The sequence below is a fragment of the Lysinibacillus sp. BSL11 genome (genome assembly GCF_052928325.1).
The window spans coordinates 1-230,686 of the sequence record NZ_JAVGCX010000005.1; the positions used below are offsets into that span (position 1 = coordinate 1).

A 230,686-nucleotide genomic window follows, 5' to 3' on the forward strand; every position below is an offset into this window, starting at 1 on the left:
GTTGTCTTGCCAAAGGCATCGCTGGGTAGCTATGTGTGGACGGGATAAGTGCTGAAAGCATCTAAGCATGAAGCCCCCCTCAAGATGAGATTTCCCATTACGCAAGTAAGTAAGATCCCTCAAAGACGATGAGGTAGATAGGTTCGAGGTGGAAGTGTGGTGACACATGGAGCTGACGAATACTAATCGATCGAGGACTTAACCAAAAAAGTTTGAAACATTCAATGTATCGTTTATCTAGTTTTGAAAGAATAAATCTTTCTAAAAAGAGAGCTTCTAGACACTGCAATACACCGTGTATAGGAAGGTCTACCATAGTCTAGTGATGATGGCAAAGAGGTCACACCCGTTCCCATACCGAACACGGAAGTTAAGCTCTTTAGCGCCGATGGTAGTTGGGGGCTTCCCCCTGTGAGAGTAGGACGTCGCTAGGCGCAAAAAGTCGCTGCTGATACACTCAGTAGTGGCTTTTTTTATTTGAGCCGACTATTTTTTATTCATAAATACATAAAAGAAGGTATCCTCAATGGATGCCTTCTTTTTTTGATACTTAACTTAGTGTGTATGAACTGTAGTAGCTCGAAGTTCGATACGGCGAATTTTCCCTGATGTCGTTTTTGGTAACTCATCAATAAAGACGATACTACGAGGGTATTTATAAGGGGCTGTTAACGCTTTAACATGCTCCTGTAGCTCCTTTGTTAACTCCTCTTCATTGCATTCTTTGAAACCTTCTCTTAAGATAACAAATGCCTTTACAATATGCCCCCTAATTTCATCTGGCGCAGCTACAACTGCACATTCTTGTACAGCTTCATGTTTGTTTAATGCATCTTCAACTTCAAATGGTCCGATCGTATAACCAGATGAAATAATAATGTCATCCCCACGACCTTCAAACCAGAAGTAACCGTCTTCATCACATTTTGCTTGATCACCTGTAATATACCAATCCCCACGAAATGCAGCTTGTGTGCGCTCTGGTTCTTTATAATATTCTTTAAATAAAGCTGGTGAAGATTTGTGAACAGCAATATCACCAACTTCGCCAACTGGTGCTTCATTCCCTTCATTGTCGATAATACGTACAATATTACCTGGAGTTGGAACACCCATAGAACCAGGACGTAATTCTGTGTTTTCGAGTGTACCAATTAATAATGTGTTTTCTGTTTGTCCATAGCCGTCACGTACTTTTAGTCCAAAATGATTCATAAATGTTTCGATAACTGGACGATTTAAAGGTTCACCTGCAGAAACGGCACTTCGTAGAGATGACAGATTGTAGTCTTGTAAATTATCGATTTTCGCCATAATCCGGTATTCTGTCGGTGTACAACATAGAACATTAACTTTTTCATCCTGCATTAATTGAAGATAGGTTTTTGCATCGAATCCACCATGATAGACAAAAGCAGTAGCGCCGAGCATGATTGTTGATAAAAAAGGACTCCATATCCACTTTTGCCAACCAGGAGCAGCTGTTGCCCACACGAGGTCCCCTTCACGTACACAAAGCCATTTTGAAGCTGCAGTTCTAATATGTGCATATCCCCAGCCATGTGAATGAACAACGCCTTTAGGTTTACCAGTTGTACCAGATGTATAAGAAAGGAATGCCATGTCATCACGTGTAGTAGCTACAGTTGTAAATGTAGCTGGCTGCTTGCTTGCTAATTCATCTAAAGAAGTCCAATCTCCTTTCGCAGCACCGATCACTAGTTTATTTTTCAATGCGTATACAGAAGAAGTTATTTGATCAACTTCACTAGTAAAAGCCTCATAAGCAATAACTGCACTAGCAGAAGAATGTTCCATCCGATATTCTAAATCGCTTGCACGTAGCATCTCTGAACATGAAATAGGTACGATACCAGCCTTTAAGCAACCTAGAAAAACGAAATAGGCTTCAGGAAGTCGAGGAATAATAACTAATACACGATCACCTTTTTGAAGCCCCTTCTCCGTAAAAGCGTTTGCGTACTGATTCATTTTTTGGTTAAGCTCGACATAAGAAACTGTACGTCTCTCTTGTTGAGTATTTAACCAACGTATTGCTTGTCGATCACTATCTTGCGAAAATTTTTCTAATTCCTCTGTGATGTTATAAAATTCAGGTGCAATTAAATCATTTGATACCATATTGAACATCCTCCCCCAGACAATTTGATAGAAAATTCATAAAACTATTTTTATTTTAACAATTACAATAATATACAGCAAGAATATTTAGTACGTTAAATAGAAATATTAGAATTAATAGAGAACTATTATGCTTTCAGACGAATATAGGAGCAGTCTTCGACAAAAAATATAAAAATTTTCACAAAATGTGTTGCATTATTTATAATGCTTGCTATAATAATAAATGTACTTAAGAGGTTGTCTAAAACCAAAGTGAATAGCATTGTTCCGAAGTAGCTCAGTTGGTAGTAGCACCTGACTGTTAATCAGGTTGTCGCAGGTTCGAGTCCTGCCTTCGGAGCCATTTTTTTGTCCTTTTTCATAGGCTATAATACATAAAATAATTTGTGAAAAAGCATTGCAATTATTAATTGAAAATGTTATTATAATTCTTGTCTTGTTTAAGACGTAATATTGGCCCCTTGGTCAAGTGGTTAAGACACCGCCCTTTCACGGCGGTAACACGGGTTCGAATCCCGTAGGGGTCACCATTTAAAACATAGGCTTTATAAAGAAAATAAACTGTGATATAACACCTGTTTATATGGAGGATTAGCTCAGCTGGGAGAGCATCTGCCTTACAAGCAGAGGGTCGGCGGTTCGAGCCCGTCATCCTCCACCATTCTTTTTGTGTTATTTCGGAGGGGTAGCGAAGTGGCTAAACGCGGCGGACTGTAAATCCGCTCCTTAGGGTTCGGCGGTTCGAATCCGTCCCCCTCCACCAGTTTTATAAATGATTGGGGTATAGCCAAGCGGTAAGGCAACGGATTTTGATTCCGTCATGCCTAGGTTCGAATCCTAGTACCCCAGCCATTTTTTCTTTTATGAGCCATTAGCTCAGTTGGTAGAGCATCTGACTTTTAATCAGAGGGTCGAAGGTTCGAGTCCTTCATGGCTCACTTTTTTAGAATGAAAATTATTTAAAAGTGTTATATTAACTACAGATAACTAATCTCTTGCTGAAAACAGTAGGAGATTTTTTTATGTTATTTAAATATGAATAAATATGCAAGTTTTTGTTGAGTTGAGCCAAGTGGTATGTAGGCTTTACAATAATCTTATAACTTTTAGGGGGTATAAAAACATGAATAAACTTAATATTTCTATTATTGGAGTACCAACAGATTACGGACAAACACGCCGTGGTGTAGATATGGGACCAAGTGCTATTCGATATGCAGGTATTGTTGAACGTTTAGAGGCTATCGGACACGATGTTCAGGATCAAGGGGATATTCGTGTCAGTCAAAAGCTTGCTGACGGAGCTGTGGATGAAAAATTATTAAATTTAGAGGAAGTTGTAGATGTTAGTACTGCATTAGCAAATAGTGTGCATGAAGTAGTGGAACAAAAGAAATTCCCACTCGTATTTGGTGGAGACCATAGCATTGCTATTGGAACATTAGCTGGATTAGGTGAGCATTACAAAAATCTCGGCGTTATCTGGTATGACGCTCATGCAGATTTAAATACACCTGAAACAACACCTTCAGGCAATATACATGGGATGCCGTTAGCCGTTAGTATTGGGCTAGGACATGAACGTTTAGTGCAAATTCGCAACTATGCTCCAAAAATTAAGCCTGAAAACGTGATTATTATTGGAGCTCGTTCAGTAGACCCGGGAGAGCGTGAATTGATTCGTCAACAAGGAATTAAGGTATATACAATGCATGAAATTGACCGACTTGGCATGACACGTGTAATGGAAGATGCACTTGCTTATTTAAAGGAACGAAATGTTGATGGCTTACATTTATCACTTGATTTAGACGGATTAGATCCACTTTATACGCCAGGTGTGGGTACACCAGTTCCAGGCGGAATTACGTACCGAGAAAGCCATTTAGCAATGGAAATGTTACAAGAATCAGGCATGGTAACTTCAGCAGAGTTTGTAGAGGTAAATCCTATATTAGATGAAAAGAATACAACAGCAAATGTGGCTGTTGCATTAATGGGATCTTTATTTGGCGAAACACTAGTTTAAAGAAAATTTGACAAAAAATTGCCTGTTGCCACATTGCATAAAAATCTTTTGCTATAATTGAATTAAAACGAAACTTTTCTTATCGGTGCTTCGTATAGTATAAGACAGTTGTAAAGGTGGAGAAGTCAACACAATGGATGCGTTAGTAAATAAGAGAATAAAACAAGTGCTTAAAGGCGATCAAAACGCATTTGCCGATATTGTGAGTCTCTATCAGCACAAACTGTACCAAGTATGCTATCGAATGTTAGGCAACAAACAAGAGTCTGAAGACATTGCTCAAGAGGCTTTTGTGCGAGCTTATATGAACTTGCATACATTTGATCAGAAAAGAAAGTTTTCAACGTGGCTTTATCGCATAGCGACAAACCTCTGCATTGACCGTATTCGAAAAAAGAAACCGGATTATTATTTAGATGCAGAAGTAGCTGGTACAGAAGGGCTTGATATGTATTCGCAAATCGCAGCAGACGACCAGCTACCAGAGGAGCAGTTAGAACAAATGGAGCTGCAAGATCGCATTCAATATGAAATTGGACGATTGCCGGATAAATACCGTTCGGTTATAGTATTGAAATATATAGAAGAGTTATCGTTACAAGAGATTAGCGAGATTTTAGATATGCCGCTTGGAACGGTGAAAACGAGGATTCACCGCGGACGTGAGGCATTACGTAAGCAATTAAACAATCTGTAGGAGGGGGAGCGTCATGAATACTTGTCCAGAGCATATTATAGACTATATGCATGATTATTTAGACGGTGACATTAGTCGTGAGCATGAGCAAGAGTTGAAACAACACTTGCATACATGTAATGATTGTAAACAGTTGATGCAAGAATTGAGTGAAACAATCGCCTTTGTGAAGAGTGCTTCCCATATTACAGCGCCTCCGGGTTTTGAAGCAGCAGTTATGGCTCGTTTACCAAAACCAAAAAGTCGAGTAGGTATACAAAAATGGATTCGCCGGCATCCTTTCTTTGTGGCAGCAGCAGTATTTTGCCTATTCATGAGTGCTACATTATTGGGTAGCTTCATGGATGACCAGCATTTCTCAGTAACCAAACAACCTAATTTAGTTGTGGATGGTCAAACAGTGATTGTCCCTGAAGGAGAAGTGGTAAAAGGCGATATTGTTGTAAAAAATGGCGATTTGATTGTTGAAGGTGAAGTTGATGGCAACGTCACAGTAATCAACGGGCAATATATGGCATCTTCAGCGGTAGTTTCAGGGAGAATCGAAGAAATTGACGAAGTATTTGAATGGTTATGGTATACAATTAAAAATTCTGTTAAGACAGCCATGACATTTGAGGAAAAAGAAGAAACTAAATAACACTCTATACGTCCTAAAAAATAGTGCACGTGAGAGGCTGAAAGGTCTACTCTTCTGAGTAGACTTTTTATTTGAAAAAAGTTACATTTGATAAGAATGTGATATACTTGAATGTGTATGGATTCGTAATGAAAAGTGGGGGATGCCACGTGCAAATTATCGAACATTTCACGGATTTAACGCCTGTGAATATTGTTATTAACTTCATTGATGTACTGCTCGTTTGGTACGTTGTTTATAAAGTCTTAACCCTCATTAAAGGTACGAAGGCTGTCCAATTACTTAAGGGAATATTCGTCATTATTATTGCACGAATTGCAACAGACCTTTTAGGGTTACAAACACTTGGCTGGATGCTACAACAAGTTATTGAGTTTGGTTTCCTAGCGATTATTATTATTTTCCAACCTGAAATCAGACGCGGTTTAGAACAAATTGGACGAGGAAAGCTATTCCAACGCTCATCTAGTCAAGAGGAAGAAGAACAAACAAGACTTATTGAGGCAATGAAGAAGTCTGTAAGTTATATGGCTAAACGTCGAATAGGTGCGTTAATTTCTATTGAAAAAGAAACAGGCCTTAATGAATATATTGAAACGGGTATAGGGCTAAATGCTGAAATTTCATCAGAATTACTGATTAATATCTTTATACCAAATACCCCGCTACATGATGGGGCTGTTATTATGCAAAAAGATAAAGTGACGGCAGCGGCTTGTTATTTACCTTTATCTGAAAGCCCATTTATTTCAAAAGAGTTAGGGACACGCCACCGCGCTGCTCTTGGCTTAAGCGAAGTTACAGATGCTATTACAATTGTTGTTTCAGAAGAAACAGGCGCAATTAGCATAACTTTAAATGGTAATCTCCATCGAAATCTTTCTCTAGAGGAGTTCGAAACATTATTACGAAAAATGTGGTTCGGATCAGTTCAAGAATCAAATGCATCCTCTAAGTTGACTTGGAGGGGGAAAAAGAATGGATAAAATGATGGATAGCCCTTGGGTACTTAGAATCATCGCGCTATTTTTAGCATTTTTGCTTTTTTTCTCAGTGCGTACCGAGTTGTCACCTTTAAATAAGGCTACCTCAAATGAACAAACGGATGTTATTCGTGATGTTCCAGTGGATGTTTATTACGATAATGAGAATCTTATTGTGACAGGTTTACCAGAAACTGTGGATGTAACGATAGAAGGTCCGATGGCATTGGTTTTAAAAGCAAAGGGAGCTAAGGATTTTTCAATATTCGCGGATTTGAGCAATTTATTGCTGGGAGAGCATGATGTAAAACTGCAATACGAAAATATTTCAGATAAGTTAAAGGTGACATTAGACCCTGCAACTGTTCATGTGAATATTGAGGAAAAGGTCACACAGGAGTTCCGAGTGGACCCTGAAATGAACAAACGTTTAATCGAAGAAGGTTTTATCTTAAAAGAAATGACGGCCAACCCGCCAACTGTTTATGTAACAGGTGCAAAAAGTGCTATTGAAAGCATTAGTTATGTAAAAGCAACTGTTACAGGTGAGCAAGGCTTGAAGCAATCATTCACACAGGAAGCAGCTGTAAAAGTATTAGATAGAGATTTAAATAAGTTAGATGTGACTATTGAACCTGAAATTGTGAAAGTTCAAGTAGATATAGCGGAGTATAGTCGAGAGATCCCAGTTGTCCTTAAGGAAACAGGGCAAGCTGCCGAAGACATTACCATTAACTCATTAACATTTACACCAAAAATGATCAAAGTGTATGGTAGAAAATCAATTATTGACAGTTTAACATCCATTCCAATAACAGTTGACCTGTCAAAAATTACTGAGTCCAAAACTTATGAATTTGATGTAAAATTACCAGATGGTGTGACAAAAATATCTGACAAGAAAATAAAAGTGAAGGCAGATATTACAAAGGTTGAACAAGAAGAACAGCAGAAAACACCAGCTTCTACAGAGGAATCACCACCTCCAACTGAAGAACCTGATGTGACAGATGAGAGTACTACAACTGATAAAAATACGTCAACTGAGGAATCGGAAGATATTGATTCTTAAACAATATGTGACTATAATTTTATTTTGATTCTAAATCAAAAATCCAATCAGGTTTGTAATTCAGGTTCCATCAAACAAACTGGCAGAGTGGAATATTAATAATTACCAATGAATGAACAAAAGCAGACTTTTCCAAAAGTAAGCGGACAAGTGTCTAATGTTTGATAGAAACTCACTAGGCACTGTCTTGCATTGAAGGAGAGAATAAGTAGAATGGGTAAATATTTTGGAACAGATGGCGTCCGTGGCGTCGCGAATAGTGAATTAACACCAGAATTTGCATTTAAACTTGGTCGTATAGGTGGCTATGTTTTAACAAAAGATGCAACTGACCGTCCAAAGGTTTTAATTGGTCGTGACACACGTATTTCAGGTGAGATGCTTGAAGGTGCACTTGTGGCTGGTCTTTTATCAATTGGGGTAGAGGTAATGCGTCTTGGTATTATTTCAACACCAGGTGTGGCATACCTTACTCGAATTATGAGCGCAGATGCAGGCGTCATGATTTCAGCTTCACATAACCCAGTTGCAGATAACGGTATTAAATTCTTCGGTCCTGATGGCTTTAAGCTAACAGATGCACAGGAAGCGGAAATTGAAGAGTTAATTGATGCGCAAGAGGATACATTACCACGTCCTATAGGAGCAGATTTAGGATCTGTAAGTGACTATTTCGAAGGTGGTCAAAAATATATTCAATACTTAAAGCAAACAGTGGATGAAGAATTTGATGGTATCCATGTAGCGCTTGATTGTGCACATGGTGCAACTTCATCTTTAGCTACACATTTATTTGCCGATTTAGAAGCTGACATTTCTACAATGGGTGCTTCTCCAACTGGCTTAAATATCAATGATGGTGTAGGCTCAACACATCCAGAAGGACTAGCTAAATTTGTTACTGAAAAAGGTGCAGATGTTGGTTTAGCTTTTGATGGTGATGGAGACCGTTTAATTGCTGTAGATGAAAACGGAAAAATTGTTGACGGTGACCAAATTATGTTTATCATTGGTAAGCATTTAAATGCGGTAGGGCGTTTGAAGAAGCAAACAATTGTTTCAACAGTAATGAGCAATATGGGCTTCTATAAAGCTGTGGCTGACAATGGTATGCAAAGTGTACAAACAGCTGTAGGTGATCGTTATGTTGTGGAAGAAATGCGTGCGAATGAATACAATTTAGGTGGCGAGCAATCAGGGCATATCGTCTTTCTAGATTTTAATACAACAGGTGATGGCTTACTGACAGGAATTCAGCTTGTCAACATTATGAAGGCGACGGGTAAAAAGCTTTCAGAACTAGCAGCTGAAATGAAAATCTATCCTCAGCGTCTTGTCAATGTGCGTGTAACAGATAAGCATGCTGTGACCGATAATGCAAAAGTAGCTACAGTAATTGCAGAGGTAGAAGCTGAAATGGCTGGAAATGGTCGTGTTTTAGTACGTCCTTCAGGTACAGAGCCATTAGTACGTGTCATGGTGGAAGCAGCAACAGAAACGGATTGCGAGCGTTTTGTCGAGCGTATTGCAGATGTTGTACGTGTAGAAATGGGCCTAACAGAATAAGAAATATAGTGTAAACCCGATTTCCGTAAACAGGAAATCGGGTTTACTTATTTGAAAGGAATGTTTTAAATAAGCGAGATGGGGAACAGTAATTAGGAGTCACAATAACAAGGAGTGTTTAATTGATATGGCTAAAATTGCTACAGTTATAACAGATATGTTTGAGGACATTGAGTTTACAAGCCCTAAAGAAGCTTTGGAAGCAGCTGGGCATCAGCTAGTAACAATTGATACCGAAGCGGGCAAGGAAGTTAAGGGTAAGCATGGAGAGTCAGTGAAAATTGATAAAGGCATTGATGATGTAAAAGCTACAGATTACGATGCATTATTTATTCCTGGTGGTTTTTCTCCTGATATATTACGTGCAGATGATCGTATAGTAGCATTTGCAAAGTCCTTTATGGATGAAATGAAGCCTACCTTTGCCATTTGTCATGGACCACAACTTCTCATTACTGCAAAGACATTAAATGGTCGTGACGCCACAGGCTATAAATCCATTCAAGTGGATTTAGAAAATGCAGGGGCAATCTTCCATGATGAAGAAGTATTTGTCTGTCAAAAACAGCTTGTAACAAGTAGAACGCCAGATGATCTTCCTGCATTTAATAGAGAAATTGTTAAATTATTAGACAGTAAATAAAGGATAGGCACAAGCATTTTAGATGCTTGTGCCTATTTTGTATTACAATGCTTATCAAAGTGCTTATGTATCGCTTTGTCTACATATTTGTCACGAAAATGCTTTAAGACTAGGTGTTTTTTATAACGAAAATTTGACGGATAGCATATGATTGAGTATGATGGAGAAGTTGAAGATGAGGTCCGACCTTATTCTTTAACGAGCGCCTAAGGAGGGAAGAAAGCGCAAAATCGGAAAACAATTATAGCGCCTGAGCTGAAGAAATCGGACGAAAAGATCTTCAGCAGACGAGGTGGAGGTTTATCGAAAATTCGGCGGATGCCTCCCAATCGACATACCCGATTGTCATTTTCCATTTTGAAAGCATTTGAGTGATTGAATGTACAGAAAATGGAGAAGGTATTGTAAAAGCAATAGATAAATAGATGAAGCTTCACATATCGAAGATCTCTATTCAGTTGGCTGAGTAGCGTGAGTAGCTTGTGTGTATTGGAGTGCTTTATTTTTATAAAAATAAAGCATCGCTTGTACATTCAAAAAAATTCGATAGGATGAGGCCTAGTTTGTCATTGCATTAAATTGACATTATCGGAGGACGAGAATTATGTGTGGAATTGTAGGATATATCGGTGAATCAGATGCAAAGGAAATTTTATTAAAAGGCTTAGAAAAGCTAGAGTACCGTGGTTATGATTCAGCAGGTATTGCAGTACGTAACGAGGAAGGCGTAACGGTTTTCAAAGAAAAAGGGCGTATTGCAGATTTACGAGAAGCGGTAGATGAAGATGTTGCTGCGAAAATTGGTATTGGTCATACTCGATGGGCAACACATGGTGTGCCAAATCGTTTAAATGCTCACCCACATCAAAGTGCATCAGGACGCTTTACACTTGTGCATAATGGGGTTATCGAAAACTATCACTTATTGCAAAAAACATATTTAAAAGGCATTCCAATGAAATCTGATACAGATACAGAGGTTATTGTGCAATTAGTAGAGTTATTTGTGAAAGATGGTCTAAGCACTGCAGACGCTTTCCGTAAAACATTATCTCTATTACATGGCTCCTATGCACTGGCACTATTAGATGCAGAGGCAGCAGATACAATCTTTGTAGCAAAAAATAAGTCACCACTTCTAGTTGGAATTGGTGAAGGCTTCAATGTTGTTGCGTCAGATGCAATGGCGATGCTACAGGTAACAGATCAATACGTAGAGCTTCACGATAAAGAGGTAGTTATCGTACACAAAGCAAGTGTGGAAATTACAAAATTAGATGGTACTGTAGTAGAGCGTGCACCCTATACGGCTGAGCTTGATATGAGTGATATTGAAAAAGGCACATATCCACACTATATGTTAAAAGAAATGGATGAGCAGCCTACAGTTATTCGTAAAATCATTCAAGCATATGAAGGTGACAATGGTGATTTAACGATTGATGCGGAGATTTTAGAAGCATTACGAGCAGCAGATCGTTTATATATTATTGCAGCAGGCACAAGCTATCATGCGGGTCTCATTGGTAAACAATATTTCGAAAAAATGGCTGGTATCCCAGTAGAAGTGCATATCTCTAGTGAATTTGGCTATAACATGCCATTACTTTCAGAACGACCATTATTTATCTTCATTACACAATCAGGTGAAACAGCAGATAGCCGTCAAGTTCTTGTAAAAATTAAAGAGTTGGGCTATCCAACATTAACGATTACAAATGTACCTGGCTCTACGTTATCACGTGAAGCTGACCATACATTGTTATTACATGCAGGTCCAGAAATTGCTGTAGCTTCTACAAAGGCTTATGTGGCACAAGTAGCAGTACTTGCATTAGCAGCCTATGTGACAGCAAAGGCAAATGGCAAAGGCTTAGAATTTGATTTAAAACAAGAGCTTGCGATTGCCGCTAATGGCATCCAAACAATTATTGATTCAAAAGATGTGCTAGAAGACATTGCAGAAGATTACTTGAAAATTGCACGCAACGCATTCTTCATTGGCCGTAATATGGACTTCTATGTCAGCCTTGAAGGTGCCTTAAAACTAAAAGAAATTTCGTACATCCAAGCAGAAGGCTTTGCTGGTGGAGAACTGAAGCACGGAACAATTGCCTTAATCGAAGAAGGTACACCTGTGTTTGCGCTTGTCACACAAGCATCAGTAGGATTAAACATCCGTGGTAATGTCAAAGAAGTAGCGGCTCGTGGTGCATATCCATGTATTATCGCGATGGCTGGCATTGATGAAGATGGCGACCGTTTAGTCATTCCACATGTTCATGAATTACTAACACCGCTTGTATCAGTAGTACCTTTACAATTAATTAGCTACTATGCTGCACTTCACCGACGCTGTGATGTAGATAAACCACGTAACTTAGCTAAATCGGTAACTGTTGAGTAAGAACAAAAATTAGATTTAATGTGTTGTTGAGTTACAATAAAGATGTATACTAGACAAAAAAGTTGTATATTGATTACTTAAAAAGAATACATGTTTGATTATTATGAAATACAAACCTTGGTACAGTGTGTTGCTGTATCAGGGTTTTTGTTTACGTTTTTTTATTACGGGACCCAAATTATATGATCATTTAAAACAAAGTTCAAAGCAGGATTTTACTTATTCAACAATCGGGTCATATAATTGAATATCAATTTTTTAAGATAGTGAGGCTTTTTTCAACTAACTCAATAAAAAAGTATTTAATAAGGACTTATTAATTTGTATACGTCTTTTTTATTTTAGAAAAGTGCATCTTTTTTTGATGGTCGGCTCTCTAATAGATAGGGTGGTGAAAAGGATGGCTGTTAACGAAAAGAAAATAAAACAATCAATCAGAGGGGACCGAGAAGCACTGCTGTTTTTGCTGAAACAAGAAAAAGAGAAGCTTTACAGGACAGCCTATAGCTATGTCCGAAATGAGGCGGATGCTTTGGATGTTTTCCAGCAAACGGTGTTACTGGCAATTGAGTCGGTTCATCAGCTACGAGAGCCAAAGTATTTCAAGACATGGCTGATGAAAATTTGCATCAATGTATCATTAAGTGTACTCCAAAAACAAAAGAACGTAATTTTAATTGATGAATTTAAATTTAACACTCTCTCCACTGAAATCGCAACATCTGATGAAAAGCTGGATTTATTGGATGCCATTTATGGATTAGATGATAAATATAAAACAGTCCTACTCTTAAAATATTATGAGGACTTAACTTTTGAACAAATAGCAGAGGTACTTGGCGAACCGATTGGTACAGTCAAATCGAACGGCAAGAGAGCGTTAGCGAAAATCAAAAAGACATTGAAGGGAGCGTACATAGATGAACGAACAAGACCGATTTAAGGAGGCAATGAATGAAATTTCTGTTCCTTCTAAAGAATTAGATGCCATTTTGGCTGACGCTTTTAAGCTGGAGAAGAAGCAACGGAAATTCCCCTTTATACGAATAATTAAATATACGGCTGCTGTCGGAATTTTATCGATGAGTCTCATTTCATCTGCTTACGTATCACCTGCATTTGCTAACTTTGTAACGAGAATCCCGATTATTGGTCAGGCATTCGACTATTTTATCCAACTGGAAGACTACTATCAAGCATATGAAGAGATTAGTACAGATATTGGTTTAGTCCAAGAAAGCAACGGAATTGAAATAATTATTGAAAAAGCATTTTACGATGGCAATACAGTAACCCTTTCATATGTTATACGAGGTGAAGAAGATTTAGGCTCATCCCCGACTTTTGAGAATCTGCCAACGAATATAGTGAATGGAGGCTATGAAGGAGGGTATGTGAATGGTGTTGGCTATGTAGGCATGATGACGTTGTCTACGCGTGATAAAACACAAGATAAAGTGAATATAGAATGGAGTCCTCAAGCAATTTATTCGGGGGAAAAAGTAATGAAAGGCGACTGGTATTTTGAATTTTCTATAAGCAAGCTAGAAGGAAAACAGATCGTAATTAATGAGAAAGTAAACAAAGAAGGTGTAACGGTCAAGCTAATCGATGCCATCAAAACAGAGGTTAATTTAACGATTAACTACTTACAAGATATCGATCCTGCTGTTCATGAAAGATGGAATTATGTTGAGGCTGAGTTGAGTGCGATTGATAATTTAGGCAATAAGTATAAAGTTCCATATAATGGTGGATCTGGAACGGTAGATGGCGACTCGAGTGAAGATATTACATGGAATGCAACAATTCATGGATTAGATCCCGAGGCAACATCGATTACTTTTTACCCATTCGCTCATGTAAGTAAAAGTCAAGGTGATAGTAAACGAATTGATTTCGAACCTATTAAGATTGAATTAAATTAACTATAGATATGGTATAATATGTATTAAATGTAAGGTGAAATTGTATTAAAATCTAAAATTGCAAGGAGGATTGAGTATATGAGAAGAATTACTATTTTTGCATAGCAAAGGCTATTGCATAATAAAATAATTGAAAATAGCCTTTGCTCTTCCTAAAAGAAATACTAAAAATTTAGGAGTGCAAAAATGAGCTATAAAAAAGCAAAGCATATACTTCCAACTGAGTTGGTGGAGTTAATACAGAAATATGTTGATGGTGAATATATTTATATCCCACGAAGAAAAGATAGTAAAAAGAGTTGGGGGTCCAGTACTGCAACCAGAGGAGAATTGGATCTAAGAAATTCTAATATATATAATGATTATCTATCTGGGTTGAATATAGCTTCTTTGTGTGAAAAATATTATTTGTCATCAAAAAGTATTCAAAGAATTGTATTAAAAGAAAAAAGAAAAAGAACAAATTTTTAAATTAAGCCAATGTGGTTTTATGCCGCATTGGCTTATTTATTTTTATGAAGTAAGTTTGAGGTTTTTTCAAGTAATGTAAGTCAGATATAATCTAATCAACTCTTATAAAAGGTAAGAGGAACCAGCTAATTAATTTTTGAGACCCAGACGTAGTTTATCTAGATTATTGAACTGAAGTGGAAGTATGTATGGGGCGGACATTGTTATTTAAGGAATTGTTTTTTGCAAAATAAATGACTATTAGCAAAGGAATAGGGGGATAGATATGAACAATTTATTTACAATAGATTGTGGTGACATATTACTGAGAGAATTTAGAATTGAAGATGCTGATGCTATTTATGAGCTTACTTCACAACCTGAAGTTTATAATTTTCTGCCAGATTGGCGTTCAACAAAAGAACAACGATTAAACTGGGTCACGAATTATGAAATACCAGACAATAAAAAGTTTTTGTTAGCTGTACCTAATATTAGTGGTGCTAATTATTTGAAGTTGGGAATTATATTGAAGGAAACTGGAGAATTTATTGGTTTCTGCAATACAGGTATTAAAGAAGAGCTGAGTGAACCAAACCGAGAAGTTGTTTATGCAATTTCAAAGCAATACAGTTGTCGTGGATACACAACAACTGCAGTAAAAGGATTGATAAAATATTTGTTTGAGAATACAGATGTAGAGCTACTTAATACAGTTGTTCTACCTCACAATTTAGGCTCAAATAAAGTTATTCAAAAATGCGGATTTCGTATTAATGGAGAAATTGAAATTGAAGACCAAATTCATTTTCATTACACCCTTCACAAAGAGGATTGGAAAGAAAGGGAAAAAATCACTAAGGCTATTGAAATATTCACTAGTGGGAGTGTTTCAACAATAATGTAGACGTTTACTTACTAACCAAGCAACGTTCCTGTAATAAGTGGACGGAATGTTCTTATTAAAACATTTAAATGTGAATAAATGTACTTAAACTAACCGGAGCTTATCTTCAATAAGGTACTCAACAATCGGGCACAATTGTTGAACAACATAGCTGAAAAATGATCAAACTTTTTTATAAAAATCATACTTAACTATAAAGAGTACCGTCATTTTGATCAATCTTTATTCCAAAGCCATGTGTTGTTGAATTTAAATAAAGTCATACCGTCTGTAAAAAAATTACACCATTTTACCTATTTAGAAAATATTAATCTAAAGGGGTGTTTTTATCCATAACGAAACACCCCTTGAAACCGAATAGGAGAGCAACATTTCAAATAATGTTCCTTGATATAATTCTCTATGTAATCTAACTATGTTTGAACAAGGAGATGGAAGCATGGGTAAGTTAACAGGCAAAATCGCTTTAGTTACAGGATCAAGTCGAGGAATTGGCCGCAGTATTGCTTTGCGTCTGGCACAAGAGGGAGCCTTTGTCGTCGTTCATTATGGGAAAAGACGTAATGAGGCAGAAGCAGTTGTTCACCAGATCGAACAAAGCGGAGGAAATGCTTTGGCGATTGGTGCTGACCTTAGTACTTTAGATGGTATTCAAGATTTATTTACTACCTTGGATGCTACTATTCGGGAATATACGGGCGGTGGCGGATTCGATATTCTTGTCAACAATGCTGGAATTGGTCAAATTATCAGTTTAGAAGAGACGACGGAAGAATCATTCGATGAGGTAATGAAGATAAATATTAAAGCACCACTTTTTGTTACTCAGCAAGCTTTACCACGTTTAAAAGATGGGGGACGTATTATTAATATTTCATCTTTTGTAACACGTGTAGCTTCACCAAGTGTTTTCACGTACAGTATGTCCAAAGGTGCAATCGACACATTTACGCGTATTCTAGCCAAACAATTAGGGAGCCGGAATATTACGGTAAACGCCATCCAGCCTGGAATTATTAATACAGAGATGAATGCTGAGACTTTGAAAAACCTTGATGGACAAAAATATGCAGCTGGTCTTTCAATTTTCAACAGATGGGGAGAGCCCGAAGATGTGGCAGATATTGTCGCCTTTCTTGCTTCCTCAGACAGTCGTTGGGTAACTGGTCAATTGCTAGATGCAAGTGGAGGATCTCATTTATAGAACATTAATTATCAAGCTTTGTATGGCATGGTCTTCCCCAATCAGGCACTATTGTTGTATAGGCTGTTCTGTTCTAATTGAATTCACGGAGCGGTGGATTATTAAGTTAATTAAGAACAAAGTAAAAGCGGCTCTCCACAGATATGATGTGGGAGGCCGCCTTTTTGTTATAAGCACAGTCACCATTTATTATTGGTTACATCTGATTCACTTAATTGTATAGAAACAAATTAAGAGATCTATTTAGCTTACGAAGCATTACGCAATGATTTCAGAATTACACTCAAAATGAAAACTAGTATAACTGCTCCAATAAGGGCAGGGAAGATATAGAAATCCGAAATTTTAGGACCCCAACTTCCAAGAAGCATACCACCAATCCATGCACCGATAATACCTGCAATAATATTACCAATAATTCCTCCTGGGATATCTTTACCTAAAATTATACCTGCAAGCCAACCGATAAGCCCGCCAATTATTAAAAACCAAATGAAACTCATACTATCCATCTCCTAATTTTGTATTTTAAATATTTCGTTATAGTGTTTTATAACCTTTATTGAACTCTTTCAAACTATAAGGAGAAAAAAAATAAAAATTAGGAGAAGTTTCAAAGGAGATAGCGGACATTGTCACGATACATACGCTTCATATATTGACCTATTGTATTTACATAACAAATAGAAAGGCAAAAACCTTTTCGTTAATGCCTTTTATTTCACTTAGCTTAAATGGATCTTTTATAAGCATTCATTGTCGAAGTGTATTGAAATATTTTGGGGTTCACTAGTCCCTCACGTAAATCCATCATCCCTAATTGCCCCATTCTACTCAGTAAAGGAATCAACCAACTACCACTTGGGGCACCTTGGAGCACTTTAATTTGGTCGGGTGATAACTTTGAAATTTTACTAGCATTAATTGGTTCTTTTGCAGTTTCTATTGTTTCTTGAAAAGCTTTCAAATCAGTTTTATACATATTTACGCCAGTTTGTTCCGTAAAACCTTTATATCCGTAAGCTCCTTGAAGGATAGTTAACCTTATACTCATATCTTCCCTAGAAACCATCTTTTAATACACCTCTCTCTTCATAGTATTCAAGCATCTTCATATATCTGCTCTTTTATATTATCTGTAACACACTTTTATCATCGGGTGAAAAACGAAATTTATTAACATTATTTAACAATTATTAGTTTATTTAATTAAAAGTTAAGGCTGTAACTACACATAATTAATCGGCTAAAACTTTCCTGTTAGATAAACAAAGTATCTGATTATCTAATGGGGGTTTTTATATTTTTAAGGCTTTTGAATTATAGTATAATCAAGAAATTAAGTGGATTGAAACTAGGCCTTCCTCTGTTATTTTGATAAGTTTTTATGATATTTTTAATTAAAACAATCATGCCAGTCAAATTACCATGAGTTCGCCTATACTACTTAATGAACGATAGCTATTAATTACGGCACTAAAGGTATTTAACCTTTCGATTAAGCACTTGGGAAGTTATTCTGGAATTAAAAATAAATTACTCAAATAGGAGAAAGGTGGTTTGAAATATGAAAATCCGTAAGATTGATCATGTGGGGATAATCGTCAATGATCTTCCTTCAGCTAAAGCATTTTTTCTTGACTTTGGCCTTGAGGTGATAGGGGAAGGAAAAGTGGAGGGTGAATGGGTGAAGAGGATGGAGCAGGTAATAGGGCTTCAAGATATTAAAGAGGACGCTGCAAAATTGCGAACGTCAGCTAGTGACGCAAATCTAGAAATAGTAATGTTGCGAACACCAGACGGTGAGGCGAATATTGAACTTGTAAAATTTAACGCGCCATCAAGTGAAATAGGCATCCAGCATCCTCTAGCAAATACTATGGGTATCCAGCATATTGCCTTCAATGTTGAAGATATTGAAGCCCTCGTTAACAAATTGGTAAAGAAGGGCGCAGAACGTATTAGTGACATTTATAGGTACGAAAACGCCTATAAATTATGCTACGTTCGTGGGCCAGAAGGAATTATTTTAGAGCTCGCTGAAGAAATCAAATAGTATAGCTAATCAACAAGTTTGTTGATATGAAAAGAAACCACTAAAATGGTTTCTTTTTTGTTTCTATAGGGAGCTAATTTTTACGCTTAAATTTCACCATTTTCCCTCTTGAGGCTCTAACTTGATCATATAGTCGAAAACGAATGAATAATTCTTCACTAAACCTGAAGATAAAAAACCAAAAGGCTATCATAATCCTGAGTATTGACATTTATCCAAATAAATTATTGCGTTTTTTTCATTGTTTCGCCCTTTCATAAAATCTATAATAACTCTGTAAATGATAATCATTTTCAATTAAAGATAAATTAGAAAGGGGCAACAAATATGAAGAAATATATAGGAAAGCGAATTATACTATGGGGGAGTTTCCTCCTGTTGCTATTGATATTAGCGGCATGTAGTTCTAATAGCAACACATCTGAGGCGCAGGAAAAGGAAAACGAGAAAAATACTCAATCTGATGTGCAAGCAGAGGAAAGTGAGACAGCTGTTCAATATACAACGATTACAGGTGAACAGGTTGAAATACCTGCAGATCCAAAACGAGTCGTTTATATTGGTCAGACAGTTGGTGATTTCTTGGCGATGGATATTGCGATTGTTGGTAATAATCTTCCTAAAGATTCTCCTAGTTACTATGAAGGCAAACTTGAAGGGATCGTTGATATTGGTAATCCTGCTGACTTAGAGACGATTTTGACTTTAAAACCTGATCTAATTATTAATGGCTATTACAAGGCGGATCCAAATCTTAATGAAGAATTATCAAAAATTGCTACTACGATTCCCTTTAACCCTGCTCTTCCTTATACAGAACGAGTAAAAGAGATGGGGAATATCCTAGGCAAGCAGGAAGAAGTAGCTCAATTGCTTGCTAAGTTTGAAACAAAGTCTAACGAAATGTTTGACAAGTTTCCATTAACAGAAGGGGAGACTGCAACAGTTTTCTATCAGCTAGGTAAGACGCTTTATGTCATGGGTGATCGTAGCCTAGGTGCTATTATTTATGGAAAAAATGGCTTTGCTGTTCCACCAGCAGTACAGAAGAATATTATTGATGTAGAAGGGGTATCTTTCCTAGAGGTTTCCGAAGAGGTGCTTCCTGAGTTTGCTGGTGATCATTTGTTTGTCATTGTACAAGAGGATAGTGAAAGTGAAGCACAAGCTGATCGGTTGCTACAAAGCCCTATATGGGGAACTTTGCCTGCGGTCAAAGAGGGAAAAGTTTATGTTGTTCCTAATGAATGGAATACAGATAATTTATTAGCTTTGGAGCAATTGTTCCAAAAGCTACCAGCGTGGATGCGCAAACAGTAAAAAATGTATCCGCCCAATCAATTTTTAAACCGCTAGTATTCTAAATAGCTCATACTCGAACAATCGTTAATAGTGGGTCATTATATGTTACAATAACGATAATGAGAATCATTTTCAATGTTTGGAGAGTTGCTTATGAATCTGTCATCCTTATATATTAGACTACAACACTATGATCGATTTCAAGTTGACCGACTAATGTCAGCTAATAGCCATAATGAGGGAATAAATAATCATGAAACAAATTTATGTACATTATTGATAGCACTCAGTCCTGACATACGACTATATGTAGACAAAATGGCAATCGATCTACGACAAGGAAGCTGCACGCTCATTTTACCTGTACAAAGCTACACGGTAGAGTCAAGAAACAAAGAGGCACAGCTTGCTCGCTTTACCTTTGAAACCTTTGAGGTAGAAGGAATGACCTTGAACCGAATTGCTCATCCACCCTTGCTTTATGGTTATCCCTATCATCTGTTATTTTCTCAAGTCAAGCAGGTATTAGGAAATGAAGCATGGATAAATAATCGATTTTGTTCCTCTCTATCCACATTAGAAATGGCCATGTTGCAAGGTAGACTTCAGCAAATTCTAGCTATGATGGTTCAGTTAGATGAACAAGCTAACCTGTTACAGAACGAAGAAAAGACAAAATTGGTTCAACAAACTGTACAGTACATAGAACAGCATTATGATGAGGACTTGACAGTTGAACAATTAGCTAACATGGCTGGAATGGTAAGATGGCAATATAGTCAAAAGTTTAAAGTATTGACCGGTAAAAAGCCGACTGATTATTTGACTTATGTACGTATAAACCAGGCAAAAAAACTTCTTAGTAATTCCACTGAGCCATTGAGAAAAATAGCTCGACAAATTGGGTTTAAGGATGAATATTATTTTAGTCGATGCTTTCATAAATTAACTGGAAACACCCCACGTGAATATGCAAACATTCACCTTTATACTCCAGAAAGAACAGTTATCGATTCATTTGGTAGAAAGATTCATGTTCCTAAAGATGCAACACGTATTGTGACTGATGGCAAATTTACACTTGGGGAATTACTTGTTCTAGGCATACCCCCTATAGGAGCGGCCATCTCAATCATGAAAGATAACGTGGTTTATCACAATAAATTAAGGAACATTCATAGTATTGGGCATTGGGTCGATCCGGATAAAATAGCTCAGCTGCAGCCAGAGTTATTATTGCTTAGCTATTTTCATCCTGAACATGATTTGCAGAAACTAGATGCGATTGCGCCTACTATTATACTGAGTAGCAAGCTTAGTCTATTTGAGCGGTTACGATATATTGCTAAACTATTTGAACGGAGTAAAGCGGCAGAGAAGTGGATTACTACATATGAGAACAAAGTAAGATTGTTACGTAGGCAATTAGCAGATGTTTATGTTGCTGGGGAGACGGCGACTGTTTATCTCAAGTTAGATACTAAATATTATGTTATGTGTCAGACTGGATTGGCTGCCAGCTTGTATGAATCTCTTGGCTTTCGTCCTACTCCTAAGGTAATGCTGCTAATCGAGCAAGGGCAAGCATGGATAGAAATTCAGCAGCATCAAATAAATCACTATGCTGGAGAGCGTAATTTTATCTTGTCTTCCCCCAAAGAATTACTAACGATTACTCACTGTCCACAAATTTCCACGTTAATCGAGCTAGCTCCAGGTAAGACTCATTTCATAGATTTTACATGGAATCATTGTGATCCCATTACACGTGAACGGTTGTTAGAGGTACTACCGTCTATTTTTAAGAAGAAAATTATTCGATAATCAAAAATTAAAACTCGATACATTAGCTGGATCGAGTTTTTGCCATTAATCGTATAATTGCTCAAAAAATAATCCTGATATAAATCTTTAAAGCCTGTATGAAATTTCTGGTATAATTACATATATCTATGTTTATTTTAAGGAGTGATTTTATGAAAAAGCTATTTATAATAACTAGTTACTTAGGGTTTTTTATAGTAGGAGGTTTGACTTTTACCTACTTTTCAACAACGGAAGCAGCAAGTGACCTGAAAAAGATTAGCGTGTCTCAGGATCCAATTAATTACTATGTAGATAAGGTTGAGAAAGTACCGCCAGAAGGTCAAGCTGGATTTAATTATCAAGGCACAATATATGTCCCAATGCGATTTATTGCTGAATCTTTAGGTGAAGAAGTAACATGGGATGGGAAAACAAAATCCGTTTATATTGGTGATGTTCCAAAATTCATCGCTTTAAAAGATGTAAAACCTATTGGAAGTGATGAAGACCACTTCTTCCACAATCCAAGCTCTGTCATTATTAGTACAGGTGAAAAATTTGAGCGATCCTATCAGCTTGGTGGTTATCATGGAGGAGGCGCAGTTCAAGACCATGCAGTGGAATACTTAGCCAATGGAAATTACAAGGGATTCGAAACCTATTTGGCACCAATTAAAAAATTAGCAGCTAATTCCTTTGGAGCAGGTTTCTTGAAAATTTACGCAGATGGTAAATTAGTTTTTGATAGTGGAGCAATCAAAGATAAGGTAAAGGTTCATGTTAATTTAGATGGAGTTTCAAAGGTGAAGTTTGAACTGGAAGGCAGTGGTTTAGGTATATTAAATCCTAAATTTATTCAATAAACCTTCTACCTATTAAACAAAAAAGACGATGACATAATAATTTGTCATCGTCTCATTAAATTTAACCTCTTCATAACTATTTCAAAATAGAGAAATGTCAATACATATTTGTAAATATTTACACTTTTACTTATAAAATAGTTGGATAGTATATGGTATAATTTCATACGATACTGATACATAAAATAGGAAAAGGGAGAGAAAAGAATTTGATGAAAAAGATAATGAAACGAACGAGTGCAGCGTTGCTTGGTGCCTCATTAATGCTGACGACAGTTGTCCCTGTGATTCATGCTGAAGAGCAAACAACACCCCTAGTACCGTCGATAAGCGAATGGGCAATAGAAACATTAAATGAGGGCGAAAAATACGGGATCTACTCAACTGATTGGTACTTCGATGGTTTTCTTCAGGAAATTCCAGTGGACAAAGTAAATGAACTACTAGCTTTAACAGAAAAGAAGATTGCCTCTCTAGGCTTAGCTGAAAATAAACAATACAAACCAGTAAGTGTGAAAAACGATAATACACGTGGTGATATTGTCAATCGCTTGTATAATATTGTAGCACGGTATGATTTACCTGTTGGTACAGATGCTGTTCAATTTATGAAAGAGCAAAATATATTACAAGGCTCTCCAAATGGACTGCAGCTAGAGAAAAAGGCAACGACTCAACAGGCTGTTTTACTAGCTGTTCGTTTCATTCAGAGTACATATGCCCTTGCAGAGCAAGGATCTAAAGGGGTAGCCTGGGTAGTAGAGGACGAGGATACGCTTATCTACTTATTAGGTTCTATTCATTTAGGAACACCAGACTTATATCCATTCGATAAGAAATTAGTAACGGCGTTCGATGAATCGGATGCACTGCTAGTAGAGGCGAATATCTTGGATACGGAAGCACTTGAATACTATTCAGAAAAAGCAATGTATACAGACGGCTCAACATTGAAAGATGCTGTAGCACCAGAAACATATGCGAAGCTTGAACAAGTGGCAAAGCTTTATGGTCTTCCAATGGACCAGCTAACAGTTCAAAAGCCGTGGATGCTTTCTAGCACATTATCGATGCTAGCTATGGACGATTCCTTTGGTATGACACCACAAGAGATGGCAATGCACGGTATTGATGTCTACTTTTTATTAAATGCACAGTTGCAGCAAAAGCCAGTGATTGAATTAGAAGGTACAAGAGCACAGGTTGATATGTTTGAAGGATTATCACCAGAGGCACAGGAGCAGTCATTAGTCGCTGTACTGGATAGTATCATTCATCCAGCGGAAGAAAATCAATCTGAAGTACTTCAAGAGTGGTTTACAAGCTGGAAGCAAGGAAATGTTGAAGAGTTTGCAAAAAGCTTCCAAGCAATGGAAGGTACATCATCTGAATTTAATGAAATGCTATTTGGTCTACGTGATGAACAAATGGCCAAGAAAATCATGAATGTACTGGAAGAAAAAGAAGGTAAGTACTTTGTTGTTGTTGGTTCAGGTCACTTCCTAATCGATAAAAATATTCGCTATCATTTAGAGAAAAACGGCTACAAGGTAAAGCCATTTTATCAATAAAGAAAAAGTAAAAAGGCAACCCAAAGCTATGAACTTAGCTAAGGGTTGCTATTTTTAGTTGCACCGATATTCATCGATAGATATGATTATCTAAGGGAATACTTTTATGTCAAAAAAGACCAATCATTCATTTTGGTGATAGAAAGGGGACTTATGAGCATTGCTAGGAAGTATTGGCTCATGCTATTTGGCTTTGGTTTCTCGTATTTAGGAAATTGGGTGAATCTAGTTGCCCTCAATTTATTAGTTTGGCATTTAACAGAGTCGCCTACTGCTATGGCGAGTATATTTATTGTAGGACCGATTGCTCGAATTTTAACAAGCTTTTTTGCAGGCTCCATTATTGATCGATCGAATAAACAAAAATTAATGATCTATAGTGATATTATTCGTGGCATATTGATTTTATTGTTACCTTTTACGTCCTCTATTTGGCTCATCTATTGCGTATTATTTTTATCTAATATAGCAAGTAGCTTTTTTGGACCAAGTAGTACCTATTATATTTCAAAATATATTCCAGACGAAGATAAACAATCCTTTAATGCAATATTAGGAATGTTTAGCTCAGGCTCATTTTTAATTGGGCCAGCATTGGCTGGGTTTATCATTGCCATTTCCAATGTATACGTAGCGTTTTGGTTTAATGCATTGACGTTCTTTATCTGCGCGCTCTCTATTTTTAAGCTTCCTGCAGTAGAAGATCATCAGGCCATGCACCGAAAACCTATTACTTGGAGGATGCTAAAAGAGGATTATGGTATTGTCTACGCTTATATTAAAAAAGAGCAAGTCTTTGCCAAAGTATTTCTTTATTTTCAAGGTGCATTGATGATTGCCTTTGCATTAGACTCACAGGAAGCAACATTTATTAAACAAAACCTACAAGCTTCAGATAGTCTATACGGTGTCATCGTTAGTATCGCTGGGATGGGGGCAATAATTGGTGGAGCAATGGCTGCTCGCTATGCAAAAAGGTTTTCAACAAGACAGTATATTGTTTATGGTCTGCTTTTGACCACAATTTGCTATACATTGTTTTACTCTTCACCGAATGTGATAATGGCGATTGTTAGCTTTATAGCATTAGGAATATGTATGTCATTTTGTAATGCAGGCTACAGCACCTTTTATCAAATAAGTGTACCCACATCAATTATGGGCCGTTTTGGTAGTGTTTCCACAATGGTCATTAATGTGCTACAGATTGTCTTTACGTTAGCCTTAGGATTGCTAGCGGAATGGCTCTCCCTACAAATGGTCTGCATCGCCTTTGGAATCGTAGCAATTTTCATCTCTCTAGTTTTATATGTATTTATGCATTCAAAATCTGCCTATGAAGGTTTGAAGGAAGAGATTGTCTAAAAGTCCTGTCAGGCTATTAAATGGCGAAACTTAATTGCTTCTAATGAAGGTAGAATTATTGGACAGATAGCGATTAAAGGATGTTATTTTAGTAAAAGTTAGCACTCATATAATGATAAAATCATTCCAAAATAACCTTATGTCACAATTTGAGGAGGTTAACATGGCTAATTTAAGACATCGAAAACCAGATGATCGATCAAATAATGTTGAACGCATTCGTGATATTGTTAAAAATACTGAAGAGAAAGTGCAGGAAGTAGAAATGAGTATGGAATTTGCAGATCCTCTAGAAAGTAACAGGCTAAAGGAAAAAAATAAGCGACGTAAACAGTCAATTGAAGCTTTAAAAGAGGAAATGAAAGATGAAATGACAGCACGAAAAAAAGGTGAAATTTAAAATTAGTTTCTAGAAGAATCAAATGTGATTCATGATATTGCCTACACTTACCATTCCCCAGTTGGCAAAAACAGATGGATTAGATGTTCCATAATGGACTTCTATATTGCCATCTGTTTTTATTTTGCACATGTTAACTGGATTTTTTTACATAAACACTAAATTAAAAAAGTACGTATATGAATTTCTTAAAAAAATGAACCTTTTCTAGTAATCATTTGTTTATAACGTAGAACCATCAGAAAGGAGTGCCTTGGATTGACAGAACGTGAATTATTCGATTCATACAACAAAGATGTTTACCGTACCTGTTATTACATGCTACGGAATGCCCAAGATGCGGAAGATCTCTGCCATGATGTATTTGTCACCGTCTTTCGTCAGGATTGGAGAAGTGTAGAGCATACACGTGCTTGGATTTTACGAATTGCGATGAATCAATGTTTAAATTTGCTTAAAAGAAAGCAAGCTCAGTTAAAAAAAGTGAGTCAGGTACAGTTGCTGCAGGAGCAAACTACGGCATCAGTTAAATCTGTAGATACCATTGTATTGGAGAAGGCAGCTGAGGAGGAATGGGAGGCCCTACTCAGACAGCTACCAGAAAAGTTAATGGCTGTTGTCACCCTACGCTACATTGGTGAGCTATCATTAGTGGAAATTGCGGAAACCTTAAAGATTCCAGTGGGAACAGTGAAATCGAGACTCCATAAGGCATTGAAAATCATGCGCAAAAAACTAGAACAAAATCAAAATTTATGGTTGAAGGGAGAGAATCAATTTGGAACGCATTGAAAAGAAATTGAAAAAAGAGATGAACACAGACCATAACATAAAGTATCCTGACTTTGAACAAATGTGGAACAGTATCCAGCAGGATGAACTAAAAATGGTAGATGAACCGATCGAAGTTCTACCTCGAAAAAGAAAGAGATTTGTTTTGGTTGCAGGATTAGCCGTCGCTCTAATGGCTACACCTGTCTACGCAGCACTGAATTATGATTGGTCAACTATTCTTTCTTATAGAGCTGGTATTCAGTCTGCATTAGATCAAGGCTTAGGGCAGACGATTGAACAATCTGTTACGAAGGATGGGTTTACGCTAACTGTACATACGGCGTTTATCGATGATAACAGAACCTTTCTTTTGTATAGTCTGAAACCTGATGCCTCTTGGGATGGAGAGGATATAGGCTTTGAACATACCAGGCTGAAAGATTCAAAGGGTAACTTTATTGAAGGGAATTATACACATTCTTGGAATGAGGAGCTTGGTACCTTTCAGGGTTATTTTGAAACGGATTGGGTTGCTGAAGGACAGACGACAGATGTGGAGCTTATGATGGAGAATATTCAATTCATCAGCGATAAGAAATATTCTATCGACTATAATCCAAATGACTTAACTACGCAAGTGTTCCCTATTCAAAAGGATGGAGTTGACACGGTGTCTATTCAATCTTTTGCACAAGATGAGGGTAAAAGATTGCTTAAAACGGCAGTTACACTTACAGATTTAAAAGTCCGAAATACAGGGATATTCATTGAGGCGATTAATAATACGAATCATTCAATTGAAACAGGGAAAAGATCTTTCATGGGAAAACAGGGAGCAAAAGGAGAATATTTTAGTCAGCAACTATTCGAGTCTGAAGCCTTACAAGAAGAGGGAACTAAATTCGAAATTTCTTATAATCGCATACTAGAAACAAAAGAAAGCACTTGGAATATGCAACTAAATCTCTCTAAAAAACAACTGGAAAATACGTCATTTAAGAAAGTACTAGATATTCCAATTGACAATGTGCCTGGTGGAACTAAAATTCATGAAATGACGGTTACACCGACCCAAGTTCGATTGATTCTTACTCAAGAAAAATACGAAACTTTCCCTTATATGGATTATCAACTGGATGTAGGTGGAACTTTATTGACTGGGTATATTTCGGGTGAGGATGGAAATCCTAATGAAACAGAGCTACGCTTTGAAATAACTGGACTAAATGCAGCTTCTTTGGAAAATCAGTCTTTAACTTTCGTTGCTAAGAACCGTGTTGAAGGTTTATACGGAGACGACAATTCAATTCAATTAACAAACATATCAGCAAAGCCTCAAAGTGTAACATCTAATATAGCAGGGTACCCAATTTCATGGACTTATTATATAAAGGACAATAACCTTTATGTCGAATCATTAAGCCCGGATCCAGGATTTGCTGGAGTCAATCAAACCTATTATTTAGAGGGTAAAGAAAAAATCTATGGGACACCTGAATTTATGGGCATTCTTGAAAATAATAAAAGAATGGATGTTTATGAGAATTTTGATAAGAAGGAGCTAGAAATTCTAATTTATAAATATTTAACTAACAAGCCAAATGATGAGCTACGTATACCCCTTACATTTGGAAAATAACTAAATTAGTAATCCCATCTATTTGACTTTTACTATTCAAATAGATGGGATTTTTGCTATAAAGATTAAAGAGCTTTACATAAAAAGAAATGTATCATATAGTTTAGTTAACTTAAATAAATTAATTATTACAGGAGAAGATACATGTCCTCTAACGAAAAAACACAAAAATCTTTTGCTTATAAGCTTGGATTAGGTATTATTATCTTTTCACTTTCTTTATGGTTAATCCCAATTATTACACCTTTCACACCGATACCTACAAAAGTAAAGGCAGGAATTATACCAGGAAGTATTATTTTGGCTGAAATCTTATTTTGGCTTGGTGCTTTACTTGTTGGAAAAGAAGTAGCCAACAAATTTAAAAGCTATCTAAATCCTAAAAAATGGCGAGAAAAAGGTGACACTCAAAAAAATGAAGAATAACCAGGTAGCGGAGCAAATAAATCAAACTATTGAAGATATTTGGATCATGCTTGAGAAAATGGAAAGAGCTTATACTAATTTCTCCTTAAATAATCAGCAATATGTTCTTTTAACATTAGTGATGCGTCATCCGTCCTGCTCACCTTCAGAACTAGCAGATAAAATGGCTATTACAAAAAGTGCAGTGAGTCAGCAATTAACCAAGCTTGAACAGGATGGCTATATAGTAAAAAGGCAACATGAGGAGGATAAGCGTGCCTTTTCTGTTGAATTGGGTGAGAAGGGTCTATTATATAAACAGAAAGTTGATGCCTTTAATCAACAGATTACAGAAAAGTACCAGGCTAACTTAACAACTGAAGAGTTAGCTGAAATGTTAGCTACTCTAGAAAAAATGAAAAAAATACTGTATGAATTTTAGAAAAAGTTTGACATTTTATCGGGTGTGTCTTATAGTAACCCTTAATATAAAAGGGGGAATAAACATGGTCATTACTCTTGTCCAATCATTCACAATAAAACATCATCATAATCACTAGTCTTGCTATCTTTATTAAATTATTAATATTGAATAGGAAGACTATTTCTCATGTAATCGTATAAATAAAGCTGATTTGAAGCTTTATCGTTATACGGTTTTTTTATTGCTTTAAAAATGAGGAGGAAATGATGATGAAAAAAATGGACTACCAAAATGTTCGAGGAACACAAGATTACTTATCAGAGCAGGAGGCTACTCGTCGTGTGATACGACGTACGTTAGAAGATACATTTATAGCCTATGGCTGCAGGCCGTTAGAAACACCTATTCTTAACTATACAGAGCTGATGGCTTCTAAATATGCTGGTGGTGCTGAGATTTTACAGGAGATGTATACATTAACAGATCGAGGTGAGCGAGATTTAGCGTTACGCTATGATTTAACGATTCCATTTGCAAAAGTTGTAGCGATGAATCCAGCGATTACTATGCCGTTTAAACGATATGAGATTGGCAAAGTGTTTCGAGATGGCCCGATTAAGGCAGGTCGTTTTCGTGAATTTACACAATGTGATGTTGATATTGTTGGAGTAGAGTCACAGGCTGCTGAGGCGGAGCTAATGATGATGGCGATAGATGCCTTTGACCAACTTAAATTGAAAATTAATCTCCAATTTAATAATCGCAAGCTTTTAGTCGGTCTGCTGCAATTATTTGAGGTTGAACAGGATCAAATGAATCGAGTTATTTTAACGTTAGATAAGATTGAAAAAATAGAAGAGAAAACAATGCTCGTAGAATTAAAGGCATTGGGGTTATCAGATAAGAGTATTCATAAAATAAAGCACTTTTTAGATAAACGTCCTCAAATAAGTATGGAGTATTTTGAAGGATTCGAGACCGAGAATGTTTTTTTACAACAAGGTTTACAGGAATTAATGGAACTAACTTCTTATTTAGAGGCACTTGGAATAAGTGAGCAATGTATTTTCAATCCATTTTTAGCGAGAGGACTTGAAATTTACACAGGATCAATTTATGAAATTTTTTTAGCAGATGGAACAATCCGCTCAAGTATTGGTAGTGGAGGGCGCTATGACAATGCAATTGGTGGCCTTTTAGAGGCAAATCAAACCTATGCTACTGTTGGTATTTCATTTGGTTTAGATGTCATCTATACAGCATTGGAGCTTTCGGGAAAAATAGAGCAAAACGCTCCTAGCGTGGATATTTATATTATTCCTCTGGGAACAGAAAAAGAGGCACTAAAGCTAGCAACTGCATTACGGCGAGAAAAATATAAAATAGAAGTTGAGCTAAGTGGGAAAAAAGTGAAAAAGGCGATGGAAAAAGCCAATCGTGAAAACACGCCAAAGGTTATTGTATTAGGAGATAACGAGGTCAATCAAAATATGTATAAAATAAAAGATATGAAAAGCGGTGAGGAAGAAATCGTTGCGTTTATCTTTTCAACACCATAGCATGGAAAAAACGGCTGATCCCACTCTATTAGAGGATTTGAGCCGTTTTTTTGGTTATTTTTCCGATTTAAAAACCAGTTTCCATATCAAAATGTTGATTAAGAAAAGCACAATGAAATATATAGTAGCACCGTATGTTATCTGAGCTATCAAATAGTTCAGCCCTACAAGTAAACCTAAAGGAAGCAATAATAAAAGAATCTTCCAGCCTTGTGCATCGTTAACTTCATCATAGGGCTTGGTAAAGGGTAATTTGTTTGTCATCATGACGAAACAAAGGATGGTATATAACCAGCTTGTGACCAAAACAACTAGTAAATCAGGGATAATTCGAATACCATAAATATAGCTAAAGACTATACTTAGTACTAAAAATAACGGAGTATACAATTTAATTAAAAATGCCTTTAAGCTACCTTTTTGTAAATCTGTATAATCTTTAAGCGGTAGCATTTTATAAATCCATGCGGCCTTATATTTAGCAGAGTGACCAAGCATAAGGACAGCGGATGGTATAATCATCATACTAAAATAGATATTTAAATAGCTCATACTACTAGCATAATCGACTTCTTCCCCTCGGCTAAAAGTAAACATAAAAATAAAGGGAATAATAAATGAAAAGCCTAAAGATGGGTAGACCTTTAGCTTAAACTCTCGCTCTTGCTTCATCATCAGAGCTGCGAAGCGATAGAAAGCTCGTTCCTCGTGTGTTCTACACACAATGGTTAATAAAAACGACTTTAGTCGATTGTTCTTTTCCTTTTTAGACTTACTTGTACTTAGCAGTTTTTGGAGATTGCGTTCAAAGGTTGGTATGAGTTTAATATAGATCCAAATCGAAATAATAGGTACAATCACTGCTAAGATGGTATAAATGACTGTCAATAAGGATGTGTCACCATGCAGTATGAGTTCATAAGGGGCAGCGAACCACATCGGTATTAAGAAGAGGTTCCACCAATGAAACGATACTACCATATCTAAATTGACGAATTCAAAGGATCGAATAAGAACTTGGTAGCCAATCATCAGCATTAGAGATAAAGCGATTTGTACATAATTAATCATATCCTTCAGCTTTTCACCATCGAAGAAGCGTAAAATGGCAATATATAAAATGGCTGTGATGGCAACTATAAATAAATTCATTAATAGAATCTCTAGACCTGTTAAAATAAAAAATACAATTCCTTGAGTAAAAAGGCTGACTATTAGAGGGATGGCTGTTAGGGCCAATGTTAAATAAGATAAATAAATAAAAATATGCATAAATTTTGCTGCATTAATTGTTTTAGCTGAAATAGGCTTAGTTGAAAGTATGCTTTTATCTCGTATATCTAAAAGCACAGAAGAAAAGTCAGAAATCAATGAAGTCATAATCAAAAAGATGATCATTGCAAAGGCAATACTCATCTGAAATAGAAAATTTTGACCAAATCCCATAAGCGGGATAAGTATAAGCCCGAATAACATATAAATCCATAGAGACTTAATGTAGCCGTACTTTTGATTGTCTTTCTTTTTGTTTTGATTAAATAGGGTAGGTACTTTCCGTTCATCCATCGTTAATTTTATATGGAGGATTTTTCTCATCATGTCATAATCAATGCCCATTTTTATAAAAAGCCATCGGAATTTATCAAGCAATCGTAGCGTTTTGAAATCTGTCATAATTGTCCACCACGAACGACGGACACAAATTTTTCTCCGATTTCCTGATGTTCATGAAATCCTGTTAACTGGTTAAAAATCCTTTCTAAAGTTCCTTCGGTATTATCTGCTTGTAATTGGGCAAATGTTCCATCCGCTGCGATTTTTCCATCATACAGCAGAATGATACGGCTACTGATTTTTTCAACGACATCCATAATGTGGGATGAGTAAAATATAGTCTTTCCGTTAGCAGCTAGTTGCGTTAAGATTTCTTTAAAAATCATGACACTGTTTGCGTCTAGGCCATTGATCGGTTCATCTAAAAATAGCAGGTCTGGATTATGTATTAGGCTTGCAATAATTAGTAGTTTTTGACGCATGCCTTTAGAATAAGAGGAAATTCTAGAATGGTACGCTTCACCAACTCCAAACAGTTCCATTAGTGATTTGGATTTGTCAGCCGCCTCCTCTAGCTCTAATCCATATAGCTGGCCGATGAAGGTTAAATACTCATAGCCTGTTAAGTTATCATAAACATCAGCGATTTCAGGAACGTAACCAATTCGCCGTTTATAATCAATTTGATCTTGCCTTATGCTTTTCCCAAAGAGCTTAATTTCGCCGCCATAATCACCTTCTAGCCCTAGAATAAGTTTTACAGTTGTACTTTTACCCGCGCCATTGGGGCCGATATAACCAATGATTTCACCTCTAGCTGCATGAAGGTCAATTCCTTTCAAGATTTCCTTGTTTCCATAACTCTTCGTTAAATTCGTAATTGTTAAAATCTCTTCCATTCTATAGCCCCTTTCAGTTATTTAGAAAAATTAACCATAATTACACTATATCATATTAAAAGAGAGGATATTCCTTTAGTTTAAATGAAACCAGTTCTATCAAAAATAGAGAGATCTTCTTATATAAAAAAATTTGAAAAACGAAATACATTTATTATTTTAAGGTAAATACGCTTTATTTATAGTCGGCTTATTTCAAAAAGTGAGGTGAATGTTACATGAAAAAAATTGAATTGGTATTGTCTGACTATGATCCAAATTGGGAAGAACAATTTTTAGATGAAAAAAGAAGTATACAAGAAGCTATTGGCCCTGCAATAGTTTTTTAGAAAAGGGCTGTGGGGCAAAGGAACATGTCATTTACATATAAGTGAATATAACAGTAGTGAATGGATTGACAAATGCCTGTTCCGAGATTATCTTCGATTAAATGCTCAAACGGCACATGAATATGAGACTTTGAAGGAACAGCATGCCTATCATTTTTAATATAATCGCCCAACATATACGCTGAAAAAAGAGCCTTTCATTCAAAAGGTGATTACTCAAGCTATAAATGAAGGCTATGAAAAATAGTAAAAAAGCCATTCTAAAAAAAATATTGAATGGCTTTCTTCTATATAATAGTCTATCTAGCAAGTTCAACAACTGTATCATAAAAAATATTAGTTGCTACAATAATATCCTCATCTGAACTGTATTCTAAGGGGTTGTGACTAATACCATCCTTTGAACGGACGAATAGCATTCCAATCGGTGCAATTTCAGCTATATTCATTGCATCATGCCCAGCACCGCTTATGAGAGAATAAGGTCGTATACCTTGCTTTTCAATACTTGTAGTGAGTTGCTGTTGTAGCATGGCATCCGTTTTTGCTGGTTTAATTCGCTGCAATACTTTTGAAGTCAATGTAACATGTCTTCGTTCAGCAATTTGTTGAAGTTGTTGCATAATTTCTTGTTCTAATGCACTTACTTTATTTTCGTCAATATCACGAAGATCAATCGAGAACGTGACTTTACCTGGTATAACGTTTGTCCCATTTGGAGAGACCGTTAGCTTACCAACCGTTGCAACGGAATCTGTTGTATTGTTTAATAGTTGCTCAATAGCTAAAATCATTTCGCTTGCTGCAGTTAGAGCATCCTGACGAATGGGCATAGGTGTGGCACCAGCATGTTCACTAACCCCTGTTACGGTTACCTCTAACCATAAAGGGGCAGCAATACCTGTGACTACACCGACTGGTAGGTCTTCATTTTCTAATACTTTTCCTTGCTCGATATGCATTTCTAAATAAGCTTTTATGTCATTACGATGCACTTGTGTTAAAGGATAAGGTGATAAATGGAAATCCCTCATGGCTTTTTCAATAGCAATGCCAGCTTCATCTGTATGCTGTAATTGCTCCTCTGTTAAAAGACCAGCCATTGCACTACTGCCAAGGAGCCCAAAGCCAAATCTCGTTCCTTCCTCATCCTTAAAAGCGACAACTTGAATTTTTTTAGAGGGTATCAACTGTTGCTCATGCATAGTATGTACCACTTCAATAGCTGCTAGCACCCCTAATGCTCCATCATATTTGCCACCCTCTGGTACTGTATCGATGTGAGAACCTAGCATAATGGTTTCATTTCCTTCACCATATGTACCAATAAGGTTTCCAACTGCGTCGATTGTGACATTCATACCTGCTTGTTCCATATAAGTTGTGACTAACTCAATGGCCAGCTTTTCTTCTAGTGTGAACGAGAAGCGGTTAATGCCACCTGTCTTTTCATTACGACCAATTTGACTTAAGTCTTGAAGATGCTGTACGAGCCTAACTCCGTTAATCATGACATCACTCTTTCATTTGGAATTGGAAGTGGCACTGTCCTTCACGTAAAACAAATTGATCATGTACCACCTCTAGGCTTTTATTGTACCCTTTAGCAATAGAAGGGTCGATGACTTTACAATACAGAATGCCATATTTACCCATATTATCATCTGCCCATTGTTGACCTAATGGGCAATGAGTAAACGTTTGTTCAACCTCATTTTCTTTATAAACGGTTTCGATTTCAAACAAATCACTACGACCCATATCATAGTTAGTTAAATAATGCTCCACGGAATTTTCTAGGCCGTTTGTGCGAGCACGTTGAGCAATACCTTGGCCCCGCTTATGGCCAAAACGTTCTACTGCCCGCATAATCACTTGTTCACCAGCTTCTCCATATTCGTCTACCACTGGCTTGGCAATCTGTGCAAACATTTTAGAAAATCGAGCAAACGGTGTTAAATCAGCAAATTTCTCTTCACCTACAACGATTTGAGGTAAGTATTCAAAGAAAGTATGATTTTCACCTTCTGCTGTTGCTTTTTTCGCCATGGCTTCAGCATCCTTTAAACCAAACGCCTCTAAACCTTTTTGTACTAATCTCCGACCATGCTCTCCATACTGCTCTGTAATGGAGAGATGTAATTCTGTAAACATTTTTGCAGTAATTATGTCCATAGATAAAGCCTTCATCATTAATTTTTCCTCTGCCATTTTATGAGCCCCCTCATTACAAATCATATTGATTTACTTGGATTTTATTTTTATTATAGAGGTGGCTAGTAATTTAAATCAAATGAATATTTACACAATCCAATATGAAAAAAAATCATAAAAGGAGCAGAATAGCATGGCTACATTAGCACAATATATTGCTTTCCATACACTTATCGATACAGGGAATTTTACAGAAACAGGCTTAAAGCTCAATCTCACACAGTCTTCAATCAGTCATACGATTAGTAATTTAGAGGCAGAACTAGGGCTTTCTCTAATTATTCGAAACCGCAATCATATTGTTTTAACGAGTGAGGGGAGAATTGTTTACGAACATATCTCAAAAATATTGCAGCAACAACAGCAGCTTGAAACCTCTGTAGCAAATTTAAAAAATCTCATTGGGGGGACGTTATCGGTTGGTATTCTACCAAGTGTTTCCTTGGTGTTATTACCAAAGGTTTTAGCGTATTTCGAACAACATCATCCAGACCTACAAATACGTTTGATGGAGGGAGATTATGATCAAATCGAAGAATGGCTTCATAATGGCGTTGTCGATATCGGTTTTTTAGTGCAACCAAATTCTAAATATCTTGTATTCGATGCGATTTTTAATGATGAGCTTGTTTGCATTATGGCACAGGAGCATCCATTGGCGAAGGAAGAGATGCTCTCTCTAGAGCAATTGCAGGATGAACGCTGGATTATGCCTAAACGTACGATTGATCGAGATGTATCAAAGATTTTAGCTAAACATAAAATCCATCCCAATGTAGTCTATGAACTATCAGTAGACCAAGTCATTTTGACAATGGTCAATGAAAATTTAGGCATTTCTGTTGTGCCCAACTCCCTTTTACTACATGCACCAAGTAACCTGATTAGAAAAAAATTTTATCAAGCTTATATTAGACAGGTTGGAATTGCACATAAACACAGTATTCATCTTTCTCCAGGAGCTTTGAAGTTTGTAGAAATATCGAAATACTTTGCCTCCTTTTTACAAAATTAGTTATTGACAATTAAAAAAACCCGAACTATTATCTGATAAAACCAATTGGGATTGTTTTGATTAATCAGATGGAGGACTTTGGGTATATGCATACAATTGTTTATGTTGAAATATTTGTCTATTTACTCGCTATGCTAGGAGTAGGGATTTACTTCAGTAAAAAAGATTTATCACATAATGATTACTTTCTAGGGGGAAATAAACTACCGGGCTGGGCGTTAGCCTTTTCAGAGCGTGCAACGGGTGAATCCGCCTATATGTTTTTAGGGGCAATTGGCTTTATTTATGTGGCTGGGTTGTCTGGCATTTGGATTTTATCTGGCATGCTTTTAGGCGTTGTTGTGTCATGGCTATTTTTATCAAAGCGCTTTATGACAGAGCAACAAAAATATAAGGTGAATAGCCTAACAGATTATATTGCTGTTAAATTTCCAAAGCACGCAGATATAATTCGTTGGTTAGCTTCTGCAGTATTGGTGTTATTCTTTGTTTGCTATTTAGCAGCTCAATTTTCCGGGATGGGTAAAACGATTTATTCATTTTCAGGACTCAACATCACATGGGGAACAATTATTATTGGAGCAATAATAATTGCCTATTCATGTATGGGAGGATTTATGTCCGTAGTTTGGACAGATACAATCCAAAGTTTTTTAATGCTGATCTCGTTCGTCATTGTACCAATTGCAGCTTATATGGAAATTCAACATCAAGGTTTAAGCATTTCAACAGAGCTTGCACAAATGGGCAATGGTGCGGATAGTTGGGTTGGAGGCTTAAATGGACTTGCCTTAGGGGCGATGTTATTTACAAATCTATCATGGTTCTTTGGCTGGCTTGGGGGGCAACCTCAATTGAGCTCTCGCTTTATGGCTATTACGACTGAAAAAGAGCGAATTACTGGCCGTAATATGGCGATTATTTGGACATTAATTGTCTATGTGGGTGCCTTTTTATCTGCCATTTTCGCGTCCACTTTGTATAAGCAAGGTTCTATTGAAGATCCTGAAATGATATTGCCGCATATGGTATTTGAAATTTTACCACCTTGGGTTGCAGGAATTATTGTGGCTGGTATTTTAGCAGCTATTATGTCAACGGCTTCGTCTCAATTGTTAGTCATCACAACATCGATAAGTGAGGACATAATTCATAAAACTTTACGTTGGAATATTTCTAGCAAAAAATTGGTTCACCTTTCACGTCTAGTGGCTGTTATTAGTGGGATTGTGGGTATTATCATTTCACTCAAATCAGGTTCTGTGATTTATAGCTTAGTATCCTTTGCATGGGCAGGGATTGGCAATACATTTTCGGTTGTGATCCTTTTAATCTTTTTCTGGAAACGTGTTTCAGGCATTGGGGTCATTGCTACAATTATTGTCGGTTTTATTAGTGCGATTGTATGGTCCCTGTCACCTATGGAGGCCGTTGTGTCAGCCAAGGCAGCGACATTCTTTATTTGCTTAATTGTTGGAGTTGTGCTGTCTTTAGTATGTCCTGATAAAAAGGAAAACGATCTGAATGATATTTTAAAATAATAATAAAACTCCTCTTTTGCTGATATATTTCTCAAAAGGGGAGTTTTCTTTTTATGCTTATGACCATATTGAAATATGATAGAAAGAAGAGCAACCACTCTAACAGGAAATTACATAATGTGTGGACCTTTTTGGTTAACAGGGTTTATGCAAAAATGAAGCAAGGGGGTTAGGAAGTGTTTAGTGATTTTAAGCTTATGGATGAACGACCAGTTTATGTACAATTGAAGGATTATGTTCAAGACATGATTGTCAAGGGGCATCTGTTGGAACATCAAAAACTTCCATCTACCCGTGAACTTAGTAAGTTATTAGCAATCAGTAGAAACACGGTGCTGAACGCATATGCCGAATTAGAGCTAGATGGCATCATCTATGCATTGAAAGGAAAAGGGCATTTTATCGGAAAGGTTACTACAATGAAAACTTCTTCTGTTGAAATAGATTGGAAACAAAGGCTGAGTGAAACAACTTTATTAGCTGATGAAATTGATTTAATACGACAAGATATACACTGGAAAAAAGGTATGATTTCATTTACTAGTATAGCTCCAGAAGAAAAGCTTTTTGATGTGGAAAATTTCAAAAGGGCATTTCTCACAAGGATGTCCATTGAAGGAGATATTGTCTTGAACTATGGCTATGCCAAGGGGTATAAGCCCTTAATTGACCATCTTCTTAGCTATATGGAGATGAAAGGTGTGGACATTTCGAATAAGGATATATTAATTACAAATGGTTTTACAGAAGGTCTAGATATTTTATTGTCCTCTTTAGCTAAAAAATCAGGGCGTGTACTATGTGAAAATCCTACACATCATGCAGCATTGAAGCTTTTCCGTTTGCATGGGTTAGACATACATGGCATCGATATGCAAGATGACGGGATTGACATGGAACAGGTGGAAGAAACGTTAGCAGATCAGGATTTTGATTTTGCCTATCTTATCCCGTCCTATCATAATCCAACAGGAATTGTCACTTCCTCCGAAAAAAGGAGTGCTATTTTTCAGCTTTTCTCCAAATATCAAATACCCATTGTAGAAGATGGTTTTAATGAGGAGTTAAGGTATTCAAGTTCGCATTTGGCACCACTAATCGCTTTTAGTGGTACAGGTAATAACATTGTCTATATTGGTAGCTTTTCTAAAATTCTTTTCCCTGGCTTACGTGTTGGCTGGATTTTAGCAGATAAGGAGTTAATTGATAGCTTGGAAAGTATGAAAAGAGCTCGAACAATTCATACATCAACCCTGGATCAGGCAGTGTTATATCAATATTTACAGGATGGTTACTTTGAAAAATATTTAAAGAAAGCAAGATTTGTTTACAAGAAAAAATATGAGCTTGCCCGTCAAGCCTGTATGCAATATCTTCCCTTTAGCAGGATAACAGGGGATGGGGGACTTCACCTTTTTATAGAACTAAAAGAGGATGTAGATGCACGTTTGTTGCTTGAGAAGTGCTATGACAAGGGCGTGGTATTTTATCCAGGCGATGTATTTTATACAAATGGGAGAGGTAGTAATACATTTCGTTTAGGTTTTTCTAGGTTAGCAGATGACGATATTATTCGAGGTATTCAAATCATTGGTGATACATTGACAAACGTTATGAGGAGTTGAAAAAATGAAGGTTGGCGTAATTATGGGTGGTACTTCCTCTGAAAAGCAGGTTTCCATCATGACAGGTAAGGAAATGGTCGCTCAATTAGATAAGCAAAAATACGAAGTTGTGGCCATCACATTAGATGACAACAAAGAGGTAATTGACAAGGTGGGTGATATTGATGTGGCTTTGTTAGCACTTCACGGTAAGTTTGGGGAAGATGGTACGATTCAGGGGGTACTAGAAACGTTAGGTATTCCTTATACAGGAAGCGGTCTTCTAGCAAGTAGTTTGTGCATGGATAAAAATATGGCTAAAAAAATCCTTCGCTATGAAGGTGTCGCAACTCCAGATTGGGTGCATCTCATAAAGGGAGAGGAGTTGCCCTTACAGGATATAGAGCTTATGGGTTATCCACTTGTAGTTAAGCCAAATGCTGGTGGTTCTAGTGTGGGTGTTCAAATTGTCCATGATCGGAGTGACTTATTGGCTGCGATTACAGAGGTATTTAAGTGGGATAACGAAATCATTATTGAGCAGTATTTGATTGGTGACGAAATTACATGTCCAATACTCAATGAACAGCTATTGCCAGTCCTGTCAATCAAACATACAGCAGTATTTTTTGACTATCAGGCAAAATATGATGATGCTTCTACAGTAGAGGAACCTGTGGAACTACCACTTGCAATTCATGACCGAGTGGCAAAGGCTGCGATGATTAGTTACAAGGCTTTAAGATGCAGTGTCTATGCAAGAGTAGATATGTTAATTAAGGATGGCGTTCCTTATGTGTTAGAGGTTAATACATTGCCTGGCATGACGCAAAATAGCCTCCTACCAAAAAGTGCCCTTGCTGCGGGGATCAGCTATTCAGCACTATTAGACAGCATTATCGAAAGCTCTTTACAGATGGATAGAAATAGGTAAATAGAAAAACAAAACCGCCGATAGAATTTGTGAAAGGTGAAAATGGATATCCGTTGCAAGCTACTTCTAATGAGTCATTAGATCGTTACTGTTAGGATGAAAGATAAGGAAAAGACACTTTTGCACATATGGTTGATTGGAATGGAGCCAGCGTCACTCCTACGGGATTAAGCGACTCATCGGACGTCCCTTGGAAAGAACGCTGGCGGAACGGAAATCCCCCCTCGCTTTGCCAAAAGATCTTTTTTCTGCTAGTGACATGAATATTTTTTCAACAACATAAAACACCTTTTGTTGTTACCTACAAAAGGTGTTTTGACTGTTTTATGATTTTGCTAATTCAATAAAGCCTTCTCCGAAAACGTCCCTTACATCATGAATGGCAATAAAGGCGTCCTTGTCTACTTCTTTGACAATTTTTTTAAGCTTTACAACTTCTTGTTTACTAATAACAATATACAGGATTTCCTTTTGTTCCTTTGTATAATAACCATGACCTGATAGAACAGTTACCCCACGATTCATATAAGCAGTTACCTGTCCAGCAATGTCTTCAGGTTTTTTAGAGATAATGGTAACTGCCTTTTTAGGGTTAACCCCTTCAATAACAAACTCCATTACCTTTGTACCAACATACAGCATAACAATTGTTAGCATTAATGCCTCCGCACCAATGATAAAATAAGATGAAAATGCAACAATTAAATCGAAGAATAAAAGTCCATAGCTAATACTCCATCCAAGATATTTGTTAGTGATTCTCGCTAAAATTGTAGAACCTGCTGTTGTACCACCAACTCTGATAATCAAGCCAATACCGACTCCTGCAAATACGCCACCAAAAATTGTATTGACGATAATCTCATCTGAAGAAATAGACCACGTTTCTGTTAAATGTAAAAATAAAGAGTGGAATGAGACCGCAATGATTGTATAAATTGTTGTTTGTCTATTTAAAAATTTATAACCAACGATAAGTAAAGCTGCATTCATAGCAAAGCTGACAATACTTGGCGACCATCCGAACAGATAATAAGCAATAATCGTTAAGCCTGTTACGCCACCTTCACCTAAATCATTTGGAATAACAAATAAGTTAACTGCTAGGGCAAAAAGCAGTGATCCCAGCATAATCATTAAAATATCGATAACGTATTTCTTCATTCACATAACACCACCAAATCAAATTTTATTTTTTCTTAAATTCCATACTATATCAGGTTTTCACCAAATGATATACTTTTTGGAATGTTCATTTGTGATATATCGACAGTAATAAGTGTGTCTTTAGAGAGAACTTTGGAAACTTGACATATTATAGCCAGAATTTATAATAGTTGTAACACCGCTAGGAGGGTTATTAAAAAATGACACATGCTATGAGACTACGTTTCCCAATATTGAACCAATAACTGAATAGGGCCAAACTCTATTTTGTGACACCAGAGTAAATGGGATAGTCTGTCCTTTTTTAATCATCTTCATAATCATGAGAAAAAGAGACGCTTGTCTTACAATAAATCTCTTTTACTTTACCTCACAGGCAAATTGTCTGTGTTTTTTTATTGAATGTAGGGAGGAAAGTGAAATGTATAGTCTATTATTCTTTTGATACGAGCTTTGATTAAAAGCTCGTATCGATACCATCGCTATCGATACGGAATGATCAATTTCGGGAGGTAGCAATATGGAAAAGGTTTGCTTTGAGTTAGAAAATGTAGTCGTTACTTATTTAGATAAAGAACTTTTAAATATTGAAAAATTAGCTGTGCATCAATTTGATCGGATAGGTATCGTTGGCAAAAATGGTGCAGGTAAAAGTACGTTGATGAAGTTACTTGCTGGCAAGCTACAACCGGTAAGTGGGAAATTGAAAAGTCATGTGCATTTCGGATATTTTGAACAGATGGAGGCACCAACGTTAATAGAGGCAGATCCACAGTTATTAGGGAAATTAGCAGTACCTACTTATTCTGAAGGGTTAAGTGGTGGAGAGCAAACAAGATTAAAGCTAGCTCAATTATTTACTTCTTATGAGGAAGCTTTGCTTATTGATGAGCCGACAACACATTTGGATCAACTCGGAATCTCCTTTTTATTAGATGAATTACGTTATTATTATGGGGCACTCGTGCTCATCAGCCATGATCGTGCTGTACTAGATGAGCTGGTTACAACGATATGGGAGGTAGATGGTGGTAAGGTAACGATTTACTCAGGCAATTACAGCGATTATGTCATGCAAAAGCAATTAGAGCAAGATCAACAAAATCAGGCTCATGACCAATATTTGAAAGAAAAGAACCGACTTGAAAAAGCTGTAGATGAAAAAATGAAAAAAGCTGAAAAAATTGCTCAGGCAGGCAATATGTCTAAAAGAGAGGCTAACGCTAAACCTAATCGTATGTTTATGACAAAGTCCAAAGGCACAAGTCAAAAAGCCGTACAGCGTGCAGCAAAAGCTATTGAACATCGGATAGGGAAGCTTCAAAAAGTAGAAGCGGTGCAGGAAGAAAGAAAAATTGTTTTTCAGCAATCAAAAGCATTGGCATTGCATAATAAGTATCCCATTATGGCAGATCGATTCACTTTATATGCTCAAGATAAGGTGCTATTACACGAGGTCAGTTTCCAAATCCCGTTAGGTAAAAAAATTGCGCTTACGGGTAACAATGGTAGTGGTAAAAGTACATTACTAAAACATATAGCCAATAATGGTGAGGGAATAACTATTTCTCCAAAGGCTAAAATAGGTTATTTTCATCAGATGAGCTACCAATTTGCTGGTGAGGAAACAGTGCTACAATTTTTAAAGAATCGCTCTGAATATGATGAAAGTTTATTACGAAGCGTACTTCATTCCATGCAGTTTGCTGGCACTGATTTACAAAAGAAAATTACCACACTTAGTGGTGGTGAGGCCATACGCCTTCAGCTTTGTCAGCTATTTTTAGGAAATTATAATATTTTGCTGTTGGATGAACCAACTAATTTCTTAGATATTCAAGCACTCGAAGCCCTTGAGCAATTTATAGCTGCTTATGAGGGAACAATAATCTTTGTCACACATGATAAAAATTTTATCGACAATGTAGCAGATATTCAGTTTACTGTTCATAATAAAAAAATACTTTAAGTGAAAAGGTGCGATTCCATTAGGAGAATTGCACCTTTTTTAGTGAATTTTTATTAGAAAGGAAGGTTAATGGAAAATTTCGGCGAAGGTGTAGATAGACAATATGAAAAAGGATGATGAACGATGATAAATACGGATGTGACGACGAAACTAAAAATCAATCAGCCAGCCTATAAAGTATTTGAAGCCATTATTTCCCCTACTGAAATCGGTCATTATTGGTTTTCTAGCAGTTCTGAAAGATGGGCAGAAGGTAAAAGGATCACGCTTAATTATGAGGAGTATGGTGCAGAAGGTGTGATCACTGTGCTTGAAATGGAGATGAATAAAAAAATTGTGTTTGTTTGGGGAGAAGAGCATGGTGAAGTGACAATGGTTACCATCACTTTTGAAGAATCACAAAGTGAAACAATTATTACTGTTGTAGAATCTGGGTTAAATGCACATGACCCAGAAATTGTGACAAAAATGATGGGCCAAAAAGAGGGTTGGGTCTATACATTAACGTGCCTCAAAGGATATTTAGAAAATGGGGTTAGCAATTTACGAGCTTCTCTAGTTCATTAAGGAGGAGAGGTATGTCAACGATCGAAATAGCATTACGATTAAATAACCAGTCGTCTACAGTATTACAGCAATGGTTGTTAGAAGCAGCTGAGTGAGGGAGGGATGAATATGAAAAAGTTGTATTGGATGATTGGCGGTGTTTTGGTTTGTATAGGTTTTGTATGTAGCATTATTTTTTGGAAGTTTCAAAAAGAAATCAAGAAGAACGATCCTGAATATATCGTGCAATTTATCAAGGAACATAAAGAGGATAAAAATATTTCCGTAGCCATTCAATATAATCAACAACATTGGGTGGAGCTAAACACCAAGGAACAGCTACCGTTAGCAAGTACGGTTAAAATAATCGTAGCCATCGCCTATGCGCAACAAGCAGCTGATGGCCGTATTAATCCTAAAGAGCAAGTAAATCTAAAGGAGTTAGAGGCATTTTACATTCCTAAAACAGATGGTGGCGCACATAAAGCATGGTTGGCGCAGTTAAACCTTCAGGGTGCAGATAGTGTACCTTTAAGTGAAGTAGCAAATGGCATGATTGCCTATAGCTCCAATGCAAATACGGAATATTTAATGCATGTATTAGACTTTCAAATAATTAATGATGTGCTTACACAGTTAAATGTAGAGGATCATGAACCTTTGTATCCAATTGTAAGTGCACTTTATATTCCCATTCACTTGATGGAGGAAAAAAATTTAACGAAAAAAGCAACATTAACTGCTTTGCGAAAAATGGATATGGTTGAATATCGAGAGCGTGCATTGGCTATTCATTCGAATTGGATAGAACATCCTTTAACAATTGAGGAGAAAACAAAAGCTCAAAAAATGCTCAATATGGATTTTCAAAAGATATGGTCTGATCGTTTAATAAGGGCCACAACAAGTGATTACATCTCTATTTTAGAAAAATTGAATGGTAAAAATTTCTTTAGCGCAGAAGTACATAAATATTTAGATCCCGTGTTGGAGCAATTGATGCAGAATCCTAGAAATCAAGCATGGTTAAAACATGCAGGTCAAAAGGGAGGATCGACGGCATTTGTATTAACACTAGCAGCCTATGCGGAAGATAAAGATGGAAATCAAACAGAGATAGCCTTTTTCGCTAACAACTTAAATACAATGGAGCAGATTAAGCTCTCCAATAGTATGAATAGTTTTCAATTGAAATTTCTTACAGATGATAAATTTCGTAAGCGTTTGAAAGAGGAATTTTCCGAGTTGTGAGTTGCCCATAGATAAGGCAACTCATACTATTGACTACGCTCATCAATCAGTTTTTCAAGAAATTCTGAGAAAGAAGAGGCATATTCTTAGATCATGTCATTCATTAAGTCATAGCACATAACTGGAAATTCGCCGTGTTCATCTTTAGACGAACGATCAAAGAAGTACAATTCGTCAGAGTCTGGAATAAATAAATCCAATCTATTCGGAAATTGTTTACACCACTCCTCGTCAGCCAAGTTAAGACGATGTATATAGAGAATATCATGATCATTGATGTCTCTGTATGCTGGTGGACCGATTGAGAGAATAGATCCACCAGTCAGCTGCCCATTGCCATAATTTTTTAACCACCAGCAATAGGATGGTGGTAATTCAAATCCTAACTCTGCTTCACTTCTACAATCCATTCATGTTTAACAACGTGTCCAGAAAACCATTTAATTGCAGGAGTGCCTGCAAGTTTTTCTGTTAATCTAGCATACACTGTATCTACCTCCAGTCTATATATAAAGATTACTCAATTAAGTCACACTACATGTGAGTACCTTCTTTCATTCAACTGCATACTATAGCGTTATCATGTATGAGAGGATTGAGATAAATGTACCACCCTTATTACGGTAATTATCAATCGTATCATTACGGTTATCAACCTGTTTATTGGGCCTACCCAAATCAGGCAGAACGAGAGCCAAGAAGTAATGTCCAGAATGATTTTGGACCAACACCATTTGTTATCGACATTGAAGAGGCTACAAAGCGCAATAATAATTATCGTACAGCATTGTGGACAGGGTCAAACTTACAAGTAACGGTGATGAGTCTTAATGTCGGAGAAGATATTGGTTTAGAAGTACACCCACATGTGGACCAATTCATTTGTATTGAGGAGGGGCATGGATTAACTCAAATGGGGCCAACTAGAGATTATTTAAACTATCAGAGACATGTCGCAGAAGATACGGCTATTATGGTACCAGCAGGAACATGGCATAATATTACGAATACAGGGGATAAACCCCTAAAGCTTTACACGATTTATGCGCCACCAAATCATCCATTTGGGACTGTACATGTAACAAAGGCTGAAGCTCTTGCGGGTTATGGACAGCATGACTAGGGATCATAAAAGCGTGTTTTCATACAAAACATGCTTTTTTCTTGAATTATGATAGAATGTGTTTTAATTGCAGATAATAAAGGTCCTGAATGAAGGGTGATGAATGATGAAGTATTCAAAAGCAACAAACTATGCTTTACATACAATGGTGTTTTTAACACGCAATCCTAAAGGGAAATCAATGAGTGTAGAGTCTTTAGCAGAAATACAAAAATTATCTCCAACCTATCTATCGAAAATATTAACAAAGCTAGTGAAAGCAGGTTTAATTGAGTCGAATCCAGGTGTTAACGGTGGTTACCGCATTTCTAAGCGCTCCCAAGAAATTTCGTTTTTAGAGGTTATTTATGCGATTGAAGGACAAACCTCATTATTTAGTTGCTCTTCTGATCACGAAGATTCCTTCCATCATCAAGGCTGTCTCATTGAGCAAGTGATGGTAGATGCTGAGAATAATATGAAAGAAGAGCTTAGTAAGAAATTTATAATAGATATAGCTAATAAAATGGAATTAAAAGGATAGCAGCTGGAATAGGAACTAGGGTTTCGCCCCTAGCTCCTTATTATTTTAATTGCATGAGTGCGCCAAAATATTGCTGTGCTGTTGTGAAGCAGATAAATGCTAGTAGCTCACTAATCTCCGCTTCTGTTAAATATTCTTTTAATACAGCCGTGACATTGGGGGCGGTGTGCCCCTTAGCAGACAAGAATGCTTCTGCAAAACCTGTACATACTGCTGTTTTCTCATCATAGTGCTGAGGATTGGGCTTCCCTTTAGCCTGACAATACTGACAGCCATTTTTTTGAGCTAAAGTTTTTCGAACCTCTTCTTTTAATGAAGCGGATAGATGCCCGTCTTTTTCGAGTACCTCCCCCAACTGCTGCCAGTGCAGCTGAATTCCCTTGTTGTAGCCTAATAATTGTTGAAAGGGTGTTAAGCCCTTGTCATATAATTGAATAAGTGTCATTAATCATTCCTCCTTCTATTAATTAGTGTAAAATGTTCATAACGAAGTTAATATATCAATTCGAAGGGAAATATGATTGTTTTCCTTCAAAAAGAAGGGGTATTTACAAAATGGATTTCATTAACGAAATGATACTTAAAGAATTAAAAGAAGATAGTCGAATTTCTATGAGCGAGCTAGGAAGAAGGGTTCACTTATCTGCACCAGCAGTTCGTGAAAGAATAAGACAATTAGAGGAACAGAAGGTCATTAAGAGATATACGTTGGCTATTAATAAAAAAGCATTGGGTTATCCAATTGACGCTATTGTTGAAGCGACAATCAAAAATAACCGCTATGCAGACTTTAAAGAACATCTGAAAGTTTATACAAATATAGACTTCTGTTATCGCATTTCAGGTGAATCATGTTTTTTATTAAAGGGGCATTTTCAATCTTTTCCTGATGTAGAGCAGTTTATTGATGCATTACAACCATATGCGCATACAAAAACTAATTTTATTTTTTCAGATATATGTGAGGACGTATAGAAGATATGTATGGAAATCAAATTATTTGAAGAAGAAATTAATGATTTAGTTCATTTATTGACGCAAAATAAATGGTTGTATCACACCAATCCATACATAAAAGAAGAGGCTGTTCGCACCGCATATGCAGAGGGATACTATCAGAACAATCGTGAAACACATTGGATACTTGAAGATGGAGAAAAAGTTGGCGTTATCTTTATTCATGATATAGACGATACGATCCCCCTTTTTGATCTCCGTTTAGATGCAAATTATCGAGGCAAAGGATATGGTGTCAAAGCACTTCATTGGCTACAAGAATATCTGTTTGCCGAAAGAAAGAAAATTCGTATTGAAGGCTACACAAGAGTTGATAATATAGGAATGCGAAAATGCTTTAGTAAAGCTGGCTTTGTGAAGGAAGGGTATTGAAGAAATGCTTGGGAAAATGGCGATGGTACCGTGACAGATAGTATTGTCTATGGTGCCATTAAAGATGATTGGGTAGTAGGGAAGTCGAGACCAATAAAAATAGATGAAGTCCCATTTTAAAGTATTTGAGAGGAGTTATAGCATGGAAAAAGACGTATTAAATGCCTTAAGAAAATCATGGTCCATTCAATCAAGTTCTAAATGGAGTGTGGACAACCCTGCAAAAGGACAATGTGGCGTCACTTCATTAGTTGTGCAGGATATTCTTGGCGGAGAAATTAGGAAGACATTTCTTGAGGAAGGCTGGCACTTTTATAATATTATTTATGGAGAAAGAAAGGATTTCTCCGAGGAACAATTTCCATACCTAATCGACTACCAAGATATTGATTCAAATAGGGTAGAGGCTTTTCAAGATACTAATGATAGTCAATATCGTTATCTAAAAACACAAGTTTATCAGCTTTTAGGGAAGGCAGAGAATTAATTATCTCTGCCTTTTTAATTTTCAAAACAAAGTTGTTGACGTGTATAAAAATATCGTGTTATTATTATCTCGAATTCAAGATAAATAAATTCAAGATAAATGAATTCGAACCTTTAGCTTCGTCAGGAGGTATAATTATGGGGTTTTTTAATAAATTTTTTAATACAAAAAAAGAGGAGGAACAAACAATGGCAGAATTAAATATTGGTATTATTATTGGATCAACTCGTGAGGGGCGTGTAAGCCCTCAAGTAGCACAGTGGGTAAAGGAAATTGCAGATCAACGTGGAGATGCCAATTATACAGTGATTGATATTGCTGATTATAAATTACCATTATTAGGTGAGCCAGGACAGGATGCTTCAGGAGCACAAGGTTGGTCAGAAATTATTGCTAAACAAGATGGTTTTGTATTCATCGTACAAGAATACAATCACTCTATTACAGGAGCATTAAAAAATGCACTAGACTACTTACGTGTTGAATGGAATAACAAAGCAGCTGGAATCGTATCTTATGGTTCTGTTGGCGGTGCTCGTGCAGCAGAACATTTACGTGGGATTATGGGTGAGCTTTTAATCGCAGATGTGCGTGTTCATCCAGCACTATCATTATTCACAGATTTTGAAAATGGCACAGAATTTAAACCAAAAGAAGTACAAATAGATTCAGTAAACCAAATGTTAGATCAATTGATCCCATGGTCTAAAGCGTTGTATACAATTCGCTAAGCTTTTACAGATTGAGGTAGGTATAAATAGAGCATAGTATAGGTGAGAAATATAGTCATGAAAGGGCTTGTTAACATGAAAAAACATACAGCAGGTATACACCATATCACAGCGATCGTAGGACATCCGCAAGAGAATATTGATTTTTATGCGGGAGTATTAGGCTTACGTTTAGTAAAACAAACAGTAAACTTTGATGATCCGGGCACATATCATTTATATTTCGGTGATAAAGGTGGGAAACCAGGAACAATCATTACCTTCTTCCCTTGGGCTAATGCTTATCATGGACGTATTGGTGATGGTCAGGTTGGCGTTACAACGTATGTTGTACCAGAAGGAGCACTGCCATTTTGGGTTAATCGCTTAGCGAAATACTCGATTCCTTTCCAAAAAGCTGAACGTTTTGGTGAGCAAGTCATTCAATTTGATGATCCACATGGTTTGCATATTGAAATCGTGGCACGTGCGGAAGGCGGGCTCAACGAATGGTCATTTGGTGAAGTAACACCTGAGGTTGCTATCAAAGGATTTGGTGGAGCTACACTATTCTCAAGTCACCCTGAAGAAACTGCAAAAGTTTTAACAGAAGTAATGGGTCTTGAAATGGTTGGGACAGAAGGTGACTATACGCGTTTTACTTCTAGTGCAGAGATCGGCAATACAGTGGATTTAAAAACAGTTGCAGGTCAACGTGGCCAAATGGGTGTAGGAACTGTGCATCATATTGCGTGGAGAGCTCAAGATAATACAGATCATTTAGAATGGCAAGAGTATGTGATGAATCATGGACAACATGTAACAGAAGTAAAAGATCGTAATTATTTTAATGCGATTTATTTCCGTGAACCTGGTGAAATTTTATTTGAAATCGCTACAGATCCTCCTGGATTTGCTCATGACGAGACACCAGAGACTATGGGTAGCCAATTAATGTTACCACCTCAGTATGAGCAGCATCGTGAACAATTGGAAAGAACATTAATTCCCATTAATGTGCGTGAACTGGATTAAAGGGAGGAAGTCGCTTGATTTCGATTAATCCTAAAAGTAATTCAGAGTGAGAAACTTGTAGAGCAGATAAATGAAACAGCTGCTCCTTGCCTGTTACAGATAGCGAACTTGTACGAATAGAATTTAATCAAGCGAAAATGTTGAGTTAATAACATTTTCGCTTTTTTTATTATCAATACCATCTAAATAATACAAATTTACTTCGCTTTTACACACAAAAGACTTTAAAGAAGCGGATGTGCTTCTTGTTCCATTTCTGCCTCCCATTTAGCCACTTCTTCACGTACACGAGGAGCAACCTCTTTACCTAGTAGTTCGATAGCTTGCATTACTTGATCATGTGGCATGGTACTTAAAGGCACGTACAGCATAAATCGTGTAATTCCTACGTGCTTGCATAGGTGAATAATTTTTTTAGCAACAGTATCTGGATCACCAACATAAAGTGCTCCTTCAAAGCTTCGTGCAGCATCATAACTAGAACGGTCATAATAGGGCCAGCCTCTTTCCTTGCCTAATTTATTCATACCAGCCATTGTTGATGGGAAAAATGTGTCCGCTGCCCATTCACTACTGGGTCCAACAAAACCTATTGAATGAGTACCTACCTGAAGTTTTGATAAATCATGACCTGCATGAAGTGCTGCCTTTTTATATAACTGAACAATCGGGGCAAATTGCATTGGGCTGCCGCCGATAATTGCTAACATTAGAGGTAAACCTAAAAGCCCAGCGCGAATGGCAGATTGTTGATTTCCTCCACTAGCTACCCAGATTGGGAGATTCTTTTGAACTGGTCTAGGATACACACCTAAATGATTGATTGCTGGTCGATGTCTCCCTTCCCAAATTACTTTCTCAGACTGCCGAATGCTAAGTAGTAAGTCTAAATGTTCCTCAAAAAGTTCATCATAATCATGTAAATCGTAGCCAAATAAGGGGAAGGATTCGATAAAGGAACCACGACCTGCCATGATCTCTGCACGCCCATTTGATAGTCCATCCAATGTGGCAAAATCCTGAAAGACACGCACAGGATCTGCCGAAGAAAGGACAGTTACAGCACTTGTGAGTCGAATGTTTTTTGTTTGAGAAGCAGCAGCAGATAGCACCATTGCTGGCGAAGATGCAGCATAGTCTGCTCGATGATGCTCACCAATGCCAAAGACATCCAATCCTACTTGATCTGCAAGAATAATTTCTTCTACTACTTCACGTAAACGCTGTGCATGACTAATTACTTCACCACTGTGAACATCTGGTTTTGTTTCTACGAAAGAAGTAATTCCTATTTCCATTTGTTATCTCTCCAAGTCTAATTTTATTTAGTAAATCGTTTGGTTATTGCCCAAAAAAGAAGAGCAACCGTACTAATAGAGGCTCCGAGTAAGCAAACCCCTCCCCAACCAAAATGTGCATACATCTGAGTTGAAGCGATTGAACCGCTAGCACTACCAATAGAATAGAACACCATATAGCCTGCGGTCAGTCGACTTCGTGCTTCTATACGTAATGGGAGAATCATCGTCTGGTTCGTGACATGTACTGCCTGTACTGCCAAGTCAAGTAACACAATGCCAATAATTAATGCCAAGAATGACTTATCTAAATAATTAATAAATATCCAGGAGATAAGTAAAAGCGTTAAAGCAATACCTGTCGTTCTTTGTCCATAGCCTTGGTCAGCAAGTTTGCCCGCTTGTGCAGCAGCTAATGCCCCTGCCACACCTACAAGACCAAAAGCGCCAATTACAGTGTGTGATAGAGCCAATGGTGGTGAACTAAGTGGTAGAACAAGGGGCGTCCACAAAATACTAAAATCAGCGAAAATTAGCATGGCTAGAATAGAGCGGATACGTAATGTTCGCTCTTGAATAAACAGCGTGAACACGGATTGAATTAGCTGAGAATAGGTGAGTGATTTTACTTCACGCCCGCCCCCTGGTAAAACTTTTATAAACATACCAACCATTAGAAGCATGAAAGCGGCGGAGGCTAGATAGACAGAACGCCACCCTGCAAGATCTGTTACTAACCCAGCAAAGGTACGAGCAAGTAGTATGCCAATGACAATGCCACTTGTAACAATGCCTACGACACGACCACGTTCTGTAGAGGAAGCCATAGTTGCAGCGAACGCAACAAGGGTTTGAGTCACGACTGCAAGTAGACCAACTAAGGCCATACCCGCAAATAGCACTACAACATAGGAGGCAGTACCGACTAGAAGCAAAGCAACAGAGGACAATAGCATTTGTCCAATAATCAAGCGGCGTTGGTTTAGTAAATCTCCAAGTGGAACTAGAAGAAGTAAGCCTAGCCCATAGAAAATTTGTGTGACAGTAATAATCAAACCAATAATTGATTGATCAATAGCAAAATCATTCGATAATTCATCTAGCAGCGGCTGAGCAAAATAAATATTGGCGACAGACATTCCGCAGGCTGTAGCGAATAATAATGTTACAGCTCGGGATATAGAAGATGATTGATTTATATGAATTGCATCATCATTTGCATTGTTCACACTGTAACCTCCCTTTCTAATTGAGTTGTAATTATAACATACCGTTCGGTACAAAATAATTATTGGTAAATATATCTTAACTACATTGGATTTGTCAATATTTATTTGGTATATATTTTCTTTTTAATTCGGTTGATGAAATGAAATTGACAATAAAAAAAGCCAGATATAAAATAATTACATACTGTTTAGTATCGTAAAAATTTAATGATTAACTTACTATTTCTTCCTAATGGGGTGTATCTATAATGGCAAGAACTCGGGAATTTGATGAGGCAAAAGTGTTAGAGGCAGCAATGCAATTATTTTGGGAGAAGGGATATGAAGCGACTTCTTTAAGTGATCTTACTGCTAGAATGGGGATTCAGCGTCCTAGTATTTATTCAACGTTTGGGGATAAAAAGGAGCTATTTGAAGCGGCACTTCGTAGATATACGACATCTCGCGCATCCGAAATACGGACTAAACTTCAAAGCAATGCCTCTGTAAAACAGGCGTTTTCTATATTTTTTGAAGATGTGATTACTGCTGAATATACAAAAGATCTTAGTAATGGCTGTTTTTGTATCAATACAATGGTTGAATTAGCTCCACATGATGAGAAGTTTGAGATTTTGACGAGAGAGCATCAACTCTATCTATCAGTAATTTTTCAGGAGACAATTGAACGGGGAATTCAATCAGGAGAATTAGAGGCGAACACGGATGCAAAGTCTTTAGCGCAAGCATTAATTGTTGCGTTAATAGGGTTAACAGTTATGCTGAAATCGCAGCCACAACGCTCGTTTGTTGATAACGCCATTGCAACGACGCTGACATTACTTAAATAATAAGGCAATACCCCTTTAGCAGTGCTAAAGGGGTATTGAAAAAATAAGAAAAAAATGCACAAATTTAGTTTATAAAACATAGGATGAATTTATAATTCCTTACAAGCCCATGCGTCAATCTCAACCTTTAAATCTGGCGTAGCGAGTGCAACGACATACATTAATGTTGTGCATGGAAGATGTTTCCCCAAGAAGTCACTGATAATTTCCTTTCGTTGAATAGCATCCATATCCCCCACTAAATAAAAGACGAGCTTTGTAATATCTTGAACCTCCATATCGGCACTATCTAGATTTCTTTTAATATTTTCAAGTGCTATCTTCAATTGAGCTATCGCATCTTCAGGTATAGATCCATCAGTTAACATGCCGATTTGTCCAGATAATGTTAACCATCTCTGAGGTCCTGTCACCTCAATTTGATGTACATAAGGAGCAACGGGTGGATGAATGTTCTGAGGGTTTCTCGCTATTTTCATAGAATCAGTCCTTGTCTCTGTTTAATTTATATCTCTAAACAAAATAGCATAAAGTAATAGTTGATAAAAGTTCTATACAAATACCATTATAAAAGAACATACAAATTGGATATGCAGGTTTAAAGGGTTATAATAGATTTATAGAATTTTGGCTAATACGCTGGTAAAGCTTTCACAAAGGATAAGAGTATCGACTTTTTAATTTGACAAGACATACAATTCACTTCAACCCCGCCTTAGGTTTTATACAGACACTTCTAAAAGAAACATACATTTCGTCTTATTTTGAAGGTAGATGGCTATACTCATTAAATGAGAGGGAAATTTTTACATAAGAATGATGCGTATTGTTATAAATCAATTTTATAGTGTAGCCCTAGGTAGCAGAGGCAGCGAGGCCGTTTTGTAGAAGGAGTGAATAAATGAATAATTTCTTTCGGAGTAATGGATTTAAGCGTTTTATTATTCTAGTTGGGATTGCTCTTGCATTATATTTAATGCGTAGTATGATCAATCTAATTTTACTTACGTTTATTATTACTTATTTGATGAACCAGCTTACTACGAAGACAACGAAAAGCATAAGAAAATATGCGCCGATGAATGAAAAAGCTGTGACGGTAACATTATACCTTTTACTTGTTGCGGGTATTGTAGCTGTTATTTACAAATATTTACCGATTGTGACCCAGCAGATCACACAGCTTTTCGACCTCATTGCAAGTTTTAATCTCGATCCAGATGACAATGAGATTGCGAGATACTTAGCACCGACTTTTGAGAAGATAGAGCTCGGGAAATATTTAGAGCAAGGTGTGGATTTAACTCTTAAAAATATTACGAATATTGGTAAAATCATTATGCAAATATTGATTTCTCTAATTTTGAGTTTATTCATCTTGTTAGAAAAGAATCGTATTATTGAGTTTACAGCTAAGTTTAAGGATAGTAAAATTGGGCCGCTTTACGATGAGCTTCATTATTTCTCAAGAATATTCATCCGCTCATTTGGTAAAGTAATTGAAGCACAATTTATTATTGCTGCTGTTAACTGTGTGTTATCCGTCATTGCCCTTTCTATTATGGGCTTCCCACATTTGATTGCCCTTGGGATTATGCTCTTTATTTTAGGCTTAGTTCCAGTCGCAGGCGTTATCATCTCATTAATACCATTAAGTATTATCGCATATAGCATCGGTGGCTTGATGTACATCGTCTATATTTTAGTTATTGTCATGGTTTTACATGCCATTGAAGCTTACTTCTTAAATCCAAAGCTTATGTCTGCCAAAACAGATTTACCGATTTTCTATACGTTTATGGTCATTCTCTTTTCTGAGCATTTCCTGGGTGTATGGGGACTAATCATAGGTATTCCACTATTTATGTTCCTGCTTGATATTCTAGGTGTAAACTCCTCGGAAGACCCTGCGAAGAAATCGGTGAAGGTACACACTGAAAAACAAATGGAATAGTTCCAAACAAAGGAATCATCTATATACATGATGATTCCTTATTTAATGCACAAGAGGTGTTTATATTGATAAAAGGTCAACAGGTCTATTTAAGAGAAATACGTGAAGATGATAGTGATAGTATTATAAGATGTTTTCAAAATGAAGAAATCATGTATATGACAGGAACACGGAGCATTTTAACAAAGGAACAAATCAAAGAGGCGATCAAACGCTTTAAAGCAGATTCTTCTCGCTATGATTTTGCTATTTGTTTAGTTGATAATGATCAGGTAATGGGCGATTTGGCGATTATGGAAGTTGATTTAGATAATAAAAAGGCAGTGTTCCGTATAGCTTTACATAATATAGAGAATTGTGGCAGAGGTATGGGTTCAGAAGCAGTTAGGCTTGCTCAAAGATTTACATTTGAGGAGCTAAATCTGAATCGCTTAGAATTACAGGTATATTCACACAATAGTAGAGCAATTAAATCCTATGAAAAGGTCGGCTTTAAAAAAGAAGGTGTTTTGAGACAGGCCTTGTTTATGAATAATACATTTTCTGATGAAATCATTATGAGTTTGTTGCGTGATGAGTATATGAAAATTAAAAAGTAGAAATTTAACCAGCACAGATTTTTGTGTTGGTTTTTTTTCTGAATACAAGTATAATTGGTAAAAATTTCTTTGTCTGTATGAAGGGAAAAAATAGTGTTGAAAGTTAAAATGCATTCTAAATCTGATGCAGCAAAACTAATTAAGAGACCCAAAATCGTCTTTGTTGTTGTAAAACAATTATTTTTTGCAGGCATAAAGGAGAGATGGTAAATGAAAATACAATATCCTACTTTAAAAACGCCTCTTACGGTTGGCGTGACAGCGCCCTCTAGTGGAGTCGAACAGCATCTTCATCTATTAATAACAGAAGCTGAAAAACAATTAATACAAAGAGGCATGAAAGTTATTATTGGAAATACTACCTGGACGCAGCTTAAAGGTAGAAGTACAACAAAAGAAAAGCGAGTATCTGAACTTATGGACTATTTATTAGATGAGCGTATAGATGTCGTCATGCCACCGTGGGGAGGCAGTTTTTTAATGGAGTTATTACCTCTAATCGATTGGGACGAATTAAAAAAAGCGGGACCCAAATGGATATTAGGGTATTCAGATATTAGTACTTTATCTTTTGTATACACAACCATGACGGGGTACGCATCCGCACATGGTGTGAATTTTACTGAATTATCTGCACCTCAATGGGATGAACTTTCTTCTAAATGGATAGACGTAATTACATGTAAGTCTGGTCATTCAATAACTCAAAGCTCTTCTCACTATTTTCAATCGAGCTGGCAGCAAGTCTATAAAAATCCTGCTACAGGATTTTATTTTGACAGTGAAACAGAGTGGAAAGTTCTAAACCAAGAGCGTAGTAATCGTATGACAGGTAGGTTGATAGGTGGCTGTTTAAATACATTGCAAATTCTTATAGGTACGCCCTTCGATTACGTTCAATCCTTTATTAATGAATATTGCTCTGAGGAAGGAACAATATGGTATTTAGAAAGTGTTGGTATGGATGCAGCAAAAATCTACCGAGCTTTGTGGCAATTAAAGTATAATGGTTGGTTTAATAAATGTAATGGTGTTCTAATCGGGCGAGCAGGACTATATGAAAATCTAGGGGACTTTACATTGATGGATGCATTACGAGATATTTTTGACGAGATGGAAATACCAGTTTTCTATGAAGTAGATATTGGACATGTGCCCCCTCAATTAATTCTAGTGAATGGAGCGGTTGGGGAAGTAATCGTAGAAGAAGGAAGAGGTACGCTAAAAATGCAATTTTCTTAGGCAAACATATTAAAAGGGGACCTTGATGAGGTCCCCTCTTATTTAAGCATGGTCAGGAGATGAAAGGGTTCTTGGATTTTTCCTAATGAACAAGTAAATAAGCGAGGCTGTAATTCCTTCTGCTACTGGGAAGGTCCACCAAATAGCCTGCGAGCCAAGTACCTTGGGTAGTATGATGAGAGTAGGGATAAATAAAATAATACTACGTAGTAACATAATTGTCGTGGCAATACGGATTTTTTCAATGGATTGAAAGAATTCTGCGAACACCATGTTGATCCCTAAAAATACATAGCCAATGGCGAAATGCACAAAGCCCTGTGCTGCCATACTACGAATTTCAAATGAGCTATCTCCGAATAACGCCATTAATTGAGAAGGGAAAAGAAGAGCTATAAGAGCTGTGGTTAATCCTAAAATAAATGCGGTAGCTAAACCGATTTTTAATAAAGCTGTTAATCTTTCTAATAATCTTGCCCCGTGGTGATAGCTAACTAACGGTTGTAGAGCCATACCGACGCCAAGGAAAATAGTCAGCAAGACAGTATGGATGTAATTGACCATTGCATAGGCAGTAACGCCATTCGCACCTAAATAATTTAAAAATGTAACGTTATACAAAATAACGATAACTGCAACGGAAGCTTCAACGATAAAGCTAGGTAAACCTATAGCAAAAATTTTTTTAAAATCTGATAGATTTAAAAATGAAGTGACAAATTTTAACTCAGATTGAGGACGGAAAAAATGAAGACATAGCACGGATGTTCCTATAATTGTAGCTATTGCTGTCGCTAAGGCACAGCCAGTCACACCATAGTCTAGTACGAAGATGAAAACATAATTTAAGACTATATTCAAAACCGACGTTGTAATTAAGCCCAACATAGCTAACTTTGGATTGCCATCATTTCGAATAAAAATACTTAAAAGATTTTCAATTGTGTAAAACACCCCAAAGAGCAAAATTACATGTAAATACTCCTGTACAAAAGGATACGTATCATCGCTTGCCCCAAATACATAAGAAATATCCTTTAGATTTAACGCGAGGAATCCAATTATCGTGATGACAACCACTAGCATTGTAGAGAACGACAGTGTAAATAGTTGATGAGCACGTTGCTTATTGCTCTCCCCAAGAGAAATGGAGAAAAGAGTAGCTCCTCCCATACCGATCCAAAGAGAGATCGAAAGTAAAATGGAGAAAATAGGGACAGCTATATTCACTCCAGCTAACGCTGTAGGTCCCACGCCATGACTAACGAAAATGCCATCTACCAAAATATTCACTGACATCAAAAGCATCCCGATCATTGCAGGGAATAAGTATGATAAAAATAATGGTTTCAGTGGCTTTGTTTCAATTGGATTAATGGTTGTCATAACGATGCACCTCCAAAACCATTACTTTTTCCCCTTTATCATCTAGCTCACCATTAAATATAAAACCGAATTGTTTATAAAGCTGGATAGCTACAGCGTTATTGTCATAAACACTTAAATATATCTGAAGACACTTGAACTTTACAGTTAAATATTGAATAAGTTGCTCTAAAAAATGTTTCCCCAAACCTTGTCCTTGGTATTGTTCTGCAATTAGATAGCGATCAAGCCATACTCGTTGACTGTAATCATCATGAGGGAATAAGCCGTACATAGCGAAGCCTATAGCGGTGTTATCTTTATACAGACCTAAAGGCGTAAAGCGTCGATCCATTTCCGCCTCTGCTAAGCATTGGTCTGTAGATTCAATAAAATGTTGCTGATTGTCAGCGATGCGTAATGCTAAAATTTCTTTCTTGTTAAAAGCTGTAATGTCACGAATCTCCGTGAACATAATGTCAAAACCTTTCTATTTTTATTTTGAATAGGTACAATCTAAAGTATATAGTAACTATATAGTCAAGGGAGGGAACTCAAAAAATGCTTAATAAAAATGTAAAGTATTTTACAACTGGTGAATTTGCTAAATTATGTAAGGTGAATAAACAGACACTTATTTATTATGATCAAATTGGTTTATTATCTCCCATCATGAAGGATAGTAAGGATTATAGATATTATTCACTTGCTCAATATGATTTTTTCGGTGTTATTGAATTATTAAAGGCAGTGGGGATGTCCTTAAAGGATATTCAGCATTATATGGCAGAGAAATCACCTGAAAATTTTTTAGAATTGATGCACCAACAAAAAGAGCATGTTGCGAAGAAACGTAGAGAACTAGAAATGATTGAGAATATTATTGACGTCAAAATCAAAATGACAGAGGAAGCACTGCATCTAAACTTTAAGGACATCACGATTGAGTATTTTCCTGAAGATACATTATATTTGAGTAAAAATATTGAGAATTCTACAGAAGAGCAGTTTGTGAAGGCTGTATCTGACTTTATTGAGGAATTGGATCGCTCTCAATTAGATACGGGGTATCCCATTGGAGGGATAACAAGAAGAGAGCAAGTGTTAGCTGGAAATTACGACAACTATAGTTATCTGTATATTGAGCAACCAAATCCAAGAGAAGGGCATCCTTATTTTAAGGCGATAGAGGGTGAATTTGTGATTGGTTATCATGTAGGCCCCTCCTCAAAGCTTGGTGAGACATACACACGGCTATTTAATGTCATGCATGAAAAGGGTTATGAGCTAGGTCAGTATGTATACGAGGAATACATTTATGATGCCGTAATGAAAAATCGAGAAGAAGAGTATGTAACCAAAATTATGATGGAAGTAAAGAAAGTAAAATAATTCATTAAGACGTAATAGAAAGGAATGAATTTAGCTGAGTCATTTATCATATACGAAGGTTTAGATGGCAGTAAAATAATAGCATTTTGTCATTCTGTTTAAAGTTAGCCTAATCAGTAAATGATTTCCTGACGATAAATAAGAAGTATGACATCACATGAGCCTTATATGGAGGTTAGAGACAATGTGGATTGAGCGTTGGAATCATTTAGTAGAGCGATTGAAGCAGCAGGGAGCTTGTGTACATCCGATTGAAATGCGGCCAGTCGCTACCGAGCAAGAGTTACAGCAGGTTGAGGAAAGACTTGGAGTACAAATCCCTAATGGGTTTCGTCAACTGTTGCAAAATTGCTCAAAGCAAGTAAGTATTTATTGGTCATTACCAGATGAGGCGATACTTCCCATTGAACTGCTAGATACGCCTTCTGGTGAGTTTGGCTGGAGCCTAAAAGCTTTAGACTTTCCTTACTTTGGAGAGAATGATGAATCGTATGAACAGCAATATTTACAATTTTTTACGGCAGGTAATGGAGATGCTCTTCTGCTTAAGCTTGACGATGAAACAGTTTGGTATTGGAGCCATGAAGAAGATGAGCTTGATTTGCTTGCTGCTAGCTTTCATTCGTACGTTGATAATATGACGGCTTTAGGCTGTATTGGAGTAGACTGCGGACAACATCGTCAATTTTGTAGTGAAAATGGATTGGATATTGAATTGGCTAGTTCACAAGTATGGCTAACTTGGCTAGAACAATATTTAAGCTCTAATTTACAGCAGGCTCAATCCAGCTTAGAATCTTTACTTCATTATGTTTCCATGCATGGTGTGAAAAAAACAAGCGTACAGGAGGCATTTTTGCATTTTGATGGAGTACAGGTGTATCAGGCACTTCGACATAAGTTAGAGCGAGCTCAATCTCAATTAGAACAAAAGGCGTGGAGTGAAATATTAGTCAAGATATGTCCGAGTGAGGCGGGAAATTGGGCGAGAGAACTTTGGCAAGGACAGAGTGACGTACCGGACTGGCTGCGTGATTATGTAACAGCACATTGTTTGCCAGTTGATGAAGGACAATCTTTCATCTTAATGGATATCGAAAAAGATAGAATTGATGCCTATACTGCCCTATATCGTCTACGCCAATTTCATCATCCGAATATTATAGACTGGATGAGATCCTATGTCACGTTTCCTATTGATGGGTGGGATACACTTTTGGCTGAGTCACAGCCAAGTGCAGAGACGTTATACGAGTGGTTAAATGGCAACGAAGTAGAGAGGCTAACATCCATCCGAGCTATTTGTCAGATGATGCAGCGGGGAATCACACCAACAACTATGATAGACGAAGAAAAATGGCGCCCTTTGCTGGCATATTGGGTTGAACATGAGGTGCTACGGAAAAACAAACAGCTGTTTAACCAAGCGCTTAGTTGTTTGGAAAATTGGTTATTAAAATGCTATATGCGACTAAGGGGAGAGTAGATTGAACCATTTTACGATATTTGCTTCCAAAAATGATACAGATGATATTCAGGATAAACTATCCGATGTATTGGCAAAAAGCTTCATTATTGAAAAAGATGATAACGAATATTTATTAAAATCAAGAGGTTTATTTAATAAATATAGATGCTCTATAAATATTTTAACTGAAGATACGCACCCTGATTATTTTGTAAAAAATATACCTGGGATGATGGGCTTTTACGATAAAATTCCATTTAAAGATGAACAGCTAAAAGAACGCATAATGATTCAAATATCAGTGCTCAATACTGTCGTTGCAATCGAAATGAACAAAGAGATGACAGAAGACCATATGCAGCAATTTATAAAATTACTAGCAAGCATAGGGGGGATTGGTTTCCTAGCAGATGGTACTTTGCTGGATCAGAACGGTATGGTTATTGTTTATCCTAATGGAGAATCAGGTCCATCTGATTTTCAACCACATGCTTGCACAAGAAAGATACATGCACAAGAGGTCACATCAGCACAGGGAGAGGCACGAAAAAATAGAACGATAGCTTTTTTAACAGATAAGGACATACCTTATGCGTCATCGCTTCCTCAGCTACCACCAGTAGAAAATCTTCAATTTAAAAGCCAAGAGGATATTGCAAGAAGAGCGGTTGCCCTGTTGATTGTTATTCAATTCGCTTGTGATGTAGCACAGAAGGGTGATATTGAGGAGTCTAGAGAGTTCTTTACCAATATGCTACGCACATATGAGGTGCATGAATTTTTAACGGAGCATGAAAAATGCTTTCTTGAGGCTCAGCATCCTGGCGCTCAAGAAGCAGTCAATATATCATGGCAATATGAAGCCTATTGGACACTTATTTGGGCATTGGGGCTTGTGGAAGAGCTAAATTTCCCTGACGATGTATGTGATTGTGAATATGCAATTCAAGTAGTTTCTCGTTGCGAGACATTTGAGCAATTTTATGATCAAACTGTACCGCACAGTAAGGAAGAAATAGTAGATGAGGCGGATAAAATTTACAGATTACATTGGGCTTGTGTAGATAGTCGCATCAATGGACAAGAAGCTCCTTTAGCATTAAATGAAAGTGTTGTGATGGAAAGACGTAGAGGCTTATTTTGGATGATTGGATATCAAGGCGAAGAATGGGATACTATATCGATGGATACTTAAAACAATAGCAAACTAGGAAATCTAGTTTGCTATTGTTTAATAAGAGAGATTATTTGATATAAGTTGGTTTATTCACCTGGTCTATTAAAAGTAGACCATCGTATTGGTCGCGCGGAACAAGACTTTCCTGTATCATTCCCCAACTATAGGATAAGCGTGGTTCAAACATCCATGAGTTGCCTCGTTCATTTTGACGATTGCGTAAATCGATGAATGTGTAAGGTTTATTTGTTGAAGACAGAATATCTTCAATAGATCCTTTGACAGGAGGTAAGACAGGCATAGGTTCTCCCATATTATTTGCTGTCTCTCCACTAGTCATGTATAGACCTATTACATAGCTATATTTCTTATAGATATCAGGTAAACTTTCCCCCATTAATTTAACTGGGTAAGGAGACCCCATTACATCCGATTGTGCTTTACGAATATGATCGTTATGAGCCCATACAATAAACTTTTCTGTTGGGTACACCTCTTCAGCTAACCAAAGTAAGTTCTCCATCATCGCTTGATCTCGCCATTCCATAGTTTGCAAAAATGATTCTATATTATTTTTTTCAATGTCGATATTGGACTGAATTGTTAACTCTATATATTCGTCTGCTAGTCGAATGCGATCTGCTAGAGTGCGATCCATTAGTTTTACAATATGAGGCTCTTTTGGATAAGCTGCCTGTAGCTCTTTTTCTTTGATTTGTATTTGTGATTTTACCTGTTTATACACATCAATTATAGTAGCTTTTACTTTTTGATAGCCCTTCAAATCTTTTCCCGAGCTCCATTCAGCAAGTTCCTTCTCAGCTTCATTGAATTGCTGAGCCAACTTGGGGTTATGCAGCCAATCTCCGTTCGTAAATGCCCCTTGCTGTTGAATATCGAAGCCAGTAAGTACAAGAGGTTGCTCTGTTGCTTGAGTCAATTTTGCATAGTCAAACAGAGGCAAAGTTTCTTTTGTCCACCAAACGCCGAAAATGGCATCCTTCATTGTTTGTAGAGCTGCTTGTTTATCAATTTGTCCTTGAGCGTTCATTACATTGCCCATACCACTTTCAAAGGCAAGGACATTATAGCCCATATCTTGATGTAAAAATTGTATTAAACGTGTTTTTGCTAGATTGAATTGTGCCACTCCATGAGAGCTTTCCCCTAAAAAGACAATACGTTTATCATGTAATAAAGGTTTTAGCATCTCTAAATCCTCAAATTTGTTAGCGGGAATTTTTAGTCCATTAAACGTTTCAGGCTGGATGGATGACAGGCTATATGCATGGTCATTCGCCCATTTTTTCCAATCAAGTAATGTTTCATTAGAAGTCCTAGCTTGTTTGACGGCAGAAACGTTTTCAATAATCTCCTCATTTACAGGGGCAACAGCAGAGACATTTACTACTCCACTTACTGTTATTAAACTTGCCAGTGCAAAACTTAATAAAACCTTATGCTTCCTAGCTTTCCTCATTAATTATCAGCCCTTCACTTTATATTGATACTTAATTATAGGAAGGGGAGTTTAAAGTTTAGGAAGAATTTGTTTAAAATTAGTTTAAATTTAGTATGTAAAAAAGAAAAACACCTCCAAGTGATGGAGATGTAGGAATGCTATTTATAGTGATACGTACTTGCTCTTGCATGGTTACGTTGAATTTGGTTAAACCATGCACGATCCTTTTCTTCTTGTTTTAATGTACCAACAATGGAGGAAGAGCAGCTCACGCAAATTTTAGCTTGCGTAATCTGCCCACATCGTTCGCATGGTGCCCCTAAATTAGGGAAAATGGAGTTCTTTAATTTTCCTGCTTTTACCCATTTGTGAAGCAACTCAGATGATACGCCTGTTAAAGCGACAACTTCATCGTTTGTTAGGTAGCGATTATTTTTTCTTAATAAAAAATGATGTAGCTCTGAAAATATATCCTCTTCTCTCACATCAATTTTCCTTTGAAATAGCAACATAGTTAATCATCTCCTCGTCCCACTAATTAATGATTTCATTAATTGTTACAGGTTGTTCGTCATATTTATAATTTTCCCAACGATTGCGTGCAAGCTTGCGATATTTTGTCGAAACATTTCGATCAGCAATTAAGCGTGAAAATCCTTTTTTAGCTTCAGGAATATCACCAAGTCGAAGGCTCAATTCAGCATGTAAAAACTGAATTCTCTCTCCACCTTCTTGATTAGAGGCAAAGGATTTACTATAAAAGTCTCTAGCTGCAAAAAGATAGCGCTTTTCGGATTCTTCGTCCTTTTTTAATCGATAGAGCCAAGCAATTTTTAAAGCGAAATTCGCCATTAAAAGAGATTCTTCCATTGACGAACGGGATACTAAATAGGCGAGCTTAAAACTGATAATGGCATCATCAATTGTACGTTCCTGACAAATATCCATAGGTTTCTGGAGCTCTTTAATGTATAGTTCATCAATGAGTAGCATGAAAGGTCCATATGTCCGTGTCATAGATTTATGGTAGGCATAGCCACAATGTGGACATACGGCAACTTCATATAGCAAAGGGTTTAGGCCATCGTAAACAGGCATGAAATCCGTTTGTTCTTCGATAATTTTATATCGATTAGGGCGAACTTTATATGTTGTAAACTGCTTTTTGCAAAATTTACAATCCACACTACTTTCATAGTAGTAAATGTTAAATGCCATAAGAATCAACTCCTTTGCGTACTCTAAAATTTTATTTCTTTTGTTCTATTTATACATAAGATTTTATCGTTCAATGTATTTAAGTTATTATCTTTTATTTTAACAATTTTGTGTTCTTTGGTATACTCCTTTAGAATTATTAAAATAAAAATATTCAAGGAATTTTTAGTTAAATATTATTATAAATACGCTTGTAATAGTTTTTATCGGTGGTGTAAATGGAAGTTGTATAGTTTGCTTACAGTTTGTCAAAATACTTTCACATATTTCAAGGGAGAAAAATTATAAATTTAATTTAATTGGTTCTAAATAACTATAATGGAGGTGCTCAAAATGAAGTGTAATATCGTGTTTTTTGATGTAGACGGCACATTGATTAATTATGAGGATGGCTGTGTGGAAGAAAGTACAAAACAAGCTATTCAGCTATTGCAAGAAAAGGGAATCCATCTTGTAGCGGCTACTGGAAGACCCTTATCTATGTGCTATGAGTTAAAAGCGCTGGGGATTGAAACCTTTATTACAGCAAATGGAGCCTATGTGAAACATAAGGAACTTGTCATACATAAAACTCCGATTGCCAAAGAAATTGTCCACAATGTACAGGCTTTTGCACAGGAACAGCAGCATAGCCTAACATTTTTTACAGAGCAGCTATCCATGAATAGCATACAAAGTCCAGTAGCTTTAAGAGCGATGCAAGAAACTTTATCTTTACGAGCTTTTCCACTTATAAATAAAAAAATTGTAGATGAAGAGGTTTTCCTCATGTGTTTATATGCGGATGAGCTGGCAGAAAAAAGATATACTAGCCAATTTTCGAATATATTTTTACAGCGTTGGCATCCTTATATAGTGAATGTCTTACAGCAGGATGTTTCGAAGTCTATAGCTATTAAAGCGGTGCTTGATCATTTTAATATTGACCCTAAGAATGCGATTGCCTTTGGGGATGGGGATAATGATATTGATATGTTGGAGTATGTAGGAGTAGGAATTGCTATGGGAAATGGTAGTAAAGCTCTAAAAAGAGCTGCCAATTTTGTTACAAAGAAATCTACGGATGGCGGTATCAATTTTGCTTTACGTCAGCTTCAAGTCATTTAGAGCGCTGAGGTTACACTATATATAGCAGGTAGATTTTAATAAATTTTAGGTGGGATGATTTATGGCACATCACGTGCAGTCTCTAATTGAACATTACGGATACTTTGGGATTATCGTGATTCTAATTGGAGGTATTGTTGGGGTGCCACTTCCTGATGAGGTGTTTCTAACTTATGTAGGCTATAGTGTTTACCGAGAAAGTCTTGAACACATTCCTGCTTTGGTCAGTGCAATGATTGGTGCGGTTGGAGGCATTACCTTAAGCTACTATATTGGTTATCGTTTTGGCTTACCGTTATTGCAGAAATATGGCCCTAGAATTCATATTACAGAGCAAAAAATTGACTTTACGAAAAAGATGTTTACAAAAATAGGACCTACCCTATTATTAATTGGCTATTTTATTCCAGGGGTACGCCATTTGACAGCATATATTGCGGCTATTAATAATTATCCTTATAGAAAGTTTGCGCTTTTTGCCTATATAGGGGCATTTATCTGGACGTTCACATTTATATCATTAGGAAAGATGCTTGGAGAGAAATGGCGATTTGTTGGATACTATTTAACTCATTATAGTATCTATCTTATCCTTTTATTTATTGTAGGGATGCTCATTGCTTACTTTTTATTCAAAAAAAGAAATGGACAAACATAAAAGTCGGTATACGCTATACCGACTTTTATGTTATGGCAAAATAGCAAATGAGCGCACAGGGAAGCCAGATGCTTTTTCTGGCTTAGGTACGATATTGAAGATGATAGCACCTTTCGCAGGTAGCTTGTCTAAATTAGTCATTAGCTCAATTTGATAGGTGTCTTGGTCAAGCACAAAATATTCGCCCTCTAGCTTGCCATTTTTACGAAAATCAGCAGCAGAGTCCGTATCGAATGTTTCATGACCAATTGCGCTTACCTTACGTTTTGTTAGTAAAAACTGTAAAGCTTCTAAACCCCAGCCAGGGATATGGTTATGTCCATCTGCATCCTTATTACTGAAAGCCTCTTTATCTGGCCAGCGCTTACTCCAATCTGTACGTAATGCAACAAATGTTCCTGCTTCAATTTCTCCATGCTTGTCCTCAAAATTAAGAATATCTTCTACACTTAATGTAAAATCATGGTTGCTCGCAGCCTCTTGTGATTTATCAATAACAACAAGGGGGAGAACAAGCTCTTTTAGTTCTAATTCTTCTAAGTAGCGAGTATCTCGCACAAAATGAATGGGTGGGTCGATATGTGTGCCATATTGACCAGGGAACGTGAATTGTTGAGCGAAGAAACCATCCTTATGAGAAAATAATGTTTCAAATTTAGCGTCCTCAAACATAAAAAAATGTGGTGAATTAGGGCCGAAAGTATGTGTTAAGTCAACCCACTGTTTCGATTTTAATAATTCCAATGCTTGCAAAAGTTCATTAGACATCGATTTCCCTGCTTTCTGTAAAAAATAGTGGTAAATAAAAAAGGAGTCCCCTAATAGAAGAGGACTCCTGCTTGAAACAACGGTAGTTCTTCTTCTCATCTTCAAGGCTGATCATTTTGCCAATTGGAATTAGCACCATACTGTTAGCTGGTTGCTGAGACTTCATCGGGCCAATCCCTCCGTCTCTCTTGATAAGAAAAGTAATATAAGAATTTTCAGAAATAACAATACAAACACTTTAGCATAGTTTTTTATAGTTTACAAGTTCACTAGGAATTTTCACCAATTCAAATTTAAGGTGACGCCACAACAATCATTATCAATAAGACGTATTCTAAAACTGTCTGGTGTATAGTTTGTTTCAAATTTCACCGTAATGCCTGTTGATGTGATTAATTTTTCAACCTCTGTTTTATTTGAAAGTTGAGCAGCATTCATTAAATCATGTGCGAATTGTTGGGAGCTATCTATTTTATCCGTAAGTAATTGGGCTTGCTGCATCATCGCCTTCATCCGTGATGCTGAAGCTTTTAATTTGTGTGTATCGACAGGTGGAAAAGGATTATTGGTCGGCATTGCTAGGTGTTGCGAAAAGGGTCTAATGGCAAAATGATTAGCGATAGGCGATGTTGGATAATGATAGGGATGCACAAAATACGGATAAGGATTGTAATACAAGGTCATTCCTCCTATCCTATAACTGATAACTTATCTTATGTAGCCAAACGGCTTTCGGTGTTATTAGCAGTGCAATGTTTGTCCTAAACATTTAAAAAGGAAGCTAAAGTAAGCTTCCTTTTAGCCAAGTACATTCAAGACATCATCAATTTTTTTACTATGTGATAAAATGCCATAATTCATCCATGTTAAAAAGTCTACTTCATAGATACAGTTGCTTTTAACGGCAGCTAGGTTTTTCCAAGTAGGAGTTTTTAAAATAGCACGTTCCTCATTTTCATAAATGGAATGTTGTTTATCAAAGGTAATAAATAAATGATCAGCATCTAATTGCAACAATTGAGCAAATGTCAGTTGAACTTTACGTTGATTGTGCGGAATACTCCATACTAGTGAATGTGGCATTAAACCTAAGTCACGATATAAAATGGGGCCCGTATAGCCACATTCAGGGCCCGCGTATAGAGTAATGCCAATGGCTGAAATACGGAGAAATGCCACACTTTGCCCATAAACAGATTTGCTAAGAATTCCTTTTGCTTGTTGTACTTTATCTTCATATTGTAGGATTACGTCTTGCATCAAAGAGGTTTTTCCTGTTAGATCTGCAATTTTAAATAAAGTAGATTGCCAATTCTCTCCGGGGTGTGAGAGGTGGCAGACGGGGGCTACCTCATCTAAATGATGAAAGGATTCCCAACGCTCTATACCAGAATCTAGCATAATTAAAGTTGGCTTATAGTAAAGGAGTCGATCTATTTCTCTATTTTGTACATCGATATCTGGCACTTCCTGTAGACCTAAATAGTCTTGTTTTCCCCATTTTGAATGACTGAATTGAGCAATTGGCGTAATCCCAAGGGCAACAAAGAAATCTTCTAAGAATGGTGCAAATACACGTAGATGGCTGCCTTGATTTCTTCGATATTGTCCTGGAGAGATGCCGACATGTTCTTTAAAACGACGATTGAAATAATACTCATTATTAAATCCGACAGATTGGCTAATTTCAAATACTCGATCATTTGTTGTCATTAATAGTTGCTTAGCTTTTTCAATACGAATGTTAGTTAAATAGTGAAGAGGAATTTGTCCCGTAATATCTTTAAAAATACGCGTATAATTCCATCTTGGTACGTCAGCGAGCTGTGCTAGCTGCTCAACCGTCCACTCCTTTTCATAATGTTTATGTAAATGGTTAATGGATTGTTCAACAGATTGGCGATCATTTTTTTGCATCTGCTTGGGTATGGTTTGATGTAAGAGCAATAACATCAGTTCTTGAAAGTGCACATGCTGTTCAAAAATCGTGTGTTCATCCTCCGCTAACCGGTTCTGATAGATGACTTCTAGCAGTCTATGACATTGTGAAAAGGGGAGAAGATGTCGTTCGCTGATACTTGTAAAATGGCTATGTGAATTCTGACTATTACTGAGATTGACAATGTTGAATTGTAATTGATAAAAACAAAGGTGCTCACTTTGAATGTGGATACTAACCGTGTTATTTGGCGGTATCAATATGCACTTTTCTTCACTAAAATGAATGGTGTCATGATCTATTTCTAGCTTTCCGCTACCATTCATTACGATGAAAAGTGTATAGAAATCACTACTAATCAATAACTTTTTTGATGATTGAATTGCATAAGAGATATTTTGTAACGTATAAACATGTGTTAAGTTACCCATTGATAATTCACCCCTTTTTGTTGAATTGGCATAACAACACAAAGAAAGCCCTCATTAAGAGCGTTCTTCATGTTGTTGAAAAAGATCATATGACTAGTAGAAAAAGCCCATTTAGCAAGGCAAGGGGTTGATTTCCGCTCCTCCAGCGTCCTTTCCAGGGGGCGTCCGATGAGCCGCTTCACTCACTTACGTTCGCTCCAGGGTCTCATCTGTGACGCTAAATCCCCTTGGAGTGACGCTGGCTCCACTCCAATCAACTATGCTGCTAACGTGTCTTTTCTTCTTTCGTACTAGCAGTAGGGAACAAAAAAGTCTATTAAAGAGAGGATAGGCACTTATTTCAATGTGAAGAAGTGATGAGTGACAAAACCTATCCATTTTCTCCTTCACAAAAGTGCTATTGATTATTTTGTTTTTTAACACTAAACCAAAGAAAGCCCTCGTTAAGAGCTTTCTTTTGAAAATTATTTGACGAACCATTTCTCTAAATCATCATACTTTAGCAAATTGGCTGTGATTGCGCCAGATTGCCAATATGTGCGATCAGCAATATAGACATGCCCGTTTTTTACAGCAGGGAGTGTTTTCCATAGTGTACTATCTAACCACTTAATGGCTTCTTGGTTTTCTTTAGACTCCCATGTACCGTTTGAAGGGAAAAGGATGATATGATCCGCATCTAATTCCGTGATAGCCTCTTCTGATAAGACCTCTTGGGACTCTGCCATATCACGGGCTAATGGATGTGGCGTTAAGCCTGTCTCTGTGTAAATATAGCCAGAGTAGCGATTTTTAATGCCAAATAACGCTAATGTATTATCTGCTACATTTAGTCGTACAACAGCAACTGTTTCGTCTCCAATTGATTCATCTAGTTTTGCTTTTAAATCGGAAACACGTTGCTCATATCGATCAACCATTTCTTTTGCTTTATCTGGAATATTTAAAACATCAGCTATTGTTTTTGCAATTTCACGTGGATCTTGTAGAATATCTTCTTTCAAGCGGTAAGTCGGCGCTACCTTTGAGTATTCCTCATACTTTGCCTTGTCTGCGGCACCATCTACAATGATTAAATCAGGCTTGGCTTGTAATAATGTTTCCATGCTACCAGTAATGTCGAACTCAGGGACATCTAATCCTAAATAGTCCTGTTTTCCCCAAGATGGGTGATACCATTGCACAACGGGATTTACATCCAAAGCAGTTAAATAGTCTTCCAAATAGATAGCAGCTACACGCTGTGGATTTGTAGGAATTTCTACTTTTCCAAACTCGTCTTCTACAATTCTTGTATCTTTAGATGATTGTTCTTCTGTAGCTGTATCCTCTTTTACTTCATTTGAGCCACAGGCACTTAATACGAATATTAGTGCAAAGAAAACTACAAATGAAAAATATCGACCTCTACGCATTTTATTCACTCCTATAGATTTACTAAAACAGTAAGGGTATTCCCTTAAATTAGAATGATAATCATTCTCGTTTGGTTCAAGTAAATTATAGGATACAACATATCAACAAACAATACACATTCTCTACTACTTTTTTATACAAAATGAAATTCAGAGAGTTATTGTTTTTTGTTATCGAAAAGTAACCATAAAAGTGTAACAATTGCTGCTAGCATAACCATCAGGAATCCGTATAGGGGCGTATGCGCCAACGATTGGTGGCGAATAATAAAACCCCCGATATATGAGCCTAAAAATATGCCTATGTTGAAAGCGGAAATATTCAATGCTGAGGCCATTGAAATTGCTGATGGAATATATTTTTCAGATAGTAGAACAGCATATAGCTGCAATCCTGGGACATTCATAAACATAAACAATCCCATTGTCAGCACTATCATTAATCCCATAATAGGTGATTCAAGAGTAAAACCAATGCCAAGTAATGCCAATGCAAGTCCAACAAAAATAATAAAGATGGAACGTAGTGGATTATGATTAGCAAAATGACCACCTAGAGTATTACCGATAGCTACACAGATACCATAGACAACTAGAATAATGACGACTGTCTGTGGGGAATACCCCATATATTGCTCTAAAATAGGTGAAACATATGTGTAGACAACAAAAGCACCGCCGTATCCAATTGCGGTAATGAATAGTATTAAGATCATTCGAATATTGCCTAATACTTTGCCAATATCACGAATAGAGATGGGATTGCCTTTCGATAATTGGCTAGGTACTAACAATGCATTACTAAATAAACCGACAATTCCAATGACGACAATAAAAATGAATGACATACGCCAATCTGTTACTTGTCCAATAAATGTACCGAGTGGGACACCTGTTACAGTAGCTAATGTTAAGCCAGTAAACATAAAGGCGATAGCACTTGCTCGTTTATTTGGTTCCACTACATCGGCTGCTATAACAGAAGCGATGGACATAAATACACCATGTGCTAATGCTGAAATAATACGTCCGATTAATAGTAAAGCGAAATTAGGAGCTAAAGCGACTGCTAGGTTACCCATTATAAAAATGGACATGACAAGCAATAATACGGTTTTTCGATTAAGGCGGGATGTTAGGGCTGTTAATAATGGAGCCCCAACAGTTACCCCTAGTGCGTATATAGAAACGGTTAAGCCAGCTGTGCTAAGAGAAATACCAAAGTCATCTGTAATTAATGGTAAAAGTCCGACACTGATAAATTCAGTGGACCCTATACCAAATGCACTGATAGCAAGTGCTAGTAAGGTGAGTGTAGCATTTGGCTTTTTTGATTTTGACATTTTACTACTATCTCCTTTGATTTTTTTATTTTGTGTAGTAATATTCATACATACCAAAAAGATATGTATAGTACTTTTAGTTACTTTTGTATATTACAGGAGGTTTACGATGCAAAAAGTTTACAATATTGGTGTCGAAGCTACACTAGAAGTTATTGGGGGTAAATGGAAACCAGTTATTCTTTGTCATTTAAACCACCATGGTAAAATTCGAACAAACGAATTTCGACGATTGATTCCAGGTATTTCACAAAAAATGCTCACAAACCAATTAAGGGAACTGGAGCAGGCTGGGTTAATCAATCGAAAGGTCTTCAATCAAGTACCACCAAAAGTTGAATATTCATTAACACCTTATGGACAAGGAATGGAACCAATTCTGAACATGCTTTGTACGTGGGGTGAAAAACATGTTGAATTATTACAGGATAAAGGTGAAGATGTTCTGTTAAAACAACGTGATGATGATATCGCCATGCAGCAAACATCATAGTGAGGGGAGAAAGAGACTGTCATATACAAGACAGTCTCTTTCCTCTTTTTTTATAGAGCAAAGTCAAATTCATCTGGATTTGGTCCAACACGTTGTTCACGATTCATCTCATTGATTAATGCCATTTCTTCGTCTGTTAAAGTAAAGTCAAAAATATCAGCGTTTTGCATCATACGCTCTCTACGTACTGATTTTGGAATTGTAATTACTCCATTTTGTACATCCCAGCGTAAAATAACCTGAGCATTTGATTTTCCGTATTTTGTTGCGATTTTTGAAATTGTTTCATCTTCAAGAAGTCCACCTTGCATTAAAGGTGCCCATGCTTCAAGTTGAATTTCATGCTTGTTACAGAATGAACGAAGCTCAGCTTGTTGTAAACGTGGGTGGAATTCCACCTGATTCACAACGGGTTTAACATGAGCAAATGACAGTAAATTTTCTAAGTGAGCAACAGTGAAGTTACATACACCGATTGCTTTGATCCTGCCTTGTTCATATAGATCTTCCAGTGCTTTCCACGATTCAGCATATTTATCTTTACCAGGCCAATGAATTAGATAAAGATCTAAATAATCTAAACCTAATTTTTTTAGGCTCTCTTCATATGCTGCAATTGTTTCATCATAGCTTAAACCATCGTTCCATACTTTAGATGTGATAAATAAATCTTCACGACGTAAGCCAGTAGATGCTAGAGCTTGTTTAATACCTTCCCCTACACCTGCTTCATTGCCGTAAATAGCAGCAGTATCGATGCTGCGATAGCCAACCTCGATAGCATTTTTAACCATTTCTGCTGTAGCGTCATTTTCTACTTGAAAAACACCTAAACCCATACCAGACATTTGTTGGCCATTATTTAAAGTGATTGTATCTTGTAAATGAGTAATCATTTTTAGTCCTCCATGTTTTGTGATTATTTGATTGCTTACTCATTATGCTGCTAATAAACTCTCAAAAAAAGTACGTACTTTTTTGTGTCATAGAAACGTAGAGGTAACTTTTGTGAGCTGGCAATGATTAGAGAAATAAAATTAGTAAAAAATATTGCTTGGCCTACAAAAAATCTTTGGATACAATTAAACAAATATTTTTCTTGCGGTAATAAAAGGAAATGTACGTTCGGTAGAGAATTAAAGTAGTAATACTTTAAAAAGGGGATTTTGAAGATGAATCGTTTAAATTTAATTACATTAGGTGTTAAAGATATGGTGGAATCTCTAAATTTTTATCGAGAGGGACTGGGTTTTGAAGTGGTGGTATACGGAGAGGAGACGAATCCCGATGTCATGTTCTTTAATAATGGAGGAACAAAAATATCATTATTTCCAATTGAACGTTTAGTCAAAGATATCAATGAAACCAATCCACCAGAAATTAGCCAAGGCTTTGGTGGAATCACTCTTGCCTATAATGGTAAATCAAAAGAAGAAGTGGATCGAGTCTTTGCATTAGCAAAAAAGGCGGGTGCAAAAATTATTAAGGAGCCCGAAACTGTATTTTGGGGTGGCTATAGTGGCTATTTTCAAGATCCAAATGGCTACTATTGGGAAGTTGCCTATGGCGACATGTGGCAGTTTGATGAGAATGATATGCTGATTATTCAATAATTGTTCAAAAAGAGAGCAAACTAACGCTTCTAGTTTGTTCTCTTTTTTATTAATCGTTAACAATAATGCTCCCTCATTAAATCCACAAAGTTTTGAGCGGCTTTAGATAAATAATGATTCTTCAGCCATATTAGTCCTACTGAGGTGGATAATTCTGCTGATGGAATTTCGTATGCATGAAGTGGTAAATCTCCATATTGCTTTAAAATAGTTTCAGGTACGATAGAGGAGCTAAAGCCAGAAGCGATTAAGTTCATTAACAGTGCCGTATCTGAGCATTCTCCAACAATGTGGGACTGCAACTGGAAGCGAGAAAATGCTTCTAATATCGAATAATGTACGCCTAAGCCTTCAGTGCTTGGTAAAAGGATTGGCCAATTTTGTATGTCCGCTAAAGATACATCGTGTTCTAAGAGGTCGAATTTTTTGGATTGTATAAAGTAAAATGGTTCAGTGTACATATGAAGAACAGAGAAATCATCTAATTCTAAAGGTAAGCGAATGATGGCAAGTTCTACAACACGTTCCCTTACTAATTTACATAGATAAGAAGATTCGTTTTGTTGAATTTTATAAGTCACCTTTGGATAATATTGTTGAAATTGTTGTAGTAATGGAGGTAGCTCAATTACTGAAAACGTATTAATGCCCAATGTCAATCAACCATGAAGGCCTAATCCAATATCCTTAACCTCTGCTTCTGCCTCTTTCATTAATTGTGCAACCTGCAACGCATATTTATATATGTCTTTCCGGCTTCACTTACTTCAAAATATTTGCCGCTCCTTTCTACTAACTTTGAACCGAGTTCTTCCTCTATCGTTTTTAAATGCTGACTTAATGGTGGTTGAGAAATATGTAACCTTTCAGCCGCAGCAGAAATCTTTTTTTCTTCCACAATTGCTATAAAATAGCGTAGTTGTCTTATATCCAAACATAAACACCCCTCTACTATAGGTAAAACCTAAGAAAATTATATTTCTCTCATGTTTTTAATATAGTTAGGGCCATGTTAGCATATTTATCAAAGAAAAAAGAAGTGAAGTTTCTTTTTTCTAGCACCTAAATGTGAAGCGAGCAACGTAGAAGATAAAATAATTCCACTTTTATTAGGAGTATATGACTCTTGCCATGCTTTGGGGCTTGCCTTGCAATACTGATTCCTACACCTTTCTAAATGAATTTGAAGCAGGTGATAAAGTAGCAGCGTATACTATAAAAGAGCCACTTTTATTAGTTGCTTTTTTCAATAAATCAACGTTTTTGATTTTCCTAAGAAAATAAATAACAGTTCCCCTATAATAACCATGTATGGAAATTATAAATTTTTTATTTCAAGTTAAATGTATCAAGGAGGATGAACATTGATTCGTATATTGTACATAGAAGATGAAAAAGAAATCGGACAATGGGTAAGCAAGGAATTAACTGAACGAGGTTATGATGTGACGTGGCTGGAATCAGGGGAGGGGCTTGAGCAACATATTAACTCAAAAGATATTGCTATATTGGATGTGATGCTACCTGGATTGGACGGTTTCTCCATAGGTAAAAGAATTAAACGGGAAAATAAAGACCTGCCAATTCTAATGTTATCAGCACGAACAGCTGTTGAAGATAAAATTGAAGGGCTACATTTTGCTGATGATTACTTAACAAAGCCATTTCACCCTGATGAGCTCGTAGCAAGACTGGAAGTATTATTAAGAAGATATCAAAAAAGTGATGATGTACTGACATTGCAGCACCTTAAAATTTATACGAAAGATATGCAAATAATCAATACGATTGATGAAGAAGAAATTCTTTTGACAGGGAAACAATTTTATTTATTACAGTATTTTATACGTCATTTAAATCAAATTTTAACGAAGGAACAACTCTATGAAGGCGTTTGGGGTGAGAGCTATATAGAAGGTGATAAAACACTCATGGTGCATATTCGTTACTTAAGAGAAAAAATAGAAATCAATCCTGCAAAGCCTGCGATTATTGAAACAATCCGAGGCATTGGCTATAGGGTGAAACAATGAAATTTTTTCGATCATTATTAGCAAAATATATGCTCATTATTATATTAGCCATATCAATTGTGCAAATCTCCTATCTTGGTGTTGCTATTTTTGTATTAGGCATTACAAAGACAGGGACAGGAGAATTTTCAAGTGGAGTACTTGTAGAAAGTGATATTGAAGAGCAATGGCATGCACAGGCTAAAAATATGACCAATGCAACAGATGATGTGATGAAGCAGTTATTTCAAAAGTGGCAAGAGCAATTTCCTAAGGCTTCTATGTTTTGGGTAAGTGAAGAGGGGAACTTACTGACTACATGGAATGTGAAGGATCAGTTACCAGCAAAGTGGACACCAGCCTACACAACTCAATTTATAAAAGAACGTTATGGAGATGATCCATTTACTGTTATTGCCTTCTTAGGTGATGATATATCAAATGGCTTTATTGTATTAGAGATTCCAAGGGTAGCATTTAATCCTCCACTTATAAAAGTCTATGATAACTATGGTAACTTTTTATTTTTTGGTGTAATTGCGGTTATATTATTTTTCATTGTAGTTTCGCTTTTATTTTTCAAGGGAATTCGAACAAGACTATTATATCTGCAAGAGGCTATGGAAATACGTGATGTAGATGGTTTACCTATTGAAATTCAGGTGAAAAAACGAGATGAGATTGGGCAATTGGAGCATAGTTTTAACAGAATGGTTTGTGAACTGCGAGACAGTAAACAGCGTCAACAGAAGGAAGAACAGCTAAGACGTGAATTGATTGCTAATCTATCACATGATTTACGGACACCTTTAACGAAAGTAAGAGCCCAATCCTATACAATTAGCAAAGAAGCATTATCTGAGGAAGGGAAGCAGGCATTAAAGGCTATGGATACATCCATAGTGAATATTGATGCTTTAATTGAAAATTTGATGTCCTACACATTGCTTATGGCAAGTAAATATAAATTTGAACCGAAAGACATCAATGTTATCCGATTTGTAAGGGAACATCTAACGACATGGTATCCAGTTTTCGAGCGAGCAGGTTTCACAATCGATATTGAGCTACAGCCATTTGAGCCTGTTGAATGGCGTGTTGATCCATTGTGGTTAGGGAGAGTATTAGATAATATTTTCCAAAATGTACTGCGCCATGCGAATAGTGGTAAATATATAAGTGTGAAAACGGAATCGACGGAGTGTTATACAGCATTTATTATTGAGGATCATGGTCAAGGGATGAAAAATGAGTCGAATGAAAAGGGTGCTGGAATCGGCTTATCAATTGTTGATGTCATGATAAAGGGCATGCATCTAGAATGGAATATACATTCTGATCACTCTGGTACACAAATTATCATAAAAAAACCTGCGAAGCTTGAGAAATAAATGCTTCGTAGGTTTTTTTATGATAGAAATGATTTTTAAACAAAATTTAAACTTAGCCCATACCTTTTTTTAAACTTCCCTTTTTAAGATAGTTAAAGAGGTGAGGACATTGGAATATATCATACAAACACAAAACTTATCAAAAAGCTTTGGGAAAGAGCAAGCTGTCTCAAATTTGAACTTGCAAATACGCAAAGGTGAAATATATGGATTTTTAGGTCCGAATGGGGCAGGTAAAACGACTACAATTCGAATGCTTCTAGGTTTAATGAAGCCCTCTTCTGGAACAATTAAAGTCTTTGAAAAAAATATTACGAAGGAACGTATCCAAATTTTAGCTAAGATTGGTTCATTGGTGGAAAACCCTTCTTATTACCCACATTTAACGGCATATGAGAATCTAGAGGCACTAAGAAAAATACTAGGTGTACCGAAAACTCGAATCGATGAAGTTTTGGAAATTGTCCGTTTGAGGGAAGCTGCCCATAAAAAGGTCAAAGGTTTCTCTTTAGGAATGAAGCAACGTCTTGGTATTGCTGCTTCTTTACTACATAGTCCTGAATTACTCATTTTAGATGAACCAACGAATGGCCTCGATCCTTCAGGCATTATAGAGATTCGTAATTTAATTAAAAGATTACCAGAGGAATATGGCATGACCATTATAATCTCCAGCCATTTATTATCAGAGATTGATCAAATGGCAACACAAGTTGGGATTGTTTCGAAAGGGAAATTAATTTTCCAAGATTCTATTGAGGCTATGCGTCGATTTGCCCAACCAAAGGTTACTTTTAAAGTAAACAATGGTGAAAAAGGATGGCGTTTCTTATTAGCAAATGGTATTAAGGCGGATTATCAAGATGGTGTGATTTTCTTAGAAGAGTGCTCGGATGAAAAGGTTGCTCATATTGTCCAAGTTCTTGTTCAGGAGGGCATATCTGTATTCCGAGTCGAGGAAGAGAAACGTTCATTGGAGGATATATTCCTGGAAATGACGATGGGAGAGCAGGGTATATGATGGGAAAGCTATTAACTGCTGATTTCTTAAAAATCAAACGTAAAGGATTATGGCTTCTAACACTTATCGGCCCTTTAGGAGTGATTGCTCTGCAAATGGTCAATTATGGAGTAAGAAAGGATTATCTCTTACAGCAAAGTGAGGATGATTGGGGCTATTTCTTACTAAATGTGCATTCATTTACACCGCTTGCCATAGTCTTGGGTATTGCCATTCTTACGTCATTCATAGCAAGCATTGAAAATGAGACCAATGCTTGGAAGCAGCTCATTGCATTACCTATTTCCAAATTAACCGTGTATTTGTCAAAATTTACGCTGTTAGCTATCTTACTATTTTTCACCTCAACGTTATTAATGTTTTTTACCCTGAGCTACGGGCTGTTTTTAGAATTAGGTGACACAGTACCTTACATGGAGCTAGCCAAATATAGTTATTTCCCTGCTTTTGCAGCATTACCTATCTTGGCTCTTCAATTGTGGATAGCGAGTGTAAGTCATAACCAAGGGATTCCGATAACTGTAGGCATTTTTGGGGTGATTTTTACCTATTCTTCCTATGTTCTCCCAGATTGGATGATATGGAAATGGCCATCATTGATGAACCAATGGAATGAGCCGATGATCAATGTCTTATTAGGCTTAGGAATTGGTATCTTACACTATATTATCGGCATGATTGATTTTGCAAGAAGGGACGTGAAATAATGATTGCTTTACTTCAAGCTGAATGGTTTAAGTTACGTAAATCAAAAATGGTACCCATTATTTTAGCAGGACCCATGATTGGACTTTTTATAGGCCTATCCGCTAATTTAGAGGACAACATGCAAGGGATTGAAATCAATGAGTGGTATATATCATTATTTTCGATGAATTTAACATATGCTCTATTATTTTTACCTCTTATTTCTGGTGTTTTTACCAGTCTTATTTGTAGGTATGAACATCAGTCTGGTGGATGGAAGCAGCTTTTAGCATTACCTATAACAAGAGGGAAAGTATTTGTAGCTAAATACATATTGATTATGCTGCTTGTTTTAGCAATGCAGATATTGTATTTAGGCTCGGTCTTTGCTGTTGGGATGGTAAAAGGCTATACAGATTCTTTCCCTACGGAGATTGTTTGGAAAAGCATAGTGGGAGGTTGGGTAGCGACATTGCCATTAGTAGCCTTGCAATTGTGGATGTCCATTATGTTTAAAAGCTTTGCTGCTCCATTTGCTGTTAATGTCATATTTACTTTACCATCAATTTTAGCAGTGAATTCTGAAAGAATTGGTCCGTATTATCCTTGGGCACAACCCTTTTCGATGATGTATATAGGTGGCAATACAGACGATATATTCTTTGTACCGTGGGAGCAATTGTTAACCGTAGTAGGTGGGGGATTTATCCTATTTTTCCTCGGAGGATATTACTATTTCCAGCGAAAATCCATTTAACCTAAAAGGAGAATGAGAATGATGAAACGTAGCTTACGTTTTTTAACTGCATTGATGCTATTAGTAGCTCTAGTAGGATGTGGACAGAGAGAGGCTGTAAAAGATGCCGCACAATATACGAATGAAATTAAAGATATCAACATTCCTGATGATGTAAAAATTATTGGTTTTGGGGAAGCAACACATGGCAATATCGAATTTCAAACATTAAAAAGAGATGTATTTAAAGCGATGATAAAAAATGAAAATGTCCATGTTTTTGTCTTAGAAGGAGATTTTGGTGGAGCCCAGCAGATAAATCAATTTATCGAAAACGGTGTCGGGACGGCGGAGGAAGCTATAAAAGCGTTAGACTATGGCATTTACAAAACAGAACAAATGGTAGAGTTTGTGCAGTGGATGCATGACTATAATCAGACAGTTGATGATCAAGAGAAAATTTATTTTTATGGCAATGATATGCAGCGCTATGATTACAGTAAAAAGGGGTTACTTGATTATTACGCCAAGGTACATGCTGACAATGCAAAAAGATTCACGACTAAGCTAGAGCATGTTTCCAACAAAACGATGAGAGAATTATCGGATAGTCAGCTAATTGAGCTAGATAAAACGATTGATACAATCATCAACGATTTACAATCGAACAAAGCGATGTATGAGAAAAAATCTTCAAAGGATGAATTCTCCTTTGCTGTTCAATATGCGCAAATTATGAAGCAACGTACGCAATTATTTTTAAATGAAGATAATTATATGAATTTACGGGACGAATATTTAGCTGAAAATTTACAATGGATTGTTGAATATGAAGCAACGCAAGGTCATGATAAAGTATTAATGTCTGCTCATAATGGTCATATTGAGAAAACTTCTGCTACGATGGCAGGCTATCAATCGATGGGGCATTATTTAAGTGAGCAATATAAAGATCAATATTTTGCGATTGGCACAGACTTTGTGAAAAATACATTCCAGGCACAAAATGGGTCTGGTGAACGAAAGGAATATACGATTGAGCATCACAATGCTTTAGTGGATGCCTTTAGTGACATTGACAATAACATCTTTTATGTGGATTTTGAAGCTGCCAAACAATCGAAGGAGCTTGCGAATATTCTTTCAAAAAAGCAAAGAATGGGCAATATCGGCGATGATTTTCGTCCATGGTATAAGCTGACACAAATGCTGTACACCATTAAAATGACACCTGAGGAAGCCTATGATGGTCTCATCGTTGTGCAAGAAGCAACACCAACAAAAATAATTGATTAAGCTAAATTTAGCAACCTCCATCAAAAAATCTGTTTCCTTCTCCATTATGATAAAGATGAGGTGAGTAACATGGAGTATAGTCAAGCGACACAAAGAACTATTGCCTATATCGAGGAGCAATTGATGGAAGAAATTTCTTTTGAATGTCTTCCTAATACTGCTGGCTATTCGAAGTACCATCTAAGCCGAATTTTTAAGCAAGAAACGGGAATTACGATTGGTGAATATATTCGTATACGTCGGCTAGCTATGGCAGCGAGTTATTTGATGTACTCTAATGTATCGATATTAACGATTGCTGTTACACTTCAGTTTCAATCACAAGAGGCTTTTACAAGAGCCTTTAAAGAAGTTTATGCTTTACCACCAGGGAAGTATCGAAAAGTAATGCAATCATTAAATATGATGGAGGAGGAACATTACATGGAAACAGTTGAACAGGTTAAAGGTTGGGTGTTAAGTGGTGCTAATCCAGAATTGTATAAATTTCATACAGATGACAAGGTATTTCATTCAGGGAAGCGTTCAGGAGTATTGTATTCCACAACTGCCTCAGCAAATCATGGTCAATTTGCTACAATGATGCAGGGTTTTCAGGCAGCTGACTATAAAGGGAAACGCTTGAAAATGTCATGCTACTTAAAGACGGCAGATGCTACAAAGTGTGGTGCATGGATGCGTATTGACAATGGTACAGGTGATACGATTCAATTTGATAATATGGATCAACGCCCTGTGACAGGTTCTACTGAATGGAATCATTATTCTATTGTCTTAGACGTACCTGAAGAAGGTAATTCCATTTATTTTGGTGTGTTACTAATTGGTTCGGGTAAAGTCTGGGCAGATGGCTTCCGTTTTGAAGAAGTTGACAACAAGGTACCCTCAACAAATATGCTTACGCAGGAACATTTATCAAATCATCCTACTAATCTAGACTTCAGTATGGAGTGAATCAGACAGCACTGACAAAAGTGCAAGATGACTTTTTTGAATAACGTATTGATTACCTCTAATTTGTTAAAGATAACAAGGAGGAGGTGTGAGACGATGGCACAAGAAATTCTTTGTGAAGTCAATAACTGCACATTTTGGGATTCTGGTAACAAATGCACAGCTGAAAAAATTTATGTTGTCAGCCAAAAGGGACAACATGCTTCCAACAGCGAGGAAACAGACTGTAAAACATTCGAACCTGAAACGCATTAATGCCAAAAGGGTAGCCATGTATATGGTTACCCTTTTTCCCTGTCTTTATTAATAAATATCTACCTTTTCTTTGTTAAATAAAAGAGCATGGGCATTTTTTACTTTTTCTTCTACATAATCCAGTGAGTATTTACCAACAGAATCTGTTAAATCCCCAATTGCCCGCGACAAGTTATCAATAATCGGAATTAATTTGTGCATTTCTGTGCGATGCTTTTCTTTGTGCATCTCATCCATAATTTCATATGCAAGACGTTGAATCTTCCTTAGTCGCAATTTCTCAGATTGCATTGAATCCTCCTTATTGAACCAATTTATGATGTCTAATTATATGAGCTACAATAAGGTTTCATGAATAATGTTCTTTAGAAATAATTGCTCGTGTTATGAAGGGCTAGCGCAATTTCCCTTATGCCAACATCAATCTTGGATTCGTCTATATTCGATACATTTAGTTTGATAATACGTTCCCGATAAAATGCATCTAAATAATTGCGTTTAATAGGATCTAACAAAATATTTTGTTGTGCCAAATGATCAATAATCTTAGAAGTATTCACCTGTCTCGGTAGAATGATATGGCTATGCATACAGATTTCCTTAGAGGATTGATATTCTGCCAGATGAGTTGCTATAGATTGTTGAAGTTGATTTGCTCGGCTTGCATAAGCTTCACTGACTTTCTTCTGATAACGTTCAAACATACCACTTTTCAAGTAGAGCTCTAATGCAGCTTGGGAGATCATGGAGCTATCAATATCAGTGGTATTTTTATACTGTTGAAAGGTATTAATCAAAACATTTGGTAATACGGCAAGTCCGATACGTAAGCCAGGAAACATAATTTTAGAAAAGCTTTTTAAATAAATAACCCGATCCTGTGTATCCTCCGTAAATAGGGGATCTATTTTTGTATTTTGCTCAAAATCCGCTAAATAATCATCTTCAACTATATACACATTATATTTATAGGCAAGTTTTCGTATTGAATCCTTTTCTTTTTTACTATAGGAAGTTCCTAGAGGGTTGTGCAGACGTGGCATCGTATAAAAAAACTTTATGTCGTGTTTACTAAAAATGTTTTCTAGTTCATCTAAATCAATGCCATCCGTTGTTCTTTTGATGCCCATTGCAGGAAGTTCATAGGTTTTTAAATAATCCATATACAAATGATAGCTAGGTTGTTCCACTAAGATCGTTGAGCGACCATTTGGAAAGGGCATTATACTTAGCAAGGATAGAGATTGTTGGACACCTGAAGTAATGAAAATATTTTCTTCCTTTGTAAACAGCTGATAGCTTGTTAATAGTTTTTTTGCTTCCGCTATTAATGACGGTAGGCCTTTTGGTGTCCCATATCTAAATAAATCTTCTTGGTATGTGTCGATGGCCTTATTAATACAATGCTGAAAATCTTGATAAGGGAATGCATGCCAATTGGGCGAAGATGTAGCAAAATCTATGTAATTTTTCATTTTTGGTTGGATGGGCAGTTGATGATCAACAACATAGTAGCCACTTTTAAGCATTGAATAGATAAGATGCTGATCCTCCAGTTTTTTTAAAGATGCTAAAATCGTACTCTTACTACAGGAAAATTGCTGTGATAACTGGCGAATCGAGGGGAGTTTTGCCCCTGCTTGAAGTGAGCCTGTTTGGATCTGAGTCAGGAGCTGAGAATAAATCCATTCGTATTTAAGCATACATAACCTCCAGCACATCTGTATCGGTACAGATGTGTTTTTTTTATAGCGTCAATAAGTTCTCTATTTAATACGATAACTATACCGGCCGGAATGTTTAAAGAAGGAGTACGATCCTATGTCAGAAAATAGAAATGCCTATATAGCAGCAATAATTTATGCATTTGTCATTGGGCTCTCATTTATGTTTGTGAAAGTTACGTTGACTGTAGCAAGTCCTATTGATATACTTGCACATCGTTTTACTTTTGCATTCATCGGTATTGTTATAATCATGGTAATGACAAAAAATAAGCTAATAATGAACATGCAGGACCTACTAAAAATATTACCGTTAGCCATCTTGTATCCAATTGCTTTTTTTACGTTTCAAGTGCTTGGACTTGCTAAAATTTCCTCATCAGAGGCGGGAATTATTCAAGCGACAATTCCTATTTTTACATTAGCATTGGCAGGTTTATTGTTAAAGGAAAAAGCTACTCGGGGTCAACTTGTATCTGTAAGTTTGTCCGTACTTGGTGTCATCTATCTGTTAATGATGAATGGAGCAAATACTACTACAGGAAATGTCATAGGAAGTGGATTTATTTTACTATCAGCGATTGCGACATCACTTTATACTATTTTTGCTAGAGGGCTTACCAAGAAATATTCTTTACTAGCATTAACATATGTCATGACATTGTGTGGATTTGTTATTTTTAATGGAATGGCTCTTGGAAGTCATATGATGAATGGAACACTCAATGAATTTTTTAAGCCATTCACACATGCTCATTTTGTCTTCGCTATTTTATATTTAGGTATACTATCTTCACTTGGTACATCCTATTTATCTAATTATGCTTTATCTAAATTGGAAGCATCTAAAATGAGTGTCTTTAGCAATTTTGCAACACTTATTACTATTTTGGCAGGGGTCTTATTTTTACAGGAAGATTTCCATCTATATCATCTTATTGGTGGCATCATGATTATTATTGGTGTGATAGGGACGAATTATTTTGGGCGGAAAAATGTAGAACAAGTGAGATAATGAATAGGAACATTTAAATCGGAGCTATTTAGATAACGGGGTATAATAATCGTTTATAAATGACTTTCTAAATTAGGAGGTTTTTATGGGGAAAATTTATGTCATTAGACATTGTCTAGCACAAGGACAATCACTAGATGCACCCTTAACACAGAAGGGAATAGAGCAAGCAAATAGTTTAGCTGAATTTTTCAAGAATCTAAAAATTGATCGAATTGTATCTAGCCCTTTCTTACGAGCAATCCAATCCATTGAACCATTAAGTAGCAGAGAAAGTATAACGATTGAAATTGATGAACGTCTTTCGGAGCGCCTTTTAAGTACTAGAGATTTTCCAGATTGGTACGAAAAATTACAGGCGACATTTGTTGATATGGATTTAAAATATGATGGTGGAGAATCCAGTAATGAAGCGATGCATCGAATTGTAGACCTTGTAAAAGATGCATTTGCTCAGGATGTTGATAATACATTAATTGTGAGTCATGGCAATATCATCTCTTTGCTACTGAAGTATTATGATAAGGATGTTGATTTTCACTGTTGGAAAAATTTAAGCAACCCAGATGTTTTTCTACTAAGCCCTAAGCATAATGAAGTAATGATAGAGCGAATATGGGGTGCACAGTATAGTGAAGGCTAATATTAATTGGTATGGTAGGAATTGTTTCTTGCCATACCTTTTATAGTGAAGGAGAGTAAGATGGAGACGATATTAAAGGAAATTTTAAAATGGGTTAAACAAGCTGATAAAAAAAATCATAATCGGCATTTCTGGTCATGGAGCTGCTGGAAAAACGACATTTGCCAAAAAACTTATACATGCTTTACATCAAGATCAAGTGAATTATTTGAATACTGATCCGTATATTGTGAATTCGGATATTCGCAAGCAAACAATACTTGATTATACATATCAAAATGAGCCTCATCGTTTTAAAATGACGGCTTGTCATCCCGCAGCTCATCATCTGCCATCATTGGAGCGAGATGTTCAGATGATAAGAGCAGGACTCGATTTAATGACAATCGATACACATTATATGAAAAGTACATTAATTTCTTCGAAAAAACAGATCACAATAGTAGAAGGAATGTGTGTAGCATTTATAGATCCGGAGTTACTGGATTTAAAGATTTATTTTTATACGGATGGGGCTACAGAGCTTAAGAGAAGATCAGATCGTGATGTGCTTGAAAGAGGGACAGATATAAATTATTTAAAACAATCACATGATGAGCGACGTATTCAATATGAATTATTTATGCATCCACATTGCCAACATTTTGATATGGTTATTAAAACTCAGGATGATGAAATCCATATTGAAAAAAATCCACTTGTAAAATAAATGAGGGCCTTCTGCACGTTGACTAGCGGAAGGCTCTAACTTTAGTATTGAAATTTTACACGAACAGTAGCATCAATAGCAATTTGTCCCTGTTCTATAGGCGTAATTCCCGAGGATACAGCCATAGAGCGATAAAGGATAGGTATGTTAGCCTGCTCTTCCACAATCTCTACAGGGAGTGGTTGCAAAGGCAGGTGCATAGTTTCTGCTATTGTTTTCGCCTTCAATTGAGCATTCTGTAGCGCTAAGCTTAATGCTTGCTGATAGTAAGCATCGGTATGGTCTATTTTGAACTGAATATTGGTTATTCGATTTGCCCCATTTTCTACAGCCGTATCAATTATTAAGCCCAAATCATTGGTATCTGAAACGTTGACGGAAATGGCGTTGACTACTTCATAGCCATTAAAAGTTTGTTTGCCATCTTCGAAATTATATAGTGGTGTGATTGTATAACTAGCAGTTTGAATTTGTTCTCTTGGAATACCAAGTGCGATAAGAGATTGTATAACTTCATTCATGATTGCCGCATTTTCCTGTTGAGGACCTTGTACATGGTTGCCCTTTGTTTGGACTTCAATTTGTAATTGTACAGAGCTAGGTGTAGCCATTACCTGTCCATAGCCGATTACAATCATAGTACGTGATGGATGATGTGTTTGTTGACTGACCTGTGCATAGTACATCTAATACCACCTTTCATAGGTTATATAATCATGCTATGCAAAAATATTTATGATTTATTTATTCTTTTTAAAAATTTGTCATGTAGCTTTGTGAATAGAAGTAAAGCTAAAATAGCTCCCAGCAAGGCTAAAAACATGTCCCATTGTGCATCCCATTTATCTCCCTGCATGCCTAAAAAATCCTTTGCTCCTTTACTTCCCTTCGAGATTCTTGTACTTAACCATTCAATGATTTCATAAAAAGCAGCAATTGCGAGCAAAATACTGATCGTAATACCTGTAAGCCAAGCTCCTTTTGAAAGTGGTGTTTTCCTGATTAGTATTTCCCTTATTACGATGGCTAATAAACCTTTTAAAAAATGGCCAAACCTATCATAGTGATTACGTTGTAAATGAAATTCATCTTTTATCCAATTAAAAAGAGGGACTTCCGAATAGGTATAATGCCCACCTATAAATGTCAGGATCGACAAGAGAGCGATAATAAAATAAGAAAATGTGGTGAAGCGGAATTTATGATAAATGCAAACAACGACTGTTATTGCCACAATTCCAGGACTAACTTCAGCTAGCCAATCTAAATAAGAGGACGGCTTTATAACAGACCAGATGAAAACAATTAAAACAATAATAAGTAAGGTGGCGTGTATTTTAACATGTTGCCTACTATTCATACTAACAACTCCCTTTGTCTAACAGTATGGGAAATGGGGAAATTGCTTATTCAAATAGTTAGCAAACAAAAAAGAAAAGCGTCTAGTTGACGCTTTTTTAGCCAATTAGATCATTTTTAAAAGTGCCTCTACACCAGTCATTCCTTCTGTAATACCAAGCTGTTCTGCTTCATATGTTACAGATTCTAATGGAGCTGTTAATAGCTCGTCAATTGTTTTCACGCCTACTGCACGACCAGCAATAATTTTTCGATCAACTAAGCGACTATTTAATAGGCCGACATCTAAAGCACCACACATAATATAGCCTGTATCATTAGAAATAGTTAGTAATGTTGTTTTAGGTAATTGAACAACTACTGCAGTGAAGAAATGCCCTTTAATCATAATAGGTTCAATTGTCACCATTGAAATCACTCCTTTTCTCTATATACATATGGTGAAGGCTAGCAAGGTGTTCGACATTTTCATGAAAAAAAAACTAAATATGTTGCTAGATGTATAAGGATGAAAGGAATTAGAGGGGAAGCATCGGAGGTACTTTATAACAAAAAGGAATCTACTCAAATGAATAGATTCCTTTTATCCTTTATTATCTTGTATAAGAAAGCAAAGCAGTTTCTTTAAATTTATGTAATGCATTTGTTGCCTCACGTTTAGAACTATACTCAAACATGCGATAAGTGTTTTCTTCAAATACTGTAATAATCCACATATATGTCATCCCCTTTATTGTGTTGCATAACATTTATATATTTATAATAACTGTTATATATCAGATTTGATTTAATTTTACATCAATAAATAAAAAAATAAAGTACTATTCAAAGATTTTCACATATTGTTCAAAATTATAAAGAACGTTTAAAATTTTTTTGAAATAATTAAAAGGAGAAAACAGACAATCCTTCACAAGTATATTTCCGAGTAATTCGTAAATAGTAAGTTGACGGAGTTCTGTGATTTCGGACTTGGGAGGTGATGCTATGACACGTAATTACGTATTCATTTTTATGGTTTTCTTTTTAATCATCTCGGGATTTTTAGTGCAGGAAGGCTACGCAGATAGAGGTCGTCCCTATTATGAGGAGACAGGTGAAGTTGTTTGGGATATCAAAACAGAGGATAAAATTGTTGCACTCACCTTTGATGATGGTCCACATCCTAAATACACAGCTGCTGTGCTAGATTTATTAGCAAAATATGATGCAAAAGCCACCTTTTTTATTATTGGAAAAAATGCAGAAAAATATCCAGAGCTTGTTTTACGTTCTTATACAGAAGGCCATGAATTAGCAAATCATACGTATACACATCCATTTAAAGTTTCCATCAAAAAATTGCAAGAGGAGCTTCAACAGACAAATGACACGATTTATAGTATTACTGGTTTTTCCCCAGTTTTATTCCGTCCCGTTGGTGGAAATTACACGGATGCTATGATTAATGCTGCTGTTAAGGACGGCTATAAGGTAGTAATGTGGTCCTGGCATCAGGATACGCAAGATTGGAAAGAGCCTGGTGTAAGGAAAATTGTGCAAAAGGTAATGAAGGGAACAAGGCCTGGAGATGTTATTTTATTTCATGATGGTGGCGGGAACCGTACACAAACAATTCAAGCACTAGAAGAAATATTACCTGCATTAAAAAAGCAAGGCTACACATTTGTTACAATATCCGAGCTGATTGAAAGCAAACAGCAACAAGAGCAAGTTCAATAATGAAAAATGAGCCATCTCAACAATGTTTGAAATGGCTTCTTTTTCACTTAAATAAAAGGTTTGAATTAGAAGAAAATAATTGGAGCTAGCGCAATACCTAAAATTGTTCCTAGAGCAATTCCATAGCCAAAACCTTCTCCTCCATACCCTCCAAATCCCCAAAACCCTAAACCATAACCACTATATCTTCTATCAGGTAGAATCCATACCTGTCTTCTATCTACCCTTGTGATTTCTCCAACATGTACTTTACCAGATGAATCCGAGATTCGAACACGTTTACCATGATATTTACAGCAAAGACTATAAGCATCAGCTGGATTCACACATATCCCTCCTTTCATTGTCATTACAAGCTAATATATGCGATTTGATGCATTTATCACTAGCCGATTGTCTATTCAAGACATATGCTGTGAAGAGGTGATAATATGGCAGTTGTGTCAACGGATAAGTGGTTAGATGAATTTGTAAGTGCTAGAAAATCAACTAGAAAGGATGAGCGAACAAGCTTACAATGCTCGATTCTTTGCGATCGATTAGTCAAACTATTTCGAGATGGGCTTCCAGAAGAAATTCACTATACATTACAGCAACAGGGTCTATTTTTACCTCATGAGGAAGTCGATGTTGAAAAATTAAAGAGGCAAGAAGTATGGGCCAGTGTACAGCAGGAGTTTCTATACTTACAGAGGAAATGGAATGGCCCATCAATACCAATTTATATTTTCCCAATTACTCAGCAGCAAACGATAACCAATAAAAATGGTGTCGCTTATCCTCATTCGCTTTTTTTATTTGTGGGTGATTTAGAAAAGCAGGAGCTTCAAGCATTATTTGCTCATGAATATAACCATGTTTGTCGTATACACATATTGAAAAAAACTTTAGATGATATGACTTTATTGGATTCTCTCATTTTAGAAGGCTTAGCAGAAGATGCGGTGAAAGATTTATATGGGGAGAGGTGGATTGCTCCTTGGTTACAATCCTACTCAGATAAAGAACTTTTAGCTTTATGGGAGCATCATTTTTTACCGAATTTACAACTCCAAGGAATCGAACAACATCATCCATTTCTATACGGGGGGCCCCTTCCACCTTGGATAGGCTACTGTATAGGCTACAAAATTGTGCAGTCGTATAAAATGAACCATTCACGCCAACATCCCTTGTTCATTTCAAGCCAAGATTTACTTGCTGGTTCGAATTTTCCGCTACAATAGAGAAAAGGAGTGATTGTTGTGTCCAATGAATTAAAAAATATATTATTACCAATTGTAGATTCAGCAACAAGGGTGCTCATTGTTGGATCCATGCCAGGAAAACAATCGTTAGAGAAACAGCAATACTATGGCAATCCACGCAATCACTTTTGGCCTATTTTGGGTGAGTTATTAGAGATAGCGATTCCAAATGATTATACAGAGAGAATAGCCTTATTAAAAAACAATGCAATCGGTCTTTGGGACACGATTGCAACTTGTGAACGCGAAGGAAGTTTAGATGCAGCGATACGTAATGAAAAGCCCAATGATTTTCAAACCCTTTTTGAACAATACCCTAATATCCAATTAGTGCTTTTTAATGGAGCGAAAGCATTTGAGGTTTTTAAAAAGCATATTGGCTTAGAGCTTCTAGATGGACGAGCCTATAAAAAGATGCCATCAACAAGTCCAATACCAGGGAAAAATATTAAAACGTTCACTGAAAAGCTAGAGGACTGGCGGATTATCCAACTCTATTTAGCCTAAACATCAGGACGAGATTACCGTGATGAAGTAGCTACTTTGGGGTGAATAGTATTCCTTGTGCTTTTAAACCATTGATAAAAGAGAATATACACAAGAAGGATTTCAATAGCATCCCCACCGTAGTACATGATCTTAGCACCTAGTTCTGCCTCAGTGGATGGTACATGATGAGGCGGATTTGCAAAAATAAATTTTGCCAATATGGCATGAGCAGCCAATGCTACTACTAATGTAAGGGATCGAAAAACATAAGAGTATGAATGTGGAGTAGGATCAATATAAATAAAGGCGATGGTGAACAAATAACCCGCTAGAAAAATGTGAAGATGAATGAATACATACAGTAGTATATATTCGTGCATCATGTTGAAGAGTGAGGTTGTATAGAGTAACCATAAACCGCCTACATTTAAAATAGATGCAATAATTGGATGGCGAATAAAAAGAACATACGGTTTTTTTAATATCCGAGAAAGTATACGTGCGTTGTTCACTGGTAAGGTTCTTAACAATAGAGTCATGGGTGCTGCTAATGCCATAAGTAATGGTGCCAGCATGCCAAGCAATAAATGTCCTATCATATGTGCGTCAAAATGAATATGACTAAGAGCAGCCAATGGGCCGATTAATGTAATCAGAGCACAGACATTTCCAATAATCCAACAGATAGTACGGAAATGAGGCCATTGTTTTTTATGTTGATTCGAAATAATAACAGCGAGGATATAGCCTATAAGAACTAAAACAAATGGCAAAGCCAGTAGAAGCTGAACCATAATAGGAAAGTTTTGAGCATGAACTTCGTGAGAATGCAAGATGGGCCACCTCCTATTGTCCTTTTTGATTTGTTTGGAGCAGTAAGACAATACCGATAATTATTAATAGCGCCGCCAGTATGTTCCAAACGATATCATAGGGTAGTATTTCAACATTGTAACGAATTTGGTGAAGTTTCATGAATTTATGTTGTATAATTCCATCGTAAAGCTGAAATGAGCCTGCTCCAAGAAAAATACCGCCTAGCCATCTTTTTAGCCAAAACCCATGTTTTCTATGTAGGTCAGCCAATAAAAAAGCAGATCCAATCGTAGCAAAAAAGCTGAATGCATGAAATAAACCATCTGAAACTAGCCCAATAGCAGCTGTAGACTTATCATAGAAATGATGCCAATGTAATAATTGATGAAAAATCACCTCATCTATAAATGCCACCACCCCAAGTCCAAATAAAATCCCAGTCCACATGTTACGCTGCTTATATTGAAAGCGATTTTCATGCTTATGTTTTTGTTCTTCATACATATTCGTCATATCCAATCCTATCACCTCAAGCTAATTTTCTTTTAGTCTACCCCTGAGATGAGCTCTTAAACAAATATCCCTCAAAACAGTTGTTTGTCAGAGGGAAGTAAGGATGATTGCCAGCTATTATAGTAAGAGCCAGCAGGACTATAAAAGAATTTGAAGTGATGCTTCTCAGCTAAAGCACGGCTTTTTGATTCTTCTTCAAAACCAATTGCCATCACTTGTGTACCAAATTTATTGCGTATGTGGATAAGCTGTTGCATCATATCGAGTGACCATTCATCTTTTCCTACCACAGGATACGAAAAATCCTCCCACATAATAAAGTCAACATATGGCGCTGTATAATCAGCAAGTGTTTGAAATCCCCAATTTTGAGCAACAGATAAATCGGGATGACGTTTTTTAATTTGTTGGATAAAAGACAAGATGGCTTCATTTTGCCACTTTTGTTCATCTTCAGGTAAATAGGAATTGATATTACCAACCGTATCTAAAAACACACCGTCTAAGCCTTTCTCAACAATTTGCTGCTGTATTTCTGCTAGCAAAATGTCTTGATAGTGCGTAGAAGTCAAATCCATTAAAAAAGAATCCCATTTGGCAAAATATATTCTTTCCCCCTGTTTGTCTCGATAAAAATCTTCTTCCTTCAATTGATGATAGAGTGCTGTATTCCATTTGTCTGCTTCCATCGCATTAATATAGCCGTACACTAAAGTTCCGCTTTTTTGAGCATTGATGATATACTTTTGCTGCATTTCAATAGGTTCTACAATCACTAAATCTAACTTCGTCATGCTCTTGCCAATGGCATCGTTGCCTTTATCTAAGTAGTATGTGTAATCTTTCACATCAGCAAGCTTTGCTTGGATACTTGTGGAAGAAGATACTGGATTTTTAGCAAGCAGCATCCACATACTACCTGCGATTAGAGGGGCTAATAAGAGTATCAATAATTTTTTCATAAGTACTCCTTTTTTAAGGATTTTCCATCCATTATACAATAATAGGAATTGGGTTACCTGTGGTAAATGGGCAATGGCTCAAAGGTGAATCGCCCTTTTACATATATTGAATAATGTAAAAGGAGGGTTTGTGTGTATAATAATCCATTTAGAGAAGATAATTTTAGAAGACCTGGTGGTTGGGGAGATTATAATGATTTTGAAACAACGTCATTTGGGCCAACTCATTTCGGCCCCCCTCCAGCAGGACAAATGCCCATGAGCACACCACCAGGTTTTTCACCACCAATTCCTGCTTGGCGAGAAGGGTCTAGTGGTATACGTTCCTGTTTGTTTAGAAATACGTATATTTGGATGAATAGTGGTAGAAGTTTTTGGTTTTTCCCAACAGCTGTAGGAAGGGAAATCATTGCTGGCTTTAGATGGAGTCGAAGATATGGCTGGTATTTCCGTACGATTTCTAGAAATCAAATTCGCTCCTATGAATGTTTTAGATAGACTTATCTCAAGGTATAGAGTTTTATTTTTAAAAAAATGATGTTACAATGAACGATAACGATGAATGAAGGGAAGATGGGTGGCTAATGAATAACTAATCTTAATTTTTGTATAGGAAATTTTATATTTCACGGACAACAAAAATAGGATTAGTCTGCCCATTTTTCATAATAATTGCTTTATATTCGCAAACAACTGCTGATATTTAGCTACTCCAAAGATTGTTTTCATAATAATTTTGGAGCTTATTTGTGTATGATATTGTAGCGACTAATCCTTCCAAATGAATTGGAGGGATTTTTTTGTCCCTCCAACTGGAGAGGATGGATAGTATGAAGGAACTTTTAAAATTACAGGATGTACGTTATGAAATAAAGGATATATTGTTATTTGAGCATGTGACAGGCACAGTAAAACAAGGCGAAGTCATCGGCATTATAGGGCGAAATGGTGCTGGGAAATCGACATTATTACAATTGATTCAAGGTACATTATCACCAACTATGGGAGCAATTCAGAGAGCACAGGCTTTAAAAATTACATTTGTTGAACAGGAGCTAGCTCATTTTGACAAATTAGAAGTATCCGCAAGAGAAGCTGATCTGCTGGCTAAGTGGCAGGTACCTAATGTGTCATTTACAGCGTTAAGTGGGGGTGAAAAGCTGAAAATGCGTCTTGCAGAAGGTTTTTCCCAGAATGCTCAAATTTTATTACTTGATGAACCAACGAATCATTTAGATGAACAAAGTACCGAATTCCTCATCAGACAAGTCCAAAACTATAAGGGGACAATCATCGTTGTATCACATGATCGCTATTTTTTAGATAAGGTTGCCACAAAAATCTGGTCTATTGAGGAAAAAAGCCTGATTGAACATGATGGTAATTATACAAGCTATATGGCAGATAGAGAACATCGACGATTAACCCAGCAACGTTCCTACGAGAAGCAGCAAAAAAACATTGAACGAATTGAGGCTCAAATGTCGGAACTGACGTCTTGGTCACAAAAGGGCCACACTCAGTCAACAAAACTGGAAGGCTTTAAGGAGTACCACCGTGTGAAAGCAAAGCGCTTAGATTCGCAGGTGAAATCTAAGAAAAAGCGATTAGAAGCTGAACTTGCGAAGACAAGAGTGGAAGCAGTGGAGCCAGAAGCCGAGATTCGTTTTTCTTTAGGCACGAATCAACGAGTTGGCAAGCGCTTACTGGAAATCAAGCATTTAACTTTAAAATTTGGTGAACGCATGTTATTTAACGATGTGAATATTACAGCTCAATTTGGAGATAAGATAGCTATTACAGGAAAGAATGGAAGTGGGAAAACAAGCTTTTTAAAAGTACTTTTAGGCAAGCTAGAAGCTGAGGGTGAAGTATGGCTATCACCAGCTGCAAACATTGGTTATCTGACACAGGAAGTATTTGATTTACCACTTGATCAGACACCAGAGCAATATTTTTATCGAGAGACATTTGAAGAGCGCGCTAAAGTGCGCAACTTGATGAAGAATTTAGGATTTACACTGACACATTGGACATCGCCCATAGGCAAAATGAGTATGGGAGAACGCGTAAAGTGTAAGCTGATGGCTTATATTTTAGAAGATAAAAATGTTCTTATTTTAGATGAGCCGACAAATCATCTTGATCTACCTTCTCGTGAGCAGTTAGAGCATACTCTTACCCAATATAATGGGACTTTGCTTGTCGTTTCACATGATCGATACTTTCTAGAAAAAGTCACGAACAGTGTTTGGGAGCTTCACGGTCAGCACATCAAGAAAAAGTGGACAGAAGTCACACCGAATAAAGTGGATGATACAGTGGCTCTCCGTTTAAAGCTTGAAACGGAAAGGCAAGAGATTTTAGGCAAACTGAGCTTTCTAACAGATAAAGATAAGGACTACGCAATGCTTGACCAGAAGTTTAATGAGCTAACGAAGCGCATCAATGAACTTCGATAGCTGAAGCGTTTAAGTTAACCTTTTCCAGGGAAAAATATGGAGAGAGTGCATTTCTTAAATGGGGGTTAACATGGTGAAAAAGGTAGTATTTCTCTTTTTATTGTTAAGCATTTGTAGCTTAAGTGCTTGTGCAGAACGAAATAAGAATGAACAACAACATGAGATTGAAACAAGTACATCTGTAGCACAGTCAAATAATGATCAAGTTGATGCGGTTCAAGCAACTGAAGCTCTTCAACAAATAAAGGAACAGATTCATTTTGATGTTCCAATAAAAATGCCAACAACGTTACCTATTGCAGAGGGTGCATTTTTATCAGCTACAGTAAGGACAAAGGGCGACCAGGTTGAAGTTATTTTTTATGAAAGCAAAGAGAATATGCCCATTAATGATATTCGATTAAAGAAATCAGCGACTGTTATTGGAAGATTGCTGGTCAAGAAATATAAAAGTGTGGAAGGTGCAAGCACACAGATAGCATTTGATAATTTCAATCAAAATGGCGGGCAAGAGGTTGATCTTGGTTACAATATAAAAGGTTATCAAGATGCAGGTGCTGGTTCATTATGGACTGGTTGGAATGAAGGGCGATGGGCAATTGCCACTCACACACGAACTGATAATCCTGATGCAGGTGTCAAACTTGCTAAGCAGGCAGTAGCGTATTTAGAAAACCACCTGCTACCTATTCCAAGGCAATATGGCATGGCTCAGCTAGATGTCTATCAATCAGGTAATTTAATTGTTTGGCAGGATGAAAAGCTTGTTTACACACTCGATTCAATCAAAGAGCCTTTAAAAGCACTAGCAATTGCTACAGCTTTTTATCAATAATAGAAATCCTAGAGTAAAGATGCTCTAGGATTTTTTGTATTATTTTACTTTATACTATTCAGCATTTTTTGGTATTCGCTGAATTTTTGCTGCCATTCATCCATTGGGAAATATTGATGTTCAAGGCCATTTAGTAGATCTGTTAACATATCAAGACAAATATGCCATCCCGCTAAATCTTTCGGTGTATGCTCTGTCAGATTTTGAAGTGTCTCTACTAATACCAATAAAGAACCCTTTTCAGTAGAAAATAATTCAAATCTCACCGTATCTGTACCCCAACCAAATCCCAATACTTCTTTCTCAACATAATCTGTGATGGTTATTTCCTCAAAATTACCTGTTCCATCATTCATATTAAAATGTATTTTCCCGTTCTTACGTAGCTCAATGATTTCTAAATTACTCATCCATTTTTGTAGGTTTTCATTGTTAGTCATAGCGGACCAAACGGCATCTATTGGATATAGTAATTTTCGTTTGAACGTAGCAATATGGTAATTTGATTGTTTTTCAATAGTAGCTAGCACAGACATCCTCCTAATGATAAATTGCTTGAAAAAGTCTAGTGATGCCTAGTTCAATTTCATGCTTTTGTAAATGACCATAGCCAATAATCAATCTGTTATTATATTTTCCCTTTTTAATTGTATGATCCTCTACTGGGTAAACCTTTACACCAAATTGTTCTATTTTCACTAATAAGTTTTGTGTAAAATCAATCTTCTCAAATTCTGCAACTAAGTGCATACCTGTAGAATAGCCGAATATCTTTATGTTATGTGAAAAAGTGGATTGTAAACATTGAATCAGAAAATCACGTTGGCTTTTATAGAACTTCTTCATTTTTGTGATATGTCTTTCCATATAGCCCTCCTGTATAAAGCGAGAAAGGATAAGTTGGTCTAAGGAAGGTGTATGTAAGTCCGTAAACCATTTTAATTGACGACATTTTTCAGTAAGCTGTGTTGGAAGGATAATGTATCCTATTCTTAATGCGGGAGAGAGAATTTTACTAAAAGAACCGATGTAGAGAACAAGCTCTGGATCTAGTCCCTGTAAAGAACTAACAGGTGGCCCTTCGTAGCGAAACTCACTATCATAATCATCTTCAATTAAAAAGCAATGATTCTTTCTAGCATACTCAATTAATTGAATTCTACGTTGAATAGGTAAGGTACTTCCTAAAGGAAATTGATGAGAGGGAGTTAGAAAGACAAGTTTAGGATCTATATTATCTGGTAATAGGCTTGTTTTCATCCCGAATTCATCTACTGGTATCGGATAAATGGTAGCACCTGAAGCTTTAAAGATAGTTTGAATATCATTCGTTATAGGATCTTCCATAATAGCAAGATCATTAGGTGACAGCAATAATCTCGACACAAGCATCATTGCCTGTGTCGCACCAGATGTAATAATAATTTGCTCTGGATGACATTCAACGCCCCTTGTTCTTAATAAGTAGTGGGCAAGAGTATGCCTTAATTCTATGCGCCCCTCTGGAACCCCGTATCCCAATATGGAGGATTCACTATCGTGCCAAAGTTGATGACTTATCTTCGCCCAAGTTTTACGAGGAAACAAGTCGAGTGCTGGAATACCTGAGCGTAAGTTGATAACTTCTTTCCCTACTATTGAATCTCCTGCTTTATTTGTAATAAAAGGTTTGGTCTGTTGTGGTAACAACGCCCCTTCTGCAACAAATGTACCAGCTCCTCTTCGTGCAATTAAAAATCCTTCGGCTAGTAACTGATCATAAGCTTCTAATATGACATTTCTTGATACTTTCAATTCTACTGAAAGCTCTCGTGTGGATACTAACTTTTCTCCTGCCTGAAGGTGTCCACTTAAAATTTTTTCCCGTATTTGCTGATAGATTTGACGATTTAAAGGAATATCTAATGCTCGATCAATAGGTATCCATAACATTTTACATACCTCCGATTTGAAAGTGGTACCTTTAAAATCACTTTAAAGTGGTTCTACAGTTACCAATTTTATCATGATAAAGTACTTACCAATACCGAAGAGGGGGAATAAATATGAAGAAAACAGAAGAATTAGTGATTCAAGCCTTGAAAGTCGCAGCACGAGACGAGCGCTTGAAAAATGCGGTGCAACAATCAACAGAGCTCTACCCATTATTATGGAAAGCAGCAAAAAGGTATGTAACAGGGGAAAAGAGAGAGGATGCCATTACTGCTGCACGTAATTATCTTAATGACAATTATAATATCTCCATTGAATATATTGGGGAAAATACAACCAATTTAAGGGATTGTCAAAGAGCAAAGGATGAGCTTTTACAAGTAATTGAGGACATGGGGGTTTTATCTTTGAAGCAAACAGTATCTTTCGATTTATCTCATATAGGTCTTTCTATTAATGCTGAGATTGCTTATAAGCACCTTGAAGAGCTTACACAAAAAGCTCAGCGGTATGGAATAACTTTGATGATAAGTATGGAAGAATCCTCAAAGACTAGTGATATTATTACTCTTTACAAAAAAATAGCAACGAAGTATACAAATGTTGGAATTACATTGCAAGTTCATCTTTATCGTACAAAGGTAGATTTACAAGAACTTATGCAATATCCAGGGAAAATAAGACTTGTTAAAGGGGCTTTTCAAGAGTCTATCGATATAGCCATGATCAGATCAGAAGAACTGAATAAGCGTTATCTTGAGTATGTTGAACAGTTAGTAAATGCGAATCATCCGATATCAATCGCTACACATGATGAAATGCTTATTCAAGAGCTAGAGCGACGTCAATATCTTGATAACTCAAATGTTGAAGTTGAGATGCTTTATGGTGTACGTCCTTCATTACTCAATGAATTAAGACGGAAAGATTATCGTTGTAGAGTATATTTAACGTATGGAAATGAGTGGTACTTATATCTTTGCCACCGAATTGCTGAACACCCTGAAAACCTCTATTTAGCAGTAATCGATATTATTAATGAATCCATTGAACGCGTAGTATAGAAGAATGAATAGATGGATCTGGAGTAGCGGGAAAGTTATTGTGGCAATGAGTATCGTTGGTAGTTCAGTTGTTGCGGGCAAGTTGGTTGTTCAAAGCTTTCCAATTTTCTTAGCGAATGAACTAAGATTTCTTGTGGCTGCAATTATTTTAATTCCTTTGTGGATAAAGATAGAGGGATTTTCAACATTAAACAGAAAAGAATTAGTAGCGGTTTTTTTACAAGCGTTATTAGGGGTGTTTTTATTTAATATATTAATGCTCCATGGTCTTTCAAAAACGACTGCTATGGAAGCTGGTATTATTACTGGTACTCTGCCAGTCTGCACTGCAATCCTATCCTATTTTATTTTGAAGGAGAAATTAACGAGGAATATGGGGATTAGCATACTTCTTGCCGTAGTGGGAGCTATCTTTATGAACATTGCTAACTATTCTGCTACTAACCATTATTCAACTTCATTATTAGGGAATCTATTCATTTTAGGGGCAGTATTTTGCGAATCTTTATTTATCATCATAGGTAAGTTAATTTCTTATCGTATGAGTGCTCTTACAGTCTCAACTATGGTTAGCTTATTTGGAGTCATATTATTTTTCCCATTGGCTGTAGCTGAAAGCAGATATTTTGAATTTGAAGAAATTTCAGCTGCAGAGTGGGGATTAGTATTGTATTTCGGCATTGTTGTAACCGTCATAGCGTTTCTTTTAATGCAACAGGGTCTTGCAGTAATTTCAGCATCGTGGGCAGGTGTACTTACTAGCTTATTGCCAATTAGTAGTATGATTTTATCTTCTATTCTATTGGATGAAAAAATAACTAATCTTCAGGTCTGTGGTTTTTTCTTAATTATAGCTGCCATCTATTTACTGTCAAAGCAGAAAGGGATAAGGAACTAGTGATTTATAAGAAGTTAATTATAGGATAATATTGTTAAAAAAGGAGGGGTGAAGATGACACATCAACAAGCATTGGAACAATATATCCAAGCAACAAATACCCATGATTTTAATCAAGTAAAGGCTATTTTGCATCCACAAGCAATTTATTGGTTCTCTGATAAAACTTGCACAACAACAGAGGAGATTGAGGCTTATTTCAAGCATGCATGGAATGTCATTAAAGAAGAGGTTTATTCAGCTACTGATGTAAAATGGTTAACCGTTGATGAAAAGACGGCTACCTGTCTCTATACATATCACTATGAAGGCTATCATAACGAAAAGTTTGTATCAGGTAGCGGTAGAGCGACTAATATTTTTACATTAGTTAACGATCAATGGAAGATAATTCATGAGCATTTGAGTAGTGGTCATTAAATTATTTTCAATGTAACTTGAACAAGCAACAATATAATAATCACTGTTAGTAGTGTTTTGGCTATTTTTAATGGAATGTAGGGGAGCACTAGGAGACCTAATTGGGAGCCTATAATGGAGCCTAGTGCCATAGCAATTGCATAGTGCCATTGAATAAAGCCAGTGTGATAAAACACAATAAATGCACCTGTACAGCTCCCGAAGAGGAGTACTCGAGTGAGCTGTACAGCCTTTATATAAGTATGATGTGAACGTAGATAGTGTAAGATGCTAAATGTCGAAGAGCCAGGGCCGAAACCACCATCATACATGGCGATGATAAATGGTTGCCAAAAATGAGGTGCTTGATGTTCTAGCGAATCAGGAACTTCCGTCCACGCCTTATTTTTTAAAGTTACGACTAAAGCCAAAAGGAGTAGTACACAGGCCATATAGTTCATAGTTTGCTCAGACAGCGAAACAGCTAAAAGTGAGCCGCAAATCCCCCCAACAATAGCAAGGGCTATATATTTAATGATAGATGTGAGATGTAGCTCCTTCTGATAGAGTAGATAAAAAATACTGGATAAAGACGAAATGCCTGTCGAAAATTTGTTTGTTGCAATACTTGTTTGAATCGGGATACCGACAAGCATCATGGCAGGAAGTGTAATGAGTCCACCACCTCCCGCAAGTGTACCGATAAAAGCAGCTACCATTCCGATACATACGAGTGTTAAAGAAATGTTTGCATAGAAAAGTCCAATTAAGCTAAGTAGTACAAATAACAACAGCAGGATCATTTTATTCATAATCTTCTCCCTTTCTTTTATTAGCTTTAGGGTAAATGGTGTTGATGTATAAATCTAATATATAATTTTTGATGATTTATAGATTTAATTTATATTAATGGGGGCTGGCTGAATGAGATTGCTTCAAACGGAGGAAGAGCTGAAGAACTTAATCGCATCTGATGACTGGATGATGAGCATTTTATCCACAGTAGAAACTTTGCAATTACCAGATTGGTGGGTATGCGCAGGAATTATTCGCTCAAAGGTATGGGATTACCTTCACGATAAGGAGGAAAGAACACCAATTGCTGATATTGATGTGATATATTTTGATAAAGAAAATTTAGCAGAAGAAGTAGAGAAGCAGTATGAGCAAGAACTGAGAAAGGTATCTCCAAACGAGCCTTGGTCCGTGAAAAATCAAGCCCGAATGCATGTCCTAAATGGTAGTAAACCATATCAGTCTGCTGTTGATGGAATCTCTCATTTCCCAGAAATCCCAACGGCAATTGGAGTAAAATTATCAGATGGGTTTCTAGACATTGCAGCACCGTACGGTATTCTTCTTTTAGGAGCAGGCATTGTAGAGCCAACACCGTTTTACCTAGAAAATAAGGATGCCTATGCGATTTATCGTCAAAGAATTCAGCAAAAGCAATGGCATTTGAGTTGGCCAGAATTGAAAATTCATCTTCAATAAAAAAGAAAGAGGGGGACCAATTGCAACAAGATAAAACCTATGTCATTAAACACTATAAAAAATCTTTAGATTGGATAGATAATTTGCGAGGGTTATCTGAGGCGCAATGGCGTATGCCTATTGAACCTGGGAAATGGTCGGTTGCAGAGGTAATTGGGCATCTTCCTCCATGGGACAAGTTTGTGCTAAATCACCGAATCCCTTTTCTATTTACAGATGAGCGTCTGCCGAAAGGACCAGATGTAGCACATTTGAATACGATGGCAGCTAAGAAAAGCCGTGAACAAACAATGGAGGAAACATTGAATGATTTTATGTCCACAAGGCGTCAATTATTGCAGGATATTCAGCAATGGACAGACGAGCAATGGCAACAGTCATTTAAAATTGGGCAGTCAGAAATGACTATAATCGACTATTTTGTAGGATTAATCAATCATGATTTACATCATTTTCCACAGATTCAGAATGTTATACATGTATAGGAGTTAGCATATGGATATCAAATATTTAATTGATTACTTTGCACATGCTTCTGTAAAATTTACAGATGTTTTTACTAAAAAAATGGACCCAGGTGAAGTAGATGCTGGTAGAACAACAGCTCCAGATAAGTGTGGGTTAGTAGTACCACTTGCAGGGAGTGCGATCTTTAGCTTTAATGGAACCCCCTATATGATGGAGCCTGGAATGATTGTCCATGCAGGCCCCCAGATGCCGATAGAAGTGAGAGCGACTGGTCATAAAGGTTGGGAGTATGCAGTTGTTCATTATCGCCTACCAACAGAAGAAATAAATCTATATCCACTAGCAGAGCAACATTTTCTAATTAATACAGGTTTTAACACACAAATTATTAGCCATGTTAAGCAATTAGTGGAGAGCTATTCCTTTCCTGGTAATATGGCTGTATTCAAGTCTAAGACATTATTTATGAATTTGTTGGAAGATATCCTTGTGGCGGCAAAAATGCAGGTTTTAGATAGTGCCAGCGAATTAATAGAGCAGGCATTACAGTATATACATGAAAATTATGCAGAGCAAATCTCAGTATCAAATATCTCGATGGAATTGGGCATTGAGCGTCGCCGTTTTGCTTATTTATTTGAGCAGCATACAGGTATGAATCCAAGCACTTATATTACGGAATATCGTATACGGCGTGCAAAAGACTTGCTAGAATATGATGTCATTCCAGTAGCTGAAGTAGCAGAATGTGTCGGATATGTCGATTGCTTTTACTTTAGTAGAGTGTTTAAAAAGTGCACAAATTTATCTCCTTCCGCCTATAGAAAGATGAAAATGGAGGAATCTAATTATATGTAAAAAAACTGCTTCTTCCAAAAAAGAAGCAGTTTTTTTAATAGCAAAATCGGCAAAAATCCATGTCATTCTCGAAATCGTCCATTCACAATCTTTTTTCACTTTGTTAGGATAGTATCCGTAAATGATAATGAGTATCAATTATGTATTGACTTATATATGAAAACGATTATCATTATCAATATGAGCTCGTTAGGAGAGAATATCTATGAATAAATATTTTAAAATGTGTGCACCTGCACTATTAGTATTATCACTGGCTGCATGTGGAACAGATAAAGCAGAGGAATCAACATCAACAGCTAATACAGCAGAGACAAGTGCAACAGAATCACAGACAGAGCAAGCTAAATCAACACAGACCGTAACGTACTTAGGTGAGCAATATGAGCTACCAGCCGAAGTAAAGAACATTGTCGCTGCCAGTCTTGAATCGATGGAAGATGCGGCGATGCTTGGTATTAAGCCAGTAGGTGTCCTAGAAGTAGGTGGAAAAGTTCCTGCCTATCTAGCAACAGATTTTGAAGGAGCTACACTTGTAGGGAATAAAATGGAGCCAAATGCAGAAGCCATTCTTAATCTGGATCCTGATGTAATTGTGGGTACTTCGAAATTCCCTGAAGAAACGGCTGAAAAGCTCAACAAAATTCAAACAATGATTCCATACTCACATATTTCAACAAATTGGAAAGAAAATTTAACTTTGCTTGCACAATTAGCTGGGAAGGAAGAGGATGCAAAGAAAATCATCTCTGACTATGAAGCAAAAGTTGCTGATGCCCAAGTAAAATCCAAGGAGCAATTAGCAGATAAGCAAGTATTAATTATCCGTATACGTGGTGGAGTGATGTACATCTATCCAGCAGGCGTTTATTTAAACCCTGTTCTATATGAAGATTTAGGAGCACCTGTACCAGAAGTTGTTACAACAGCTAAGGCGCAAGCGGAACTATCACTTGAAACATTAGCACAAGTAAATCCAGATGTGATTTTCCTACAATTCGAGGATTCAGAGAATAAGGATACGCCAAAAGCTTTAGAGGAGCTACAAAAGAATCCAATTTTCACTAGCTTAAAGGCAGCACAAAATAATCAAGTTTTCGTCAACACAATTGAGCCATTAGCACAAGGTGGTACTGCTTGGTCTAAGGTGAAATTCTTAGATGCTGCAGCTGAAAAATTATTTAAATAGTATAAACAGGCTGGTAGTAGATTTGGTGATATCACCGGGCTATTACCAGCCTTTTGTAAGATGTGGCATTTTTCATTGCAGGCAGTTGTTAAGGGTATACACTTAAGTAATCGATATTGTGTACCGCAAAATGGATAAAGAAAAAGGTGTGAAAGTTGAAAAAAACAAACATAGTGTCGTTTTCAATATTAGCGATATCTCCTTTCCTTATTGCCCTTGTGGCACTTATTTCTGTTATGTATGGGACAAAAGATATTAGTGCCATTACAGTATGGCAGTCGATGACAGCATTTGATCCATCGGATGTTGATCATCAAATTATACGAACAGGCCGTATTCCAAGAGTTGCTGCGGTGTTACTAGTTGGAGCATTTTTAGCAGTTGCCGGTGCAGTCATGCAGGGGATTACACGAAACTATTTAGCCTCGCCTTCATTAATGGGTGTCAATGATGGCTCTGCATTTGTCATTACAATAGCCATTGTTTTTTTTCCAGGGCTACCAAACTATCAAATGATTTTTTTATCGATGCTTGGTTCTGCATTGGGTGCAGGTATTGTCTTTGGTTTTGGCTCGTTAATCCGCAATGGCTTATCTCCAGTAAGGCTAGCCATAATTGGAACTGTCATTGGCACATTTTTAAGTAGTATTGCTACTGCTATTGCGATGTATTTCCAAGTATCACAAACAGTAAGTGCTTGGTATAACACAAAGGTACATATGGTAGATATGGATATGCTGATCCTTTCTATTCCATTTGGTTTAACTGGGTTGATCTTGGCTTTATTCTCTGCAAAAGCAATTACCATTACTTCATTAGGTGAAGATATTGCCATGGGGCTAGGACAGAAAACAAAAGCAGTACGTATTATTAGCATGCTAGCTGTCGTATGTTTGACAGGGACAGCGGTTGCCCTTGTAGGGAAAATCGCCTTTGTAGGGTTAGTCATACCACATATTACACGCTTCCTTGTTGGTGTTGATTATCGCTATATTATTCCTTGTGCAGCCGTCATTGGAGCCTTTTTCTTAGCGCTTTGTGATGTCCTGAGCCGCGTTGTCAATTATCCATTTGAAACGCCAATTGGTGTCTTAACCGCATTGGTCGGTGTACCATTCTTCTTATATTTAGTTCGTAAGCACGGAGGTGAAAAACGTGCGTAAAAAAACCTCAAGTGTATTCTTTTTAACCATGCTGATGCTTGTTTTAATGATTTTAGTTGCGAGCTATTTACATATTACAAATGGTGTTTTTGATATGTCTGTAATGGATGTCATCAAAACATTGTTGCGGATGGAGTCAAATTCAAAGTTTGATCTTGTTATATTTGAATTCCGTTTACCTCGGATTGTCATTGCTGGACTTGTCGGTATTGGCTTAGGTATGGCTGGAGTTGTATTACAGGGGATTACACGCAATGGACTAGCAGATCCAGGAATATTAGGGATTAATGCTGGAGCTGGTGCAGCAGTCGTTCTATTCATGTACTTCTTTCAATTAAAGCTAGTGAGTGCAGATATGAACAGCTGGATGTCAATTTTAATGATGCCACTATTCGGTTTTATCGGTGGAACAATTGCAGCTATCTTGATTTTTTCATTTGCTTTAAAAAATGGTCATCTGGATATGCAGCGATTAATCTTAACTGGTATAGCTATCAATAGTGGATTTGGAGCTTTGTCCTTGTACCTATCCTTAAAAATGAGTGCACAAGATTTTGAATCAGCGGCTATTTGGATGGCGGGTTCTATTTATAATGCGAATTGGATCTTTGCGCTTACGATGCTACCTTGGCTTTTGATTTTAGGAATATATGTGCATAGAAAATCTTATTTACTCGATTATTTTCAGCTTGAAGAGGATAGCATCACAAGTTTAGGAATAGCTGTTGAAAAGGAGAAAATGAAACTGTTATTAGCCAGTGTAGGTCTTGTCAGTGCTTGTGTGTCTGTATCAGGGAGTATTGGATTCATAGGTTTAATGGCCCCACACATTGCCAAGCAGCTTGTTGCTATTCAACACCGTTATGTTATGCCAGTGAGTGCTTTAATTGGAGCAGGTCTGTTAATCCTAGCTGATTTTATTGGTAAAACCGTTTTTGCACCATCGGAACTGGCTGTTGGTATTGTCGTTTCAATTATTGGGATTCCATATTTCTTGTATTTACTGGTGAAATCTAAGGCATAGGAGGAAATGGCGTGCAAACTGCATTTAGAATGGAAAACCTGGCTTCAGGTTATGAGCAGGTACGTGTCTTTGAAGGGTTAAATTTAACGATAGAAGAGGGCAAAGTGACTACAATCATCGGTCCGAATGGTTGTGGTAAATCTACACTCCTTAAAACGATAGGACGTATTTTAAAAAAACAACAAGGTACGGTATATTTGCAGGAGCAAAATATGCAAAATTTATCGACCAAAGATATTGCCAAGAAACTAGCAATATTATCTCAAACACCGATAGCTCCTGATCAATTGAAAGTGGAGGAGTTAATTGCGTATGGTCGCTACCCACATCGCAACAATGTTAATCGTTTAACGAATAAGGATGAGGAAATGATTGAATGGGCTTTAACGGTTACTAATACGATGGAATATCGAAATAGGGAGCTTGCCCAGCTTTCAGGAGGTCAGCGTCAGCGTGTTTGGCTGGCTATGGCCTTAGCACAAGAAACAAATATCTTGCTATTGGATGAACCTACTACTTATTTAGACATGGCTCATCAGCTAGAGGTATTGGACATTGTTAAAAGTTTAAATGAGCAGCACAGCTGTACAATAGTGATGGTTCTACATGATATTAACCATGCTGCCAGATATTCAGATCATCTTATTGCAATGCGTAACGGTATTATCATGCAAACTGGCACGCCACAGGAAATTTTAAGTGCTGAGGTGATGCGTAAAGTATTTAATATTGATGCACGCATTATGGAAGATCCTGTAACAAATACACCTGTATGTTATGGCTACGAAATTTTGAAGGAGGATATCTAATGAATATAAATAAAGTAGACTACGTTACACAACAAATGACTTCAAAATTGACAAATTATTCGTACACGATTAACACCTATGTGCCAGAGGAGGAAGCACCACAAGATGGCTTCCCAGTTTTGTATGTACTCGATGGCTCATCCTATTTTAACCTTGTAAAGGAAGCGGTGCGTCTACAAAGTCGTAATGCAACAAAAACAGGTATCCTTCCGGCTATTGTTATTGGAATTGGTCATGGCGACGATATGCGTGAAAGAAGATTTTATGATTTTACAGCACCTGCGGAGTCGTATATTTATCCAGCAAGATTTAAAGGAAAAAGTCATGAAAAGCTTGGAGGAGCAGTGGATTTTAGTCGCTTTATAGAAGAAGAGCTAAAGCCAACGATTGAGGCACAGTATCCAGTAAATCGAGCACAGCAAGCTTTATTTGGTCATTCCCTAGGAGGTTACTTTACACTGTGGCAACTATTTCACCACCAATCAAGCTTCCAGCGCTATCTAGCTATTAGCCCATCCATTTGGTGGAATGAGCATGAATTAGTGCACTGTGCTTCAGTATTTCTGAACGAGCATCAAGATATGAACGAAACTTTGTTTTTGAGCGCAGGTGAACTTGAAACCTTTATGGTGGATGATGCGCGCCAAATGGCGACCGTATTAGAAAAAATAATGAATGTTGAATTTTATGAGGCTTTAAACGAAAATCATGCTTCGATCGTACCAACTGTTATGAGTAGAGCCATACGTTTTACGCATAAATCACATTAATAGTAGACCGCATTGTCTTTTGACAGTGCGGTTTCTTTTTATTTATTAATAAAATTACCGAATGGTACGCATAATAAAGGAAATTTGGTCATCTGTCTGGGATAAATGGAGGCGCTGTATGCAAAATAAAATTTTAAAAAACCCAGTATTTCTTATTTCTAGTGGAGTAATTTTTCTTTTGGTCATTATTGGAGCAACGATACCAGAAAAATTTAAGAACGTAGCAAACAGCGTATTTCATATGACTACGGATTATTTCGGCTGGTTTTATTTATTGACAGTCTTTATTATCGTTATTTTTTTATTCGGCTTGGCAATAAGTAAATATGGCACCATTCGCTTAGGGGCAGAAGATAGTCGACCTGAATTTAGCTTTCTAACATGGATTTCCATGCTTTTTTCCGCAGGACTTGGCGTAGGCTTGGTCTTTTGGGGAGTAGCTGAGCCAATGAGTCATTACTTTTCACCACCTTTTAGCTCTACGGAACCTTTAACAACAGATGCTGCAAGACTTGCCATGGGATATTCATTCTTTCATTGGGGTATAAGCCAATGGTCAGTGTATGCTATTATGGGACTGGTCATGGCCTATGTACAATTTAATAAAAAACGAAATTTATTAATCTCTACAGCTTTAGAGCCAGTCACTGGTTCAAATCGTATAGTCAAAAGTACGATTGATATTCTGGCAGTTATTGCTACAGTTATGGGTGTAGCCACGTCTATTGGCCTCGGAGTTCTACAAACAAATGGGGGATTGAAATTTGTCTTTGGCTTGCCAAATACATTTTTTATACAAATATCTATTATTGCCATTATGTTTGTAGGCTATATGTTTTCTTCTACGACAGGTCTTCAAAAAGGGATTCGTATTTTAAGTAATGTTAATATGGGTCTTGCGATTGTTCTGTTGCTTTTTGTATTTATAACAGGCCCTACAGTTTTCATTCTAGAAACTTTTACATTAGCAATAGGGGATTATATTTCAAATTTTATTCAGTATAGCCTTCGAATGCAGCCATATGTGGGGGGAACTTGGGTAAAAGATTGGACTATTTTTTATTGGGCTTGGGCTATTGCTTGGTCTCCGTTTGTGGGATCATTTATAGCTCGTGTATCTAAAGGTAGAACGATTCGAGAATTTATTATAGGGGTTTTAATTATCCCACCCCTTATTGCCTGTTTTTGGATTGCAGTCTTTGGTGGTACTGCCATGTGGTTTGATTTACATGAAAATGCACATATAGCTGAAGCGGTTAGTAATGATGTTACAATTGCACTTTTTCAAATGCTTGAACATTTGCCATTATCACTGTTAGCCCCAGTTATAGGCATAATGTTAATTTTTACTTTCTTAATCACTTCTGCTGATTCAGCTACATTTATTATGGCTAGTATGACGTCCAGAGGTTCTTTAAATCCCACAATTTTATCAAAGTTAGTATGGGGTGTCTTAATGGCAGCTATTTCAGGCGTTTTATTGTATACAGGGGGTCTTGAAGCATTACAAACGGCCTCGTTAATCGCAGCATTACCTTTTACAGTGGTTTTACTTTTATTAATGATTGCGTATATTAAGATGATGAAGGAAGAGATTATTCCTCTTCAGAAAAAGGATATTCAACGTTTGAAAATAGCGAGAAAGCATATTGAAAAGGAAGCAAAAATAAAAGACAAACATACTAAGTAGTAGGCCGTATTAGAAATAATACGGTTTCTTTTTGTTTTAATATACATTATTATGAATAAAAAAACTATTAGGGGTGCTTTATGATGGAAATTGTGTTAGCAGAGTGCAAGGATGCCCCAGTAATACATCAGTTGATGCTACAGGCGTTTCAAGAATATGAAAAAGCTACTCCACCATCCAGTGCACTAAGTGAAACGGTGTATTCTATTGAGCAGGCAATGGAGCAAAGTGAACAAGCGTTTATTGGCTATATCAATAAACAGCCAGTTGCCATGGTAAGGTTTAAACTCAGTACAAAGGGGATTTATTTTTTTAGACTTTCAGTTATCCCAGAAAGACAAGGACAAGGTTTAGCTAAGGCACTAATTTCTTGGCTTGAACAATATGCACTATCGAAGGGGATAACAATTAGTCAGTGCAAAGTACGTATGAGTGTTCCGCGTAATATTGAGTTATATCGTTCATTAGGTTATGTTGTAACGAAAGAGGAAATGGTGAAGAATTGTAATGGTAACTCTCTAGTAATAGCAACAATGGAAAAGAAACTTTCCAATTAGGGGGAATTTAATTGAGAAAAAAGCTTGGCTGCTTGCATGCTCATTATTCCAATATAGAATACATAGAGCACGCTTTTCAAAGCGCTGAAGACATAGAGATACTCCATTTTGTAGACCCTGGCGTGATACAGCAAGTGTCTAAAGGTAGTGATGGTTTAGCGCGTAAAGTTAAGGAGCAAATTGAATGGATAATTAGCTGTGATGTGGATGCCATTTTAATAACGTGTACAAATTATATTGCTTTATTAGAAGGAGAAACTTTTTCTAATCCCCTGATCCCTATTATAAAGATTGATGAGCCCTATTTTGAAAGTATATGTAGTAAGCAACAGCCTCAAATAATTCTTTTCTCAAATCCAGCGACTGTTGAAGGAACGATGGCAAGACTTCACCAATATGCTAAGCAACGAGGAATATCAGTAGATGTAGAGGCAAAAATTATTGAGCATACATTTGAGCTTATTATACAAGGGAAAAAGGAAGCCTATGATGAGGCTATTTCAAGAACTTTACATACTTTATCAGCTGAGCAAAAATTTCTATCTGTAGCCCAGCTATCGATGGTGGATGCAGCACAACGATTTGAAGATCACACGGCGATTACAATTCTCCATCCATTAAAGTCATTAGTTGATATTGTAAAGAGTACCATAAAATGATGGTTTCGCAATTTACAGAATTATCTGTAACAATTTGGTTATAACAAACGTTTCATAAGAAAGGGGGATGTTATGAAACGAGTTGTATTTTTATGTATATTGCTATTAATTTTAGTGGGTTGTACAGATAAAGCAAATGTTACAATGCCAGAGGATCTACCTGATTTTGTACAAGAAAATGATTTTGCATTAGTTGATTGGGAGCATAAGGCAGAGAAATTTGGTGAAAGAGGCATTATTGGTAATGCTGATAAATCGGGTGTCATTGGCGCAGATATGCCAAGTTTAAGCATACAAAAATGGATGTGGCATCTATGGGGAATAGATGAAGTACGAGATACAGAATTAACGGTTATTGGATACCATAGAGAATCTAAAGTCATACAACCGATTTTAGTGGATGGTTGGAGCATAGGACTCGGCGGACCTGTTAATGGAGCAGATGCACATACACCTTCTCATGTGAAAATTCCTCAGTCTGGTGAATGGGCTATTCTACTATATACAAATGAAAAATACTTTGATACGTTGATATACGATATCCGGGAATAATAGTAAACCCTTATTTTGTAAGTATTTAAACTTATAAAATAAGGGTTTTTGATTGTTTGAATATGTATTGGGAAAGGAGGTGTATGTTGTGCGTATGTAAGCTTACATTGTGTATTGCTTTCATATTCTCTGAAATGCACAAGATGCTGAAGTCGCCATTCAGAAAGTATATATAAATACGAAAAGCTATTGAACATAGATAATTACAGTGCATGGTTGTAGCAAGAAAAATATTAAATTGGTAATATAAAAAGTAAAATGGAGGTCAGCAATATGAAAGATTTACGTTATCCTATTGGACAATTCCAATTTCCCAAAGAAATGAATTCACAGCAAGTACTAGAGTGGATTAATGAAATCCGTTTGTTACCAAAACAACTTGCAGAGGCGTTAAGTGGTGCAAGCGAGCAAGACTTAGCAAAATCTTACCGTGAAAATGGCTGGACCGTGACACAGCTAGTCCATCATATTGCTGATAGTCATATGAATAGCTATATCCGTTTTAAGCTAGCGTTAACAGAGGATGTACCAACCATTAAGCCCTACAATGAGGCAGAATGGGCACAGCTACCAGATTCTGAAATGCCAGTAGCAATTTCTTTTAATTTGATTGAAAGCTTACATGAACGTTGGGTTTATTTACTGTCAAGTTTATCGGATGAACAATTAGAAAGAGCCTTTAATCATCCTGATTCAGGCCTGACGACTCTTGAGCATGCAATTGGCCTTTATGCATGGCATGGCAAGCATCATTTGGCACATATTCAGAATGCTTTGGTTAAATAAATATTGATGTTTTATGAAAAAACAAGTGATTTCTGCTAATGAGGAAATCACTTGTTTTCATTTATTATTTAAGTTTATTTTATACGATAGTAATACCAGCACTTGCGTTACCAGCAAGTGTAGCAGCAACTCCTGTAGTAGTCATAGAGAATACCATTAGTAAACGATCACCAGTACTTACAGGTACTGAAACGTTTGCATTACCACTTGCAATCGTACCTACAGCTAATGCTAATAATGGTAAAGCTGGTGCTAAATCAACAAATGCTCCAGTTGGGCTGAAAACGTTGCTTCCTGAAACTGCACGGTAAATTTGTGCTCTTACTGTTGCTGTTCCTGTTAGTGTTAAAGCAGCTGTTGCTGAGATTGTAGCAGAAATAGATGTAATTGTACCTGGACGTGGAACAGTAAATGCTTCTGTAGCAAGACTAGATGTTAAATCGATATTAACGCCAGCTAGAGCAACCCCTGGAACAGATGTACCAAATCCAACAAGACTTACAGTACCAACTAAACCAGTAGCAAGAGACACTAAAGCAACAGGAGTAATTCCTGATGAGAATGGGATAATGGAACCAGTAGCGGCTGGTGGAGTAATACATGCAGCGTCAATTGCAACAAAAGGTCCCAGTGCAGTACACTCCCCGTTACCATGACCGTTACCTGAACAGCCACACATTGAGTTATTCAAACACATTTTTACACCCCCTTTCTTCATTATTCTATTCATTTCAGATTAGGGGTTAAGGGCAATTATCTATTTCACCTATAAATTCAATGATTTCTTAATGACAGCTTTTATTTGACACATAAAGACATCCACTATGTATGTTTTGACATAGTGGATGTTTAAGATAATGTTAACTCCATCTTTTAAAGAAATCGAAAAATGAGTTTTTTCCCTTTTTATGTTCTTCCTCAATCGGCTTGTTTACAGGTTCAAGTTGCATGATCTCTTCTTCAAAGGACGGATGAACCTCATAGGTTGCATCAGCATGATACACTTCAACATATTCTTCTGTTTCCAATGAAGGAGAGTGATCTATATCTGCAGGTTCTGCTACTGTTTCTGCAATGATTTGGTTGAGAGGCTCACTAGCTATTGCTTCAATGTCTTGATTAACAGGCTCGCTAGGTTGCTCCAAGTTAACTCGTTCTATCGAGTCATTCGTTACAATGGGATTCTCAAGATTGTTATGTTCATTCTCAATTTTCACAACCTCCATAGGATTATTTAATGTTTCAGTTTTAGTGCTATCGGATTCATTAACTATAGAAGATTGTAAAGTATCATTCTCGATGTTTTCTTCGCTTGAAGCAGGCTGTACGGCAGATGGATCATAAACACTTACTGGAACTTCCTTTGCATCCATGGCATTTTTAAAATGGAAGGTGGATTCAACTGTCGTGTTTCTGTATAAACCATTGTATATTTGGCTGGGGTGCGTATTGATTGATTGAAAATATTGCTGATTAAAATGCCGTTCTTCAGGTTTAGTTTCCGGTAGACCATTCTGAGGAGAGGGACCCCCGATATTTACATTTGGTTGGTGGTTTTTGGCTTTACCTGCCACACTTTGTAGTAGTCTATAAGAAGGTTGTGCTGATGTAATTGTAGTTTGATCTGCTGTCTGTGTCATTCTAGGTTGTCTAGGTAAAAGATTAGAATAAGCTTGAGCAGGCATGTCAATGGAGGGCGGTACGGTTTTTGTATCATTTCCTTTAACTGGCAATAGTCTATTTAAAATTGATAAAATCTCTTGGTTCATTCCTTCAATGGTTTGATTCAAAGACTCAAGCTGTGTTGAAAGAACCTTAATTTGATCGTCGTATCCTTTTATATATGAATTTTGTTTAGTATCCAATGTCTGAGTAATCCCTTCTAAATGGGCCATCTGTGTTTTTAGTCCATCAAACTCCTGCTTCATATAAAGGAAATCTTCAATTGACTCCCCCATTTTTAACGAGGTTAACGATTCTCTATAAGATTCAATTTTTTGCTTTAAATTTTCAATTTCTTGAGTGGTATACAATTTTGACTCTTCCATTGTAGTTCACCCCTTTCAGTCCATTATTAGTTTATTAAAAATATTGACTTTCTGTTACAAATATAACGGTTCTTTCAACATTTTGATTCGTATCGTTAATGAGGGAAGTGTATGAAAACAAATCTTGATTGATTTTAATAAATATCCAATGTAACTATTTGTTAGCCCATGCACTTATAGCTGAAAAACATATGCTACAAACGAAAGATAAAAATTTTATGGAGGTGTCAAAAGGATGCAAGAGCATATGCCATCCCAGGCGCAGGAACTAATCTGTATAAATGTTGATAAGGTATACGACTGGATTGTAAAAGAAATGTCGTTTGATATTTCACCTACTGGACCAATTACATTCCCAGGTGTTACAGCAACTACTGACTTAACAGGTGCTATTGTTACTTGTCGAGTAATTCCAGCAACTACAAATCCAATTGTGATTCTGAACCGTGAGAATCGCCAATTCTCTATTGATGGATCAACGGTTTGTCTGCAACATCTAAATGTTCAAAAGAACTTCATTCTAACAATTGTCGTTACTTTACCTAATGGTACTGTTTTCACAAGCAATAATATTCCAGTTTCTCGCTGTGAGCAAGTGACATTATGTGCACCTAAGGGAACAGACGTTGAAATTTTATACACAGATTTAGATTGCTTCGTTTGTACAACTGGAACACTTAGTGTTGGAACAGGTGCTGCAGCAGGTACAATTACGTTCTCTGCGTTGACAATTACTGTTGCTGTTTGTCAAAGTATTCAATCTACATTCCCGGTTACTGTGGAATTTTTAGCAACTTTCTGCGAACCAAGAGCAGACTTACCATTCTCATGTCCAACTGCGGTTCGTCCACAACAATGCCCAGTTATTTTCCCAACTGTTGGTTAATTGTGATAACAAAAAGAAGAAAGTCATACTATGAAGAGAGGGTAATCCTCTCTTTTTTTTAATGGAAATAACAAGGAGGTTTAAAGTGGCAGATCGTATTGAAGACAAGATACAGGCACTAAAAGAACAAACAAATGCCTATGTTCATGATATTAAAAGGTTGGTTGAGGAATTAACAATTCCCAATAGGATTAACCTCATTAGTTATTTTACAACTGCATTTAATATTTCTTATGATCCTGAGCAAGAGAGTTTATGTTTAGGCTCCTATCATATTCGTAATATTGGTAGTGCAGCCGTCACGAACCCATCTCTGTGTATAACAATACCCAAGGAGTCACCTTTTTACTTTTCAGGGAGATATGTTCATGAAAATTTCACTCCGAATTTTAAAACACAGGGGCAGAGTCAGTGGGAGCGTTTTAATGACAAATCAAGCAAAGAGGAGTATTGGCTGAGACCAGTTGGTAAATCAACAATCGAACCGAATGAAACTATTTCATTTACCAATTTTCAAATAAAATGGTCCCATAATTTATCATATTCAGGCACGATTATGGGTTTTACATATTGCGATCAGCTCACAGAAGGTGTTGTTGTTTTAAATCCAATTAATCTAAATGGAATGGGCCAGACACAGGAGGAAGACAATGAGTGACAACGAAAAACAAGAGTTTGGTAGTGTAATTCAACAATTAGTGAAGGAACAGCTAAGTCGTCGCAATGAACAAGACAATAGCTTTGCCTTTCTTGAAAAAAGTACATTACAGCTATTAATTGCCTATCTTGTTTCAGGCGAGAATAGTCATGTTGACCAATTAGAGAATTCAAAGTCAGAAGGAAAATGGATGAAGCAGCTGGATGATTTACTAGAGGAAAGTAGAGAGCAGCTTGAAGAGGTGGTCAATTTACTAAAAAGATATTCAGGCTAGGGGGTGTGATGATGGACAATGATATTGTGAAAAACAATGATCCAATACAGCTCCAACAAATGATTATTTTTTTAAGGGCCGAGTTAGCCAAGTACAAAAATGAAGTAAAAAGACTTAGAGATAGTGATTATTATGCTTTGGTTCTTCGACTTGAACGAGAAAATGTTCAATTAACAAGGCATAAAAAAGAACTTTCAATGGAGCTCCTAAAGTTGAAAAGAGACTTTGATAAAGAATTGCAAGCTTACGATGAAGAAATTCAGAAGAGAGAAGCACAAAGAAAAAAGCAAATTGCATCCATTGAGGCATTATTAAAGGAATTGGCAGAGTTGCGGGCTGAAAATAAGTCATTGATGGACAAAATTCAAGCATCAAAGGAGGCTTCGATCGATCCAAATGAAAGGTCTATGGTGGAAGGCATAGATAAAAAGTTAAGTGACTATACAACCTTAGCAAGTAAACAAATGGAGAATATTATAGAGACTCTAGAAAAATACCATAGAGAGAAAGTAGAATCGGACAGCCTTCATCGACATTTATTAAGTGAGTTAGAGATGAAAAATCTAGATATTGAGAGATTATCCAATGAAATAGTTGCATTAAAAAAACAATCTAAGGATAGTAGCACATCAATGAAACAAGGAGTTAATATTGATGAACAAATAGATTTTAGATTACGCATGCTCGATGAATTAGATGAGAAATTGAATGAATTAGCGTTAGAAATCAATAGTGAGCAGCTTTAGCTATAAAATTTCATTATGACTGTTTCAAAAGTATGCCTTTGAAACAGTCATTTTTTTGATTCGAATAAGAAGCTTTTAAGGAGGTTCAACCGCTCACAATGAAGAGGAAGGCACTCCAAAGTAGGTGAGACTAGCTCCAGAGGTCCCTTTTGACCCTCATTCCAATATTACTTTGTTTCTCTATGCAGGGTTACACGTTTCAGGCGAGGGGAGTACTTTTTAAGCTCCAATCTTTCGGGATTATTGCGTTTATTTTTAGTAGTAATATAGTTTTTATCACCTGTTTCAGTACAGGCTAGTGTTACTTGTACACGCATTGAAGGACCTCCTTTTAAATAGTAATTATTACGATTTAAACAATATATTTCTCACTGGATATTGTCAAGTTTAATTTCACTAGTAATAAAAAGTTTTGCATTTTCCAAAATAATATGATTTAATTACAAATTGTAAATAGTAATGATTACGATTTGAGGAGTTGTAAGAATGACAAAGAAAATTCCTGTTACAGTATTGAGTGGATATTTAGGTTCTGGTAAGACAACAATGATGAATCATGTATTGCAAAACAAAAAGGATTTACGTGTCGCTGTTATTGTGAATGATATGAGTGAAATTAATATTGATGCGGAGCTTATCGCAAATGGTAGTGGTATATCACGTACAGAGGAAAAATTTGTAGAGCTATCGAATGGTTGTATTTGCTGTACATTACGAGAGGATTTATTGCAGGAGGTGGAACGTCTTTCGAAGCTAGGCAATATTGATTACATTTTAATTGAATCGACAGGGATTAGTGAGCCGATTCCCGTTGCACAAACATTTAGTTATTTAGACGAGGAGCTTGGCATTGATTTAACGAAGTTTTGTCGATTAGATACATTGGTTACAGTCGTAGATGCCCATCGTTTTTGGCATGATTTTCAGTCTGGGGAAAGCTTATTGGAGCGGAAGGAAGCTGTTGGTGAATTAGATGAGCGTGATGTTGCAGACCTTCTTATTGATCAAATTGAATTTTGTGATGTCCTTATTTTAAATAAGTGCGATTTAGTATCCGCAGAGGAGCTTGAACGGTTAGAACGTATTTTACGTGCATTACAGCCTGAGGCAAAACTTATACGTACAACAAATGGTGTTATCGATCCAGTTGAAATTTTAAATACGGGGCGCTTTGACTTTGAACGTGTCTCTGAATCGGCTGGTTGGTTAAAGGAGTTGGAGCTTGGTCATGAAAACCATACACCAGAGACTGAGGAGTACGGGATCTCTTCCTTTACCTATAAACGCAAAAGACCGTTTCATCCGATGCGCTTTGTTGAGTGGTGTGATCACATGCCAGATTCAATAGTACGAGCGAAGGGTATTATTTGGAGTGCAAGACATCAGGAAGTTGCACTATTATTATCACAAGCTGGGTCATCTGCAAAAATTGAACCAGTCTCTTATTGGGTAGCAGCTCTTTCTCAAGCCCAGCAGCAGGATGTGTTCCAGCAAAGCCCTGAAGTATTGGAAGATTGGGATGAAGAGTTCGGAGATCGAATGACACAACTTGTTATTATTGGCATTGATCTAGATCGAGAAGAAATCACTAAACAGTTAGACAACTGTTTGTTAACAAATGAAGAGTTTCAGAACCCTTGGGAACGTCTACAAGACCCATTTAACTGGGAATGGCAATAAAGAAGAAAAGAAGATTTCGGCTAAGACTCCGAAATCTTCTTTTGAAATATACGATTATAATTAGTAGCATCTCGTAATGCTTTTTCTTCTATAGGTATTCGGACAGAAAGCATTGTAATATTGAGTAATGTAAAACAAAATGCTGTAAAGTAAGCCTGAAACATGAGTGGTAGCAAAAGGATTTCTAAACAAACTACCGCATAATTGGGGTGGCGCATATATTCATATGGCCCTTTACGAACAACTTGTGCGTCAGGTAAAATGAGGATTTTTGTATTCCAAAAAGTGCCTAAAGAGCGAATACACCAGATCCGTAAAGCCTGCACTGCTAAAAATATTATAAAAAATAACGGAAATAAGGGCGAGATGCCATTGTTGTTTGTGACGATTTCCACTATTAAAAACAGAAAAAAGCTAACATGCATGGCTACCATATAGGGGTAGTGTGAAGCACCTACTTCATAGGCTCCTTGTGAGAGCATCCATTTCTCATTGCGCTTGGCAATGACAACCTCTGTCAATCTTTGTAGAACGACAAGGATAAAAATAAAATAGAAGATCATGTTACTCCCTCCAGTTTAATAATACAGCTTCTGCACAAAAACCAGGGCCAAGAGCTACGAGCAAACCTGTATCCTCCACTTGTCCTTCATTTAACATAAACTGCTCTAATACGTATAACACTGTCGGTGATGACATATTACCATGTCGTTTCAATATTTCCCGAGAAATGTCGGTTTTTTGGGGAGATAGATAAAGTGTATCTTCATAAGCTTTTAATACCTTTTTTCCTCCAGGATGCGCAATAAAATGAGTCAATTGTTCGCTATACAGTTCTTGATCCATTAAAAATTGCTCGATGAAAGGTCCGAGCCAATTGGTAATAATAGAAGGAATGCTTTTTTGGAAAATGACATGAAGCCCGTTGTTTTTCACATCCCAACCCATTACATTTTCCGAATCTGGCATCCATTTAGAACCTGTAGCTAGAATATTAGGGGTTGGCCTTTTTGTTGCGAAAGCTACTTCATCCCCACAAACAAGTATACATGCTGCACCATCGGCAAAAAGGGAAGCACCAATTAAATTACTTTTAGAAAAATCATTTGGCTGAAAAGTGAGGCTACATAACTCGACACAAACGACAAGCACCTTTGCATGTGGATGGGCTTTACAAAAATCATAGGCTCTGCTTACACCAGCGGCTCCTCCTGCACAACCAAGACCCCATAGAGGAATGCGCTTAAGTCTATCTGAAAAGGGAAGCTTGTTCATAACACGTGCGTCAATGCTAGGTGTTGAAATTCCTGTACTGCTAACAAAAATGATGGCATCGATGTCCTCAGTTGGAATAGATGAGGATAAAAAAGCTGTATTAGCTAAACATGCTTGAATGACATTTACACTGTATTGTGTAGCCAACTCAATATATAAATTATTACGTTCTTCAAAGGAGTGATTCGTACGATGCCATTCAGCTGGCACACAAAAATGGCGTGTGTCGATGCCACCATTATCAAAAACCTTTAAGTAGCGCTCTAGTTTTGGAATTTTTGCATAAAAAAGCTCTTTCGTTAGTTCCTCTGCGTTATCTTGCTGTAATGTGTAAGGTGGTTGATATGTGCTAATTGAAATGATTTTAGGCAATCCAACATCTCCTCGCATTTAATGGTTTTGTTCATTGTATGCGTGGATGATTGGAATAAATGCTTATAATATTGTAATTGACAATTTCTGAAAATTTAGCTATATTGATAACAACTAAATGGAAAGTAGGTGATGTGACATGATGAATAGATCTGTAATTAGCGAACTGCAATTCGGTTTGTTCAATTTCACACGCCTAAAATATACAAAGTGACGCCGTGCCATAACTCGGGGTATTTGTGTATCTTTTAAACGTGCCTGTGAAACCTTGTAACTGCCGAATTGCAGCTACAAGGTTTTTTTATCGTAGTTCCAAAAGGTGAATTGCGATAGGGCCTCTTGCGGATGGCAACTATTTTCGCTGAGGCATCATACGTTTAGGAGGAAAATAAATTGAATTTAACAATATTAGGTTTTACAACATATTTTGAAGAGCAAATGATAGAAATGAAAAAACAGGCTAAATTAAAAAATTGTGTGCCTGCAAGGGTTACTTTAGAGCATAAGCATTCTTATCGGGTGTTAGCTGAAGAGGGAGAATGGCTTGCGACAATTGCTGGTCATTATGCGTACACCTCATTAGCGAGGGAGGACTATCCAGCAGTTGGTGATTGGGTGCTAGTGGAGAAAATGCCCGGTGAGGAACGAGCAATTATTCATCAGCTATTCCAACGAAAATCTGTATTTTCACGTAAAGTTGCAGGAACGGAAATTCAAGAACAGATTGTCGCATCAAATGTCGATATTGTGTTACTTGTTATGAGCTTGAACGCAGATTTTAATATTCGACGTTTGGAGAGATATTTAGTGGCTGCTTGGGATTCAGGTGCAAAGCCCATTATTGTCCTGACAAAAGCTGATTTATGCGAGGATGTTTCAAGCTTAGTACAAGAAGTGGAGTCTGTAGCCTTTGGTGTGGATATCTTCGTAACGAGTGCTCTTTCAGGCGAAGGTCTAAAGGAAATTCAAACGCTATTCACAGAAGGGGTCACGGGGGCATTATTGGGGTCTTCTGGAGCAGGGAAATCCACATTAACAAATGCTTTATGTGGTGAGATACTGATGAAAGTAGCGAGTATACGTGAGGATGATGCCAAGGGACGACATACAACAACCCATCGAGAGCTAGTAGTATTGCCTGCTGGTGGCTGCCTAATTGATACGCCAGGGATGCGTGAGCTTCAACTGTGGGATCAAGGGGATAGTTTAGCTTCTAGCTTTCAAGATATTGAGGAACTAGCAACAGCTTGTCGTTATCGTGATTGTACACATCAAAAAGAGCCTTATTGTGCTGTCCAGCAAGCTATTGTAGATGGGGACTTGGACCAATATCGTCTACAAAGCTATTTTAAGCTGCAAAGAGAATTGGCTTATATGGAGCGCAAAACAAATATGCAAGCAAAACTTGAGGAGCAGCGCAAGTGGAAGCAAATAGCCAAGGGAATGAAAAAGGGGAAGAAATAATTAATAGGAGCACAGCCATGACAATTCAAAACATCAATCATTTATTGTTTTCAGTTTCTAATTTAGAGGAATCCATCACTTTTTATGAAAAAGTATTCGATGCCAAGTTGCTAGTAAAGGGGAACAGCACAGCCTATTTTGATGTAAATGGGCTGTGGCTAGCTCTTAATGTAGAAAAGGATATACCACGTAATGACATCCATCATTCCTATACACACATTGCCTTCACAATCGCTGAGGATGACTTTGATAAGATGTATGACAGATTGATGCAGCTAAAGGTCAATATTTTAGCAGGTCGGCAAAGAGATGAAAAGGATAAAAAATCGATTTACTTTACAGATCCTGATGGTCATAAATTTGAATTTCATACAGGAACTTTGCAGGATCGTTTGGATTATTATAAGCAAGAAAAGCAGCATATGGCGTTTTTTGATAACTAATTAAGGAGTGATTTTATGAATAAAGCGTTTATTTTTGATATGGACGGAACATTATTTCAAACCAATCTTATTTTAGAGCCTGCGCTCGATGCAACATTCGATGTGCTGCGGACAAATGGGCTTTGGCAGGGAGAAACACCGATAGAAAAATATAGAGAAATAATGGGGGTTCCTTTACCTGTTGTGTGGGAAACATTATGTCCTATGCATGCGGTAGAGATACGAGAAGAGAGCAATGTATTATTCCATGTAAAGCTGATTGAGCAAATACGTGGACATAAAGGTGCATTGTATCCAAACGCTGAACATACCCTTGCAACATTGTCAGAGAATTATCCGTTATACATAGCGAGTAATGGACAGGTTGACTATTTACAAGCAATCGTCGAAACCTATCAGTTGGAGCGTTTTATAAAGGGAATCTATAGCATTCAAGCCATTGCAAGTGGGCATAAATCGGATCTGGTCAAAAGAGTTGTAGATGAAAATAAAATTGATTACGGAGCAGTGGTAGGAGATCGTTCTTCGGATATCCAAGCTGCACAGGACAATCAATTACTATCAATAGGTGTTCGCTTTGACTTTGCACAAGACAAGGAGTTAGAAAAAGCAGATATAGTAATTGATGATTTAACTGATTTGCTAAAGGTTACATTAGATTAACTCAAGAAAGTGAATCAAAAAAAGGACGCTTTTATAACAGTCATTGCATTTCCTCACAAGAAGGCGTAAAATAATGCCAAATCCTATAGAAAAAGCATGGAGAAGGAAAAGTAAATTGGATTAGCATTTTGTAGAGAGCCTCTGTTGGTGGAAATGAGGTAAATGAACCCTTTTGAAAATGACCTTTGAGCTTCGTACCGAAAGCTTTTTAGCCAGTAGATTACGACGAGATGGGCACTCGTTACAACAGCAGCAGTATCTCTTTTTGAGTGAAGACGTACTGAGAGAGGCAAATAGTGTGAGCTATTTGTAAATATAGGTGGTAACACGGGTATACTCGTCCTAATCAGATTTGATTAGGGCGATTTTTTTTTACTATTTTTTCTGTGAGGGGAGCAATTTAGAATGACGATTGTTATTGGAGGCGCTTGGCCGTATGCAAATGGCTCTTTGCATTTAGGGCATGTTGCCGCATTATTACCAGGTGATATTTTGGCTAGATATTACCGACAAAAAGGCGAGCAGGTTTTATATGTATCAGGCAGTGATTGTAATGGTACACCCATTTCTATACGTGCCGCACAAGAGAATACAACGACAGAGGCTATAGCTAATCACTATCATGATGAGTTTACTAGATGCTTTCATGATTTAGGATTTACCTATGATTTGTACACAAGAACGGATGCGGAGCACCACCATGAATCCGTTAAGGCCCTTTTCTTACAGCTACTGGCTAATAATTTCTTATACAAAAAGAAAATTGAACAGGCTTACTGTGAGACGGATAAACAATTCCTACCAGATCGATTTGTCGAGGGGCTCTGTCCAAATTGTGGAGCGAAAGCAAGGGGAGATCAATGTGATAACTGCTCAGAAATTTTAGACCCATTGGATTTAATTGATAAGTGCTGCAAAATATGTGGGAACGAACCTGTTATTCGGGAAACTGAGCACTTTTATTTTACCTTTAGTCAATTTCAAGGAAGGTTGGAGTCTTATTTAGCACAAGCGAAAGTCGAGAAACGTTGGCGAGACAATGCTTTAGGGTTAACGGAGCGATACTTGGCAGAGGGAGTTCCCGACCGAGCAGTAACAAGAGATTTACCGAATGGCATAGATGTTCCAGTGCTAGGTTTTGAAAGGAAAAAAATATATGTATGGATTGAAGCTGTAGCAGGGTACTTAACAGCAAGCTTGGAATGGGCAAAAGAGCATCAAATAGCCATTGAAGATTTATGGAATGAAGAGACCATTTCATACTATGTACATGGGAAGGATAATATTCCATTCCATACAGTTATTTGGCCAGCCATTTTAATGGGAATTGGATCTAAGGCATTACCTACCCATATCGTATCCAATGAGTATTTAACATTAGAAAAACGCAAATTATCTACTAGTCAAAATTGGGCTGTATGGGTTCCTTATATTTTAAGTCGTTATGATGCGGACTCTATTCGTTACTTCTTGACGATGAATGCGCCAGAAAATCGTGATACTGATTTTTCATGGCGTGAATTTATTTATAGCCATAATGGCGAACTACTCGGAGCCTTTGGTAATTTTGTAAACCGTACATTGAAGTTTATTGAGAAATCATTTGCTTGTCAGGTGCCACAAGCGGAGGTGGATAGCGACATTCGAAAACAAACCGTACAATTGTTTAATGAAGCGGGCGTTCTTATCGAAGGTGGTCATTTCAAACAGGCATTAGAGTCTATTTTTGAGTATATTCGAGGAGCTAATCGTTATTTTGATGAACAACAGCCATGGTTACAGGTAAAAGAAAACGTAGAGGCAGGTAATCGTACATTAGCAACTTGCGTCTATATCATTGCGAATTTAGGACAGCTGCTGCATCCTTTCTTACCGTTTTCAGCAAAGAAAGTAAGAAATATGTTAGGTATAAATGAAATGATGTGGCATGAGCAAGTAGAGCTCCCTAAAGTCATTCAAGAGGTGACACCATTATTTGAACGTCTTGATATCGAACGAATCGATGAGGAATATCAAAAACTAGTTAGGGATAGTCACTAGGATTGAAAAAGCAGTATGGCGGAAGAGCCATACTGCTTTGCTAGTTTCATTTAATTCATAACAGGTGTTAATTTTGTCACTACAATGCTATTGATCGCATTAATATAGGCTAATGCACTTGCCTTAAGAATATCAGTATCTGCTGCTTTTGCAATATACTTTTCGCCTTCATGCTCAATCGTAATTTTTACTTTACCTAAAGCCTCTTTGCCTCGTGAAACACTATTGATATTATATTCCACTAGTTTTACATCCATATTTGTAATTTTTGCAATGGCTGAATAGAGGGCATCAATTGGGCCAGAGCCTACTGCACTAGCTTTAAATACTTCACCGCCTTTACGAACCTTAACACTTGCAGAAGGGAAGCTTGTATTGCTGACGACTTGTAGATCATCAAAATCAAAGAATTGCTCACTATAATGTGTAGCATTTTTATTATTGGCATCATGTTTTTCATAATAGCTTTCAACAATAACATATAAGTCGTGATCATATACTTCTTTCTTTGCATCGGCTAGCTTTAAGAACCCTTCAAAAATACCTTCAAATTCCTCTGTTGAAAGATTAGTAAACCCTAATTTTTCAAGAGCATTTTTCACTGCATGGCGACCAGAGCGAGCTGTTAGTACTAGCTCCATATCATCAAGACCTACATCCTCAGGATGGACGATTTCATAAGCATCACGCGATTTTAACAAACCATCTTGGTGAATACCAGAAGAATGGGCAAATGCATTATCTCCTGTAATGGCTTTATTGACCTGTACATCTAAGCCCATAAAGCTAGAAACAAGACGTGAAGTATTCATAATTTCTTTTGTATTAATACGTGTTTCTGCATTGTAGACGGAGCCACGAGTTTTAAGTGCCATGACAACTTCTTCTAATGCAGCATTACCTGCACGTTCACCGATACCATTGATTGTACATTCTACCTTATCTGCACCATTTTTAATTGCGGCTAGCGTATTAGCCGTTGCCATTCCAAGATCGTTGTGACAATGAACACTTAAAAGAACGCTATCATCTAAGTTTTTCATACGGTCGTTTAATTTAAAAATCATTTCGCCAAATTCCTCTGGCTCTGCAAAGCCTACCGTATCAGGAACGTTAATCATCGTTGCGCCAGCTCTCATAACAGCTTCAATTGTTTTCCAAAGATATTCAAAGTCTGAACGAGAGGCATCCTCTGTGGAATACTGAACTTGCGGCAATAATGTTTTAGCGTATTTCACAGCATCCACGCCAATTTGTAAAATTTGATCTTTTGACTTGCTGAATTTTTTCTCTACATGAATATCAGATGTGCCAAGTACCATGTGAATCATCGGGTTTTGAGCATATTTCACAGCGTTATAGACAGCATCAATGTCAGCCTTTACAGCACGTGCTAATGCTGTAATCATAATGTCGTTTGTATTGCCAACCTTTTCAGCTACAGCTTTGACGGCATCAAAATCACCTTGAGAGGAAGCGGGGAATCCAGCCTCTATAATATCGACACCCAATTTTTTCAGCTGCTGTGCGATCTCTACTTTTTCGTAAAGATTTAGCTTTGCTCCAGGCACCTGTTCGCCATCACGTAAAGTTGTATCAAACACCCAAATTTTTCTTCCCATTTTCAAACACTCCTTTTTAGTGATTAGTATCTAAAATCTACACTTAGGCCAATAAGTCATTAAAAAATAAAAAAACCCGTCTCTATGTAAAAAATAGAGACGAGTTTATGCTCGCGGTACCACTCTAATTGACCTTCTCTATATAGAAAAAGTCCCCTTATCGACAGCTATCACTGTCTATCCTGTTAACGGGGGAAACCGACATCCCTTACTGAAAAGTTCAGGGAGTAGCTCATGGACGAGTTCAAAATGTGTGCCTACCGATTTACACCAACCATCGGCTCTCTACAAGTACACAACCACTTTTACTATTTCCAATCTTGGCCTGCAATGTGTTGTTGAAAGCAATATTACTTGGATATTAACTTCCTGTCAATAATATTCTAAAAATTTATTTAATTCTGTCTTAAGTATTAACTACCTTATTAAATATTTGATATTTAGTGAAATGTTGATGGAGGCACTAAAAAATATATATTTCCCGTGAGTAAATGGTTAGGGGAGTTAACATATGATAGGTTGGAAAATCATGATATTTTTTTGTATGAAGAAACTGCTCGTTTTCTATAAACCTAAAGAAAACGAGCAGTCTTTTATTCTAGCTTAAAACGAGAGACTTGCGTATGAAGTTCTTCTGCCATATTTGAAAGTGTTGCTGCTGAAGCTGCTACTTCTTCGATAGTAGCTAATTGTTCCTCGGAAGCAGATGCAACATTTTGTAAATTAGATGAGGACATTTGGGCAATAGTTGCAATTTCATCAAAGGAAGCATAAATTTGCTCTGCACTAGAGGACATCTCCTCTGAAACAGTCGTTGCTTCTTGGATTTGCATGGATACTTGCTCAATCAGCTCAACAATCTTAGAGAAACCTTCTTCTGCTACCTTTACTACTTGCATACCAATTTGAACCTCTTGAGTTCCAGTATCCATCACCGTTACAGCACGGTTTGTATCCTGCTGTATTTCAGAAATCAAGGTAGCGATTTGCTCAGCGGATTTTTTTGATTGCTCTGCTAACTTTTTCACTTCATCTGCAACGACTGCAAAGCCGCGTCCATGATCGCCTGCACGGGCTGCTTCAATTGCAGCATTAAGTGCTAATAAATTTGTTTGTTCTGCAATATCAGTAATAATACCAATGATATTGCCAATTTCAATGGAATGACCGTCTAGGTTTTTAACAACACTTGCTGACTCTAAAACAGCCGTGTTGATTGTTGTCATCTGAGAGATAACACGATGTAAAGAATCATTTCCTTTCTTAGCCTCTGAATTTGTCTCGATTGCCAGTTCAGAAACAGCAGCAGTAGTAGAAGCTAATTGTTGTATACCCTTTGTCATGTTTTTCATTGCTTCTGAGCTTTCAGTTGCGTTTTTCCCTTGAGCCTCTGAGCCACTAGCAACCTCTTGAATAGAAGAAGTGATTTGTTCTGTAGCCTGTATAGTTTGCTCTGCACTAGCTGTTAACTCGGCAGCAGAGCCACTTACTTGTACAGTATTTTGGCGTACATTCGTAATTAAATCCTTTAAATTTGTAGCCATTTGATTAAACGCAAGCGCTAAATCACCCACTTCATCCCGATTCTTTATACGAATTTGTTCAGCTGTTAAGTCACCCTCAGCTATTTTTTTCGCAGCCTTAGCCATACCGTTAATTGGACGAGACATTAGACTACCAACCACCATAGCAATTATCAGACTTATGACAACAGCAAAGACTCCAAGAAGCATCATTTGGAGCTTGATGTCTTGAATTTGATTGGATGTAGCAGCCATTTTACCTTCTACATATTCATTTTGATAATTAGAAAGGTTTTCAACACGTTCATCGAATTGTTTAATAATTAAGCGTCCTTGAGTACTATCCAATTTTTCGTACTTCTCTGTTTCTCCAGCAGCTTTTAACTCAAACATACGATCTGCAAATTGTTGAACATTTTGCTCACTTTTATTAATAGCTTCAAGCATCTTAATTGATTTCTCTGAATCTAAAGTAGCCATTAATTCTTCTGATTTTTGTTTGAATTCCTCGCGTGAGGCTTGATTACTTTGAAAGTTTTGTTTGTCTCCAAGTAATAAGTAGCCTCGCATGCTGACAATTTCCTGTTTTGCAATCACCCGTAATTCCTGAATACTTATAGATTTAGTAGTTTGTTCCTCCAGTAATGTACGATATGTCTTATTTACAGAATCAAGCTGTTTTATATTTAAGCCGATTGTTGTAACGAGTACCAAAATAACTATAAAAAAACCGAGTAATAATTTCTTGTAGATAGTAAATCGCATAGTTGAAATATCCTTTCTCAGTAATTAGTAGAAATGTTACAAAATAATGAAATATGTATATATATCATTTATATCAGATTATATGAATTTTACAAAGTATTATGAGTATTTCTACAGTAATTAGTAGTTTGAAAATGGGTATTAATTATATATGAAGTAATAAAAAAAGTAGATTTTATCGCTATAATGCTACTAATAATAGGGATAATTAATGGTTCAGATTGAATATTAAGTCAATTTTCATAAATTTTGAAACTTTACTAGTAGTCATAACGTAGATGTAGTAAAGGAAAAAAACAGGGGTGGAGAAAATGTATAGGCCAATTTTAAAGTTACCTAAAACAAGATCAGAAAAGATATGGGACTATATTGGTGGTAGTATATTTATTTTATCCATCTTTTATATTATATTGGCATGGGGTAAGTTGCCTGATGAAATACCTGGTCACTTCAATGGGATGGGTGAGGTTGATCGCTGGGGCGCAAAAATAGAATTATTTATTCTTCCATTCATCGGTTTATTTTTATGGATGCTAATGGGCCTGCTAGAAAAAGTACCTCATATGCATAATTATCCGTCACGTTTAAATGAAAGTAATGTAAAAGCATTTTATTTGAATAGCAGAAAAATACTAAATGAAGTGAAAAATATCTGTCTCATTTTATTTGCTTTTATATCGATTCAGATGGTTCGTATTGGTCTTGGTGAGGTAAATTCATTAGGCTGGTGGTTCCTACCCATTGTATTGATAGGTGTATTGATCCCAATCATTAAAGGGTTTATAACAAGCTACAAAATAAAATAGTGAGACTCAAACGCTTAGGATACTCTTAAGCGTTTTATTTTTGTGAAAAAATTTTTATAGTTTGTCACAAACTTCTATTAATTTCAGTTATATAGATTGGAAAGGGGGGGCAACTTTGACTACACGAGATCCATCAAAAGAGCGAGCTGATATAGATATTGAATCAATTGTGGAGCAAGTTCAATCAGGGGACACGCGTGCCTATGCAGAAATCATTTGTTGTTTTCAAAAGCAAATTTATATTTATTGTTACTATATGCTAGGAACTAAAGAGGAGGCGGAGGATGCTTCGCAAGATATTTTTATTAAGGGATTAGAAAATATTCATAAATTTTCTTATACGGTCTCCTTATCAGCTTGGCTTTATAAAATTGCTCATCATCATTGTATTGATGTCATAAAAGCAAAAAATAAGGGCTATAAATTTTGGCTAAATATGAAGCAAGAACAGGTGAAGCAGACACAGACACCAATGCCTGAATATGATGAAATGATACATAGGCTACTGGAAAACTTATGTGTAGATGAAAAAAGGATTTTATTACTTCGTTCTATTGAAGAGTATAGCTTTGAAGAAATTGCTGCCATTATGGATTTGAAAGCAGCTACAGTAAGAAAAAAGTATGAACGATTACGGAAAAAAATAATAAAGGAAAATAAGTTAGGAGGTGGATTTTATGAGCATTCATTTAAAGCAGAAGGATAAAGAAATGACACAAATAGAGCAGCTAATTCGTGAAACACCTGTAGAAGTTGATTTGGTTGATCGTGTAATCAGTAAATATGAACGTAACGAGCAGCCACAAATAGTAAAGTACCCGAAGAAATGGCACTATAAAGTTGCTTTTGCAACAGCTATGCTAGCTTGCCTACTAGTTATTACACCATTTATTTCACCAACAATGGCTGCAACGTTTAAACAAGTGCCTGTACTATCCTCAATTTTCCGTCTCGCTGGTGATTTGGGGTTGCAGATGGCTGATGAAAAAGGACTTTCTACAAAACCACAGGCAAGTATGACACAGGAGGGGTTTACATTAAGTGTATCGGAAGTAGCATATGACGGTACACGTGTTTCAATTGCTATTGAACGCCCCTATAAAGAAGATGAGAAAGAAGCTTTAATGGATTGTATCAGTAATTATAATTTGTTTATAAATGATGAGCCTATTAATTCTTTTGCTCCGAGTGAGTCCAATTCTATTAGTCCTTTTATGTACTCTGGTAAAGATAATGCTTCTGCCATTATTGAATTTTCCGATCTGAGAAATCAGGGAGGGCAGCCTTTCCCAGAGCAATTTGATTTAACCATTCAAGCTTTTGTCAGAGGTATAGAAGACCCCATTGAAATTGATATTCCTGTGAAAAATAAAGTGAAAGACTATGTAGCTTTAGCACCAAATATAAGTCGACAATATGACAATATTCATCTGACTCTTGAAAAGGTCAAGCTAACACCAGTTACAACAAGTATCACAACACGAATGGTTTTAACTGATAATTCAACGTTCACTGGTAATTTAACACTACTAACAATGGGGATAGATATTATTGATGAGTATGGTCGTGAAATTGAAGTAATTGGAGGAAACGGTTGGAACGCTACCAATGGAAACATTCATCTTGATGATCTTCGATACACTCCTTTTGAATCTGTTCCAAAAACAATAACCTTAAAACCCTATATCCATCTTTTCAAGGAAAACGAAAAAGGTATGTTTCAATTGGATAAAAACGGTTATCCAAAAATTCGATATATACCTGAATTAGAGATCACTATACCAGTTCAACCATAAAAATAATTGAGAAAGTGTAGTAAAAGCTCACTTTCTCAATTTTTATTTTTCTATATTTATATAAAGTAGATGGATATTCAGTTATACTAGCAAAACAAGGCTTTTGAATAATCTATAGTATATGGAGTATATATAAAGAATAAGTTTTCAATCCTAAGAAATAAAGGGGAATAGAAGATGGCAGTAACGTTAGTAAGGCATGATGTGAAGTATGCTGAGGCTATGCATGCGTTGTCTTCTATGCCACAGGTTCGAGATGCCCTAGGCTTACCTGCTGGCAAGGTAGAAGACACAATTCATTTTATTAAGCGTGAACGTATAGATGAAGAAGAAGGTAAGACCGTCCCTCGTGTGATTTTAGATGAGGAGGGGCAAGTCATTGGTGTGACATCATTAATGTTTATCGATCGTCATAAAAAGAGCTGTCATATCGGCTCTTGGCTTGGCTATCAATTTTGGGGGAAGGGCTATAATCTTGAAGCAAAAACGGCTATTTTAGATATTGCGTTTTTTGAACTGGGATTATCACGTGTATTTGCAGGAGCCCGAAAGGTTAATATCCGTTCGCAGAAAGCACAAGAAAAGCTACCTTTTGTTCGATTAGGAGTGGAAAAGGATTATCCTGAGGAGCATTCGTGGTTAGAAGTGAAGGAAAAGCAACCATGTGTGTTAAATGTTTTTGAACGAGAAGATTATGTCCGTTATCGAACATCCCTAGAAAAGGTAGAAGGGAACCGAGAAGCTTTTTTACCTCAGCTTTTATTAGCGGATGAAAGTGAAGTGGCGGTTCGAAAATATTTAGATAAGGGTACATTATATAAAATTAATTGTGGAGAACTGCTAGTGGGAGTGGCATTAGTTATTCCTCAATCTGACACTACAATTGAATTGAAGAATATTGCTATTGAAACCAAGTACCAAGGGAAGGGAATAGGCAAAGAGATATTACGACAACTTACTGAAAAATGCCGTAAGGAAGGCTATCAGGTAGTGTTGGTTGGAACGGCGAACTCAAGTATTGATAATATCGCTTTTTATCAAAAAGCAGGCTTTCGCATGGAGGCTATTGAAAAGGATTTCTTCAGTCATTACCCAGAACCAATTTATGAAAATGGTATTCGTGCATTGGATATGATTTTCTTTACAAAACAATTATAAGCAACTTCATAAAAAAATACCCGTTCAACAAATGTTGAGCGGGTATTTTTATTTACCGAGCAGTAGCGCCATTAATTTTTCCTTAGAATGAAGGAAATCGTCCAAGGTGTATTGATCTAACACGTTCAAATAGGCTTGCAAAGCTTCATACAGTACACCTTTTAGTTGACATTCTGGAGCTATTTTACATAGGTTATTCTCTTTATCGAAACATTCTACAAGATGAAAATCCTCTTCTGTATGACGAACAATTTCACCGATGGTAATGGTTTTTGGATCGATAGCAAGGCGAATACCACCGCCGCGTCCACGAATTGTTTCAATGTAACCTAATAATCCAAGCTGGTGTGTCACCTTCATTAAATGGTTTTTCGATATATTATAAGCATCTGAGATCTCTTGAATAGTTGATAATTGACCATCTTCCTTTGCGCCTAAATAAATAAGCGTGCGCAGAGAGTAGTCCGTGTATAAAGTTAAGCGCATCCGAACACCCTACTTTCTATAATTCATAATAATTATAGCATTTTTACATTGAAGTATAATATCTTCAACCTATTTTTAAAGATGTATTTAGAATACATCAAATATGTCTATTTTGTTAAAGATGTATTTTATATATTGCTTTAAGAGAATGAAAGCGTTATATTGTAATCACGAAAGGATGGTAAGCGATATGTTAAAACAAGAAACAATTCAAATTATTAAAGCAACAGTACCTGTATTAGAAGTTCATGGTGTTGAAATCACAAAGACATTTTACAAAAATATGTTTCAAGCTCATCCAGAATTACTAAATATTTTTAATCACACGAACCAAGAACAAGGCCGTCAGCAAACAGCATTAGCTAATACTGTTTACGCTGCAGCAGTTCATATTGAAAATTTAGAAGCAATTTTACCAGCAGTAATGCTTATTGCACATAAACACCGTAGTTTAGGAATTTTACCTGAACATTACCCAATCGTGGGTGAAAATTTATTAAAAGCGATTAAAGAAGTACTTGGTGATGCAGCAACTGATGACATTATTGGTGCATGGGCCGAGGCATATGGCGTTATCGCAGATATTTTCATTCAAGTAGAAGAAGAGTTATACCAAAAAACTGAGAACAATGGTGGATGGCGTCTATTTAAACCATTAAAAGTGGCGAAAAAAGTTGTGGAAAGTGACTTAGTAACTTCTATTTATTTTGTAAATGAAGATGGATCACCACTACCAACTTATGAACCAGGTCAATACATCTCTATTCGAGTGAAAGTGCCGGGAGAAGAGTATTTAATGAACCGTCAATATACACTATCACAAGCGAGTGCAGAAGATGGCTATCGTATTTCGGTGAAACGTGAAAGTGACCATACGCCAAATGGTAAAGTATCAAATTATATTCATGATCACTTACAAGTTGGTGATTTAGTAGATGTAAGTGCTCCAGCTGGATTATTTGTATTAGAAGAAACGGCTGCACCAATTACATTTGTAAGTGGCGGTATTGGTGTAACACCTTTAAACAGTATGCTGCAATCTTTAAATGATAATGCAGAGAATGAAGTGAACTTTATCCAATGTGCTCGTAATGAGAAGGTTGTAGCGTTCAGCGATGATATTCAAGGGAAAGTAAACGTATTACCGAATGCATCCTATACAGCTTTATACTCTGATGAAGACAAGCTTATTACAAAAGAATTGCTGGCTGAAAAAGTAGCTGATAATGCAGATGTATATGTATGTGGCCCTGTAGGCTTTATGGAAGCGGTTATTAAAAATTTACAGGAAATTGGCGTGAAAGATGAAAAAATTCACTATGAATTCTTTGGACCGGCCATGCAATTAGCTAAATAAAAAATAAACTCCCTGCTATGAGTAATAACTCGTAGTAGGGTTTTTTGTTGAATAATAAGGAAGCAGATAGATGAGTTTTAAGCAATATAGAGAACATTATGCCTTGCAATTGCAGCATCTTAAAAAAGATTGAAGCTTTATATTGACAATATACCTATAGGGGTATAATATAAAACTCGTAAGGAAGTTCAATCTATCGTTTGAAAGGGGGCATAACAGAATGGCGTATGGCTCAAACACTGCAAATCGTGTGAAACGTATGGAAGGTCAAATGCGCGGTATTTTACGCATGATGGAAGAAGATCAAAGTTGTAAAGATGTGATTACACAGCTATCTGCCGTGCGTTCTGCTGTTGACCGGACGATCGGTGTCATTGTAAGTGAAAATTTATTAGATTGTGTATCGACTGCTGAAGGCAATGCTGAAAAAATGAATGCTGCTATCCAAGAGGCGATGGATTTGGTCGTGAAAAGTCGATAACTTAATATACCCATAATCGTATAAAAAGGAGGACTGATCATATGGAAATATGGATTATTATTGTGCTTGTGGCAGCCTTTTTCGTTTGGCGAATGAAGCCTGTGAAGGGCGTTCAATCAATTTCTACAGCCCAATTAAAAGATATGCTGAATGATAAGGATAAGATATTTATCGATGTACGCACGCCTGCTGAGTATAAAGGTCGGCATATTTCGCAATTTAAAAATGTTCCGCTTGGATCGAACTTTGAAAACCTACCGAAGGATAAAGAGATCGTAGTTATATGTCAGAGTGGCATGCGAAGTAGTCAGGCTTGTAAGCAACTGAAAAAGCAAGGCTTTGATCGTGTTTCTAATGTTCGTGGTGGAATGAGTGCATACTAGGAGGAGAAAAAGGTGAAAGAAATTACAGCCAAAGAAGTTCAGCAAATTATGGAGCAAGGTGGGAAGTTGAATCTTATTGATGTGCGAGAGGTAGATGAAGTAGAGGCTGGTCGCATTCCAGGCGTTATTCATATCCCACTAGGTTTATTAGAGTTTCGACTACCTGAATTAAATAAGGGAGAGTCGTATATTATGGTTTGTCGATCAGGTGGACGTAGTGCTCGGGCTACTCAAATATTAGAAAGTAATGGCTTTAATGTAACTAATATGATTGGTGGTATGTTAGCTTGGGAGGGAAAAGTACAGTTATAGATTAAATCTATATTTTTTTGAATAAAAAAATACCCTTATAGGTATATGGAGGTTATGGAAAGTATGAAGGCGGATTTTCAGCTAGATGCCAAGGGCCTTTCTTGCCCGATGCCGATTGTGAAAACAAAAAAAGCGATGGCTGATTTAGTAGATGGTCAAGTTTTAGAAGTAGCTGCGACAGATAAAGGATCAAAAGCTGATATTGCGGCATGGGCTGAAACTGTAGGTCATCAGTATATTGGTACTATAGAAGATGATGGTGTAATGAAACATTATATTCGTAAATGTACAAACGACCAAATTGAAGAAATGACGTTTGATCAAACAATTGATTTAGAGCAAATCACAAGTCGTAAAGGATTAATTCTAGATGTACGTGAGGAAGCGGAATTCGCTTTTGGGCATATTGCGGGAGCAAAATCGATACCAATGGGCGAACTGGAGACGCGACTTTCTGAGCTTGATAAAGAGCAGGAGATCTATGTTATTTGTCGTACTGGAAAACGAAGTGACATGGCTGCGCAAAAGCTGGCTTCACGTGGTTTTACGAAAGTATTTAACGTCTTACCAGGAATGACATCGTGGTCAGGCGATTTAACAAAAAATATTTAAATTGGAGGAATTTTATTATGTCGAACAAAGTAGCAATCATTGCAAGTAACGGTGGTTTATTTGATGCGTATAAGGTATTTAATATCGCAACAGCTGCGGCAGCTTCTGAGAAAGAGGTAGCTATCTTCTTTACATTTGAAGGTTTGAATCTAATTCATAAGCAAGGTATGCATGTATTACCAATGCCCGCTGGAGCAGAACACTATGCTGAAGGGTTTACAAAAGCAAATGTGCCAGCTATTCCTCAACTAGTGGAAATGGCACAAGAATTAGGTGTGAAATTTATTGCTTGCCAGATGACGATGGATGTTATGGGTTTAACTACTGAAGATTTCATCGAGGGTATTGAAGTGGGTGGAGCTGTAACGTTCCTAGAATTCGCGAAAGACGCAGCACCGTCACTTACATTCTAGTGACCTACCTATAAAAGCGGAGAGGGCACCCCTCTCCGCTATAAAAAACGTAAAAATAATACCAATGGGGGTAATTGAGATGTCAATTCAAAAATGGAGCGCGTCACAAGTAGCTAAAAAGGTTATTCACAATGAAGAGTTGTTTATTTTAGATGTTCGTAATGCGGATGCATTCGAAGATTGGAAAATTGATGGCCATCGTTTTGAGTATTTAAATATACCGTATTTTGAACTGTTAGATGGTATTGATAATATTTTACCGAATATCCCAACTGATAAAGAAGTATTAGTCGTTTGTGCAAAAGAAGGATCGTCTTTAATGGTCGCTGAAATGTTAGCTGAGGCAGGTATTGAGGTTGCCTATTTAGCAGGAGGTATGAAATCCTGGAGTGAATATTTAGAGCCGATTAAAGTAGGTGATTTAACAGGCGGTGGTGAGCTTTATCAGTTTGTTCGCTTAGGAAAGGGGTGTCTGTCTTATATGGTCCTTTCTGAAGGTGAAGCAGCTATTATTGATGCTGTACGTTTTACAGATGTGTTTATAAACTTTGCAGAACTTAAAAATGTCCAAATTAAACATGTTTTTGATACACACTTACATGCTGATCACATTTCAGGTGGGCGCCATATCGCAGAGATGACAGGTGCAACCTATTATTTGCCACCTAAGGACGCTGAGGAAGTTGTGTTCCACTATACACCATTAGTTGATGGAACGACTGTTCAAATCGGTGCATCAAAAATAGATGTAGGAGCTATTTATTCTCCTGGTCATACAATAGGTTCTACTTCATTTGTTGTTGACAGCAAATATTTATTAACAGGAGATATTTTATTTATCGACTCAATCGGACGTCCTGATTTAGCTGGCCTTGCTGATGACTGGGTTGGAGATTTACGAGACACGCTTTACAAGCGTTATCGAGAATTGTCTGATGAACTTATTGTCTTACCAGCACATTTTATGATTATTGATGAGCTGAATGAAGATGGAACGGTTGCAAGACGACTAGGGGATTTATTTGTACAAAACCATGGATTAAATATTCAAGATGAAGCAGAATTTAGACGTGTGGTAACAGATGAATTACCTCCACAACCCAATGCTTATCAGGAAATTCGTCAGGTGAATATGGGGAAAATAACACCTGAGTTAGATCAGCAAACAGAAATGGAAATTGGACCAAATCGCTGTGCAGTACGATAAAACATGCTAAAGTGCAATGAGTATGCATGTATGCTTATTATATGTAAAGTTCGTGAATTGAAGGCGCTCATCCTTCATGAAGATATAAAACAAGAAGAACCGGCAAAATCGCTTACAACCTTTGCCGAGTCGAAGGAGAATATGATGAAATCAAGTTTAAAACTAGATGCAAAAGGCCTTTCTTGTCCAATGCCTATTGTGAAGACAAAAAAAGCAATAGATACCCTAAAGTCTGGGGAAGTTTTAGAAGTTCAGGTGACAGATAAAGGAGCTTTAGCGGATATTCCTGCTTGGGCAAAAGCTGGAGGTCATATCATTTTAGATCAAGCTGAAGAAGCTGGCGTCATTACATTTTTCATTCAGAAAGCATAGGGCTGATTGAGGGTTGTCTATTACAGTAGAACAACCCTCCTTTCACTTTGTTGAATACAGCCAGAAAGAAGGAAAAATAAATGGATATTGCATGGATCTTAACCATTTTACTTATTGGTTTTCTCGGTTCATTTGTATCAGGGATGTTAGGTATTGGCGGTGCCATCATTAATTTCCCAATGCTATTATATATACCGCCATTACTAGGATTTGCGGCCTTTTCAGCACATGAGGTGTCAGGGATTAGTGCGATTCAGGTACTTTTTGCTGCTCTTTCTGGTGTTTGGGTCTATCGCAAAGGTGGGTATTTAAATAAATCACTCATTATCTATATGGGGAGCGCCATATTAATGGGAAGCTTTGTAGGTAGCTTCGGTTCGAAATTTTTATCAGAGTCAGGTATTAACATTGTCTATGGAATTCTTGCATTAATTGCTGCTGTGATGATGTTCATACCGAAAAAGCAAATTGATGATAAACCAATGCAGGCTGTTACATTTAATAAACCATTGGCGGTCCTATTAGCTTTCGTTGTTGGTATAGGTTCCGGGATTGTGGGGGCAGCTGGTGGATTTTTACTAGTACCTATCATGCTTGTGGTCTTAGGAATTCCTACTCGTATGACTATTGCGTCAAGCCTTGCTATTACGTTTATCTCCTCAATAGGAGGTACCATTGGTAAATTAATGACTGGACAAGTGGAATATTACCCGGCGCTCATCTTGATTGTATCAAGTCTAATAGCTGCTCCTCTAGGTGCGAGAATAGGGGGCAAGTTAAATACAAAATTCCTACAAATTATTTTAGCGATTCTTATATTAGCAACAGCTATTAAAATTTGGGTGGATATATTATAAAGGGGGTATGGTAATGAAAATAGAAGTCTTCTCTGATTTTACATGTCCATTTTGTTATATTGGCAAGCGAGAACTTGAACGGGCAATTGACATTGCAGGCTATACAGGACGAGTAGAAATAGAATATAAAGCATTTCAAATAGGCCCAGATAATCCGAAAGCGAATGCACCATCTTTTTATGAGGCGCTGGCTAAAAAATATGATGTCACGCTAGAAGAAGTGAAAGATATGGTTGAAGGTATAGCTTTGAGAGCAACGGAAGTTGGTTTGCATTATGATTTTGCTAAGATGAAAACAGCGCATACAGAAAAGGCTCATCGTTTAGCGAAATGGACGCAGCAATTTGGCAAAGCGACAGCTTATACGGAAGCACTAATGGCTGGTTATTTTAAAGATGGTGAAGATTTAAATAAAGATGAATTTTTATTAAAAGTTATTGCGCAATTAGATTTGGATAGAAGAGTAGCGGAGAGAATCTTAGCTTCAACTGATTTTAGTGAAGAGCTAGACAAGGATCGCTATGAAGCACAGCAACTTGGCGTGCAAAGTGTACCGTTCTTTGTATTTGAAAACCGTTATGGTATTAAAGGGGCTGAGCCGAATGAAGTGTTTGTGCGGACTTTGCATCAAGCTGCGGAAATAGCTGGTATTCAGCCAACAGTATCGATAAATGGTAATGGAGAATCAGCATGTGCTGATGGACAGTGTAAACTATAAGACTAAAAGGTGTCGAGTGCGAATTTGTACTCGATGCTTTTTTGTTTCGAAGTATATGGATACTGCAAGAGGTATTAAGTCTTGTTTTCTGTGTTATAGAACAAAATTAAATGTATAAATTAACCATTTTTATCATCTTAATGGTTCTATTTTGTGGTAGTGTGAGAAAAATCACATCCAATAAATTGTTATGTTGCTAAAATATAAGTGAGAATACAAAGGGGGGTATTATAGATGAAACCTATAGTAGCAGGAGTAGCAGGAACAGTACTGTTAGCAGGCGCCATTTTTGTTGGGACGTTTGTCAGTGACAAAATTACAGTTGATTCGAATGTAAGTGAGAAAGAAGCGACAGTGCAAACACAATTACCAACAACAGCAGCTGCTCAGTCAGTGGTCTATGCTCCGCCAAGTATTGAAGAAGTACCAGATGGTCCAATGAAAGAAGCAATATTAAATGGCTATGAACTTGTTAATAACACGCATGTTGCGGCAGATGAATATGTGGGCAACCAATTATCTTGCACAAGCTGTCATGCTGGTGCAGGCTATGACGAGCAAGCCTCATCATTAGTAGGTGTAATGGCAAATTATCCACAGTATATTGGACGCTCAGGTGGTGTGGTTACAATAGAAGAGCGCATTAATGGCTGTATGGTTCGTAGTATGAATGGTAAAAAATTCGAAATGAATAGTGATGAACTAGAGGCTATGGTGGCGTATTTCGCTTATATTTCTGAAGGTGTTCCGATTGGAGCAAAACGTGAATGGGCGGGCACTAGTGATATGAAGAATGTGCCGATTCCAAATGTTGCAGATGGTGAGGAGCTTTATGCACAGTCCTGTATAGCCTGTCATGCAGCTGATGGCGCAGGAACTGGTGCTAATACTGGTCCGGCTTTATGGGGAGATGATTCATTTAATGATGGCGCAGGCATGGCACGTATGTCAAAAATGGCTGGTTATATTCAAAATAATATGCCGATAGGTGCAGCGGGGACCTTAACAGATCAAGAAGCTGCAGATTTAGCTGCCTTTATTTTATCGCAGGATCGTCCAGAGTGGGCAAACCATGAAAAAGACTGGCCAAAAGGCGGGCGTCCAAATGACATCATGGATAAGGAAAAACGTGAACAAGTTAAAAATGGTACGATTGACTGGGAAAAAGTTTTGTCTACAAACTAACGAAGAAAAGGGATGCTAATAATCGGCATCCCTTTTAAGTTATTTAAAATTATAAGCAGTTACTATTTTATCTCTGTTCGTTGTGATATCTGTAAAATATTCATATAAGCTAATCCCAAGGAATGACCCACTTACATTAAAGACGTTAGAAAAACCGCTATTTTGAAGGGTCATAACAGCATTATAGCTACGCTGACCGGATCGGCAATGCACATACACTGCTTGATCCTTAGGGATTTCATCCATTCTTTCTCGAAGTTCACTTAGAGGAATATTGTGTGCATGAAGGAGATGACCGGATTCAAATTCATTCTTCTCGCGTACGTCTAAGAAGTAGGCTTGATTTTCAATGAGTGTTCTCACTTCATCAACTTTTACTTGTTTGAAGTGTCCATGTAATTGATTTTGAGCTACAAGAGCTGCCAAATTAACAATATCACGGGCAGTGCTAAACATTGGAGAATAGGATAGCTCCAGCTCCTTTAAATCTTCTAAAGTACCGCCCATTGTGATGAGGGTTGCTATTACATCAATTCGTTTATCTGCATTGCCTTTACCTATAGCTTGGGCTCCAAGGATTTTACCCGTTGGTGTTTCATAAACGAGCTTAAAGTGAAGCGGATTACTATTTGGCATTAAGCCTACTTTATCAGGAGCTATCAGATAAACACTTTTCGCCTGAAAGCCATTTGCTAGAGCTGTTTTTTCGTTCAAACCTGTTGTCGCACATGCGAGTTCAAAAATTTGTACACTTGAAGATCCAATAACCCCTTTATTGTGATGAGGGATGTTATACATATGATTAGCTGCAGCACGAGCTTGTCGCTGAGCGGGGCCGGCTAAAGCAAGTCGTGTCTTTTTATGGGTAAGTTGATGGAATACTTCAATCGCATCTCCCACAGCGTATATAGAAGGATCGGATGTCACGTAATTAGCATCAACTTGAATGCCTCCGAGTTCACCGATAGTTAGCCCGGCTTCTTTGGCTAAGTGGATTTCAGGACGAACGCCAATCGCTAATACGACTGCTTGTGCTTTCAAATGTTTGCCTGAGTTCAACGTCACATTATTTGGCGTAACCTTTGCAAGGCCGTCATTGACAATAACTTGAACCCCTTTATCAGTCATTTCCTTGTGTAAGATTTGAGCCATATCATAATCAAAAGGGGCCATAATTTGTTGGCCAAATTCAACTAGAGAGACATTAAAGCCTGCTAGCTTCAAATTTTCTGCTACCTCTACACCAATGAAGCCTCCGCCGACCACGGCAATATCCTGTACATTCTCTGCTTGTAGATACCGATTTAAACGGTCAATATCAGCCACGTTTCTAATGGTAAAGACGTGCTTAGAATGAATGCCCTCTAAGTCAGGGACGATAGGACTTGCTCCTGGGGATAAAATTAACGTATCGTAACTTTCCTCATAATCTCTATTCGTTTTTAAATCCTTAATGGTGATGGTTTTTTGCTCTCTGTTAATACGTACAACTTCTTGTTGAACACGAGCCTCTATATTGTATTTTGTTTGAAAGCCTTGAGGCGTCATTAAAATTAATTTGTTGCTATCTTCAACAATCCCGCTTAAATGGAAGGGTAGAGAGCAATTAGAGAATGAAACATTTGGCCCCTTTTCAAACATAATAATTTCTGCCTTTTCATCGAGACGACGAATACGTGCCGCCGTGGATGCACCACCTGCAACGCCACCTACTACTAAAAATTTTTTTCTCAATTGATAAACACTCCTTTTCTTAGTAAATACTTATTAGGGTATTTAAAAGCATTTAAATGAAGGTTTTGCTTCTGAAAATAGGTGAATAATATAGTTTAAATACTACAAATAAATAATATACCCTTATAGGTATTTTATCAAGGTATAGAACTAATATATTTTTTGTTGTGTTCCTCGTTCAAGAAAGTTGGTGCACAAATTTGCTATACTAACGGTAGTAGGAAATGGAAATGGCTTAGGGGGTGACACTGTTGATCTTTTTGAAATTTTTAACCCAAATCCTCATAGTATCGGGTTTGATTTATATTGTAAGTGGACGATTAATTGGCTCGAATATTAATTTTGTGCGAAGAGTGCTGTCAGTCGTTATTAGTGTGACATTAACCTCTTTTGTATACTGGTATTCTTATCTGCGCCATACAGATTTTTTATCAGAAACGATGATGCAAACAGTAACTGAGGTAAGCACACTGATTTGGATCGGTAGTATGCTACTCATTTCGATGTTGCTTTATTTGGTATTTGAGCTTTTTGACCCTAGCGGCATTACGAATGGAGATCGCCGTCACGGCCAAAAATCTTTACTATTGCGATTGCGTAGCTATTGGCGACAGCAGAAACGCCTGCGTCAGGTATTAAAAATTGCTGTTACAAATGGTGTCGTACAAACGATTAAATATGCGAGGCAACGAGAAAATGAAAAAGAGCTTGCAATTGCTTTGCGTGCAACTTTAGAACAATGTGGTGGGATTTTCATTAAATTTGGCCAAGTGCTTTCCACACGAAAAGAGCTTTTTACACCTATTTTTATTGATGAATTAGAAAGGCTGCAGCACCGAGTAAGGCCTTTATCAGAGGAGCAAGTGAAACAAATTTTAGAGAGGTCTCTTCCGCAATCAATGGACGAAATATTTAGCCAATTTCAAATGGAGCCCATTGCAGCAGCCTCTATTGGCCAAGTGCATAAAGCAAGGCTTAAGGATTATGAAGAGGTGGTAGTCAAGCTATTGCGTCCAGAAGTAAAAGGTATTATGCGCGATGACCTTGAAATTTTAGAGGAATTTGCTAATTGGCTATCCACAAAATCAACCTGGGCAGAATCATTGGGCTTTAGAGAGTTGGCTGGGGGATTTGCAGATGGACTACGTGAGGAGATTCATTTAGATATTGAAGTACGTAATACGCTACAGGTGAAGAATGCACTGGCGAAAAGCGATTACAAGGTTCGAATTCCTAAAATATTTACGCCTTACAGTAATGAAAATGTTATTGTGATGGAGTATATTCGTGGACAAAGTGTGGCAGATGGGGCATCTGAATTTAATCGTTTGTCTATTGATCGTAGGCAGTTTGCAAGAACCGTCCTCTATTCATTTTTTGAGCAGATGCTATTCTCTGGTATTTTTCATGCAGACCCACATCCAGGAAATATCCATATAGATGAATCAGATGGCACACCAGTCTTACTTGACTTTGGCGCAGTAGGACGTCTAGGTGCAACACAGCAAGAAGGCTTAAAGTTATTTTTGATGGGCATTCAACTAAATGATTCAAGCGTTTTATATGATGGCTTAACATTATTAGTGGAAAATGCTGATCATGCAGAACGTGCGAGAATGGAACAGGCAATCGACCAAATATTACTGAAAATTTCCTATGTTGACCGTATACCTACTGAAGAATTAATTCACGCCCTGTTTACAGTGGTAAGAGATTTTGGACTTGCATTTTATCCAGCGGTGGGATTGGCTCTCCGTTCCTTAGTAACGTTAGATGGCACATTACGGGTAATAGATTCACGTTTTGATATCTTTACAGAGGCAAAGGATTTTTCTGCTACATATATGCGTGCCTCTTTCCTTAAACCTTTTAAAGAACCGATGGCAACTAAGGAGCGGCTGCAAGAAGAATTATCTATGCTTATACCGACTTTGCGTAAAATGCCTAGAAGAGTCGATCAGCTCATTCAGCGAGTTGAAAGCGGAAAAATCATTTTACATCATGATGTCTTTTCGGATGAGCATAATGCACGTTTTATTACACATTTGTTTTCTCAATTTGTTTTGCTGCTGGTGGGTATAACTTTTGGTATTATATCTGTCGCTCTTTTAGCAATATCACAATTTATCCATGATTCTTATGCGGTCTATTTGAACACAGCAGCATATTTAGGTTTATTTTTATGTGCCATTTTGTTAGTGAGATTATCTATACAAGCATTAAGGTCAATGAAGCAATAGGTAGGGAATTTTTTCCCTACCTTTTTTCTTTGATACCCTCAAATATTACAAAAACATTACAAAAGATCTACTGGGTCTAATGTCGAATTAGCTAATAGTTTCCCTGTGTAGAAGAAAAATGTGTTTTGTAGAATAATGTAGTTTATAGGCGAATGTTACAGAAATATTTCGAGTTTTACTAATGTATTAAATAGACATGAAATAGTATAAAAGTTATGTAGAAAATGCTAAACTTTAAAAGGCTAAAATAAATATAAGAACATTTAATTAAAATAGAAATCGTTCAAGTGATTACATAGAATATCGAGAGCGAAATTGATAGATGAAGGGAAATGAAGGTAACGTGGCTAAGCGTAACAAATGGCGTAAGTCGATGGTGCTAGCATTAGCACTAGCTGGCGGCTTATTATTTAATACAATTCAACCAACAGAAGTACATGCCGAAGAAACATCTCAACAAATGATTGAGAAAAAGGCAGAAATAGATGCACAAATTAAAAAATTACAAGAAGAACTAACGAAACTACAACAAGAGATCGACGCAAAAGTAAAGGTATTTAAACAAGTACAAGCTGATATTAAAGAAGTGGATGCTAGTATTGTTGAAACACAAAAACGCATCGAGCAACGTTCAAAAATTTTAAGTGAACGTATGGCTGCATACCAAGCGCAAGACAACACTGTAGGTGTTTATTTAAACGTAGTGCTTGAGGCAAAAAGCTTTGCAGATTTAATGGATCGTGTCGTAGCGGTAAAAACATTAATGGATGCTGACCAAGAATTAGTGGATCAACAGGAAGCAGATAAAGCAAGCTTAGAGCAACAAAAAGCTACATTAGATGAAAAACAAAAGGAACTTCAAAAACAATTCCAAGAGCTTCAGCAAAAAGAAAGCGAAATGGAAGTGAAGAAAGCTGAGAACGAAGCGAAATCACTTGCATTAAAAGCTGAAATTGCAACGAAACAAGAAGAAGAACGTTTAGAAGCAGAGCGTAAAGCAGCTGAAGAAGAGGCAGCTCGTTTACGTGCACTTCAAGCAGCTACACCAGTTATACAAGCAACTCAAAATAATGGTGGAGGCGAACCACAAAAGATTATTGTTGGGTCAGGAGCTGGCACTGTTTCTTCAGGAGATGCCATTTCAACAGCTAAACAATTCCTAGGACGTCCTTATGTTTGGGGTGGTAGCAACCCATCAACAGGTTTTGACTGTTCAGGTCTTGTACAATGGTCATATAAGCAAGCGGGTGTTTCTTTACCTCGTACAGCATCACAACAATATTTAGCAACACAACGCATTTCAGCAGGTGAAGCACGTGTTGGGGACTTAGTGTTCTTCAGCTATGGTTCAGGGGTTGCACACGTAGGTATTTATTTAGGTAATAACACAATGATCGACGCTCAAAACAATGGTGTCGTAATTGAGTCACTTGATTGGTGGAATCAATACTTAGTAGGCTTTGGACGTATTCAATAGGCCTCACTATTATATAGACGGTTGATATAAGAAAAAGGTCATCTTTGTAGAGAAAAATATACAAAGATTGACCTTTTTATTTTGCATTTCTTTCAAAAGAAACAAGACGACTACGTCTATTCTTGAAAAGAGATTTCCCTGCATACTAGATTGATATTAAATTTTAAAATTTACTTTGATGACACCTGTCTCTTTCAACGCAATAAAGAAAATAATAACGAATGGACCAACAAGTAAACCGATAATACCAAATAACTGTAGACCTATGAACATGGAAATTAATGTTGGTAAAGTGGACAAACCGATATGGTCTCCCATTAACTTAGGCTCGACTACTCGACGAATAATAAGTAAAATAGCAGCTAAGATGAATAATTTTACAGCTATAGAGGTGTTTCCCATCAATAGGTGGTAAAGCCCCCATGGCGCTAGAATAATGATAGAGCCTAGGAATGGTACAATATCTATTAACCAGATAATAACCGTCATTGTTACTGCGTATTTCGGTTGGATTAATAGCAGTCCAATGAGTGTGACGCCTCCAATAATAAAGCTTACAAATAAGTGAGCCTTCATATAGCCAAATGTAGCATCTTTTAAGCGATTTAAAATAATTTTTATCTTCTTTGCTGTATTGGGCTTTAAATATTTATAAGTGATTTGCTTTAACTTAGGCAAATCAAGCATAAATAGGAATAGCGCAATCATATAAACGAGAAGACTGATAAATAGGCTGGGTATCTCTGAAAAGAAGGCAGAAACTTTGCTATAATTAAAGAAGCTTAAAAAGGATTCTTCAACTTTCTTTATGAAATCCATTGTGGTTTTTTGAAGCGAAGCACTTACTTCAGGTGGAAAGTCTTCTGTGTATTTAGAAATATTTTCTTGCATATGAAGCCACATATCTGATAGCTTGGAAATATAATAGGGAGCTTGCTTAGATAGTAAAATTATTTGTGTCATTATTTGTGTAATGGATAGATAACAAATAATAGATATAACAATAACACTCACTATGTAAATAAAAGCAACTGCTATTTTCCGTGACATTTTCCATTTTCGTTTAAAGAACATGACAATGGGTTCTAAGAAAAATGCACTGATCCCAGCAAGTATTAAAGGCATGGACACTGGGATAACAAAATAGGCAGCTAGAAGTAGGGATATTATCACAATCAACCGAAAAATCAATTTCCTAGCATTAAATTTATTCATAAACTCACCTTCTTTGCGAAAAAAATTAAGTTAAGTGTACCATAAATCAAATTTTATTACGTTCTGAAACAATAAAGGTAGGGATGAATTATGGAAAAAGAGATTTTGCAACTTTTTAGTAATCTAACAGAGCATGATCGCGATATTCAATATGAATCTTACGAGGAATTAATGAAAATTATGCAGGAACCTGTAGATTGGACATATGCAGTTTGGGAACAGCTAATAAAAGCACTTACATACAATAATGGTTATTCTCGTGCACGTGCTGCACAAATTTTATGCGCTTTAGCTGCAAAAAGTGATCCAGAAGAAAGGGTCTTGGAGGATTTTTTAAAGATTTGGGCTGTGACTTACGATGAACAATCTGCTACAGCAAGGCATGCATTACAGGCCATTTGGAAAATTGGACAGGCGGGTCAAGTACAAAGAGATTTGGTTGTATCGTATCTAGCTAAAAGATTTCAAACATGTATAGATGAAAAACAGCCATCTCTTATTCGTCAGGATATTATTATGTCATTTAAAAAGCTATATGATCAAACAAATGACTCGAAATTATTAGATATTGCCCATCGTTTAATTAATGAAGAACAAGATGCTAAATATAAAAAGAAGTATAAGTCAGCCATCCGTTCAAAGTAGCGAGGTGGTGTTTTTTTGTGCAAATTCTTTGATGAACGGTAGAATAGTCAACTATAATGAATGAAAAAAGGGGATTATAGCATGAGCATTTATAATTATCTAGTTCGGAAGCCTAATGGCGAAATTTTATCAATGGAAACATATCGTGGAAAAACAATGTTAATTGTTAACACGGCAAACCAATGCCGATTTACATATCAATTTGAAGACTTACAGAAAATGTATGATAAATATGGAAAAGAGAATTTTGTAGTTCTTGGCTTCCCTTGTGATCAATTTGGCCATCAAAATCCTGAGGATGGAGAGGAAACTAAGCATCTATGCAAGGTAAACTATGGGGTCACATTCCCGATTTTTGAGCTTGTACAGGTAAATGGAGAGGCTACACATCCACTCTTTAATTATTTAAAGCATGAAGTGAATTACCGAGAGTTTGGGAAGGCAAGTATGCAGGAGAAAATGTTGGCAGAAGCAATTGTTCAACTTGCCCCAAGCTTTTTAGATGGTCGTAACATTCGCTGGAACTTTACAAAATTTCTAGTAGATGCTAATGGTAAGACCGTCGCACGCTTTGAACCAACAGATTCACAGCTCGATATTGAACAAGCAATTGAAACACTACTATAGTAAATTTCTTAATAATGTAAAAATTTGTTGGAATTTTCTCTTCTAGTGTTACTATATTTTAAAATTGAGTACAGCTATTTTTTCTGAATCATATATGATAAACTGCTTTACAAATGAAATATTCTTGCAGGATAAAGGTGCTAGTAAGCATAATCGGGAATCCGGTGAAAAACCGGAGCTGTTTCCGCAACTGTAAGTACAGCCATTATAAAGATTTACCACTGTCTCAAAGAAGATGGGAAGGTCCTTTATAACACATTCGTTTTATGTGACGAACTGTACAAGCCAGGAGACCGACCTTTATTTGAACGTATAAAAACTTCTCGGAAGCTAGGAGGATATACGGCAAATACATAGGCTTTGTCTAGTTTGATGGCTCAATCTTGTATTTTTGTCGTTCCTTTGCAAAAGGAGCGACTTTTTTTATGCCTTTCAAGTAAGAATTTTTCATTATAGAAAATAGGGGGGAAGCAAGTGAAAAAAGATGCCCGTTATTCTTGTTATCCATTTATGCGTGAGAAAGCTTCAACGGTTGATTTTGAAATTCGAACAGATAGCCTTACAACACATCTAGGAGTTGCATTAGCTGCGGTAAAAAAAGAGGATGTTCAAGTTGTTGCTGAGGATTTATTACTTATGTTACCTATGGCGTATCATGTGAATGGCTCAGTTCGTGGGAAATTAGCGGTAACTGAAGAGGATTTATCTTGGTTAAGTGAGCGTTATGATTTTTACGTTCGCCATGTGAAGGAAGAGATTCAAAGTTTTGTTTTACCTCAAGGAACAGAGGCCGCTGCAGCCTTACATCTTTGTCGCAGTGAGGCAAAAAAATCATATCGAACTTTACACAAAGTATCAGAAGAACGAGAGGTTCCTGCTATTCTTTTCGATTACCTTGGTTTATTAGCTAATGTATGTTTTGTCATGGCTGTTTTTATGAATCAGCAAGCTGGAATTTCTGAAATACCGTTTATTAGTAAATCCTACCCAATGAAAAAGAAAAAGGAGAATAACAATGAAGAAAGTATTTAATTTCCAATGGCTATCAGTGCTCTTACTTGCACTGGTATTAGCAGGCTGTGGCACTGCTGAAGATACAAAAAATAAAGATGCCTCGCAGGGTACACAACACGTAGAGAAAACAAGCTATAAAGTGACAGATGACCGTGGAGTGGAAATAGCGTTTAATGAAGTACCAAAAACAGTTGTATCTTTACAACCAAGTAATACTGAAATTTTGTTTGCTTTAGGTGTTGGCGATAAAATTGTAGGAGCAACTGAGTACGATACTTACCCAGAGGAAGCACAAAAAATTGAACGTGTCTCTGATACTACGAACTTTAACAGTGAAAGAATTATAGCGTTAAAGCCAGATGTTGTTATTGCTTATACAATCGGTGATAAGGATGCACTAAAGCCGCTTGAGGACGCAGGAATTAAAGTGTTTGTTATTCAATCTGCGACTACTTTCGATGATGTTTATGGAGATATCGAACAAATAGCTGCTGTGATGGATGTTGCTGATAAAGGAAATAAATTAAATGAAGAGATTAAAGCGAAAATTGCTGAAGTACAAACGAAGGTGAAGGACGTAAAAACGCCGAAAAATGTTTATTTAGAGGTTAGCCCTAAGCCAGACATATATACAGCAGGCTCTAGCACTTTCCAGCAAGAAATATTAGATGCAGCTAATGTTAATAATGTTTTTTCTGACTTGAATAGCTGGGCAAAAGTGAATGAGGAAGATGTTATTGCTAAAAATCCAGATATTATTTTAACAACAGTAAACTATACAGAAGATCCAATAGGAGAAATTCTTGGACGAGATGGTTGGAATACTGTGACAGCTATTCAAAACAAAGCGGTATTGTCCATCGATACAGATATCTCTAATCGACCTGGTCCGCGTATTGGTGAAGCTGTAGAATTAGTAGCGAAGGCTGTGTACCCAGAGTTATTTAAATAAGAAATGTTTCCATGCTAGCTGTCAGCCATTCAGCTAGCATTTTTTATGTGGTTTAAATTATTACCTAGCGTGAAAATTGGAATTAATGTAGTTTGTTCTTTAAAATAAAAGTAAGTATGCTTAATAATCTTAGGAGGTGTAGTGAGTGGAGCAATTAGAGACAAAGGTAATTCCATTTGAAGCAGTCCATAATTTCCGAGACATGGGTGGATATAAGACAAAAGATGGGCGTAGGGTAAAGAACGGTTTATTTTACCGCTCAGCTGCTCTTGGAAAAATGACACTGGCGGATAAAGAGCTATTTGAAACGTTAGGGATTAAAACCATTTTTGATTATCGCGATAACAATGAGGCGTATCATAATCCTAACCCAGTGTTCTCATATGCTCAATATATACAAATCCCAGCGAAGGGTAATCATGCTTTTGAAATGCCTACCAATGCTGGTGGTAGAGATTTCTATAAAGTGGTAAGCCCTGAGATGTTTCGAGATTTTTATGCACAAATGCCTTTTAACAATCTTTCATTTAAAGAGTTAATGCAAACGATTCAAAACCCTGATAATCTAGGTCTTGTACATCATTGCGCAGTTGGTAAGGACCGAACGGGTATTGGAGGAGCACTTATTTTACTAGCTTTAGATGTACCAGAGGAGACCATCATGGAGGACTATTTAGATACTAATATACATTTACGTCCAATGGTAGAAAGAATGGCTCAGGCTATTCAGCATCAGTATAATGAGCAAGAACTACAGCAATTTTATGCATTAATGTCCGCCCGTGAAGACTATTTACAAGCAGCATTGGATGCGATGGATCGTCGCTATGGTTCTAAGACTGGGTTTTTAGAGCAGGAATTTGGCCTAACAATTGAAAAACGAGAGCAATTACAATCCTATTGCTTAATTTAAAAAATGGCCCTTTCACACGATGTGGGAGGGATTTTTTATGTGGAAGCGCTGTATTCCTATAAATCTCTTTACAGTCTGAATATTTGTGATAAGATACAATAGATTTTTAAGAAAATATAGGAGAAGTGAAAGTATTGGCAGACACAATTAAAGAGACAAATAAGTTAAGTCTATTCCATTTAACATGGCCGATCTTCTTAGAAGTTTTTCTATTTATGTTGATGGGACTAGCCGATACTTTTATGCTCAGTGCTTTATCAGATAATGCTGTATCAGGAGTAGGTGCAGCCAATCAATATATCCATATTGCCATCTTGATTCTGGAAGTAGTGGGCAATGGTGCATCTATTGTTGTTTCCCAATATTTAGGCTCCAGACGCTTTTTTGAAGCGGCCAAGATCTCGGCGTTAGCGGTCACGATGAATTTGGTCGTTGGGCTTTTAATGAGTATTTTATTTTTCTTCTTTGCGAGACATTTAATGACAATGATGAACTTGCAGGGAGAAGTCCTCCACTATGCACAAAGTTACTTAGCCATCATTGGGAGTTTTATTTTCCTACAGGCTATTATTAATGCACTCGCAGCAATTATTCGTGTACATGGTTGGACAAAACAAACTATGTACGTTTCGCTTGGCATGAACGTCTTACATGTTGTGCTAAACTACGGTCTTATTTTTGGGAATTTAGGTTTCCCAGAGCTTGGTGTGAAAGGAGCGGCTATTTCCTCTGTCATTAGTCGCGGATTAGCCGTCCTAGTATTTTTCTGGTTGCTGTATCAGGTAATGGAAGTGCGTGTAAAGTTACAATATTATTTTGAGTATTCAAAGGAATATGTGAGGAAAATACTAAACATTGGTTTACCATCTGCGTTTGAACAGGTGCTTTATCAATTTTGCCAAATCATCTTTTTATATTATGCGACTTACTTAGGAGCAGAAACACTAGCAGCACGACAATATGCTATGAATATTTCGATGTTTACGTATTTATTTGCGATTGCCATTGGTACAGGAACAGCCATTATTATTGGTCGTCATGTAGGTGCAGGAGAAAAAGATGAGGCGTATCATCAGCTATGGAAAAGTGTCCGTGCAGCATTTGTTTTTACGATTATTATGGTTGCAGTCGTTACGCTATTCCGTAAGCCCCTTATGCAGGTTTTTACTGATAATCCAGAAGTCATTAAGATTGGGGCATCCGTGTTAGCATTAAGTATTTTACTAGAGACTGGTCGCACGATGAATATCGTTGTTATTAACTCTTTACGCGCTTCTGGGGATGCTAGATTCCCAGTGAAAATTGGTTTTCTATCAATGGTTTGCATGAGCCTGCCGCTTGGCTATTTATTTGTCTTTGTATTGGATTGGGGCTTGGTCGGAATTTGGCTAGCCATTTCAGCAGATGAATGGGTGCGGGCAATTATCGTATACTTTAGATGGAAAAGTCGTAAATGGGAGCGCTATGCTCTTGTATCACCAAACGACAAGAAGGAGGCATAGAAATGGGCGCATTATCGAAACGTGCTATCGGGGCGGCATTAATGGATCAATATATCACCCTTTTTGCTTGTCCAATCTGTCAGCGATCCATGCATGTCTATGAGCAGGGGAGATTGGTTTGTGCTTCTAACCATTCCTTTGATATTGCGAAACAAGGCTATGTCAATATGCTGACACATAGCGCCGCTTCTAAATATAGTAAGAGCCTTTTTGAATCCCGCAAGGCTGTTATTGATAGTGGGATTTATGATGCTGTAGAAGCTCGAATCGGTGAGCTTATAAGCTCTGCAAAAACAGTGCTTGATACTGGTTGTGGAGAGGGCTCACATTTAGCTCGCATTATGAATGATAGGGAGCATGGTATTGGCGTTGGAATTGACATAGCGAAGGAGGGCATTTTGGCTGCAGCACGTCATTATCCTCAACAAATTTGGTGTGTAGGGGATTTAGCTAAAAGTCCATTTGCTCAAGCGAGTTTCGATGCCATTTTAAATATATTATCGCCAGCAAATTATGAGGAGTTTAAACGACTTCTTACACCGAATGGCTGTCTTGTGAAGGTTGTACCGCAAAGTGGTTATTTGCGGGAACTGCGTGCTCAATTATATGCAGATTCAAACAAGGAAACTTACTCTAATGAACAAATTGTAGCTCGTTTTCAAGATAGTTTTCGTGAGGTAAACGTAGAACGCGTAACTTATACTTTACCGCTTTCAGAAGAGCTAGTACCCGCGCTATTAGAGATGACACCAATGGGGTGGCATAAAGCAGAACAAACAGCCGTTGAACTAAATCAAATCACGATTGATGTGGATCTATTAGTAGGGAAGGTTTAAGTTGGTCACCTGCAATTGCAGTATACTGGTCTTTTCGATTACAATGGGAATAACTATTGAATAAGGTAGGAATGTAACAGTGTATAAACTAGCAGCAAATGTTGTCAAAGTAATATTAAAATTAATGGGTTCAAAGGCTCGTGTATACGGAGAAGAAAACTTGCCGAAAGAGGGTGGGTTTATTATAGCTTGTACACATACCGGCTATGTTGATATTTTAAACCTTGGTGTAGCCATGTACCCTCGTGAAATTCACTTTATGGCGAAGAAGCAATTATTTGAAATGAAAGGGCTTGGCTGGCTTGTTAAGCATTTAAATGCTTTTCCGGTAGACCGTGATAATCCTGGACCAAGCGTGATTAAAATTCCTTCGCAGTTATTGAAGGAAGGTAAAATTGTAGGGATTTTCCCCTCTGGGACACGTAGTGCAGAAGGAACAGATTTAAAACAAGGGGCTATTACCATTGCACAGTTGGCAAAGGCGCAAATTGTTCCAGCTGCTTATGTTGGTGCACGTAATGTGGGCGATGTAATGAAGCGAGGTAAAGGCTATTTAATTTATGGTGAGCCATTTTATGTAACAGGCAAGGGTAAAGAAGGTCGTGAGCAGTTTACTCAACACCTTGAGCATGAATTAGTTGCTTTAACAGAAGAACTACAAAAACGTATTCCCGTAAAATAAAAGCAAATGGCACTCAGAATCAAATTGATTTTGAGTGCTTTGTTGTAGGAGGAAAATAAAATGATTCGAGTACTTTTCGTATGTTTAGGTAATATCTGTCGCTCACCCATGGCTGAGGCGGTCATGCGCGACTTGGTGAAGAAAGAGCATTTAGAAGATAAGATTGAAGTGGATTCCGCTGCTACCAGCTCATGGCATATTGGTGAACCTCCACATAGAGGTACACAGGATAAGCTTAGGGAATATGGTATTTCTACAATAGATATGCAAGGTCGACAATTACAAAAGTCAGATTTTGAAGAGTTTGCTTATATTATTGGAATGGATGAAAGCAATATTCGTAATATCCGTACAATACTAGGCCATCCAAACTCGCCAAAGATTTTTCGTTTTTTAGAATTAACAGCGCATCGCAAGGATGTCCCGGATCCTTATTATACAGGTGATTTTCAGGAAACCTATGAATTGGTGCAAGAAGGTTGTCAGGCATTACTAGCAAAAATTAAACAAGAGCTGTTGTAAGATGGCGCTAAAATCGTAAATTTTAACAGCCATTTTTTTTAGAAAAATGCTACCTTAAACATTGGTATATCTAGCTTTGTAAGCATCATTGTGTTATTATTTGCAGAGTAAAGATACGATAAGTATTTAATTACCATTTACAGATATGCAACTGCGTATCTATTATTTTTATAAATTTATCTTTTGAAAGAGAGTGGAAACAATGGGTCGTAAGTGGAACAATATTAAAGAAAAGAAAGCGTCTAAAGATCAAAGCACAAGCCGTATTAATGCAAAATTTGGGCGAGAAATTTATGTGGCAGCTAAATCAGGCGAACCAGATCCAGAGTCAAACCGTGCACTTAAAGTAGTGCTTGAACGCGCAAAAACATACAGTGTTCCAAAACATATTATAGAAAAAGCCATTGATAAAGCAAAAGGTGGCGGTGATGAAAGCTTTGATGAATTACGTTATGAAGGCTTTGGACCAGCCGGCACAATGATTATCGTGGATGCTTTAACAAACAATGTAAATCGTACAGCATCTGATGTACGTGCAGCATTTGGCAAAAATAACGGCAATATGGGTGTCAGTGGATCTGTAGCTTATATGTTCGATTCAACAGCAGTTATTGGTTTAGAAGGTAAAACGGCTGATGAAGTACTAGAAATTTTAATGGAAGCTGATATTGATGCTCGCGATATTTTAGAAGAGGAAGAAGCGGTAATTATTTATGCAGAGCCAGACCAATTCTTTGCAACACAAGAAGCATTAAAGGCTGCGGGCGTAGAAGAATTTACAGTAGCAGAGCTTTCTATGTTGCCTCAAACAGAAGTGACTTTAACTGGCGACGATGTAGCGAAGTTTGAAAAACTAATTGATGCATTAGAAGATTTAGAAGATGTACAAAATGTTTTCCACAACGCAGATTTAGGCGAATAAACCATTAACAAAATGAGTAAACCAGTAGCATTTAAGCTACTGGTTTTTAATTAGGGAGGAAAAGATGCAGACTGCTTTAGCCATTATTTTATTTTTAGTCACATTATTTTTTGTCATAGTACAACCACGAAAACTATCAATTGGCTGGTCAGCCTGTATAGGAGCAGCTATTGCACTATTAATAGGTGTAGTAACCTGGCATGACGTGTTAGAGGTAACGGGGATTGTTTGGAATGCAACGCTATCATTTATTGGTATTATTTTAATTTCCCTCATCTTAGATGAAATTGGCTTTTTCGAATGGGCGGCTCTACATATGGCACGACTTGCAAAGGGAAGTGGAATTCGCTTATTTGTTTATATTAGTTGCCTTGGAGCTGTTGTATCGGCTTTGTTTGCGAATGATGGTGGTGCTTTAATACTAACGCCGATCGTTTTAGCGATGGTGAGAAAACTGAACTTGAGTGAAAAAATGATCTTTCCATTTATTATTGCAAGTGGATTTATAGCAGACACAACCTCCTTACCTTTCGTTATTAGCAATTTAACGAATATCGTATCAGCTGACTTTTTCGATATAGGCTTTATAGATTATGCAGTTCATATGTTTGTACCAAATTTCTTTTCGTTAGTGGCAAGTATAGTAGTACTTTACCTTGTTTTTCGTCGTTCCATTCCACAACATTATTCTCTTGCGGCAGTTGAGCAACCAAGTCAGGCAATCCGAGATCCCAAATTATTTTCGATCGCTTGGTATGTGATTGGGATTCTATTAGTGGGCTTCGTAGCTGGTGAGGTTTTACACATCCCTGTATCTTTTATTTTATGTTGGGTCGCTGCAATATTCTTATGGCTAGCACAGCGTAGCTCTGTGGTAGATACAAAAAGAGTTGTAAAAGGAGCGCCATGGAATATTGTGTTCTTCTCAATTGGCATGTATGTGGTTGTCTATGGGTTAAAAAATGTAGGAATGACAGGAGTGTTAGCAAATTTATTTGAACTAGCTATACAACAGGGCTTCGTAGTTGCAACGATGACGATGGGGTTTGTCGCTGCCATTTTGTCTGCTGTCATGAACAATTTACCTACTGTTATGATAGATGCTTTGGCAATTTCAGAAACAAGTGCATCGGGCATGATGAAAGAGGGGCTGATTTATGCAAATATAATTGGTACGAATTTAGGTCCAAAAATGACTCCGATTGGCTCACTGGCAACATTGCTATGGCTTCATATATTAGCCCAGAAAGGCATTAAAATTAGCTGGGGACAATATTTTAAAATCGGTGTTATTCTTACCATTCCGACACTGTTCGCCACTTTAATGGCATTAATTATTTGGATATGCTTAATATCATAGATTTATTGTCGAAATAGTTGAAAAAATAGTACAATAGGAACTACTAAGATATTAGTATATCAGTATATTAAAGGAGGAAAGTATGCGAGCGACAGGCAAATTAAGCAATAAAATAGTGTTAATGTCATTGGTAATGTTAGTGGCTTTGTTATCTTTTTTCGTTATAACAACAATCTACACAGCAAAATCATCTGTTAATAAAACCATGGGAACACAGGCAGTTGCAGTTGCTGAGAATATTGCAAAACATCTAAATGCTGCTGAATATGAGCAACTCTCAAAAGAACCAAAAGAATCTGAGTTATATTGGCGACTTCGAGAAGAGCTCAACGAATTACGTGAAATAAATGGTGTTCTCTATGCCTATACTTTTGCAGTACCACAGGAAGATAAAAAGGTACGTTTTTTAGTGGACGGTATGCCAGCAGATGATCAAGAAAATGCTGGAGCTATAGGAGATGAATCCTCCACCACATACTACAAGGATATTGAAAAGGTAAAGAATAATGGAAGTTATTATTCCGCTATTTTACATAGTGATTTTGGAGATTATTTATCTGGTACTGTTCCATTAAAGGATGAGGCAGGGAATATTGTTGCCTTTGTTGGGGTCGATATAGAAGCAACAGAGGTAAGCAATGTTGCGAATGCCGTATTAACGGCTATTTTACCTACATTAATTATTGTCATATTAGCTTTAACTGGTATTGTTATGTTCATCCTATATCGTTATATTAATGGGGCATTAAAACCCCTTGCACATTTAGGTGTTGCAGCACAAAGTTTTGCTCAAGGAAATATTGCTAAGGCAACGATAGAGGTGGAGAAAATTCAGTTAAAAGGAGCAAATGAAATTACAATATTTGCACAATCCTTCAGAGAATCACTACAAAAATTAAAAGAAACTTTCCATACGATTCAACAACGCACATTTGCTTTACAAAATGTTGTTCAAAAAATTGATGAGACTTCTCAACATGTGGAAGAATCAAACGCTCAAATTGCAGATCGAATTGTCGAAATTGCTGCTGGTAGTGAGCAACAGCAGCAAAATAATCAAGAGGTTGTATTAACTATGAATGAGATGTCAATTGGTATTCAACGACTGGCTGATACAACTTCAGAAATTGCAGAGTCATCATCAGCAATGACAGGACTTGTGGAAACAAGTGTTAGTCATTCTCAAGAAGTTGTATCTCAAATTCAAAACGTAGAATCTTCTGTTTTACGTACGGCTAATCATGTCGAGGAGATGGGTGATAAGTTCCGCTCAATTGAAGAGATGGTAACCATCATTACGAGTATTGCGGATCAAACCAACTTACTGGCTTTAAACGCTGCAATCGAAGCAGCAAGAGCTGGAGAAGCTGGTAAAGGATTTGCGGTCGTGGCAGATGAAGTTCGTAAACTTGCAGAGATGTCTAAAGCATCTGCTGACGAAATACACATGCATTTAGAAAGCTTTAAGAAGATTACCGATCGAGCATTACAGGAGATGGCTAGTAGTACCATAGATGTACAGACAGGCAATAAAGCAGTGCAACACATAGGTGAAAATCTAGAGAAAATATTGCAATCTGTCCTTGAGGTGAATAATAAAATTCAAGATGACTCTGCTGTAATTGAGGAAATGTCAGCAGGCTCTGAGGAAGTATTAGCTACTACCGAACAGATGAATGCCATTGCGAAGCATAGTGTCCTAGGAACAAAGGAAGTAGCAACTGCCTCAGATTTACAAGTAACCATGGTTTCTGAATTAAATGAAGTTGTAACAATATTAGATCAAACATCAAAAGAGGTTATAGAAACGATTAATACATTTAAATTATGATTAGCTTAGAACTATTTCTCTATAAGCTTATGTCTTGTGGAGAAATAGTTCTTTTAATTTTTGGCATTTAAAATTTAACTGGAGGTTAGCATAAAGGCATGAAAACAAACCATATTAAGGGAAATTAGAAAATAATTTGTGCTTTACCCATTGTGAAAACTTTCAAACCATAACATAATAGAAAGTAATATATTGTTGAACGAAGAAAATAGGGGGGCTAAAGTATGAAGTTTTTACGTTCAATACAGGGGAAATTGATTATTATTTCATTGTCACTACTAATTATTCCAAGTTTAATAATTGGTATAGTTAGTTATGGTAAGGCTAAGAATGGGATGGAGGATATAGGAGAGCAGGTACTTTACAATAGTGTTGAATCTGCTTTGCAATTAATCGAGCTCGCAAACGAGAGTGTTGAAAAGGGTGACATTCCCTTAGAGGGTGCACAGGAACGGGTACGAGAAGCATTTCTTGGTCCGAAAGATAGCGAAGGAAAACGGCCTATTAATTATCCTGGTGATTTAGGGGAATATGGCTATATCTATGTGTTGGATGATAAGGGAACATTAACAACACATCCAACACGAGAAGGAGATAATCTTTGGAATGACCAAGACAGCAGTGGCAATTACTTTATTCGAGAAGTAACTGAAAAGGCACTTGATGGTGGTGGTTTTACACAATATGAATTTGAACTACCAGGTCAGGATGTCTTAGCAGATAAAATTATTTATTCTGAGAAAGATCCATATTGGGGATGGATTATTGCATCAGGTACATATATGCAGGATTTTAATGCAGAGGCGAATTCTTTATTGCTAGTAATTGGTTTGACATTAGTAGGTGCCGTCATTATAGGGACGATCGTTGTCATTCTAGTATCAAGACATCTGGCATTACCAGTTCAAAAGTTATCTAAACGTGTGCGTGAAGTAGCAAAAGGGAATTTAACGGTTGAAATTGAGCATTTACAGCGCTCGGATGAAATAGGACAGTTGAATGATGGCTTTAATGAAATGGTACATCAACTTAAAACACTTATTTCAGATGTGGAGGAAGCGATTGTAGAAATACAATCAACTTCAGCAAACTTAACCGCAGTAGCCGAAGAGACAAATGCCTATGGTGATGAAATAGTCAAAGCAATCAATGAAGTATCCAAGGGTGCAGTCAAGCAAGCCTCTGATGCAGAGGATACAAACCGAACGGCTATCGAGTTTGCGCAGCAAATTGAAGGGTTGCATGATAAAAATGAATCAATGTTAGATGCCTCACAGCATATGAAAAAATCAAATGAAGAAGGCCTAGTTAATCTAGAAAGCTTAAAGGATAAGTCGCGGGAATCTTCAAATCTTGTTCAGAATATTCAGTCTGTATTTGGTAGCTTAATTGTCAAGGTACGTGAAATTGAAGGCATCGTGGGGACGATTACAGAGATTTCAGATCAAACGAATTTACTTGCACTTAACGCCTCTATTGAAGCAGCAAGAGCGGGTGAACATGGTAAAGGATTCGCTGTTGTCGCGGAAGAGGTACGTAAACTTGCTGATCAAACCTCTGTAGCAACTGAGCTAGTACGCACGACGCTAAAAGGCATTGAAAGTGAAACAAACTTAGTCAATGATGAAATGCAGAAAACCCATATCATTGTAAGTCAACAAAATGATTCTGTCATGGTAACAGAATCATCCTTTAAAGAAATTAAATTAGCTGTTGAAAAAATCATAGCCATTATAGGCGATACGACAGATAGTGTAGAATATTTAAATAGCTCTAAGAATACGATTATGCATTCGATTGAAAGCATTGCGATGATTAGTGAAAAGAATGCAGCTGCGTCTGAAGAGGTAACAGCATCTGTAGATGAGCAACAACGCGCAATACAACTCGTTAGCGAATCTTCCAATGATTTAACCGATGAAATAACTGCCTTACAGGAGTCTATTAAACGATTTATATTGAGATAATATCTTTCAGGGTGCTTGGTTAACAAGCATCCTTTTCTTTTTATCATCGTTAATAAAAGGAAAAGGAGGGATGATTTGTGAGAAGATGGTTGATGACAGTTGGTGTTATTTTAATCGGTAGTGGAATCGTTCTTTATATTTGGCTGGGAAAAGAAATTGATCAGGGGATGGAACCGAATGCCAATGGTTCAGCGGATTATATGATTATATTGGGAGCAAAAGTAAGGCCAGGTGGTGTACCATCGCTTTCATTAAAAAGTAGATTAGAGGTGGCTGTTCCATACTTAACAAAATACCCACATGTTAAGGTCATTGTGTCAGGTGGACAAGGACCTGATGAAGATCGTACAGAGGCATCTGTAATGCAAGACTATTTGGAACAGCATGGCATCGATGCCACGAGAATTATCATAGAAGACCAGTCTACATCTACTTATGAAAATTTAGTTTTCTCTAAAGAATTATTACCAAAAGAGACAAAGAAAATTACCATCGTTTCAAATGACTTTCATTTGAAGCGTGCAAAATATCTTGCTGAATCGTTAGATTTTGAAGTAGATGTCCTATCAGCAAGAACACCAAAATCAGTAGAAGCAAAATTAAGAATAAGAGAAAGAGCTGCGTTATTAAAAACATATATTGTGGGCTATTAAAACAACAACGCCATTAAATTTAGGAATTGCTTCTTTCTCAAAAAAATCATGACAACAGAAAAGAGATAATTGTTTCTTAATAGATTCTATTTGGCATATAATAGAAATATTACGGGGTATAGGACAGAAAGAGGGGACTTTAATGACAACGTTTAAAGAATATCAATACAGCCGTCCAAATGTGGCATCGATGAAAGAGCAGCAATTAGCACTCATTGAACAATTTAAACAAGCACAATCGATGGACGAGCAAAGTAATATCATTGAAAAGCACAATGCAATTAGTAATGACTTTGCGACTATGGCTAATTTAGTATATATTCGTGCTTCAATCGATACGAACGATGAATTTTATCAAGCAGAACGTGATTATTTCGATGAAGTAGGTCCTGAGCTAGAAGAAGTAACGACGGAATACTATAAAGCTTTAATTGATTCACCATTTCGTGAGCAATTAGAAGAAAAATGGGGCCAACAATTATTTGATCTAGCAACTTATCAAATTAAAGGCTTCTCACCAGAAGTTATTGATTTGATGCAAAAAGAAAACAGACTTGTTTCTGAGTACAATAAGCTTGTTGCATCTGCACAAATTGACTTTAATGGGGAAACATTAACGCTCGCTCAACTTGGTCCATTTGCAGAGTCAACGGATCGAGAAACACGTAAGGCAGCAACGGATGCTCGTTTTGGCTTCTTTGCACAGCATGAAGATGAATTCGATCGTTTATATGATGAACTTGTCAAGGTACGCCATGAAATTGCAATTAAACTTGGCTATAACAACTATGTTGAACTAGGCTATATTCGTATGAATCGGATTGATTACAATGCTGATATGGTTAAAAAATTCCGTGATCAGGTACGTGATTTAATTGTGCCTGTTGCAACGAAGCTTTACGAGCGTCAGGCAAAGCGAATTGGCATTGAAGATTTTAAATTTTATGATGAAGCACTTAACTTCTTATCAGGTAATGCTACACCAAAAGGGAATCCTGAGTGGATTGTAGCAAACGGTAAAAAAATGTATGAGGAGCTTTCACCTGAAACAGGAGAATTCTTTAATTTCATGATTGACCATGACTTAATGGATCTTGTAGCGAAGAAAGGGAAAGAAAGTGGCGGTTACTGTACGTTTATTGAAAACTATCATTCCCCATTCATTTTCTCAAATTTTAATGGTACTTCAGGTGACATCGATGTATTAACACATGAAGCTGGACATGCTTTCCAGGTTTATTCAAGTCGTAACATTGGCATTCCTGAGTATTTATGGCCTACCTACGAATCTTGTGAGATTCACTCGATGAGTATGGAATTCTTTACATGGCCTTGGATGGAGCTGTTCTTTGAAGGTGATACAGAGAAATATAAATTTACACATTTAAGTAGTGGTCTTTTATTCTTACCATATGGTGTGGCAGTAGATGAGTTCCAGCATGTTATTTATGAAAATCCAACAATGACTCCTGCTGAACGTAAAGCTGCATGGAAAAAAATTGAGGAAACGTATTTACCACACCGTGACTATGATCATAACAGTTACCTAGAGGCTGGGGGCATTTGGCAACGTCAGGCTCACATCTATGCAAGTCCGTTCTACTACATTGATTACACGTTAGCACAAATTTGTGCCTTCCAATTCTGGAAACGTTCACGTGAAGAATTTGAAGCAGCTTGGAAAGATTATATTCATCTTTGTGGTTTAGGTGGCTCTATGTCCTTTACAAAGCTTGTAAAAGAGGCAGGTTTAATCTCGCCATTTGAGGATGGCTGTGTTGAATCGGTTATAGGAGAAATTGAGACATTCTTAAATTCCATAGATGATTCTTCTCTATAATGGATGACTTAAATTCGTTTCACTTCCACGATAACTATTATTGTGGAAGTGAGCGAATTTTTTAGTTTGTCAGAAGAGTTCTGTAAAAAAATACTAGGATACTTGCGAAATGGTTAATATATCAGTAGTATTTTCAGTAACTGCTATTAAAGGAAGTGAAAGAAAGTGACAAGGAAAGTTTGGTTTCAAGTAGGAGTAGGGATACTACTTACACTATTAATCATTAAATATTTTATAGAAATTCATTGGATTTTTTCACCGCTTGTCATCATATTAAAAGCCATTTTTGTGCCTTTACTACTTGGTGGTGTTCTCTATTATGTGACGGAACCAATTCAGAGATTTTTAGAAAAACGTAGATTTCCTCGATGGGGAAGTATATTGACGATTGTGTTCGGACTAATAGCAATGATAGGTATTTTTGGGTGGATTATTGGTAACCCGATTGCCGAGCAGGTCAATAAATTAGTGAAGAATGCCCCTATGATTAGTACGAGTATTAGTACGAGCATCCAGCAACTAACAGAATATGTAACGCAAAATAAGGATAACTTCCCCGAGCAATTAAATGATGTTATCGAAAAAATGGCGAATTCGGTACAAGATATTGCAGTGGTGGCGAGTAAAGGATTTGTGTCCTTTTTACAATCCATTGTATCTGTGTCGTTATTAGCCATTTTAATTCCATTCTTCTTTATTTTTATGCTGAAGGATCACGAGAAGTTTGCTCCATCCATCTATAAATATTTCAGTGGTGAACGTCAGCAATGGGTAAAGAAAACATTAAGTGAGATTGACGATGTATTACGTACCTATATTCAGGGCCAACTGCAAATTAGTTTTTTATTAGCACTAATAATGTATGTAGGCTATTTAATTATCGGATTAGACTATTCGTTATTACTAGTGATTTTTGCATTCTTTATGAATATGATTCCATTTATCGGGCCTTGGATTGCCTTTGCACCAGCCCTGATTGTGGCAGTTATTCAAGATCCAATTTTAGTGGTGTGGGTTTCGGTTGTGACGCTTGTTGCTCAGCAAATAGACAGCAACTTTATTACACCTAATGTCATGGGGAAATCACTTGATATCCATCCCCTTACCGTTATTACAATTATTTTAGCGGCAGGTAATATAGCAGGTTTTATTGGTATTATTATCGCTGTACCATTTTATGCAGTCTTAAAGGTTATCGTATCCAATATTTATGATCAACGTAATGCGATTAAGAAAAAAGCGACGAAGTCAGTATAGGAGTCGAAACAATGGAACAAGAAATTGTAAAGGTATTTAATGAACAGCATGAGCAAATTGGGACAGCTACGAGAGCGGAAGTGCATGAAAAAGGGCTTTGGCATGAGACTTTTCATTGCTGGCTTGTAAATGAAGATTATATTTATTTTCAAGTACGTAGTTCGCAGAAAAAGGATTATCCAGGGTTACTCGATATTACAGCAGCAGGGCATCTTTTAGCGATTGAGACAGTAGAGTCAGGCATTCGAGAAGTAAAAGAAGAATTAGGACTCAACATTGATGTCCATGAGGTTGTCAAAATGGGCATGACCTCTTGTAGTATCGTTTCTGAAAATATGATCGACAATGAATTTTGTCATGTCTACATATATCCTTTCAAGCATGATTGGGATTCCTTTGCTTTGCAGTATGAGGAAGTATCGGGTGTAGTAAGAGCGAGGCTAAATGAGGCAGAGGCTTTCTTCTTGGGAGAAACGACGACACTTAATATAGAAGGGTATGAATATTTCCCTGATGGTCAACGTGTGAGAATTGTCAGACCAGTAGGTACTGCACAATTTGTTCCGTATCGGGAATTGTATGTTGCACAGGTGATAAAATTCACACGTGAAAAAATAGTTAATCAAACCTCATAAATTTAAATAGGATAAGCTATAATATTAGCTTGTCCTATTTTCTTGCGCAAAAATGATTTAGAAACGACACGATATAATAGGAAAAAATGAGTTATACTGTTAGATAGATTGTAAAGAAAAGGAGCATTTTTTATATGCTAACATTTGAACAAAAACAAGTGATTATTGAATCGTTTTCTGAGCTAACAAAAAAAGAAGTTTCTTTAAAGCGCCTAAATTATCATTATATGGACAGTCTTTATGAAAAAACGATTGTAGTTGAGAAATTACATCCAAATGGCAATGGCTTTGTCTTTGTGGGAGATTTATTACGCTATGAGAATGAGGCTAATGATAAAGGATTAGTAAATATCCGCGATTACGATGAACAACAACTTCGTGAAATTATTGAAGACGCAATCCAATATTTATCTGAAGAAGTAGAAGAGCAGGAGCCAATTGTAGAGATTTGGCATAGTAGAGATGGTAGTCAGTTACAGCTAGCTTTTGAGCAACGTTCTTGGAACGTGTATCATGGAGACAATCTGGAAGAGGCATTTGGTACGTATGAGGCAGCAAAGGAATATTTACTAGAAGAAGGCTTTCGTACAAAGAAATAAGAAATACGGGGGATCATGTTAGATGAACGGAAAAAAATTAGTGGGAATTGTTATTGTTGTTGTGATTGCTGCATGTTTATTTTCAGTTTATACCATTACTAATTTTTATAAAAACCACGAAGAACAGCCAAATCGTGAAAATCGTGAAATTAATAAGTCAAAGAGCTTGAATTTAATTTTGCCACAAGCTACAATTATCTCGAATTCAAGATAATTGAGAGGTGACTGTCAGTGCAACATATTTATTATAAAGGTACAGACGAAACGAAGCCGACATTATTATTGCTACATGGTACAGGTGGTAATGAGGAAAGTCTTATTGGGCTGGCAAAGGAAATAGATGAAACAGCCAATATTTTAAGTGTTCGCGGAAATGTACTCGAGCATGGAATGCCACGTTTTTTCCGTCGATTAGCCGAAGGTGTCTTTGATATGGAGGATTTAATTTTTCGTACAAAGGAGCTTCATGAATTTTTACAGACGTCAGCACATCAATATGGCTTTGATCGCCAACGAATTGTAGCAATAGGATATTCGAATGGTGCTAATATTGCAGCAAGCTTATTATTCCACTACGATGATGCGTTAGCTGGAGCTATTTTGCATCATCCAATGGTACCAAGGCGTGGTATTGAATTACCGCAACTTTCTCCAACACCTGTGTTTATCGGTGCGGGTACGAATGATCCGATGTGTACAGCACAGGAATCTGAGGATTTAGAAACCCTTTTAAGTGCTGCAGGTGCAACAGTAACGACGAAATGGTTTAATTTTGGTCATCAACTAACAATGCCTGAAGTACAAGCAGCAAAAGAATGGTATAACAGTATCTACGCTTAATTGAAAAATCCACCTCCGTTTATAAGGGAGGTGGATTTTCATTATGTTATTTACTTTTCTTTGAGAAAGGAAGCCACCAGTTCCAATCACCAAATAGCTTCATGAGACTAGGCACAAGCATAAGACGAATAATCGTTGCATCAATAGCGACAGCAATAGCGATACCCACACCAATTTGCTTCACAGGCATGACATCTGTGAAGGCAAATGCACCTGTAATAACAATCATGATAAGCGCTGCCGATGTAATTATTCGGCTAGTGGATGTTAAGCCATCAATTGTTGCACGCGTATTATCGGAGCCCTTTAAATATTCCTCTTGGATACGAGAAATTAAAAAGACTTCGTAGTCCATACTTAAGCCAAAAACAAGACAAAAAACAATAACTGGAATGATTAGTACAATGGAGCTTGCTTCAATACCAAAATGACCATATTGGAAAATATAAACGAGTATACCGAATGCAGATGAAAGCCCAATAATGTTCATGATTATTGCCTTTAACGGAATTAAGATAGAACGGAATGCCAACATTAAAATAAAGAATGTGGAAACGATAATAATCGCTATAGCTAAAACAATTTTATTAGCAATTTCATCAAAAATTTCTTGGTTGAATTTAGCTGGTCCACCAAGTGCAAAATCCACGCCCAGGTCTTTGTCCATCCATGTTCGGGCAAATTTTTGAGCTGTAGAGGAAGAACCTGCTGCATCAATTGTAATGGGGACAAATAGCTGTGTATCCTTCGAGAATGAATTAATAACAGGTTTTAATTGTTCTGCAACCTGTGGAATAGCTAAAGAAGCAGAAAGCTCCTCTGGTGTTTGAATGTTAGCAGCTGTATAAATAGTCGAAACATTAGTCACTAACGGGTCCTTTAATAGCTTTTCTTGAATAGTATAAATTAGCTCTCTACCCTCAGTATCCTCCCAGCCACCTTTTCGTTCAGCTAACAAATATAATGTAGAGGATTCACCTAGTCCAAACGTTTCATCTAATTTATCGTATGCAGCACGTGCATCATATTTCGTAGGTAAGGAGTCCACCTGTGGAATGGTTAATTGGATATCCTTTAAAGGGATCATGCCAATGCCTAGTAATAATAATGCTGAAATCACTATAGCTACTGGATGTTTCATGACAAAACCTGCAAAGCCACGCCAACGATTTGCCCCACCTGGTTTAACGCGTATTAAGCGCCATTTATTAAGTCTATCTCCTAATAGCATCATAGTGGCAGGAAGTAATGTTAAGCCAGAAAGAACGGCTAACAGGACGACTATAGTGCCTCCTAGGGCGATATTATGAAAAATTTCTACATCAATGACAATCATCGCACCTAAGCCAATCATGACACAGACTGCGGAGAAAATGATAGAACGACCTGCTGTCTGAATAGCAGTTTGAATGGCTTGAGTAATAGAAGTATGTGTGCGTTCTTCTCGGTAACGATTAATAAATAGCAACGCAAAATCAATACTTAAAGCCAGCCCAAGCATTGGAACAATATTTAAGACGAAAATAGATAGATTTACATTAGCACTGAGCAGTGTCATCATACCAAATGCGGTAATCACTGTCACAACACCAATGATGATTGGCAAAATAGAAGCAACAACTGTACCAAATGCTAATAAGAGAACCACAATGGCAATTGGCAATCCAATGGCCTCAGCTGATGCCAAATCCTTTTGACTAGCAGTATTTATGTCGGCAGAAATAACAGGCCCTCCAGTGATACTAATACCGTCTTTTTCAATCAATGAACGGAATTCCTCAACAATGTCAGGAAGGTTTTCTACATCGTTCTTTATGTGAACCATAGCATAGGCAATGCCATCTTTCCGTAAAGAGGAGTCTTCTAAAGGTGATTGAATAGAATGAATCTCTTTTATGTTATCTAATTTTTTTAAAGTGTCTTTAATTTGCTGATCTTCAGCTGGATCAAAGACAACCAAAATCGTATTAGATGGTAAATCAAATTTTTCTGCTAGCTCGTTGGTAACATAGTTATGATCTGCTTCGACAAAGAAACCATCACCTTGAAGTTTGCCTGGAAGCTGTAAAGCAAAGTACGCCATTGCTAGAAAAATAATAAGCCATATGACTACGATTGCTTTCGCATGTGCTGTAATAAAAGCTGAAAAAGTTTTCATAGTTGTTTATACATCCCCCTTTTCAATTAGTGTAAAGGATGTGTCACATTTTGTCGTGTGACAAAGTAAAGACTCCCATCCACTTTTTGGACAGGAGTCTTACTATTAAAAGAATAATGATAATATGAAATAAATAACAGATGCCATGACAGCTGAAATTGGCATTGTAATCACCCATGTAGTAACAATCTTTCGAGCCATCCCCCAGTTTACACCACGCACACGCTGTGCTGAACCGACACCCATAATGGATGAAGAAATGACATGTGTTGTTGATACAGGTAAGTGGATTAGCGTAGCGCCAAAAATAACAGTAGCCGATGCTAAATCTGCCGCAACACCATTAACAGGGCGGATTTTCATAATCTTACCGCCAACCGTTTTAATGATTTTATAACCACCAATTGAGGTACCTAGCCCCATTGCTGTAGCTGCAGCAGCACGCACCCAGAAAGGTATTTCATCTCCAGTGTGCAAGCCACCAGCGATTAACGCCATCGTCATAATCCCCATCGCTTTTTGCGCATCATTTGTACCATGGGTGAATGATTGGATGGCAGCAGTAAAAATTTGCATTGTACGGAAACCTTTATTTGTCCGATATAAATTTAAATTTTTAAACCAGAGTTTAAAAAGAGTCATCATAATAAAGCCTGCACAAATAGCAAGTAAAGGTGAAAACACTAAAGCCATGATGATTTTAGTAAAGCCGCCATAGTTTAACACATTAAAACCAGCGGATGCGATTGCAGCACCGGCAATAGACCCAATCAATGTGTGTGAAGAACTTGACGGAATACCGAAATACCATGTCAATAAATTCCAAATTATAGCTGAAATTAATGCAGCTAAAATAACGACTGAGCCAGTTGTGTCTCCTTCAAAAGCATTTAATGCAAAAGGATCTACAATATCTTTTGTTAGAGCTTTTGCAACCCCTACAAAGGTGATAGCACCAATAAAGTTCATAGTTGCCGCCATGATGATTGCCGTGCGAGGTGGCAAAGCTCTAGTAGAAACCGAAGTTGCAATAGCATTTGCTGTATCATGGAAGCCATTGATAAAGTCAAATGTTAGGGCAAAGATGACGACCAGTACGGTTAATATAATGATTGTGTTCATTGTAAAGTGCCCATCTCCTAATTATGCGTTACGCATGATAATTGTTTCCATAGTATTTGCTACGTTTTGACAATGATCAGCGATATCTTCAAGTTGTTCATAAATATCCTTAAATTTAATGAGGCGGATTGGATCCTTTTCATTTAAAAATAACTTCTTAATAGAAGTACGTTGTACCTCATCACATTCACGTTCATAGTCTTTAATAAGAATTGCGTGTGGACGCATGCCAATTAGATTCTTTTTCTTTAACTCTTCTGTCGCTTTGACTATTTCATCAGCACTTTTTGAAATAAACCCTAAGAAAATGCGCATAGATTCATCAATCTCAGTGAGCGAAAACATTTCAAAGTGTGCAATACAGTGTTCTGTTCCATCTAAAACATCATCCATACGAATGGCGAGCTCTAAAATATCCTCACGTTCAATAGGTGTCATAAATGATTTGTTTAACATGACAATCAGTTCATGAATAAGCTTATCACCAGCAGTTTCATAATTTTTCATTGTAATGCTAATCTCTTTTAGGTCAGCTACACTGTTAATACGAAAATCATTTGCGTAATGTACAGCCTCTCTCATATTTTCAGCAATTTTATGCAATGCAATAAAGAAAGGGTCTTGTTTTTTTGAGTTAAGCATGTGAATCGAATCCTCCTGGATATAAATAAATTAATCGACCTCTAAACTTTACTATCATAACAAAATCTTTAATTTATCTACATAAAAATTTACTATTCGACATGAAAATTTACATTGCTGTAATATATTATTTGTTCACAAAATGTGAGGTAATCTAGCTGTATTTATTTTTATGAGTACAGAAAAACCCTGTTATAAATGGATATTCTTCTATAACGGTGACTTATTAGTACAGATTAAGACGCGAAAGAGGATAGAAGATAATAAAAATAACGTATTGGAATTGTAAAGGTATTGTAAATTCATTTGATAACCAGAAGAGTACCTTCTTATTCTTAAGAATATCTTCATTTTTATCCTCCCTCTTTATTAAGAATTGTTTTCTACAATGGAAAATGAATAGGAAAGGAGCGTTTATTAACTAATGATTCAGGTTGAAAACTTACAACATACATTTTTAATTGGAAAACGAGGGAAGGAAAAGCAAGTACCAGTATTGAAAGGTGTGAACTTCGAGGTCAATAAAGGAGAAATTGTTGCTATTGTAGGTAAAAGTGGCTCAGGAAAATCGACCTTATTACAAGTTCTAGCTGGTTTTATGAAAGCTGAACAGGGCTCTATTAAAGTAAATGGAAAGGAAACAGCCCATCTAACTGAAACAGAAAGTGCTGCCTTCCGTTTACGTCAATTCGGTTTTATTTTTCAAAACTTCCAATTGATGCCTGGTTTAACTGCTTTCGAAAATATCGAATTACCTTTAAAGCTACAGGGTTTGCGTAAGGCTATGCGCAAAGAAAAAGTGAAGAAATTAATGGATAAGGTTGGTTTGACAGAAGTAGCAGACCATTATCCCAATGAATTGTCAGGTGGACAGCAACAGCGTGTCAGCATTGCACGAGCACTTATTACGAATCCTCCCATATTACTTGCAGATGAGCCAACAGGGAGTCTCGATTCAGAAACCGAGCAGGATATCTTATTGCTTATTCAAAGTTTAAATCGTGAGTTAGGGCTAACTTTTGTCATTATCACGCACGATGAAGAAGTGGCTACTATCGCACATAGACGCTTCCGCATGTACGATGGAGAACTTGTAAAGGAGGAAGCTTAACATGTTATTTAAGGATCAATTAGATTTTGTAACACAGCATATCAAGAAAAATAAGCTGCGTGTGTTTATGACGATACTAGCTGCAACGATGGGCTGTGCCTTTCTAATCGTGCTAGCATCCGTTGGTTTTGGTTTACAGGAATCTTTACGCAATGAAATTCTTTCAAACGAAACAGTTACAAAAATTCAAGTATATGGTGATAAGCAATTAACTGAAGACCAAGTACAAGAAATTAAAAAAATGGAACATGTAGAAACAGTGCTTGAAACAATTAGTGTCAATGCTACCGCACAATCATTTTTTGAAGACCGTGATACAACTTCTAATTTAATATTGTCAGATATGCAGGACTTTGAACAGGTAAATGGAAAGCTTGCAAAAGGGCGTTACCCAACAAAATCTAATGAAATTGTTGTAGGCTATCATTTTGCTCAAACATTATTGAATGACACAGAACGTGATGTCATTGCGGAAAAAAGTAAAAAGGCTGAAGCAGAGGGTACGTATTATGATGGTAGTGAAGAGGGCTATAAAGAATCATTGATTGGAAAGAACATTGATCTGTCCTTAGTTCCTCACACGGGTAAAAATGATGAAACGCCAAAAATGAGCTATACAATTGTTGGTGTAATGGAGAAACCTTCTTATGATTGGATGGTTGATAACGCTATTCATATGGATAAAGAGCAAAAGAAAGTATGGGTTAAAAATTTATCAACAGATAGTAACATGGCAGAGGATGAGCTGTTTTACTCTGAATTTAATATTTATGCGGATACTTTAGAAAACGTAAAGCCGATTTTAGAGAAGTTAAAAGATAAGGGCTATAGCGTATATTCAGTAACAGAGCAACTAGATCAAATGAATGTATTTTTCCTTGTATTAAAAATTGGCTTAATCTTTGTTGGCACTATTGCTGTGTTGATTGCTTCCATTGGTATTTTTAATACAATGACAATGGCTGTCACAGAGCGAACACGTGAAATTGGTGTGCTAAAGGCAATTGGGGCAAGTCCGAAGCTTATTCAACGATTATTTTTAATGGAAAGCACATTTATCGGTATTTTTGGTACGCTAATTGCGGTTGTCATCTCGTATGCTATTAGCTTTGCAGCTAATGCAGCATTACCATTAATTCTTAAGGCGGCAACAGGGGAGGAAGCGTTTGCAACAAATGATATAACATTTTCTCTTATTCCATGGCAACTAGTCATTATTGCAGCGGCCATTAGTGTTGGCGTAGCGATGGTTTCAGGTTATCGCCCAGCACGTAAAGCAACTAAAATCGACGTTATTCAAGCTTTACGACAAGAGTTATAATAAAAAAGGCGGTCCAATCAACATTGGATCGCCTTTTATTTGGACAGAAGTACATCTGTACGTTATAAATACTCTTTTAACTCATTCGCTAAAAATGGTGTTGCATTCAATAATTTTAAGAAGGCATCATAGCTGGCACGTTGCTCTTCATTTGGTTTTTTACCTGTTTGATAGGCTCGAATTAAAATGTTTTTCGGTGTATTCTCCATATCGATAAACTCTAAAAGCTGTGCCTCATAGCCAACAAGCGATAAAATTTCAGCTCGAATAGCATCTGTAGCAAGTGCCGCAAATCGCTCTCGAACAAGTCCATGTTGCAACATAATATCGAGAGCAGGTGTATTTAGTTGACGATTTAACTCATGCTGACAGCAAGGCACACTTAGAATGACACTTGCCCCCCATTTCACAGCACGAGCCAAGGCCATATCTGTTGCTACATCGCATGCATGGAGTGTCACCACCATATCTACAGCACTTTCATCATTATAATCATTGATATCTCCTACAAGAAATTCTAGCTGATCATAGCCTAGATCCTGTGCTATTCTTGAGCATTCTTCAATAACCTCTTTTTTTAAATCTAAACCAGTAACACGAATGTCTAAGCCCTTTTCGATTTTTAAATAATGATACAAAGCAAAGGTTAAGTAGGATTTACCTGAACCAAAATCTAAAATCCTCACCTGTCGATCCTGAGGTAAATATGTTAAGGCATCATCAATAAATTCAATGAAGCGGTTAATCTGTTTAAATTTATCATACTTTTGTTTCTTAACCTTTCCTTCTTCTGTTTGCACCCCCAGTCGTATTAAAAATGGATAGGGTTGATCATCAGATAGTAAATAATTTTTTTTACGATTATGGCTTAAATGGACTTGTTTAGGTGAAGCCGTTTTATCTGATTTCCAAAGGACTTTGTTCTTTTTTGATAATTGCACTTGTACCGTTTCATCTACGAAATCAATATGAGCTTGACGATACTCCTCAAAAAATGTGTCAAGCTTGGAAGAAAAATGAGCCAATAGAATATTTTCATGTTTTAAAATACGTTCATATTGGTACTCAATTTGTATATGGTACTGATTCTTTAACATTAATGGTTTTAATTTTATACGTTTTATTTCATTTGATTTCATACGTGGTTGACTGATTGTAGCTGTGACAAGCTTTTGTTGCAAAATTTGCTCAGTGAGTAGAGCTTTCATTTCTTCAAAGGTCATACATTTTCGCCTACTTTATTGTGTAATAGATGGCACTAGTTTAACACATTTTATAATAGACAATGGCATCTTTGGTATTCGGAATTAATTTAATAAAAATTCCGAGTATTTATAGGTGGAATAGTATATTCGTGGTATCTTAAATACAGTAATTCTTTTTGAATTGGTGATACTAAGGATTAATAAGGAGGAGAAAATATGTCGGATAACATGTATCAATTATTAGCGATTATTATTTATATGATCGCCATGCTAGCAATTGGCTGGTATGCATTTGTTAAAACATCGAATTTAACAGATTATATGCTTGGCGGTCGTTCCTTAGGTCCTGCGGTTACTGCGCTAAGTGCGGGTGCTGCGGATATGTCTGGCTGGCTCCTAATGGGCTTACCAGGTGCGATATTTTTATCAGGTCTTGTGGAGGCTTGGATTGCAATTGGATTAACAATAGGAGCTTACCTAAACTGGCTACTTGTGGCACCGCGTTTACGGGTATATACACAGGTTACAAATGATTCCATTACTATTCCAAGTTATTTGGATAATCGATTACGTGATCATACAAAGCTTATTAGGATTGCTTCAGGTATCATCATCCTCATATTCTTTACATTTTATGTATCGTCAGGAATGGTAGCAGGGGGCAAGTTTTTCGATAGTTCTTTTGGTTATGAATACCATACAGGCTTATTAATTGTGTCAGCTGTAGTTGTAGCATACACTCTTTTTGGCGGATTTTTAGCGGTAAGTTATACAGACTTCTTACAAGGTCTTATTATGTTTTTAGCACTTATTATGGTACCAATATTTGGCTTGTTTGTAACAGGTGGCATAGGGGAAACTATTTCGTCTATAAAATCTGTTGATCCAGATCTTCTAAATTTATTACCAGCCACTGCGACAGCAGCAGGGATCATTTCTTCAGTTGCTTGGGGACTAGGCTATTTTGGACAGCCTCATATTATCGTCCGCTTTATGGCGATTAGTTCCGTTAAAGAAACGAAGCAAGCACGACGCATTGGTATTGGCTGGATGATGTTAAGTTTATTTGGAGCTATTGGAACTGCCTTGGTGGGTGTAGCTTATTATCAGCAAAATGCGGGTGAGCTAAAAGACGCTGAAACTGTATTTATTGTACTTGGACAGATTTTATTCCATCCATTTATAGCAGGTATTATGCTGGCGGCAATTTTAGCAGCTGTTATGAGTACAATTTCTTCTCAATTAATTGTAACTTCTTCGGCGCTTGTAGAGGATATTTATAAAGCATTATTTAATAAAACAGCAGACGATAAGCATTACGTTTTTGTTGGGCGTATGGCTGTATTAGTTGTTGCAATTATTGCAGCAATCCTAGCGTGGAATCCAGATAGTTCTATCTTAAGCTTAGTTGGCTTTGCTTGGGCAGGATTTGGTGCAGCCTTCGGACCTGTTATTTTACTTTCTTTATATTGGAGAAAGCTAACGAATTACGGAGCACTTAGCGGAATGGTAACAGGGGCTGCAACTGCGTTTATTTGGGGTAAAGTAGATGCTTTATCAAGTGCGTTGTACGAAATTGTTCCTGGCTTCATTGTTTGTTTAATTGTTGCGGTTGTTGTCAGTATGCTGACATATAAACCAAATAAAGAAATTGAAGAAGAGTTCACACGCTCAGAAGCCCTACTAAAAGAAGAAAGAAAATAGTTGTGATGCGCCTCTCCATGAGGCGCATTTTTAAAAAAGTTAACGATGATCTTCAAATACGAAAAAGGGTCTATTATGGTAAGATGAAGAAAATTTGTCGTAGCGACACCAAGCTTTGGTGGGAGGTTTCTAATGGATAGAATTAAGGAAGTTGATGTATTAATTGAAAAGGCCATACTAGTTGGCGTAAATTTACGAAATGATAAGCACTTTGATTATTCTATGGAAGAGTTACAAAATTTAGCTGAGGCCTTGCATGTAGAAGTAGTGGGGACTGTCACGCAAAATTTGGAACGTGTGACACCTTCCCATTATGTGGGTACAGGTAAAATAGAAGAAATCAAAAATTTTTATGAAGAAGCACAAGCAAACCTCGTTATTTTTAATGATGAACTGTCTCCTTCGCAAATCCGTAATTTAGAGCGTGATTTAGCAACGAAGGTCATAGATCGAACAATGCTTATTTTAGATATTTTTGGAAGGCGCGCAAAAACACGTGAAGCCCAAATGCAGGTGGAATTAGCACAGCTTCAATATATGCTACCTCGTTTAGTGGGTTTGCATGCCTCTTTAAGCCGTCAGGGTGGAGGTACTGGGGGAGGCTTTAAAAACCGTGGTGCGGGTGAGACAAAGCTGGAATTGGATCGACGAAAAATTGAAGATCAAATTGCTAAAATTAAAAAGGATTTAGAGCACGTTAAGGAACAGAGAGAAACGCAGCGTAAACAGCGTCGTAAAAATGCTCTTCCGGTTGTATCGATTGTTGGCTATACAAATGCTGGGAAATCAACGATTATGAATCAACTTCTTACACAAATAGGACAAGAAGAGCATAAGCAAGTCTTTGAGAAGGATATGCTTTTTGCTACCCTTGAAACTTCTGTTCGTCAGATTGAACTACCTGATAAGAAGACTTTTTTACTGACAGACACTGTAGGCTTTGTTAGTAAATTACCTCACCATTTAGTGAAGGCATTTCGCTCCACTTTGGAAGAGGCCAGAGATGCGGATCTTTTACTCCATGTGGTGGATGTTTCTAATACTGAGCACGGATTTATGATGGATGTGACGAATGAAACACTAAAAGCAGTTGGTGTTGAGGACATTCCTACAATCTATGTATACAATAAAGCAGATATAGCGGATGTTCCATATCCTGTGGTAAGTGGAGATAATATTTGGATTTCAGCAAAGCAGGGGGATGGATTAGAAGAATTAGTACAGCTAATTCGTCAACACATCTTCTCGCACTATGTAACGTGTGACATGTTAATACCTTATGATCATGGGAACGTTGTTTCTTATTTAAATGAGAATGCCTCTGTTTTTAATACAGCCTATGAAGAGGGTGGGACATTATTGTCTCTTGAAGTAAAAGCAGCAGATTACGCAAAGTATCAGCACTATGTTATTAATTAAAAAATGTACTTCTCAAAGCATGCCAAAAGATTTTTGGCATGCTTTTTGTGATTAGAGGGAATAGTAGAATCTAGAACAAAGGTAAAACTGTACTCGGGAAATTGTATTAATTTTCAAGTAAAGTAAGGAATCTGAATTTTAGATATTTTAGAATAATTCATTATAGATTTAAAAATCTTTTAGGCATAAAGTGTGAGAAAACTTAGATATATCAAAGGATTTAATAATTTACCTAATAATCAATCAGAATTTATAGAAAAATGACAAATTTTCAACATTTTTTAAAACTCTTGCTAAAGTTTTTAAAACGCTTTAGTATGATGAAATAAAGTTTTTTTATCCTTATATTAGGGTAGTTGTGTTTTTGTAGAATAATTTTTTATTGGGAGAGGGTATTGTATGTCTAGTAAAGATGAAGTTGTAAAATCTGTCCCTCAAAATGGCTTTGTTGGACACCCTAAAGGGCTCTTTACTTTGTTTTTCACAGAATTTTGGGAACGTTTCTCGTACTATGGTATGCGAGCAATTCTCATCTTCTTTATGTATTACGAATTACATGACGGGGGCTTAGGTCTAGACCGCGGAACAGCGAACTCTATTATGGCCATCTACGGCTCACTTGTTTATATGTCTGGTATTATAGGTGGCTGGATTGCCGACCGGGTTTTAGGAACACGAAAAACCATTTTTTATGGTGGCGTGTTAATTATGATTGGTCACTTACTGCTAGCATTGCCTGGTGGTGTAAGCATGTTATTTGCTTCCATGGCATTTATCGTTATGGGTACTGGTTTATTAAAACCAAACGTTTCAAGTATTGTTGGGGACATTTATGCTGAAACAGATAGCCGCCGTGATGCAGGGTTTTCTATTTTCTATATGGGTATTAATATGGGAGCATTTATTGCACCTTTTATTGTCGGAACAATTGGACAAAAATATAGCTTCCACCTTGGCTTTGGTTTAGCGGGTCTAGGTATGTTTATTGGTTTAATTGTTTATAAATTAACAGAGAAAAAATATTTAGGCTTAGCAGGCTTACAAGTAAACAACCCATTAAAGCCTGAAGAACGTAAAAAAGTCTTTACACAATTCGGAGTTGCAGCTTTACTTATTATCATCTTGGGTGCTATCGGTATTAAATCTGGTACTTTAACAATGAATGTATTTAGTTTAATCATCACAGCTCTAGGTGTATTAATTCCAACTGCATTCTTTATTTATATGTATCGCAGTAAAAAAACAACGAAGGATGAAAAGTCTCGTCTACTTGCTTATATTCCTTTATTTTTATCAGCTGTAATGTTCTGGGCTATTCAAGAACAAGGAGCAACCATTTTAGCGACTTATGCAGATGAGCGTACACAGCTAAGTTTTGGCGGTATTCAGCTTCAATCTTCTTGGTTCCAGTCATTGAACCCATTATTTGTTATTACGATGGCACCATTATTTGCGATGCTATGGCTTAAATGGGGAGACAAGCAGCCGACAACACCACGTAAGTTCTCATATGCATTGTTCTTTGCGGGTCTGTCATTCTTAGTGATGATGGTTCCAGCACATCTGTCTGGTGGAGATACATTAGTGAGTCCTTTATGGTTAGTATTGTCATTCTTCTTAGTGGTTGTTGGTGAGTTATTATTATCACCAGTTGGTCTATCAGCCACAACGAAATTGGCACCACAGGCATTCGCAGCGCAAACGATGTCTTTATGGTTTTTAACAAGTGCAGCAGCACAAGCAATTAATGCGCAATTAGTTAAGGTCTATGAAGTTGTAAGCGAATTCACATACTTTGGTTTCTTAGGTACCTTATCTATTGTAGTTGGTATTATTATATTGGTGCTTTCACCAATTATTTCCAAGGCGATGAAGGGTATTAATTAAATGAAAGATGCAAGTACAGTTATTAAAAAAACTGTACTTGCATCTTTTTTTGCTATCTAAATAAAAGTCTATCTATGAAGCTGAGAGCGAAATATATTATCGTAAGTAGTTATTTTGTTGAATGTGGGTATAAGTTTCTATGTAGAAAATTATCATTTTCGTTATAATAATTTTAATAATAAGAAAATTTAAGGGGTTGGAATCTATGAAGGAAGAGTTAGATTATTTGAGGCCAAGATTAATGGAGATTTTTACGTATTTACATGCAAATCCAGAAATCAGCTGGCATGAAATAGAAACCACCAATTATATCGTGGAGCTATTAAAGCAGGAAGGCTTTTCCCCTATACGATTTAAAAATTCGACAGGATTATATGTTGATGTAGGCACCGGTAACCCCAAAGTAGGACTAAGAACAGATATAGATGCCTTATGGCAAGAAGTAGATGGTCATTTCCGAGCGAATCATTCATGTGGACATGACGGTCATATGACGATGGCCATTGGTACACTATTACTTTTAAAAGAATTACAGCAATCTATTAATGGTACAATACGCGTTATTTTCCAACCTGCTGAAGAAAAAGGAACTGGAGCGTTATCTGTATTAGAAGAAGGTGTTATTGATGACCTAGATTATTTATTTGGTGTCCATGTAAGACCTGTTCATGAGTTAGAGGACGGCACTTATTGTGCAGCCTTATATCATGGTGCCTCTCGTTTACTTGAAGGCGAAATTATCGGAGAGGATGCTCATGCTGCAAGGCCGCACCTTGGTATTAATGCCATTGAAGTAGGTGCAACAATCATCGAAGATTTGCGAACCATTCATACAGATCCTATGGTTCCTGTATCTGTTAAGATGACGAAATTCCATGCTGGGGGAGATTCGGGCAATATTATCCCAGGTAATGCCTCATTTACAATTGATATTCGTGCACAGCAAAACAAGGTGATGGACGATTTAGCACAAGGCGTAAAGCGTGTGATCGATTCATCTAAATTGTTGCATAAGGTACAAATTGAATTACGTACGGTGGCCAATATCGTAGCTGCTGAAGTTGATACAAGTGCTCAATATTTGATGGAGCAGGCAATTATACAGGCCGCTGGATTATCAAATTTAAGAAAGCCTGTTCATACACCTGGAGGAGAGGATTTTCACCATTATGCTGTACAACGGCCGCATTTAAAAACAACCATGCTGGGCTTGGGTTGTGGATTAACACCAGGATTGCATCATCCGAAAATGAAATTTAAACAAGCAAGACTTGTCACGGGAGTGGAGATACTTACAAGAGCAGTTTTATTAGCTTTGGAGTCAGGGCATAAAAAGGAGGCGTCAGCGTAATGTTAGAGCAAGTGCGAATTCACAAAGTAACGACACCAGAAGAAATTGCAGAGATCCAAAAATTAAATGGTGAAATATGGGGCAGCCAAGCAATCCCCTCCCATCAATTACTAGCTGCTGTACAAAATGGGGGAATCGTATTAGGAGCATATTTAGATGAAAAGCTAATTGGCTTTAACTATTGCTTCGTTGGTTATCAGAGTAGAGAAATGTACTTACATTCGCACATGATTGGTGTAGAAAAAGCATATCGTGAACAAGGTGTGGGTGAATTATTGAAGCATGCCCAACAAGAATATGCAAAAGAGCATGGTTTTCAACTTGTCCGCTGGTTAATTGAACCATTAGAGGCGCGTTTAGCGAATCTAGCATTTCTAAAATTGAACGCTACTAGTTATCAATATGAAAATGATTATTATGGTCCGCTTCGAGATGACTTTAATGAAGGACTACCTTCAGATAGATTGGTCGTTGAATGGTGGATCGAGCGTGATCAAATGGCAGATAGCCTTGATGAATTAGAAGAAGTAGCACAGGAAATTGTACCTTGGACATTAACAGTTGACGGATTACCTGTTCTAGATATAGAAAATACATTTCAGTTAAAACAATCCTTTTATAAAGATGCCTATCTTTTACCGATCCCTCAATCTCTACAGAAAATGAAAGTGGAAAGTCCAAAACTTGCAGAGGACTGGCGTTATAAAATTCGTACTATCTTAACAACATTATTTAACCAAGATTATGCCATCGTACGCATGAAGAAACATCCACAATATGTTCATAGCTATCTGTTAGTCAGACGCTCCTTATTAGCTTTATAATAATGATAGGGAGTGAACAATGTGAGATTAGAAAAGATTACATTAAGGCATTTAAAAATGCCTATGAAAGCACCATTTACTACAAGTTTTGGCACAATTGATGAAAAGGAAATGTTACTAATAGAAGCAAAAGATGAATCAGGGACCACGGGGTGGGGAGAAACTGTTGCTTTTGTAGCACCATGGTATACAGAAGAAACATTAAAGACAACATGGCATATGCTACAAGATTTTTTGATACCCATCTTGTTACATAAAGAGATTGGGCATCCAGATGAGGTAACCTCATTATTTGCACCTATTCGGCGAAACTGCATGGCGAAAGCTTCAATTGAGGGTGCTGTATGGGATATCTATGCTCAGCAAACAAAGCAATCACTTGCACAGGCGTTAGGTGGTCAAAAACAACGTATTGAAGTAGGAGTCAGTGTGGGTATTCAACCCTCTATCGCTCAGTTAATAGCATTAATAAAAGGTCATATTGAAAAAGGCTACAAAAGGGTGAAGATTAAGATAAAGCCTGGAGAGGATGTAGAGGTAGTACAGGCAATTCGTGCGGAACTGCCAAATTTACCCTTGATGGTAGATGCAAACTCTGCTTATACATTAGAGGATATAGGAATACTACAGCAGCTTGATAACTTTAATTTATTAATGATTGAACAACCATTAGCTACTGATGATATTGTCGATCATGCAGCATTACAGAAAAAGTTAAAAACGCCTATTTGCTTAGATGAAAGCATCTCATCATATGAGGATGCCAGACGAGCAATTGAACTTGGAAGCTGTGGTGTCATCAACATCAAGATTGGACGAGTAGGTGGTTTAACGGAAGCGAAACGAATCCATGACTTATGTAAAGCAAACCATATTCCAGTTTGGTGTGGTGGTATGTTAGAGGCAGGGATTGGACGAGCACATAATGTTGCCTTAACATCTCTTAGTCAATTTATTTTACCTGGCGATACAGCAGGTTCTAGTCATTATTGGTACGAGGATATTATTGATCCTGAAGTAAAAGTCAAAGATGGCTATATTGAGGTACCCCAGTCGGTAGGTATTGGTTTTAAGCCTAATATGGCTGTGATTGATAAATTAACAATTAGCAAAGAAATCTATCAATAACGCAGTACTTAGTCGATCATTTAGTATATGGAAAACGAGGAGAGAACTGTTTGAAAAAAAGCTTGCAAATCGGTGGTGCCTATGTGGGGATTATCGTTGGAGCAGGATTTGCATCAGGGCAGGAAATTGTCCTTTATTTTACAAGCTATGGCTTTAAAGGAATATATGGAGCATTGTTAGCTATGGTTGGTTTCTCAATTGTTGGAATGTGTGTTGCTCAAGTGAGCTCTAGGCTTCGTACATCGTCCCATAAGGATTTGATTTATCAAATTTCAGGGAATACTATGGGCTTTGTCTTGGATTTAGTTCTATCACTCTTTTTATTTGGTGTAGCTGTCATCATGTTTGCTGGGGCTGGTGCAACATTTCAGCAAATGTTTGGACTGCCTAGTTGGTTAGGGAGTATTTGTATGATCTTACTTACAGTAGCCACAGTCATGATGGATGTGAAGAGTATCATCAATATCATAGCACTTGCCACACCGTATCTACTAACAGTTGTGTCCATCATCGCTATCTATGCTATTGCCACGATGGATTTTACCTTTGCAGAGCAAGCAGTTATTGCTCAACAGGCTCAAATAAGTAAGAAAAGTTGGTGGGTAACGGCTTTATTGTACATGTCGTTCAATGTAGGGGTTAGCTTCTCTTTATTGACTGTTATGTGTGGATCCATACGCAATCATAAGGTAGCTGGAATGGGTGGTATAATTGGTGGGATTTTGTTAGGTGCTTTAATCTTGCTTGTGAATTTCTCCCTTTTAGCAAAGATGAATATCATTGTTGGACTAGACATTCCAATGCTAGCGTTAGCGAATGAAATTCATCCGATTGTTGGAGTATTAATGACTATTTCTCTTTTGGGAATGATTTATAATACGGCAGTAGGGATGCTATATTCCTTTATGGTAAGGTTTTTCGAGCCAAGCGGAGCAAGCTTTAGGGTTGCAGTCATATTTATAGGTGGTCTCGGTTTTCTAGCAAGCCTTGTAGGATTCACAACGCTAGTAGCTAAATTATACGCGGTCATGGGCTATGTAGGGTTAGTATTAATCATATTCATTATTTCTGCATGGTTAAGAGGCACAAAAAATATTATCTAATATAAAAATGGTAATTGAGGAATAGATTTCATTCTCAATTACCTTTTTATTTGGATAAAAATATTGTAGAAATAGTGAATTATTTCTGTTGATTGATTTATGGTAATGCTGATATTTCGTTAATTTGGCATATTTTTTCGTTAATCATTAATAAAACGAGAATAATTCTCATTTGCTGGTTGACTGAGAATAAAATCATGCTTATAATGGAAATCGTGAGTAATGATAATCATTTTCACTAATAAGTGAGTTACACACAAAAATGAAATCTACCGGGGATTACTATGAAAATAAGATATCTTTTAACAGCAACTGTTGTGCTGTCTATAGTGTCGCTCTTTATCGGAGTAGTAGATATTAAGCCTAGCGACCTATTAGACTTCCAATCAGAAGAAGCTAGACTATTTTTAATTAGTCGTGTACCTAGACTTGTTGCAATCTTGCTGGCAGGTGCAGGTATGAGTATTGCTGGTTTAATTATGCAAAGCTTAAGTAGGAATAAATTCGTTTCACCAACAACAGCTGGTACATTAGATGCCACACGGTTAGGTGTATTGATTTCCATGATGTTCTTTACGAACGTTACGTATTTCCAAAAAATTTCCTTCGCTTTCATATTTGCTTTAGCCGGCACATTACTATTTATGCAAATATTAAACCGAATTAAGTTTAAAGATGCGATTTTTATACCGCTTATTGGCTTAATGTTTGGGAATATTTTGTCCTCTGTTACAACATTCTTTGCCTATAAGGCGAATATTATCCAAAACATTTCTGCATGGTTACAAGGAGATTTCTCATTAATCATGAAAGGCCGTTACGAACTGTTATACGTAAGTGTACCAATACTCATTTTAGCTTACATTTACGCAAATCGTTTTACAGTAGCTGGGATGGGAGAGGATTTTGCAAAAAATCTTGGTCTATCCTATAAATTTGTAGTCAATTTAGGCTTGGTGTTGGTAGCTCTTATCTCCACGACAGTGGTGTTAACAGTCGGTATCATTCCATTCCTTGGTTTGATTATTCCGAACATTATTTCCCTGTTTAAAGGTGATAATTTGGCAAAAACCTTGCCGCACACAGCATTACTTGGTATGTCATTCTTATTATTCTGTGATATTTTAGGACGAGTACTGATATTCCCTTATGAAATACCAATAAGTATGACTGTTGGTGTAATTGGAAGTGCCATCTTCCTATTCATGTTGTTTAGGGGGAGAGCATATGCGTAATCGTACAAAAATGTTCATTTTACTAGGTCTCGCTGTTATAGCAGTTGTCCTATATTTATTTTGGGAACTCAATGGTAATTATCACTATGCTTTTCCACGCCGTGTCATAAAGGTTGTGGCAATGGCATTAACGGGTATAGCAATTGCCTATTCAACAGTAGTTTTCCAAACAATTACACATAATCGTATTTTAACACCAAGTGTCATGGGTTTAGATGCTTTGTATATGTTAATTCAAACATGCATTTACTTCTTCTTTGGCTCTACATCCATATTAGTTATTAATATCTACTATAATTTTACGCTTGCAATAGGGGCGATGATTTTATTCGCTTTAATTTTCTACCGAGTATTATTTAAAGAAGGAAAGCGACCGATTTATTTTTTACTGCTTGTTGGAATGATTGTTGGTACGTTTTTAGGAAGTATCACTACGTTCTTCCAAGTATTAATAGATCCGAATGAGTTTTTAGGCTTACAAAGTAAAATGTTTGCAAGTTTCAATAATGTTAATTCAGATTTAGTTTGGCTAGCAGGCGTTATCATTTTAATAACGTTTATCTACGGTGCTCGTCATATGAATCAATTAGACGTCATGTCTCTAGGACGAGACACAGCTATAAATTTAGGTGTACCTTACGATAAGCTTGTACAACGCATGTTAATTTTAGCTTCAATTTTGATTGCTGTTTCGACAGCGCTTGTTGGTCCGATCACGTTCTTTGGTTTAATCGTTGCAAATTTATCATATCAGTATTTTAGAACATACAAGCATTCCATCTTAATTACTGGCTCCTGTGTAATGAGTGTTGTAGCTTTAGTCGGTGGACAGTGGATGGTTGAGCGTTTATTTAGTTTCACTACTACACTTAGTGTCATTATTAACTTTGTGGGTGGGGTATACTTCATCTACTTATTATTAAGAGAAAGTAGGTCAGCAGGATGATACAAGTCAAAGAAATTACAAAGTTTTTTGGTAAAAAACCTGTCGTTCAAGATGTAAGTGTTGATATTGTTTCAGGAAAAATCACATCGTTTATTGGACCGAATGGTGCAGGGAAGTCCACGCTACTTTCTATGGTGAGTCGTTTACTGAATGCAGATACTGGCGAAGTACTACTCGATAAGGCAGATGTACGTAGCTGGAAATCGGATGATTTTGCTAAACGTGTATCGATTTTAAAGCAATCAAACTTTATGAATGTTCGTCTTACGATTCGTGAGCTTGTATCTTTTGGCCGTTTCCCTTACTCAAAAGGACACTTAAAACCTGATGACGAAGAAAAAGTGGACGAAGCTATTCGCTATATGAATTTAGAAGATATGCAACATAATTATTTAGATGAGCTTTCAGGTGGTCAGCGTCAGCGAGCATTTATCGCAATGGTTATTGCCCAAGATACTGAATATATCTTACTGGACGAACCATTAAATAATTTAGATATGAAGCATTCTGTCCAGATTATGAAGATTTTACGTAAGTTGGTTGATGAGTTAGGCAAAACAGTGGTTATCGTTTTACACGATATTAATTTTGCTTCTGTTTACTCTGACCATATTGTTGCATTAAAAGATGGCCGTGTTGTTAAAAATGGTCCTACAAATGACATTATTAACTCACATGCATTGAAGGAAATTTATGATATGGATATTCCTGTTCAAGAGCAGGATGGCTGTCGAATTTGTGTTTATTTTAATTCGTAAAAATAGTTTCAGATGGATAAACCGTCTAACTATCAAATATATTAATTAAAGGAGAAATTTCACAATGAAAAAATGGAAATTACTTACAGTACTAATGGCAATGATGTTATTAGTATTAGCTGCTTGCGGTTCGAAAGATGAAGCAAAAGAAGATGATAAAGGTACTTCAACTGACAAACCAGCTGAAGAAAAAAATGGAGAATCATCGGTATATCCACTAACAATTCCAGGTAGCACAGTTGAAGGTCGTGACGGTAGTACAACATTTGAAGAGGTAACACTTGATAAAATGCCAGAAAAAGTTGTCGTTTTTGATAATGGTTTCCTAGATACATTAGATGCTTTAGGCGTTAATCCTACAGCAGTGGTACAAGACTCCTTACCAGCATATTTAAGCAAGTTTAAAGATAGCACTTATGTAAACGCAGGTACATTGTTCGAGCCTGATTATGAAAAATTATCTGAAATTAACCCAGATATTATTTTCATCTCTGGTCGTGCTTCAGCAGCTTATGCTGAATTATCTAAAATTGCTCCTACAGTATACATTGGTGTAGATAATACTAACTTCTTAGAGTCATTCAAAACTAATACAGAATTAGCTGGCAAAATCTTTGGTAAAGAAAAAGAAGCTGCAGATGCAATTGCTGCATATGAAGCAAAAGTAGAAGAAGTAAAAGCTAAAGCTACTGCAACAGAAGAAAAAGCGTTAATCGTTTTAGGTAGTGAAGGTTCATTATCAGTATTCGGTCCTGGTTCACGTTTCGGTGTGATTCATGATGTATATGGTGTAAAAGCTGTAGCTGAAGCTAGTGGTTTCAAAATCGAATCACATGGTGATAATGCAAGCTTTGAATTCGTACGTGAGAAAAACCCAGATATCTTATTCGTCATTGACCGTGACGCTGTTGTAAATGAAAACGGTGAATCAGGTACAAAAGCTGCAATTGAAAACGAAATCGTAAGTGCAACAAACGCTGTGAAAAACGGTAAAGTATTCTACCTAGATCCAGAAATTTGGTACCTTTCAGGTGGCGGTTTACAGTCAGAAACACAAAAAGCTGAAGATGTATTAAAGGCGTTTAACTAATATGTTTGTACAAATTAAACGTATCGTTGTGACGGAAGGGCATTCGGATAAAGTGGTGGAACGTTTTGGTGCTAATCCAAACGGACCATCATTACTTGAACAACAACCTGGTTTCATTGATAAACAGGTACTTGTTAAGAAAGTTCGCCGTGGTGATGAGGAAGTGCTAGTGATGGTTCGTTGGGAATCAGAAGAAGCATGGAAGAATTGGGAGAAGAGCCCTGAGCATATTGCTGGTCATAAGGCAAGCGCAGGTAAGCCAAAGCCTGATCATATCATTGAAAGCGGACAAGAAGTTTATTATGTAAAAGGTTAATCATCTAAAGGTGTCTCAAGGGATTGAGACACCTTTTTATTACACAAAAAGCAGGTCACAATCATTGTGACCTGCTTAGCTGATAGATGAGTTAATGTTTAATAGTTGGTTTTCGCCATTTACTAAATGTCGAATCCATATTAAAGGATATTGTGTTCTCATTAATGGATAAGCCTGAGATACTTGTATTACAAAGTTCATCCAAACTATCTGAATGATTGTTATTATTAGATGCATTGGCCGCCATTGCTAGCCCTCTTGCATTAATAATTGTGTCATGTGGCGTTACATATACTATAGGGGAATCTATATTTAAACCAAAAGTGAAAGGATTGACTAATGACATAGTAGAAATACTTTCGTTTGATATTCTAATAATGCCATATTGCTCAATATAATAATCTCGTTTTTGTTGAAATGTATCCTCAAATCCAGGAATATCACTAATATACTTTGAATAGGGTGAAATATTTTTATATGCAGCCAGTGTATCTTGATAGGCTTTTACTTCAGATTGAATTATGATTTGTTCAATTCGTCGTTGATCATTACTAGGCTGTTTAATTGTAATTTCTTCAGCTGAGACAGAGATATTACATGAAAAAGTAGCCGTAAGTATGAAAACAGTTTCATTCATTTTAAGTCACTCCCAGTACAAAAAGATTTCATGTTCATCAATCTATCCTGACTTTATAAATATATTTTATTGCTAATCTAAGCGTAACATCTGTTAGAGCGCCATTTCAATGGTAAGTTTACGCCACTTTAATGGCGGTACTTGGTTCTCTACCGCCATTTTTTTAGTAATAATTAGCAAAAATCTGGCGTGGTATGCATGAATAACGCCATTTTTTGGCGGTCTTTCTCTTTATAAAGGAATTAATGGTATTTAATGTATTATATAATTGTGTCACTAGTATTATTTCCCACTAATCTATATAATATCTAGTAATACACTAGATAGGGGAGAGGACTATTGAAGGATTTAGATGTACACATCAATGAATCATTAGACATCCTTATAGAAAATGAGCTACTACTTGGAACTGAGCTAAAATTAATGCTAAAAAGCTTTAAAGAAGAAAAAACAACAGTAGGTTTTTCCTTTGGTAAAATGTGTTTTTGGCATTATGAAGCATTTTCAAGTAGTATAAATCAAGATATCTACAAGGTAGCTGCTGCAATTGAACTTCTAATATTGTCTTTTGATATTATTGATGATCTGCAGGATAAAGATTCAGACTATAGTTGGAACAAAACACCTGAATTATCATTAAACGTTGCTTTAGCTATGCTGATCATGGCGTCTAAAACAATAGAAGAAACCTCTTTTGAACATAAAAGAGCAGCTATAAAGATAGTTAATGAATACGCATTAAAAAGTATAAATGGACAGCAATTAGACTTACTAAATAGTTGTCGCGATGAAGATTCCTATGTAAAAATGATTACCTTGAAATCCGGATCATTAACAGCAATGGGTTGCTTGGTTGGCGAAGTACTTGCAAAAGGAGTAATATCTCAAGAAGTAGAGGAATATGGGAAATACATAGGGATCATCCAACAAATTAAAAATGATATTCAAAGCTTAAAGGTGTGGGGGCCGAAAAATGATCTACTAAATAAAAGGTATTCTCTGCCTATTATTTATCTTTTATCACAGAAAAATGATGTTTCAAAATCTGTTTCTAGCTATTATAATGATGATATAGTTACAGATTTGGATAATAATGCAACAGAAGACGCGTTGACAAATGGTGGGGCGATACGTTATGCCATTACCATAAAAAACGTCTATAAATTTAAAGCATTGAATTTCCTTGAAAATGTAGCTATAAATCAGGTAGGTAGAGAATACCTACAAAAACTATTGAAATGAGGAGAGATAAAAATGATTAATGTAATCCAATATTTAGAGCAAAATCCAAGCCTAGTTGCACTATTAAAAGAACAAAAAGCCTCATTAGTTGGAGTTTCATCTGTAGAGCAAACAGCAATTTTAGAAGCGTTTAACGGTGAAATGAATACAGAAAGTGATATTTGGAACTAAGAAAGTTGCGAAGTAAGTTGTTTTGGCCCGCTATAATTCTCTATTTAATTATTGGTTTTTATTTAAATTATGTGAATTATAGCGAGCCTTATATTCAGATTGGGGTAGAAGAAGAGAATGACAAATGGGTCATTTCTCAACTTTATTATAAAGACTGGGCAGAGGGTCAAAATATTTCTGTTGGTGATGCAATTTTAACTGTAGATCATGAACCCATCAATGAATTAAATCAACTAAGATATAAATCTAAAATTTTATCTGCTAATGAAATAACAATACTGAAGCCCGATGGAGATCTAATCAATATACATATTAAGCATTTGGATATCCCTCAACAATTCATTTATGTATTAATCATTCCAGCTTGTTATTATTTATTAACATTATTTGTTGCATTTTATTTACATTTCAAACAAAGGAATACAAAATTAGCGGACTTACTAATTCTGTTTATGTTAACGGTTTCTTTGGCTTATGTAAGTAGTGGTGTCTCTGGTAGGATGGATACGATTGGCATTATCGTAAATCGAAGTAGTATGCTGTTATGTTTAGTTATACTATTACATTTTTTGAGAAATTATTATTCATTTGTGAAGACAAATTGGGTGTTTACAAATAATATCAAGCTCTTTTATATACTTCCTTTCATAGCTTTTGTATTAGGATGTATGGGTACTATTTATCCTGCTTCAAATGATATTCTTTCCAATGTTATATTGGCTATTTTCTTTATTCTCCTAGTGATCATCCTTAGTATTTTATTAATAAGCTATTTTAAGTACAGCTCACCTCAGTTGAAAATTTTATTAAATAGTATATTAATACCGTTTCTACCATTTCTTTTTTTATATGCACTCCCTAAAATTTTTTTTCATACGTATATACTTTCATCTGAGATAAGCTCCTTATTTTTATTGCTTATACCCTTTAGCTTTATTTTTACGCAATTAGCAGAGAGATTATTTGATATTGAGTATCATATTACAAGATTACGTTATTATGTTATATTCTCTTTAATCTTTACTGTATGGTTTACAGTGGGACTATATTTTATTGCAGGGCGTTATTTAACCATGACTGTCATGTCAGGGGTATCTTTCTTTACATTTTCTTCATTAGTCATACTTTTCTACGTAAAGGAGAAGGTCGATTATCGTAAGCGAAAAATATTATTTTCCACAAAGGGTGACTATATTCATCAGCTATATACAGCCGTAGATAAAATTGGGAAAACAATTAAAATTGACGAACTTTTAGAAAAGTTTGCTTATGAGGTTTCCATGCATCTGGAGTTAGAGGATGTTTTTGTCTTAACATATAACTATGACAAAAATGAATTTATACCAATAGCTGGTGAAAGTATTACGATAGATCCTGACATAATGGAAGAAATCCGATTAGGTGAAATACGCAAAATTGACAAAGTTTATATAGCATTTCTCCATCAGGATGCACATTTTAAAAGAGCGTTAGTGCTAGGGCATAATAATACGATCCATTTAAAAGATGAGGAGCTTTTATGGCTTGAACTGCTCTTATTATATGTAAACAATTTTATTGAGAATACCAAGATGGTGGAAGAGCTGCTAGAGGAACTGAAGCATATGAAGCAAGCTGATGACGGTCAGTTACCGTGGCTGAATAAACTATTATGGCTAAGATTTGAAGAAGAAAAATACCAGTTAGCTCAAGAGTTACATGACACTAATTTACAGGAGCAACTTCATATAGCCCGCGAGGTGGATGTCCTAGTAAATGCAAAAAATACAACGGATATTCAAGATAAGCTTGCAAAAATTCATAAACAAATGGTTGCATCCTTACATGAATTACGTACTTATTGTGAAAACCTAAAACCGCCGTTACTAGATACATTAGGTTTAAATGCTGCATTAGAAAAATTGATTCGAAAAGTTCAAGAAAGAGCTAACTTCGTTCTTATTTACACCATTGATCGTCTTTATTTAGAGGATGAGCGTATGAATTTAATGATTTATCGTTTATTCCAAGAGCTACTTAATAATGCGTTAAAGCATTCCTATGCAGCATCAGTTGAAATTCATTTAAAAGAAATGAACGATGGTTTCGAAATCATTTATAAAGATGATGGTGTAGGCTGTAATGTAGAGGACATTATAGTAGCAGAATCTATGGGCATTCAAGGCATGCAGGAGCGCGTAAAAGCGTTTAACGGACAATTTACTATTGACTCGAATATCAATGAAGGGATGTTTATTAGAATCATGGTGAAAGAAGGGAGTGAAACACTTGATTACGATGCTCATAGTGGATGATCACCCTATAGTGTTAGAGGGAACTAAAAATTTATTTCAAGAGAATGAAGATATTATCATCGATACGGAAAGTGATGCAACTTGTGTTATTCAAAGGATAAAGAATAAACCGTACGATATCTATCTAATAGATATCAATATGCCATTAGAAAATGGAATTAACCTAGCCCGTAATATCAAGGCTATTCAGTCAAATGCTTCAGTTATTCTTTACACAGGTGATGATATTACGGATTATTATCCACTCATTTTAGAAAGAAAAATAGAAGGCATTTTAGCTAAAACAGCTTCGAAAGAGCAAATATTAAGAACAGTAAGGGCAATTGCAAACGGTGAAATTGTTTTACCTAAAAATTTCTTAGATTTTCTGGATGATAAATTTAAACTGCAAGGTGCTAAAGATATTCACTTAAATGAAAAGGAAAAGAAAATTTTAAGACTCATTGCAGAGGGGCACACAAATAAAGCTATCGCTATTGAATTAAATATTCCTCAACGTACAACGGAGAGATATTTAACTCAACTCTTTTCTTTGTTAAATGTAGATTCACGAACAGAAGCTGTAAATCTTGCTGAGAGAATGAATTTACTCTAAACTACTTCTATGTTATACTGTTGGTATATTTTTCAATTAATAGGTAGCATTATGGGAATTAAATATCCTATATATTACCTTAGTAAAATAAAACCATATCCCTATACTAAAATGCCTATAAAATATGATAGACACCGCCAAAAAAGTGGCGGTGTTTTTTTATAACCGCCAAATCACGCCAAAAATTTGTCTGAATCACGCCAGAAAATTGGCGTAAACCCGAAGTTGAAATAACGGTATAACTACTGGTACGCTTAAATTAACAGTGGTTAAGTAGATTTGCTTTAGTGAGTAATATATAAATCATTTTATTAAATAAGCAGCCTGACTATCTATGAATAAAGTAGCGTTAGTAGATTGTAGAATGTTACTAGCTAGTCAATATACTTCACCATAAAACTTTATAAAGGTAGGCGTGTATTGTGAAAGTAGAACTTGAAAATTTGTTTTCCATAGATGAAACTAGTCAAGATCAAGTTATTAACGTTTATAATCGTCATGGTATTGCTATTGGTGCGCCTGAATTGAGAAAAAGAAACTTAAAAACAAAATTTAATCCTATTTTTACATTAAATGAAGATGTAACATACGAGCAGGTAACAGCTTTATATGAGTCGTTAGAGCGTGAATTTGGAATCGTTTCAATCGGAGAACGGTTTTATTTTGAATTTTCAGATATAGAGTATGAAAGAGCACCATTATTTACTTTAAATTCAACAGGTAATTCACCAGAAATGTTCTTAGAAGATAAAGGGACACTATTTTCTTTGAGTACACATTGTAAGTGTTGTGGGCTCATGGATAAAGAACAGCTATCACCAATCGTCATCGATACTACGCAGATGAAAGATCGTCATTTAGTGCATGTAAATGGTTATTGGGTAGCTTCTGAGGAACTAGTATCATTAATGAAAAGAGAAAAACTAGAAGGCTATGAGCTTTTAGAGGTGATCCATCAAGGCCCTGAAGAAGGCAAACAGCCAGCTTATCAAATTATTCCTATACAAATGCTCCCTGAGTGTAGTAAGGACAGAGTCAAATTATACTTTGCAACTGAGCAACCTCCGTGCAGTTGTGGTTTAAATGGTGTCATTAATGGTCCTGATATTTATCATCATGAAGATTTGGAAAACTTAAAAGGTGATGTTTTCTACTCAGCTGAGTGTAGTCATGACGGAAGATATCTATATAGAAAGACATTGTTTAGTAAAAGATTTAGAGAAACTATTATAAAATATGGTATTTCACGTGAGGTTAGAGGAGAAAAGGATGCAAACTTTGGTCCAAAAGATTGGCTTTTTGATCCAGTGCTAATTAAGTAGACAAATTTGGACTAGTAAAAGAATAAGGGAGTGTTTAGGATGTTTAGAAGAATACTACCTATAGTAGCCATTTTATTCATTGTTGCATTGGCTGTTTCCAATTACTTTAACAAACCAGATGAAGAATCTATCTCTATTTATCAAGAGGTCAATGGTGTAAATCTTTCTTAAAATGTAGGCCTATATTTCATTCAGAAAAGATTTATTTGTGTTATGATGTGAAGGACATAGCATGAATGTTTTTTGAGGTGAAAAAATGAAAAAATGGGCATATCCATTAGCAGTTATAACGTTATTTGTTTTTATAGTATTAAGGGCCACTTATCAAAGTCAGCTGATGAATACATTTGATGCAAAGATGGCAGAACTTTTTTTGGGTAATCGTTTTATTGAGATCTTTCATTATATAGGTGAGCCTAAATTTGTTGTTGCTGTTGCAGTAGTTTTAATGGTGTATTTAGCTTGGAAGGTAAAAAATTATCGAGGTATGCTATTTGTTGTCTTAACTTTTGCAGCAGGCAATGTTCTGAACCAATTACTGAAAAAATGGGAGCAGCGTCCACGACCTGAAATTGAGGATCAACTGACATCCTTTAGTTTTCCATCTGGACATTCGATGACTGGTATACTTTATTTATTTACACTTGCTTATATTTTAGCGGAGAATAGTAGTAAAGGACGTAAAATCCTTCTGTGGCTTGGGGCAACAATTTTAATGGTGCTTATTGGTTTATCACGTATTGCAGGAGCTCGACATTTTGCTACAGATGTACTTGCTGGTTGGAGCATCGGCTATACTTGGTTTATCATCTGTGTCATTTGGTACGAACGGCGTAAACGTTTATTTCAATCTAATCATAAATAAAAAGACAGGCAGTATCTATTTCTTATGATAGATACTGCTTTTTACATTTTACCGAGACATTGTAAAGAATGATATTTGCCTTATAAAAAAGAATTGCGTATAGGAAACTTCTACGTTAAGATGAGTACAATAAGAAAAAGAGCAAAGGAAGAAGGGCATGGACGGAAATGTTTTACTGGCATTAGGATTAACCCTGTTTGCTGGACTTGCAACAGGTGTAGGTAGTTTAATAGCATTTTTTACTTCAAGAACAAATACAAAATTTTTATCATTAGCATTGGGTTTTTCAGCAGGGGTAATGATTTATGTATCCCTTGTAGAAATATTTGTGAAAGCTAAAGATGCTTTAACCAATGCATTAGGTACAACCAATGGCTATTGGATGACAATCCTTGGATTTTTCGGTGGGATGTTGTTTATAGCCTTAATTGATAAATTCATTCCGAAGGCAACTAATCCTCATGAAGTAAAGCTAGTAGAGGATGTTAATGCCATCAAACCTCAAGTTAATGAAGAACATTTGATGAAGATGGGCGTTTTTACAGCTCTGGCGATTGGAATTCATAATTTTCCTGAGGGGATCGCTACATTTATGTCAGCTATTAATGATCCGAATGTAGGGATTGCTATTGCCATTGCAGTTGCTATTCATAATATTCCAGAAGGCATTGCTGTATCTGTTCCTATTTTCTTTGCAACAGGTAATCGAAGGAAAGCCTTTAAATTATCCTTTTTATCAGGATTGGCAGAGCCTGTAGGTGCATTAGTAGCTTTTTTGCTCCTTATGCCCTTTTTAACAGATGTCATGTTTGGAATCGTTTTCGCTGGGGTTGCAGGGATAATGGTCTTTATTTCACTAGATGAATTGCTACCGGCTGCACAAAGATATGATGAAACACATTTATCGATGTATGGTCTAGTAGGGGGGATGGCGGTCATGGCCATTAGCTTAGTATTATTAGCATAAATAAGTAGGAAAAGGGAGACATCTTTGTAAAAGTGGCTCCTTTTTCTTTTTTCTATTAGCGTGTAACAATAGCTTTTTTGGACTCCACTAGCTCTTGTACTATTTTTAGACAATCATGAAATGTGGTAAAAGGTCTATATGGAACATGAAGCTCTTCACAGCGTTGGATAAGATGATCTCTAGCTAAAACAATATCTGCTAGTTTAGCTGCCTCAAAATCCGATAGAGAATCACCAATTACAATTTTATAATGATCCTCCTTAGCAACCTTCCGCATCACGCTTGGTTTACAGCAACCGCATCCTTGTGTGCTGTATTTAGCGCATTCCTCATCGCAGCTATTTGGGTAGATCAACGCTATTTGTTTACCAGAAAAATCCGCTTTATTACAGTAAATGCCTGAAAAGGGACCAAATTTTTCAACTAAAGGCTCGATGAAAAAATCAACTCCGCCACTTACAATATAAAATGGAATATCGTTGTTTTGAGCATAGCGGACAAAATCACCAAATCCCTCACGTATGACTGCCGACTCCATTAGATATTGAATGACTTCACCTTTTTGATGAGTAGAAAGTAGATGAAACATTGCTGATAGCCCATCTTTAAATGAAATGGTTTGTTCCATCATCGCTTGAGCGATTTTCTCAGATTCTTCTGGTACAAATTCAGTCATAAGTGAAAAGATGTTATCTGTTTCTGTTATTGTGCCATCGAAATCACAGAATATAATGGGTTTCAAGATAATTCCTCCTTAGAAAAGCGCGTATAAAAGTCTAATTCTATACTTCTATAATATTAGTTTTATCCTAACTTGCTTTCAAGAAAAAACGCCTACTATTAAAGTAGACGTTTCACACATTCATTGACTTGTACACCATGTTCATCAGCATTTGTTAAAATAATTTGATGCTCTGGGAATTGCTTTTTCATTAATTCAACGAAGTCAGAGGCAATAGCAGAAGGAATAATAGAAATCATTGTTGGTCCAGCACCACTTAGAGCAGTACCATATGCACCGTTCGATTTTGCAGCCATACGAATTTCATCATAACCAGGAATTAGCTTTGCACGAAACGGTTCATGGAATAAATCTGCCTCCATATAACGTCCAGCACGTTCAAAATCTCGTACCATTAAAGAAGCGGCTAACATATTCGCATTTGCTGAGGCATGAACAGCATAGGAACGGTTAAATTGCTCTGGTAAAACAGAACGGGATTCGCTCGTTTTTAATTCAACATCTGGTACATATACCACAAAGGAGGCATCGATATCATTGATGTGGAATGTATCGACTACGCCATTGTCATCCATCGAAGAAATCGTTAATCCTCCTAAAACTGAAGCAGTTGCGTTATCTGGATGTCCTTCAATTTGTGAAGAGAGATTGAGTTTATCTTGAATTGTTAATTCCAGCTCGCAGACTTGGTTAGCAAGCTCAATACCTGCAACAATAACTGCTGCACTGCTACCAAGTCCACGTGCTAACGGAAGTTCACTAGCCATCTCCACACGACAGGCAGGTAGCTGTTGACCATATAGATCTGCAGTTTTTTTAGCAATGACGTATAGCAAGTGTTCTTCAAGCTCAAACTCTTTAGGACCATTATCATCAAGATGAATAATTTCCCATTGTTCTTGCAATGTAACAGAAAGCTGTAAGTAAAGAGACAAGCCAAGTCCTATTGAATCAAAGCCTGGACCTAAGTTGGCTGTGCTTCCAGGAACTGAGATTTGCCACATTTTACTCATAGTACACCCTCAATATATGCACGAATTTCTTCTTCATCGTTTTTAAGGGATACGACCTCTACAGTGGATACATTCATGGCTGTATCAGGATCTTTTAGGCCATTCCCTGTAAAGATTGTTACAACTTTGGCGCCTTGAGGGATTTTTCCATTTGCAACAGATTTCATAACACCTGCTAAAGAAGCTGCAGAGCCAGGCTCAACAAAAATGCCTTCTGTACTTGCAATTAATTTGTAGGCTGCTACAATTTCTTCATCTGTAACAGAATCAATGATACCGCCAGATTCATCTCGAGCAGCTTCTGCCAATGTCCAACTCGCAGGATTGCCAATACGAATGGCAGTTGCCACTGTCTCAGGATTAGCAATTGGCTCACCTTTAACGATTGCTGCAGCACCTTCAGCTTCAAAGCCATACATTTTTGGTAGACCACAATTTTTTGCAGCGTGATATTCTTTAAACCCTTTCCAATATGCAGTAATATTACCTGCGTTCCCAACTGGAATACACAAATAATCAGGGGCTGAACCTAAGGCATCTACGATTTCAAACGAAGCCGTTTTTTGACCTTCGATACGGTATGGGTTTACAGAGTTAACAAGTGCAACTGGTGTCGTTTCACTTACTTGGCGAACGATATTGAGTGCATCATCAAAGTTTCCGTCAATTTCAATGATCTTTGCCCCGTACATTGTTGCCTGTGCTAGCTTTCCAAGAGCAACTTTACCTTTTGGAATAACAACGATTGATTGGATGCCTGCACGAGTTGCATAGGCAGCCGCAGCAGCGGAAGTGTTTCCTGTAGAAGCGCAAATAACGCATTGACTTCCATCCTCGATAGCTTTCGCAACAGCAAATACCATTCCTCGGTCTTTAAATGAGCCAGTAGGATTTGCACCCTCAATTTTTCCGTAAAGCTCAATGCCTAGTTTCTTAGATAAATTCACTAAATGTATAAGAGGCGTATTGCCTTCGTTTAAAGTTAAAGCAGGTGTATTTTCAGTTACGGGTAAAAATTGTTTATATTCTTCAATAAGGCCTTTCCACATAACGTAACGATCTCCTTTTGTTCTTATAGAAAGAACAGTTGTTTTTGTATAAAAGACATTTTAACGCAAATAGCACTATTATTTCAATACCATTTCACTAATTGTCGAAACAATTCGGTAATTTGAATAGTACTTGTCACTTTCTTGAAACAACTGTATAGTAATCTTATAATGTAAAGTCATGTGTAAAGACAGGTGGTTAGAATGACAATAAATACAGCAGTAACAAAGAAACCTCAGCAATCCATTTCCAGAAATAAGTTATTGGGTGTAGCGGGGGTTGGGTGGCTCTTCGATGCAATGGACGTTGGTATACTATCCTTTGTCATTGCAGCATTGGCCGCTGAGTGGGGACTATCACCAAGTCAATCGGGTTGGATTGGTAGTATAAATTCTATCGGGATGGCTGTAGGAGCTCTCTTTTTCGGTGTCTTTGCTGATAAAGTAGGTCGCAAGCAAATATTTATGTGGACACTTGTCCTTTTTTCTATTGCAAGTGGTTTGTCCGCTTTTACAACAACATTAACTGCATTTTTAATTTTACGCTTTTTAGTAGGGATGGGGCTAGGAGGAGAATTGCCTGTAGCTTCAACACTTGTATCTGAAAGTGTGGCTGCCAAAGAAAGAGGTCGTGTGGTTGTGTTACTTGAAAGCTTTTGGGCAGCAGGTTGGTTAATAGCGGCACTTATTTCGTATTTTATTATTCCCACATGGGGCTGGCGAGTAGCCCTTATACTAACAGCACTTCCAGCGTTTTATGCTATTTATCTTCGTTGGCATTTGCCTGATTCACCTCAATTTACGGTGAAGGAAGAAGCGAAAAAACGGAGCATTGGTCAAAATATGAAAGAGGTTTGGTCAAAAAAGTATGCTCGTTCTACATTTATGCTGTGGCTATTATGGTTTACGGTTGTATTTTCGTATTATGGCATGTTTTTATGGTTGCCAAGTGTGATGGTAGGGAAGGGCTTTGACATGATCACAAGCTTTAAATATGTTTTGATCATGACTTTAGCTCAATTACCAGGTTACTTTACAGCTGCTTGGTTTATAGAAAAGTTCGGGCGTAAATTTGTCCTTGTTTCCTATCTAATTGGTACTGCAGCGAGTGCTTATATTTTTGGAAATGCAGATACTTTAGCCGTATTGCTAACTTCAGGGATGTTTTTATCTTTCTTTAACTTGGGGGCTTGGGGAGCATTATATGCTTATACACCCGAACAATATCCATCGGTTATTCGTGGAACAGGTGCTGGTATGGCAGCAGCGGTTGGACGAATTGGTGGTATTTTTGGGCCGTTGCTCGTTGGGTTTTTATTAACGGCAGGCTATGATATAGGTTTTATCTTTGCCATTTTCTGTGGGGCAATTATTATCGGTGTTGTAGGGGTCATCTTCCTTGGTAAGGAAACGAAGCAGCTTGAATTAGAATAATATGAAACAGAATGTCCTGGATCAGAGAATTGATCTAGGACATTTTTGTCTAATTTCGCTTAAAAAATACATAAAAATGAGCATTTATTAATTTTTATTCGATTTTACTGATTTATTTGTTAAAATGACAAATCAATATAAAATGGTTAAAGAGTAAATTAAATTGTTTTATTAGCAGGTTAATGCGATGAAGATTTTTCAGAAAAGTCATTGTATTCAAATTGTAATCGTGATACTGTATTTTTAATCGAATTTTGAGTCAGTAGGAAACAATCTCCCGTTCGTGATAAGGTCATTGAAAGAAAGGTTGTTAGGAATGAGTATTCATGAGGATATAAAGAAAAGGTTTGTAAGGCTGTCAAAGGGCCAGCGTAAAGTAGCGCAATTTGTAATGGATAATCCCACAACAGTGATTGCTAATGGAGCTGCAGAGGTTGGCAGATTGGCTAATGTAAGTGAATCAACTGTGATTCGATTTTGTTATGCTATGGATTTGTCAGGGTATGTAGAACTGCAAGAGGAAGTTAGAGGCTTTATTATGTCTCAAGATGTAGGTGCAAATCTACAGCCTACATATACTAAGAAGCTGACTAATACTAGCTTTGGTAAGGTGATGCAACGAGATAGCCAAAATATTCAAGAAACAATTCATTTGATCAACGATCAGCAGATCCAAAACTGCTCAAAATGGATGCATGAAGCAGATAATATCTATATTCTAGGTACTCGTTACAATGCATCTGTTGCAAATTGGTTATCTAATACATTGAAAACACTTCGTGCTAATATTAAGCAGCTTCGTTTAGACTCAGATGATTTAGTGAATCAAATAAACAGTATGGGCGAACATACGACTTTAATTGTACTATCTTTTGATAAACAGATTGCGGATATTAAAACGATTGTTGAAATTGCAAAGGTAAAGAAAGTAAAAATTATTGCCATTACTGGTTCTGCATTTTCGCCTATGCGAGAATATGCCAGTGCATTATTTACCCTCGGCACTAAAAATCATTCTTCTCTAGACATTGCCCCAGTCTTGATTTCATTTTTGCATGCGTTGATAGAGGAAATGATAAACCAGGATAAAGACCACTATGAAAAATATCAGCAATTGTATGAGCAAGTAGAAAGTAATGTATTATTCTTAGATGCTGTTAGAGAAAAGCAGGTTTTTTAATGTTAATACGCATAGATAGTTTGTTGAAACACACTATCTATGCGTATTTTTTTGAAATTTTCTATATAAAAAGATGTCCAAATAGTATTTAGACATCTAGGAAAAGTGAATTATAGAATTTTACTTAAGCTATATTCATTAATAAAAGTATCATTTAATTTAATGGCATTTTTTCGAATGCCCTCCTGATGAAATCCTAGCTTTGTAAAGAGGTGTAAAGCTACATTGTTATGCTCCATAACAGATAACTCTAAACGGGAAATATCATGTTGTTTCGACCAACTTTCAACAGCTTTCATCAGTGCGGAGCCGATACCTTTTTGTTGATGCTCTGCTTTCACAGCTAAACGAATAGAGGCAACATGTCTAGCTTTTGATTGTTTATATCCATGAATAACCGCATAACCTGCAAAAATTCCGTTGAGTACACAAAGTAGTATAGTACGGTTTTTTAATTGCTTCCAATAGGTTAAATTTTTACGAAGTTGTTGGACAGTGAGATCTAGCTCGTTTTGAACATTATACATGAAGTCAGTTTCTTGAAAAATCTCCTCTTGTAAATGAATAAATGATCTAGCATCAGATGCTTCAATCCCTCGTATTATGTATGCAGATGAATTCTCCTCACTATTAGAAGTGTTGTTTTCAGTAGACTTCATTTGCGTACGTGAGAAAGATACACTAGAACCTAGTTTAACATCAGTGACATAATAGCCTGCATTTGTCCATGATAAATAATGTGAGAGAGGGGGCTTAGTTTTTTTCCACCAGCTTTTATTTAAGTAGGCAGCGTTCGGTAATGCTTGTCCCATAATGTTTTCTAATTCACTAAAGGATAAAGTAATTTCTTGTTGTAAAGCTACATCAAAATAGTTAGCTAAAGGAATGTACTTTTTTTCTATCTTCTTCGTCATCGTAATCCCCATTTCCTGAATATCCAAAAATATAGACTACCTGATGATAGCATAAAATTATGATGACTTAAATATGAAAACCCAACTAAATATCTATATAAACTAATTATTTTATAAAAAAGAGGCATTTTTACTATTGAATGTTAAAAATAGGTTGGTAAAAATAGAGAATTTTATAGAAGTAATTAGACCTATTAAAAGTATACATAGCAACTGAAGCTAGTTATAATATAGATATTTTATTTGAAAAGTATGGATTTAGAGCGCTGCCATTATATTTGCATATTAAATTTGAATAATACAGTAGGGCGCCATGAGCACTGTTTGTTATACCGAGAGTGAGGGTCAGTGGCAAATAAGCTGAGGCGAAATTGTTCCAAAGTTTCACTTTATCACTTGTCAGGCTATAAGGTATGATAAAATAAAATATAAATGTAAGTGCTATTTTAGGAGGAATTAATTCAATGAGTAAAGTATTAGTTTTTGGACATAAAAACCCAGATACAGACACAATCACGTCTGCAATTGTATATGCCTATTTAAAACAGCAAATTGGTGAAGAAGCTGAGGCGGTCCGTCTTGGAGATGTTAATAATGAGACCCAATTTGCATTGGATAAATTTGGCTTTGAAGCGCCTCGTTTAATTTCTTCTGTTGCTGGTGAAGTGGACAAGGTAATCCTTGTTGACCACAATGAATTCCAGCAATCAGCTGACGGCATTGAGGAAGTACAAATTACAGAGGTTATCGACCATCACCGTATTGCAAACTTCCAAACAGCCGATCCATTATACTATCGTGCCGAGCCAGTAGGTTGTACAGCTACAATTTTAAACAAAATATTTAATGAAAACGAAGTAGCGATACCAGCCAATATTGCCGGTTTAATGTTATCTGCAATTGTTTCAGATACATTATTATTCAAATCACCGACTTGCACAGAGCAAGATGTAAAAGCTGGTGAAGAGCTAGCAAAAATTGCTGGTGTGGAAATTGCAGAGTATGGCTTGGCAATGCTAAAAGCAGGTGCTGATTTATCTGATAAATCATTAGAAGATTTATTATCATTAGATGCAAAAGAGTTTCAATTTGGTGAGTACAAATCTGTTGTAGCTCAAGTTAATGCAGTTGATGTTAACGATGTGCTTAATCGTCAAGAGGAGTTAGAAATACTACTTAATAAAAATGTTGCAGAAAATGGCTTAGATCTATTCTTCTTCGTTGTGACTGACATTTTGAATAATGATTCTACAGCTGTTGCAATTGGGCAAGTAGCAGAAGCGGCAGCAAAAGGATTCGGTGCTGAACTTGTCAACAATCGTGTTGTATTACCAGGTGTTGTTTCTCGTAAGAAACAAATTGTACCAGTATTAACAGAAGCACTAAAATAAAGATAGGAAAGAGGTTGTCTATTAAGACAACCTCTTTTTTAATCGAGTTTTAATGGTTGTACTGCAGGGCCTTCAAGTACCTCACCCTTAGCGTTAAAACGGGAACCATGGCAAGGACAATCCCATGTTTCATCAGCTTCATTCCATTTCGTTTTGCAGCCTAAATGAGTACAGGTTGGAGCAGTGGCATTCCTCATATACCCAGCTATATATTCCTTGGCAACAAAGCCTCCTACTTTCAGCATTTGCATGAATTGGGCACCGAATTTAGTACGTGATGGTGAATAAAGAGCGATAGCACCCTCTTCGATCTTTGAGCCTGTTAAAAGAGACGATAAGATATCACCAGCGACAAAGGAATTGGAAATTCCCCATTTTCGATAGCCAGTGGCAATTAGTACGTTAGGTAAGGAGTTTGTAATTCTTCCAACATAAGGGACAATATCAGGTGTTTCTATATCCTGGGCTGACCATCGATAGAGTGGCTGTTGTTCAAAATGCTCCTTCATTTCATTAGAAATGGCCTCATAATATGGCTCAGTATGAACGGTCTCGCCAGCAATGTGATTCGCCCCTCCTAATACTAAATAATTTTCCTGATTAATCGTGGCAGTACGTATCGAACGAGAAGGAAAATCTACTGATAAATATTGACCTTGCATAGTCTCAGAGGTTTTGCTTGCAACCATATAGGAGCGACTATTGGATAATTTAAAAAGTTTAAGTCCTTTAAATGCTTCGATGGGATAATGTGAACATAAAATAAGTTTATTATATTGAACCGACATATTTTTTTCGGTATATAAGTTATTTTGTGGTATGTTTAACTGCTGAACACGAGTATTTGCATAAAGTTTGGCGCCCATCTTCTGTGCCTCTTTCGTAAGGAAATTACTTACTTCAACAGGATTTATTTGTGCTTGTTGTGTCATACATAAAGCCTTTGTAATAGGGAATGGGAGCTCTGTGTCAGAGGTAAGGTTAGACTGAATGTTTAAAACCTTATAGGCATTCCATTCTTTTAATAATTGTGCATAGCCTTCTTTTGTTTGACAGTATAACAGTGAATCCACTGAACGAACGCTGTCTAGTGGAAGTATTTGTCTAGCTTTATCAATGGCTTGTTGATTCAGTTGATAATAAAGCTGTGCCTCTTCTAAAGATAATTTTTCTAAAAGATTTGCATATACAATACTATGCTGGGCTGTTAATTTTCCTGTTGAATGCCCTGTCGTACCGTGACCAAAATGGGTATTTGCTTCAAGAAGAACTACATCCACACCTGCTTTTGCTAAAGTATAGGCAGTATATAAACCAGTTAAGCCACCACCGATTATACATACATCGCATGTTGTTGAGGAAGAAAGAGAAGATAAAGAGACTGACTCAGTTGTAGCAAGCCAAAGAGATTGTGTCATATAGAAACCTCACATCGTTTTTGTGTTCAGTATGTAGAAGAACTTGAAAATTTATGCAGTGAGGCATTAAAATTGCCTTGTGATTTCAACTATCGCTACAATGTAGCAAAAGGAGTGAGTAAGAAATGAAAATTGAAATTTGGTCTGACTATGTATGCCCATTTTGTTATATTGGTAAAAAACAATTAGAGAAAGCGATTGAGGATACTGGCTATTCTGGGCAGGTGGAGCTTGTCTATAAAAGCTATCAACTAGATCCAACTACTCCAATAGATTCGCATAGTACTGTCTATGAATCATTGGCAAAGAAATATGGAATGTCCTTAGAGAAGGCAAAGGAAATGACAATGGGTGTAACGGAACGTGCGAAAGAGGTAGGGCTAAACTATGATTTTAGCAATTTGATGGAAGAGAATACGCTAAAAGCACATCGGCTTGTAAAATGGGCTGAAAAACAGGGAGATGTTACAGCTCTAGTGGAGTTACTTTTACACAGTCATTTTATTGAAGGAAAGCGTATCGGTCAAGATGATGTTTTATTAGAGATAGCTGAGAAAGTAGGGCTAGAGCGTGAAGAAGTTGCTAAGGTTCTTGCCGATGATGTTTATAAAAATGAAGTAGAAGCGGATATTCAGGAAGGTCTCCAGCTTGGTGTGCGAGGGGTACCGTTCTTTGTTCTAAACCGTAAGTATGGTATTTCAGGTGCACAACCGCAGGAGGTATTTGAGGATACATTGCGTAAAGTTGCTGAAGAAGAGGGTTTACGACCATCGCTAAAGATTGCTGGCACAGGTGATGCGGGTATTTGTACAGACGATAACTGTAAATTTTAGCTTACTAGAGAGAGGAGTAAGGCTTTCAACTCCTCTTGTTAGAATGGATGAAAGATAGAATATTTCAGTCAAAAGTCTGAGGCAAGTAGCATTGACATTTTAGATGAAATTTTTTAAGATAAACACATATCTTGAATTCGAGATATTAGATTTTGAAATTTAAGGGAGATTTTATATAATGAACGTTTTAGTAGTAAAAGCTAACAACCGTCCAGACGGTATTTCAACAAAAATGTATGATACTTTCATGGAAAATGTGCAGGGTGCCAATGTAACAACTTTTGACGTATTTGCAGAAGATATGCCTTATTTTGGACAAGACCTTTTCAATGCTTTTGGTAAAGTACAAAATGGTGGAGAGTTAACAGACATTGAATCACGCCTATTAGCTGCAAAACAAAAAGCAATGGATGCATTAACTGCCGCTGATTTAGTTGTATTTGCATTCCCACTATGGAATTTAACAATTCCAGCACCTTTACAAACATTTATTGACTATGTATACCAAGCAGGATTCACATTCAAATATGGTGAAAATGGTCAATTAATTAGCTTAATGACTGACAAAAAAGCGATTATTTTAAATGCTCGTGGTGGCTACTATTCATCACCAGAAGCTCAACCAATGGAAATGTCAGTAAACTACATTAAAAACGTAGTAGGTGGCGTATTCGGGATGGAAGTTATTGAAGAAGTGATTATTGAAGGTCACAATGCTTCACCGGATAAAGCACAAGAAATTATTGCGAATGGCCTAGAAGAAGTGAAAAAGGTAGCTCAATCACTACAAACTGTGAATGCATAAAAATTATTTTTTAATAAAAGTCCTCTCCATTTTGAGAGGACTTTTTTTATTTTGTCAACAGATGTATGGTGTGGTATGGAGGTAGGACATATTGACAGTAACTAATTATTTAGAATTTACATTTACTAACATCCTATTTAATAGAAAAATGAAGAATGGTAGAAATCTATGATTTTGAGGGGAAGTAATTAACCATTCTTTTAAATATACATATAATTAGGACTATATATTCAGTAAAAATTAGAATGGTTTTAATATAATAGTATTTGTAGGAAAATACTAGATTATTAAGGAGGTTGTTGTATGTATAAGAAATTAATAACTAATTTCTTGACGACGTTACTAGTCCTTTTCGCGTTTATACCATTTGGAATTTCTGCTGATGCTGCTTCCAATGATGTAACACGCGCAGATTATGTAAAAGAATTAGTAGAAAATTTAGATGTAGAGATAGGTGACGGCTCTTCGCTTGCCTTTAAGGATGTCTCTAAGGATTTAGCACCTTATGTAGAAAAAGCTGTTCAATTAAAACTTATTAAAGGTAAAACAGCAACGACATTTGGTCCAGATGACAAATTAACACGTCAACAAGCATTTGTTATCTCTGCTCGCGGACTAGTTAGTGAAAACGCTTCCCTCACAATTTTAGAACAATTCAAGGATGCAGATCAAATTGCAGCGGCATATAAACAAGATTTAGCGAATGCTGTTGCTGCAAACATTTTACAAGCATTTGAGGATAATACTATTCGTCCTCATGACTATGTGACAAAGGAACAGATGGAGAGTATTGTGGAGCGCTTTGTAGCAGAATATAAAGCACCTTCAACTGACGTATCAGTTGATCTTCAGATTTTAGGGACAACAGATATTCATACCAATTTAGCTAATTACAATTACTATTTAGATGCTCCATCAGCAGAGCTTGGTTTGGCTAATACAGCCACACTAATTGAGCAAGCAAGAGCAAAAAATCCAAACACATTACTATTTGATAATGGCGATTTAATTCAAGGCACACCACTTGGCTCATATAAAGCCTTAGAAAGTGTTTTAAAGCCTGGTGAAGTTCATCCAGCAATTGCTGCACTCAATGCATTGAAATACGATGGTGGAACTTTAGGAAATCATGAATTTAACTATGGTCTAGACTTTTTAGATGAAGTGTTAAACGATGCAAAGTATCCAGTCGTAAATGCTAATACCTATGATGCAAAAACAAAAGAACGCATGTTTACACCTTATGTCATTCTTGATAAAGGAGTGGTAGATAGTTCAGGTGAAAAGCATACACTTAAAGTTGGTGTAACAGGGATTGTTCCAACGAAAATTGTTGAATGGGATGCCATTCATTTAGCAGGTAAAGTTGAAATGCAAGAGCCAGTAGAAGCTATAAAAGAAGTAGTACCAGAAATGCAAAAGGCTGGAGCAGACGTGATTGTCGTTCTGTCACATTCAGGTATCGGTGAAGATACTTATGTGAAGGGTGCTGAAAATGTTGGTTACCAATTAGCAGAAATTGATGGTATTGATGCTTTAATTACAGGACACTCTCATTTAACATTCCCTGGTGACTATAAGGATTTGAAAGATGTTGACCAAGAAAAGGGTACAATTCACGATGTTCCTACTGTTATGGCAGGTAGCTATGGTAGTCATCTTGGTGTAATTGATTTAAAACTAGAACAACAAGGATCTGAGTGGGTAGTGGTAGATGGTAAAGGTTCATTGCAATCGATCAAACAAGAAGGTTTACAACCATCCACAACGGTTTTAGAAGCTATTAAAGAGGCACATGATGGCACATTAACGTATATCCGTCAGCCTGTTGGAGAAACAACTGCACCAATCCATAGTTATTTTTCAATGGTGCAAGATGATCCATCCATTCAAATCGTAACACAAGCTCAAAAATGGTTTATCGAACAAGAGCTAAAGGGTACGGCTGATGAAAAGACACCAATTCTTTCGGCTGGGGCACCTTTCAAAGCAGGATCTCGTAATAATCCATTAGATTATACAAATATTCCTGTAGGACCACTTGCTATTAAAAATATGGCTGACATTTATCATTATGACAATACTGTTGCTACGATTAAAGTGACAGGCGCACAAGCAATCGAGTGGTTAGAGATGGCTGCTGGTATTTTTGCAACAATTGATCCGACTAAAACAGAAGAGCAAAATATTATCGATGCAGAAGCTCGTTCATATAACTTTGATGTGTTAGATGGCTTAACATATCAAATTGATGTCACATCGCCAGCAAAATATGACCGCCGCGGTAATCTTACTGATGAAAAGGCAAATCGAATTAAGAATGTACAATATAATGGTAAACCAATCGATTTGAAACAAGAGTTCATCATCATTACAAATAATTATCGTGTTGGTGGATCATATGGGGCGACATTTAAAAATGCTGACGGCTCTAACATAACAAACTATGCTTATGAAAATCGACAAGCTGTTGTAGATTATATTATGGCGAATAAAACAATTAACCCAGCTGCGGATAATAACTGGTCATTTGTATCGTTCCCAGCCAATACAAAGGTTATCTACCTATCTGCAAAAGATGCACAAAAGTTCATTCCAGTAGGTAGTGGTATTGAATATTTAGAAGATACAGAAGCTGGATTTGCTAAATATTTAATTAAATAAAAGAATAGGAAAAGGAGAGTAACGATAATCGCTACTCTCCTTTTTTATGTCTGTTGAATGAATGATACCGTGTACCTTGATAGGTTAAAATGCCAAGATCACCTTCTACAAGCTGACCATAATCGTAGCCATTCATCTTTAGTTCATGCCGTTCACCGTTTTGCTCTTCAAACGTAACGTAATAGGACGTAGATGCCCCAGTATTGTTAGATCCCCCACGTATATTCGTACGCTTTGTCACAACCTTAGCGGGTACTGTTAAAATTGGTGAACGGTTGTTTTTAGACCAAGTGATAATACCGTTTACAATCATAAAGGCTATGCTCCCAAAAACAATAAAGAAGATGATGGTAATAAAAGCGGAGCCAAATAAAAAACCATTATCAAACCAAAACATAAATTCCTCCCTTTCTTTAAAGTAGAAACAATACTTAAAGAGGATTTAATTCAAGATCTACTATCACGTCTATTTCATCGCTAATCAATACACCGCCTGTTTCTAAAAAGGTATTGTAGACTAGATTAAAATCACGACGATCAATTTGGGCTTTAGCTTGGAAGCCAAAAACTTCTTGTGCCCACGGATTCACACCTTTTCCTGTATATACTGTTGTAAATACGATAGGTCTTGTTATGCTTTTGATGGTTAAATCACCATGAATAGCAAAATTTTTATCATCAAGTTTATCAATATATGTAGAGGTAAATACTATTTTGGGATAGACGTCTGCATCAAAAAAGTCAGGAGACACAAGGTGGACATCGCGATCATGATTCTTGGTGGATACACTAGCCACTGTAATCGTGATAGAAATGTTTGCATCCTGCATTTGTTCGATATTGGATGCAACTATTTCACCGCTGTACGATTCAAACGTACCATGAATCCGAGAAATCATCATATGTCTTACGGAAAACCCGATTGTTGAATGACTGAAATCGATAGTATATTTTTTCATTTGAAAACCTCCTAAAACAGCATTCTACAACGAATGATAAAGTAAACAAATCGCATATTCAATGAGTTTTTTATAAATGTGGAAGTATTTCCCTCTATAAAAGTGTAATCTGTGAACATGAAACAAAACATATTTAAAATGGAATAGGCATATTATTGGAAATATGTGCGTTTTATTAGGATAGCGTTTAGTCTAAGAAATTTTATGTACCCTTGTTAGATATGACAAACCTTGAAATTATAAGTTACTATTTGTAATTAAATATATAAAAGTTAATAGATTATTTTACGTAAATAAGTTACTTCAAATTTACATTTAGAGCATTAATCGTTACAATAGGTACATAGAGGTGAAAAATTATGAATGAGACAACTTTGTGTCCTCGTTTAGCTAAAGCAATGGATTTAATTGGAAAACGATGGACGGGGTTAATATTATATCAATTACTAGATGGACCACAGCGCTTTAATGAAATCGAATCTGCACTACCTGTCAGTGGACGTTTATTATCAGAACGTTTAAAGGAGCTTGAAAAAGAGGGACTTGTTGAACGTAAAGTATATTCAGAAGTACCGGTACGCGTTGAGTATTCATTAACAGATAAAGGTCAGGCACTTGAAGGTGCTATTCGTAATATCGAAACATGGGCAAGTAGTTGGCTCTAAGGTGAATAGATTATTTTACTAGATAATACAATGAAATAGTGTGCTAAAAACGACACTTGGAATGACTGTCAATTTTCTTTATAATATTCATCATCTCTGCACAGGTCTTACCTGTCTTTTAACTATGAGATAAAAATACCCTTCATTTTACTTGTCAAATTGGGGTTGTAAATCCATACTGGTGTAGAGTAAGAAGGACGTTAGAAAGGAATTAGCTCTCATGACAAAAGAACAATGGGCGATGGATTTAGCAAAAAGCATTAATCCTGCCAATATTAAGTTAAATGAATCATTACAGCAATACACAATGACAAAATTAGGTGGCAAAGCAGATGTTTTTGTTCTTCCTGAAACAGAAGAAGAGGCAGCATCCGTTATTCGCTATGCATATATAAATAATATTCCTTTATTAATGTTAGGTAACGGATCTAATATGGTTGTTCGAGATGGCGGTCATAGAGGAATCGTTGTAACATTTTCACGCTTAGATGAGATTCGTATTACTGGTGAGCATGTGTATGCACAAAGTGGAGCACTGATCAAAGATGTATCGAAGCTATCAGCGCAAGCATCCTTAACAGGTTTTGAATTTGCATGTGGTATTCCTGGTTCAATTGGTGGAGCAATGGCTATGAACGCAGGTGCATATGGCGGGGAGATTAAAGATATTATTGTTTCATCGAAGGTGTTAACAAAAGAAGGGGACATTTTAATATTAGGTAAAGAAGAACTTGAGCTAGGATACCGACAAAGCATTATTGCCAAAAAGGGTTATTATGTGCTGTCCTCTGAATTTCAATTAGCAGTAGGTGTACAGGAGGAAATTGATGCGAAGATTGCTGATTTAACCTTCCAACGTGAATCAAAACAGCCTTTAGAATATCCATCTGCTGGAAGTGTATTTAAACGCCCACCTGGACATTTTGCTGGAAAACTTATTCAGGATAGTGGCCTACAAGGTAAAGGTGTTGGTGATGCTGAAGTCTCTACCAAGCATGCAGGATTTATTGTCAACAAAGGAAATGCTACTGCTTCAGACTATATTGAGACAATCCAAATGGTTCAACGTGTAGTGAAAGAAAAATTTGGCGTTGAATTAGAGACTGAAGTTAAAATTGTTGGTGACGATCTATAATAGGATGCCCTTCGCATAAGCCGAAGGGCGTTTTTTTAGGAGTGTGGATAAAATGAAATTTATATCATGGAATGTTAATGGGATACGAGCATGTCTCGGTAAAGGCTTTTTAGAGTTCTTTCATCAAATAGATGCTGATTTCTTTTGTATCCAAGAAACAAAATGTCAAGCTGGACAAGTAGAGCTCTCTATCGAAGGTTATGAACAGTATTGGAATTACGCGCAGAAAAAAGGGTATTCTGGAACAGCAATCTTCACGAAGCACACGCCATTGTCTGTTAAGTATGGAGTGGGCGCCGAAGATTCTCAGGATGAAGGTAGAATTATAACTTTAGAATATAAGAATTTCTATTTAGTAAATGTTTATACACCAAATGCACAACGTGATTTAGCGAGATTACCACTACGTTTACAATGGGAGGATCGTTTGGCTAGCTATTTACAAGAACTAAATAATCAGAAGCCAGTGGTTTATTGTGGTGATCTAAATGTTGCACACACGGAAATTGATTTAAAAAATGCAAAATCTAATATTGGAAATTCGGGCTTTACATATGAAGAGAGAGCAAAATTTTCAGCGTTATTGGAAAGTGGTTTTGTAGATTCTTTTAGATACAAGCATCCTGAGGAAACTGACCACTACACATGGTGGTCCTATATGAATAAAGTGCGTGAACGTAATATTGGTTGGCGTATCGATTATTTTGTTGTATCAAATCAATTGAAGGAACAAATTGAAAGCGCAACAATTCACCCACACATTATGGGCAGTGATCATTGTCCAATTGAATTGCAATTACAATGCTAGTACTTAAATCGTATTTTCTAAATGGAAATACGATTTTTTGTATTTGTAAATTAATAAGGTGACTTTTAAAAATGTGAGGTGTGATAATTTCAGGGGAGATAGCTCGAAAGTGAGGAGTAGACGTTCCAACCATGTGGGAATCCGCTTCCACCACAATAGGACGGCTTCATGAGAGAGGATACATCATATCTTTATGAATGCGAATTTTTAACATTACTCAGTAGCCTCTATAATCTCTATTGTTTATACTATTCTAATAGCGAATAAATATAAAATTTTGTATTTAGAGACAATTTTATATACATAAAGTAATAAATTTCGCTAAAAAATTTACCTTTCAAAGCGGGTTTGGGAAGGTAGTACGGGAATATAGTGCAAAGAGGGGGTTATTCAGTGGGGAAGAGAAAGTTTAATTGGAAAAAGTGGCTCATTGTCATAGCTGGGATAATAGCTGCTTTGGCTCTTGTGGCTTTTATTGGATTTACATGGTTTATGAATAAATCTAAGCCGGTGATTGATGGTGAGTTAGCTGTTACTATTCTGGATCAGAATGTGACAGTCACGAGAGATGAAAAAGGGGTTCCACATATTTTTGCCAAAACAGATGCTGATTTATATCGTGCGCAAGGTTATGTCCAAGCGCAAGATAGACTATTTCAAATGGACTTAGCACGAAGGCAGGCAAGTGGTCGATTATCTGAAATTATTGGAGAAGCAACGATTAATACCGACAAACATTTCCGTACATTTAGCTTGAGAAATGCTGCAGAGACATCATTAGCTGCCTATGATGACGAAAGCAAACAAGTACTTGAATGGTATGCTGAAGGAGTAAATGCTTTTATTGCACAGGCAAAGGAAAGCAATACACTAAGCTATGAATTTGCCTTGTTAGGCTATGAACCAGAGGAGTGGACAGTTGTTGATTCCTTAACAATTGGTAAATATATGGCCTATGATTTGGGTGGAAATTGGAATACATTAGCTTTTCGTCATTGGGCATTACAGAATTTTGATGAAGAAAAGGCAAAAGAATTATTTATTAAATATCCAGAAAATGCTTCGGCGATTATCGAGGCCAATATCCAAAATCCTGTAGCAGTAGCTGGGCAATTCAGTGCGGAAATGCTACCAAACGAATTTAATGGAAGTAATAATTGGGTAGTTTCAGGTGATAAAACGAAATCAGGAACGCCTATTTTAGCAGATGACCCACATTTAGGGTTAAGCACCCCTTCTATTTGGTATCAAATGCATCTGCAATCACCACAGCAAAATGTTAGTGGCGTTATCTTTGCAGGGATTCCAGGTATTATATTAGGCCATAATGATGAAATTGCTTGGGGAGTAACCAATGTGGGTCCAGATGTACAGGATTTATATATTGAAATACCAAATCCAGATGATCCAACACAATTCAGATACGATGGAAAGTGGGAACAAGCAGAGGTACGCGACGAATCAATTAAGGTAAAAGATGGAGAAACGGTAGATTTTGAAGTCGTTGTTACACGTCACGGCCCTATAATGACAGATTTAGCTTTTAAAGATACAGAGCCAACCGCACAATTTTCGATGCAGTGGACAGCACTACAACCGACAGCTGAACTAAGAGCAGTGCTTGGTTTTAATAAGGCAAAAACTTGGGGTGATTTCGAAAAAGCTTTAGAAGACTTTAAAGCGCCAGCACAAAATTTTGTATTTGCATCAAAGGACGGTACGATTGCTTATAAAGCTAATGGTCAAATACCTATTCGTAAGCAAGGTGAAGGCCAATTACCAGTTCCAGGTGATTCGAGTGATTATGGCTGGGAGGGCTTTATACCATGGAGTGAATTACCAACTCTAGTAAATCCAAAAGAAGGTTTTATTGCAACCGCAAATAACCAAGTAATAGGAGAGGACTACCCTTATCACATCACTGATTTCTGGGCGCAACCTTATCGTTTCGAAAGAATTAAAGAAGTGTTAGAGGCAAATGAAGCGATTACAGTAGACGATATGATGGCTTTGCAAATGGATCAGCACAATCTCTATGCAAGAGAATTTCTGCCTGATTTATTAACATCGATAAAAGAAAAAGATCAGGATGGGAAGTACGCTGAGATTATGGCCATGCTAGAGAAGTGGGATATGGTGGATGCAAAGGAATCAGGTGCACCACTTGTGTTCCATACATTAATGATTAAGTTACAGGAAGTTTTGTTTAAAGATCAAATGCCTGAAGATATGTATGGCATCATGTATGGGAAGTTTAATATTACAGACCAGCTCTTACGTACAGCCTATTCAGGAGAGAAAAGTATTTGGGTTGAGGAGCAGGGCGGCATTGATGAAACCGTATACAAGGCATTTGAGCTAACGGTTGCACAATTAGAAAATCAATTCGGGAAAAATTCCTCGAAATGGCAATGGGGTGATTACCATCAGCTTACTTTTGACCATACACTAGGAAGTGCATCGCCTATTCTTGCAGCCTATTTTAATGCTAAAAAGGTTCCTATTGGTGGCTCGAAAGTTACCGTACAAGCAGCAGATAATGATTTAGCTGGTAATGTAGATCACGGTGCATCTTGGCGTTTTGTGGTGGATGTAGGTGATTTAAGCTCAGCCTATCATATTGTTGGCCCTGGTCAAAGTGGTCATGTGAAATCTGATTGGTATCAAGATCAGGTATTGGATTGGGCAAATGGTGATTACCATCAAACATTTATCAAACAGGAAGAGATAAAAGGGAAAACATTACAATTAATAGCGAAGTAATAAAAGGGTTAGCGTACAGAAAGTGCGCTAACTTTTTTTATTTAAGGATATACATCCTAACATTCAAATATTGGTTTGAATATGATGGAATAATATGTTACATTGAATACAATCAAACGAATATTTGAATGAGGTGAGAAAAATGCCAAAAGAAATATGTGAGGTGACGCTTGTACATGAAGAAGCAGTCACAAAGGTGAAACAACAAATGCCTGATTTATCAGGTGTAGCAAAATTTTTAAAAGCATTATCTGATGAAACTAGACTTAAAATTGCCTATGCTTTAACGGTGGAAGATGAACTATGTGTTTGTGATGTTGCGACTATTATTGGTTCTTCAGTTGCTACAGCATCCCATCATTTACGATATTTGAAAGATAATAATTTAGCGAGATCACACCGTAAAGGCAAGCAAATGTATTACTCTTTAGCGGATGAGCATGTATATCAAATTGTAACAATTGCCTACGAACATGCGAAAGAGGGGATTGCGAATGGCAGCGACGCCAATTAAACAAGAATACAGATTACAAAATTTATCCTGCGCTAGTTGTGCCGCAAAGTTTGAGAAAAATGTAAAGGCTATTCCAGAAGTACAGGATGCACAAGTGAATTTTGGTGCTTCTAAAATTACAGTAATCGGTGCTATTAGTGTAGACCAAATTGAAGAAGCAGGTGCCTTTGATGGCATTAAGGTTACACAGTCGGCAGCAAAAGCACTTGAAAATACTACACCTTTTTATCGTAAAAAGGAAAATGTTCTAGCAGGAATTTCATTGCTTTTTGTCATTCTAGGTTATCTATTTGTGGGTATGAATGGGGAATCGAACTCGCTACCGATTGCCATGTTTATTATAGCTATCCTTGTGGGGGGAGTAGGTATTTTTAAAATAGGCTTCCGCAATTTAGTTCGCTTTGAATTTGATATGAAGACGCTTATGACAATCGCCATCATCGGAGCTGCTATTATCGGTGAATGGGAGGAAGCGGCAGTGGTCGTATTCTTATTTGCTGTGAGTGAGGCACTTGAAGCGTATTCAATGGATAAAGCACGTCAATCTATTCGTCAATTAATGGATATTGCTCCACCAACAGCGATTATCAAAAGAGCCCACGGTGAACACTACCATGAGGTTGAGTTACCTACGGAGGATATAGAAATAGGAGATATTTTGATTGTAAAGCCTGGGCAAAAGATTGCGATGGATGGCATAGTCATTAGTGGATTGTCTGCAGTCAATCAGGCAGCTATTACAGGTGAGTCGATTCCCGTAAATAAAACAGTAAATGATGAAGTATTTGCTGGGACTTTAAATGAAGAGGGTGCACTTGAAGTACGTGTGACAAAGCGTGTAGAAGATACTACTATCGCTAAAATAATTCATCTAGTGGAAGAAGCACAGGCAGAAAAGGCACCTTCTCAGCAATTTGTAGATCGCTTTGCAAAGTATTATACACCAGCGATTATGATTATTGCTTTTCTAGTAGCTGTAATTCCACCTTTATTAGTAGGTGATTGGCAGCATTGGATTTACCAAGGTCTAGCTGTTTTAGTGGTAGGATGTCCTTGTGCACTGGTCGTCTCTACTCCCGTTGCCATTGTTACAGCCATTGGTAATGCAGCAAGGCAAGGTGTACTGATCAAAGGTGGTGTTCATTTAGAGCAGCTAGGACATATTGAAGCGGTTGCCTTTGACAAAACAGGAACATTAACAAAAGGGCAGCCAGCAGTAACAGATATCGTAACGACTGAAAATTGGTCAGAGGACTATGTGTTACAACTAGTGGCAGCGGTAGAAAAACAGTCACAGCACCCTTTAGCTAAAGCAATTTTAAATAGATTACACGATAAAAAATTATCTGAGCTCATACCAACAGATTTCCAATCAGTAACAGGAAAAGGTGCCTATGCTACCGTTGATAATCAGATTATTTATGTGGGTAGCATGAAATGGGCTACTTCATTAACCTCTGTAGATCAAAATATAGAAAATCAGGTTAAGAATTTGCAAGAACAGGGTAAAACAGTAGTAGCAGCTGTTTCGAATAATCAACTTATTGGCCTGATTGCAATTGCTGATCAATTACGTCATGAAAGCAAGGACGTATTGAACAAATTAAATGCCTTAAAAGTAAAGCATATGGTGATGCTAACAGGCGATGCAGAGCCTACAGCGCAAGCCATTGCTACTTCATTAAAGATGACAGATGTGCGCGCTGGTTTGTTACCAGAAGAAAAATTAAAGGCGATTAAGGATTTACGTGCACAATTTGGTGCTGTAGCAATGGTTGGAGATGGTGTAAACGATGCACCAGCATTGGCCACTGCAAACGTAGGAATCGCCATGGGTGGAGCAGGAACGGATGCAGCTCTTGAGACAGCAGATATTGCCTTAATGGGTGATGATTTAACAAAGCTCCCTTACACTATTGGCTTGAGCAGAAAAACATTACGTATCATTAAAGAAAATATTATATTTGCCCTAGTTTTAAAATTAATTGCATTGCTACTTGTCATACCAGGATGGTTAACATTATGGATAGCAATTTTTGCCGATATGGGTGCAACACTATTAGTTGTGTTTAATTCATTAAGACTAATTAGAGCAAAAAAGTAGTAAGTAAGGTGTAGAACGATCTGAAAAGATAGGAAATTAATCTTGCTTTGACACAAGGGATTTTATGCGAATAGATGCTACTTGTGATTCTTGAAAAAGACTTTTTTTAAGGCTATTATAGTTTCAGGAGTAATGTAACAATTAAATATAAATGAGGCGAAAGTTTGAATATGTCAGATCCTATTTTAGTAAATGTTACAGAAGAAATTGTGCGTGGTTTAGTAAGCTTTTTACTACGAGGACCAGAATATCAAACATTTTGTAAATGCGAAATCTGTGAATTAGACACGGTGGCACTTACACTAAATGCATTGCCAAGTAAGTATGTTACATCTATGGAAGCTAGAGATGAGGCATTTAAAGAAATGAATACTCCTGGAAACATTGAGCGCATTAATAAAGAGATTATTCATGCGTTACATGTGGTAAATAAGTATCCTCGACACAAAGTAGAGCCTACTTCTTAATAGAAGAGGCTCTATTTAAGTTGTAAAGGAAGTGTTTTTCTAGGCTATGTATTTTCAGTTAACTTTTAAGCCAAGCTTGTAGTAAACTAGAGAGTAAGAAAAGGAAAGAGAGGGAAAAGGATATGCCAACACCTAGTATGGAGGACCATATCGAACAAATATATTTATTAATTGCCAACAAGGGATATGCGCGAGTGTCTGACATTGCTGAAGCATTATCTGTTCTTCCTTCTTCTGTTACAAAAATGGTTCAAAAATTAGATAAAGATGGTTATTTAGTTTATGAAAAGTACCGTGGACTGACATTGACGCCTAAAGGGGATAAGCTCGGAAAGCGTCTTGTGCAGCGTCATGAATTGCTCGAGCAGTTTTTACGAATGATTGGTGTGGATGAAGAACGTATTTATGATGATGTGGAGGGAATTGAACATCATTTAAGTTGGAATTCAATCGATCGTATTGCAGATCTTGTGCAAGTAATGGAAGAAAATCCAGACATCGTGAAAAAATTAGAGGCATCTAAGACACAGCACAATCTTTAAAATGATGGTGTGAAGGAAAGGGAGACAATATGAACGCATTAAAATCAGGTGAAGTCGTTACATTAACGGTATTAGAGCAACAAGCATCAAAATGGATTTTAACAAATGGAGTTGAAGAACTACCTTTAAATGCTTCAGAGGTAACTGAGCCACTAACAGTAGGTGACCGCCTTGAAGTATTTTTATTTGCAGACCGTCGTGGAGATTTGGCTGCAACAACGTCTATTCCAGCTTTTACACAAGGTGAATACGGCTGGGCACGTGTCTTGAAAGTAGTGGAACGTGAAGGTGCTTTTGTGGATATTGGTACATCTCGTGAAGTATTAGTAAGAGCAGAGGATTTACCTGCATTAAAAGAGGTTTGGCCAGAACCAGGTGATCATTTATTTATGACACTACGTACAGATCGTAACGGTGATTTATTTGGTCGTTTAGCCACAGAGGAAAAAATTTCGGAGCTATATGAAGGTGCATTTGAAGATATGCACAATAAGAATATCCAAGCACGCCCATATCGTTTGTTACCGATTGGAACATTTTTGCTAGGTGTAGAAGTTCCTTACCGTATTTTTGTGCACGAGTCTGAGCGAAATAATGAGCCTCGATTAGGACAAGATGTAGTTGTTCGTATTATCGATGTAAAAGACGATGGTTCCATGAATGGCTCTCTTTTACCAAGAAAACATGAGCGTCTTTCAAATGATGCACAACAAATATTAAACTATATACAGGATGTGGGTGGTAAAATGCCATTTGGTGATAAATCGTCTCCTGAAGAGATTCAAGAAATGTTTAATATGAGTAAAGGGGCATTTAAACGTGCCTTAGGAACATTAATGAAAGCTGGTAAAGTGAAACAACAGGACGGTTGGACTGAAGAAATTTAAAGGATGGTTAGTTTGACTAGCTAGCAAAACATTTACAGCAGGAAAAGTGACGAGAGACATCCTTGAAACCTTCTCGTCTTTTTTTCGTACTAATTATTGTATAGTGGCATACATTATACTTGCTAATTATGAAGTTTTAGCGAAAGGGGTCACACGATTTGAAAAAAACATGGATTAAAATACTAACTGCTACAATGTTAGTATTTGGAGTGATGGCACCAGCAACAGGATTTGCATCTGACAATACGCCTCCAAAAGCAATTGATGAAAAATTAGGTGTACCAATCGTCGTGTATGGGGCAAATTTATCTGAGGCTGAAAAAGAATCTGTGAAAAAATCATTAAAAGTAAGCGAAGAACCTGAAATTGAAGAAATTACTGTGTCTGGTGAGGATCTAGTAAAATACATTAAAGATAGTAATTCAAGCTCACGTATGTACTCTTCTGCAAAGATTACACGCAGAGATGCAGGAGAGGGTCTAGTAATACAAATTGTCACACCATCGAATATAACGCAGGTAACTTCAGAGATGTACGCAAATGCGATGTTAACAGCAGGAATTCAGGATGCATCCGTACAAGTAGCTGCACCAAAAGCCGTTACAGGGCATTCAGCATTAGTAGGTATTTACAAGGCATATGAGGTCACTACAGGGGAAACGCTGGATATTGATCGTACAGATGTAGCAAACGAAGAATTATCTGTAGCAACATCCATTGCAGAATCTGCAGGGGTAGACGATGCAAAGGTTGCGGAATTACTGACAGAAATTAAAAAGCAAATTGCAGAGTTAAAGCCAGCAACACGTGAAGATGTGGAGAAAATTGTAGAAGAGCAATTAAGTAAGCTTGAAATTAATTTAAGTGAAAAGGACCGTCAATTGCTAGTAGATTTAATGGATAAAATAAGCAAGCTGGACATTGATTTTAGTAAATGGTCTGATCAATTAAATGATATCAGTAATACGATCCAAGAAAAATTCGGTTCACTTATGGAAGATAAAGGTTTCTGGGAAAGCGTAAAAAGCTTTTTTGCTAATTTAAAAGATACTATTTCTTCATGGTTTAACTAAACTTATAGTGATAGAAAGAAAATCTGTTATACCTTCTCACTTTGCTAGAGAAGGTGTACAGATTTTTTTAATTAAACAAATGAAAAATTTTGAAGTGAGATGTTTTCGACATAGGAAAGCTAACTGATTTCGCTGATTAGATAAAAGAAGCGTACACAAATTTTGTGAAAATATAAAAAGCTTATGGTACTATGAATAAAAGGAGTGGTGAGAAATGGAATTCCAATTACAACAATTAGCAGAAAATAAGTTTGCATTTTTGAATGAGCAAGCAGGGGAAAAACTAGCAGAAATTACTTGGCAGCAAAATGGCTCAGTAATGGTAATGGATCACACATATGTATCTGATAAGCTCCGTGGTCAAGGTGTGGCCAAACAATTACTCGATCAAGCAGCATCGTATGCACGCGAAAATGGTTATAAAATGAAGGCCGTTTGTTCCTATGTGGTGGCAGCATTTGAAAAGTCAGATGCATACAATGATGTAAAACAATAAAAAATAAGGCAATCTGCTTTTAATTAAGCGGATTGCCTTTTAATTGCTAGAGCAAATCATGTAAATAGCTCCTTATAATAGAATGACACTATAAATTAGTACTGTTAAGAAGCCAGCCCCGCCAATTAATGAAGCCATATCTATCCAATCGTATGCTAAATCGAAATCTTTCATTTTAACCACTCTCCTATTTTAGTATTAATTCATTAATTCCCTTTACTTGCCTTTTATAATCATAAATAGTTACAAAATTTTGACGAATGCTAAAAATAAGGGTACGATAACTGGGCTTTAATAGGAAATAGAGTGTGATTGTCTGCATTAAAAACTAGACGAACTACAATGGATTGACGGGGTTTTTACTAGATAAAAGGGCAAGTATTTATCCATACATTAATATATATGCTAGAGGGTATAAAAAAATAATGTTTATTCTTTTAAGAATAGGGAAAAACTATACTACAGAGCTAGTTTCTATATTTTTAGGAGGTTATAAACTATGGCAAAACGAAAAGGAACAGGTGTTGTCGTTGCAGGATTAGCAGGACTAGCAGCATCTTATTTCAGTAAAAAAGAGAATCGTGATAAAGCACTAACAATGTTTAATAGTATGAAAGCAAAATTAGAGTCGTATCTTACTACAGGTCCTGATATGCATGACAATATTGCAGAACGTGTAGCTACAGAGGTAGCAACAGAGGCTGGTACTTCACCAACTAAAATTGCCTCGAATGAAATGGTAGCTGAAGGTGGAGGACATACTGGTGTCCATTTCTATAATGAAGAAATTCAAGAAAAGGAAAAGTAAACAAAAAACCTTCTCATCTAAGCATGAGAAGGTCTTTTGTGTGGGATAAGAATTGCGCCTGCAAAGAGCAATAATACAAAGCCAGTAAATGCAAAGCCACTGACAGTACCAAGTGATAGCCAACCTAATAAAGAAGAGCCTATAACTACACCTAGAGAGAAAAACGCGTAGAAATAGCCGTAAGCTTTTCCTCGTACTTCAGCAGTTGTAGAGTCAATAAGAAGCGAATTTACTGAAGGGAATAGGAAACCGAATCCGATCCCATAGCAAGCCATTGCTGTATAGAGTAAAGAGCTAGAATTTGCTTGGCTAATTAATAGCTGGCTTATTCCCATTAAACCTATACCAAAAGACAATGTTTTGAGTGGATTAACCTTATCAAAAATACGATTAGTTGGTAATAGGAAAACAAGAACTGCAATAATACCAAATGTACTCATTAAAGTGCCGCTTAAACGAGAGTCGAAGCCTAAGGAATGTACTTTAAGAGGGAGTAGATACGCAATAACCCCTTGAGAAAACATTAAGAAAAAGGCTCCTAAAAAGGCTTTTAATGTTCCTGTGTTATTAAAAAAGACACTGATCGGAATGTAATTACTTGGTTTAGCCTTCTCTTTTTTTACTTGATTTGCTTTCAATATAAAGAACGCAAGGATACCTAGCAGAAGCATAAAGCTTGCTGTGATATTGAAAACAAATGGTACACTTGTCCGGCTAGCTAAAATGCCACTAAATGCAGGGCCTATAATGGCTGCAATACCAACAAAGGCGCCAGAAATAGCACTGCCCTTACCTCTTTTTTCCTGCTCTGTAGCGTTCGCTAGAAATGTAAAGGCAGCAGGAACAATGAAGCCTGCAACAAGGCCATGGATAAAACGTACAATTAATAGAGCAATGGGCTCTTCTACTAAATTATAAAATGTTAATGATAGACCTGTTGTTAGAAGACCTATTATGAGTATGACGAAAGGTCCTTTGCGATCCGTTAAGAAGCCAGAAATGATATTACCGAATGTATTAGAAAGCGAATACATGCCCACTGCAAGACCAGTGAGGAATGCCGATGCACCTAAAGACTCAGCATAAGTACTCATAACAGGAAGCTGAGTAAAAAGGTCGAAAAACGAAAAGAAAATAATAGCATAGATAAATTTCTTCATGGTTCCTCCGATGAAATAGAACATTATAGTCAATGATCGATATAGTCCTATTATAGCATTTTCCAATCGATAATACTTCTCACTTGTTTTTTGCGTTCACGTAAAAAAACGTCTAATAAGTATTAACTTATTAGACGTACGAGAATTTAATAATTAAGCTTTTGCAACTTCTTTTTTCATTGTTTTGTTTTTAGCAAGATTTACATGCCAAGAAAGTGCTTCCTCTAAAAGATGAGGAGTTTGGTGGTTGCCAGTTGCTTCAACTGCACGGTTATAGTAATCCCATAATTGTTCTTTGTAGTCTGGGTGTGCACAGTTTTCAATAATTAAAGGTACACGTTCTTTTGGTGCAAGACCACGTAAGTCAGCAATACCTTGTTCCGTAACGATAACATCAACGTCATGTTCAGTATGGTCAACGTGAGATACCATTGGCACGATAGAAGAAATTGCTCCACCTTTTGCGTATGATTTTGTAACAAAAATACCAAGGCGTGCGTTACGTGCGAAGTCACCTGAACCACCGATACCGTTCATCATACGAGTACCAGAAACATGCGTCGAATTAACGTTACCATAGATATCTAACTCAAGAGCTGTGTTGATTGAGATTAGACCCAAACGACGGATAAGCTCAGGGTGGTTAGAAATTTCTTGTGGACGTAAGCAAATTTTATCAGCATACTTTTCTAAATTACCATAAACTTTTTGCTGTAATTCTTCAGTAAGTGTGATTGAAGTTGCAGCAGCGAATTTAACTTTACCAGCATCGATTAAGTTAAATACAGCATCTTGAAGTACTTCAGATGCAACAATTAAATCTTCAAATTCTGAATCTGCAAAGCCATCAAGGACAGCGTTTGCTACAGAACCTACACCAGATTGCAATGGCATTAATTGGTTTGTTAAACGACCCGCTTTAATTTCATCACGGAAGAAGTCTAATAAAATGTTTGCCATCGTTTGTGTTTCTTCATCTGGAGGTACGATTAATGAAGGAGCGTCTGGCTCTTCAGAAATAACAATTGCTTTAATTTTAGCTGGATCTACTTTGATACCAATATCACCAAGGCGTTGCATAGCATCTGTCATTGGAATAGCTTCACGTTTACCTTGTTCTCCAGGTACATAAATATCATGGATACCGATTAAAGCTTCTGGATGAGAAATATTTAATTCGATAATAATATTTTCTGCATATTCTGCAAAGATAGGTGAGTTACCTACAGAGTTTGTTGGAATGATTAATCCATCTTCAGTAATAGCAACCGCTTCAAGAATTAAATACTTGATCGGTCCAATAATTCCTTGGCGCACTAGCTCAGCATTATGAGAAAGATGAGCATCTACATATAAGATATCCCCAGAATTAATTAAATTACGGATACCCGCATCACCCTGGAATGGTCCACGTTTACGAATTGCACCAGCTTCTGCTAAGTACTTGTCTACTTCTGGTCCTAATGATGCACCTGTATATACATCAATTTTGAATTCTTCATTTTTTGCGCGCTCAACTAATGCCATTGGAACAACTTTTGCATCCCCAGCACGAGTAAAACCACTCATCCCAACTACATCACCATTAGAAATAAGTGCTGCTGCTTCTTCAGCAGTTACAATTTTACTCTCAAGTTCTTTTAAACCTAGGCGTTTTTGAACATTTGCATCCATAAAAAAATCCTCCCCTAAATAATTTTGATGGAAACCGATTACAAAACTAGAAAAAACATTTAAGAATTTTCTGTTTATTCAGTTGTAGTATGACTCCAACCATTTGAATAATACTATCACCAAATTGTCACAAAAACTTTAGAATTAGCATTAAATTGAGTAAAAAAAGGAAAATCGAGCATTAAGATGATTTTTCGACAGAGAAAACGTTTTATTGTAGAGCTGTATAAATTTAGTTGTTTTCTACATTAAAAACAGTGCAAAAATAGTTAAATGGGGAGGATTTGTTCACAAAAAAGAACAGCGAACAATTATAAAAATTGCGCGCTGTTCATACAAATTAGAAACCTAAAGAACGACGGAAATAGCTTGCATAGCGTTGGCTTACCGGAATACGTGTACCATCTTTCATAATTAATAAAAACGTTGAGTGTGAATCTGGTTGAATTTCATCGATGTAGTCAATGTTAACGATATAAGAGCGGTGACAACGAATAAATGAGTCAGGTGCTAAAAATAGCTCTAGATCACTTAAGTTTAAACGGTGATAACCTTCACGAGTCATTGTTTTAACAAATGTTTTACGGAGTTGTGTTTCTAAATAAATAACTTGATCATGTTTGATTGGGTACCAGCAATCATCAATTTTGATTGTAATGTAGTTTGTTAAGAATGCTGATGGTTTTTGCGGGAAGATAGCAGTAATAGCTCCTTTTGTTTCGCCTTCCTCCATTAAAGGAATACTCATGCCATAATATGCGACACCGAAGACATCAGGTTCGATATAAGAGCTGATTTTTTGACCATAGCTTAATGCTTTGTGTGCGGCTGAACCTTCTTTGATAGGGTCACCAGGTTTAATTTTTAAATCAACTTTCTTGCTTGGTTGATAATACAAATATTCATTTGTATCAGAGATAGCGATGGACGTATTTTCAGGGAAGAATTCCTTAATAATCTCCATGATCTCTTCTATTTGTTTTGGATCCACTTTAAACACCTCGTCTAAACTTTTAAAAATAGTATTATCATCTATTTTACTACATATTCATATAAATTATATAGAGAAGATTTAGGAATAAAATAGAAAAATGTCGAATGATCCATTAGAATGATGTTAGTTGTTTTGTATAATTTGTAAATAAATTTATAAAATGACTAATTTATTTTGATATGTATATGGTAAAATTTAATTGTTAGGAATAAGTTTACGAGGTTTCTACTATGCATATGTGATAAATTAGAACTAGAGTAGCAATTAAAATGTGGTTGAAAGGAAATCGCAGAATATGGTAAAATTCACTGTATAGTCTATTTTTTTTATATTTGGTGTTTTAGTAGGGTTATTTTTGATTTATTTGTTAATAAAATTTGTGAAATAGGACTCAGTTCTTATATTGAATAAGTAAATACTATTTTCTTATTTTTAATTCGTCGGGATTGGTGTCAAATATTGTCATGCAATTCGTGCACTCTGAGGAAAGATGGGGAAGATTATGCAACTACATCAACATTCTATGTCAGAAACGATATCCAAAAGATACTTCCAAGAAATCGATAATATTAATCAATATATCGGTGTCGAAGAATTTTTTAATATTGAGTCGAAATTAATTTTTGAAAT

General features: G+C 36.7%; 234 protein-coding genes, 6 tRNA genes, 2 rRNA genes, 2 pseudogenes, 2 riboswitches and 2 other annotated features (1 of these 248 cut by a window edge). Of the genes and pseudogenes, 180 read left to right on the top strand and 64 right to left on the bottom strand.

Annotated features, from left to right (window positions below; genetic code table 11):
• Both RCJ95_RS06800 and rrf read left to right on the top strand, forming a co-directional pair.
• A 23S ribosomal RNA gene (locus tag RCJ95_RS06800) occupies positions 1–206 on the top strand; the annotation flags it as partial.
• Between the two features lie 112 nt (positions 207–318).
• A 5S ribosomal RNA gene (rrf, locus tag RCJ95_RS06805) occupies positions 319–434 on the top strand.
• 121 nt (positions 435–555) lie between these two features.
• On the opposite strand, the gene mbcS is transcribed toward rrf, so the two are convergent.
• Positions 556–2,142 (bottom strand): acyl-CoA synthetase MbcS, encoded by a 1,587-nt coding sequence (gene mbcS / locus RCJ95_RS06810; protein WP_274770633.1) that lies wholly within the window; start codon positions 2,140–2,142, stop codon positions 556–558.
• A 269-nt stretch (positions 2,143–2,411) separates the two neighbouring features.
• On the opposite strand from mbcS, the gene RCJ95_RS06815 reads away from it, so the two are divergent.
• From RCJ95_RS06815 to RCJ95_RS06905, 19 genes are all read left to right on the top strand, one after another.
• Positions 2,412–2,488: transfer RNA gene (locus tag RCJ95_RS06815), tRNA-Asn, on the top strand.
• Positions 2,489–2,600: 112 nt separating this feature from the next.
• Positions 2,601–2,675, top strand: a tRNA-Glu gene (locus RCJ95_RS06820).
• A gap of 55 nt (positions 2,676–2,730) precedes the next feature.
• Positions 2,731–2,806, top strand: a tRNA-Val gene (locus RCJ95_RS06825).
• 18 nt (positions 2,807–2,824) lie between these two features.
• Positions 2,825–2,908: transfer RNA gene (locus RCJ95_RS06830), tRNA-Tyr, on the top strand.
• 14 nt (positions 2,909–2,922) lie between these two features.
• Positions 2,923–2,997: transfer RNA gene (locus tag RCJ95_RS06835), tRNA-Gln, on the top strand.
• Between the two features lie 13 nt (positions 2,998–3,010).
• Positions 3,011–3,083 (top strand) — tRNA-Lys (locus RCJ95_RS06840).
• 185 nt (positions 3,084–3,268) lie between these two features.
• The gene (gene rocF / locus RCJ95_RS06845) at positions 3,269–4,174 is read left to right on the top strand and encodes an arginase (RefSeq protein WP_004225412.1); all 906 of its coding nucleotides are present in this window, start codon (positions 3,269–3,271) and stop codon (positions 4,172–4,174) included.
• A gap of 133 nt (positions 4,175–4,307) precedes the next feature.
• Entirely contained in the window at positions 4,308–4,871 is a 564-nt protein-coding gene (gene sigW / locus RCJ95_RS06850) for an RNA polymerase sigma factor SigW (protein WP_004225410.1), read from the top strand.
• A 13-nt stretch (positions 4,872–4,884) separates the two neighbouring features.
• Complete coding sequence (locus RCJ95_RS06855) at positions 4,885–5,511, top strand: anti-sigma factor family protein (protein ID WP_004225400.1); 627 nt, start codon at positions 4,885–4,887, stop codon at positions 5,509–5,511.
• A 149-nt stretch (positions 5,512–5,660) separates the two neighbouring features.
• Complete coding sequence (gene cdaA, locus RCJ95_RS06860; RefSeq protein WP_009370548.1) at positions 5,661–6,497, top strand: diadenylate cyclase CdaA; 837 nt, start codon at positions 5,661–5,663, stop codon at positions 6,495–6,497.
• Positions 6,490–7,566, top strand: coding sequence for a CdaR family protein (locus RCJ95_RS06865; protein WP_257520802.1), 1,077 nt, complete (start codon positions 6,490–6,492; stop codon positions 7,564–7,566). Before cdaA ends, RCJ95_RS06865 begins: the two co-directional genes overlap by 8 nt.
• A 213-nt stretch (positions 7,567–7,779) precedes the next feature.
• A complete protein-coding gene (gene glmM, locus RCJ95_RS06870) occupies positions 7,780–9,132 on the top strand; it encodes a phosphoglucosamine mutase (protein WP_257520801.1) in 1,353 nt (450 codons plus the stop codon).
• Positions 9,133–9,259: 127 nt separating this feature from the next.
• A complete protein-coding gene (locus RCJ95_RS06875; RefSeq protein ID WP_312129417.1) occupies positions 9,260–9,775 on the top strand; it encodes a type 1 glutamine amidotransferase domain-containing protein in 516 nt (171 codons plus the stop codon).
• 604 nt (positions 9,776–10,379) lie between these two features.
• Positions 10,380–12,182, top strand: a complete 1,803-nt coding sequence (gene glmS, locus RCJ95_RS06880; protein ID WP_054549731.1) for a glutamine--fructose-6-phosphate transaminase (isomerizing) — start codon at positions 10,380–10,382, stop codon at positions 12,180–12,182.
• 400 nt (positions 12,183–12,582) lie between these two features.
• Positions 12,583–13,125, top strand: coding sequence for a sigma-70 family RNA polymerase sigma factor (locus tag RCJ95_RS06885; RefSeq protein WP_337976597.1), 543 nt, complete (start codon positions 12,583–12,585; stop codon positions 13,123–13,125).
• Positions 13,103–14,110, top strand: a complete 1,008-nt coding sequence (locus RCJ95_RS06890) for a DUF4179 domain-containing protein (protein ID WP_446722066.1) — start codon at positions 13,103–13,105, stop codon at positions 14,108–14,110. The genes RCJ95_RS06885 and RCJ95_RS06890 overlap by 23 nt, the downstream gene beginning before the upstream one ends.
• Positions 14,111–14,296: 186 nt before the next feature.
• Positions 14,297–14,581, top strand: a complete 285-nt coding sequence (locus RCJ95_RS06895) for a CD3324 family protein (protein WP_107894599.1) — start codon at positions 14,297–14,299, stop codon at positions 14,579–14,581.
• Between the two features lie 265 nt (positions 14,582–14,846).
• Positions 14,847–15,467 carry a GNAT family N-acetyltransferase gene (locus tag RCJ95_RS06900; RefSeq protein WP_337976599.1) on the top strand — a complete coding sequence of 207 codons (621 nt, stop codon included), beginning with the start codon at positions 14,847–14,849 and terminating at the stop codon, positions 15,465–15,467.
• Positions 15,468–15,906: 439 nt separating this feature from the next.
• A complete protein-coding gene (locus RCJ95_RS06905; RefSeq protein WP_446722067.1) occupies positions 15,907–16,671 on the top strand; it encodes an SDR family oxidoreductase in 765 nt (254 codons plus the stop codon).
• Positions 16,672–16,919: 248 nt separating this feature from the next.
• On the opposite strand, the gene RCJ95_RS06910 is transcribed toward RCJ95_RS06905, so the two are convergent.
• Together RCJ95_RS06910 and RCJ95_RS06915 are read right to left on the bottom strand one after the other, a co-directional pair.
• Complete coding sequence (locus RCJ95_RS06910; protein ID WP_004225307.1) at positions 16,920–17,174, bottom strand: GlsB/YeaQ/YmgE family stress response membrane protein; 255 nt, start codon at positions 17,172–17,174, stop codon at positions 16,920–16,922.
• A gap of 227 nt (positions 17,175–17,401) precedes the next feature.
• On the bottom strand, positions 17,402–17,743 hold the full coding sequence (locus tag RCJ95_RS06915; RefSeq protein ID WP_446722068.1) for a hypothetical protein: 342 nt from the start codon (positions 17,741–17,743) through the stop codon (positions 17,402–17,404).
• Positions 17,744–18,238: 495 nt separating this feature from the next.
• Here RCJ95_RS06915 and RCJ95_RS06920 point away from each other — a divergent pair, with 495 nt between their 5' ends.
• From RCJ95_RS06920 to RCJ95_RS06975, 12 genes are all read left to right on the top strand, one after another.
• The gene (locus RCJ95_RS06920; protein WP_274770622.1) at positions 18,239–18,727 is read left to right on the top strand and encodes a VOC family protein; all 489 of its coding nucleotides are present in this window, start codon (positions 18,239–18,241) and stop codon (positions 18,725–18,727) included.
• A 327-nt stretch (positions 18,728–19,054) separates the two neighbouring features.
• Complete coding sequence (locus tag RCJ95_RS06925; RefSeq protein ID WP_274770621.1) at positions 19,055–20,047, top strand: ABC transporter substrate-binding protein; 993 nt, start codon at positions 19,055–19,057, stop codon at positions 20,045–20,047.
• Between the two features lie 135 nt (positions 20,048–20,182).
• Positions 20,183–21,853, top strand: a complete 1,671-nt coding sequence (locus RCJ95_RS06930) for a helix-turn-helix domain-containing protein (protein WP_446722069.1) — start codon at positions 20,183–20,185, stop codon at positions 21,851–21,853.
• A gap of 152 nt (positions 21,854–22,005) precedes the next feature.
• Positions 22,006–22,698: a stalk domain-containing protein gene (locus tag RCJ95_RS06935; protein WP_337976602.1), complete on the top strand. Its 693-nt coding sequence runs from the start codon at positions 22,006–22,008 to the stop codon at positions 22,696–22,698.
• A 212-nt stretch (positions 22,699–22,910) separates the two neighbouring features.
• Positions 22,911–24,269, top strand: coding sequence for a TraB/GumN family protein (locus RCJ95_RS06940; RefSeq protein ID WP_446722114.1), 1,359 nt, complete (start codon positions 22,911–22,913; stop codon positions 24,267–24,269).
• A 153-nt stretch (positions 24,270–24,422) separates the two neighbouring features.
• Positions 24,423–25,634: an MFS transporter gene (locus RCJ95_RS06945; RefSeq protein ID WP_221681765.1), complete on the top strand. Its 1,212-nt coding sequence runs from the start codon at positions 24,423–24,425 to the stop codon at positions 25,632–25,634.
• A 163-nt stretch (positions 25,635–25,797) separates the two neighbouring features.
• Positions 25,798–26,034: a small acid-soluble spore protein Tlp gene (locus tag RCJ95_RS06950; RefSeq protein ID WP_369354933.1), complete on the top strand. Its 237-nt coding sequence runs from the start codon at positions 25,798–25,800 to the stop codon at positions 26,032–26,034.
• A 258-nt stretch (positions 26,035–26,292) separates the two neighbouring features.
• Positions 26,293–26,826, top strand: a complete 534-nt coding sequence (locus RCJ95_RS06955; protein WP_004225288.1) for an RNA polymerase sigma factor — start codon at positions 26,293–26,295, stop codon at positions 26,824–26,826.
• A complete protein-coding gene (locus RCJ95_RS06960; protein WP_446722070.1) occupies positions 26,813–28,447 on the top strand; it encodes a DUF4179 domain-containing protein in 1,635 nt (544 codons plus the stop codon). The genes RCJ95_RS06955 and RCJ95_RS06960 overlap by 14 nt, the downstream gene beginning before the upstream one ends.
• Positions 28,448–28,591: 144 nt before the next feature.
• On the top strand, positions 28,592–28,873 hold the full coding sequence (locus RCJ95_RS06965) for a transporter suffix domain-containing protein (protein ID WP_312129444.1): 282 nt from the start codon (positions 28,592–28,594) through the stop codon (positions 28,871–28,873).
• On the top strand, positions 28,863–29,294 hold the full coding sequence (locus RCJ95_RS06970; RefSeq protein WP_446722071.1) for a MarR family winged helix-turn-helix transcriptional regulator: 432 nt from the start codon (positions 28,863–28,865) through the stop codon (positions 29,292–29,294). The genes RCJ95_RS06965 and RCJ95_RS06970 overlap by 11 nt, the downstream gene beginning before the upstream one ends.
• A 251-nt stretch (positions 29,295–29,545) precedes the next feature.
• On the top strand, positions 29,546–30,835 hold the full coding sequence (locus tag RCJ95_RS06975) for a histidine--tRNA ligase (RefSeq protein ID WP_446722072.1): 1,290 nt from the start codon (positions 29,546–29,548) through the stop codon (positions 30,833–30,835).
• Positions 30,836–30,889: 54 nt separating this feature from the next.
• Here RCJ95_RS06975 and RCJ95_RS06980 read toward each other — a convergent pair whose 3' ends face one another.
• Both RCJ95_RS06980 and RCJ95_RS06985 read right to left on the bottom strand, forming a co-directional pair.
• Positions 30,890–32,509 carry a hypothetical protein gene (locus RCJ95_RS06980; RefSeq protein WP_446722073.1) on the bottom strand — a complete coding sequence of 540 codons (1,620 nt, stop codon included), beginning with the start codon at positions 32,507–32,509 and terminating at the stop codon, positions 30,890–30,892.
• A complete protein-coding gene (locus RCJ95_RS06985) occupies positions 32,506–33,288 on the bottom strand; it encodes an ABC transporter ATP-binding protein (RefSeq protein WP_221681760.1) in 783 nt (260 codons plus the stop codon). The genes RCJ95_RS06980 and RCJ95_RS06985 overlap by 4 nt, the downstream gene beginning before the upstream one ends.
• Positions 33,289–33,654: 366 nt before the next feature.
• Between RCJ95_RS06985 and RCJ95_RS06990 the strand changes: the two genes are divergently transcribed.
• Positions 33,655–33,777 carry a GrpB family protein gene (locus tag RCJ95_RS06990; protein WP_376747238.1) on the top strand — a complete coding sequence of 41 codons (123 nt, stop codon included), beginning with the start codon at positions 33,655–33,657 and terminating at the stop codon, positions 33,775–33,777.
• Positions 33,778–33,916: 139 nt separating this feature from the next.
• Here the strand turns inward: RCJ95_RS06990 and RCJ95_RS06995 are convergent, their stop codons facing one another.
• Positions 33,917–35,128 carry a hydantoinase/carbamoylase family amidase gene (locus tag RCJ95_RS06995; RefSeq protein ID WP_446722074.1) on the bottom strand — a complete coding sequence of 404 codons (1,212 nt, stop codon included), beginning with the start codon at positions 35,126–35,128 and terminating at the stop codon, positions 33,917–33,919.
• 4 nt (positions 35,129–35,132) lie between these two features.
• Positions 35,133–35,828, bottom strand: a complete 696-nt coding sequence (locus RCJ95_RS07000) for an L-2-amino-thiazoline-4-carboxylic acid hydrolase (RefSeq protein ID WP_257520788.1) — start codon at positions 35,826–35,828, stop codon at positions 35,133–35,135.
• A 136-nt stretch (positions 35,829–35,964) separates the two neighbouring features.
• On the opposite strand from RCJ95_RS07000, the gene RCJ95_RS07005 reads away from it, so the two are divergent.
• The 4 genes from RCJ95_RS07005 to RCJ95_RS07020 all read left to right on the top strand — a co-directional run bounded on the left by RCJ95_RS07005 (position 35,965) and on the right by RCJ95_RS07020 (position 40,925).
• Positions 35,965–36,846, top strand: coding sequence for a LysR family transcriptional regulator (locus RCJ95_RS07005; protein ID WP_221681753.1), 882 nt, complete (start codon positions 35,965–35,967; stop codon positions 36,844–36,846).
• A gap of 86 nt (positions 36,847–36,932) precedes the next feature.
• Positions 36,933–38,387, top strand: a complete 1,455-nt coding sequence (locus tag RCJ95_RS07010; RefSeq protein ID WP_221681747.1) for a sodium/proline symporter — start codon at positions 36,933–36,935, stop codon at positions 38,385–38,387.
• A 176-nt stretch (positions 38,388–38,563) separates the two neighbouring features.
• On the top strand, positions 38,564–40,012 hold the full coding sequence (gene pdxR / locus RCJ95_RS07015) for a MocR-like pyridoxine biosynthesis transcription factor PdxR (protein ID WP_369578165.1): 1,449 nt from the start codon (positions 38,564–38,566) through the stop codon (positions 40,010–40,012).
• A gap of 4 nt (positions 40,013–40,016) precedes the next feature.
• The gene (locus tag RCJ95_RS07020) at positions 40,017–40,925 is read left to right on the top strand and encodes a D-alanine--D-alanine ligase (RefSeq protein WP_221681745.1); all 909 of its coding nucleotides are present in this window, start codon (positions 40,017–40,019) and stop codon (positions 40,923–40,925) included.
• Positions 40,926–41,249: 324 nt separating this feature from the next.
• Here RCJ95_RS07020 and RCJ95_RS07025 read toward each other — a convergent pair whose 3' ends face one another.
• Positions 41,250–42,089, bottom strand: coding sequence for a YitT family protein (locus RCJ95_RS07025; protein ID WP_004231561.1), 840 nt, complete (start codon positions 42,087–42,089; stop codon positions 41,250–41,252).
• A 203-nt stretch (positions 42,090–42,292) separates the two neighbouring features.
• On the opposite strand from RCJ95_RS07025, the gene RCJ95_RS07030 reads away from it, so the two are divergent.
• The 4 genes from RCJ95_RS07030 (at position 42,293) to RCJ95_RS07045 (ending at position 45,858) form a co-directional block, all read left to right on the top strand.
• A complete protein-coding gene (locus RCJ95_RS07030; protein WP_115364072.1) occupies positions 42,293–42,337 on the top strand; it encodes an erythromycin resistance leader peptide in 45 nt (14 codons plus the stop codon).
• A 275-nt stretch (positions 42,338–42,612) separates the two neighbouring features.
• Complete coding sequence (locus tag RCJ95_RS07035) at positions 42,613–44,061, top strand: Msr family ABC-F type ribosomal protection protein (protein WP_313150329.1); 1,449 nt, start codon at positions 42,613–42,615, stop codon at positions 44,059–44,061.
• Positions 44,062–44,184: 123 nt separating this feature from the next.
• Positions 44,185–44,628, top strand: coding sequence for an SRPBCC family protein (locus tag RCJ95_RS07040; protein WP_313150330.1), 444 nt, complete (start codon positions 44,185–44,187; stop codon positions 44,626–44,628).
• A 108-nt stretch (positions 44,629–44,736) separates the two neighbouring features.
• Positions 44,737–45,858, top strand: a complete 1,122-nt coding sequence (locus RCJ95_RS07045) for a serine hydrolase (protein WP_103118968.1) — start codon at positions 44,737–44,739, stop codon at positions 45,856–45,858.
• A gap of 86 nt (positions 45,859–45,944) precedes the next feature.
• Here the strand turns inward: RCJ95_RS07045 and RCJ95_RS07050 are convergent, their stop codons facing one another.
• Positions 45,945–46,268 carry an SMI1/KNR4 family protein gene (locus RCJ95_RS07050; RefSeq protein WP_255601489.1) on the bottom strand — a complete coding sequence of 108 codons (324 nt, stop codon included), beginning with the start codon at positions 46,266–46,268 and terminating at the stop codon, positions 45,945–45,947.
• Positions 46,241–46,345: a sugar kinase gene (locus RCJ95_RS07055; protein WP_312129458.1), complete on the bottom strand. Its 105-nt coding sequence runs from the start codon at positions 46,343–46,345 to the stop codon at positions 46,241–46,243. Before RCJ95_RS07055 ends, RCJ95_RS07050 begins: the two co-directional genes overlap by 28 nt.
• A 117-nt stretch (positions 46,346–46,462) precedes the next feature.
• Between RCJ95_RS07055 and RCJ95_RS07060 the strand changes: the two genes are divergently transcribed.
• Positions 46,463–46,981, top strand: coding sequence for a cupin domain-containing protein (locus RCJ95_RS07060; protein WP_221681740.1), 519 nt, complete (start codon positions 46,463–46,465; stop codon positions 46,979–46,981).
• A gap of 103 nt (positions 46,982–47,084) precedes the next feature.
• Positions 47,085–47,504 (top strand): Rrf2 family transcriptional regulator, encoded by a 420-nt coding sequence (locus RCJ95_RS07065; protein ID WP_221681738.1) that lies wholly within the window; start codon positions 47,085–47,087, stop codon positions 47,502–47,504.
• A 40-nt stretch (positions 47,505–47,544) separates the two neighbouring features.
• Here RCJ95_RS07065 and RCJ95_RS07070 read toward each other — a convergent pair whose 3' ends face one another.
• Positions 47,545–47,949 (bottom strand): carboxymuconolactone decarboxylase family protein, encoded by a 405-nt coding sequence (locus RCJ95_RS07070; RefSeq protein ID WP_221681736.1) that lies wholly within the window; start codon positions 47,947–47,949, stop codon positions 47,545–47,547.
• 110 nt (positions 47,950–48,059) lie between these two features.
• Here RCJ95_RS07070 and RCJ95_RS07075 point away from each other — a divergent pair, with 110 nt between their 5' ends.
• The 5 genes from RCJ95_RS07075 to RCJ95_RS07095 all read left to right on the top strand — a co-directional run bounded on the left by RCJ95_RS07075 (position 48,060) and on the right by RCJ95_RS07095 (position 51,125).
• Positions 48,060–48,479, top strand: a complete 420-nt coding sequence (locus tag RCJ95_RS07075; RefSeq protein ID WP_257520782.1) for an Lrp/AsnC family transcriptional regulator — start codon at positions 48,060–48,062, stop codon at positions 48,477–48,479.
• A gap of 9 nt (positions 48,480–48,488) precedes the next feature.
• Positions 48,489–48,893, top strand: coding sequence for a GNAT family N-acetyltransferase (locus tag RCJ95_RS07080; protein WP_255601483.1), 405 nt, complete (start codon positions 48,489–48,491; stop codon positions 48,891–48,893).
• Between the two features lie 142 nt (positions 48,894–49,035).
• Complete coding sequence (locus tag RCJ95_RS07085) at positions 49,036–49,380, top strand: YunG family protein (RefSeq protein WP_221681733.1); 345 nt, start codon at positions 49,036–49,038, stop codon at positions 49,378–49,380.
• A gap of 137 nt (positions 49,381–49,517) precedes the next feature.
• Positions 49,518–50,111: an NADPH-dependent FMN reductase gene (locus RCJ95_RS07090; RefSeq protein ID WP_257520779.1), complete on the top strand. Its 594-nt coding sequence runs from the start codon at positions 49,518–49,520 to the stop codon at positions 50,109–50,111.
• Between the two features lie 75 nt (positions 50,112–50,186).
• Positions 50,187–51,125 carry a ring-cleaving dioxygenase gene (locus tag RCJ95_RS07095; RefSeq protein ID WP_312129459.1) on the top strand — a complete coding sequence of 313 codons (939 nt, stop codon included), beginning with the start codon at positions 50,187–50,189 and terminating at the stop codon, positions 51,123–51,125.
• 224 nt (positions 51,126–51,349) lie between these two features.
• Here the strand turns inward: RCJ95_RS07095 and RCJ95_RS07100 are convergent, their stop codons facing one another.
• Together RCJ95_RS07100 and RCJ95_RS07105 are read right to left on the bottom strand one after the other, a co-directional pair.
• Positions 51,350–52,423 carry an LLM class flavin-dependent oxidoreductase gene (locus RCJ95_RS07100; protein ID WP_446722075.1) on the bottom strand — a complete coding sequence of 358 codons (1,074 nt, stop codon included), beginning with the start codon at positions 52,421–52,423 and terminating at the stop codon, positions 51,350–51,352.
• Positions 52,424–52,446: 23 nt separating this feature from the next.
• Complete coding sequence (locus RCJ95_RS07105) at positions 52,447–53,652, bottom strand: MFS transporter (protein WP_221681727.1); 1,206 nt, start codon at positions 53,650–53,652, stop codon at positions 52,447–52,449.
• 248 nt (positions 53,653–53,900) lie between these two features.
• Between RCJ95_RS07105 and RCJ95_RS07110 the strand changes: the two genes are divergently transcribed.
• A complete protein-coding gene (locus RCJ95_RS07110; protein ID WP_221681725.1) occupies positions 53,901–54,482 on the top strand; it encodes a TetR/AcrR family transcriptional regulator in 582 nt (193 codons plus the stop codon).
• Positions 54,483–54,571: 89 nt separating this feature from the next.
• Here the strand turns inward: RCJ95_RS07110 and RCJ95_RS07115 are convergent, their stop codons facing one another.
• Entirely contained in the window at positions 54,572–54,961 is a 390-nt protein-coding gene (locus RCJ95_RS07115) for a RidA family protein (protein WP_221681723.1), read from the bottom strand.
• 422 nt (positions 54,962–55,383) lie between these two features.
• Between RCJ95_RS07115 and RCJ95_RS07120 the strand changes: the two genes are divergently transcribed.
• From RCJ95_RS07120 to RCJ95_RS07130, 3 genes are all read left to right on the top strand, one after another.
• Positions 55,384–56,436 (top strand): AI-2E family transporter, encoded by a 1,053-nt coding sequence (locus tag RCJ95_RS07120; RefSeq protein WP_009370575.1) that lies wholly within the window; start codon positions 55,384–55,386, stop codon positions 56,434–56,436.
• 65 nt (positions 56,437–56,501) lie between these two features.
• Positions 56,502–57,035 carry a GNAT family N-acetyltransferase gene (locus tag RCJ95_RS07125; RefSeq protein ID WP_221681721.1) on the top strand — a complete coding sequence of 178 codons (534 nt, stop codon included), beginning with the start codon at positions 56,502–56,504 and terminating at the stop codon, positions 57,033–57,035.
• Between the two features lie 210 nt (positions 57,036–57,245).
• Complete coding sequence (locus tag RCJ95_RS07130; RefSeq protein ID WP_221681719.1) at positions 57,246–58,277, top strand: S66 family peptidase; 1,032 nt, start codon at positions 57,246–57,248, stop codon at positions 58,275–58,277.
• Positions 58,278–58,319: 42 nt separating this feature from the next.
• Here the strand turns inward: RCJ95_RS07130 and RCJ95_RS07135 are convergent, their stop codons facing one another.
• Positions 58,320–59,663 (bottom strand): MATE family efflux transporter, encoded by a 1,344-nt coding sequence (locus RCJ95_RS07135; protein ID WP_446722076.1) that lies wholly within the window; start codon positions 59,661–59,663, stop codon positions 58,320–58,322.
• The gene (locus RCJ95_RS07140; RefSeq protein ID WP_446722077.1) at positions 59,650–60,117 is read right to left on the bottom strand and encodes a GNAT family N-acetyltransferase; all 468 of its coding nucleotides are present in this window, start codon (positions 60,115–60,117) and stop codon (positions 59,650–59,652) included. Before RCJ95_RS07140 ends, RCJ95_RS07135 begins: the two co-directional genes overlap by 14 nt.
• Before the next feature lie 86 nt (positions 60,118–60,203).
• Between RCJ95_RS07140 and RCJ95_RS07145 the strand changes: the two genes are divergently transcribed.
• From RCJ95_RS07145 to RCJ95_RS07155, 3 genes are all read left to right on the top strand, one after another.
• Positions 60,204–61,034 carry a MerR family transcriptional regulator gene (locus RCJ95_RS07145; protein ID WP_257520772.1) on the top strand — a complete coding sequence of 277 codons (831 nt, stop codon included), beginning with the start codon at positions 60,204–60,206 and terminating at the stop codon, positions 61,032–61,034.
• Positions 61,035–61,218: 184 nt separating this feature from the next.
• Positions 61,219–62,520 (top strand): SMI1/KNR4 family protein, encoded by a 1,302-nt coding sequence (locus tag RCJ95_RS07150; RefSeq protein WP_257520771.1) that lies wholly within the window; start codon positions 61,219–61,221, stop codon positions 62,518–62,520.
• A gap of 1 nt (position 62,521) precedes the next feature.
• Positions 62,522–63,697 (top strand): DUF4272 domain-containing protein, encoded by a 1,176-nt coding sequence (locus tag RCJ95_RS07155; protein WP_221681709.1) that lies wholly within the window; start codon positions 62,522–62,524, stop codon positions 63,695–63,697.
• Positions 63,698–63,746: 49 nt separating this feature from the next.
• Here the strand turns inward: RCJ95_RS07155 and RCJ95_RS07160 are convergent, their stop codons facing one another.
• The 3 genes from RCJ95_RS07160 to RCJ95_RS07170 all read right to left on the bottom strand — a co-directional run bounded on the left by RCJ95_RS07160 (position 63,747) and on the right by RCJ95_RS07170 (position 66,359).
• Entirely contained in the window at positions 63,747–65,159 is a 1,413-nt protein-coding gene (locus RCJ95_RS07160; protein WP_446722078.1) for an erythromycin esterase family protein, read from the bottom strand.
• A 140-nt stretch (positions 65,160–65,299) separates the two neighbouring features.
• Positions 65,300–65,653, bottom strand: coding sequence for a hypothetical protein (locus RCJ95_RS07165; RefSeq protein ID WP_221681706.1), 354 nt, complete (start codon positions 65,651–65,653; stop codon positions 65,300–65,302).
• Between the two features lie 22 nt (positions 65,654–65,675).
• Positions 65,676–66,359, bottom strand: coding sequence for a DUF2225 domain-containing protein (locus RCJ95_RS07170; RefSeq protein WP_446722079.1), 684 nt, complete (start codon positions 66,357–66,359; stop codon positions 65,676–65,678).
• Between the two features lie 333 nt (positions 66,360–66,692).
• On the opposite strand from RCJ95_RS07170, the gene RCJ95_RS07175 reads away from it, so the two are divergent.
• Together RCJ95_RS07175 and RCJ95_RS07180 are read left to right on the top strand one after the other, a co-directional pair.
• Entirely contained in the window at positions 66,693–67,466 is a 774-nt protein-coding gene (locus RCJ95_RS07175; RefSeq protein ID WP_446722080.1) for a Cof-type HAD-IIB family hydrolase, read from the top strand.
• 61 nt (positions 67,467–67,527) lie between these two features.
• Positions 67,528–68,124 (top strand): DedA family protein, encoded by a 597-nt coding sequence (locus tag RCJ95_RS07180; protein WP_221681703.1) that lies wholly within the window; start codon positions 67,528–67,530, stop codon positions 68,122–68,124.
• A 30-nt stretch (positions 68,125–68,154) separates the two neighbouring features.
• Here the strand turns inward: RCJ95_RS07180 and RCJ95_RS07185 are convergent, their stop codons facing one another.
• From RCJ95_RS07185 to RCJ95_RS07205, 5 genes are all read right to left on the bottom strand, one after another.
• Positions 68,155–68,892, bottom strand: coding sequence for a cyclase family protein (locus tag RCJ95_RS07185; RefSeq protein WP_221681831.1), 738 nt, complete (start codon positions 68,890–68,892; stop codon positions 68,155–68,157).
• Between the two features lie 92 nt (positions 68,893–68,984).
• Positions 68,985–69,090, bottom strand: a riboswitch (SAM riboswitch).
• Between the two features lie 81 nt (positions 69,091–69,171).
• Entirely contained in the window at positions 69,172–69,570 is a 399-nt protein-coding gene (locus RCJ95_RS07190) for a hypothetical protein (RefSeq protein ID WP_369578178.1), read from the bottom strand.
• Positions 69,571–69,690: 120 nt separating this feature from the next.
• The gene (locus tag RCJ95_RS07195; RefSeq protein ID WP_221681701.1) at positions 69,691–71,262 is read right to left on the bottom strand and encodes a helix-turn-helix domain-containing protein; all 1,572 of its coding nucleotides are present in this window, start codon (positions 71,260–71,262) and stop codon (positions 69,691–69,693) included.
• A gap of 464 nt (positions 71,263–71,726) precedes the next feature.
• Positions 71,727–72,677, bottom strand: coding sequence for an ABC transporter substrate-binding protein (locus tag RCJ95_RS07200; RefSeq protein ID WP_221681699.1), 951 nt, complete (start codon positions 72,675–72,677; stop codon positions 71,727–71,729).
• A gap of 158 nt (positions 72,678–72,835) precedes the next feature.
• Positions 72,836–74,020, bottom strand: coding sequence for an MFS transporter (locus RCJ95_RS07205; protein ID WP_257520762.1), 1,185 nt, complete (start codon positions 74,018–74,020; stop codon positions 72,836–72,838).
• Between the two features lie 109 nt (positions 74,021–74,129).
• Between RCJ95_RS07205 and RCJ95_RS07210 the strand changes: the two genes are divergently transcribed.
• On the top strand, positions 74,130–74,513 hold the full coding sequence (locus tag RCJ95_RS07210) for a winged helix-turn-helix transcriptional regulator (protein ID WP_004231672.1): 384 nt from the start codon (positions 74,130–74,132) through the stop codon (positions 74,511–74,513).
• A gap of 50 nt (positions 74,514–74,563) precedes the next feature.
• Here the strand turns inward: RCJ95_RS07210 and RCJ95_RS07215 are convergent, their stop codons facing one another.
• Positions 74,564–75,409, bottom strand: a complete 846-nt coding sequence (locus RCJ95_RS07215; RefSeq protein WP_221681695.1) for an aldo/keto reductase — start codon at positions 75,407–75,409, stop codon at positions 74,564–74,566.
• A 276-nt stretch (positions 75,410–75,685) separates the two neighbouring features.
• Here RCJ95_RS07215 and RCJ95_RS07220 point away from each other — a divergent pair, with 276 nt between their 5' ends.
• Entirely contained in the window at positions 75,686–76,126 is a 441-nt protein-coding gene (locus RCJ95_RS07220; RefSeq protein WP_221681691.1) for a VOC family protein, read from the top strand.
• Between the two features lie 56 nt (positions 76,127–76,182).
• Here RCJ95_RS07220 and RCJ95_RS07225 read toward each other — a convergent pair.
• Positions 76,183–77,060, bottom strand: a pseudogene (locus tag RCJ95_RS07225) (LysR family transcriptional regulator).
• Between the two features lie 430 nt (positions 77,061–77,490).
• On the opposite strand from RCJ95_RS07225, the gene RCJ95_RS07230 reads away from it, so the two are divergent.
• The 8 genes from RCJ95_RS07230 to RCJ95_RS07265 all read left to right on the top strand — a co-directional run bounded on the left by RCJ95_RS07230 (position 77,491) and on the right by RCJ95_RS07265 (position 84,478).
• Positions 77,491–78,159: a response regulator transcription factor gene (locus RCJ95_RS07230; protein ID WP_221681689.1), complete on the top strand. Its 669-nt coding sequence runs from the start codon at positions 77,491–77,493 to the stop codon at positions 78,157–78,159.
• Entirely contained in the window at positions 78,156–79,529 is a 1,374-nt protein-coding gene (locus RCJ95_RS07235; protein ID WP_221681687.1) for a sensor histidine kinase, read from the top strand. The genes RCJ95_RS07230 and RCJ95_RS07235 overlap by 4 nt, the downstream gene beginning before the upstream one ends.
• 109 nt (positions 79,530–79,638) lie before the next feature.
• Positions 79,639–80,550, top strand: a complete 912-nt coding sequence (locus RCJ95_RS07240) for an ABC transporter ATP-binding protein (RefSeq protein ID WP_313150335.1) — start codon at positions 79,639–79,641, stop codon at positions 80,548–80,550.
• Entirely contained in the window at positions 80,547–81,257 is a 711-nt protein-coding gene (locus RCJ95_RS07245; protein ID WP_446722081.1) for an ABC transporter permease, read from the top strand. Before RCJ95_RS07240 ends, RCJ95_RS07245 begins: the two co-directional genes overlap by 4 nt.
• On the top strand, positions 81,257–81,994 hold the full coding sequence (locus RCJ95_RS07250; protein ID WP_446722082.1) for an ABC transporter permease: 738 nt from the start codon (positions 81,257–81,259) through the stop codon (positions 81,992–81,994). The genes RCJ95_RS07245 and RCJ95_RS07250 overlap by 1 nt, the downstream gene beginning before the upstream one ends.
• An 18-nt stretch (positions 81,995–82,012) precedes the next feature.
• Positions 82,013–83,269, top strand: coding sequence for an erythromycin esterase family protein (locus RCJ95_RS07255; RefSeq protein WP_313150338.1), 1,257 nt, complete (start codon positions 82,013–82,015; stop codon positions 83,267–83,269).
• 69 nt (positions 83,270–83,338) lie between these two features.
• Positions 83,339–84,223: a helix-turn-helix transcriptional regulator gene (locus tag RCJ95_RS07260; RefSeq protein ID WP_048394047.1), complete on the top strand. Its 885-nt coding sequence runs from the start codon at positions 83,339–83,341 to the stop codon at positions 84,221–84,223.
• 96 nt (positions 84,224–84,319) lie between these two features.
• On the top strand, positions 84,320–84,478 hold the full coding sequence (locus tag RCJ95_RS07265; protein WP_004231699.1) for a DUF1540 domain-containing protein: 159 nt from the start codon (positions 84,320–84,322) through the stop codon (positions 84,476–84,478).
• 48 nt (positions 84,479–84,526) lie between these two features.
• Here the strand turns inward: RCJ95_RS07265 and RCJ95_RS07270 are convergent, their stop codons facing one another.
• On the bottom strand, positions 84,527–84,769 hold the full coding sequence (locus tag RCJ95_RS07270; RefSeq protein ID WP_004231701.1) for a hypothetical protein: 243 nt from the start codon (positions 84,767–84,769) through the stop codon (positions 84,527–84,529).
• A 74-nt stretch (positions 84,770–84,843) separates the two neighbouring features.
• On the bottom strand, positions 84,844–86,181 hold the full coding sequence (locus RCJ95_RS07275) for an aminotransferase-like domain-containing protein (RefSeq protein WP_446722083.1): 1,338 nt from the start codon (positions 86,179–86,181) through the stop codon (positions 84,844–84,846).
• A 118-nt stretch (positions 86,182–86,299) separates the two neighbouring features.
• Here RCJ95_RS07275 and RCJ95_RS07280 point away from each other — a divergent pair, with 118 nt between their 5' ends.
• From RCJ95_RS07280 to RCJ95_RS07290, 3 genes and pseudogenes are all read left to right on the top strand, one after another.
• The gene (locus tag RCJ95_RS07280) at positions 86,300–87,217 is read left to right on the top strand and encodes a DMT family transporter (RefSeq protein WP_446722084.1); all 918 of its coding nucleotides are present in this window, start codon (positions 86,300–86,302) and stop codon (positions 87,215–87,217) included.
• Positions 87,218–87,302: 85 nt separating this feature from the next.
• Complete coding sequence (locus RCJ95_RS07285; protein ID WP_221681671.1) at positions 87,303–87,860, top strand: histidine phosphatase family protein; 558 nt, start codon at positions 87,303–87,305, stop codon at positions 87,858–87,860.
• Positions 87,861–87,920: 60 nt separating this feature from the next.
• Positions 87,921–88,569, top strand: a pseudogene (locus tag RCJ95_RS07290) (uridine kinase family protein).
• Between the two features lie 41 nt (positions 88,570–88,610).
• On the opposite strand, the gene RCJ95_RS07295 reads toward RCJ95_RS07290, so the two are convergent.
• The 4 genes from RCJ95_RS07295 to RCJ95_RS07310 form a co-directional block, all read right to left on the bottom strand.
• Positions 88,611–89,255 (bottom strand): SIMPL domain-containing protein, encoded by a 645-nt coding sequence (locus RCJ95_RS07295; protein ID WP_221681667.1) that lies wholly within the window; start codon positions 89,253–89,255, stop codon positions 88,611–88,613.
• A 47-nt stretch (positions 89,256–89,302) separates the two neighbouring features.
• A complete protein-coding gene (locus RCJ95_RS07300) occupies positions 89,303–89,929 on the bottom strand; it encodes a DUF2238 domain-containing protein (protein WP_221681658.1) in 627 nt (208 codons plus the stop codon).
• Between the two features lie 105 nt (positions 89,930–90,034).
• Positions 90,035–90,337, bottom strand: a complete 303-nt coding sequence (locus RCJ95_RS07305; RefSeq protein ID WP_004231716.1) for a YunC family protein — start codon at positions 90,335–90,337, stop codon at positions 90,035–90,037.
• 184 nt (positions 90,338–90,521) lie between these two features.
• Positions 90,522–90,644: a hypothetical protein gene (locus tag RCJ95_RS07310; RefSeq protein WP_004231718.1), complete on the bottom strand. Its 123-nt coding sequence runs from the start codon at positions 90,642–90,644 to the stop codon at positions 90,522–90,524.
• A 271-nt stretch (positions 90,645–90,915) separates the two neighbouring features.
• On the opposite strand from RCJ95_RS07310, the gene RCJ95_RS07315 reads away from it, so the two are divergent.
• Positions 90,916–91,650: a polysaccharide deacetylase family protein gene (locus tag RCJ95_RS07315; protein WP_066037960.1), complete on the top strand. Its 735-nt coding sequence runs from the start codon at positions 90,916–90,918 to the stop codon at positions 91,648–91,650.
• 65 nt (positions 91,651–91,715) lie between these two features.
• Here the strand turns inward: RCJ95_RS07315 and RCJ95_RS07320 are convergent, their stop codons facing one another.
• Positions 91,716–91,976, bottom strand: coding sequence for a hypothetical protein (locus RCJ95_RS07320; protein ID WP_004231722.1), 261 nt, complete (start codon positions 91,974–91,976; stop codon positions 91,716–91,718).
• Between the two features lie 105 nt (positions 91,977–92,081).
• On the opposite strand from RCJ95_RS07320, the gene RCJ95_RS07325 reads away from it, so the two are divergent.
• Positions 92,082–92,876: a DUF2268 domain-containing protein gene (locus tag RCJ95_RS07325; RefSeq protein WP_446722085.1), complete on the top strand. Its 795-nt coding sequence runs from the start codon at positions 92,082–92,084 to the stop codon at positions 92,874–92,876.
• Positions 92,877–92,894: 18 nt separating this feature from the next.
• A complete protein-coding gene (locus tag RCJ95_RS07330; RefSeq protein ID WP_446722086.1) occupies positions 92,895–93,404 on the top strand; it encodes a DNA-deoxyinosine glycosylase in 510 nt (169 codons plus the stop codon).
• Between the two features lie 14 nt (positions 93,405–93,418).
• Here RCJ95_RS07330 and RCJ95_RS07335 read toward each other — a convergent pair whose 3' ends face one another.
• The 3 genes from RCJ95_RS07335 to RCJ95_RS07345 all read right to left on the bottom strand — a co-directional run bounded on the left by RCJ95_RS07335 (position 93,419) and on the right by RCJ95_RS07345 (position 95,677).
• On the bottom strand, positions 93,419–94,219 hold the full coding sequence (locus tag RCJ95_RS07335) for a cytochrome c oxidase assembly protein (RefSeq protein WP_257520747.1): 801 nt from the start codon (positions 94,217–94,219) through the stop codon (positions 93,419–93,421).
• 13 nt (positions 94,220–94,232) lie between these two features.
• On the bottom strand, positions 94,233–94,715 hold the full coding sequence (locus RCJ95_RS07340) for a DUF2243 domain-containing protein (protein ID WP_446722087.1): 483 nt from the start codon (positions 94,713–94,715) through the stop codon (positions 94,233–94,235).
• A 71-nt stretch (positions 94,716–94,786) separates the two neighbouring features.
• Positions 94,787–95,677, bottom strand: a complete 891-nt coding sequence (locus RCJ95_RS07345) for an endo alpha-1,4 polygalactosaminidase (RefSeq protein ID WP_446722088.1) — start codon at positions 95,675–95,677, stop codon at positions 94,787–94,789.
• Positions 95,678–95,809: 132 nt separating this feature from the next.
• Here RCJ95_RS07345 and RCJ95_RS07350 point away from each other — a divergent pair, with 132 nt between their 5' ends.
• The 3 genes from RCJ95_RS07350 to RCJ95_RS07360 all read left to right on the top strand — a co-directional run bounded on the left by RCJ95_RS07350 (position 95,810) and on the right by RCJ95_RS07360 (position 98,974).
• A complete protein-coding gene (locus RCJ95_RS07350) occupies positions 95,810–96,175 on the top strand; it encodes a hypothetical protein (protein ID WP_221681639.1) in 366 nt (121 codons plus the stop codon).
• A 332-nt stretch (positions 96,176–96,507) separates the two neighbouring features.
• Positions 96,508–98,139 carry a ribosomal protection-like ABC-F family protein gene (abc-f, locus tag RCJ95_RS07355; RefSeq protein WP_312130076.1) on the top strand — a complete coding sequence of 544 codons (1,632 nt, stop codon included), beginning with the start codon at positions 96,508–96,510 and terminating at the stop codon, positions 98,137–98,139.
• A 70-nt stretch (positions 98,140–98,209) separates the two neighbouring features.
• Positions 98,210–98,974, top strand: coding sequence for a hypothetical protein (locus RCJ95_RS07360; RefSeq protein WP_257520744.1), 765 nt, complete (start codon positions 98,210–98,212; stop codon positions 98,972–98,974).
• Positions 98,975–99,018: 44 nt separating this feature from the next.
• Here RCJ95_RS07360 and RCJ95_RS07365 read toward each other — a convergent pair whose 3' ends face one another.
• Both RCJ95_RS07365 and pdxR (RCJ95_RS07370) read right to left on the bottom strand, forming a co-directional pair.
• The gene (locus tag RCJ95_RS07365) at positions 99,019–99,510 is read right to left on the bottom strand and encodes an SRPBCC family protein (protein WP_312130074.1); all 492 of its coding nucleotides are present in this window, start codon (positions 99,508–99,510) and stop codon (positions 99,019–99,021) included.
• Positions 99,511–99,514: 4 nt separating this feature from the next.
• Positions 99,515–100,906, bottom strand: a complete 1,392-nt coding sequence (pdxR, locus tag RCJ95_RS07370; protein ID WP_221681631.1) for a MocR-like pyridoxine biosynthesis transcription factor PdxR — start codon at positions 100,904–100,906, stop codon at positions 99,515–99,517.
• Between the two features lie 113 nt (positions 100,907–101,019).
• Here pdxR (RCJ95_RS07370) and RCJ95_RS07375 point away from each other — a divergent pair, with 113 nt between their 5' ends.
• Genes RCJ95_RS07375 through RCJ95_RS07385 form a run of 3 tightly spaced genes read left to right on the top strand, consistent with a single transcriptional unit; the run spans position 101,020 to position 103,288 of the window.
• Entirely contained in the window at positions 101,020–101,970 is a 951-nt protein-coding gene (locus RCJ95_RS07375) for a proline dehydrogenase family protein (protein ID WP_446722089.1), read from the top strand.
• Between the two features lie 4 nt (positions 101,971–101,974).
• Complete coding sequence (locus RCJ95_RS07380; protein ID WP_274770557.1) at positions 101,975–102,868, top strand: DMT family transporter; 894 nt, start codon at positions 101,975–101,977, stop codon at positions 102,866–102,868.
• A gap of 54 nt (positions 102,869–102,922) precedes the next feature.
• Positions 102,923–103,288: a YybH family protein gene (locus tag RCJ95_RS07385; RefSeq protein ID WP_016993074.1), complete on the top strand. Its 366-nt coding sequence runs from the start codon at positions 102,923–102,925 to the stop codon at positions 103,286–103,288.
• Here the strand turns inward: RCJ95_RS07385 and RCJ95_RS07390 are convergent.
• Complete coding sequence (locus tag RCJ95_RS07390) at positions 103,285–104,079, bottom strand: sulfite exporter TauE/SafE family protein (RefSeq protein WP_221681627.1); 795 nt, start codon at positions 104,077–104,079, stop codon at positions 103,285–103,287. The two genes, RCJ95_RS07385 and RCJ95_RS07390, sit on opposite strands and share 4 nt — an antisense overlap.
• Before the next feature lie 112 nt (positions 104,080–104,191).
• Here RCJ95_RS07390 and RCJ95_RS07395 point away from each other — a divergent pair, with 112 nt between their 5' ends.
• From RCJ95_RS07395 to RCJ95_RS07455, 13 genes are all read left to right on the top strand, one after another.
• Positions 104,192–104,761 carry a nucleotidyltransferase family protein gene (locus tag RCJ95_RS07395; protein WP_257520738.1) on the top strand — a complete coding sequence of 190 codons (570 nt, stop codon included), beginning with the start codon at positions 104,192–104,194 and terminating at the stop codon, positions 104,759–104,761.
• 20 nt (positions 104,762–104,781) lie between these two features.
• Positions 104,782–105,246 (top strand): DinB family protein, encoded by a 465-nt coding sequence (locus RCJ95_RS07400; RefSeq protein ID WP_257520737.1) that lies wholly within the window; start codon positions 104,782–104,784, stop codon positions 105,244–105,246.
• A gap of 10 nt (positions 105,247–105,256) precedes the next feature.
• On the top strand, positions 105,257–106,087 hold the full coding sequence (locus tag RCJ95_RS07405; RefSeq protein WP_274770553.1) for a helix-turn-helix domain-containing protein: 831 nt from the start codon (positions 105,257–105,259) through the stop codon (positions 106,085–106,087).
• Between the two features lie 205 nt (positions 106,088–106,292).
• Complete coding sequence (locus tag RCJ95_RS07410) at positions 106,293–107,276, top strand: ABC transporter substrate-binding protein (RefSeq protein ID WP_313150348.1); 984 nt, start codon at positions 106,293–106,295, stop codon at positions 107,274–107,276.
• A 155-nt stretch (positions 107,277–107,431) separates the two neighbouring features.
• Positions 107,432–108,439: a FecCD family ABC transporter permease gene (locus RCJ95_RS07415; protein ID WP_312130061.1), complete on the top strand. Its 1,008-nt coding sequence runs from the start codon at positions 107,432–107,434 to the stop codon at positions 108,437–108,439.
• Between the two features lie 28 nt (positions 108,440–108,467).
• Positions 108,468–109,463, top strand: coding sequence for a FecCD family ABC transporter permease (locus RCJ95_RS07420; protein WP_312130088.1), 996 nt, complete (start codon positions 108,468–108,470; stop codon positions 109,461–109,463).
• A 29-nt stretch (positions 109,464–109,492) separates the two neighbouring features.
• Positions 109,493–110,272, top strand: coding sequence for an ABC transporter ATP-binding protein (locus RCJ95_RS07425; RefSeq protein ID WP_446722115.1), 780 nt, complete (start codon positions 109,493–109,495; stop codon positions 110,270–110,272).
• On the top strand, positions 110,272–111,042 hold the full coding sequence (locus tag RCJ95_RS07430) for an alpha/beta hydrolase (RefSeq protein WP_446722090.1): 771 nt from the start codon (positions 110,272–110,274) through the stop codon (positions 111,040–111,042). The genes RCJ95_RS07425 and RCJ95_RS07430 overlap by 1 nt, the downstream gene beginning before the upstream one ends.
• 118 nt (positions 111,043–111,160) lie before the next feature.
• Complete coding sequence (locus RCJ95_RS07435) at positions 111,161–112,732, top strand: BCCT family transporter (RefSeq protein WP_221681607.1); 1,572 nt, start codon at positions 111,161–111,163, stop codon at positions 112,730–112,732.
• Between the two features lie 83 nt (positions 112,733–112,815).
• Complete coding sequence (locus RCJ95_RS07440; RefSeq protein WP_221681605.1) at positions 112,816–113,289, top strand: GNAT family N-acetyltransferase; 474 nt, start codon at positions 112,816–112,818, stop codon at positions 113,287–113,289.
• A gap of 11 nt (positions 113,290–113,300) precedes the next feature.
• A complete protein-coding gene (locus RCJ95_RS07445) occupies positions 113,301–113,948 on the top strand; it encodes a hypothetical protein (protein WP_446722091.1) in 648 nt (215 codons plus the stop codon).
• A 72-nt stretch (positions 113,949–114,020) separates the two neighbouring features.
• Entirely contained in the window at positions 114,021–114,500 is a 480-nt protein-coding gene (locus tag RCJ95_RS07450; protein ID WP_274770535.1) for a hypothetical protein, read from the top strand.
• A 273-nt stretch (positions 114,501–114,773) separates the two neighbouring features.
• On the top strand, positions 114,774–115,286 hold the full coding sequence (locus RCJ95_RS07455; protein WP_221681599.1) for a YfiT family bacillithiol transferase: 513 nt from the start codon (positions 114,774–114,776) through the stop codon (positions 115,284–115,286).
• Between the two features lie 79 nt (positions 115,287–115,365).
• Here the strand turns inward: RCJ95_RS07455 and RCJ95_RS07460 are convergent, their stop codons facing one another.
• Both RCJ95_RS07460 and RCJ95_RS07465 read right to left on the bottom strand, forming a co-directional pair.
• Positions 115,366–115,983: an exosporium glycoprotein BclB-related protein gene (locus RCJ95_RS07460; protein WP_221681597.1), complete on the bottom strand. Its 618-nt coding sequence runs from the start codon at positions 115,981–115,983 to the stop codon at positions 115,366–115,368.
• Positions 115,984–116,146: 163 nt separating this feature from the next.
• On the bottom strand, positions 116,147–117,334 hold the full coding sequence (locus tag RCJ95_RS07465; protein WP_446722092.1) for a hypothetical protein: 1,188 nt from the start codon (positions 117,332–117,334) through the stop codon (positions 116,147–116,149).
• A 235-nt stretch (positions 117,335–117,569) separates the two neighbouring features.
• On the opposite strand from RCJ95_RS07465, the gene RCJ95_RS07470 reads away from it, so the two are divergent.
• From RCJ95_RS07470 to RCJ95_RS07485, 4 genes are all read left to right on the top strand, one after another.
• The gene (locus tag RCJ95_RS07470) at positions 117,570–118,220 is read left to right on the top strand and encodes a hypothetical protein (protein ID WP_004231775.1); all 651 of its coding nucleotides are present in this window, start codon (positions 117,570–117,572) and stop codon (positions 118,218–118,220) included.
• Positions 118,221–118,305: 85 nt separating this feature from the next.
• Positions 118,306–118,878, top strand: coding sequence for a hypothetical protein (locus RCJ95_RS07475; RefSeq protein ID WP_221681595.1), 573 nt, complete (start codon positions 118,306–118,308; stop codon positions 118,876–118,878).
• Positions 118,871–119,152 (top strand): hypothetical protein, encoded by a 282-nt coding sequence (locus RCJ95_RS07480; protein ID WP_221681594.1) that lies wholly within the window; start codon positions 118,871–118,873, stop codon positions 119,150–119,152. The genes RCJ95_RS07475 and RCJ95_RS07480 overlap by 8 nt, the downstream gene beginning before the upstream one ends.
• An 11-nt stretch (positions 119,153–119,163) precedes the next feature.
• Positions 119,164–119,898: a hypothetical protein gene (locus RCJ95_RS07485; protein ID WP_221681593.1), complete on the top strand. Its 735-nt coding sequence runs from the start codon at positions 119,164–119,166 to the stop codon at positions 119,896–119,898.
• A 167-nt stretch (positions 119,899–120,065) separates the two neighbouring features.
• Here the strand turns inward: RCJ95_RS07485 and rpmG are convergent, their stop codons facing one another.
• On the bottom strand, positions 120,066–120,215 hold the full coding sequence (gene rpmG / locus RCJ95_RS07490) for a 50S ribosomal protein L33 (protein WP_004231780.1): 150 nt from the start codon (positions 120,213–120,215) through the stop codon (positions 120,066–120,068).
• A 169-nt stretch (positions 120,216–120,384) separates the two neighbouring features.
• Between rpmG and RCJ95_RS07495 the strand changes: the two genes are divergently transcribed.
• The gene (locus tag RCJ95_RS07495; RefSeq protein ID WP_221681592.1) at positions 120,385–121,578 is read left to right on the top strand and encodes a GTP-binding protein; all 1,194 of its coding nucleotides are present in this window, start codon (positions 120,385–120,387) and stop codon (positions 121,576–121,578) included.
• Positions 121,579–121,598: 20 nt separating this feature from the next.
• On the opposite strand, the gene RCJ95_RS07500 is transcribed toward RCJ95_RS07495, so the two are convergent.
• Together RCJ95_RS07500 and RCJ95_RS07505 are read right to left on the bottom strand one after the other, a co-directional pair.
• Positions 121,599–122,141, bottom strand: a complete 543-nt coding sequence (locus RCJ95_RS07500) for an isoprenylcysteine carboxyl methyltransferase family protein (RefSeq protein WP_446722093.1) — start codon at positions 122,139–122,141, stop codon at positions 121,599–121,601.
• 1 nt (position 122,142) lies between these two features.
• Positions 122,143–123,225: a type III polyketide synthase gene (locus RCJ95_RS07505; protein WP_446722094.1), complete on the bottom strand. Its 1,083-nt coding sequence runs from the start codon at positions 123,223–123,225 to the stop codon at positions 122,143–122,145.
• 393 nt (positions 123,226–123,618) lie between these two features.
• Between RCJ95_RS07505 and rsgA the strand changes: the two genes are divergently transcribed.
• From rsgA to metG, 4 genes are all read left to right on the top strand, one after another.
• Entirely contained in the window at positions 123,619–124,689 is a 1,071-nt protein-coding gene (gene rsgA / locus RCJ95_RS07510) for a ribosome small subunit-dependent GTPase A (protein ID WP_446722095.1), read from the top strand.
• A 17-nt stretch (positions 124,690–124,706) separates the two neighbouring features.
• Positions 124,707–125,132 carry a FosM family fosfomycin resistance protein gene (gene fosM, locus RCJ95_RS07515; RefSeq protein ID WP_221681558.1) on the top strand — a complete coding sequence of 142 codons (426 nt, stop codon included), beginning with the start codon at positions 124,707–124,709 and terminating at the stop codon, positions 125,130–125,132.
• 15 nt (positions 125,133–125,147) lie between these two features.
• A complete protein-coding gene (locus RCJ95_RS07520) occupies positions 125,148–125,795 on the top strand; it encodes an HAD hydrolase-like protein (RefSeq protein WP_221681555.1) in 648 nt (215 codons plus the stop codon).
• Between the two features lie 88 nt (positions 125,796–125,883).
• Positions 125,884–126,143: a binding site (T-box leader), on the top strand.
• Positions 126,144–126,200: 57 nt separating this feature from the next.
• On the top strand, positions 126,201–127,835 hold the full coding sequence (metG, locus tag RCJ95_RS07525) for a methionine--tRNA ligase (RefSeq protein WP_446722096.1): 1,635 nt from the start codon (positions 126,201–126,203) through the stop codon (positions 127,833–127,835).
• A 50-nt stretch (positions 127,836–127,885) separates the two neighbouring features.
• Here the strand turns inward: metG and RCJ95_RS07530 are convergent, their stop codons facing one another.
• Both RCJ95_RS07530 and RCJ95_RS07535 read right to left on the bottom strand, forming a co-directional pair.
• Positions 127,886–129,457, bottom strand: coding sequence for a 2-isopropylmalate synthase (locus RCJ95_RS07530; RefSeq protein WP_274770516.1), 1,572 nt, complete (start codon positions 129,455–129,457; stop codon positions 127,886–127,888).
• Positions 129,458–129,549: 92 nt separating this feature from the next.
• Positions 129,550–129,788 (bottom strand) — a binding site (T-box leader).
• A gap of 262 nt (positions 129,789–130,050) precedes the next feature.
• Entirely contained in the window at positions 130,051–131,745 is a 1,695-nt protein-coding gene (locus RCJ95_RS07535; protein ID WP_004231836.1) for a methyl-accepting chemotaxis protein, read from the bottom strand.
• A gap of 311 nt (positions 131,746–132,056) precedes the next feature.
• Here RCJ95_RS07535 and RCJ95_RS07540 point away from each other — a divergent pair, with 311 nt between their 5' ends.
• The 4 genes from RCJ95_RS07540 to RCJ95_RS07555 all read left to right on the top strand — a co-directional run bounded on the left by RCJ95_RS07540 (position 132,057) and on the right by RCJ95_RS07555 (position 135,505).
• Positions 132,057–132,551 carry a DUF1648 domain-containing protein gene (locus tag RCJ95_RS07540; RefSeq protein ID WP_337976660.1) on the top strand — a complete coding sequence of 165 codons (495 nt, stop codon included), beginning with the start codon at positions 132,057–132,059 and terminating at the stop codon, positions 132,549–132,551.
• A 115-nt stretch (positions 132,552–132,666) separates the two neighbouring features.
• A complete protein-coding gene (locus tag RCJ95_RS07545; RefSeq protein ID WP_257520708.1) occupies positions 132,667–133,257 on the top strand; it encodes an RNA polymerase sigma factor in 591 nt (196 codons plus the stop codon).
• Positions 133,229–134,347: a DUF4179 domain-containing protein gene (locus RCJ95_RS07550; protein ID WP_446722097.1), complete on the top strand. Its 1,119-nt coding sequence runs from the start codon at positions 133,229–133,231 to the stop codon at positions 134,345–134,347. The genes RCJ95_RS07545 and RCJ95_RS07550 overlap by 29 nt, the downstream gene beginning before the upstream one ends.
• Positions 134,348–134,524: 177 nt before the next feature.
• Positions 134,525–135,505, top strand: a complete 981-nt coding sequence (locus tag RCJ95_RS07555) for a GNAT family N-acetyltransferase (RefSeq protein WP_257520706.1) — start codon at positions 134,525–134,527, stop codon at positions 135,503–135,505.
• Between the two features lie 48 nt (positions 135,506–135,553).
• On the opposite strand, the gene RCJ95_RS07560 is transcribed toward RCJ95_RS07555, so the two are convergent.
• Positions 135,554–135,991: an Rrf2 family transcriptional regulator gene (locus RCJ95_RS07560; protein ID WP_004231845.1), complete on the bottom strand. Its 438-nt coding sequence runs from the start codon at positions 135,989–135,991 to the stop codon at positions 135,554–135,556.
• Between the two features lie 190 nt (positions 135,992–136,181).
• Between RCJ95_RS07560 and hmpA the strand changes: the two genes are divergently transcribed.
• The 11 genes from hmpA to RCJ95_RS07615 all read left to right on the top strand — a co-directional run bounded on the left by hmpA (position 136,182) and on the right by RCJ95_RS07615 (position 143,888).
• Complete coding sequence (gene hmpA, locus RCJ95_RS07565) at positions 136,182–137,348, top strand: NO-inducible flavohemoprotein (protein WP_221681533.1); 1,167 nt, start codon at positions 136,182–136,184, stop codon at positions 137,346–137,348.
• Positions 137,349–137,568: 220 nt separating this feature from the next.
• Positions 137,569–137,829, top strand: coding sequence for a metal-sensitive transcriptional regulator (locus RCJ95_RS07570; protein WP_004231849.1), 261 nt, complete (start codon positions 137,569–137,571; stop codon positions 137,827–137,829).
• A 41-nt stretch (positions 137,830–137,870) separates the two neighbouring features.
• Positions 137,871–138,212 carry a rhodanese-like domain-containing protein gene (locus RCJ95_RS07575; RefSeq protein ID WP_257520705.1) on the top strand — a complete coding sequence of 114 codons (342 nt, stop codon included), beginning with the start codon at positions 137,871–137,873 and terminating at the stop codon, positions 138,210–138,212.
• Between the two features lie 12 nt (positions 138,213–138,224).
• The gene (locus RCJ95_RS07580; protein WP_004231854.1) at positions 138,225–138,524 is read left to right on the top strand and encodes a rhodanese-like domain-containing protein; all 300 of its coding nucleotides are present in this window, start codon (positions 138,225–138,227) and stop codon (positions 138,522–138,524) included.
• Between the two features lie 63 nt (positions 138,525–138,587).
• Positions 138,588–139,136, top strand: coding sequence for a sulfurtransferase TusA family protein (locus tag RCJ95_RS07585; RefSeq protein ID WP_255601431.1), 549 nt, complete (start codon positions 138,588–138,590; stop codon positions 139,134–139,136).
• A gap of 17 nt (positions 139,137–139,153) precedes the next feature.
• A complete protein-coding gene (locus RCJ95_RS07590) occupies positions 139,154–139,549 on the top strand; it encodes a DsrE/DsrF/DrsH-like family protein (protein WP_004231858.1) in 396 nt (131 codons plus the stop codon).
• Between the two features lie 79 nt (positions 139,550–139,628).
• Positions 139,629–140,756 carry an MBL fold metallo-hydrolase gene (locus RCJ95_RS07595; RefSeq protein ID WP_221681526.1) on the top strand — a complete coding sequence of 376 codons (1,128 nt, stop codon included), beginning with the start codon at positions 139,629–139,631 and terminating at the stop codon, positions 140,754–140,756.
• Positions 140,757–140,900: 144 nt separating this feature from the next.
• Positions 140,901–141,128 carry a sulfurtransferase TusA family protein gene (locus RCJ95_RS07600; RefSeq protein ID WP_370635382.1) on the top strand — a complete coding sequence of 76 codons (228 nt, stop codon included), beginning with the start codon at positions 140,901–140,903 and terminating at the stop codon, positions 141,126–141,128.
• An 80-nt stretch (positions 141,129–141,208) separates the two neighbouring features.
• Positions 141,209–141,985 (top strand): sulfite exporter TauE/SafE family protein, encoded by a 777-nt coding sequence (locus tag RCJ95_RS07605; protein WP_004231867.1) that lies wholly within the window; start codon positions 141,209–141,211, stop codon positions 141,983–141,985.
• A gap of 13 nt (positions 141,986–141,998) precedes the next feature.
• Positions 141,999–142,703 carry a DsbA family oxidoreductase gene (locus tag RCJ95_RS07610; RefSeq protein ID WP_274770513.1) on the top strand — a complete coding sequence of 235 codons (705 nt, stop codon included), beginning with the start codon at positions 141,999–142,001 and terminating at the stop codon, positions 142,701–142,703.
• A gap of 234 nt (positions 142,704–142,937) precedes the next feature.
• Positions 142,938–143,888: a c-type cytochrome gene (locus RCJ95_RS07615; RefSeq protein ID WP_221681523.1), complete on the top strand. Its 951-nt coding sequence runs from the start codon at positions 142,938–142,940 to the stop codon at positions 143,886–143,888.
• A gap of 39 nt (positions 143,889–143,927) precedes the next feature.
• Here RCJ95_RS07615 and RCJ95_RS07620 read toward each other — a convergent pair whose 3' ends face one another.
• Positions 143,928–145,622 carry an FAD-dependent oxidoreductase gene (locus tag RCJ95_RS07620; RefSeq protein ID WP_446722098.1) on the bottom strand — a complete coding sequence of 565 codons (1,695 nt, stop codon included), beginning with the start codon at positions 145,620–145,622 and terminating at the stop codon, positions 143,928–143,930.
• Between the two features lie 251 nt (positions 145,623–145,873).
• Between RCJ95_RS07620 and RCJ95_RS07625 the strand changes: the two genes are divergently transcribed.
• On the top strand, positions 145,874–147,862 hold the full coding sequence (locus tag RCJ95_RS07625) for an ABC1 kinase family protein (protein WP_221681517.1): 1,989 nt from the start codon (positions 145,874–145,876) through the stop codon (positions 147,860–147,862).
• Between the two features lie 322 nt (positions 147,863–148,184).
• A complete protein-coding gene (locus tag RCJ95_RS07630; RefSeq protein ID WP_004231877.1) occupies positions 148,185–149,339 on the top strand; it encodes a C40 family peptidase in 1,155 nt (384 codons plus the stop codon).
• A 156-nt stretch (positions 149,340–149,495) separates the two neighbouring features.
• On the opposite strand, the gene ytvI is transcribed toward RCJ95_RS07630, so the two are convergent.
• Positions 149,496–150,554 (bottom strand): sporulation integral membrane protein YtvI, encoded by a 1,059-nt coding sequence (ytvI, locus tag RCJ95_RS07635; RefSeq protein WP_274770509.1) that lies wholly within the window; start codon positions 150,552–150,554, stop codon positions 149,496–149,498.
• 90 nt (positions 150,555–150,644) lie between these two features.
• Between ytvI and RCJ95_RS07640 the strand changes: the two genes are divergently transcribed.
• The 20 genes from RCJ95_RS07640 (at position 150,645) to RCJ95_RS07735 (ending at position 170,151) form a co-directional block, all read left to right on the top strand.
• On the top strand, positions 150,645–151,199 hold the full coding sequence (locus RCJ95_RS07640; RefSeq protein ID WP_202342270.1) for a hypothetical protein: 555 nt from the start codon (positions 150,645–150,647) through the stop codon (positions 151,197–151,199).
• 81 nt (positions 151,200–151,280) lie between these two features.
• Complete coding sequence (locus RCJ95_RS07645) at positions 151,281–151,826, top strand: glutathione peroxidase (RefSeq protein ID WP_009370639.1); 546 nt, start codon at positions 151,281–151,283, stop codon at positions 151,824–151,826.
• 118 nt (positions 151,827–151,944) lie between these two features.
• Positions 151,945–152,142: riboswitch (cobalamin riboswitch) on the top strand.
• A 158-nt stretch (positions 152,143–152,300) separates the two neighbouring features.
• Positions 152,301–152,858 carry a hypothetical protein gene (locus RCJ95_RS07650; protein WP_257520700.1) on the top strand — a complete coding sequence of 186 codons (558 nt, stop codon included), beginning with the start codon at positions 152,301–152,303 and terminating at the stop codon, positions 152,856–152,858.
• Positions 152,842–153,792, top strand: coding sequence for an ABC transporter substrate-binding protein (locus tag RCJ95_RS07655; RefSeq protein WP_257520699.1), 951 nt, complete (start codon positions 152,842–152,844; stop codon positions 153,790–153,792). The genes RCJ95_RS07650 and RCJ95_RS07655 overlap by 17 nt, the downstream gene beginning before the upstream one ends.
• Before the next feature lie 145 nt (positions 153,793–153,937).
• The gene (locus tag RCJ95_RS07660; RefSeq protein WP_257520698.1) at positions 153,938–154,705 is read left to right on the top strand and encodes a tyrosine-protein phosphatase; all 768 of its coding nucleotides are present in this window, start codon (positions 153,938–153,940) and stop codon (positions 154,703–154,705) included.
• A gap of 134 nt (positions 154,706–154,839) precedes the next feature.
• Positions 154,840–156,207: an MATE family efflux transporter gene (locus RCJ95_RS07665; protein WP_221681512.1), complete on the top strand. Its 1,368-nt coding sequence runs from the start codon at positions 154,840–154,842 to the stop codon at positions 156,205–156,207.
• A 2-nt stretch (positions 156,208–156,209) separates the two neighbouring features.
• Complete coding sequence (locus RCJ95_RS07670) at positions 156,210–157,043, top strand: putative RNA methyltransferase (protein WP_313150365.1); 834 nt, start codon at positions 156,210–156,212, stop codon at positions 157,041–157,043.
• A 79-nt stretch (positions 157,044–157,122) separates the two neighbouring features.
• The gene (locus tag RCJ95_RS07675) at positions 157,123–157,725 is read left to right on the top strand and encodes a lysophospholipid acyltransferase family protein (RefSeq protein ID WP_048394163.1); all 603 of its coding nucleotides are present in this window, start codon (positions 157,123–157,125) and stop codon (positions 157,723–157,725) included.
• Between the two features lie 60 nt (positions 157,726–157,785).
• Positions 157,786–158,247: a low molecular weight protein-tyrosine-phosphatase gene (locus RCJ95_RS07680; protein ID WP_313150367.1), complete on the top strand. Its 462-nt coding sequence runs from the start codon at positions 157,786–157,788 to the stop codon at positions 158,245–158,247.
• Positions 158,248–158,449: 202 nt separating this feature from the next.
• Positions 158,450–159,169, top strand: coding sequence for a YebC/PmpR family DNA-binding transcriptional regulator (locus RCJ95_RS07685; protein WP_004231899.1), 720 nt, complete (start codon positions 158,450–158,452; stop codon positions 159,167–159,169).
• A gap of 64 nt (positions 159,170–159,233) precedes the next feature.
• Entirely contained in the window at positions 159,234–160,529 is a 1,296-nt protein-coding gene (locus RCJ95_RS07690; RefSeq protein ID WP_313150368.1) for an arsenic transporter, read from the top strand.
• A gap of 82 nt (positions 160,530–160,611) precedes the next feature.
• Positions 160,612–162,360, top strand: coding sequence for a methyl-accepting chemotaxis protein (locus RCJ95_RS07695; protein ID WP_313150369.1), 1,749 nt, complete (start codon positions 160,612–160,614; stop codon positions 162,358–162,360).
• A gap of 224 nt (positions 162,361–162,584) precedes the next feature.
• A complete protein-coding gene (locus RCJ95_RS07700) occupies positions 162,585–164,327 on the top strand; it encodes a methyl-accepting chemotaxis protein (RefSeq protein WP_446722099.1) in 1,743 nt (580 codons plus the stop codon).
• 92 nt (positions 164,328–164,419) lie between these two features.
• Positions 164,420–164,980, top strand: coding sequence for a YdcF family protein (locus RCJ95_RS07705; RefSeq protein WP_221681818.1), 561 nt, complete (start codon positions 164,420–164,422; stop codon positions 164,978–164,980).
• Positions 164,981–165,122: 142 nt separating this feature from the next.
• Positions 165,123–166,820: a M3 family oligoendopeptidase gene (locus RCJ95_RS07710; RefSeq protein ID WP_048394174.1), complete on the top strand. Its 1,698-nt coding sequence runs from the start codon at positions 165,123–165,125 to the stop codon at positions 166,818–166,820.
• A gap of 165 nt (positions 166,821–166,985) precedes the next feature.
• The gene (locus tag RCJ95_RS07715) at positions 166,986–168,077 is read left to right on the top strand and encodes an AI-2E family transporter (protein WP_446722100.1); all 1,092 of its coding nucleotides are present in this window, start codon (positions 166,986–166,988) and stop codon (positions 168,075–168,077) included.
• Between the two features lie 11 nt (positions 168,078–168,088).
• Positions 168,089–168,712: an NUDIX hydrolase gene (locus RCJ95_RS07720; protein ID WP_202342262.1), complete on the top strand. Its 624-nt coding sequence runs from the start codon at positions 168,089–168,091 to the stop codon at positions 168,710–168,712.
• 134 nt (positions 168,713–168,846) lie between these two features.
• Complete coding sequence (locus RCJ95_RS07725; RefSeq protein WP_221681506.1) at positions 168,847–169,311, top strand: hypothetical protein; 465 nt, start codon at positions 168,847–168,849, stop codon at positions 169,309–169,311.
• A gap of 22 nt (positions 169,312–169,333) precedes the next feature.
• Positions 169,334–169,525: a hypothetical protein gene (locus RCJ95_RS07730; protein WP_004231917.1), complete on the top strand. Its 192-nt coding sequence runs from the start codon at positions 169,334–169,336 to the stop codon at positions 169,523–169,525.
• Between the two features lie 17 nt (positions 169,526–169,542).
• Positions 169,543–170,151, top strand: coding sequence for an alpha/beta hydrolase (locus tag RCJ95_RS07735; protein ID WP_312130526.1), 609 nt, complete (start codon positions 169,543–169,545; stop codon positions 170,149–170,151).
• A gap of 46 nt (positions 170,152–170,197) precedes the next feature.
• On the opposite strand, the gene RCJ95_RS07740 is transcribed toward RCJ95_RS07735, so the two are convergent.
• From RCJ95_RS07740 to RCJ95_RS07750, 3 genes are all read right to left on the bottom strand, one after another.
• Positions 170,198–172,309 (bottom strand): MMPL family transporter, encoded by a 2,112-nt coding sequence (locus RCJ95_RS07740; RefSeq protein WP_257520690.1) that lies wholly within the window; start codon positions 172,307–172,309, stop codon positions 170,198–170,200.
• Positions 172,310–172,414: 105 nt separating this feature from the next.
• Positions 172,415–173,431: an inorganic phosphate transporter gene (locus RCJ95_RS07745; protein WP_004231925.1), complete on the bottom strand. Its 1,017-nt coding sequence runs from the start codon at positions 173,429–173,431 to the stop codon at positions 172,415–172,417.
• Between the two features lie 21 nt (positions 173,432–173,452).
• The gene (locus tag RCJ95_RS07750; RefSeq protein ID WP_004231927.1) at positions 173,453–174,073 is read right to left on the bottom strand and encodes a DUF47 domain-containing protein; all 621 of its coding nucleotides are present in this window, start codon (positions 174,071–174,073) and stop codon (positions 173,453–173,455) included.
• 424 nt (positions 174,074–174,497) lie between these two features.
• On the opposite strand from RCJ95_RS07750, the gene RCJ95_RS07755 reads away from it, so the two are divergent.
• Positions 174,498–175,184: an ABC transporter ATP-binding protein gene (locus RCJ95_RS07755; RefSeq protein WP_004231931.1), complete on the top strand. Its 687-nt coding sequence runs from the start codon at positions 174,498–174,500 to the stop codon at positions 175,182–175,184.
• A gap of 1 nt (position 175,185) precedes the next feature.
• Positions 175,186–176,505 carry an ABC transporter permease gene (locus RCJ95_RS07760; protein WP_446722101.1) on the top strand — a complete coding sequence of 440 codons (1,320 nt, stop codon included), beginning with the start codon at positions 175,186–175,188 and terminating at the stop codon, positions 176,503–176,505.
• A 62-nt stretch (positions 176,506–176,567) separates the two neighbouring features.
• Here RCJ95_RS07760 and RCJ95_RS07765 read toward each other — a convergent pair whose 3' ends face one another.
• Positions 176,568–177,728 (bottom strand): class I SAM-dependent methyltransferase, encoded by a 1,161-nt coding sequence (locus RCJ95_RS07765; RefSeq protein ID WP_274770491.1) that lies wholly within the window; start codon positions 177,726–177,728, stop codon positions 176,568–176,570.
• Between the two features lie 198 nt (positions 177,729–177,926).
• Here RCJ95_RS07765 and putP point away from each other — a divergent pair, with 198 nt between their 5' ends.
• The 12 genes from putP to RCJ95_RS07825 all read left to right on the top strand — a co-directional run bounded on the left by putP (position 177,927) and on the right by RCJ95_RS07825 (position 191,471).
• A complete protein-coding gene (gene putP / locus RCJ95_RS07770; RefSeq protein WP_221681491.1) occupies positions 177,927–179,414 on the top strand; it encodes a sodium/proline symporter PutP in 1,488 nt (495 codons plus the stop codon).
• 132 nt (positions 179,415–179,546) lie between these two features.
• Positions 179,547–180,833 carry a GTPase HflX gene (gene hflX, locus RCJ95_RS07775; RefSeq protein WP_257520687.1) on the top strand — a complete coding sequence of 429 codons (1,287 nt, stop codon included), beginning with the start codon at positions 179,547–179,549 and terminating at the stop codon, positions 180,831–180,833.
• A gap of 399 nt (positions 180,834–181,232) precedes the next feature.
• Positions 181,233–182,720 (top strand): peptide MFS transporter, encoded by a 1,488-nt coding sequence (locus RCJ95_RS07780; RefSeq protein ID WP_446722102.1) that lies wholly within the window; start codon positions 181,233–181,235, stop codon positions 182,718–182,720.
• A gap of 205 nt (positions 182,721–182,925) precedes the next feature.
• A complete protein-coding gene (locus tag RCJ95_RS07785; RefSeq protein WP_446722103.1) occupies positions 182,926–184,071 on the top strand; it encodes a M20 peptidase aminoacylase family protein in 1,146 nt (381 codons plus the stop codon).
• Positions 184,071–184,895 (top strand): GNAT family N-acetyltransferase, encoded by an 825-nt coding sequence (locus RCJ95_RS07790; RefSeq protein WP_221681483.1) that lies wholly within the window; start codon positions 184,071–184,073, stop codon positions 184,893–184,895. The genes RCJ95_RS07785 and RCJ95_RS07790 overlap by 1 nt, the downstream gene beginning before the upstream one ends.
• Positions 184,896–184,916: 21 nt before the next feature.
• Complete coding sequence (gene menC / locus RCJ95_RS07795; protein ID WP_274770487.1) at positions 184,917–186,023, top strand: o-succinylbenzoate synthase; 1,107 nt, start codon at positions 184,917–184,919, stop codon at positions 186,021–186,023.
• Positions 186,024–186,073: 50 nt separating this feature from the next.
• Positions 186,074–187,126, top strand: coding sequence for a YkvI family membrane protein (locus tag RCJ95_RS07800; protein ID WP_274770485.1), 1,053 nt, complete (start codon positions 186,074–186,076; stop codon positions 187,124–187,126).
• Between the two features lie 284 nt (positions 187,127–187,410).
• Positions 187,411–188,361, top strand: coding sequence for an ABC transporter permease (locus RCJ95_RS07805; RefSeq protein WP_004231947.1), 951 nt, complete (start codon positions 187,411–187,413; stop codon positions 188,359–188,361).
• Positions 188,354–189,307, top strand: a complete 954-nt coding sequence (locus RCJ95_RS07810; RefSeq protein WP_004231949.1) for an iron chelate uptake ABC transporter family permease subunit — start codon at positions 188,354–188,356, stop codon at positions 189,305–189,307. Before RCJ95_RS07805 ends, RCJ95_RS07810 begins: the two co-directional genes overlap by 8 nt.
• Entirely contained in the window at positions 189,304–190,065 is a 762-nt protein-coding gene (locus tag RCJ95_RS07815) for an iron ABC transporter ATP-binding protein (protein ID WP_221681470.1), read from the top strand. The genes RCJ95_RS07810 and RCJ95_RS07815 overlap by 4 nt, the downstream gene beginning before the upstream one ends.
• Before the next feature lie 64 nt (positions 190,066–190,129).
• Complete coding sequence (locus RCJ95_RS07820; RefSeq protein WP_221681468.1) at positions 190,130–191,155, top strand: siderophore ABC transporter substrate-binding protein; 1,026 nt, start codon at positions 190,130–190,132, stop codon at positions 191,153–191,155.
• 1 nt (position 191,156) lies between these two features.
• The gene (locus RCJ95_RS07825) at positions 191,157–191,471 is read left to right on the top strand and encodes an antibiotic biosynthesis monooxygenase family protein (protein ID WP_221681464.1); all 315 of its coding nucleotides are present in this window, start codon (positions 191,157–191,159) and stop codon (positions 191,469–191,471) included.
• 91 nt (positions 191,472–191,562) lie between these two features.
• Here the strand turns inward: RCJ95_RS07825 and RCJ95_RS07830 are convergent, their stop codons facing one another.
• Entirely contained in the window at positions 191,563–192,108 is a 546-nt protein-coding gene (locus RCJ95_RS07830) for a hypothetical protein (RefSeq protein ID WP_221681462.1), read from the bottom strand.
• A 339-nt stretch (positions 192,109–192,447) separates the two neighbouring features.
• On the opposite strand from RCJ95_RS07830, the gene RCJ95_RS07835 reads away from it, so the two are divergent.
• From RCJ95_RS07835 to zupT, 8 genes are all read left to right on the top strand, one after another.
• The gene (locus RCJ95_RS07835) at positions 192,448–193,350 is read left to right on the top strand and encodes a polyprenyl synthetase family protein (RefSeq protein ID WP_221681461.1); all 903 of its coding nucleotides are present in this window, start codon (positions 192,448–192,450) and stop codon (positions 193,348–193,350) included.
• 12 nt (positions 193,351–193,362) lie between these two features.
• Positions 193,363–193,521: a competence pheromone ComX gene (gene comX, locus RCJ95_RS07840; protein ID WP_221681459.1), complete on the top strand. Its 159-nt coding sequence runs from the start codon at positions 193,363–193,365 to the stop codon at positions 193,519–193,521.
• A 5-nt stretch (positions 193,522–193,526) separates the two neighbouring features.
• Entirely contained in the window at positions 193,527–195,815 is a 2,289-nt protein-coding gene (locus tag RCJ95_RS07845) for a sensor histidine kinase (protein WP_274770480.1), read from the top strand.
• The gene (locus tag RCJ95_RS07850) at positions 195,799–196,410 is read left to right on the top strand and encodes a response regulator transcription factor (protein WP_225341057.1); all 612 of its coding nucleotides are present in this window, start codon (positions 195,799–195,801) and stop codon (positions 196,408–196,410) included. Before RCJ95_RS07845 ends, RCJ95_RS07850 begins: the two co-directional genes overlap by 17 nt.
• Before the next feature lie 422 nt (positions 196,411–196,832).
• Positions 196,833–197,732: a hypothetical protein gene (locus RCJ95_RS07855; RefSeq protein ID WP_221681452.1), complete on the top strand. Its 900-nt coding sequence runs from the start codon at positions 196,833–196,835 to the stop codon at positions 197,730–197,732.
• Between the two features lie 39 nt (positions 197,733–197,771).
• Complete coding sequence (locus RCJ95_RS07860) at positions 197,772–197,903, top strand: hypothetical protein (protein WP_255601422.1); 132 nt, start codon at positions 197,772–197,774, stop codon at positions 197,901–197,903.
• Positions 197,904–197,988: 85 nt separating this feature from the next.
• A complete protein-coding gene (locus RCJ95_RS07865) occupies positions 197,989–198,597 on the top strand; it encodes a phosphatase PAP2 family protein (RefSeq protein ID WP_221681449.1) in 609 nt (202 codons plus the stop codon).
• A gap of 157 nt (positions 198,598–198,754) precedes the next feature.
• On the top strand, positions 198,755–199,564 hold the full coding sequence (zupT, locus tag RCJ95_RS07870) for a zinc transporter ZupT (protein WP_016992734.1): 810 nt from the start codon (positions 198,755–198,757) through the stop codon (positions 199,562–199,564).
• 55 nt (positions 199,565–199,619) lie between these two features.
• Here zupT and RCJ95_RS07875 read toward each other — a convergent pair whose 3' ends face one another.
• From RCJ95_RS07875 to thrC, 3 genes are all read right to left on the bottom strand, one after another.
• Positions 199,620–200,306, bottom strand: coding sequence for an MtnX-like HAD-IB family phosphatase (locus RCJ95_RS07875; protein ID WP_221681447.1), 687 nt, complete (start codon positions 200,304–200,306; stop codon positions 199,620–199,622).
• 98 nt (positions 200,307–200,404) lie between these two features.
• The gene (gene thrB, locus RCJ95_RS07880) at positions 200,405–201,319 is read right to left on the bottom strand and encodes a homoserine kinase (RefSeq protein ID WP_202342256.1); all 915 of its coding nucleotides are present in this window, start codon (positions 201,317–201,319) and stop codon (positions 200,405–200,407) included.
• Complete coding sequence (gene thrC / locus RCJ95_RS07885; protein ID WP_004231969.1) at positions 201,316–202,368, bottom strand: threonine synthase; 1,053 nt, start codon at positions 202,366–202,368, stop codon at positions 201,316–201,318. The genes thrB and thrC overlap by 4 nt, the downstream gene beginning before the upstream one ends.
• 204 nt (positions 202,369–202,572) lie before the next feature.
• Between thrC and RCJ95_RS07890 the strand changes: the two genes are divergently transcribed.
• On the top strand, positions 202,573–203,802 hold the full coding sequence (locus RCJ95_RS07890) for an MFS transporter (RefSeq protein WP_221681445.1): 1,230 nt from the start codon (positions 202,573–202,575) through the stop codon (positions 203,800–203,802).
• Positions 203,803–204,118: 316 nt separating this feature from the next.
• Positions 204,119–204,982 (top strand): MurR/RpiR family transcriptional regulator, encoded by an 864-nt coding sequence (locus tag RCJ95_RS07895; protein ID WP_274770474.1) that lies wholly within the window; start codon positions 204,119–204,121, stop codon positions 204,980–204,982.
• A gap of 110 nt (positions 204,983–205,092) precedes the next feature.
• On the opposite strand, the gene RCJ95_RS07900 is transcribed toward RCJ95_RS07895, so the two are convergent.
• Positions 205,093–205,923: a GNAT family N-acetyltransferase gene (locus RCJ95_RS07900; RefSeq protein ID WP_255601421.1), complete on the bottom strand. Its 831-nt coding sequence runs from the start codon at positions 205,921–205,923 to the stop codon at positions 205,093–205,095.
• A 437-nt stretch (positions 205,924–206,360) separates the two neighbouring features.
• On the opposite strand from RCJ95_RS07900, the gene RCJ95_RS07905 reads away from it, so the two are divergent.
• Positions 206,361–207,287, top strand: coding sequence for a manganese-dependent inorganic pyrophosphatase (locus tag RCJ95_RS07905; protein WP_221681439.1), 927 nt, complete (start codon positions 206,361–206,363; stop codon positions 207,285–207,287).
• Positions 207,288–207,325: 38 nt separating this feature from the next.
• Here the strand turns inward: RCJ95_RS07905 and RCJ95_RS07910 are convergent, their stop codons facing one another.
• The gene (locus RCJ95_RS07910; protein ID WP_221681437.1) at positions 207,326–208,705 is read right to left on the bottom strand and encodes an FAD-dependent oxidoreductase; all 1,380 of its coding nucleotides are present in this window, start codon (positions 208,703–208,705) and stop codon (positions 207,326–207,328) included.
• A 125-nt stretch (positions 208,706–208,830) separates the two neighbouring features.
• Here RCJ95_RS07910 and RCJ95_RS07915 point away from each other — a divergent pair, with 125 nt between their 5' ends.
• From RCJ95_RS07915 to RCJ95_RS07925, 3 genes are all read left to right on the top strand, one after another.
• Complete coding sequence (locus RCJ95_RS07915) at positions 208,831–209,538, top strand: DsbA family oxidoreductase (RefSeq protein WP_446722104.1); 708 nt, start codon at positions 208,831–208,833, stop codon at positions 209,536–209,538.
• A 178-nt stretch (positions 209,539–209,716) separates the two neighbouring features.
• A complete protein-coding gene (locus tag RCJ95_RS07920; RefSeq protein ID WP_048394231.1) occupies positions 209,717–210,343 on the top strand; it encodes an FMN-dependent NADH-azoreductase in 627 nt (208 codons plus the stop codon).
• A 303-nt stretch (positions 210,344–210,646) separates the two neighbouring features.
• Positions 210,647–213,007, top strand: a complete 2,361-nt coding sequence (locus RCJ95_RS07925; protein ID WP_446722105.1) for a bifunctional 2',3'-cyclic-nucleotide 2'-phosphodiesterase/3'-nucleotidase — start codon at positions 210,647–210,649, stop codon at positions 213,005–213,007.
• Between the two features lie 31 nt (positions 213,008–213,038).
• Here the strand turns inward: RCJ95_RS07925 and RCJ95_RS07930 are convergent, their stop codons facing one another.
• Both RCJ95_RS07930 and RCJ95_RS07935 read right to left on the bottom strand, forming a co-directional pair.
• Positions 213,039–213,404, bottom strand: coding sequence for a DUF2500 domain-containing protein (locus RCJ95_RS07930; RefSeq protein ID WP_221681431.1), 366 nt, complete (start codon positions 213,402–213,404; stop codon positions 213,039–213,041).
• 34 nt (positions 213,405–213,438) lie between these two features.
• On the bottom strand, positions 213,439–213,966 hold the full coding sequence (locus RCJ95_RS07935; RefSeq protein WP_221681429.1) for a YceI family protein: 528 nt from the start codon (positions 213,964–213,966) through the stop codon (positions 213,439–213,441).
• Between the two features lie 359 nt (positions 213,967–214,325).
• Between RCJ95_RS07935 and RCJ95_RS07940 the strand changes: the two genes are divergently transcribed.
• From RCJ95_RS07940 to RCJ95_RS07995, 12 genes are all read left to right on the top strand, one after another.
• Positions 214,326–214,631, top strand: coding sequence for a winged helix-turn-helix transcriptional regulator (locus RCJ95_RS07940; protein WP_004231981.1), 306 nt, complete (start codon positions 214,326–214,328; stop codon positions 214,629–214,631).
• Positions 214,632–214,851: 220 nt separating this feature from the next.
• Positions 214,852–215,766 carry a UDP-N-acetylmuramate dehydrogenase gene (gene murB, locus RCJ95_RS07945; RefSeq protein ID WP_221681427.1) on the top strand — a complete coding sequence of 305 codons (915 nt, stop codon included), beginning with the start codon at positions 214,852–214,854 and terminating at the stop codon, positions 215,764–215,766.
• A 52-nt stretch (positions 215,767–215,818) separates the two neighbouring features.
• Positions 215,819–216,574 (top strand): exodeoxyribonuclease III, encoded by a 756-nt coding sequence (locus RCJ95_RS07950; protein ID WP_312130406.1) that lies wholly within the window; start codon positions 215,819–215,821, stop codon positions 216,572–216,574.
• 393 nt (positions 216,575–216,967) lie between these two features.
• On the top strand, positions 216,968–219,337 hold the full coding sequence (locus RCJ95_RS07955) for a penicillin acylase family protein (protein ID WP_446722106.1): 2,370 nt from the start codon (positions 216,968–216,970) through the stop codon (positions 219,335–219,337).
• A gap of 142 nt (positions 219,338–219,479) precedes the next feature.
• Complete coding sequence (locus tag RCJ95_RS07960) at positions 219,480–219,851, top strand: ArsR/SmtB family transcription factor (RefSeq protein ID WP_221681424.1); 372 nt, start codon at positions 219,480–219,482, stop codon at positions 219,849–219,851.
• Positions 219,832–221,955, top strand: a complete 2,124-nt coding sequence (locus tag RCJ95_RS07965) for a heavy metal translocating P-type ATPase (RefSeq protein WP_446722107.1) — start codon at positions 219,832–219,834, stop codon at positions 221,953–221,955. The genes RCJ95_RS07960 and RCJ95_RS07965 overlap by 20 nt, the downstream gene beginning before the upstream one ends.
• Before the next feature lie 170 nt (positions 221,956–222,125).
• Positions 222,126–222,422, top strand: a complete 297-nt coding sequence (locus tag RCJ95_RS07970) for a late competence development ComFB family protein (RefSeq protein WP_004231991.1) — start codon at positions 222,126–222,128, stop codon at positions 222,420–222,422.
• A gap of 122 nt (positions 222,423–222,544) precedes the next feature.
• Complete coding sequence (gene mntR, locus RCJ95_RS07975) at positions 222,545–222,964, top strand: transcriptional regulator MntR (protein ID WP_004231993.1); 420 nt, start codon at positions 222,545–222,547, stop codon at positions 222,962–222,964.
• A 29-nt stretch (positions 222,965–222,993) separates the two neighbouring features.
• Complete coding sequence (locus tag RCJ95_RS07980) at positions 222,994–223,851, top strand: CvfB family protein (protein WP_004231994.1); 858 nt, start codon at positions 222,994–222,996, stop codon at positions 223,849–223,851.
• Positions 223,852–224,009: 158 nt separating this feature from the next.
• Positions 224,010–224,924, top strand: a complete 915-nt coding sequence (locus RCJ95_RS07985) for a DUF1002 domain-containing protein (RefSeq protein WP_004231995.1) — start codon at positions 224,010–224,012, stop codon at positions 224,922–224,924.
• Between the two features lie 214 nt (positions 224,925–225,138).
• Positions 225,139–225,420 carry a GNAT family N-acetyltransferase gene (locus tag RCJ95_RS07990; RefSeq protein ID WP_009370656.1) on the top strand — a complete coding sequence of 94 codons (282 nt, stop codon included), beginning with the start codon at positions 225,139–225,141 and terminating at the stop codon, positions 225,418–225,420.
• Positions 225,421–225,919: 499 nt separating this feature from the next.
• A complete protein-coding gene (locus RCJ95_RS07995; RefSeq protein ID WP_004232000.1) occupies positions 225,920–226,228 on the top strand; it encodes a hypothetical protein in 309 nt (102 codons plus the stop codon).
• Positions 226,229–226,245: 17 nt separating this feature from the next.
• On the opposite strand, the gene RCJ95_RS08000 is transcribed toward RCJ95_RS07995, so the two are convergent.
• The 3 genes from RCJ95_RS08000 to RCJ95_RS08010 form a co-directional block, all read right to left on the bottom strand.
• Positions 226,246–227,388: an MFS transporter gene (locus RCJ95_RS08000; protein ID WP_446722108.1), complete on the bottom strand. Its 1,143-nt coding sequence runs from the start codon at positions 227,386–227,388 to the stop codon at positions 226,246–226,248.
• A gap of 153 nt (positions 227,389–227,541) precedes the next feature.
• Positions 227,542–229,062, bottom strand: coding sequence for a succinate CoA transferase (locus RCJ95_RS08005; RefSeq protein ID WP_004232003.1), 1,521 nt, complete (start codon positions 229,060–229,062; stop codon positions 227,542–227,544).
• A gap of 340 nt (positions 229,063–229,402) precedes the next feature.
• Positions 229,403–230,053, bottom strand: coding sequence for a LytTR family DNA-binding domain-containing protein (locus tag RCJ95_RS08010; protein ID WP_004232004.1), 651 nt, complete (start codon positions 230,051–230,053; stop codon positions 229,403–229,405).
• A 505-nt stretch (positions 230,054–230,558) separates the two neighbouring features.
• Here RCJ95_RS08010 and RCJ95_RS08015 point away from each other — a divergent pair.
• Positions 230,559–230,686: the beginning of a helix-turn-helix transcriptional regulator gene (locus RCJ95_RS08015; protein WP_312130402.1), read on the top strand. It continues 667 nt past the right edge of the window; the window shows 128 of its 795 coding nt (coding positions 1–128); its start codon is at positions 230,559–230,561; the stop codon falls past the right edge of the window.

What these genes read in the sequence shown, in the direction of transcription:
- RCJ95_RS07035 (WP_313150329.1), top strand. Translation starts at nt 42,613, where the DNA reads ATGGAAAAGGTTTGCTTTGAGTTAGAAAATGTAGTCGTTACTTATTTA.
- RCJ95_RS07260 (WP_048394047.1), top strand. Translation starts at nt 83,339, where the DNA reads ATGGAGTATAGTCAAGCGACACAAAGAACTATTGCCTATATCGAGGAG.
- RCJ95_RS07590 (WP_004231858.1), top strand. Translation starts at nt 139,154, where the DNA reads ATGTCGAACAAAGTAGCAATCATTGCAAGTAACGGTGGTTTATTTGAT.
- RCJ95_RS07380 (WP_274770557.1), top strand. Translation starts at nt 101,975, where the DNA reads ATGAATAGATGGATCTGGAGTAGCGGGAAAGTTATTGTGGCAATGAGT.
- RCJ95_RS07640 (WP_202342270.1), top strand. Translation starts at nt 150,645, where the DNA reads ATGGAAAAAGAGATTTTGCAACTTTTTAGTAATCTAACAGAGCATGAT.
- RCJ95_RS07530 (WP_274770516.1), bottom strand. Translation starts at nt 129,457, where the DNA reads ATGGGAAGAAAAATTTGGGTGTTTGATACAACTTTACGTGATGGCGAA.
- hflX (WP_257520687.1), top strand. Translation starts at nt 179,547, where the DNA reads ATGGATAGAATTAAGGAAGTTGATGTATTAATTGAAAAGGCCATACTA.
- glmS (WP_054549731.1), top strand. Translation starts at nt 10,380, where the DNA reads ATGTGTGGAATTGTAGGATATATCGGTGAATCAGATGCAAAGGAAATT.
- ytvI (WP_274770509.1), bottom strand. Translation starts at nt 150,554, where the DNA reads ATGAATAAATTTAATGCTAGGAAATTGATTTTTCGGTTGATTGTGATA.
- RCJ95_RS07150 (WP_257520771.1), top strand. Translation starts at nt 61,219, where the DNA reads ATGTGGATTGAGCGTTGGAATCATTTAGTAGAGCGATTGAAGCAGCAG.
- RCJ95_RS07680 (WP_313150367.1), top strand. Translation starts at nt 157,786, where the DNA reads ATGATTCGAGTACTTTTCGTATGTTTAGGTAATATCTGTCGCTCACCC.
- RCJ95_RS07050 (WP_255601489.1), bottom strand. Translation starts at nt 46,268, where the DNA reads ATGGATTGTAGAAGTGAAGCAGAGTTAGGATTTGAATTACCACCATCC.
- RCJ95_RS06925 (WP_274770621.1), top strand. Translation starts at nt 19,055, where the DNA reads ATGAAGAAATATATAGGAAAGCGAATTATACTATGGGGGAGTTTCCTC.
- RCJ95_RS07395 (WP_257520738.1), top strand. Translation starts at nt 104,192, where the DNA reads ATGAGATTGCTTCAAACGGAGGAAGAGCTGAAGAACTTAATCGCATCT.
- RCJ95_RS06855 (WP_004225400.1), top strand. Translation starts at nt 4,885, where the DNA reads ATGAATACTTGTCCAGAGCATATTATAGACTATATGCATGATTATTTA.
- RCJ95_RS07550 (WP_446722097.1), top strand. Translation starts at nt 133,229, where the DNA reads ATGAGCATTCATTTAAAGCAGAAGGATAAAGAAATGACACAAATAGAG.
- RCJ95_RS07250 (WP_446722082.1), top strand. Translation starts at nt 81,257, where the DNA reads ATGATTGCTTTACTTCAAGCTGAATGGTTTAAGTTACGTAAATCAAAA.
- RCJ95_RS07200 (WP_221681699.1), bottom strand. Translation starts at nt 72,677, where the DNA reads ATGCGTAGAGGTCGATATTTTTCATTTGTAGTTTTCTTTGCACTAATA.
- RCJ95_RS06895 (WP_107894599.1), top strand. Translation starts at nt 14,297, where the DNA reads ATGAGCTATAAAAAAGCAAAGCATATACTTCCAACTGAGTTGGTGGAG.
- RCJ95_RS07185 (WP_221681831.1), bottom strand. Translation starts at nt 68,892, where the DNA reads ATGTCTAATGAACTTTTGCAAGCATTGGAATTATTAAAATCGAAACAG.
- RCJ95_RS07075 (WP_257520782.1), top strand. Translation starts at nt 48,060, where the DNA reads ATGGATTTCATTAACGAAATGATACTTAAAGAATTAAAAGAAGATAGT.
- RCJ95_RS07245 (WP_446722081.1), top strand. Translation starts at nt 80,547, where the DNA reads ATGATGGGAAAGCTATTAACTGCTGATTTCTTAAAAATCAAACGTAAA.
- RCJ95_RS07305 (WP_004231716.1), bottom strand. Translation starts at nt 90,337, where the DNA reads ATGGTGACAATTGAACCTATTATGATTAAAGGGCATTTCTTCACTGCA.
- RCJ95_RS06910 (WP_004225307.1), bottom strand. Translation starts at nt 17,174, where the DNA reads ATGAGTTTCATTTGGTTTTTAATAATTGGCGGGCTTATCGGTTGGCTT.
- rpmG (WP_004231780.1), bottom strand. Translation starts at nt 120,215, where the DNA reads ATGCGTGTACAAGTAACACTAGCCTGTACTGAAACAGGTGATAAAAAC.
- RCJ95_RS07860 (WP_255601422.1), top strand. Translation starts at nt 197,772, where the DNA reads ATGTTTAGAAGAATACTACCTATAGTAGCCATTTTATTCATTGTTGCA.
- RCJ95_RS07600 (WP_370635382.1), top strand. Translation starts at nt 140,901, where the DNA reads ATGAAATCAAGTTTAAAACTAGATGCAAAAGGCCTTTCTTGTCCAATG.
- RCJ95_RS07920 (WP_048394231.1), top strand. Translation starts at nt 209,717, where the DNA reads ATGAACGTTTTAGTAGTAAAAGCTAACAACCGTCCAGACGGTATTTCA.
- RCJ95_RS07710 (WP_048394174.1), top strand. Translation starts at nt 165,123, where the DNA reads ATGACAACGTTTAAAGAATATCAATACAGCCGTCCAAATGTGGCATCG.
- RCJ95_RS07910 (WP_221681437.1), bottom strand. Translation starts at nt 208,705, where the DNA reads ATGACACAATCTCTTTGGCTTGCTACAACTGAGTCAGTCTCTTTATCT.
- RCJ95_RS06865 (WP_257520802.1), top strand. Translation starts at nt 6,490, where the DNA reads ATGGATAAAATGATGGATAGCCCTTGGGTACTTAGAATCATCGCGCTA.
- RCJ95_RS06950 (WP_369354933.1), top strand. Translation starts at nt 25,798, where the DNA reads ATGGCTAATTTAAGACATCGAAAACCAGATGATCGATCAAATAATGTT.
- RCJ95_RS07140 (WP_446722077.1), bottom strand. Translation starts at nt 60,117, where the DNA reads ATGTTCACGGAGATTCGTGACATTACAGCTTTTAACAAGAAAGAAATT.
- RCJ95_RS07815 (WP_221681470.1), top strand. Translation starts at nt 189,304, where the DNA reads ATGATACAAGTCAAAGAAATTACAAAGTTTTTTGGTAAAAAACCTGTC.
- RCJ95_RS07725 (WP_221681506.1), top strand. Translation starts at nt 168,847, where the DNA reads ATGCTAACATTTGAACAAAAACAAGTGATTATTGAATCGTTTTCTGAG.
- RCJ95_RS06945 (WP_221681765.1), top strand. Translation starts at nt 24,423, where the DNA reads ATGAGCATTGCTAGGAAGTATTGGCTCATGCTATTTGGCTTTGGTTTC.
- zupT (WP_016992734.1), top strand. Translation starts at nt 198,755, where the DNA reads ATGGACGGAAATGTTTTACTGGCATTAGGATTAACCCTGTTTGCTGGA.
- RCJ95_RS07810 (WP_004231949.1), top strand. Translation starts at nt 188,354, where the DNA reads ATGCGTAATCGTACAAAAATGTTCATTTTACTAGGTCTCGCTGTTATA.
- RCJ95_RS07080 (WP_255601483.1), top strand. Translation starts at nt 48,489, where the DNA reads ATGGAAATCAAATTATTTGAAGAAGAAATTAATGATTTAGTTCATTTA.
- fosM (WP_221681558.1), top strand. Translation starts at nt 124,707, where the DNA reads ATGACAATTCAAAACATCAATCATTTATTGTTTTCAGTTTCTAATTTA.
- RCJ95_RS07495 (WP_221681592.1), top strand. Translation starts at nt 120,385, where the DNA reads ATGACAAAGAAAATTCCTGTTACAGTATTGAGTGGATATTTAGGTTCT.
- RCJ95_RS07865 (WP_221681449.1), top strand. Translation starts at nt 197,989, where the DNA reads ATGAAAAAATGGGCATATCCATTAGCAGTTATAACGTTATTTGTTTTT.
- RCJ95_RS07480 (WP_221681594.1), top strand. Translation starts at nt 118,871, where the DNA reads ATGAGTGACAACGAAAAACAAGAGTTTGGTAGTGTAATTCAACAATTA.
- RCJ95_RS07980 (WP_004231994.1), top strand. Translation starts at nt 222,994, where the DNA reads ATGAACGCATTAAAATCAGGTGAAGTCGTTACATTAACGGTATTAGAG.
- RCJ95_RS07695 (WP_313150369.1), top strand. Translation starts at nt 160,612, where the DNA reads ATGCGAGCGACAGGCAAATTAAGCAATAAAATAGTGTTAATGTCATTG.
- RCJ95_RS07115 (WP_221681723.1), bottom strand. Translation starts at nt 54,961, where the DNA reads ATGAAAATAGCGAGAAACCCTCAGAACATTCATCCACCCGTTGCTCCT.
- RCJ95_RS07025 (WP_004231561.1), bottom strand. Translation starts at nt 42,089, where the DNA reads ATGAAGAAATACGTTATCGATATTTTAATGATTATGCTGGGATCACTG.
- RCJ95_RS07950 (WP_312130406.1), top strand. Translation starts at nt 215,819, where the DNA reads ATGAAATTTATATCATGGAATGTTAATGGGATACGAGCATGTCTCGGT.
- RCJ95_RS06965 (WP_312129444.1), top strand. Translation starts at nt 28,592, where the DNA reads ATGTCCTCTAACGAAAAAACACAAAAATCTTTTGCTTATAAGCTTGGA.
- RCJ95_RS07180 (WP_221681703.1), top strand. Translation starts at nt 67,528, where the DNA reads ATGGCACATCACGTGCAGTCTCTAATTGAACATTACGGATACTTTGGG.
- RCJ95_RS06995 (WP_446722074.1), bottom strand. Translation starts at nt 35,128, where the DNA reads ATGATTAACGGAGTTAGGCTCGTACAGCATCTTCAAGACTTAAGTCAA.
- RCJ95_RS07540 (WP_337976660.1), top strand. Translation starts at nt 132,057, where the DNA reads ATGTATAGGCCAATTTTAAAGTTACCTAAAACAAGATCAGAAAAGATA.
- RCJ95_RS06905 (WP_446722067.1), top strand. Translation starts at nt 15,907, where the DNA reads ATGGGTAAGTTAACAGGCAAAATCGCTTTAGTTACAGGATCAAGTCGA.
- RCJ95_RS07205 (WP_257520762.1), bottom strand. Translation starts at nt 74,020, where the DNA reads ATGTCAAAATCAAAAAAGCCAAATGCTACACTCACCTTACTAGCACTT.
- RCJ95_RS07135 (WP_446722076.1), bottom strand. Translation starts at nt 59,663, where the DNA reads ATGACAACCATTAATCCAATTGAAACAAAGCCACTGAAACCATTATTT.
- RCJ95_RS07060 (WP_221681740.1), top strand. Translation starts at nt 46,463, where the DNA reads ATGTACCACCCTTATTACGGTAATTATCAATCGTATCATTACGGTTAT.
- RCJ95_RS07760 (WP_446722101.1), top strand. Translation starts at nt 175,186, where the DNA reads ATGTTATTTAAGGATCAATTAGATTTTGTAACACAGCATATCAAGAAA.
- sigW (WP_004225410.1), top strand. Translation starts at nt 4,308, where the DNA reads ATGGATGCGTTAGTAAATAAGAGAATAAAACAAGTGCTTAAAGGCGAT.
- RCJ95_RS07575 (WP_257520705.1), top strand. Translation starts at nt 137,871, where the DNA reads ATGGAAATATGGATTATTATTGTGCTTGTGGCAGCCTTTTTCGTTTGG.
- RCJ95_RS07805 (WP_004231947.1), top strand. Translation starts at nt 187,411, where the DNA reads ATGAAAATAAGATATCTTTTAACAGCAACTGTTGTGCTGTCTATAGTG.
- comX (WP_221681459.1), top strand. Translation starts at nt 193,363, where the DNA reads ATGATTAATGTAATCCAATATTTAGAGCAAAATCCAAGCCTAGTTGCA.
- RCJ95_RS07820 (WP_221681468.1), top strand. Translation starts at nt 190,130, where the DNA reads ATGAAAAAATGGAAATTACTTACAGTACTAATGGCAATGATGTTATTA.
- RCJ95_RS07485 (WP_221681593.1), top strand. Translation starts at nt 119,164, where the DNA reads ATGGACAATGATATTGTGAAAAACAATGATCCAATACAGCTCCAACAA.
- RCJ95_RS07940 (WP_004231981.1), top strand. Translation starts at nt 214,326, where the DNA reads ATGAATGAGACAACTTTGTGTCCTCGTTTAGCTAAAGCAATGGATTTA.
- RCJ95_RS07130 (WP_221681719.1), top strand. Translation starts at nt 57,246, where the DNA reads ATGAAAATACAATATCCTACTTTAAAAACGCCTCTTACGGTTGGCGTG.
- RCJ95_RS07685 (WP_004231899.1), top strand. Translation starts at nt 158,450, where the DNA reads ATGGGTCGTAAGTGGAACAATATTAAAGAAAAGAAAGCGTCTAAAGAT.
- RCJ95_RS07930 (WP_221681431.1), bottom strand. Translation starts at nt 213,404, where the DNA reads ATGTTTTGGTTTGATAATGGTTTTTTATTTGGCTCCGCTTTTATTACC.
- RCJ95_RS07255 (WP_313150338.1), top strand. Translation starts at nt 82,013, where the DNA reads ATGATGAAACGTAGCTTACGTTTTTTAACTGCATTGATGCTATTAGTA.
- RCJ95_RS07730 (WP_004231917.1), top strand. Translation starts at nt 169,334, where the DNA reads ATGAACGGAAAAAAATTAGTGGGAATTGTTATTGTTGTTGTGATTGCT.
- RCJ95_RS06885 (WP_337976597.1), top strand. Translation starts at nt 12,583, where the DNA reads ATGGCTGTTAACGAAAAGAAAATAAAACAATCAATCAGAGGGGACCGA.
- RCJ95_RS07210 (WP_004231672.1), top strand. Translation starts at nt 74,130, where the DNA reads ATGCAAAAAGTTTACAATATTGGTGTCGAAGCTACACTAGAAGTTATT.
- RCJ95_RS07040 (WP_313150330.1), top strand. Translation starts at nt 44,185, where the DNA reads ATGATAAATACGGATGTGACGACGAAACTAAAAATCAATCAGCCAGCC.
- RCJ95_RS06940 (WP_446722114.1), top strand. Translation starts at nt 22,911, where the DNA reads ATGAAAAAGATAATGAAACGAACGAGTGCAGCGTTGCTTGGTGCCTCA.
- RCJ95_RS07630 (WP_004231877.1), top strand. Translation starts at nt 148,185, where the DNA reads ATGAAGGGAAATGAAGGTAACGTGGCTAAGCGTAACAAATGGCGTAAG.
- RCJ95_RS07265 (WP_004231699.1), top strand. Translation starts at nt 84,320, where the DNA reads ATGGCACAAGAAATTCTTTGTGAAGTCAATAACTGCACATTTTGGGAT.
- RCJ95_RS06900 (WP_337976599.1), top strand. Translation starts at nt 14,847, where the DNA reads ATGAACAATTTATTTACAATAGATTGTGGTGACATATTACTGAGAGAA.
- pdxR (WP_221681631.1), bottom strand. Translation starts at nt 100,906, where the DNA reads ATGTTATGGATACCTATTGATCGAGCATTAGATATTCCTTTAAATCGT.
- RCJ95_RS07345 (WP_446722088.1), bottom strand. Translation starts at nt 95,677, where the DNA reads ATGAAAAAATTATTGATACTCTTATTAGCCCCTCTAATCGCAGGTAGT.
- RCJ95_RS07365 (WP_312130074.1), bottom strand. Translation starts at nt 99,510, where the DNA reads ATGTCTGTGCTAGCTACTATTGAAAAACAATCAAATTACCATATTGCT.
- RCJ95_RS07420 (WP_312130088.1), top strand. Translation starts at nt 108,468, where the DNA reads ATGCTGATGCTTGTTTTAATGATTTTAGTTGCGAGCTATTTACATATT.
- RCJ95_RS07785 (WP_446722103.1), top strand. Translation starts at nt 182,926, where the DNA reads ATGAAGGAAGAGTTAGATTATTTGAGGCCAAGATTAATGGAGATTTTT.
- RCJ95_RS07235 (WP_221681687.1), top strand. Translation starts at nt 78,156, where the DNA reads ATGAAATTTTTTCGATCATTATTAGCAAAATATATGCTCATTATTATA.
- RCJ95_RS07645 (WP_009370639.1), top strand. Translation starts at nt 151,281, where the DNA reads ATGAGCATTTATAATTATCTAGTTCGGAAGCCTAATGGCGAAATTTTA.
- RCJ95_RS07215 (WP_221681695.1), bottom strand. Translation starts at nt 75,409, where the DNA reads ATGATTACTCATTTACAAGATACAATCACTTTAAATAATGGCCAACAA.
- abc-f (WP_312130076.1), top strand. Translation starts at nt 96,508, where the DNA reads ATGAAGGAACTTTTAAAATTACAGGATGTACGTTATGAAATAAAGGAT.
- RCJ95_RS07745 (WP_004231925.1), bottom strand. Translation starts at nt 173,431, where the DNA reads ATGAACACAATCATTATATTAACCGTACTGGTCGTCATCTTTGCCCTA.
- RCJ95_RS07935 (WP_221681429.1), bottom strand. Translation starts at nt 213,966, where the DNA reads ATGAAAAAATATACTATCGATTTCAGTCATTCAACAATCGGGTTTTCC.
- RCJ95_RS07045 (WP_103118968.1), top strand. Translation starts at nt 44,737, where the DNA reads ATGAAAAAGTTGTATTGGATGATTGGCGGTGTTTTGGTTTGTATAGGT.
- RCJ95_RS07425 (WP_446722115.1), top strand. Translation starts at nt 109,493, where the DNA reads ATGGAAAACCTGGCTTCAGGTTATGAGCAGGTACGTGTCTTTGAAGGG.
- RCJ95_RS07465 (WP_446722092.1), bottom strand. Translation starts at nt 117,334, where the DNA reads ATGGAAGAGTCAAAATTGTATACCACTCAAGAAATTGAAAATTTAAAG.
- RCJ95_RS07670 (WP_313150365.1), top strand. Translation starts at nt 156,210, where the DNA reads ATGGGCGCATTATCGAAACGTGCTATCGGGGCGGCATTAATGGATCAA.
- putP (WP_221681491.1), top strand. Translation starts at nt 177,927, where the DNA reads ATGTCGGATAACATGTATCAATTATTAGCGATTATTATTTATATGATC.
- RCJ95_RS07655 (WP_257520699.1), top strand. Translation starts at nt 152,842, where the DNA reads ATGAAGAAAGTATTTAATTTCCAATGGCTATCAGTGCTCTTACTTGCA.
- hmpA (WP_221681533.1), top strand. Translation starts at nt 136,182, where the DNA reads ATGTTAAAACAAGAAACAATTCAAATTATTAAAGCAACAGTACCTGTA.
- RCJ95_RS07315 (WP_066037960.1), top strand. Translation starts at nt 90,916, where the DNA reads ATGACACGTAATTACGTATTCATTTTTATGGTTTTCTTTTTAATCATC.
- RCJ95_RS07195 (WP_221681701.1), bottom strand. Translation starts at nt 71,262, where the DNA reads ATGGGTAACTTAACACATGTTTATACGTTACAAAATATCTCTTATGCA.
- RCJ95_RS07120 (WP_009370575.1), top strand. Translation starts at nt 55,384, where the DNA reads ATGAATAATTTCTTTCGGAGTAATGGATTTAAGCGTTTTATTATTCTA.
- RCJ95_RS07990 (WP_009370656.1), top strand. Translation starts at nt 225,139, where the DNA reads ATGGAATTCCAATTACAACAATTAGCAGAAAATAAGTTTGCATTTTTG.
- RCJ95_RS07960 (WP_221681424.1), top strand. Translation starts at nt 219,480, where the DNA reads ATGCCAAAAGAAATATGTGAGGTGACGCTTGTACATGAAGAAGCAGTC.
- RCJ95_RS06985 (WP_221681760.1), bottom strand. Translation starts at nt 33,288, where the DNA reads ATGGAAGAGATTTTAACAATTACGAATTTAACGAAGAGTTATGGAAAC.
- RCJ95_RS08000 (WP_446722108.1), bottom strand. Translation starts at nt 227,388, where the DNA reads ATGAAGAAATTTATCTATGCTATTATTTTCTTTTCGTTTTTCGACCTT.
- RCJ95_RS07310 (WP_004231718.1), bottom strand. Translation starts at nt 90,644, where the DNA reads ATGTGGATTATTACAGTATTTGAAGAAAACACTTATCGCATGTTTGAG.
- RCJ95_RS07455 (WP_221681599.1), top strand. Translation starts at nt 114,774, where the DNA reads ATGAAAGATTTACGTTATCCTATTGGACAATTCCAATTTCCCAAAGAA.
- RCJ95_RS07020 (WP_221681745.1), top strand. Translation starts at nt 40,017, where the DNA reads ATGAAGGTTGGCGTAATTATGGGTGGTACTTCCTCTGAAAAGCAGGTT.
- rocF (WP_004225412.1), top strand. Translation starts at nt 3,269, where the DNA reads ATGAATAAACTTAATATTTCTATTATTGGAGTACCAACAGATTACGGA.
- RCJ95_RS07555 (WP_257520706.1), top strand. Translation starts at nt 134,525, where the DNA reads ATGGCAGTAACGTTAGTAAGGCATGATGTGAAGTATGCTGAGGCTATG.
- RCJ95_RS07595 (WP_221681526.1), top strand. Translation starts at nt 139,629, where the DNA reads ATGTCAATTCAAAAATGGAGCGCGTCACAAGTAGCTAAAAAGGTTATT.
- RCJ95_RS07450 (WP_274770535.1), top strand. Translation starts at nt 114,021, where the DNA reads ATGAAACGAGTTGTATTTTTATGTATATTGCTATTAATTTTAGTGGGT.
- RCJ95_RS06930 (WP_446722069.1), top strand. Translation starts at nt 20,183, where the DNA reads ATGAATCTGTCATCCTTATATATTAGACTACAACACTATGATCGATTT.
- RCJ95_RS07790 (WP_221681483.1), top strand. Translation starts at nt 184,071, where the DNA reads ATGTTAGAGCAAGTGCGAATTCACAAAGTAACGACACCAGAAGAAATT.
- RCJ95_RS07165 (WP_221681706.1), bottom strand. Translation starts at nt 65,653, where the DNA reads ATGTTGCTATTTCAAAGGAAAATTGATGTGAGAGAAGAGGATATATTT.
- RCJ95_RS06920 (WP_274770622.1), top strand. Translation starts at nt 18,239, where the DNA reads ATGAAAATCCGTAAGATTGATCATGTGGGGATAATCGTCAATGATCTT.
- RCJ95_RS07850 (WP_225341057.1), top strand. Translation starts at nt 195,799, where the DNA reads ATGCTCATAGTGGATGATCACCCTATAGTGTTAGAGGGAACTAAAAAT.
- RCJ95_RS07390 (WP_221681627.1), bottom strand. Translation starts at nt 104,079, where the DNA reads ATGAATAAAATGATCCTGCTGTTGTTATTTGTACTACTTAGCTTAATT.
- RCJ95_RS06970 (WP_446722071.1), top strand. Translation starts at nt 28,863, where the DNA reads ATGAAGAATAACCAGGTAGCGGAGCAAATAAATCAAACTATTGAAGAT.
- RCJ95_RS07100 (WP_446722075.1), bottom strand. Translation starts at nt 52,423, where the DNA reads ATGGAAATAGGAATTACTTCTTTCGTAGAAACAAAACCAGATGTTCAC.
- RCJ95_RS07285 (WP_221681671.1), top strand. Translation starts at nt 87,303, where the DNA reads ATGGGGAAAATTTATGTCATTAGACATTGTCTAGCACAAGGACAATCA.
- RCJ95_RS07905 (WP_221681439.1), top strand. Translation starts at nt 206,361, where the DNA reads ATGAGTAAAGTATTAGTTTTTGGACATAAAAACCCAGATACAGACACA.
- RCJ95_RS07780 (WP_446722102.1), top strand. Translation starts at nt 181,233, where the DNA reads ATGTCTAGTAAAGATGAAGTTGTAAAATCTGTCCCTCAAAATGGCTTT.
- metG (WP_446722096.1), top strand. Translation starts at nt 126,201, where the DNA reads ATGACGATTGTTATTGGAGGCGCTTGGCCGTATGCAAATGGCTCTTTG.
- thrB (WP_202342256.1), bottom strand. Translation starts at nt 201,319, where the DNA reads ATGAGTAAAATGTGGCAAATCTCAGTTCCTGGAAGCACAGCCAACTTA.
- RCJ95_RS07375 (WP_446722089.1), top strand. Translation starts at nt 101,020, where the DNA reads ATGAAGAAAACAGAAGAATTAGTGATTCAAGCCTTGAAAGTCGCAGCA.
- RCJ95_RS07095 (WP_312129459.1), top strand. Translation starts at nt 50,187, where the DNA reads ATGAAAAAACATACAGCAGGTATACACCATATCACAGCGATCGTAGGA.
- RCJ95_RS07470 (WP_004231775.1), top strand. Translation starts at nt 117,570, where the DNA reads ATGCAAGAGCATATGCCATCCCAGGCGCAGGAACTAATCTGTATAAAT.
- RCJ95_RS07090 (WP_257520779.1), top strand. Translation starts at nt 49,518, where the DNA reads ATGGGGTTTTTTAATAAATTTTTTAATACAAAAAAAGAGGAGGAACAA.
- RCJ95_RS06915 (WP_446722068.1), bottom strand. Translation starts at nt 17,743, where the DNA reads ATGGTTTCTAGGGAAGATATGAGTATAAGGTTAACTATCCTTCAAGGA.
- thrC (WP_004231969.1), bottom strand. Translation starts at nt 202,368, where the DNA reads ATGTGGAAAGGCCTTATTGAAGAATATAAACAATTTTTACCCGTAACT.
- RCJ95_RS07755 (WP_004231931.1), top strand. Translation starts at nt 174,498, where the DNA reads ATGATTCAGGTTGAAAACTTACAACATACATTTTTAATTGGAAAACGA.
- RCJ95_RS06980 (WP_446722073.1), bottom strand. Translation starts at nt 32,509, where the DNA reads ATGACAGATTTCAAAACGCTACGATTGCTTGATAAATTCCGATGGCTT.
- RCJ95_RS07705 (WP_221681818.1), top strand. Translation starts at nt 164,420, where the DNA reads ATGACAGTTGGTGTTATTTTAATCGGTAGTGGAATCGTTCTTTATATT.
- RCJ95_RS07535 (WP_004231836.1), bottom strand. Translation starts at nt 131,745, where the DNA reads ATGCGATTTACTATCTACAAGAAATTATTACTCGGTTTTTTTATAGTT.
- RCJ95_RS07890 (WP_221681445.1), top strand. Translation starts at nt 202,573, where the DNA reads ATGACAATAAATACAGCAGTAACAAAGAAACCTCAGCAATCCATTTCC.
- RCJ95_RS07325 (WP_446722085.1), top strand. Translation starts at nt 92,082, where the DNA reads ATGGCAGTTGTGTCAACGGATAAGTGGTTAGATGAATTTGTAAGTGCT.
- RCJ95_RS07560 (WP_004231845.1), bottom strand. Translation starts at nt 135,991, where the DNA reads ATGCGCTTAACTTTATACACGGACTACTCTCTGCGCACGCTTATTTAT.
- RCJ95_RS07610 (WP_274770513.1), top strand. Translation starts at nt 141,999, where the DNA reads ATGAAAATAGAAGTCTTCTCTGATTTTACATGTCCATTTTGTTATATT.
- RCJ95_RS07915 (WP_446722104.1), top strand. Translation starts at nt 208,831, where the DNA reads ATGAAAATTGAAATTTGGTCTGACTATGTATGCCCATTTTGTTATATT.
- glmM (WP_257520801.1), top strand. Translation starts at nt 7,780, where the DNA reads ATGGGTAAATATTTTGGAACAGATGGCGTCCGTGGCGTCGCGAATAGT.
- murB (WP_221681427.1), top strand. Translation starts at nt 214,852, where the DNA reads ATGACAAAAGAACAATGGGCGATGGATTTAGCAAAAAGCATTAATCCT.
- RCJ95_RS07295 (WP_221681667.1), bottom strand. Translation starts at nt 89,255, where the DNA reads ATGTACTATGCACAGGTCAGTCAACAAACACATCATCCATCACGTACT.
- RCJ95_RS07430 (WP_446722090.1), top strand. Translation starts at nt 110,272, where the DNA reads ATGAATATAAATAAAGTAGACTACGTTACACAACAAATGACTTCAAAA.
- RCJ95_RS07605 (WP_004231867.1), top strand. Translation starts at nt 141,209, where the DNA reads ATGGATATTGCATGGATCTTAACCATTTTACTTATTGGTTTTCTCGGT.
- RCJ95_RS07070 (WP_221681736.1), bottom strand. Translation starts at nt 47,949, where the DNA reads ATGACACTTATTCAATTATATGACAAGGGCTTAACACCCTTTCAACAA.
- RCJ95_RS07965 (WP_446722107.1), top strand. Translation starts at nt 219,832, where the DNA reads ATGGCAGCGACGCCAATTAAACAAGAATACAGATTACAAAATTTATCC.
- RCJ95_RS07175 (WP_446722080.1), top strand. Translation starts at nt 66,693, where the DNA reads ATGAAGTGTAATATCGTGTTTTTTGATGTAGACGGCACATTGATTAAT.
- RCJ95_RS07825 (WP_221681464.1), top strand. Translation starts at nt 191,157, where the DNA reads ATGTTTGTACAAATTAAACGTATCGTTGTGACGGAAGGGCATTCGGAT.
- RCJ95_RS07110 (WP_221681725.1), top strand. Translation starts at nt 53,901, where the DNA reads ATGGCAAGAACTCGGGAATTTGATGAGGCAAAAGTGTTAGAGGCAGCA.
- RCJ95_RS07085 (WP_221681733.1), top strand. Translation starts at nt 49,036, where the DNA reads ATGGAAAAAGACGTATTAAATGCCTTAAGAAAATCATGGTCCATTCAA.
- RCJ95_RS07385 (WP_016993074.1), top strand. Translation starts at nt 102,923, where the DNA reads ATGACACATCAACAAGCATTGGAACAATATATCCAAGCAACAAATACC.
- RCJ95_RS07360 (WP_257520744.1), top strand. Translation starts at nt 98,210, where the DNA reads ATGGTGAAAAAGGTAGTATTTCTCTTTTTATTGTTAAGCATTTGTAGC.
- RCJ95_RS07895 (WP_274770474.1), top strand. Translation starts at nt 204,119, where the DNA reads ATGAGTATTCATGAGGATATAAAGAAAAGGTTTGTAAGGCTGTCAAAG.
- RCJ95_RS07570 (WP_004231849.1), top strand. Translation starts at nt 137,569, where the DNA reads ATGGCGTATGGCTCAAACACTGCAAATCGTGTGAAACGTATGGAAGGT.
- RCJ95_RS07500 (WP_446722093.1), bottom strand. Translation starts at nt 122,141, where the DNA reads ATGATCTTCTATTTTATTTTTATCCTTGTCGTTCTACAAAGATTGACA.
- RCJ95_RS07270 (WP_004231701.1), bottom strand. Translation starts at nt 84,769, where the DNA reads ATGCAATCTGAGAAATTGCGACTAAGGAAGATTCAACGTCTTGCATAT.
- RCJ95_RS07170 (WP_446722079.1), bottom strand. Translation starts at nt 66,359, where the DNA reads ATGGCATTTAACATTTACTACTATGAAAGTAGTGTGGATTGTAAATTT.
- RCJ95_RS07000 (WP_257520788.1), bottom strand. Translation starts at nt 35,828, where the DNA reads ATGGCAGAGGAAAAATTAATGATGAAGGCTTTATCTATGGACATAATT.
- RCJ95_RS07010 (WP_221681747.1), top strand. Translation starts at nt 36,933, where the DNA reads ATGCATACAATTGTTTATGTTGAAATATTTGTCTATTTACTCGCTATG.
- RCJ95_RS07340 (WP_446722087.1), bottom strand. Translation starts at nt 94,715, where the DNA reads ATGACGAATATGTATGAAGAACAAAAACATAAGCATGAAAATCGCTTT.
- RCJ95_RS07750 (WP_004231927.1), bottom strand. Translation starts at nt 174,073, where the DNA reads ATGCTTAACTCAAAAAAACAAGACCCTTTCTTTATTGCATTGCATAAA.
- RCJ95_RS07440 (WP_221681605.1), top strand. Translation starts at nt 112,816, where the DNA reads ATGGAAATTGTGTTAGCAGAGTGCAAGGATGCCCCAGTAATACATCAG.
- RCJ95_RS08005 (WP_004232003.1), bottom strand. Translation starts at nt 229,062, where the DNA reads ATGGATGCAAATGTTCAAAAACGCCTAGGTTTAAAAGAACTTGAGAGT.
- RCJ95_RS07275 (WP_446722083.1), bottom strand. Translation starts at nt 86,181, where the DNA reads ATGCTTAAATACGAATGGATTTATTCTCAGCTCCTGACTCAGATCCAA.
- RCJ95_RS07160 (WP_446722078.1), bottom strand. Translation starts at nt 65,159, where the DNA reads ATGAGGAAAGCTAGGAAGCATAAGGTTTTATTAAGTTTTGCACTGGCA.
- RCJ95_RS07970 (WP_004231991.1), top strand. Translation starts at nt 222,126, where the DNA reads ATGTCAGATCCTATTTTAGTAAATGTTACAGAAGAAATTGTGCGTGGT.
- RCJ95_RS07145 (WP_257520772.1), top strand. Translation starts at nt 60,204, where the DNA reads ATGCTTAATAAAAATGTAAAGTATTTTACAACTGGTGAATTTGCTAAA.
- RCJ95_RS07300 (WP_221681658.1), bottom strand. Translation starts at nt 89,929, where the DNA reads ATGAATAGTAGGCAACATGTTAAAATACACGCCACCTTACTTATTATT.
- RCJ95_RS07585 (WP_255601431.1), top strand. Translation starts at nt 138,588, where the DNA reads ATGAAGGCGGATTTTCAGCTAGATGCCAAGGGCCTTTCTTGCCCGATG.
- RCJ95_RS07005 (WP_221681753.1), top strand. Translation starts at nt 35,965, where the DNA reads ATGGCTACATTAGCACAATATATTGCTTTCCATACACTTATCGATACA.
- RCJ95_RS07925 (WP_446722105.1), top strand. Translation starts at nt 210,647, where the DNA reads ATGTATAAGAAATTAATAACTAATTTCTTGACGACGTTACTAGTCCTT.
- RCJ95_RS07410 (WP_313150348.1), top strand. Translation starts at nt 106,293, where the DNA reads ATGAATAAATATTTTAAAATGTGTGCACCTGCACTATTAGTATTATCA.
- RCJ95_RS07405 (WP_274770553.1), top strand. Translation starts at nt 105,257, where the DNA reads ATGGATATCAAATATTTAATTGATTACTTTGCACATGCTTCTGTAAAA.
- RCJ95_RS07615 (WP_221681523.1), top strand. Translation starts at nt 142,938, where the DNA reads ATGAAACCTATAGTAGCAGGAGTAGCAGGAACAGTACTGTTAGCAGGC.
- RCJ95_RS07700 (WP_446722099.1), top strand. Translation starts at nt 162,585, where the DNA reads ATGAAGTTTTTACGTTCAATACAGGGGAAATTGATTATTATTTCATTG.
- RCJ95_RS07995 (WP_004232000.1), top strand. Translation starts at nt 225,920, where the DNA reads ATGGCAAAACGAAAAGGAACAGGTGTTGTCGTTGCAGGATTAGCAGGA.
- RCJ95_RS07765 (WP_274770491.1), bottom strand. Translation starts at nt 177,728, where the DNA reads ATGACCTTTGAAGAAATGAAAGCTCTACTCACTGAGCAAATTTTGCAA.
- RCJ95_RS06935 (WP_337976602.1), top strand. Translation starts at nt 22,006, where the DNA reads ATGAAAAAGCTATTTATAATAACTAGTTACTTAGGGTTTTTTATAGTA.
- RCJ95_RS07435 (WP_221681607.1), top strand. Translation starts at nt 111,161, where the DNA reads ATGCAAAATAAAATTTTAAAAAACCCAGTATTTCTTATTTCTAGTGGA.
- RCJ95_RS06875 (WP_312129417.1), top strand. Translation starts at nt 9,260, where the DNA reads ATGGCTAAAATTGCTACAGTTATAACAGATATGTTTGAGGACATTGAG.
- RCJ95_RS06975 (WP_446722072.1), top strand. Translation starts at nt 29,546, where the DNA reads ATGAAAAAAATGGACTACCAAAATGTTCGAGGAACACAAGATTACTTA.
- RCJ95_RS07690 (WP_313150368.1), top strand. Translation starts at nt 159,234, where the DNA reads ATGCAGACTGCTTTAGCCATTATTTTATTTTTAGTCACATTATTTTTT.
- RCJ95_RS07740 (WP_257520690.1), bottom strand. Translation starts at nt 172,309, where the DNA reads ATGAAAACTTTTTCAGCTTTTATTACAGCACATGCGAAAGCAATCGTA.
- RCJ95_RS06890 (WP_446722066.1), top strand. Translation starts at nt 13,103, where the DNA reads ATGAACGAACAAGACCGATTTAAGGAGGCAATGAATGAAATTTCTGTT.
- RCJ95_RS07520 (WP_221681555.1), top strand. Translation starts at nt 125,148, where the DNA reads ATGAATAAAGCGTTTATTTTTGATATGGACGGAACATTATTTCAAACC.
- RCJ95_RS07720 (WP_202342262.1), top strand. Translation starts at nt 168,089, where the DNA reads ATGGAACAAGAAATTGTAAAGGTATTTAATGAACAGCATGAGCAAATT.
- RCJ95_RS07280 (WP_446722084.1), top strand. Translation starts at nt 86,300, where the DNA reads ATGTCAGAAAATAGAAATGCCTATATAGCAGCAATAATTTATGCATTT.
- mbcS (WP_274770633.1), bottom strand. Translation starts at nt 2,142, where the DNA reads ATGGTATCAAATGATTTAATTGCACCTGAATTTTATAACATCACAGAG.
- mntR (WP_004231993.1), top strand. Translation starts at nt 222,545, where the DNA reads ATGCCAACACCTAGTATGGAGGACCATATCGAACAAATATATTTATTA.
- RCJ95_RS07460 (WP_221681597.1), bottom strand. Translation starts at nt 115,983, where the DNA reads ATGTGTTTGAATAACTCAATGTGTGGCTGTTCAGGTAACGGTCATGGT.
- RCJ95_RS07065 (WP_221681738.1), top strand. Translation starts at nt 47,085, where the DNA reads ATGATGAAGTATTCAAAAGCAACAAACTATGCTTTACATACAATGGTG.
- RCJ95_RS07830 (WP_221681462.1), bottom strand. Translation starts at nt 192,108, where the DNA reads ATGAATGAAACTGTTTTCATACTTACGGCTACTTTTTCATGTAATATC.
- RCJ95_RS07220 (WP_221681691.1), top strand. Translation starts at nt 75,686, where the DNA reads ATGAATCGTTTAAATTTAATTACATTAGGTGTTAAAGATATGGTGGAA.